Raw genomic sequence first — 223,807 nt, 5'->3', positions numbered from 1 at the left:
CGTGACCCAGACGCGGTCGTGCGCCTGCACGTGGTCGAGAAAGCGCTGCAGCGCGCGCATGCGCCCGGGCCGGCCGAGCAGCCGGCAATGCATGCCGATGCTCATCATGCTCGGGCGCTCTTCACCTTCGGCGTAGTGCACGTCGAAGGCGTCGCGCAGGTACTCGAAGAATTCGTCACCGTGGCTGAAGCCTTGCGGCAGCGCGAAGCGCATGTCGTTGCAATCGAGCGTGTACGGCACGACCAGGTGCGGCGCCAGCGTGCCGTCGCTCTTCTTCACCTGCAGCCAGAACGGCAGGTCGTCGCCGTAGTAGTCGCTGTCGTATTCGAGGCCGCCGTGCTCGACGAGCAGGCGACGCGTGTTCGGGCTGTCGCGGCCGGTGTACCAGCCGAGGCCGTGCAGCGGATTCGCATGGCCGCGCTGATCTTGGGTTAGGCGCCGGAGGATCTCGAGGCCGCGCTGCAGGTGCGCGCGCTCGGTCGCTTCGTCGACGTTCTGGTAATGGATCCAGCGCCAGCCGTGGCAGGCGATCTCGTGGCCGAGCTCGACGAAGGCGGCGGTGACCTCGGGGCAGCGCTCGAGCGCCATCGAGACGCCGAACACCGTCAGCGGCAGGCCGCGCGACTCGAATTCGCGCAGGATGCGCCACACGCCGGCGCGCGCGCCGTATTCGTAGATGCCTTCCATGCTCAGGTGGCGCGCCGTGTAGGCCGCGGGGCTGAACAGCTCGGACAGGAACTGCTCGCTGCCGGCATCGCCGTGCAGCACCGAGTTCTCGCCGCCTTCTTCGTAATTGAGCACGAACTGCACGGCCACGCGCGCGCGATTCGGCCAGTGCGGATGCGGCGGGCGGCGGCCGTAGCCGTGCAGGTCGCGCGGGTAGCGTCGTTGATCGGCGGAATTCATCGTCGGGGGGCTCATTCGTGGGACGGTCGCAATACGGCCTCGAGATCGGGCGCGCGTGGGTCGAGCCGCAGGTTGCGCTCGACGCTGTGCAGGTGCTGCTCCATCAGCCGCACGGCGGCACGCGCGTCGCGGCGCTGCAGTGCATCGACGATCGCGACGTGCTCGTCCTGCGAGGCCTCGGCCGAATGCGAGGACTGGTACATCAGCGAGATCAGCGACGAGCGCGACAGCAGGTCGGTCAGCAGGCGCGCCAGCACCTCGTTGCCGAGCATGCGGGCGAGCACGATGTGGAAGTCGGCCAGCAGCCGCGTGCGCCCGGGCACGTCGGTGCGGCCGATCGCCTCGCGCTCGTCGCGCAGATGCGCGCGCAGCTCGGCGATCTGCGCGTCGGTGATGCGCGCGCACAGCTGGCGCACCAGCGCCGCTTCGAGCATCGCGCGCACTTCGTAGACCTGGCGCGCCTCGTCGACGCTGGGCGTGGCGACGAAGGCGCCGCGCGCCGGTTCCAGCGTCACCAGGTGGTCGCGGCTGAGCTGGTTCAGCGCCTGGCGCACGATGGTGCGCGAGACTTCGAAGATGTCGGCGATCTTCTGTTCGGCAAGCTTGGTGCCGGGCATCAGCCGGCGCTCGACGATCGCCGTGGTGATCGACTCGACGATGCGCTGCGTGGTGCTGGAAGCAGGCGCATCGTCGTCGACCGCCGGGGCGCGGGCCGTGGCGCGCGGGGCGGGGCGGATCACCTTCAGGTTGGCGCGGCTGCGCGGCATGGCGGGCGATGGACGGGTTGACGTGTATTCGCAAGTGTATACACTTTGAGTCATCGTGCAAGCGCACTTTCCTTGACGGCGAACCATGGGCCACCTCAGCACCCACGTCCTCGACACGATGAACGGCTGCCCCGCCGCCGGCATGGTGGTGACCCTGCAGCGCCTCGACGGCGAGCGTGCCGACACGCTCAAGCGCATCGTGCTGAATGCCGACGGCCGCAACGACGGCGGCCCGCTGCTCGATGCCGCGGCGATGGCCGCCGGCCGCTACCGGCTGGTATTCGAGGTCGCTGCGTATTTCCGCGGCCGCGGCGTCACGCTGCCGGAGCCGCCGTTCATCGACTCCGTGCCGCTGGACTTCGGCATCGCCGACGCCGCCGGCCACTACCACGTGCCGCTGCTGGTCAGCCCGTGGGCGTATTCGACCTATCGCGGCTCCTGACACTATGATCAGAGTGCCCTCGTGGGGCGCCGATCGTAGGCATCGTGAAGGATGAGTCATGGGTGTCCCGCTGCGAAAGCTGACCATCGCGGAATTTCTCGCGTGGGAGCGCGACCGACCGGAGCGCAATGAGTTCTGGCGCGGCGACGTCTACGCCATGGTCGGCGGCAAGCGTGGACACGGCCGGGTCATCGCCAACCTGATGCGACACCTCGGGAACCAACTCGACGATACGCCGTGCCAAGCCTTCAGCGAGAACATGAAGGTCCAGGTGGCGGACGAGGCTGTGCTCTACCCCGACGTGTTCGTCACCTGCGACAAGCAGTTCGGGCCGGATCAGGCCGTGTTTACAGCGCCAATCCTGATCATCGAAGTCCTTTCGCCCTCCACGCAGGAGTACGACCGCAGCCGCAAGTTCGCAATCTATCGCCGTCTGCCATCGCTGCGTGAATACGGCTTGATCGACCCTGACACCCGGCGCGTCGAGGTGTTTCGGCTCGGCGATGACGGCTTGTGGAATCTTCTGGACATGAGCGAGCAAGGCGAGTTCGAGCTCGCCAGCATCGATTGCCGAATTGCCCGCGCCGATCTCTTCAAGGGCATGGAGAGCGAGCCGGCCGGCTCCTGATCAATCCGCCTTGCAGTTCAGCGGCAGCACGTTGACCGGCACATCGGTTCGGTTCGTGCCGCGCAGCGTCATCTTCTGCGGCGCACTGGCATGGCCGCAGACCCAGCTGACCGGCACGACCTGCGCACCCTCGACCACCGCCGGCCGGAAGCTCAGCGTCTTGCCGTGGATCATCCCGTGCGCCTTGTTGCCGAAGCGCATGTGGATTGCACCGTTCTCGACCCACATCGCGCTGACGTGGGTGCTGACGACGCGATCGGGCGCCGGCAGGCCGACGCTCGGGTTGTCGGGCGGCAGCTCGCCCGAGGCGGCCCAGGCCGCCGCGATCGGCCGCTTGGCGATGTCGACGAGCTTCACCGCCTCGATGATCTGGCTGCGCACGAAGCTGCTCTGGAAACTGGGCAGCGCGAGCGTCGCCAGGATCGCGATGATGGCCAGGACGACCATCATTTCGACCAACGTGAATCCCTTGCGGTGCATCGCCATCTGCGCTCCCCTTGCATCCATTCTTGTCCACGGACGCGGCCGGCCCGGCTGACAACGGGAACCTCGGGCGATGCCAGGGTTTACCCGAACCATTGTGTGCACGATGGTGTATACACTTTTGGCACGTCGCCGCGGAGCCCGTTCGGGTGTCAACCCCTCGGTCGCGACGTTCGCTCCTCACAGAGCCCGCTGTGGTGAGGAAGGTGCAGCACACTTGCGTGGCCGCACTTTCCACTGACGATGTGAGAGAAGCGATGGATGCGTACCTGCTCGATTGGGCCAACCTGCTGTTGCGCTGGGCCCATGTCATCACGGCGATTGCCTGGATCGGCTCGTCGTTCTATTTCGTCTTCCTCGACAACAGCCTCACCGCGCCGACCGCGCCGGAGCTGAAGGCCAAGGGCGTCGACGGTGAGCTCTGGGCCGTGCACGGCGGCGGCTTCTACCACCCGCAGAAGTACCTGGTCGCACCGAAGACGCTGCCCGAGCACCTGCACTGGTTCTACTGGGAGAGCTACAGCACCTGGCTGACCGGGTTCGGCCTGTTCACGGTGCTGTACCTGTTCAACGCCGGCAGCTTTCTCATCGACAAGAGCGTGCACGACTGGTCGGCCGGCGCAGCGATCGGCGCGTCGCTCGGTTTCCTGGTCGCGTTCTGGCTGGTCTACGACCTGATCTGCCGCGCTTTCGGTCAAAAGAAGAATGGCGACCGCATCGTCGCGCTCGGCGTGCTGGTGTTCGTGATCTTCGCGTCCTGGCTCGCCTGCCAGCTCTTCGCCGGCCGCGCAGCCTTCCTGCTGGTCGGTGCGATGCTGGCCACGGCGATGAGCGCCAACGTCTTCTTCTGGATCATCCCGGGCCAGCGCACCGTGGTGGCGCAGATGAAGGCCGGCCTGGCCGTCGACCCGATCCACGGGCAGCGCGCGAAGCAGCGCAGCGTGCACAACACCTACTTCACGCTGCCGGTGCTGATCGCGATGCTGTCCAACCACTACGGCTGGCTGTACCAGGGAACCAACAATTGGCTCGTGCTGGTGCTGCTGATGCTGGCCGGCGCGTTGATACGGCACAGCTTCGTCGCGCGGCACAAGGCGCAGGTGCAGGGCAAGCGCGTGCCGTGGGAGCATGCGGTCGGCGGCACCGCGATGCTGGTGATCCTGGCGCTGTGGCTGGCGCCGCCGCCGCCGTCGGCCGCCGCAGTGGCTGCCGAGGCCAGGCCGGTCGCTTTCGGCGACGTCAAGGCGGTGATCGATCAACGCTGCGCGATGTGCCATAACGCCCAACTGCAGCAGAAGAACGTCGCGCTGCACACGCCGGAGCTGGTCAAGCAGCACGCGCAGACCGTCTACCAGCAGGTGGCGGTGCTGAAGCTGATGCCGCTGAACAACGCGACGCAGATCACCGACGCCGAGCGCGCGTTGATCAAGCGCTGGTTCGAAGCGGGCGCGCCAGTGCGCTGAAAATCCCCGGCCCAGTTGAAACCGCCGGAGGATTCCCGATGCCCACGATCCATGTCGAACTGTTCGAAGGCCGCACCGTTGCGCAGAAGGCCGCGCTGGCCAAGGAAATCACCGAGGCCTGCGTGCGCGTGCTCGGCGGCAGCGGCGATGCGGTCGACGTGATCTTCCGCGACGTCGCCCGGCACGACTGGGCCACCGGCGGCCGGCTGTGGAGCGAGCGCTCCGCCGGCGCACCGGCGCCGGCTGCCGGCTCGACCGACCCGGCCTGACGCGGCGCCGGCGGCCGGCCTCGTGCGCGCCTCGAGCCGGCCTCCTGCTCGCCGCCCGGCGCGATTGCTGCGTTTTCGTGCACGTCTGATCACCGCGCCCATGCGCCAATCCCGCGGGTAAACACCAGACGCCCTGGGACGACCATTGCCTACATTGCTTGCATACAAGCGTGTGGTCCAGTTGTCGCAACCCTTCGCCTGGAGGTCTTCAATGCCCCGTTTCCTGCGTTCACTCTTCGGCCAGGTCGTGCTGGCGCTGCTGGTCGGCGTCTTGCTCGGCTTCGCGATGCCCGAGCTGGCGATCAAGCTCAAGCCGCTCGGCGATGCCTTCATCAAGCTGGTCAAGATGCTGATCCCGGTGCTGGTGTTCTGCGTCGTCGTGCACGGCATCGCCGGCGCCGGGGACTTGAAGCGCGTCGGCCGCGTCGGCATCAAGGCGCTGATCTACTTCGAGGCGGTGACGACGGTCGCGCTGATCCTCGGCCTGATCCTCGCGTTCTGGTTCCAGCCCGGCGTCGGCATGAACGTCGACCCGAAGGCGCTGGATGCGAAGTTGATGGGCGCCTATGCCGAGAACGCCGGCAAGCTGACCTCCGGCGGCACCGTCGACTTCCTGATGAAGCTGATCCCGACGACGGTGGTCCATGCCTTCGCCACCGGCGACGTGCTGCAGGTGCTGCTGTTCGCCGTGCTGTTCGGCTGCGCGCTGGCGCTGGTCGGCGAGCGCGGCGCGCCGGTCGCGAACTTCATCGAGACGATGTCGCAGGTGCTGTTCAAGACCATGGGCATCATCATCCGGCTGGCGCCGCTGGGCGTGCTCGGCGCGATCGCCTTCACGGTCGGCAAGTACGGGCTCGGTTCGCTGAAGCAGCTCGGCATGCTGGTGCTGCTGTTCTACGGCGCGGTGCTGATCTTCGTCTTCGGCGTGCTCGGGCTGATCATGCGGCTCGCCGGCTTCTCGCTGTGGAAGTTCCTGAAGTACCTGCGCGAGGAGCTCGCGGTGGTCTTCGCGACGACCTCCAGCGACAGCGTGCTGCCGCAGGTGATGGCCAAGCTGCGCCGCATGGGCGTGCGCGATTCGACGGTCGGCCTGGTCATTCCCACCGGCTACTCGTTCAACCTCGACGCGTTCTCGATCTACATCACGCTGGCCGCGGTGTTCATCGCACAGGCGACCAACACGCCCATCTCGATGACCGACCTGCTGACGATCCTGGCGGTGTCGCTGATCACCAGCAAGGGCGCGCACGGCGTGCCGGGCTCGGCGATCGTCGTGCTCGCCGCCACCTTGCAGGCGATTCCCGCGATTCCGGCGATCGGGCTGGTGCTGGTGCTGTCGGTTGACTGGTTCATGGGCATTGCGCGTGCGCTCGGCAACCTGATCGGCAACTGCGTCGCGACCGTGGCGATCGCCGCGTGGGAAGGGGATATCGACCGCGACCAGGCGCATGCGGTGCTCGACGGACGTGCGGCGCCGACGGTGGACGACAGCGAAGACCAGCTGGTGCCTGCGCTGCCGCTGACCGCCACCGCCAAGGCTTGAGTCATGATCTGGTGATGGCCAGCCAATCCGACATTGCCCAGCGCGTGGTCGAAGCGATCCTCGCGCAGAAGTTGAAACCCGGCGAGCGCCTCGGCGAGCAGGAACTGGCGGATCTGTTCGGCGTCAGCCGCACGCTGGTGCGCGAGGCGCTGATGCAGTTGCAGGCGCGCGGCTTCGTCGAGGTGCGGTCGCGCAAGGGCTGGTACGTCGTCGAGCCGTCGATCGACGAGGCGCGTGACGCCTTCGCCGCGCGCCGCGCGGTGGAGGGCGGCATGCTCAGGCAGTGCGAAGGCCGGCCGCTGCAAGCGGTGCTGAAGCGGCTGAAGGCGCACATCCGCGACGAGCGCCAGGCGGTCGACGGCGCCGATGCGGCGACCCGCGCCTTCGTGCTCGCCGACTTCCACGTCTGCCTCGCCGAATGCCTGGGCCACCGCATGCTGGCCGACATGCTGCGCGACCTGACCGCACGCACGACGCTGGTCGCCACGCTCTACCAGAGCACGCACGACGCGCGCGAATCCTGCGCCGACCATGCCCGCATCGTCGCCGCGCTCGAAGCCGGCGACCTGACCCGGGCCGAGGCGCTGATGCTGCAGCACATCGGCAGCGTCGAATCCGCCCTCGGCCAGTCGCTCGCCGCGCGTGACGATCCGCGCGAGCGCCTGCGCGCGACGCTGGCGCCGCTGGCGCCGACGCCCAAGGACGCGTCGATCTCGCGCTAAGCTCGCGAACATGCAAGCATCGCTGTCCGCTGAATCCGTGGTCGAGTTCCTGCATCGGTTCGAAGCGCTTGCCGAGAAGGAAGACTTCAGCCTGATCGAGCACCTGATCGACGAGCGGGCCTACTTCCGCTTCAACGACGGCGACTTCGTCGGCCGGCCGGCCATCCGGGCGGTGTTCGAGAAGACCTGGCGCGGCGACCCCAGCGTCAGGAAGGCGCGCTTCTACCTCTCCGACATCGTCGTGCTGACCACCGATCACACGACCGCCACCGCCACCTACACCTACAACTGGGAAGGCTCGCAGGCCGGCCGGTCATTCACGATCCGCGGGCGCGGCACCCGCGTGCTGCGCAACGAGAACGGCCAGTTGCGCATCGTCCACGAGCACTTGAGCCGCTTCCCGAAGCCCCAGTAGGGCGGCGTCGTGGCAGCGGCGACCGCGTGACTTCCCATCGGTCACGCCCCTCCGGTGCCGATCAGCCCTCCAGAAACCCGCCGCGCGCCGCCTGCGTGATCGCGACGACGCAGGGGTGGCTCAGGCGCCGCTCGACCGAGATGGCGTGGAACTCCTCGCTCAAGCCGGCTGCACGGCCGAGCACCTTCACGCCGTACTGCGCGCAGGTCTCGGCCTCGAGCACCGTCGGCGACATGAAGACGCCGCGGCCTTCGGCGCCGAAGGCCTTCATCAACGCTGCGTCGTCGAATTCGCCGACCGCGCGCGGCTTCAGCTGCGCTTCAGCGAGCCAGCGCTCGAGCCGGCCGCGCAATGCCGATTGCGCGCCCTGCACCAGCATCGGCGCGCCGTCGAGCAAGGCCGGGAAACGCCCGCGCAGCGTGCGTTTGAGCGCCGGCGTCGCGAAGAAGCTCATCGCCGTCGACCCCAGCGCATGGTCGAAGGCCTTGATGCTGGCGCGGCGCCCGAGCGGCTCGTCGGCGATCACCAGGTCCAGCCGCTGCACCGACAGCTGCGCCAGCAGGTCGGCGAGCTTGCCCTCGTGGACCACCAGCCGCACCTCGACCGGCAGCTTCAGTGCCGGCTCGAGCAGGCGGTAGGCGATCGACTTCGGCACCGCGTCGGCCAGCCCGACGCGAAACACCAGCGTGCGCTGGCCGCTGCGCGCCTGGGCGAGCGCGGTCTGCAGCTCGGCGCCGAGCGCGAAGATCTGGTCGGCGTAGCGCAGCGCGATGCGGCCTTCGTCGGTCAGCTCGACATGTCGGCCGGCCTTCTTGAACAGGCTGCAGCCGAGCCGCGACTCCAGCAGCTTGATCTGCGCCGACAGCGTCTGCGGCGTGGCGTGCAGCTGCTCGGCCGCGCGCACGATGCCGCCGGCCTTGGCCGCGGCCCAGAAGTAGTGCAGGTGCTTGAAGTTCAAGGCTTCGGTTTTTGCGAAGCGACAGGCGCGGAAATTCGACTTTACGCGAATCGCCGGTGCGCCTATGGTCGCGGATTCCCCGAAGGACCCCCCGCCATGGAACTGCTGCTCGACCCCCAGGTCTGGATCGCGTTCGCGATGCTCACCGCACTCGAAATCGTGCTCGGCATCGACAACATCATCTTCATCTCGATCCTCGTCGGCCGCCTGCCGCCGGAGCAGCGCAACAGCGCGCGGCGCCTGGGCCTGGCGTTCGCGATGGTGACGCGGCTGGCGCTGCTGTTCTCGCTGAGCTGGGTGATGGGGCTGAAGGAAGAGCTCTTCAGCCTGCTCGGTCAATCGATCAGCGGGCGCGACCTGGTGCTGCTGGGGGGCGGTCTGTTCCTGCTCTACAAGGCCTCGCACGAGATCTTCGTCGAGGTCGAGGCGCGTGACCTGCGCGACACGCCGGCGGCCGGCGCCGAAGAAAGCACGCTCGACGCCGCGGCGCTGGCCGCGCGCCGCACGATGCTGTGGGCGACGATCGGCCAGATCGCGGTGATCGACATCGTCTTCTCGCTCGACTCGGTGATCACCGCCGTCGGCATGGTCGACCAGCTCGCCGTGATGGCGGCCGCGGTGATCGCCGCGGTCGGCGTGATGCTGTGGGCGTCCAAGCCGATCGGCGAATTCGTCGACAGCCATCCGTCGGTCAAGGTGCTGGCGCTGGCCTTCCTGGTGATGGTCGGCATGGCGCTGACGGCCGAAGCCTTCGACGCGCACGTGCCCAAGGGCTACATCTACGCGTCGATGGCCTTCTCGCTGGCGGTCGAGGCGCTGAACCTGCGCGCGCGGCGCAAGCGCCAGCAGCTGGCCGTCACGGGAACGTGAAGTTGTTGGTCAGCGTCGCGCCCGCCGCGAGCGTCAGCGGTCCGGCCGACTTGGTGATGCCGCCGGACGTCGCCACCACCGTGTAGCGGCCGGCGGCCGGGTTGTCGGACGCGAAGACGAGCGGCGCCGGCGCCGGCACATAGGCCGCCACCAGCGGCGCCGCGACCGGCACGCTGTGGGCATAGGCGCCCGTCGACGCGTTGACCGGCACCGCCGTCCACTCCAGCATCGCCCCGCCGGTCAGCGACTGCGTCACCCGCACCAGCGCATCGATCGGCGCCACCGCGCTGCTGACGCTGCCGACCAGGTTGCCGCTGGCCGAGGCCGGCGCCAGCAGCGGCACCGCGCTGCTGCCGATCGCCGTCAAGCTGCTGCCGCTGACGGCCACGCCGGTCACGGTGAGCGTCGTGCGGCCCGGCGCGGCCAGCACCAGCGTGTAGCTGCCGGGCGCGACGGGTTGCAGCACGAACTTGCCGGTCGCATCCGGCTGCGTGCTCTTGATCGCCATGCCGCCCTGCTGCAGCGACACCGTCGTCAGCGGGCCGATCAACGCGGCCTCGACGAAGCCTTGCACGCCGGTCACGAAGCGCGGCGTCGCCTGCAGCACCGGTTTCAGGATGAAGTTGCCCGAATTGCCGGCGCGCAGCACCGACTTGCAGGCGTCGAAGTCGATCACGATGTCGGCGCTCTGGTTGGCGGCGATGTCGATGCCGACGTTGAGCTTCAGGCCACTTTGCTGCGCGCTCGGCGTCTTCAGCTCGACCTCCGCTTCGCCGCTCGGCCGCACCGCGTTGGCCAGCGGCGCCGCGGCACTGTTGGTCGCCAGCACCAGCCGCAGCTGCTGGTAGCGGCCGGGGGCCAACGTCGTCTGGCCGAGCTCGCTCAGCACGCCGTTGCGCAGGCTCAGCAGATCGATGCGGCGTGCCGGCGACAGCACGATCTCCGACCAGCCGGCGGCGCCCTCGTCGGCGCTGGCGCTCTGGTGCACGCGCACTTTCTCGACGCTGACGTGCACGCTGTCGTAGCCGCAGGCCGGCGCATCGGTGAGCCAGGCGCGCAGCGTGCCGTTGCCGCCGCCCAGCGGCGGTGGCACCGGCGTGCCGCCGGCATCGCCGCCACCGCCGCCGCAGCCGGCCAGCGCCGCCAGTGCGAACAGAGTGGTCAGCGTTCTTCGTTTTGCCGCGAGGCCGAGCTGTGTGGTCATGATGGATTCCTTTCGCGCTTGCGCCGGCAAACATCGTGCGCGAGCCCGAAGAATCCAGACGAAGCCGAATGCAACCCCGAGCGACAAAGTGTTCGTTACGGGCGCGCGCCGGCGTGCGGCGGCGGCAGCTCGAGCATCGTGACCGTCGCCGGGCCGCGGATCAGCGCCTCGAAGATGCGCTGCAGCTGCTCGAAGCTGCGGATGGCGTTCAGCGCCTGGAAGTCGCCCCAGCGCAGCGCCGCCGGTGCATCGAGGTAGACCTCGCGCGGCGCGGCGACGCAGCCGAGCGCGCGCACCGATTGCGGCGGCAGCCGGAAGCCCTGCGCGCCCGGCAGCTGCAGCGGCTGCGACGGCTGCACCAGCGGATCGTTGACGAAGCGGTTCGGGAAGATGCGCTGCATCGTGCCGGCGCTGTCCTGCGCATAACAGTAGACGTACGTGGCCTCGGTTGGCCGCACGCGCAGCGCCAGCGAGCCGTCGGCCAGCGCCGCCATCGGCTCGAGTGCCAGCGCCAGCGGGCGCGCGCGGGTCGAGGCCGGGGAGGGCAGCGCCGGCGCCGGCACCGGCACCGGCACCGGCGCTGCGGCGGTCGCGGCGCGCGGCGCGGCGACGGCCACCGGTGCCCCTGTCGCCACGGCGGGTGCCGTCCCGACATCGCGAAACGGCTGCTCCGGCGCCGCCGGCATCGCCGCGTCGATGAAACGCGTGAACAGCGCCAGGTCGACCACCGGCTCCTGCCCCAGGCCGAGCGCGCCGCGGTAGGCCGCGACGGCGCGGCGCAGCGCCGGGCTGATGCGCCCGTCGACGGGGCCTTCGTAGAAGCCGCGGTTGCGCAGCTGCAGCTGGAAGAAGGGCGTCAGCTCGCCGGCGCGCTCCATGCCGATGAACCAGTCCTCGATCTCGTCGCGGATCTCGGGCAGCCCGGCATCCAGGCCGAGGCAGCTCCAGTACGGCAGCTTCAGCAGCTTGCCGAACAGCTCGACCGCCGACAGCTCGACCATGTTGCGCAGCGCCTGCGCGGTGCCGTCGGTGCGCTGGAACGAGGTGCTGAAGTTGATGCCGAGCTTGCTGATCGTCGCCTGCGCGTCGAGCGCATCGCCCTCCTTGATCACCGTCGTCACGTTCTTCGAGACGACACCGGGCACCAGCGTCAGGTCGCGGGTGTTGACCAGCGCGACGTCGAGGCCCAGCACGTTGAGCTGCCGGCTCTTGGACGCGCCGGCGCCGAACAGCGTGCCCGCCGACAGGCCGGCGTCGGCCTGGCGCCTGAGCACGCCTTCGTCGAGCTGCGTGATCGAGCCGCGCAGGTCGTACTGCGGCACCACCGCGAAGGCGCTGCGCTGCTGCGCGCTGTTGAGGAAGGCGACGACGTTGTTGGCGTCAGGCCCGAAGGCCACCACCTGCAGCGCGCGGCTGCGCCGCGTCATGTCCGAGATCGCCGACATCATCATGTCGCGCGTGCCGGCGTTGACCTTCTTCGTCGTGTCGGTCAGGTCCTCCAGCATCACGCTGACATCGCGCGTGCCGTAGGCCAGGTACAGCTTGTCCATGCAGCGCAACGCGTCACCGAAGCCGGTGACGTTGCGCTGCGGCAGGGCGGCCTGCGCGGGGCGCAGCGCGGCCGACTGGTCCTGGGTGCGCGGCGGCAGGGTCGAGGTGCAGGCGCTCGCGGCGAGCGCGAGCAGCAGGGGCAGCAGGCGCATGGTGCGACCTCCTGTTGAGGACCGACTTCAGCGGCAGTTGTTGCCGGCCTGGATGATGTCGCCGGTGACGATCACGGTCGTCTCGCGGCGCGGCGCGCCGATGCGCGGCTTGTCCTCGAAGATGTTGCCGATGGCGATCGAGCAGCCGGTGCCGAAGGCCTGCGTGCCGACGGCCGCCGCGCGGCCGACACCGGGCGCGCTGGCCGGCTGGCCGGCGCGCTGGCGGGTGGCGACCTCGGCGGCGATCTGGCCCTTCGCGCGCGCCAGCCGCGCGTTGATGTCGTCGGGGATGTCGGGTGTGCCGGCCGGCGCCACCGCGGGCGCGGTCAGCACGGCGAGCAGGATCCAGAAGCGTCGCATGGCCTTCAGCTCCTTCAGTCGGCGATCGTCTCGTTCGACGCGCCGATCACGCCGCCGACCAGGATCTTCTGCGTCTGGCCCGACGGGTTCGTGCTCTGCGACAAGGTGCCGGTGACGGTGGCATCGGTGCGCACGTTGGCGGCGCTGCCCTGCACGCTGCCGATGGCGATCGTCTGCTGCGCGCCGCTGCTGTTGGCGCTCTGGTTGATCGCGCCGGACACCACCGCGCGCGTCGTCACGTTGCCGGCGGTGTCCTTGGTGCTGCCGATCGCCAGCCGCTGCGAGCTGCTGCTGGCGCCGGCCGTCAGTGCCTGCGTGATCGGCGCGCTGACGACGGCATCGGTGCTGACGCGGCCGCTCGCCCCTTCGATGCTGCCGACGGCGATGCGCTGCGACGCGTTGCCCGGGCTCGTGCTGGTCTGGCTGATCGCCGCGCTGACCGTGCCGCGCGCCTGCGCGTTCTGCGGGCTGCCGCCGATCACCGCGCCGACGCTGATCTGCTGCTCGGTGCCGGCGCTGGTCTGCTGCGTGATCGTCGACAGCACCTGGCCGCGCGCATCGATCGTGCCGGCCGCGTCGACGTTGGCGACCGAGCCGATGTCGACCGACTGCTGCGCGCCGGCGGTCTGGCTCTGCGCCAGCGCGCCGGCGAGCAGGCCGTCGGTCGCGACGTTCAGCGCCTGCGCGCCGCGCAGCGATCCGACGTCGACGCTTTGTGACCGCACGCCGCCGCCGCTGCCCGAGCTCGGGCTGCTGGATTGACCGACGGTGGCGGTGATGGTGCCGGCGAGCGTCGCCGACTCGACCGTCGCGCCGTCGATGCTGCCGATGCGCAAGGTCTGTGTGGCGCCGCCGCGCTGCGTCTGCGTCAGTGCGGCGGTGGCGAGGCCGTTGGTCGTGATGTTGCCGCCGCTCGACTCGCGGCTGCCGCCGACATCGATGCGCTGCGTGCCGGAGCCGGACACCGAGACGAAGTCGTCGGACGACTGGCTGATGTTCGCCTGCACCGCACCGTTGAGCTGCGCCTGCCCGCGCACGACCAGCGAGCCGGTCGCGCCACCGATGTTGACCTGCTGGTCGAAGCCGCCGCCATCGCTGCGGCGCGACTGGCTGATGTTGCCGACCAGGCTGCCCTGCGTGACGATCGTGCCGCCGAGCTGCGCCGCCTGATCGATGCCGCCGACCGACGCGGTCTGCCGGCCGCTGAACTGCGAAGCGAGGTTGCTTTGCGAGATGTTGCCGCTCACCGTGCCGCGCGTGGTCAGGCTGGTGCCGGCCGGCTCGAGCACGCGCACCGCGCCGTCGCGGCCGATCTGGCGCAGGTTGTTGCCGGCTTCGGGCAGCAGCACGGTGTTCGAGCTGCCGTCGGCGATGCGCGACTGCGCATGCGCCGCAGCGGCGCCGAACAGCAGGGCCAGGGCAAGGGCGACAGGCGTGGACTTCATCGTGCGCTCCGGTTCAAGCACCGGCCGGAGATCGACCGGGTTGAGCGCACCTACGACCCACGGCAGCGCGGCGGACGTGGCGCCGCGCCGCGCGTCAGCGCACTAAGTCACGCCGCGCGCGTCCACCAGTCGCCCTGCAGCGCCTGCTGCAGGAAAGCAATGAAGCTGGTCACCTTCGAGGGCACCAGCTTCGGCGACGGGAACACCGCATGCACCTCCTGGGCCGGCAGCCCGTGGTCGGCGAGTACCTGCTGCACGCTGCTGTCGGCCAGCGATTCACGCGCCACGTACCACGGCAGGATCGCCAGCCCCATGCCGGCGCGCGCGGCGGACAGCACGGCCGAGAGGTTGTTCGAGCGCAGCGGGCCTTTCACCGGCACCGAGCGCTCCTCGCCCGAGGGCAGCGTCAGGCTCCAGCGGTCGTCGCCCTGCACGCTGCTGTAGACCAGGCACGCGTGGCCGGCCAGCGCGTCGGCACCGAGCGGCGCGCCGTGCTCGGCGAGGTAGTGCGGCGCGGCGACCATCAGCCACGGGTTGCTGCCGAGGTAACGCGCGCCGAGCGTCGAATCGGCGAGCCGGCCCATGCGGATCGCCAGGTCCGCGCCCTGTTCGACCAGGTTGACGTAGCGGTCGTCGAAGCTCAGGTCGACCAGCACCTGCGGGTGCGCCCGCATGTAGCGCAGCACCAGCGGCACCAGCACGCGGCGCCCGAACGCCACCGAGGTGCTGATCCGCAGCGTGCCGCCGACCTTGGCCTGCAGCAGCGTTGCCAGGTTGTCGGCCTCGTCGAGCTCGCGCGCGATCAGCTTGCACTTGTCGTAGTACAGCGCGCCGACTTCGGTGGGTGTGACGCCGCGCGTCGAGCGGTGCAAGAGGCGCGCGCCGAGGCGCTGTTCGATCGCGGCGACGGCTTTGGTCGCCGTCGGCTGCGTGATGCCCAACTCGGCCGCGGCCTTGCTGAAGCTGGCTGTCTCGACGACGCGGATGAAGAGCTGCACGCCGGTGATGCGGTCCATGGACGCGCACTGTAGCGGCGCCCATCCACGGGCAGGGCGCTTGTCGCGGGCCGGTGCGCCGAGCCGCGCAGGCCCTGACGCGGGGCGGCCGATCCGGCGGTCAGGCGGCCTGCAGCCGGATCGCGCCTTCGGCGACGTAGCGCTTGAAGTCGGTCAGCGGCATCGCGGCCGAGCCGTGTGTCTCACCGTCGGTCCAGCTGAGTGTCGCGTCATTGTGCGTGGTCTCGACCTCGATCGGACCCGGCCGAATCGGCATCTGCGGGCCCTCGCCTTCGCGGTACTCGACCTTGCCGACGATCTGGGCGGCGTGTGTCATGGGTGTTTCCTCGGCCACTGAACGAGTCGATCGTCGTCGGGTGCGTCGTGCGCAGCGGAAGGACGAAGCCTCGCCACGCAGTAGCCGGTGTCCTACAGCCCGGGACGTGCCAGCGTAGGTCATCCCCTACGGCCATGCGCGACAGGGTCCGACCAGGGGTGGGGCCCGAGTTTCCTAAGCTGGGTTGTCCCTCGTGTCCCCGAAAGGAAACGACATGCTGTTCCGAAAGACCACCCTAGCAACGCTCATCATCGCCGGTAGCGCGTTCGGCCTGAGCCCGATCGCCGTGCAGGCCGCGGCACCGGTTGCATTCACCAGCAGCCACCCGTTCGCGCTGTACATCCGCGACATCGACGTCGACCAGGTACAACGCGTGCGGCCGGGCGCCGAGCTGGACTTCAGCGTCCGAGGCACGCCGGATTCGCAGGTCACGCTGCAGATCGACGGTGGCGCCCGCGCGATCTCGCTGCACGAAGCGAGCCCGGGCATCTATGAAGGCACCTATACGGTGAGCCGCAGCGATCGCATCGGGCCGAACTCACGCGTCAGCGTGACGATGCGCCGCGGCGACCAGGTGGCGAGCGCGCAACTGGCGCAAGGCCTGCAACAGGGCTGGCCGGCGCCTTCGGTCGCGGTGATCACGGGTCCCGAGATCACGCATCTGAACGTCGCCGATGAAGGCTTCCGCCGCGGTGGCCAGATGCTGCGCTTCACGCTGCAGGGCACGCCGGGCGGCCGCGCATCGGTGCAGCTGGAAGGCAGCGATCCGCAGACCTTGATCCTGGACGAGGTGCGGCCGGGTCAATACACCGCGATCTACACGCTGCGTCGCCACACGGTGCTGAACACCGACCGGCCGCTGATCGCGCAACTGCGACACGGCCAGCGCGTGGCCACCAGCACGCTGAGCAACGCCTATGCGGGTCTGGACCTGCGCAGCCGCTTCGCCGCCTGCGGTGTCGACTGCGGTGTCGTCGAATCGGTGAGCCGACTCGAACGCGGTCCGTGGCGCGAGCCGCAATTCGAGGTCGTCGTGCGCACGAACGAAGGTTCGCGCCGGGTCGTGACCTACAACGACTCGCCGCCGGTGCGCGTGGGTGATGCGGTCCGCTTCGCGGGTGACGGCCTGGAGCTGCGCGGCCGCGGTTAAGCGTTCTCGCCCCATCCCCTGGCTTCGATGAAGCGTGGCGGCCGTGCCTTCGGGTACGGCCGCTTTTTCGTTCTCGTTCATTCCACAGCGGAATAGCGCTTATCGCCGGACTGGCATTCCCAGCCGGAGCGCGCGCGCCGACCATCGCTGCCGACGACACAAAGGAGTGCGCGATGGCAAGGATGAAGGCCGCGATGGCCGCGGTGCTGGTGATGGAGAAGGAAGGCGTGACGCAGGCCTTCGGCGTGCCGGGCGCGGCAATCAATCCGCTGTACGCGCAATTGCGTGAGCGCGAGACGATTGCCCATGTGCTGGCGCGCCACGTCGAGGGCGCCTCGCACATGGCCGAGGGCTACACGCGCGCCCGCGCCGGCAACATCGGCGTGTGCATCGGCACCTCGGGGCCGGCGGGCACCGACATGATCACCGGGCTCTATTCGGCGCAGGCCGACTCGATTCCGATCCTGTGCATCACCGGCCAGGCACCGCGCGCGCGGCTGCACAAGGAAGACTTCCAGGCCGTCGACATCGCGTCGATCGCCAAGCCGGTGACCAAGTGGGCGACCACCGTGCTCGAGCCGGCGCAGGTGCCGCGCGCCTTCCAGCAGGCCTTTCACCTGATGCGCTCGGGCCGGCCCGGCCCGGTGTTGATCGACCTGCCGTTCGACGTGCAGATGGCCGAGATCGAGTTCGACATCGAGACCTACGAGCCGCTGCCGGTCTACAAGCCCGCCGCCTCGCGCAAGCAGGCCGAGCGCGCGATCGAGATGCTGAACAGCGCCGAGCGGCCGCTGATCGTCGCCGGCGGCGGCATCGTCAATGCCGATGCGTCCGACCTGCTGGTTCAATTCGCCGAGCTGACCGGCATCCCGGTGATTCCGACCCTGATGGGCTGGGGCACGATTGCCGACGACCATCCGCTGATGGCCGGCATGGTCGGGCTGCAGACCTCGCACCGCTACGGCAATGCCACGATGCTGGCCAGCGATTTCGTGATCGGCATCGGCAACCGCTGGGCCAATCGCCACACCGGCTCGCCCGAGGTGTATTGCAAGGGCCGGCGCTTCATCCACGTCGACATCGAGCCGACGCAGATCGGCCGCGTCTTCGCGCCCGATTACGGCATCGTCTCGGACGCCAAGGCGGCGCTGGAGCAACTGATCGCCGTCGCGCGTGACTGGAAGGCAGCGGGCAAGCTGCGCGACCGCTCTGCATGGGCCGGTGAGTGCCAGGGCCGCAAGCGCTCGATCGCCTATCTGCGCAAGACCAACTTCGACGACGTGCCGATGAAGCCGCAGCGCGTCTACCAATGCATGAACCGCGCCTTCGGCGAGGACGTCTGCTACGTCTCGACGATCGGGCTGTCGCAGATCGCCGGCGCGCAATTCCTGCACGTCTACAAGCCGCGCCACTGGATCAACTGCGGCCAGGCCGGGCCACTGGGCTGGACAGTGCCGGCGGCGCTGGGCGTGCGCGCGGCCGATCCGTCGCGCAAGATCGTTGCGCTGTCGGGCGACTACGACTTCCAGTTCATGCTGGAAGAGCTGGCGGTGGGCGCGCAGTTCAAGCTGCCGTACATCCACGTCGTCGTCAACAACAGCTACCTCGGGCTGATCCGCCAGGCGCAGCGCGGCTTCGCGATGGACTATTGCGTGCAGCTGGCGTTCGACAACATCAATTCGCCGGAAGACGGCGCCGCGCGCAGCTACGGCGTCGACCATGTCAAGGTCGTCGAGGGCCTCGGCTGCAAGGCGATCCGCGTGTTGAGCGCCGACCAGATCGCGCCGGCGATCAAGCAGGCCGAGGCCTGGATGGCCGAGCACCAGGTGCCGGTGGTGATCGAGGTGATGCTCGAGCGGGTGACGAACATCGCGATGGGCACCGAGATCGACAATGTGGTCGAGTTCGAGGAACTGGCCACTGACAAGGCCGACGTGCCCACCGCCGTTGCGCTGCTGGATTGAATTGCAGAGGAAGAACGCATGCCGAAATTCGCCGCCAACCTGACGATGCTCTTCAATGAGGTGCCGTTCCTCGATCGTTTCGAAGCCGCCACGCGCGCCGGTTTCGAGGCGGTGGAGTTCCTGTTCCCGTACGCCTGGCCGGCCGATCAGATCAAGGAGCGGCTCGAGCGCCACCGCCTGACGCTTGTTCTGCACAACCTGCCGCCCGGCGACTGGGAAGCGGGTGAGCGCGGCATCGCCTGCCACCCCGACCGCATTGCCGAGTTCCGCGCCGGCGTCGGCCGCGGCATCGCCTATGCGCAGGCGCTCGGCGTCGGGCAGTTGAACTGCCTGGCCGGCAAGACGCCGGCGGGTGTCGACTCCGGCCTGGTGCGCCGCACGCTGGTCGACAACCTGCGCTTCGCCGCGGCAGCGTTCAAGTCCGCGGGCTTGAAGCTGCTGATCGAGCCGATCAACTTCTACGACATCCCCGGCTTCTACCTGAACCGCACGCAGCAGGCGCTCGACCTGCTCGACGAGGTCGGTGCCGACAACGCCTTTGTGCAGTACGACCTGTACCACGCGCAGCGCATGGAAGGCGAGCTGGCCGCGACGCTGGAGAAACACCTGCCGCGCATCGCCCACATCCAGCTCGCCGACAACCCAGGCCGCCACGAACCCGGCACCGGCGAGATCAACTACGCCTTCCTGTTCCGCCACCTCGACCGCATCGGCTATGCCGGCTGGATCGGCTGCGAATACAAGCCCGCGACCACCACCGAGGCCGGCCTGCAGTGGCGCCAGCAACTGGTGCGGTGACGTGCATTTCAGACACTAGGAATTCGATCGCCATGACCTCACAACCGCTCAAGCTCGGTTTCATCGGCCTCGGCATCATGGGCGCGCCGATGTGCGGCCACCTGATCGCCGCCGGCCACACGCTGTTCGTGCACACCCGCGGCAAGCTGCCGCCGGCCATCGGCGACAGCCGCGCCACCGTCTGCACCAGTGCGCGCGGCGTCGCCGAGCGCGCCGACATCGTCTTCCTGATGCTGCCCGACACGCCGGACGTCGAAGCGGTGCTGTTCGCCGAGCAAGGCGTCGCTGCCGGTCTGCAAGGAATGGGTAGCGGCCCTGCGGGCCGCGAAGGCAAGGTCGTCGTCGACATGAGTTCGATCTCGCCGATCGCCACCAAGCGCTTTGCCGAACGCATCGCCGGGACCGGCGCCGCCTACCTCGATGCGCCGGTGTCCGGCGGCGAAGTCGGCGCGAAGAACGCGACGCTGTCGATCATGGTGGGCGGCGACGAGGCGGTGTTCGAGCGCGTCAAGCCGCTGTTCGAGCGGATGGGCAAGAACATCACCCGCGTCGGCGCGGTCGGCGACGGCCAGACCGCGAAGGTCGCGAACCAGATCATCGTCGCGCTGAACATCGAGGCGGTGGCCGAGGCGCTGGTCTTCGCCGCCAAGGCCGGCGCCGATCCGGCCAAGGTGCGCCAGGCGCTGATGGGCGGCTTCGCGTCGTCGCGGATCCTGGAAGTGCACGGCGAGCGCATGATCAAGCGGACCTTCGAGCCGGGTTTTCGCATCGAGCTGCACCAGAAGGACCTGAACCTGGCGCTGGACAGCGCGCGTGCGCTTGGCGTCGCGCTGCCCAACACCGCGACGGCGCAAGCGCTCTTCAATGCCTGCAGCGCGCACGGCGGCCGGGGCTGGGACCACTCGGCGATGGTCAAGGCGTTGGAGAATCTGGCGAACCACCCCATCGGAACGCCACCATGACCCCTCCCCGCGCGCTGCTGCGCCAGATGTTCGATGCCGCCGTCGCCTCGGCGCAGCCCGCGCTGTGCGTGCCGCCGCACCTGCCGTCACCCGACGCGCTGAACGGCGGCCGGTTGATCGTCATCGGCGCCGGCAAGGCCTCGGCGGCGATGGCGCGCGCGGTGGAAGACCATTGGACCGGGCCGCCGGATTCGTTGCAGGGCCTGGTGGTCACGCGCTATGGCTACGGCGCGGCCTGCGAGCGGATTGAAATCGTCGAAGCCGCGCATCCGGTGCCCGACCGGGCGGGCTTCGCGGCCGCCGAGCGGCTGCTGGCCTATGTGGCGGGCCTGCGCGAGAACGACTTCGTGCTGGCGCTGATCTCCGGCGGCGGCTCGGCGCTGCTGCCGCTGCCGGCGCCGGGGCTGACCTTTGAGCACAAGCAGGCGCTGAATGCCGCGCTGCTGCGCTCGGGCGCGACGATCGCCGAAATGAACTGCGTGCGCCGGCACCTGTCGGCGATCAAGGGCGGGCGGCTAGCAGCAGCGTGCCCGGCACGGATGCTGACGTTGGTGCTTTCCGACGTGCCCGGCGACGACCCGGTCGACATCGCCTCCGGCCCGACGGTGGCCGATCCGACCACTTGCGCCGATGCGCTCGACATCCTGCGCCGCCACGCGATCGAGGTACCGGCGGAAGTGCGCGCGCTGCTCGAATCGGGCCGCGGCGAGACGGTCAAGCCGGGTGACCAGCGGCTCGCGCGCAACGAGGTGCGGGTGATCGCGGCGCCGCAGCAGGCGCTCGAGGCGGCCGCCGTGGTCGCTCAGAATGCGGGTTATGCGCCGCTGATCCTCGGCGATGCGATCGAGGGCGAGGCGCGTGAGGTCGGCACCGTGCTGGCCGGCATCGCGCGTCAGGCGGCTCTGCACGGCCAGCCGATCGCGCCGCCCTGCGTGATCCTGTCCGGCGGCGAGACCACGGTGACGGTGCGCGGCACGGGCCGCGGCGGCCGCAACGTCGAATGCCTGCTGGCTTGCGCCGTCGCGCTCGCCGGTCAGCCGCGCGTGCATGCGCTGATGGGCGATACCGACGGCGTCGACGGCATCGAGGAGACCGCCGGCGCGCTGATCGGGCCGGACACGCTGGAACGCGGCCGCGCGCTCGGCCTGAAGGCGCGCGACGCGCTGGCGAACAACGACGGGCACGGTTTCTTCGGCGCCTTGGGCGACGCGGTGGTCACCGGGCCGACGCGCACCAACGTCAACGACTTCCGGGCGATCCTGATCGAGCGGTAGATCGGGCGCCGGCGGCGGTGCATCGCCGCCGACACACCGCGCCACCGCGCCGTGTGTACTTCTCGTGACAGCGCGCGACGGGCGCACCGGGCGTCACGCCGCTGCGCTCGGCCTGGCACGCCGGCTGCTATCGGGGCCTCCCACGCGGACTTTCCTGCCGCGGCCGAGGAGCTTCGATGTCGAGTTCAGCATCACGCCTGCGCCAGCTGCGCGCGGTTTTCCTGGCATTGGCCGGCCTCGTGGCGGCCGTCGTCGCCACGGCGACGCTGGCGCCAGGCTGGCGCGCGCCCGAGGCCGTGCGCATCGGCGTCGCGCAGCCGCTGTCGGGCGAGTTGGGCGCTCAGGGCGCCGACATGCTCAACGGCGTCACGCTGGCGATCGAGGAGATCAATGCCGCGGGCGGGGTGCGGATCGGTGGCCGCGAGGTGAAGCTCGAGGTGGTCAGCGTCGACGACAAGGCCGATCCCGTCGTGGGCAAGGCGGCTGCGGCGCAGCTCGTCGCGGCCGACGTGCTGGTGGCCATTGCCGATCTGAATTCGGGCGTCAGCATCGCCGCGGCGCCGACCTATGCCGCGGCCGGCATTCCGCAGCTGGCGATCTCGACCAAGCCGCTGTACACGCGGCTGAAGCTGCCGACCACGCTGCGGCTGGTCGCCAACGACGATCTGCAGTCGCGCGCGATCGGCGAATACGCGCGCCAGCTCGCCGGCGCCAAGGCCTATGCGGTGCTCGACGACGGCACCCCTTACGGCAAAGGCCTGGCCGACGACGTCGTGCGGCTCTTCACCGAGCACCGGGCGACGCTGGCCGTGCGCCGCACCGCGGACAACAAGACCAACGATTTCGAGTCCTTCGTCGCCGAGGTGCGGCGCACGCAGGCCGACGTGATCGTCGCGATGGTCAGCGATTTCCAGGCCGAGGCGCTGATCCGGCAGCTGGTCTCCGCGGGCCTGAGCCATGTGCGCCTGCTCGGCAGCGATACGCTCAAGACCGACAAGCTGCTGCAGGCCGGCCGTGCGCTGCGCGCGGTCTACGTGACCTCGCCGATCCTCGAGGTGCAGGAGCTGCCCGCCGGCAAGGCCTTCCTCGAGAAGTTCCGCGCGCGCTTCCGCGGCGCGCCGGTCTACGGCGCGCACTACGCCTACGACGCGGTCTACCTGGTCGCCGATGCGCTGGCCCGCAATGGCTCGGTCGACAAGGCGGCGCTGCTGAACCGGCTGAAGAGCTTCGACGGCCATGCGCCGGTGACCGGCTCGATGCGCTTCGGCGCCGACGGCGAGCAGCGCTACGGCGCGGTCTCGGTCTACCAGCTCAGCGCCGGGCGCTGGCTGCCGGTGATGCGATCCGACCGCTGGTGAGCCCGCGCATCGCCGGCGTGAACGTCAGGCCGATGCTCATCCACACCGCGACGCTGAAGTACAGCGACATCCACGTGACCTCGCCCTTCCAATCGTCCCACGCGTGTGAGACGACCCAGCGCGAGGACACGTCGGTCCAGCCCTGCGCGAGGCTGAAGTAGGGGCGACCGGCGGCCTCGTCGGCGACCCAGCGCGCCCAGTACATCGGCACGTCGATCGTGAACATGTAGGCCACGTAGCCGACGCCGGCGACCGCGCAGGCGGCGAACAGCGGCCGCAGCGTGCGTGCCGAGCGCGGGGTGATGGCACACAGGCTGGCGACCAGCAGCAGCACGCTGCTGCCCCACAGCGCCTCCTCGATCACGTGGCCGAGGTTGTTGGTCGTCAACACCGCGCTCCATGAGCACAGCTCGGCCAGCGCGATCATCGGCACGATGGCCAGCGCGACCGCGCGGGCGAAGCGGCTCGCCGCGGCCTCGGCCGCGCCGTGCAGCAGCAGCGCCCACTGCGCGGCGAAACACAGCTCGGCGAGCGTGGCCACGCTGCGGCCGACCAGCACGCTCGACCACCACGAGTCGACCAGGACCTGGCGCTGCACGTCGAACACCGGCAGCACCGAGCGGTAGGCACAGCCGGCGACGTAGCCGGCGGCGAGCAGCAGCAACAGCCGGCGCATCGGCCAGTCGCCCAGCGCGGCCTGGCGGCGCTTCAGCACGGCCGCCGACGCCACCCAGGCCAGCACGTTCAGCGCGCTGACGACGCACAAGGTGATCCACCAGCGGTGGGTCTCGGTGCTGAGCAGATCGGCTTCCATCGTTGCGGCAAAAACGGTGCAAACGGTTTATACGCTTGTGGACGGCGCCGCCGGCCGAAGACCCCAGCCGCGGCAAAGGCTTGGAGCGCCGCGCGCGGCTGGGGGCGCTATGCAAAGCGCGTGAAGAAGGCGAACATCACGGCGGACTGAACCCGCGGGAGCTTTGACCATGGCCGACCTCTTCGACAACCCGATGGGGCTGATGGGATTCGAGTTCGTCGAGTTCGCATCGCCCACGCCGAACGTGCTGGAGCCGGTGTTCGAGCAGCTGGGCTTCACGCCGGTGGCGCGCCACCGCTCGAAGGACGTGGTGCTGTACCGCCAGGGCGGCATCAACTTCATCATCAACCGCGAGCCGCACAGCGCGGCCGCCTACTTTGCCGCCGAGCATGGGCCCTCGGCCTGCGGCCTGGCGTTCCGCGTCAAGGACTCGCACAAGGCCTATGCCCGCGCGCTGGAGCTCGGCGCCCAGCCGATCGAGATCCCCACCGGGCCGATGGAGCTGCGCCTGCCGGCGATCAAGGGCATCGGCGGCGCGCCGCTGTACCTGATCGACCGCTTCGAGGAAGGGAAATCCATCTACGACATCGATTTCGAATGGCTCCCGGGCGCCGACCGCCATCCGGCCGGCCATGGCCTGAAGATCGTCGACCACCTGACGCACAACGTCTACCGCGGCCGCATGTCGTACTGGTCGGCGTTCTACGAGAAGCTGTTCAGCTTCCGCGAGATCCGCTATTTCGACATCCAGGGCGAGTACACCGGCCTGACCTCGAAGGCGATGACCGCGCCCGACGGCCGCATCCGCATCCCGCTGAACGAGGAGTCGAAGAAGGGCTCGGGCCAGATCGAGGAATTCCTGATGCAATTCAACGGCGAGGGCATCCAGCACATCGCGCTGCTGACCGACGACCTGCCGTCGACGATCGACCGGCTCGCGCTCGCCGGCGTGCCGCTGATGACGGCGCCGAACGAGGTCTATTACGAGATGCTCGAAGAGCGCCTGCCGGGCCATGGCCAGCCGATCGAGGAATTGAGGGCGCGCGGCATCCTGCTCGACGGCAGCACGGCCGACGGCAAGCGCCGCCTGCTGCTGCAGATCTTCTCGCAGACGATGCTCGGACCGGTGTTCTTCGAATTCATCCAGCGCAAGGGCGACGAAGGCTTCGGCGAAGGCAATTTCAAGGCGCTGTTCGAATCGATCGAGCGCGACCAGGTGCGCCGCGGCGTGCTGGGCACGGCCTGACCGGCGCGCGGGCGCGGCAACGCGTTTTATGCTCGGGCCATGCCCGAGCCGACCGACGCCCGCTTCAGCACCGCCGACGACACCCAGACCTTCGCTGCGCTGCGCCCGCGGCTGTTCGGCATCGCCTACCGCATGCTCGGCATGCGCGCCGATGCCGAGGACATCGTCCAGGATGCCTGGCTGCGCTGGCACCAGCACGCCGACCGCGGCGCGCTGCAATCGGCCGAGGCCTGGCTGGTGACCGTCGTCACGCGGCTGGCGATCGACCGGCTGCGCGCGGCGAAGACCGAACGCGAGGCCTACATCGGCTTCTGGCTGCCCGAGCCGCTGGTCGCGCTCGACGAGCGCTCGCCCGAGGTGCTGGCCGAGCAGGCCGGCGAGCTGTCGGTCGCGCTGCTGTGGGTGCTGGAGCGCCTGGCGCCGGAGGAACGCGCGGCCTACCTGTGGCGCGAGGTCTTCGACCACGATTACGGCGACATCGCCGCGCTGCTCGGCAAGAGTGAGGCCGCGTGCCGGCAGCTGGTGCACCGCGCCAGCGAGCGCGTGCAGCAGGACAAGCCGCGCTTCGACGTGCCGCCGGCCGCGCACCGCCGCATCGTCGAGCAGTTCATTGCTGCCGCGCGCAGCGGCGAACGTGATGCGATGAAGGCGCTGCTGGCCGACGACGTGGCGCTGGTCGGCGACGGCGGCGGCAAGGTGCCGTCCTTCGGCGAGATCCTGCGCGGCGGCGAGCGCATCACCAACCTGTACTGGGCGCTATCGAAGCGGCTCGGCACGCAGATTCACTACCGCTTCGCGCTGGTCAACGGCGAGCCCGGCCTGCTGCGCTACGTCGACGGCCAGCTCGAATCGGCGCAGGCGCTGGTCACCGACGGCGAGCGCATCGTCGCGATCTACGCGGTGCGCAACCCGGACAAGCTGGCGGGCGTCGCGGCCGCCCTGTAGGTTTTTTGCGCGACCTGTCACAAGCGGCCCCGGCCGCGCGTCTTGCAGTACAGGAGCGGCCGCATGGGGCGGCTGCCCGAATCCCAGCCCTCACGGACCACCATGACCCATACCGCCCGCCTCAACTACTACAAGCTCGCCCCGAAAACCGCCAAGGCCCTGTACGAGCTGTCCAACAGCCTGCGCCGCGACCTGCTCGGCGAGCGCCTGGTCGAACTGGTGCTGCTGCGCCTGTCGCAGATCAACGGCTGCGCCTATTGCATCGACATGCACTGGCGCGACCTGATCAAGATGGACGTGAACCCGCGGCACCTGAACGCCGTCGCCGGCTGGCGCGAAGCGCCGTTCTTCACCGCGCGTGAGCGTGCCGCGCTGCGCTGGGCCGAGATCTGCAATGCGCTGCCGGCCGGCGACGCGAGCGACGCCGAATTCGCCGCGCTGCAGGAGCACTTCAGCGACCAGGAGATCGCCGAGCTCGGCTTCGTGATCGTGACGATCAAGGCCTGGAACCTGCTGAACGCGAGCTTCCGCAATCCGCTGCCGGAGGCGGTGTAGGGTCCGGCCGGCGCAGCACGACGAGTGTTGCTGGGTCTACCGCATCTGGGGTTGAGGCAGCGGGACAACCAGCAGCAACACCGACAGCACCAGCGCCACCGGCAGCGGCGACTTCGGAAACGCCGCGACGCCGATCGCCGAACAGACCAGCAGGTAGACACCGATCAGGCGCAGCAGCCCCGGCTGACCGTGCGACACGGCATGCAGCGCGACCTGGCCGGCCAGCATCAGCTGCGGTCCGGCCATCAGGAACCAGAAGGCCGTGCGGCGCGATTCATGCGCCGAGAACTGGCCGACGAAGCCGTCCGCGAGCGCGCCGAGCAACGGCTCCTTGAAGCGAAGCACACCGAAGACGACGTGTGCGATGCCGAGTGCGAACAGCGACCAGGCGAGGGTGAGGGCCATGCGGGACTCCAGGAGGATGCGCCGCACTGTGCAGGCCGCCGCGCGCGGCGTATTGAATGGTTCCGACACGGGCCGCGCCGTATAGTCCCTCGCATGTCCGACGACACGTCCGGGAGTGCCTTCGCCGGCCCGTCGCCGGCACCGCGGCGCTTGCTGCAATACGAGCTGTTGCGCCAGGTCGGCAGCGGCGCGATGGGTGTGGTGCACCAGGCGCGCGATGTCGATCTCGACCGGCTGGTGGCGATCAAGCTGCTGCACGGCGTCAGTGCCGCGGATCCGAAACTGGTCGAGCGTTTCCTGCGCGAGGCGCGTTCGGCGGCGCAGCTGATCCATCCGAACGTCGCGCTGGTCTACCAGGTCGGTCGACAGGACGGCCTGACCTTCATCGTGATGGAGTGGCTCGACGGCGGCGACCTCGGCCAGGCGGTGCGCCAGCACGGCGCGCTGCCGTGGCGCGAGGTGGTGATCGCGCTGCGTGATGCGGCGGCCGGCCTGGCCGCGGCGCATGCGGCCGGTCTGGTGCATCGCGACATCAAGCCCTCGAACCTGATGCGCAACGCGGCAGGGCAGGTCAAGCTGGTCGACTTCGGCCTGGCGCGGCTGCATGCCGCACCGTCGGAGCTGACGCAGGCCGGCAGCATCCTCGGCACGCCCGCCTACCTGTCGCCCGAGCAGTGCATGGGCGATGCGGCAACGCCCTTGTCGGACCTGTATGCGCTCGGCTGCAGCGGTTTTCACCTGCTGACGGGCCAGGCGCCGTTCGCCGCGCCGCACATGGCGGGGGTGCTGTACGGCCACCTGAACAAGCCGCTGCCCGATCCGCGCCATTTCGCGCCCGACGCACCCGAGGCGCTGGTCGCGCTGCTGCAGCGGGCCTGCGCGAAGGACCCGGCCGATCGCCCCGCAAATGCCGCCGCATTGCTGCACGACCTGCAGGCGCTGCTCGACGGTGGCGCGCGCACCGGCGTCGCGGTGAATGGCGAGGCCGCGGCGCCGCCCGCACGCGTGGCCGGCAACCTCGCGCTCGATCCGACTTCCTTCATCGGCCGCGAAGCCGAGACCGCCGCGGTCGGCGAGCTGCTGCAGCGCGCGCGCCTGGTCACGCTGACGGGCCCTGGCGGCACCGGCAAGACACGGCTGTCGCTGCACGTCGCGCGCCGCTCGGCGGCGGGCTTCGCCGACGGCGTCTGGCTGGTCGAGCTGGCAGCGCTGGCCGCCGATGCGGCCGGCGGCGAAGCAGCGGTGCTCGATGCGCTGGCGGCAGCGCTGGGCGTGCGCGATGAAGGCGGCGCGGCCATCGCCGACCGGCTGATCGAGCACCTGCGCCCCCGAGAAGCGCTGCTGCTGCTCGACAACTGCGAGCACCTGATCGATGCCGCCGCCGCGGTCGCGCGGCGCATCGTCAGCGGCTGCGAGCGGGTGCGCCTGCTGGCCACCAGCCGGCAGGCGCTCGGCGTGCCGGGCGAACAGACCTTCGGCGTACCGCCGCTGGCCACCGGCGACGAGGGCGCCAGCCCGGCCGAGCTGGCGCAGGTCGACGCGCTGCGCCTGTTCACCGAGCGTGCCGCGGTCGCCCGGCCCGGCTTCGTGCTCAACGCAGACAACGCTGCCGCGGTCGCGCAGGTCTGCCGGCGGCTCGACGGCATTCCGCTGGCGATCGAGCTCGCCGCGGCCCGCATCAAGGTGCTGACGCCGCAGCAGATCGCCGCGCGGCTGGCCGATGTCTTCAAGCTGCTGACCGGCGGCCAGCGCACGCTGCTGCCGCGCCAGCAGACGCTGCGCGCATTGATCGACTGGAGCTGGGAGCTGCTCGACGATGGCGAGCGGCGTCTCTTCGCGCGGCTGGCGATCTTCGCCGGCGACTTCTCGCTCGAAGCGGCCGAAGGCGTGCTGCCGGACGACCCCGGGGCCGCGCTCGACGTGCTCGACGGCCTGGCCGGCCTGGTCGACAAGTCGCTGCTGGTGGCGATCGAGCGTGGCGGCGAGATGCGCTACCGGCTGCTCGAGACGATGCGCCAGTACGCGGCCGAGAAGCTCGATGGCTTCGGCGAGACGGCGCAGCTGCAGCGCCGGCATGCCGACTTCTACCTCGGGATGTACGCGGTGATCATCGATCAGCTGCACGGCGACGGTCATGCGCAGGCCGAAACGCGGCTGCAGCTCGAACACGACAACGCGCGCGCTGCGCTCGATGCGGCGATCCAGCGGCGCTGGTTTGACATCGGCCTGCCCGGCGCGAAGGCGCTGGCCGACTACTGGTTCGCGCACGGCCTGCTCGCCGACGGCGTGGCGCGGCTGGAACGCCTGGTCGCGCAGGACCCGCCCGACGGCGCCGCGCTCGCCGAACTGCTGCAGCCGGCCGGGCGCATCGCCATGTTCCTCGGTCGCCATGCGCTCGCCCGCACCTGGTTCGAGCGCGGCCTCCCGCTGGCGCACGCGGCGGGCGACCGCGCGCTCGAAGGCCGGCTGCTCGGCGGCCTCGGCTCGGTGGCGGTGCTCAGCGGCGAGCTGCCGGCCGCACGCCAGCGTTTCGCCGAGGCGCTCGAGGTCTGCACCGAGCTCGGCGACCTGGCCGGCCGCGCGAAGGCGCACAACAACCTCGGCATGGTGCTCAACGACATGGGTGACATCGCCGGCGCGCGCCAGCACCTGGTCGCGGCGCTCGATTTCCACCGCGCCTCGAAGCGGCCGGTCGACCTCGCCAATGGGCTGCTGAGCCTGGCCGAGCTGGAGCAAAGGCACGGCGAGGGCGCGCAGGCGCAGGCCTTGTTCGAGTCGTCGCTGAACATCTTCTCGTCGCTGGGCGACCACTGGTCGGCCGCCTACGCCCGCGATGGCCTTGGCCGCTGCGCGCTGGCCAGTGGCGACCTGGGCCAGGCGCGCCGGCACTTCGAGCAAGCGCTGACCGTGCTGCGCCAGGCCGGCGACAAGGGCGCGATCGCCGACCAGCTCGACCACCTGGCGCACGTGGCACTGCAGGAAGGCCAGCGCGACAGCGCCATGCGCCACGCCGACGAGAGCCTCGCGCTGCGGCTGGAGCTGAACAACCCGGCGGCGCTGGCCGCATCGTTGCAGACGCAGGCCGCGCTGCATGCGCACGCAGCGCCCGAGCGCAGCGCACGGCTGCTCGGCGCGATGGATGCGCTGCAGCAGGCGGCGCAGGCGGTGCCCTCGGTCGCGCGCGCGCAGCGTTTGCGCGTGCTGTGCGAGCAGCTGGAGCAGCGGCTCGGTGCGCAGGCGCTTGCTCAACTGCGCGCCGCCGGCGCCGGCGAGGACCCGGTGCTGCTGGCGCGCGCCGAGTCGACGTAGAGTGCGGTCCCTTCGTTACTTCTCACCACCACGATGACCCCCGACTCCGTCGCCTTGCGCTGCCGCTGCGGCGCCGTTCGTGGACGCGTCGATACGTCGTTGGCAGCACGTCGCCGCGCCGGCCTGCACGTGATCTGCTACTGCGACGATTGCCGCGCCTACCTGCGCGCGATCGAGCGCGACGACCTGCTCGACCGCTTCGGCGGCTCGGCCCTCTGGCAGACCGCGCCGGCGCGCGTGGTGATCGATGCCGGCCGCGAGCGCATCGCCTGCCTGCGCCTGTCGGACAAGGGCATGCTGCGCTGGCACAGCAGCTGCTGCCGCACGCCGATCGGCAATACGCTCGCCGGCGCCGGCTGGCCCTTCGTCGGCATGCTGCGCGCCTGCCTCGACATCGATGCAGGGCAGGCCGACGCGGCGTTCGGCCCGGCCACGCACGTGAACGGCCGCCGGGCGCTCGGCGACGTGTCGGCGTTCGCGGAGCCGACGGCGTCGCTGCGCACGATCGCTCGCACGGCCGCCTTCCTGCTGCGCTCGCGCCTGGCCGGCAGGCAGTCGCCGACGCCGTTCTTCGACGCGGCTGGCCGCCCGGTCGTGACGCCGCGGGTGTTGAGCACCGCCGAGCGCGATGCGCTGCGTGCGCGCGACCGTGTCCGCGCTTGAGCTGGATCGGAGACTCCTGACATGCACCAGCCCGACCTGCCGTTCAGCCCCGCCGCCGAGCGCAACCGGCAACCGATCCTCGACGTCCTGCGCCGCGTGCTGCCGCCGGCGGCGACGGTGCTCGAGGTGGCCTGCGGCACCGGCCAGCACGCTGCGCACTTCGCGGCCGCTCACCCCGCGTGGCAGTGGCAGCCGACCGACGCCGACGCGGCCGCGCTGCCAGCCATCGCCGCGCGCTGTGCAGCGCTGGCCAACGTGGCCGCGCCCCTGCACCTGGACGTGCTGGCCCAGCCCTGGCCGTCGTCGCTGCAAGGCTTCGACGCCGTGTACTGCGCGAACATGATTCACATCGCGCCCTGGCCGACCTGCGCGGCGTTGATGCGTGGCGCCGCGCGGGTGCTGACGGCCGGCGGCCGCTTGCTGCTCTACGGCCCCTTCATCGTCGACGGCGAGCCCACCGCCCCGAGCAACCTGGCCTTCGATGCCGATCTGCGCGCGCGCCATCCGGCCTGGGGCCTGCGGCGGCTGGCCGACGTGGTGGCCGAGGCCGGCGCGGCGGGCCTGACCTTCGAGCAGCGCTTCGACATGCCTGCCAACAACCTGATGCTGGTCTTCCTGCGCGTCGACCGGTCCTGATCCGGCCGAGGCGGGATGCGGTGCGCAAGGCTGCTTCAGCCCGGCCTCAGCGTGTCGCGGGCGCCATCGCGGCGCAGGGATCCGGCCGCGGCTGGGGTGGCGTGTGCAGCGCGCGGTCGAAGCGGCCCGCGGTCTCGTCGCCGTGCTCGAGCAGGCCGATCGCCAGGCTGCGCTCGCGCTGCGCCGGTGCCAGCCAGCGCGGCACGCCGGCATCGCTGCGCACGTGGCCGTTGCCGGCCAGCAGCACGGCGCCGCGCGCCGCATGCACCGTCAACTGGCGCGCCATGAACTGGTCGCGCGCGATCTGCGCCGGCGCGAGCCGGCGCGCGCCCGCGGCGTCGAGATGGCCGCAATGGCCGCGGACGATCGCCGCGACCTGCAGGGCCATCAGGTCCTCCGGAACCGCGGCATCGAACCCGTGCGCGGAGAGGCCCTCGGCGATGATGCGCCGCGCATCGCTGCGCGAGACATTGGCGGCGACGATCGGCAATGCATGCGCGAGGGCCAGCGCGAGCACCGGCTCGTAGTGCGGCCAGTGCCAGCCGCCCCGCCCGGCGGCGGAGATCAATGTCGCCGGTGTCGCATGCGGCGCCGCGGCGGCCGCATCGAGCGCGGCCTGCTGCTCGCGATCGAACTGCTCCATCAACAGCGCCGGCCGCGCGCCATTCGTCAGCAGTGCAGCGAGTGCGCGGGCCCGCAGCGCATGCTGCGCGGCGTTGTCGTGCACTTCGCCGAGCAGCAGCAGCGGCGGCGCGCCGCGCAGGTCGAGGTCGGCCGGCGGTGCGATTGCACAGCCGGCAGCCCATGACCACAGCGTGGCGAGCGCGCCGCGGCGGATCAACGACTCAGCCCTTCTTCAACATCTGCGCATGCCCCGCCACGAACTCGCCCCGGCTCAGATAGCCGTCCTTGTCGGTGTCCATCGCCACGAACATCGAGCGCGATCCGCCGGCATGCTCGGCGGCGCTCAGCACGCCGTCGCCGTCGGTGTCGATGACCTTGATCTTCTCGGCCGCCGACAGGTCCTTCGCCCGCGGCGCGCGGCCGGTCAGGCGCTTGGTGGCCGCCTGCATCTCGGCGGCGGTGATCCGTTGATCGTGGTTGGCGTCCATCGCGGCGAACATCTTCGCGGCCGCCGCGGCGTGCTCGGCCGGTGTCAGGCGGCCGTCGCGGTCGGCGTCCATCGCGGCGAATTCAGCCGGCGCAGCGGTGCGTGCAGCGACGGCCGTGGCGCACAGGCCGGCGAAGACGGCGAACAGCGCCGCGGCCACGGTGCGTAATGTAGGCGTGCGCATAGGACCTCCATGCGGAGTACGTTGCCATTTCAGTCCCGCACGCAGCCCAAGCGGCGTCGGCCCGCTCCGAAGACGACGTAGGAACCGGCCGACAGCGCGCCCCCGTCACAAGGGCTGTATCTGCACCTTGCGGAATCTGATCGTGCCCCGGCCCCACTGCAGCGCGAACGGCCCGCTGGCGAACTTGCTGTCCTCGATGTCGACCGTCTTCTCGCCATTGAGCACCAGCACCAGGCGCTTGCCCTGTGCGCTGATCTCGTAGGTGTTCCACTTGCCGCCCGCCTTCGGCATCGGCGGCGGCACCTTGGCCACCTTGACGATCGCGCCGGTACCGTAGCTCGGGTCCGGCCGCTGGTCGAAGATGTTGGCCTCGTAGCAGTTCTCGTCGTTGATGCGGCCGGGCTCCTGGCAGCGCACGAAGATGCCGCTGTTGGCGTCGTCACTGGACCAGAACTCGACGCGCATGCGGAAGTCCTGGTAGCTGCTCTTCGACACCAGGTAGGCCGCCGTCTGTCCGCCCTGGCTGGCCTGGATCGCGCCGTCGGCGGCGGTCCAGTTGGCTTCGCCCACGCGGTTGAAGTTGTCCAGGCCTTGCGTGCCGTCGACCAGCGTGGTCCAGCCTGCGCCGCCGCCGCCCGTGGCGCAAGCGCTCAAGGTGCCGGCCACGGCGGCCACGGTGCACAACAAGCGCAGGGACGAGGACTTCATCGCTTACTCCTGGGTTGTCGGTGGGAACGGAATGGTTACCACGGCAGGCTGAAGCGCACCGGCAGCCGGATGCGCTCGGCCGAACGCTCCGGCGGCCCGGCCTTCAGCAACGGGCTCGGTGCCGCGCCGGCACTGCCGGCGGCGAAAGTCTGCCCGGTGAACGCCGTCAGCACCAGCGTGTACGACAGCATGCCCGGTGACAGCTCGGCCGCGTAAGCGCGCGCTATCTCCAGCGCGTCGGCATCGGCCGGTGGGTCGCCCGGCTTGTCCGGCTGCAGCGGCTTGAGCTTGCGCTCGGTCAGCGCGGGCTCGGCGGCCACCGGGTTGTAGCGGATGTCGAAGCCGACCCGCCGCTCGGTCGCCGGCGACTTCTGCTTGTAGAACGCGCAGAAGCCGTTCGGCGCCGGCATCACGGCGCCGGTCCAGCCGCTGCCGTCGGCACCCGGCCCCACGCTGTCGGTGTAGTTGATCGTCTCCAGCGGCTTGGCGCCGGCGGGCACCTCGCGGCAGACGCTGTGGTCACGCTCGCAGCCGGCGTGGCCGCAGCCGGGAATGGCCTGCGGCGTGGACTGCGTCAGCAGCGTTCGCGTGGCGTCGACGGCGGTTGCCGTGGCCGCTTCCTTCAGCGTATAGGACAGCGGCTTGCGTGGGAACAGCGCGAGGCTGATCGGATAGCGCACCTGCGCGGTGTTCGATTGCCAGAACTTCCACGAGCCGGCCGGCATCAGCGCGGTCAGCTCCAGCGGCAGGTGGGTCAGCGCACGGTCGGCGAAGTTGTTGGCCAGTGCCGCGGCGGGGATCGTCAGCGTCAGCCGGTCGGGCGGCTGCACCGCGAGCCAGGCCGGCGGTGCGGGTTGGCCGGCGAGGGTCACGGCGTAGCCCTGCGCGCCCGCGGCCGGCAGGTTGGTGGTGATCGTCAGGCGGTAGCTGCCGTCGGTGCGGTAGTACTGCGTCGCGCCGTCGATGCGGCGCAGCACCGGGGTCGCGGCGTCGAAGGGCAGGGCCTTCAGCGCCTTGTCGACGTCGAGCGCCACCGGCGCCTCGATGCGCCCGCGGTCGGCGGCCGGGTCGGGCAGCGCGAGCAGCTGGCGATCGAGCGCGCGCAGCAGCGATTGGCGCTCGGCCGACAGCTTGTCCCAGCGGTCGTCGGCCACGCCGCGCAGCTCGGTGCGCACGTTGGTGATCATCAGCTGCAGCTCGCGCACCGCCTTCGATGCCACCAGCGACGAGCCGCCGGTGGCCTTGGCGTCGAAGAAGGCGCTGCGGGCGGCGAACTGGTCGAGCACGAAGCTGGTCGGAAAGCCCGGCGCGGCGACCGAGAGCGGTGGCGGATCGGCGGCCCAGGCACGGGTCGCCATCATCCCCACCGCCACCATGAGCCCGATGCTCGCTGCGCGCATCGGGCCACTGTAGCGGAAGGATCAGCGCGGCCGGCCCCGCTGAAGGGTCGGCGCATAACGATCGAGCAGGGCACGGCGATTGCCGCGGCCCAAGGACTTCAGTCAGCTGCAAGGTGAAACCCCATGAGCCGCAAGCCCACTCGCCCCACCGACGCGCCGGCCCAGCCGCCGCTGCAAAGCCCGATGCCGCGATCCGAGATCCTCGACGACGAGGAGCCCGAGCTGCGCAGCGAACGCGACATCCCGAGCGAGGAGGGCAGCACCGAGCGCGCCGGCGCGGCGCAGCGGCGCTCGGCGCCGGCCAGGCGCGGCAAGCGCTGAGCGCACCGGCCCCGCCGCGGCCGCGCTATCGTCGGGCGCATGACGCCCGCTGCCGCCCCGCCGACCGACATCGCCGCGCTCTTCGATGCCGACGAGTACCTGTACTTCATGGCGCAGACGCTGGCCGACGAGCAGACGGCGGCGCAGTGCAGCTTCATCGAGCGCTCGCTCGCGCTGCAGCCCGCGAGCCGCGTGCTCGACCTCGGCTGCGGCCACGGCCGCCACAGCAACGAGCTGGCGCGGCGCGGCCATCGGCCGCTGGGCCTCGACATCGTGCCGGGGTTCATCGAGCAGGCCCGCGCCGAGGCCGCGCGCGACGGCCTGGCGAGTGAATTCCAGCTCGCCGACCTGCGGCGCTTCGAGGTGACGCCGGGCTTCGACGGCGCGGCGTGCCTGTTCGATGCCTTCGGCTACGACGACGACCTCCAGCACGGCCGCATCATCGACAACGCGCTCGCCGCGCTGCGCCCCGGTGGCCGGCTGCTGCTCGACGTGCGCACGCGAGAGTACATGCTGCGCGCGCCGGCGGTGAACATCGTCGAGCGCGACGGCGGCGACATGATGATCGACCGCTTCCACTTCGACATCGAATCGGGCCGGCTGACCGACCGCCGGACTTGCCTGCGCGGGGGCCGGATGCGCGAGACCGTGTTCTCGGTGCGGCTGTATGCCTACACCGAGCTGCGCGCGCTGCTGATGGCGCACGGTTTCCGCGTGCTGCAAGCCTTTGGCGGCTTCGACGGTGCGCCGCTGTCGGTCGCACGGCCGCGCACGCTGGTGGTGGCGGAGAAGCCCGAATCGCCGTGGGCTTGAATCACGCCGGAACGCCGAGCGCTGCGAAGTGCACGATCCATTCGCGCGCCGGATCGAGCGCGACCAGCGCGGCGGCCTCGGTGTCGTAGAACGCGCCGACCGCGCAGGCGCCGAGGCCGCGCGCCTGCGCTTCGAGGTACAGCCGTTCGCCGATCCGCCCGGCTTCGAGGAAGGCATGGCGGTAGCCGCGCGCCGCGCCGGCGGGGTCGGCGGCGAAGGCGGCGCGCTCGATCGACAGCACGAAGACCACCGCGGCGTCGCCGATCACGTCCTGGTCGAGCGCCGCGGCGCGCGCGGCCTCGCGCAGCGCGGCGGGCACGCGGCGCGGCTGCAGCCGCTGCGTGGCTGAGTCGACCCGGTAGGCGCCGGGCTGGAGGCCGCCGACCGCGTGCACGACCACGTCGATGCGCACGGCCGCTGACCAGGGCGCTTGCGCGCCGAGGCCGTTCAGGACGCTGACGAGCACTTCACGGGCTATCGGTGTTGCCGCGTAGCGCCGCACCGAACGGCGCTGCGCGATCAGTGCCAGCACGGCGGGCCGCAGCGCTGGCACGCGCGCCGGGCCAGGCGGTGGATCGGCCGCTGCGGCTGCCGGGGCCGGCGCCGCGCGCAGCGAGGTCGCGCGGTGCAGCGCGCCGGTGACACCCAGCCGCTCCGCCTGCGCGGCCGGCAGCGGCGGCGTCCGCCACGGCCGCGCGGACGGCGCGAGCGGCGGCGGCGCCGGCCGCACGCCGTCCTGCAGCGCCAGCAGCGCCAGCACGCCTTCCTCGGCTTCGTCGAGCCCCAGCGTCGCTGCCGCTTGCGCCTCGTCGAAGCGGCGCACGAAGTCGGCGCGCAGGCCGAATGCGGCGGCCGCCTGCACCAGGTTCTCCAGCGCGTGGCCGAGGTCGGCCAGCACGTAGCGGTAGGTGCGGTCGCGGTACTTGTGGCCGCTGCGGCGGAACAGCGCACTGGCCAGCACCAGCGCCGCGGCGCCGTGCAGCATCGTGTCTCCGGGGGCGCCGAGGGCCGCGTCGACCGGCGGCGCCGGCGCCAGGCGCTCCAGCGCATGGCGCTCGGCGTCGTAGTGCCACAGGCCCGCATCGAGCCCGGGCACCGCGTGCGCGACGACGTAGAGCTCGGTCGAGAAGAGGGCCCCCGACGAGGGCGACGCGCGCAGCTTCAGCGTGCCGCGCTCGGCGGTGACGCCGGCCACGTGCCACAGCAGCGTGCCGAGCGCCGCGACGTCGAACGGCGCGCCCGTGCCGGCCCGCGGCGGGGGCAGTGGGCGCTGCGGCGCGTTCGCATAACGCTTGAAAGGGGCGGGTGGATCGCCCCAGTCGACGCTGGGTGCGCGCAGCAGCACGCCGCTGCGCGAATGCGACGAGAAGGCGTGGAAGCGCTCGACCAGCGCCAGCGCGTCGTCGCCCGCGGCGGCGGGGGCGCTGCCGCCGCCCGCCGGGCCGTCGAGCCGCAGCTCGCTGCGGCCATGACGCAACCCGAGCACGAAGGCCACGCCGGCCGCCAGCGCCGCGCCGGCCAGCGCCAGCGCACCGCGGCGCGCCGGGGCAGGCGCGGTGGCCCGCACTGCGGCATCGGCCGGCGCCGTGGCGGTCGGGCGCCGCAGCCAGCGCCATACCAGCGGCAGGTTGAACACCAGGTGCAGCGAGACCAGCAGCACGGTCGCGTAGCCGAACAGGTAGTGCCAGTCGAACACCGGCAGCTGCTGGTTGGCGACCCAGAAGATGCCCAGGCTCGCGGTGGTGCCGACGTAGGCCAGCAGCAGCAGGCTCGAGACGATGTTCAGCGCCAGGCGCGATGGCGGGCGCCGGCGCAGCCATTGCACGGTGAGCCAAACCAGCGCGGCCAGCAGCGGCAGCGCGACCCAGACCAGCTTCGGCATGCAAGCCTCATCGGTCGGCGAAGTGCGATGAATTCTAGGCAGCGAGGCCCCGCCGGGGCGCGACCCCCGGATGCAACTGTTGCTGCTGTAGGAGCGGACCCACACGCGGTCACGGCGGCGCCCGAACGACGGCGCGCACGCCGCTTGCCACCATGGCGCCCATGGACACCTCCGCACGCGACGACGACTCCCCGCCCGCCGTTCCGTCGATCGGCTCCCAACCCTGGCCGCGCGAATCGCGCTGGGGCCGGGGTGCGGCACGCATCGCGCTGTGGGCCGCGCTGCTGCTGCTGCCGCTGGCCGTGCTCGGCGCCTTGACCGCCTGGTGGCTGGTGCGCACGACGCCCGATGCGATCAGCGTCGCCGAGCGCGCCGCCGAGCTGCCGACGCGCATCGTCTCCAGCGACGGCGTGCTGATCGACACGCTCGGCGATCGGCTGCACGCGCCGCGCACGCTCGAGCAGATCGCGCCCACGCTCAAGCAGGCGCTGCTGGCCACCGAGGACAAGCGCTTCTACAGCCACAGCGGCATCGACGGCCGGCGCCTCTGCGCGGCGGCGTGGAGCGTGCTGCAAGGCGACCTGCAGGGGGCATCGACGCTGACGCAGCAGCTCGCGCGCAACCTGTTCCCGCAGCAGATCGGCAGCCAGCGTTCGCTGTTGCGCAAGCTGCGCGAGATCACGCTGGCGTTCAAGATCGAGCGCGCCTACAGCAAGGACCAGATCCTGACGCTGTACCTGAACCAGGTGCGCTTTCCGTACCGCGTCACCGGCATCGAGATGGCCGCGCGCACCTATTTCTCGAAGTCCGCGCACGAGCTCGAGCTGCACGAATCGGCGCTGCTGGTGGCGATGCTCAAGGGCCCGAAGCGCTACGACCCGGAGCAGGCGCCCGAGCGCGCACGCCAGCGCCGCGACCTGGTGCTGACGCTGATGGCGCGCGCCGGCGTCATCGAAGAGGCGACGCGTGCGCGTGCCGCGGCGCAGCCGCTGGGCGTGCGCGTGCAGCGGCTCGACCTGGGGCCGACGCACGCACCGCATTTCGTGCGCCTGGTGCGCCAGCAGCTGGCCGACTGGGCCGATGCGCAAGGGACCGACCTGCAGATCGAAGGCATGACGGTGCACACCACCATCGACACCCGGCTGCAGACCATCGCCGAGCAGGCGCTGCGGCGCCAGGCCGCGCTGCTGCAGGCGGTGGCCGACCAGGAATGGAGCCGCCCTGCGCTGCGCACCGGGCCTCCGCCGGGGGCCGAGCAGGCCGCGGCGGCAACGGGTGCTGCCATCGAGCCGCCGCGGCTGCCGGGCGCCTTCGCGCACTTCTGGCAGCAGCAGCCGTCGCTGGTTGCCGAACTCGCCCGTGAAACGCCGGCCTATCGCGCGGCGCGCGCGGCCGGTGTCGACGAGGCGTTGGCGCTGCGCCGCGGGCTCGCCGACCGCGCGGCGCTGGAGGCCGCGAAGCTGGCGAAGACACGGCTCGAGGCCGGCTTCGTCGCGCTCGATCCGAAGAGCGGCTCGGTGCTGGCCTATGTCGGCAGCCGCGATCCGGCGCTGGACCAGTTCGACCACGTGTCGCAGGCGCAGCGCCAGCCGGGCTCCACCTTCAAGCCCTTCGTCTACGGCGCCGCATTGCTGGCGGGCATCCCGGCGGAGCAGACCTACTTCGACACGCTGGTGCAGATCCGGCTCGGTGACGGCACGGTCTGGTCGCCCACCGACATGACCGAGGCCACCGGCGAGCCGCTGACGCTGCGCGCCGGCCTCGCGCGCTCGAAGAACACGATCACCGCGCAGGTGATGCAGCAGGTCGGCGTGGCCTCGGTAGTGCGTTATGCGCGCCTGCTCGGGCTGGAACGCGCGAAGCTCGACCCGGTGCCCTCGCTCGCGCTCGGCACCAGCCCGGTCACGCTGCTCGAGCTCTCCGGCGCCTACGGCACGCTGGCCTCGCTCGGCGTCAAGCGCCGCCCGGTGCTGATCAGTCACATCACCGATCGCCAGGGTCAGGAGCTCGCGCGCTTCGTCTCCGAGCCGCAGCGCGTGCTGACCGAAGGCCAGGCGCTCGAGCTCGTCGACATCCTGCGCGAGGCGGTCGACTACGGCACCGGCGGCTGGGTGCGCAGCCGCTTCGGCGTGCGCGCCGACCTGGCCGGCAAGACCGGCACGACGCAGCGCAACACCGACGGCTGGTTCATCGCGATGCGGCCCGGGCTGGTGGCCGGCGCGTGGATCGGCTTCAACGACCAGCGCGTGACGATGCGCAGCAACCACTGGGGGCAGGGCGGTCGCAATGCGCTGCTGATCGTGGGCGACTTCCTGCGCGCCGGCGGCCAGGCCGGCTGGATCGACATGCGCCAACGCTTCCCGGTGCTGCCGCGGGCGCAGCCCTTGCCGCAAGACACGGCGTCGAGCGATCCGGTGCTGCAGGCGGCGCTGCATCCGCTGCCGTCTGTGCCGCCGCCACCACCACCGACGCTGCCGCCGCCGATCCAGCCGCCCTTGTCGCCGCGGGACGCGCCGCCGGTGATGCCGTCGCTGCCGTCGCTGCAGCAGGCCGTGCCGCCACCCCCGCCGCAGCCGTCACCGGCCGCGCCGCCGCCGATGCTGCGCTGGTCGACGCCGCGTGAGCTGCCGCAGCCGGCGCCGCTGCCGTCCGAGCCGAGCGAGCCCGACAGCGAGGACCGGCCCGTGGCCGCGCGCGTCTGACCAGGCGCGTCCTCGATCCTGCGTCCGTGCTCGCACCGTAGCCCGCATCCCGCGTCTGGAGTACCGTCGTCCCCGGCCCGCTGACGGGCAAAGGGAGCGACCATGGACGATGCGGCAGCGGGCGTCACGAAGCGGCGATCCTGGTTCGATCGGTTCCTGCACACGCTGCGCACGCCGCCGACCGGCCGTGGCACCGCGTGGCTGGCGAGCGCGACGGTGGCCTTCGCGCTGGCGCTCGGGCTGCTCGGCGCGACGCTGCACGTGCCCAGCGGCTTCGGTGTGCAGGACTGGCTGGGCTGGGCCGATCCGGCGGGCAGCGGCGGGCCGGTCGACGCGATGCTCAGGCTGTGGGCCACGTCGGGGCGCAGCGGCCTGGTGCTGCTGTACCTGGGCCTGGACAGCGCGCTCTTCGTGCCCGTGTACGCGAGTTTCCTGTTCGCCGCCGCGCTGCGCCTGGCCGACGCGCTGGCCGACGATGGGGATCCGCAGGCGGTGTCGCCCATCGAGCGCTGGCTGCTGATCGTGCTGGCGCTGCCGGTGGCGGCGCTGGTGCTGGTCGACCTGCTCGAGAACAGCCTCGGCCTGGCGCGCTTCGGTCTCTGGGGCAGCACGCTGGCGCTGGCCAGCGGGGCTTTTGGCCTGCTGGCGTTGCTGCGCTCGGCGGCGGCGCGGGCGGCACTGCGTCGGCTCGGCCGCGCGCTGGCCGCCGTGTTGCTGCTGCTGTCGCTGGTGCTCGGGCTGGCCTATGCCAGCGCGGCGTGCAGCGACCTCGGCGCGGCGAGCGGCTGGCCGGCCTTCGTCGGCCGGCTCGCCTGCGCGGCGCACCAGGGCAAGAACGGCCTCGTCGCGCTGGCGCTGCTGCTGCCCTTGCTGACGCTGGCGGCGTGGCTCTTCGGCGTGCGGCTGCAGCCGGCGCGGCAGCCGCTGGCGCAGGATCAGCGCGCCCGGCTGCGCCGCGCCATCTGGGACTGCTTCGTGCGCAGCCGCTACGTGCTGCTGGCGCTGGTGCTGGTGGCCGCGCTGACGGTGGTGATGGACCAGGGCCGCGACGTGCTCTACGCGATCGCCGCGGCGCCCTTTCGCGAGGCGGAGTTCACGCTGCCGCAGCGCGCGCTGCTGGTGCTCGGCACGCTACTCGCCACCATCGCCAGTGCGCTGGCGATCGCGCTGCTGATGTTCGCGTGCTGGTTGTGGACGCGCAGCGTCTGCCTGCTGCGCAGCGTGCACAGCGCGACGCCGCCGCTGGGTGATCCGCCCGGGCCGGCGGATCGTTTCGCCGCCGGCTGGGCGCGCTTGCTTGGCGTCGTGCCGGCAGTGCTGATGGTCGTGCTGTGCGGCGGCGTGATCCGCGACAGCGTGATGGCCCAGGCCGCCGGGGCGCCGCGCTGGATGGGGCCGGTTGCCTTGGTGCTGGTGTTCGGTGTCGGCATGCTGGCGGCCGGGCTCGGCTTCCTGCGCCGCTGCAGCCGCAGCGCGCAAGCGCGTTACCACGACTGCATCGACTGGCGCGAATGGAGTGCGCGTGCGGGTTTCTGGGAGCCCATCACGTCGAAGGAGGGCGCCACGCCCAGTGGCGGCAAGTTCAAGCTGGCGGGGCGCATCGGGGCGCACCGGCTGCCGGTGCTGCTGGGCATCGGCATGCTGGTCTGCCGGCTGGTGGACGTGTTCCCGCCCGGCTGGCTCGGCTGGCAGCAGGACTACGTGCCGACGATGAGCCTGGCGGTGATGCTGTTCGAGATCGCGCTGTGGCTGTGCTTCTTCGGCTGGCTGTCGCTGCTGGAGGTGCAGCGTTCGGTGCCGTGGGTCGGCCTGTTGATCGCGCTGGTCGGGCTGCTCGGCGTGCTGGGCTGGACGACGAACCACCTTTCGTGGCCGCCGCTCGAGCCCGCCGGTGCCGCCCCGGCCGGCGCGCTGCGCATGCTGGCCTTCACGCTCGGGCTGGCGCTGGTGCTGTGGGGCGCCTACGCGTGGGTGATGGCGCTGGTGCGGCGCCTGGCGCCTCCCGTGCCGGCGGGGGGCACGCCGGCGCGGCTGCGCTGGCGCGATGGCGTGGCGCCGGTGCTGCTGCTCGCGGCGACCGCACTGGTGATCGCCGCGGCCGACCACTTCGCCAGCACGCGCCGGCCCGACGCCGGGTCGACCAGCGCGCGGCTCGACTGGCACCGGCCGACGCTGGACATCGCGCTCGCCGACTGGCTCGCGGCGCTGTGCAACGCTCCGGCCGCGGGCGGTGGACCCTGCGGGCCGATCGTCCCGTTGGCCGCCGACGGCAGCCTCGACGTCTATCTCGTCTCGACCGAAGGCGGCGGCATCCGCGCCGCGGTGTGGACGGCGCTGGTGCTGCAGCGCCTGGCGCAGAGCGATGCGCACTTCGGCGCGCGCACCTTCTCGATTTCCGGCGTCTCGGGCGGCGCGATCGGCGCCGCGGCGTTTCGCGCCTGCAGCGCGGAGCCGGCGCAGCGTGCCGCATGCCTCGATCGGCTGGCGCGCACCGACCTGCTGGCGCCGCTGGTGTCGGCGTGGCTGTTCGAAGATGCGCTGGCGCGCGTGCTGCCGACGCGCTGGTGCACGACGCCCGGCTGCGGCTTCCTGTCGCGCGGGGCGTGGTTCGAGCAGGCGATGGAGGCGGCGGTGCCGGGTTTCCGGCAAGGCCTGATCGCCTCGCGTGAGCAGCTCGCGGCGGCGCGCGCCGAAGGTCCGCATGTGCCCTACCTGCTGCTCAATGCGACCTGGGTCGAATCGGGCGAGCGTGCGGTGGCCAGCGACCTGCGCATCGATTGGCGCCAGTTCCGCGGCGCCAAGGACCAGCTGCGCATCACCGGCCGCGACCTGCCGCTGGGCTCGGCGGCGCACAACGCGGCGCGCTTTCCGTTCGTCAACGCCATCGGCGCGCTGACCGCGCCGCAGCAGCGCTGCCTGACGCGGGTGGCCGATCCGCTGCCGCACGAGACGGCGGCGTCGGCGCCCGAATTGGGCACCGGGGGCGAGCGGCGCGAGACCTGCGGCCACCTGGCCGATGGCGGTTACTTCGACAACAGTGGCGGGCAGAGCACGCTGGACGTGATCCAGGGCCTGGCGCGCTGTCTCGAGGTGAAGGCCAACGACGGTGATGCGGCGCTGTTTCGCAAGTGCCTGGCGATGGACGCCGGCCAGCGCCAGTGGCTGCGCGAGCGACTGGTGCCGCAGGTGCTGATGATTCGCAACGGTGTGCAACCGGTGGCGGCACGCGAGGAGCTGTGCCCGCTGGCCGGCGTGCGGCCGGCGCCCGGCGCCGATGAAGTCGCGCCGCCGCCGCGCGGCGCCTGCTCCGACCTGACCGACCGCGGCTACCACCCGGAGCGGCCGGTGTGCCGTCACCGCGCCGAGCTGTTCGTCGACGTGGTCGGCCCGGCGCTCGCGGTGCTGAACGTTAGCGGCATCGGCGCCAACGGCCTGCTCGCCGAGGCGCGCCAGGCGCAGGCGGTGCGCGCACTGCGCCTGATCCTCGGCGGCGCGGCGGCGCGCACGACCCGCGCGCCGACCCGCGTGCTCGACCTGCTGCCCGACGGCATCCGCTACCCGCTCGGCTGGCACCTGTCCGGCGTGGCGGTCGACGGCATGTGGGCGCAGTCCGAGGGCTGCGCCCCGTGACGATCAGCCCGGACGGCCGGGGTGGCGGTCGCGGCGGTTCGGGATGCCGTCGCGGTCGCTGTCGTAGCGGCCGTCGTAGCGACGTCCATCGCGGTCGTCGTACCGGTTCGGCACGCCATCGCCGTCACGATCCCAGCGCGGGGTGTAGCGGGTGTCGTAGCGGTTGGGCACGCCGTCGCCGTCACGGTCCCAGGCCGGGTTGTAGACGCGGTCGAACTGGTTGGGGATGCCGTCACGGTCGCGGTCGCCGCGCGTCGGCGTGTAGCGGCCTTGATAGGCGTGGCCCTGGTAGTGGTGGCCATGGCCGACCACCGGATAGCCGGGGTAGCGCACGGTTGTTGCCGGGACCACGACGACCGGCAGCGGAAGGCCGATCGACACCGACCACTGCACGTTGCTGCCGTGCCCTGCCTGCGCGACGCCGGCGGCCATCACACCGGCCAGGCCGAGCGCTGCGACGATCCACTTCTTGCTCATGTCCGTACTCCTTTTGGGGCTTTGCCCGGCGGAATTGCGGGCTCCCCGACACAACGGGGGCGGCGCATCGGTCGTTCACCATCGCGGCGTGAAGTCCCGGTAAAGAAGCGTGAAGCGACTGGCCAGCGAGGCTGTGACGAGTCGTGACTTCTGCACGCTAATGTCCCAAGGACGTGTCACGTGGCCTCCGGCTCGTCCTCGTCCTCGGCGCTTTCCGCATCGTCGTCCTCGGGCAGCTGCGCCGTTTCGTCCGCCGCGTCGAGCGTCTCGCCCGGATCGCGCGGCGCGCCGTCGATGATGCGATCGGGCAGCAGGTCGGCGCCATCGCGCGCGTCGTTGCCGGTGGCGGTCGCGCGTTCGCCGGTGCCCGATGCATCGCTCGCGCTGTCGCGGTGCGAGGGCACGCCGCCGAGCTCGCCGGGGTTGTCGGCCTCGGTGGCCATCGGCTGTTCCCCTTGCACGTCGCTGCCGCTGTCGGAACTGTCGCTCGGGCCGAGCGCGTCGACATCGTGGCCGCGGGCACGCGGCTGAATCGGGATGCCGCCCTGGATGCTGCTGCTGGCCATGTCCGGTCTCCTTGATTCGATGGCCCGAGGCTAGGCAGCCGGCGCAGCGCTGTCTGTAGGTGCAGGGCTTCGCGGCTGTAGGACGGCGGCTTCAGAATGGCGCATGAGCCGCCCCCCCGCGAAAGTCCGCGCCGACCAGCTCAAGCCCTACCGCGCCAAGCGCGATTTCGAGCGCACGCCCGAGCCGGCCGGCGAGGTGTCGGGCGCGGGCGAGGGCGCGCTGTGCTTCGTCGTGCAGAAGCACGATGCGACGCGGCTGCACTACGACTTCCGGCTCGAGCTCGACGGCGTGATGCTGTCGTGGGCGGTGCCCCGGGGGCCGAGCTTCGACCCGCAGGACAAGCGCATGGCGGTGCAGGTCGAGGCCCATCCGATCTCGTACAACCAGTTCGAGGGCGTGATCCCCGCCGGCCAGTACGGCGCCGGCCGCGTCATCATCTGGGACCGCGGCACCTGGGCGCCGGTGGGCGATCCGCACCAGGGCCTGGCCGAGGGCAAGCTGGTCTTCACGCTGCATGGCCAGAAGCTCGCCGGCCGCTGGGAGCTGGTGCGCATCGCGAAGAAGGACGACGAGCGCGACGTGCATGGCGACAGGCCGGCGGGCAAGCGCGAGAAGCAGGTGCCGTGGATCCTGTTCAAGAAGCGCGATGCCCATGCGCGCCCGCGCGCCGAGTACGACGTCGTCAGTGCGCTGCCCGACAGCGTCGTTGCCAAGCCGCTGCCGCCGGCCGATGCGGCGCCGCTGCCGGGCCGCGGCGGCGGGCTGGTCGACGAGAGCGGCGCGGCGCGCGCGCCCGGCGAGCTGAGCGGTGCGAAGCGCGCGCCGCTGCCGGACAAGCTGCCGCCGCAGCTGGCCACCGCAGCCACCGCGCTGCCGGCGCGCGGCGACTGGCTGTTCGAGGTCAAGCTCGACGGCTACCGCGTGATGACGCGTATTCAGAGCGGCCAGCCGGCGCTGATCACCCGCGGCGGCCACGACTGGACCGCGAAGATGCCCGCCATCGCCGCGGCGCTGCGCGCGTTGAAGCTTCACTCGGCCTGGCTCGACGGCGAGGTGGTCGTCTTCGGCGACGACGGCCTGCCGAGCTTCAACGCGCTGCAGAACGCCTTCGATCACCGCCGCTCGGAGTCCATCGTCTACCTGCTGTTCGACCTGCCGTACCTCGACGGCTGGGACCTGCGCGCGGTGCCGCTGCGCGAGCGCCGCGCGTTGCTCGCGCAGCTGCTGCAGCGCGCCAACGACGACGATGCGCACGACGGCAAGCTGCGCTTCAGCGCGGCCATCGATGCCGACCCGGCGAGCCTGCTGCAGTCGGCGCGCCAGCTGCGGCTGGAAGGCCTGATGGCCAAGCGCGCCGATGCGCCCTACGTCTCGCGCCGCAGCGAGACCTGGCTGAAGCTGAAGACGCGGCAGCGCCAGGAGTTCGTCGTCGGCGGCTTCACCGACCGCGGCGGCGCGCGCAACGCGGCGGAGATCGGCAGCCTGCTGCTCGGCGTTCACGACGAACGCGGCAAGCTGATCCCCGTCGGCAGCGTCGGCACCGGCTGGGACGGGCGCAGCGCCGCCGAGCTGAAGGCGACGCTGGTGACGCTGGAACGCAAGGGCTCGCCCTTCGCCGGCGATGCGGCGCCGCCGGGCGGCCGCTGGTCACGCCGCAATGCCGGGCTCGAGCGCTGGGTCGAGCCGCAGCTCGTCGCCGAAGTCAGCTTTGCCGACTGGACACCCGACGAGCAGATCCGCCACGCCACCTTCGAGGGGCTGCGCGCCGACAAGCCGGCCGCGCAGGTGCGGCGCGAAGTGGTGCGCATGGTCGGAGACCGCAAGGCGGCGCCCGCGGCGAACGACGTGGACGCGCCCAATGGACGTCAGCGCACCCAGGTCAAGGTCTCGCATCCGGAGCGGGTGATCGATCCGTCGAGCGGGCTGACCAAGCTCGACCTCGTGCGCTACTACGAGAGCGTTGCCGACTGGATCCTGCCGCACCTGAAGGGCCGCCCGTGCTCGCTGGTGCGCGGCCCCGAGGGGGTGACCGGCGAGCTCTTCTTCCAGAAGCATGCCGAGCAGCTGCGCATCCCGGAGCTGAAATCGCTGGACCCGGCGCTGTGGCCGGGCCACCAGGCGCTGCTCGAAGTGCCGAGCGCGCGCGCGTTGGCCGGCGCCGCGCAGATGAACGTCATCGAGTTCCACACCTGGAATGCGCAGGTGCGCGACATCGCGCACCCGGACCGCGTGATCTTCGACATCGATCCGGGCGAGGGCGTCGGCTGGCCGCGCGTGGTCGAGGCCGCGCTGCTGGTGCGCGGGCTGCTCGAGGAGCTGGGGCTGAAGGCGTGGCTGAAGACCAGCGGCGGCAAGGGCCTGCACGTGGTCGTGCCGCTGGCGCCGAAGCACGACTGGGACACCGTGAAGGATTTCTCGCAGGCGGTGGTGCAGCACCTGGCGCGCGTGATCCCGAACCGCTTCGTCGCGAAGAGCGGCCCGGCGAACCGCATCGGCAAGATCTTCGTCGACTACCTGCGCAACAGCCACGGCGCGACGACCGCGACTGCGTATTCGGCGCGCTCGCGGCCGGGGCTCGGCGTGTCGATGCCGATCGCCTGGGAGCAGCTGTCGGAGGTCAAGAGTGGCGCGCACTGGACCATCGCCGATGCGCGCGAGCACCTGTCCTTCGTCAGCGAGGATCCGTGGCAGGGCTACTGGAAATCGCGGCAGACGCTGGCCAGGGCGTTGAAGCGGCTGGGTGCTGGCGGGTGAATGGCCTGGTCCACGAACCAGCCCGTCGGACTGTCTACCAGTACGCGCAGCTTGCAAGCTACACTGGCTCGCGCCTGCCCATGACTCGAACCCAGCTCAATCTCCGCGTCAGCGAACACCTCGAACGTGCCATCGACGAGAAGCGCATCGAGCTCCGCGCCTCGCTGGGGACGATCCCATCTCGCTCCGATGTCCTGCGCCTGGCCCTGGCCGCCTACCTCGGCCTGTCGCTTGATGAGTCCGAGGCTGACCGCCGAGCGACTACCGGGCCTGCCAAGCGCAAGGCGCGCTGAGCCGACGAGCCATGGCCCTGGCACCCGAAGCGCAAGCCCGAGCAGCCATCGACACCTTGTTGACGGCGGCCGGCTGGGCCGTGCAGGACATGGTCGGCTTCAACCGGCATGCCGCCGAAGGCGTGGCGGTGCGCGAATTCCCCTTGCCGAGCGGACCGTGCGATTACCTGCTGTTTGTCGGTGGTAAGGCCTGTGGTGTGATCGAGGCCAAGAAGGCGGGCGTCACGCTCAGCGGCGTCGCCGAGCAGGCGGCGCGCTACATGCTGGACCTGCCCGCTCACTTGGCGCGTTGGGCAGACCGCCTGGTGTTCGACTACGAATCCACCGGCGACGAGACCTACTTCCGCGATACCCGCGACCCCAAGCCCCGCTCACGTCGCGTGTTTGCCTTTCACCAGCCGGCCACGCTGCACACCTGGCTGAACGAGGCCGACACGCTGCGGCAACGCCTGCGCCAGATGCCGCCGCTGGACGCGGCCGGCCTGCGTGACTGCCAGATCGACGCCATCACCGGCCTGGACACGTCGCTGGCCAATGACCGCCCACGCTCGCTGATCCAGATGGCCACCGGTGCGGGCAAGACCTTCACCGCCTGCAACTTCAGTTGGCGGCTGCTCAAGCACGCCAAGGCGCGACGCATCCTGTTCCTGGTGGACCGCAACAACCTGGGCGATCAGACGCTCAAGGAGTACCAGAACTTCGATCCACCGGGGGCCGCGCACAAGTTCGACAAGACCTACATCGTCCAGCACCTGCACGGCAATCGCATCGATCCCGATGCCAAGGTCGTCATCACCACGATCCAGCGCCTGTACGCCATGCTGCGCGGCGAGGAACTGGACGAGTCCGACGAGGAGAGGTCGGCATTCGAGACCTGGGGCGACGCCCGACCGAACAACGAGGCGGACGACGAAGCCGAACTGCGCCCGGTGGTCTACAACCCGCTGATCCCGGTCGAGCACTTCGACTTCATCGTCACCGACGAATGCCACCGCTCGATCTACGGCCTGTGGCGCCAGGTGCTGGAGTATTTCGACGCGCACCTCATCGGCCTGACGGCCACCCCCTCGGCGCACACGCTCGGCTTCTTCCAGCGCAACCTGGTGGCCGAGTACCCGTACGAGCAGTCGGTGGTCGATGGGGTGAACGTCGGCTTCGAGGTCTACCGCATTCGCACGCAGGTGACGGAGCAGGGCGGCACGGTGGACGCGAGCTACCACGTGCCGGTGCGCGACCGCCGCACCCGCGTGCTGCGCTACAAGCAGCTCGATGCCGACCTGCCCTATGTGCGGCAGGACCTCGACGCGTCGGTGACCGTGCCCGACCAGATCCGCCTGGTGCTGCAGACCTGGCGCGAAAAGCTCTTCACCGAGCTGTTCCCCGGCCGCAGCGGCCAGTGGGTGCCCAAGACGCTGATCTTCGCCAAGGACGACCACCACGCCGAGGAGATCGTCAAGGCCTGCTGGGACGTCTTCGGCCAGGGCAACGACTTCGCCAAGAAGATCACCTACCAGACCAGCGAGAAGCCCAAGGAACTGATCAAGGCCTTCCGCGTGGACCCCTTTCCGCGCATCGCCGTCACGGTGGACATGATCGCCACCGGCACCGACATCAAGCCGGTGGAATGCCTGATCTTCATGCGCGACGTGAAGAGCGAGAGCTACTTCGAGCAGATGAAGGGCCGCGGCGTGCGCACCATCCACGACGCCAGCCTGCAGCAGGTGACGCCCGACGCGCAGACCAAGACCCGCTTCGTGCTTATCGACGCGGTCGGCGTGACCGAGGGCAAGAAGACCTTGTCGCAGCCGATGGAGCGCAAGCGCACGGTGCCCTTCGACAAGCTGATCGACCAGATCGCGCAAGGCCGGCGCGACGAGAACGCGCTGTCATCGCTGGCCGCACGCCTGGCGGCACTGGACCGGCAGATCGACACCGAAGACCGCCAGCGCATCGAACAGGCGGCCCAGGGTTCCAGCCTGAAGGCCCTGGCACGCGGGCTGCTGGACGCCATCACGCCCGAGGTCATCGCTGCGGCGGTGATGCAGCGCCACGGCAGCGTCGAGACCGCCACGCCGGCGCAGCTGAAAGCCGTGGAAGCCGATCTGCGCGACACCGCCTGCGCGCCACTGGACGACCCTGATCTGCGCAACCTGATCAAGGCGATCAAGAAGAAGACCGACATCGTGATCGACGAGGGCACGCTCGATGCGCTGCACGTGGCGGAGTACGACAAGGGCCAGGCCGAGAAACGAACCACGTCGTTCAAGGCCTTCATCGAGACGCACAAGAACGAGTTGCTGGCGCTGCAGATCCTCTACAGCCAGCCCTACCCGAAGCGGCGCCTCACCTACGCCAGCATCCGCGAGCTGGCGGCCAAGCTCGCCGACCCGCCGCACCACCTGACGACGGCCGACGTGTGGCAAGCCTACAAGCGGCTGAACGCGGCGCTGGTGCGCGGCGCGCCCAGCGACAAGGTGCTGACCGACCTGATCAGCCTGGTGCGCTTTGCCACCGGCCAGGCGGAGGTGCTGGAGCCGCACGCGGCGCGCGTGGAGCAGCGCTTCAACCTGTGGATCGGGCGGCAGATCAAGGCAGGCAAGGTCTTCAGCGACGAGCAGATGGCGTGGCTGAAGGCGATCAAGGACTACCTGGCCGCGAACGTGGAAATTGCGCCGGCCGACTTGACCCGCGACCAGCCGTTCAGCGATTGGGGCGGGGTGGTGGCGGCGCGGCGATTGTTTGGAATGGAGTTGAACGGGATGTTGGATGAGTTGAGTGAGGTGTTGGTGGCATGAGCTCAGTTGACGTTCCGCTCGAGCAGCTTGTTGACGTAGTTCGCGGCGTTTCCTTTCCTACCACGGCAAAGCGCAAGGAAGCTGCGCCAGGACTGATCGCATGCCTCCGCACAACAAACGTTCAGGAGAGCGTGGAATGGGAAGACCTGCTTCACATTGACGAGAGCTATGTCCGAACGCCGGAACAGTTTGTGCGCGCCGGCGACATCCTCATCTCCATGTCGAACAGTCTCGACCTCGTGGGCAAGTGCGCTCTTGTCACCCAGATGCCACGCCAAGCGACCTTCGGGACATTCATCGCCGTTGTTCGACCGAAGGCGGGCGTCAATCCTCGCTACGTCTTTCACGCGATGCGATCGCCTGCGTTTAGAGCCCACATCAGGAATGCTGCTTCGACGACCACCAATATTTCGAACATCAACGCGTCGAAGCTTGTCGCAGCCACGGTGCCACTCTTCGGCTCGTCGAATTGCGACGCCATAGCTTCAAGAGTCGAAGGGCTCTTCAGCGAGATCGACGAAGGTGAGCGCGCGCTGGAGCGCGTGCAGAAGCTGGTGGAGCGCTACCGCCGGTCCGTCCTCAAGGCCGCCGTCACAGGTGAGCTGACGCGAATGTGGCGAACGCAGCACCTGCATGCCACGGAGCCAAGCGGCACACTGCTGGAGCAGGTTCTGCAGATGAGACGCAGGGCGCTGGGCGCCAGTGCCCGCCAGCCAACGGCGCCCGCGCATGCCAACGTCCCGGGCCTGGAGGAACTGCCCGAGGGCTGGTGCTGGGCCACCTTAGACCAGTTGACTACTCTCGTAACCAGCGGCTCGCGCGGCTGGAAGGACCTCTACTCGGAAACTGGAGCCACCTTCATTCGGGCCCAGAACATCAAGCATGACAGGCTGGAACTGGACGACGTGGCGTTTGTGAATTTGGAGGGCGTTAGCGACGGCCTGCGCACGAAGGTCACTCGCGACGATATCCTGATCACGATTACCGGCGCGAACGTCACCAAGGCGGCCCGCATAGATATTGACCTTGCGGATGCCTATGTGAGCCAGCATGTGGCGCTGGTGCGACCCGTTATCCCAGCGCTCTCGCGCTACCTCTACTACTGGACGGTTTCTTCGGCAAATGGGCGCGCGCAGTTGGTTGAGGCCGCCTATGGTGCCGGCAAGCCAGGATTGAGCCTTGAAGATTTGCGTTCTGTCGTCGTACCGCTTCCACCATTGAGCGAGCAGCTTCACATTGCTGAAGTCGTGGACGTCGAGCTCTCGCGCCTCGCGGCTTTGTCGGCGCAATACGAGACCAGCGCTGGTGCGGCGGCTGTGCTGCGACAAGCGGTGCTGAAGGCCGCCTTCTCCGGCCAACTCGTCCCCCAAGACCCCACCGACGAACCCGCCTCCGCTCTGCTCGCCCGCCTTGCCGAGCAGGCCGCGGACACCTCGGCCACAACTCCCCGCCGCGCGCCACGAACGCGATCCAAGGTCATCACCGCATGACCCGCACCGCCGAAGACCTGCTGCAGGAACTGCTGGCCGTTGACGAGTCCCACCGCATCGAGGCCAAGCGCGCGTCGCAGATCGACCGCTCGGTGATGGAGACGGTGGTGGCCTTCTCCAACGAACCCGGGCTGAGCGGCGGTCACCTGCTGCTCGGCGTGGAACGCGATCCGCAGGATCTGTTCGGTACCTCCTATCGCGTAACAGGCGTGGCCGACCCGGACAAGCTGCAGTCCGAACTGGCCAGCCAATGCGCCAGCATGCTCAACCGGCCGGTGCGGCCCCGCATCTCGGTCGAGACCGTGCGCGGCAAGACCGTGCTGGTGGTGTTCGTGCCCGAGGCCGCGGCGGCGGAGAAGCCGGTCTACCTCTCGCGCCTGGGCCTGCCCCGCGGGGCCTTCCGCCGGGTGGGCTCCACCGACCAGCAAGGCAGCGAGGACGACCTGGTGGCGCTGTACGCCGGCCACCAGATCGAGACCTTCGACGGCGCGGTGCTGCCCGACACCGACCTCTCCGATATCGACCCCTCCGCCGTGCAGGAGTACCGGCGCCTGCGCGAACGGGCCAATCCCAGTGCCGATGAACTGGCCTGGAGCGACGAGGAGCTGCTGCGATCCTTGAGCGCGGCGGTGCGGCAGGGTGACGAACTGCGCCCCACGGTGGCCGGGCTGCTGCTGTTCGGCACCGGGCCGGCACTGCGGCGCTGCTTTCCGATGATGCGCATCGACTACATCCGCGTGCCGGGCCGGCAATGGGTGGAAGACCCCGAACATCGCTTCGACACGCTGGAGGTCCGCGCCCCGCTGCTGGCGGCCATCCGGCGTGCCGAAGGTGCGGTGCGCGACGAGTTGATGCAGTCCTTCTCGCTGCCTGAAGGCGCACTTGCTCGCGAGGATGAACCGGCGCTGCCGTTGCGCGTGATCCGCGAGGCCATCGTCAACGCGGTGATGCACCGCAGCTACCGCATCCACGGCGCGATCCAGATCATCCGGTATGCCAACCGGCTGGAGGTGCGCAACCCGGGGCACTCGATCAAGGCCGAGGAGCAGCTCGGCGAGCCGGGCAGCGAGACCCGCAACCCGCGCATCGCCGCCGTGCTGCACGAAGTGAACGTGGCCGAGACCAAGGGCAGCGGCATCCGCGCGATGCGGGAGCTGATGCAGGCGCACGACCTGCTGCCGCCGACCTTCGAATCCACCCGCCGGCCCGACCAGTTCGTGGCCACCTTCCTGTTCCACCACTTCCTGGGGCCGGACGACCTGGCCTGGTTGCGCGCGTTGACGGCGGAGACGCTGTCCGACGAGGAGGCCCGCGCGCTGGTGGTCGTGCGCGAGCTGGGCGCCATCGACAACGCGGCCTACCGCAACGTCAACCGCACCGACACGCTCAACGCCTCGGTCCAACCTGCGCCGGCTGCGCGACCTGGGCCTGCTGGCCATGAAGGGCAGCGGCAGCCGCACCTACTACGTGCCCGGCCCTGGCTTCCTGCGCGCGGCGCCGGCGCCCGAGGCCTCCCACACCCCCCAGCCCGGCGCACAAACCCCCCAGGCAGATCGACAAACCCCCCAGCCCGGCGCACAAACCCCCCAGCTCAGCCGACAAACCCCCCAGGCACGGGCACCCATGCCCACAGAGCTCGCCCGGCGCCTGCCCGCGCCGGGCACCCGGCCCCGACAAGCCGTGCTGCATCAGTTGGTGCTCGACCTGTGCAGCTGGAAGCCGCACAGCGCCCGCGAGCTGGCGAGCCTGCTGGGGCGTCGTGACCACAAGCATCTGGTCAAGGAGTTGCTCAGTCCGATGGTGGCCCAGGGCCTGCTGGCCTTCACGATTCCGAGCATGGAAAAACACCCCGAGCAGCGCTACACGGCACGGGTGCCGACACTGCCCCCGCCCTGACCCCCGTTGTTTTCCGCAGCGTGAGAAAACAACCCGGATAGATCGGGAAATCCCTTTCGCGTCAAACACTTATGCCGGGCATTGTTTTCTCCGGCGCCTCCCATCCATGAGCACCGACCACACCGCCCTCGTCAGCAAAGTCTGGAACTACGCCCACGTCCTGCGCGACCAGGGCATCGGCTACGGCGACTACGTCGAGCAGATCACCTTCCTGCTGTTCCTGAAGATGGACCAGGAGCGCGCCGGGCTGCTGGGAGAGCCCAGCACCATCCCTGCCGCGTGGCGCTGGGACAAGCTGGCGCCGCTGGCCGGCGACGACCTGGAAATCCAGTACCGCCACGCGCTCGAAGCGCTGGCCCGCGAGAAGGGCCTGATCGGCACCATCTTCCGCGGCGCGCAGAACAAGCTCACCGACCCGGCGAAGTTGAAGCGCGTGGTGTCGCTGATCGACGCCGAGACATGGATCGGCATCGGCGTCGACGTGAAGGGCGCCATCTACGAAGGCCTGCTGGAGCGCAACGCCGCCGAGGTGAAGAGCGGTGCGGGCCAGTACTTCACGCCGCGCCCGCTGATCCAGGCCATGGTGCACGTGCTGAGCCCCCGCATCGGCGACACCGTGCACGATCCGGCCTGCGGCACCGGCGGCTTCCTGCTGTCCGCCTACGAGTACATGAAGGAGCACGGCGGGGCGCAGGCGCGCGACCGCACCGCGCAGCGCCGCCTGCGCGAACAGACCTTCAGCGGCAACGACATCGTCGACGAGGTGGTGCGCCTGTGCGCGATGAACCTCTACCTGCACGGCATCGGCAACGGCGAGAGCCCGATCCGCAGCACCGACGCGCTGGCCGCCGACCCCGGCGAGCGCTACGAGGTGATCCTTACCAACCCGCCCTTCGGCAAGAAGAGCAGCTACAAGGTGATCGGCGAAGACGGCGAGGTCGACACCGAGCGCGAGGACTACGAGCGCGAGGACTTCAAGTTCACCACCGGCAACAAGCAGCTCAACTTCATGCAGCACATCATGACGGTGATGAGCAGCAGCGGACGCGCCGGCGTGGTGCTGCCCGACAACGTGCTGTTCGAGGCCGGCAGTGCGGGTGAAGGCATCCGGCGGCGGCTGCTGGAGCAGTTCGACTTCCACACCCTGCTGCGCCTGCCCACCGGCATCTTCTACAAGCCGGGGGTGAAGGCCAACGTGCTGTTCTTCGACAAGCGGCCTCCGCGGGCCGATGGCAAGCCGAACACCAAGGCACTGTGGATCTACGACTTCCGCACCAACCTGCACTTCACCCTGAAGAAGAACCCGCTGCAGACCAGCGACCTGCAGGACTTCGTGGCGTGCTACCAGGTGGGGCAGATGGGCAAGCGGCGCGAGACCGAGCGCTTCAAGACGTTCCAGGTCGAAGATCTGCTGAAGCGCGACAAGCTGAACCTGGACATCTTCTGGCTGAAGGACGAGAGCCTGGACGACGTAGACAGCCTGCCGACGCCAGACGTCATCGCCGCCGAAATCGTCGAGAACCTTCAGGCGGCGCTCGAAGCCTTTCAGGCCGTGGCCGACGAGCTGGCGGTGAAGCGCTGAGCTCATCCCGGGACACCCGCGCGCCGTTCGCGGGCAGGGATCGCGCGGGCGAGCCTCGGCGGTTTCCAACCGTCACCAATCGCCGGTTCAGCGCGCTCCGGGCACGCCGAAGACGAAGGTGTCCCAGAGCCCTCAGGAGCTTAAGCGCCATGAACCAGCCCGCCCGCCAGCCGGCCGCCTTCGCCACCGCCAACCCGCATGCGCTGGCGACGATCCTCGAAGCCAGCCAGACGAAGAGCATCATCGCGTCGCGCGACATCTTCGACCTCTCCGGCACCAAGCTGTGGGCGCGCGACCAGCCGGTGTCCGCCACGCTGCAACGCAAGCTGCTCGACCGCCAGCTGCGCAACCCGCTCGAAAGCTGCCTGCTCGCCGAAGACGGCGTGACCACGCAGACGCTGGTGCAAGGCCTGCGCCGGCTGGTGGAGGGCACGACGCCGCTGGCCGCGCTGCTGCGCCCGCACGCGGCCCGGCTCGAGCGCGAGGTGCCGCAGCTGCCGCTGCACTCGGTGGTGCAGCTGCTGCTGACGGCCGGCCAGGCGTCGCGGCCCGAGAGCTTCGAGCACGCGCTGCAGGGCATGGCGCTGGCCGGTGCGCTGATGGCGGCGCAGGGCGGCTCCACCGCCGAGCTGCGGCTGGCGATGCTGTGCGGCCTGCTGCACGACCTGGGCGAGATGTACATCGCGCCGCACCACGGCGAAGCCGATGCCGACCGGGTCCTCGACGTGCAAAGCTACCAGCACCTGGTCGTGCACCCGCATGTCGGCCAACTGCTGCTGACGCAGCTCACCAACTACCCGGCGGCGATGGCGCGCGCGATCGGCGAGCACCATGAACGGCTCGATGGCTCGGGGTATCCGCACGGCTTGCAGCGCGACGCGGTGTCGCCGCTCGGCCGCCTGCTGGCGGTGACCGAGGCGGCGCTGGCCGTGCTGCGCGGCGAGCGGCCGTACCTGGCACGCATCAGCGTGGCGCTGCGCGTCGTGCCCGGCGAGTTCGATCTCGGCTGGGTCGGCCGCATCGCCGAGGCCGCACGCTGCGAACCCGAACTGCACCCGGCGCTGAAGACCGCCGACGTGCGCATGCGCCTGGCCCGGCTGGACGCGGCGCTGGAGGCCGCGCAGGACGGCGTGGCCGCGGCCAAGGGCGAGGCGAAAGCGCCGGCGCTGGCCGATGCGCTCGGCCTCGCGCAGCACCTGCTCGGCCGGCTGCGCACCGGCTGGTATGCCAGCGGCCTGTGGAGCGCCGATGCCCTGGGCAACGCGCACGACACGGCCGAGGTCGAGGCGGTGGAGGACGAGCTGTTCTTCCGCCTGCAGGCCATCGAGCGCGCGGCGCGGCTGCGCGCGGGCACGCTGCCGGAGGCCGATGCGCAGGTGCTGGAGCGCTTGTGCGAGGACCTGCGGGCCTATTCCGGCTGAGTCTTGCAGCCAAGGGACGCGGCACTGTCCGACGTCCATCCCTGTTCCCCTCCGAGGTGGCGCCGCTGCGCGTTGACGCACAGTCGACGCAACGCCAGTCGTCAGAACGGCGACCACCCCCGAGGGCACATCAGGAGTTTCAACATGGCAACGAAGAAATCGAAGAGTTCCGACAGCCGTTCGCGCAGCACGTCCGACCGCGCTGCCGCCAAGAAGAGCGACGCCAAGTCGTCGAACGGCCAGGCGCAGGCCTCGAGCAAGCGAAGCAGCCAGGGTGGCGAGAAGAAGTCGACACGCAGCGCGAGCAAGTAGAAGTCAAAAGAGGTGCCAAGGCCCGCAGCGTGTGCTGCGGGCCTTTTTTACTCAGGCTGCAGCGAGGTCGACTCAGCGGCTGCCGCTGCCGGACCCGCGGCCGCCCTGCTGGGCAGACCCGCCGCCGCTCTTGCCGGCTTCACCCTTGCTCGCCTTGCCGGCCTCGCTGCCCTTGCCGGCCTCGCTGCCCTTGCCGGCCTCGCTGCCCTTGCCGGCCTCGCTGCCCTTGCCGGCCTCGCTGCCTTTGCCGGCCTCGTTGCCCTTGCCGGTCTTGTTGCTGGCTTCGCTGGCGTCTTCCTCCTGGCCGCCTTGGCTGCCGCGGCTCCTGGCACCGGCTTCGCGCGCTTCTTCGGAGGTGAACTCGTGCGCGTTGCCGCTGGCGTGAGCGGCCTTGCCGCCCTGAGAAGCAATGGCGCGTTGCTTCTCGTCGTCCATGCCCGCGAACCCCTGGCCCGAGGTGCCGGACGGTGAGTCGCCACTGCCGCTGCTGCGGTCGCTGCCCTTGCTGTCCTGGTTCTTGGCCTGACTGCCGGCGCCCTTGGCGCCGCCCTGATTGTTGCCGCCTCGACTGCCCTGATTTCCTTGCGCCATTTCCAACTCCTGAATCCGAGGATGGCCGTTCATTCCGGAATGGATGAATCGACATCGTCGCGGGGGGACTTGGCAAGGGGTGTGCCTCGTCATGAATGCAATGCTGAAGCGGGCCGCGGCGCGCTCAGGCGCGCGTTACCGGCGATGCGGTGCTGTCAGGGCCGCCTGCGAACGGCGTGCCCAGCGTAGGACCGGGACCACAGCCGCTCGCGGCGCACGACCACCGGCGTGCCGAACCGCCTCCCGTACCGTGGACGCTCCGTTTTTGAAACAGGAACCGACATGGCCAATCCATGGTTGAAGAAGAACCCCTTCATGAGCATGTGGCTCAGCGGGGCCAACGCGGCCGCCGGCTCGCTGCGCGGCCATGCCGCGGCACAGGCCAAACGCCAGACCACGACCGCGATCACGAAGGCCACGCGGGACATTTTCGACATCTGGACGGCAGGCCTCATGCCGGCGCCGGTCAAGACGCGCAAGCGCAGGCGCTAGTGCGCAAGCGCTGGCGGATCGGGCCGCCTCGGGGGAAACCCCTGAAGGGCAAATAGATAGTCATCGCTATATTTCCTCCGCAACGGAGGAGATCCCGCCATGACCCGGTTTCGCCCGCGCCTGTCGCGGATCGCCTTGGGGCTGCTTGCCCTGCCGTCCGGCATCGCCTGGGCGCAGGCGCCCGAGCAGGTGATCGTCACCGCCCAAAGCCGCAGCCAGCAGGCGCAGACGGTGCCGATCTCGATGCAGGTGCTGTCGCCCGACGAGGTGCGCAAGCTCGGCGCCAGCAACCTGGCCGACCTGAACGGCTACCTGCCGGGCTTCACGATCGACAACACGCAAGCGACGCAGCCGATGTTCTCGCTGCGCGGCATCGGCACCGAAGACTTCCTGATCGGCACCGACAGCCCGGTCGGCTTCTACGTCGACGGCGTCTACACCGGCAAGACCGGCGGCGCGCTGCTGAACTTCAACGACCTGAAGCGCATCGAGGTGCTCAAGGGCCCGCAGGGCACGCTGTTCGGCCGCAACAGCGCGGGCGGCGCGATCTCGGTGATCACCAACGCACCGGCCGCCGCCTTCGCCGCCAACGGCCTGGTGCGCGCCGGCAACCACGGCGCGCGGCAGGCGCAGGCGATGCTGAACCAGCCGCTCGGCGAAAACTTCGCGCTGCGCATGAGCGCGGTGGCCCAGCGCTCGAACGGCTGGGCGCGCGATGCCGGCAGCGGCCAGCGCGAGGGCGGCGACGACGCCTGGGGCGCGCGCATCGCGCTGCGCTGGAGCCCGAGCGATGCGACCAGCGCGACCTTGACGCTGGAGCACGAGAAGCTCGATCAGCGCGCGCGCCCGGCCTTCGGCATCGTCGCCGAGCCGCCCGCGGGCAGTGCGCCGCCGTTTCCCGCAGACCCGGCGCGCCACCTCGATCCGTTGCGTGCGCCGCTCTACAGCGATGTCGAGGGCAACCGCGAGGCGCGTGACTTCGACGGCGCAACGCTGCGCATCCACCACGCGCTCGGCTGGGCCGATTTCTCGTCGACCACCGCCGGGCGGCACTTCCGCTCGCTCAATCGCCAGGACAACGACGGCACGCGCCGCTTCGAAACACGGCTTGAAACGGCCAACATCGAGGCCAATACCACCTGGCAGCAGGAATTCCGCCTCGCCGGCAAACGCGGCGCGTTCGACTGGGTCGCGGGCTTGAGCTTCTTCTCCGAACGGGCCGAGCAGACCAGCGACATCCTGACCAACACGAGCTCGCTCGACACGCTGTTCGGCAACGTCGCCGGGCTGCCCGCGTTCAGCACCGTCAACCTGCTGTCGCAGTTGCTCGGCCTCGAAGGCATCGATCTGCTCGGCCAGCCGTGGAACGAGGCGATGCACAACCGCGCACGCAACCGCGCCGCAGCCCTGTACGGCGACGTGATCTGGCAATGGACGCCGGCGACGCGCCTGACCGCCGGCTTGAGGCTGACGCGCGACCACAAGCGCTTCTCGTGGTCCAGCCCGCCGCGCCGGGCGCCGGGACTCGATGCGCAGCTCGATGCACTGGACGCGGCGGGCTTCTTCCCCGGGCTGGTCGAGGCCGGCGCGCTGACGCCCGAAGAGGCCGGCGCCCTGCAGGCCGTGATGCGCCAGAGCCAGCTGCTCGACAGCCGCGGCGCCGAAGCCGCGCCGGTGCAGGTCGAGCGGCGCTGGACCGATGCCAGCCCGCGCCTGGTGCTCGACCAGCAGCTCGGCCGCGACTGGATGGGCTACGCATCGTGGACGCGCGGCTACCAGGCCGGCGGCTTCAACGGCCTGGCGGTCAACGGCCGCTACGAGCCGGAGAAGGTGGTCAACGTCGAGCTCGGGCTCAAGGGCGGCTGGCCGGCGCAGGGCGTGCTGTTGAACGCCGCGCTGTTCCACTACCGCTTCACGAACCTGCAGACGCTGGACCTCGTGCCCTCGGCGAACCAGGCCGGCATCCCGGCCTACCAGGTGACGGTCAGCGACCAGCGGGCGACCGGCCTGGATGTCGAGGGCCAGTGGGCGCCGAGCCGCGCGTGGCGCTTCTTCGGCAGCGCCGAATGGATCAATCAGACCTACCGCCGCCATCAAGCGCCCGACGGCAGCAACGCCGCGGGCGTCGCGACCGGCACGCCGCGCCTTTCCGCCGCTGGCGGTGTCGAAGGGCGCTGGCCGCTGGCCGGCGGGCAGTTCTCGGCGCGCCTGTCGGCGGCCTACACCGGCGCGCGGCGCTGCAATGCCGATACACGCGTTCAGGGCACCTGCCTGGAGACGCCGGCGTTCCGCGTCGGCGGTGCGCGCGAGCGGCTCGATGGCCGGCTCGGCTGGGACTCGGCCGACGGCCGCTTCGGCGTCGCGCTGATCGCCAACAACCTGCTCGACAAGCGCTACGTCACGCGGCTGTGGACCCTCAGCGAAGGCCTCGGCACGCCGTACGTGACGCTGACACCGCCGCGCAGCGTGCTGCTCGAGCTGCGGGCGTCGATCTGACGAATGTCTGCCCCCAGCTCACTGCGTTCGCGGCCCCCGAGGGGCGCTCAGCCGGCTTGGGAGCGGCCCGGCGCCGGCTGCTCAGCCGCGCCGCACCACCACCACCTGGCTCGCGATCATCGACGCCAGCGTCGTGCCGACCGCCTGCGCATCGAGCGCGGGGTCGTCGAACAGCATCTCGGTCGTCGCGTACGAGGCCTCGACCGACAGCCGCGCGAGCACGCGAACGCGCTCGCGGTCCGCCTCGGGCCAGGCGCTCATGAAGGCCGCCTCGATCAGGCCGGTGACCTGGCGGTGCGATCCGATGCGCACCTCCTGCAGCGCCGGCACCGCGCGCAGCGCGCGCGTGATCCACACGCCGCCCGGGGCCTGCTGCGTCAGCTCCAGCGTCTGCGCGAACAGCACCAGCACGCTGCGCTCGAAGGCCGGCCGCGGCAGCTTCATCGTCTGCGGCGTCGCCCAGGCGGCGAGCAGCTCGTTCTGCACCGCCATCAACCGCTCGCCGAGCTCGCGCAGCAGCGCGTACTTGTTCGGGAAATAGCGGTACAGCGCCGGCGGCGTCAGGCCGGCGCGCTCGCAGACGAGGTTGGTCGACAGCCGCTCGATGCCGAGCTCGCCCAGCAGCTCGGCGGTGACCGCGAGGATGCGTTCGAAGGTGTCCTGCGCGCGCTCCTGGCGCGGGCGCGCCTTGGCCTCGAGGTCGGGGCCGGCGGCGGGCGGGGCAGCGCTGCGGCGGCGCGGGCGGGTCGTTGCCATGGATACGCTGGCATTGTGGTGCGCCGGGATTCGATTGAAATGGTAGTTATCACTATGGATATGCGCGACGACGAGGGGCGGCGATGAGCGGCCGCCGCGGTTTCCTCACCGGGCTCGGCGCGGCCGGCATCGCCGCCGGGTTGCGTCCGCTGCCGGCGCTCGCCGCACCGGCCGCGGTGCCGGTCCGCACGCCGGTCGCGCCGACCGCGCTGCCGCCGCGCTGGCGCAACTGGTCGGGCCTGGAGCAGTGCCAGGCGCGCGCCTGGCAGGCCCCGGCCGACGAAGCCGCGCTGGCCGACACGCTGCGCCGCGGCCCGGCGCCGCTGCGCTGCGTCGGCGCCGGCCATTCGTTCAGCGCGCTGGTGCCGAGCGAAGGCACGCTGCTGTCGCTCGACCATTTCAGCGGCGCGCGCGCCATCGATGCGGCCGCGGCGACGGCGCGTTTCGGCGCCGGCACGCGGCTGGCGCTGGTCTCGCAGGCGCTGCACGCGCAGGGGCTGGCGCTGCACAACCTGCCGGACATCGATACGCAGACGCTGGCCGGCGCCTGCGCCACCGGCACGCACGGCACCGGCGCGACGCTGTCGGCGCTGCATGCGCAGATCGAGGCACTGACGCTGATCAGCGCGCGCGGCGAGCGCCTGGCCTGCAGCCGCAGCGAGCGGCCCGAGCTCTTCGCCGCCGCGCAGGTCTCGCTCGGCGCACTTGGTGTGATCACCGAGATGACGCTGCGCGTGCGGGCGCGCCATGTGCTCAAGCGCCGCGTCTGGCTGCGGCCGACCGCCGCGCTGCTCGACGAAGCGCCGGCGCTGGCCGAGCGCCACCGTCACTTCGAGTGTTATCTGCTGCCCTTCACCGGCTACGGCGCGGTGATCGTGCACGACGAGGTGAGCGAAGCGCCGGCGCCGCGCGGCCACTCGGCCGACGAGGACGTGCTGCGGGATCTGCGGCGCCTGCGCGACTGGGCCGGCCGCCGGCCCGGCCTGCGCCGTTGGCTTGCGGCCAAGCTGATCGACGCCGACCAGCGCGAAGAGGCGACCGACTGGTCGTGGCGCCTGTTGGCGACGGTGCGGCCGACGCTGTTCAACGAGAGCGAGGCGCATGTGCCGCGCGAAGCCGGCATCAACTGCCTGCGCGAGGTGCTGGCGGCGATCGAGCGGCGCAACGAGGCCTACTTTCCGATCGAGTTCCGCTACGTGAAGGGCGACGAGGCATGGCTGTCGCCGTTCCACCGCCGCGACAGCTGCTCGATCGCCGTGCACGCTGCGCACGACGAGCCGTGGCAGTACCTGGTCGGCGAGCTCGGCGTCGTGTTCCGCCGCCACGGCGGCCGGCCGCACTGGGGCAAGTTGCATGACCGCAGCGCGGCGGAACTGGCCGCGCTGTATCCGCGCTGGCGGGACTTCAATGCGCTGCGGCGCGAGCTCGATCCGGACGGGCGCCTGTTGAATCCGTACCTGCGGCGCTTGTTCGAAGGAGGCTGAAGCGATGGCGATCCAACGTCGTACGTGGCTGATCGGCGGCGCTGCCGCCGCGCTGGTGGCCGCCGGGCTGGCGCGCCCGGGTGACCGCGGCGGCGCGCACGACAGCTACTTCCAGCGCCTGGCCACCGCGCTGGCCGGGTTGCCCGCGCAGCCGACGCTGGTGATCGACCGCACCCGGCTGCGCGCCAACCTGGCGGCGATTCGCCAGCGCGCGCAGCACCCGCTGCGCGTCGTCGTCAAGTCGCTGCCGTCGCTGGCGTTGATCGATGCGGCGCTGGCCGAATGGAAGAGTGACCGCGCGATGCTCTTCAACGCCCCGCAGCTCGCGCTGATCGCCGCGCAGCGCCCGGCGGTGCAGCTGCTGCTCGGCAAGCCGCTGCCGGCCTCGGCCGCGGCCTGGGCGCTCGACGCGCTGCGCGGCGACAGCGCGGCGCCGCGGCGCATCGAGTGGCTGGTCGACAGCGCGCAGCGCCTGGCCGAGTACCGCGCGCTGGCGCAGCAGCGCGGCCTGCCGCTGCGCATCAACATCGAGATCGACGTCGGCCTGCATCGCGGCGGTGTCGAGGACGAAGCCGGCTTCGCGGCCTTGCTCGACGTGCTGAAGAGCGAGCCGCTGCTGCAGTTCAGCGGCCTGATGGGCTACGACGCGCACCTGGCCGCGATCCCCGACCTTCCCGGCGCGCGCTCGGGCGCGCAGGCTGAAAGCCAGCGGCGTTATGCGGCGCTGCTGGCGCTGGCCCGGCAGCGCCTGGGCGAGCCGGCGGCGCCGTGGACGCTGAATGCCGCCGGCTCGCCGACCTTCCAGCTGCACGATCCGACGAGCAGCGCCAACGAGCTGTCGGTTGGCTCGGCGGCGGTCAAGCCGAGCGACTTCGACAAACCCTCGCTCGCCGCATTGCAGCCGGCGGCCTTCATCGCCACGCCGGTGCTGAAGGACCTGGGCGACTTCCGGCTGCCGCGCGGCGTCGAGTGGATCGCCGGCGCCGCGCGTGCCTGGGACATCAACCAGCGCCGCGCCTTCGCGATGCACGGCGGCCACTGGCTCGCCGACCCGGTGTCGCCACCGGGCGTGGCGCCGAGCGGCCTGTACGGGCCGTCATCGAACCAGCAGGTGCTGGTGGCCTCGCCGAGCGCGGCACTCCAACCCGGCGACTGGCTGTTCCTGCGCCCGCGCCAGAGCGAGGCGGTGCTGCTGCAGTTCGGCGCGCTGGCGGTGGTCGACGAGGGCCAGGTGGTCGAGCGCTGGCCGGTGTTCGACGCGTCCGCATAGCCCAAAGCGTGGACAACGCGCCACGCCACGGGCTGCGCAGGACCGTCGCGAAGGCGTCTTGACTTTTCAGCCGCCCGGTGAGCCCGTATGCTGCGGCCGACAAGCCGGCGTCCGGGGCCCTTCCGCCCGCGCCGCCCGAGGAGCATCCCATGGCCGCACGTTCCATCGCCTCCCTGACGCTCAGCTTCGGCCTGGTGTCGATTCCGGTGAAGCTGTATTCGGCGACCGAGTCGGCGTCGACCGTGCGCTTCAACCTGCTGGCCAAGGACGGCTCGCGCCTGAAGCAGCAGTACGTATCCGACAAGGACGGCAAGGTGGTCGAGCGGGCCGAGATGGTCAAGGGCTACGAGTTCGAGAAGGACCGCTTCGTGATCTTCCAGCCCGAGGAGCTGAAGGCGTTGGAAGAGGCCTCGACGCACGTGATCGAGATCGTGGCCTTCGTGCCCGAGAAGTCGGTCGACCCGCTGTACTACGACAAGGCGTACTTCCTGTCGCCCGACAAGCGCGGCGGCAAACCCTATGCGCTGCTGATGGCGGCGATGCGCAAGAGCGGCCGCTGCGCGCTCGCGCGCTGGAGCTGGAAGGCCAAGCAGTACGTCGTGCAGGTGCGCGCGCAGGAAGACGGCCTGGTGCTGCAACAGCTGCTGTACGCCGAGGAAGTGCGCTCGCTGAAGGACCTGAACATCGAGCCGGTCGACGTTACGGCGGCGGAATTGAACCTCGCGCTGCAGCTGATCGAGCAGATCTCGCAGGACAGCTACGACCCGGCGGAGTTCAAGGACGAGGAGAAGCTGCGCATCCTCGCGGCCATCGACGAGAAGATCTCCGGCAAGCACATCGTCGCCTCCGAACGCGCCGAGGCGCACGAGGGCGCGCAGGTCATCGACCTGATGGAAGCGCTGCGCGCCAGCCTGGGCGGCGGCGATGCCAAGCGCGCGAAGGCGCCGGCGGCCAAGGCCGCTGCGCCGGCCGTGAAGGCGGTGGAGACCGTGGCGGCGATCCCCAGCGGCGCACTGAAGGAGCGCAAGGCCGCCAAGCGCGCGCCGGCGGTGGTTGAAGAGGCGGTGGCCGCGCCGGCGCGTGCCCGCGCGCGGAAGTGACCACGACGCTCCCCGACGCGCCCTACACCCTCAAGCGCATCGAGGAGATGCTCGGCCTCGGCCGCAGTGTCATCACCGGCTTGATCGAGGCCGGCTTCGTCGCCCCGCAGCGCGGCGCGCGCAACGAATACCGCTTTACGTTCCAGGACGTGGTGCTGCTGCGCACGGCGTACCAGTTGCGTGCCGCGCGCGTTCCGGCGCGCCGCGTGATCAATTCGCTCAAGCAGCTGAAGGCGCGGCTGCCGCTGGAGGTGCCGCTGTCCGGTCTGCGCATCACCGCGGTCGGCAGTGACGTCGCGGTGCGCGAGGGCCACGCGTCGTGGAATGCCGAGAACGGGCAATTCCTGATCGATTTCGAGGTGGCTGCGGCCGGGCAGGGCACGGTCGCGTTCCTCGAACGCACCGAGCCGGCGGCCGGCGTGGCGCCGCAAGCCGACGATGCCGAAACCTGGTTCGCGCGTGCCGACGGGGTCGAAGCGAGCGATCCCGCCGCCGCCGAGGCCGCCTACCGTCGCGCGCTGGTGTTGGCCCCCGCGCATGTCAACGCGACGCTGAACCTGGGCGTGCTGTTGTCAGAACAGGGTCGCCACGCCGATGCGCTGGCCGTCTACGACGCCGCGCTCGCCGCCGCGCCCGACGCGCCGCTGCTGCACTTCAACCGCGCCGTCGCGCTGGAGGACGACGGCCGGCCCTTCGACGCGCTGGCTGCCTACAACGCCTGCCTGGCGCTGGCGCCCGACTTCGCCGACGCGCATTTCAACGCCGCGCGGCTGCACGAGGAGCTCGGCCAGATGCAAGGCGCCTTGCGCCACTACAGCGCCTACCGGCGTTTGCAGCCGTGAGCGTCGCCGACGCTGAAGCGCTGCGCTTCGAAGTGCCCGGCGGCGGCGAGGTCTCCGCGCTGCTGCAGGTGCCGGCCGCGTCAAAAGCATGTTATGTGCTCGGCCATGGTGCCGGCGCCGGCATGACGCATGCGTTCATGACGGCGCTGGCCGCTGCGCTCGCCGAGCGCGCCATCGCGACGCTGCGCTACCAGTTCCCGTACATGGAGCGCGGCAGCAAGCGCGTCGATCCGCCGGCGCTGGCGCAGGCGGCGGTGCGCGCGGCGGTGGCCGCAGCGGCGCGGCGGCTTCCGGGGCTGCCCTTGATCGCCGGCGGCAAGTCCTTCGGTGGCCGCATGAGCTCGCAGGCGCAGGCCGCGGCGCCGCTCGCAGGCGTGCGCGGGCTGGCCTTCGTCGGCTTTCCGCTGCACCCGGCCGGCGCACCCTCGAAGCAGCGTGCCGAGCACCTGGCGGCCGTGCAGGTCCCCATGTTGTTCCTGCAAGGCACGCGCGACGAGCTGGCCGACGCGGCGCTGATCGGCGAGGTTGCGCAGTCGCTCGGCGAGCGCGCGACGCTGCAGTGGTTCGACGATGCCGACCACGCGTTCCACGTGCGCGTGAAGTCGGGGCGCAACGATGCGCAGGTGCTGCAGGCATTGGCCGATGCCATCGGCGAATGGATCACTCAGCCGCGATCGGACGCGCGCGGTTGATCCGCGGCGCGCGATTGCGCGCAGCCGGGAGTTGGGTGAAATTTTTCCGGACTTTTCGCCGAGTGCCGGGTTGGGCACGCCATAACATGTCGCGTTCAACGAGGGAGGAATTCCAACATGATGAAGGCTCGCCTGATGATTGCGGGCGCCGCTGCATTGCTCAGTGCTTGCGGCGGCGGTGGCGACAGTGAATCGACCACCACCACCAAACCCAGCCTGCCCAGTCCGACGGTGCTGTCCGCATCCAACGGGCGGACCAGCGACTACATCGGCACCTGGGCCTCCGGCTGCGGCACGACCCTCGGATCCACCGTCGTGCGTACGGTGCGCAACACCTATCGCATCACCAACGCCAGCGGGGCAACGGCCAGCGGGACCGTCGAGCAGCGCCAGTACAGCGACACGAACTGCATGACGCCCTGGCCGAGCGCGAGCTTTCCGCCGTTGACGGCGACGGTCTCCATCAAGGTGCTGGGCACGTCCGACGTCGGAACACCGACGGGCAGCATGGACAACTTCACCGGCAGCGCCGATCGCGTCGAAGTGACGACGCGCCCGTCGGGATCGAGCGCCACCACCACGATCCAGTTCGCCGCCTTCAGCGGGAACGGCACGGACTTCCGCTTCACCGACACGCTGCCGTTCTCGGCGCTGGACCTGGTCTACACGAAGCCCTGAGGCGCTGCGGCGGCAGGCCCCGTCCGGGGCCCGCCGTATAGTCGGTGGCGCCCTTCGGCAGCCACCATGAAACTCCACGCCTTCGTCGCGATGCCCTTCGGCACCAAGCCCGGCGCCGACGGCCAGCCGATCGACTTCGACCGGATCTTCGCCGAGCTGATCCAGCCGGCACTCGAAGCCGCCGGCCTCGACGTGAAGCGTGCCGACCAGGAACAGCGCGCCGGCGACATCCGCAGCGACATGTTCCAGGAGCTGCTGATCGCCGACCTGGTGCTCGCCGACCTGACGCTGGACAACCCGAATGTCTGGTACGAGCTCGGCGTGCGCCATGCGCTGCGGGCGCGCGGCGTGCTGCTGGTGCAGGGGCCGCGCTCGACGCAGCCGTTCGACATCTATACCGACCGCAAGCTGCGCTACAGCCTGCGCGACGGTGCGCCCGATCCGGCGCGGCTCGAGGCCGAGCGCGCAGCGATCGCCGAGATGGCGCGGCGCACGCTCGAGTCGTGGCATGGCCGCAAGATCAGCCCGGTGTACCAGCTGGTGCCGAACCTGCAGGAGCCGGGCTGGAAGCAGCTGAAGGTCGGCGATGCCACCGCGTTCTGGCAGATGCACGAGGCCTGGCTCGACCAGTTGCAGCAGGCGCGGCGGCGCCGCTGCCCGGGCGACCTGCTGGTGCTGGCCGACGAGATGCCGGTGGTCGCGCTGCGCGCCGAAGCCTTCTTCGCTGCCGGCGATGCGCTGCGGCGGCTGGAGCACTTCGACTTTGCGCTCGAGCAGTTCACGCGCTGCCTCAACGTCGAGCCGGCCAACCTGGCCGCGCGGCGCATGAAGGGCCTGTGCCTGCAGCGCCTGGGTCGGGCCGACGAGGCGCGCGACCAGTACCGCCGCATCCTCGCCGACCACCCGGCCGATGCCGAGACCTGGGGCGGGCTCGGCCGCGTCGACAAGGATGCCTGGGTCGCTGCCTGGCGGCGCGACGGCTCGTCGCCGCAGCAGCAGATCGACGACGCGGCCTACGAGGACGCGCTGCTGCGCGCGGCCATCGACAGCTACCGGCGCGGCTTCTGCGCCGACGCGAACCACTACTACTCGGGCATCAATGCGCTGACCTTGATGCACCTGCACCGCCACCTCACCGGCCAGCCCGATTTCGACGTCGAGCAGGCCGCGCTGGCCGGCGGCGTGCGCTGGGCGGCGTGGAATGCGCACCAGGCGCAGCGCGACTTCTGGTCCGCGGCGACGCTGGGCGATCTGGCGGTGCTGGTCGAATCGCCCGAGCGCGTGCGCGCGGCCTACAAGGAAGCGATCCGCCTGCTCGATGGTGATGCCTTCGCGCTGCAGTCGACGCTCGCCAACCTGCGCCTGCTCGCGTCACTGAATGTCCGCCCGGACGAAGTCGCCGCCGGCATCGAGACCTTCGAGCGTGCGCTGCAGCGGCTGCAGGCGCCGCAAGCGGCGTGGCGGCCGCGCCAGGTGATCCTGTTCTCGGGCCACATCGTCGATGCGCCGGAGCGCGAGACGCCGCGTTTTCCACAGGCCAAGGTCGGTATCGCGGGGCAGCGCATTGCCGCGGCGCTCGACGCGCTCGGCGCCGGGCCGGAGGACCTCGCGCTGACGCAAGGCGCGGCCGGCGGCGACCTGCTGTTCCTCGAAGCCGCGCAGCAGCGCGGGCTGAAGGTGCAGCTGCTGCTGCCGTTCGCCGAGCCGGAGTTCCTGCAGAAATCGGTTACGCCGAGCGGGCCCGAATGGTTGACCCGATACCGGGCGGTGGCTGCGCAGATCGAGCCGACCCGCCCGCCGCGCGCCGCGCCGCAGGAGCTCGGCGCGCCGCCGGACGGCGTCGATGCCTTCGAGCGCTGCAACCTGTGGCTGCTGCACACCGCGCTGGCCTTCGGGCTCGACAAGGTGCGGCTGATCGCGCTGTGGAACGGCGGCGGCGGCGACGGGCCGGGCGGCACGCAGCACATGGTGCGCGAAGTGCAGCGCCGCACCGGGCGGGTGGACTGGATCGATACGCGGACGCTGTGATTGCGCGTCAGGGGCCGTCGACCGGATGCGCGAAGCGCTCGGCCGCCCGCGCCTTGGCCTTCGCCGCTTCGATCTCGCGATTGCGCGGCTCGGCCGACGTGACCAGCGAACGGATCAGCGCGCGTGCGCTCGCCGCGACTTCCTCGACCGCGCGCTCGAAGGCGGCTTCGTTGGCCTTCGACGGCACATTGAAGCCGCTCAGCTTGCGAACGAACTGCAGCGATGCGTCGCGGATTTCCAGCTCGGTGGCGGGCGGGTCGAAGTTGAACAGCGTCCTGATGTTCCGGCACATGGGGCAGACTCCGGCAGGGGATTGCGCCATTGTGGAGCGTGGTTCCAACGATGCCTTCGGGAGGTCCATGAAAACCGCGCTGGCGCTCTTTCTCATCGTTTGGCTTTCGGCCGCGCACGCCCAGACCCTCTACAAGTCGATCGGCCCGGACGGAAAGGTCGTCTACAGCGACCGGCCGCCGGCGGAGGGCCGCGTCGACAAGACGCTGCAATTCGAGAACCTGCCGAGCAGCGCGGTGCCGGCCGCCACGCTGTCGTACGTCGAACAGCTCAAGCGGATGAAGCAGTCGGCGCTGCCGCCGACGAACGGGCTCGTGCTGTATTCGGCGGCCTGGTGCGGCTACTGCAGGAAGGCCAAGGCTTTCCTGGCCGGCAAGGGTGTCTCGTACCAGGAGATCGACATCGACACGCCGGACGGCAAGGCCGCCTTTGCGCAGGCGGGCGGCGGCCGCGGCGTGCCGCTGCTGCTCGTCAACGGCCAGAAGATCCAGGGGTTTTCGCCCGAGGCTTACGAGTTCGCGCTGGCAGGTGGCCGATAGAACGGAGTCCGCATGACAGCACCGCATTCGCGCATCGTTGCGTTGGCCGCCGCGGCCCTGATCACGACGACCGCAGCGGCCGAGCCTTCGCTCGTGATCCTCGTGCGCCATGCGGACAAGGCTGCCGAGCCGGCGGGCGACGTGGCGCTGTCGCCCGCCGGCGAGCAGCGCGCCGCGCTGCTGGCCAAGGCGCTCGAATCAGCCGGCGTGAGCGCGATCATCACGACGCACTACCGCCGCACGCAGCAGACCGCGCGGCCGCTGGCGCGCCTGCTCGGCATCGAGCCGCAGGTGATCGCCGTGCGGCGCGGCGAAGGCGCGGCCCATGTCGTCGAAGTGGTGCAGGCCGTGCGGGCGAAAGGCGGAACGGTGCTCGTCGTCGGACACGGCGATACCGTGCCCGCGATCATCGCCGCGCTCGGCGGACCGGCGCTGCCGTCCCTGTGCGAGACGAGTTATGGGCACGCCTTCGTCCTGACGCTTGCGGCGGCGCGCAGCCCCCTCGTGCGCTTTCGTTATGGTGAAGCGGATCCGCCGGCGGCCGACGGTTGCCTCTAGCCGTGTCTGCCGCTTCGGGGGCAAACCCGGGCTTGTTCTCGATCCCCTTGAAGACGACCGCGCCGCACCCACGTTGCGAGGACGATGAGGATCGACCTGTACTGGAAACGGCCGCTGTTCTATTGCCTGATTCCGATCCTGATCTTCCTCGCCTTCGTCGGCTTTCCGCCGCCCTTCGCGCCGCCGCGGGCCACGCGGCCGCGCCAGGAACAATCGGTGCCGGCAGATGAGGCATCCCGGCCCGGCCAGTTGCCCTGACGGCTTCGGTGGCCGCGTCAATAACGCACCAGAACCCGGTACTTCAGCGTCGTGCTGCCGCCCGCCGGCACGCTGATCTTCCAGTCGGCGGTGCCGGCCGCGACCTTGGCATGGCGATGAGACTCCTGCAGCATCGTCCAGTCGCCCGGCACCGGCTCGCGCACGGTGACCTCGACGCTCTCGGCCTTGGCATTGCGCAGCACGATCTCGTAGGCGCTCTCGAACACGTAGCTGGCCTTGTTGGTCGGCTCGCGGCGCTTGAAGTCGGTCTGACCCTTGTCGGCCGTGACGTCGAAGGCATCCCCCAGCTTGAGTCGCACGGTCTCGTTCTTCGGCGTGTGGTCGATGCGGTCCTCGCCGATGAACTGCGCATGGCCGCCACTGTCGCGCTTGTAGACGCGCACCACGCCCTTGGGCAGCGGCAGGCCGAGCCGTGCGCTTTCGCGGTTAGCGAACTCGACGAAGACGCCGACCTTCAGCTTCTTGCCGATCTCGCCGACGCTGTCGCTGTAGTAGTGGCCGAGGCCCGACAGCAGCAGCTCCTTGCGCACCGGCACGCCGGCGGCGCTGAGCAGCGCGACCTGCTTGGTCTGGTTGTCGGCGATCGTCGTCGCGCGGCCCAGCGTGTACAGGTGGTATTCGAACAAAGACTCCTGCGCCATCCCGGTGGCCGCCGGGGCCGCGGCGACTTGCCGCATCGCATCCTTGGCGACGCGCAGCTCCTCCCTGACGCGGTTGACATCGCCGGCGACGAGCCGCAGCCGGGCGTTCGGATAACTCGTACCGCTGCGGTTGGTCAGCGACACCCAGCCGTTGAGATCGAGCGTCGCATCGTCGGCGCTCAGTTCGGCCACGTAGTCGGCCTGCCACGACAGGCCGCCGGTCAGGTACGACAGCTCCACCGTCTGCGCGCCGGGGCGCTTGTTCTGCAGCTGCGTCACCAGCGTCGGCCGGTCGCGCAGGTTCGGCGGCACGCCGTCGAAGACGATGCGCCCGGGCGCACCGGTCTCGATGCGCTCGCCGATCTTCAGCACCAGGCCTTGCGCGGCGCTCAGCACCTGCGCGCTCTCGACCGTCTCGGCACCGGTGGTCGGATGGATCCTGACGATGCCGACCTTGCGGCCGACGTACTTCTCGAGCAGCTTGGCCGGCGTCAGCAGGTCGAAGTCGAAGTTCTGCTCCAGCAACTCGAAGCCGCCGGGAAAGGTCAGGCCGCGCAGCAGCGCGGTCTTCGGCTGCATCTGTGCGCTGACATCGCGCAGCGCCAGGCTGTTCGCGCCGGCATCGAGCACGACGCTGCGCACGTCCTTCACCAGCGCCAGGTTCTCGTTGTAGATCGTCACGGCGATCGATTGCTGGTCGTCGAGCGTGCTGCGGCGCTCAGGCACGGCGCCTGCCGCGGGCAGGGCGATGGCGAGCGCCGCAAGGGCGCCGAGCGCGAAGGGCAGCGTGGAGGCCGTTGGCATGGGTTCTCCCGTTTGAAGGCAAGCCGGGGTGGGCTCCCTGCTTGCACGTGGGAGTCGCGGGACCGGGGTTAACGATGGCCGGGCTGCACTGCGACGGGCACGCCGGTTGCCCTCCGCCTGTGTTCACGAACGACTGACTCCGGAGACCCCGCATGAGCCTCTTCAAGTTCCTCAGAAACGCTGGCGAGAAGCTGTTCGGCGGCAAGGAAGCGCAAGCGGCGCCGGCCGCGGAGGCAGCGCCCTCCGGCGGCGGCATGAGCGCCAATGCCGCGCGCTCGATCGCCGAGTACATCCGCCTGCAGAAACTGCAGGTCAAGGACCTGCAGGTCAGCTTCGACGGCCCCAGCGGCACGGTCGAGGTGCGCGGCGAAGTGCCCGATCAGGCGACGCGCGAGAAGGTCGTGCTGTCCTGCGGCAACATCGACGGCGTCGAGCTCGTGCGCGATGAATTGACCGTCGCCCAGGAAACGGCCACCGCGCCGACCGAGCCGCCGTCGCGCCTGTACACCGTCAACGCGGGTGACACGCTGTCGAAGATCGCCAAGCAGATGTATGGCGATGCCAACGCCTACATGAAGATCTTCGAGGCCAACAAGCCGATGCTCAAGGATCCGGACAAGATCTATCCGGGCCAGGTGCTGCGCGTACCGGCTGCGTGAGGGTTGGCGGTCCGCCCGGCCGGGCGGTCGAGGCGTCAGGGGGCTTAAGCTCGCACTTCAGCGCGATCACCGCGCGGGAGGTGCGAGGCCATGCCGCTGCAATTCACGCGCTCGTGGAGCGACCCGGACCTGGAGGCCTTTCGCGACTCGGTGGTCCGCTTCATCGAGGCCGAGGTGCTGCCCGGCGACGAGGCGGCGCGCCGGCGCGGCCACGTCGGGCATGCGATCTGGCGCCGCGCCGGCGAGCTCGGATTCCTGTGCACCGACGTCCCGGCCGAGCACGGCGGCGCCGGCGGCGACTTCCGCCACGAGGCGGTGTTCGACGAGGAGATGGCGCGCCGCGCGCTGACCGGCATGAGCACCTCCGTGCACTCGATCGTCGCGCACTACTTCCTGAACCACGGCACCGAGGCGCAGAAGCGGCACTACCTGCCGCGGCTGGCGCGCGGCGAGCTGGTCGGCGCGATCGCGATGACCGAGCCGGGCGCCGGCTCCGACCTGCAGGGCGTGCGCGCGCGCGCCGAGCTGCGCGGCGAGCACTACCTGCTCAACGGCAGCAAGACCTTCATCAGCAACGGCTACCTGGCCGGCGTCGTGCTGGTGGTCTGCAAGACCGATCCGACCCAGGGTGCGCGCGGCACGTCGATCCTGATCGTCGACACCGAACGCGCGTCCGCCGACGATCCGGGGCTGGAGTCCGGCTGCCGCGGCTTTCGCGTCGGCCGGCTGCTCGACAAGCTCGGCATGAAAGCGCAGGACACCTCGGAGCTGTTCTTCGACGACGTGCGCGTGCCGGCCGCCAACCTGCTCGGCGGCGCGCCCGGCCAGGGCTTCTTCCAGTTGATGAGCGACCTGCCGTACGAGCGGCTGCTGATCGGCGTCGCGGCGCTGGCGGGCATGGAAGGCGCCTACGAGGCAACGCTGGCCTACGTGCGCGAGCGCCAGGCCTTCGGGCAGCCGATCGCCGCCTACCAGAACACGCGCTTCAAGCTCGCCGACGCGGCGACGCAGATCCTGGTCGGCCGCGCCTTCATCGATCGCTGCGTCGAGCAGATCGTCGCCGGCACGCTGGACACCGCCACCGCCTCGATGGCCAAGCTGTGGGGCTCGGAGACGCAGGGCCGCGTGCTCGACGAGCTGCTGCAGCTGTGGGGCGGCTACGGCTACATGACCGAGACGATGGTCGCCCGCATGTATGCCGATGCCCGCGTGCAGCGCATCTACGGCGGCACCAACGAGATCATGCGAGAGGTCATCGCGCGCAACCTGTAACGCCTATCGGGCGCGTGGTTTACGTCACGGCGCACCAGTTTGGGTAGCATGCGTTTCCCACTCCGGCGGTCCGCGTCGACCACGCGGCGCCGCCTCGACGTCACAAGGGGGGCCTAACGTGACATTCGAGCGGCCGACGCAGTTGGATATCTTCGAGCACAGTCGCGATGTTGCGCTGCGCAATGACGTGCAGCATGCGATCGATCGGCGTGATGCTGGTGCAGCGCAGCATGCCTGCGAGCAGCTGGCGCAGGAGTTTGCGCACGACGCGGCGCTGCCGGCGCTGCGGCTGCTGACCGACACACTGCTGCCATGCAGCCACGAGATGCTGCTCGACCACGACGCGCTCGCTGCCGCGCGGCGCGAAATCGAAGAGCGCATCGCGCCCGCCGCCACCCGGGTGTTCGGCAAGGAAGCCGCCGACTGGCTCGCGCCGCTGTGGCGCGACCTGGCGCAGCGCGCCGAGATGCTGAAGTTCCAGCCCGAGCGGCCGCTCGATCACCCGGCGCCGCTGTGGCTGCGCGCGCGCGACTGGAAGGCCGCGGCCAGTGCGGTGGCCACGATCGAGGGCTGGCACCGCCGCCCGCAGGCCCTGGCGTGGATGGCCGAAGCGCGGCTGCATGCCTACGGCCTGGGGGCCTGCTGGCCGATCGTCGCCGAGCTCGCGTGGCTGGCGCCGTCGGCGCTGGCCGACCTGGCGCGCCGCACCGTGCCCGACCCGCTGCTGTGCCAGCTGGTGCGCCGCTTCGCCGCGGCCTTCGACGGTGAAGGCGACGAGAGCGACCTGGCCTGGTTCCCGGCCTGGCTGCTGATCGACCGGCCGGACCTGGAGCCCGGCCTGGCCGGCGCCCCGCCCGCGCAGGACAGCGCACCGGAACGCGCGCTGCGGCTGCTGCTGGAACTGCTCGGGCTCGAGCGCGAGGGCGAGCATCATGCGGTGGTGCAGCGGCGCGAGGCGCTGCGGGACTTGAGCTGGCCCTTGTATTCGGCCTATCTCGCGGCGCGGTAGGCGGCGGCCGGCCGCCTCAATGCGCTCCGCGCACGTGCCTGCGCGGCGGTGTCGCGTCGCCGCGGGCCGTTGCTGCGCTGGTGGCGTCCAGCTCGTTCAGGATGCCGCAGTCGGCCACCGCGTGCGCCGCGCTGCAGCGCGCGCGCAGCGCCTTCAGGTCCTGCTGCAGGCGCCGCAGCTCGCGGATGCGATGGCTCACGTGTTCGATGTGCTCGTCGAGCAGCGCATTGACCTCGCCGCAATCCTCGCCCGGTGCGTCACGCAGGCGCAGCAGTGTGCGCACCTCGTCGAGCGTCATGTCCAGGTTGCGGCACTGCCGGATGAAGGCCAGCCGTTCGGCATGCAGCGGCAAATACATGCGGTAGTTGTTGTCGGCTCGCCGCGGCGGCGGCAGCAGGCCCTCGCGCTCGTAGTAGCGGATCGTCTCGACAGGGGTGCCGGTGGCGTTCGCGAGGTCGCCGATGCGCATGGGTGGGGCTCTCGTCAGGGCGCATGCGGATTCGCCGCCGCCCGGTCCCACAGTATCTGTCAACCCTCCGGATCGCTTCCCAATGCGCGCTCGATCACGCGCTCCAGCGGCGCATTCACCAGCAGCCACGGCTGCGCGTAGCTCAGCTGGGCGCCGACGCGCCGGACCCGACCGTCGTCGAGCACCTCGACCACGTGGCCGAAGACGCTGCGGAAGCGGCGCCCGCCCGGAAGGTCAGGTCGGCCGACCCAGACATCGCCATTCACGAAGCTGAGCACCGCCTGCGGCTCGGCGGCAGAGGTCGACGGGTACTGCATGGTTTCCCTCCGGCGTCTTACGAGGGCTTACGTTGGGCAAGCGTTGTGCCTGCGAGTGCGTAGCATCGTCAGCTGAGGGCCGGCTTGCAAGGCAGCGCGAAGTCGACGTGGTAGTGCTCGTCGTGCCGCACCCAGGCCGCTCCCTTCTTGAACGGCAAGGTGCGTTGCAGCATCGCGCCGCGCGGCGTCGCGAAGAGGCGGGGCAGGTAGCGCGGATCGAGGATCACGAGTGCCAGCTGCACGCCGCGCGCCCGTGCCGCGACGTGCAGCTGGACCAGGTGCTCGGCAAGCGCGGGAAAGTCGATCACGTATTCGCCGAAGCGCCCCTCGGCATCAAACTCGATGTCGTAGCCGAAGCGATTGCTCGGACCGGTCGGCAACGGCACCGATCGGCCCTGCTGGTTGCGCACCGGCACGAAGAAGTCGACCGACAGGCCGTTCTGATGCGTGCGGTGCGGCCGGAAGCGTCCGCCCGATGGCCAGCCGGTTTCGCCGTAGACGAACACCGTCGTCGGCTGCTCAGCTTGCAGCGCGGCATAGGCCGCGGTGACGATCTCGGCAACGTTCGAGTGAACGTGCGTGCGTCCGGTTGCCACGGCCAGCGTGCTGTAGGCGCTGAAGTTCTTCCCGCTCGGCGGCAGCTGGACGCCGCGTTCGAGCCGACCGTTGGCGACGGTGCCGAAGCATTGGCTGTCGGCGGCGAGGTCTGCCGGCGACACAACTGCTGCTGCCACCAGCAGCAGCCCTTGCCGCGTCATGCGCCCGTCAGGTCCGCGGCCGAGTCCCGTCATGGCGGGGAGCCACCTACCAGCGCTTCGGAAGCCTGCGCGATGTGTGGAACACGCGCAGCACCTCCACGCTGTCGCCGCGCACGCGGTACGGAACGATGAAGCGGGTATTCAGCACGACGAGCTCGCGCATTCCGGGCACGCGGCCCGGCCGGCCGATGCCGGGCTGCTCGGCAAGCGTTGCAACGGCTGACAGGACGCGTTCGACGACCAAGCGAGCCGCCTGCGGGTCATCGGTGGCGATGTAGAGAGCCTCATCGTCGAGGTTGCGCAGCGCCGTGCGCAGCCACCTAACCCGCATTCACTCTCCACTTTTTGGCGAGTGTCGCGACGTCCTTGTCGCTGGCAAAGTCACCGGCATCGGCTTCACCCAATGCGGCGTGGATTTCTGCGATCTGCCACTCGTTGTTCTCGACGAACTCTCGAATCGCCTCGGCAGCGAGGAATGACTTGCTGCGTTGCGTGGATTCGGCCAAGCGGTCGAGTCGCTCCTTGACCTCGTCCTCGAGGCGGATCGTCATCGTCGTGGACATGGCAACTCCGTGCGCTGATGTGTACATCCTACTACGCTTGGCCGCGTGCACCCTGCTCGTTTGTTGCCGCCTGCGCCCGCATCCGCGCATGCACGTACGCGCCTTGCGGCACATGCAGCAGGTCGGCGATGCGCCACAGCACGTGGCGCTCGTGGTCGGCGAGATGGCCGTCGGCATAGGCGACGCGCCACATGTGTTCGATCATCAACAGCTTCTGCGGCATCTCGAAGCGCTCGTTGATGCGCGAGGTGAAGGCGAACAGGTCGGTGGCCTGCTGCGCGGTGGTCTCCGCGAGTTCCGCCAGGCGCTGCGCTTCGTCGCCGCCGAGCGCGAACTTGTCGCGCAGCGCCGCCAGCACCGCTTCGCGCTCACCGGCGTGAAAGCTCGCGTCGGCGCGCATCACTTCGACCAGCATCACCGCGGTGGCGAGCTGCAGCGCGTGTTCGGCGGCGCGCGGGTCGGCCTGGGGTGTGGCGGGCAGCAGGCTGTCGAACAGGTCTTTCAGGGACTTCAGCATCGTCGTCAGATGATGGCACGGCGCCGCTGCGCGCTGCGTGCCGAGGGCTTGGCCTTGCCCCAGCCGGCCACCCACAGCGCCAGGTGCTCCGCGAAGCCTTCGGCCGCCGGCGACAGCGTGCGCCCGAGCGGCCGATACAGGCACACCTTGCGCACCGTCTCCGGATCGATCACGCGCCGCATCTCCAGGCCCAGCGTCTGCGCCAGCACGCCGACGTAGGCCGGCGCGAGCGTCGCGGCCAGCCCCTGCGCGGCAATGCCGAGCGCGGTGGAGATGTTGTCGACGATGTCGACCGGCGTGATGCGCGACTCCTCCGGCGCGTTGGCGCGCATTTGCGCGACGTTGCGCTCGTGGTCGCGGCCGGCGGCGACGAGTGGGTGCTCGGCCAACTCGCGCCAGCGCACCTGGCGCAATCGCGCGAGCGGATGGGTCGGCGCGCACCACAGCACCCAGGGGCTGTCGAACAGGTCTTCGGCGGCCACGTCGGAGCCGGTCGCGCGGTCCGGTCCGAGCCCCAGGTCCACGTCGCCGGCGGCGACCGCGTCGACCAGCCGCTCGACCGGCATGTCGCGGATGCGCACCGCGACCTTCGGCCGCAGCGCCGCGTAGGCCTTGATCGCCGCGGGCAGCGCGGTGGCCGCCAGCACCAGCGGCGCGCCGACGCGCACGCTGCCGGCGGCGCGGTTGCGCACGTCGGCGGCGGCGGTCTCGGCGGCGGCGGCGTGGCGCAGCACCGTCTGCGCCGAGGCGGCAAAGTCACGCCCGGCGCTGCTCAGGCTGACGCGGCGCGTCGTGCGGTCGAAGAGGCGAAAGCCGAGCACCGCCTCCAGCTCGGCCACCAGCTGGCTCACCGCCTGCGCGCTCAGGCCCAGCCGCTCGGCCGCGGCGCTGAAACCGTGCAGGTCGGCGACCGCGTCGAAGGCTTCGAGCTGGCGCAGCGTGAAGCGGGTCAAGGGCATCGCCTGATTATCAAGCTGCGCTTGAAGATTGCGTCGAATCGATTGCTTGTGCCGTGGTGCGGCCGGCACCGACACTGGCCCGATGCTGGACACCTCCCTTCACGCCGCCCTGGCGCACGAACTGCGCCAGGCCCGCGACACGCGCGAGCAGCTCGAGCACTTCTCGAAGCGCCATCCGGACATGACGATGGCCGACAGCTACGCGATCCAGCGCGCCTGGATGGCGCTGGAGCGCACCGCCGACCGCCACGTGATCGGCCACAAGATCGGGCTGACTTCGCGCGCGATGCAGATCGCCTCGCAGATCACCGAGCCGGATTACGGCACGCTGCTCGACGACATGCTGCTGAAGGACGGCGGCGAGGTCGAGGCCGCGCGTTTCATCGTGCCGCGCCTCGAAGTCGAGTTCGCGTTCATCCTCGGCCGGCCGCTGAGAGGCCCGCGCCACACGCTGCTCGACGTGCTGGCCGCCACCGACTGGGTGATGCCGGCGCTGGAGCTGATCGACGCGCGCATCGAGCAGTTCGACCGCGTGACGAAGGCGCCGCGCAAGGTGCTCGACACGATCGCCGACAACGCGGCCAATGCCGGCATCGTGCTCGGCGGCCGGCCGATGCGGCCCGATGCGGTGGACTGGCGCTGGGCCGGCGCGCTGCTGCACAAGAACGGCGTGATCGAGGAATCGGGGCTCGGCGCCGCGGTGCTGAACCACCCGGCCAACGGCGTCGCCTGGCTGGCGAACAAGCTCGATGCGCACGGCGAAGGGCTGGCCGCCGGCGAGATCGTGCTCGGCGGCTCGTTCACGCGCCCGGTGGCCTGCGCGGCGGGCGACGTGTTCCACGCCGACTACGGCCCGCTCGGCTCGATCTCCGTGCGTTTTGTCTGATAGCAGATTGCAAGAGTCCTTCACCATGAACCGAATGCTCGACGTTGCCGGTTTCGCCGTCTCGCCCGACCATTACATCGACGGCCGCCGCGTCGGATCGGACGAACACTTCGTGCTGTGCTCGCCGATCGACCAGGCGGTGCTGGGCTCGGTGTGCGAAGGCAACGCACAGCATGTCGACGCGGCGATCAGCGCCGCGCAGCGTGCTTTCCCCGCGTGGAGCGGATTGAGCGCCGCTGAGCGCAAGCCCTTCCTCGACCGCTTCGCCGACGAGATCGGCCGCCGCGCCGATGCCTTCTGCCTGCTCGAGAGCAACGATGCCGGCGTGCTGCTGTCGCGCATGCGCCATGGCGTGGTGCCGCGCGCGGTGCAGAACATCCGCTGGTTCGCCGAGCATGCGCTGCGGCTGCAGGACCGCACGCTGCACACCGAGCAGGCCGAGCACCGCGTGCGCCACGATCCGGCCGGCGTCGCCGTGATCATCACGCCGTGGAATGCACCGCTGATGCTGTCGACCTGGAAGCTCGGGCCGGCGCTGGCAGCGGGCAACACCTGCATCCTGAAGCCGCCGGAGTGGGCGCCGCTGACCTGCTCGCTGCTGGCCGATGCGGCCGACGCCGCGGGGCTGCCGCCGGGCGTCTTCAACGTCGTGCAGGGCAGCGGCGCGAACACCGGCGCGAAGCTGGTCAGCGATCCGCGCATCGCCCGCATCTCGTTCACCGGCAGCGTGCCGACCGCGAAATGGATCGCGCAGGCGGCCGGCGCCAACCTCGTGCCCTGCAGCCTCGAGCTCGGCGGCAAGAGCCCGTTCATCGTGCTCGACGACGCCGACCTTCACAACGCCGCCGCGACCGCTGCGCTGATGTACCGCAATGCCGGCCAGGTCTGCCTGGCGGGCACGCGCCTGCTGGTGCACCAGCGCATCGCCGAGGCCTTCGTCGCGGCGCTGCGCGGCACCGTCGAGAAGCTGATGATCGGCGATCCACGCGACGAAGGAACCGAGGTCGGGCCGATCATCCACCCGCGCCAGGTCGAGCGCATCGAGGGCTTCGTGTCGCGCGCCCTGCAAGGCGGGGCCGAGCTGCTGTGGGGCGGCCAGCGCCATCCGTTCGGCGCGCAGTACTACCAGCCGACGCTGCTGACGAACGTGGCGCAGGCGAGCGAGATCGTGCAGCACGAAGTCTTCGGCCCGGTGCTGACGCTGCAGACCTTCGCCAGCGACGACGAGGCGATCGCGCTGGCCAACGGCACCGACTACGGCCTGGGCGGCGTCTGCTACGGCGAGACGGCGCATGCGGCGGCGGTGGCCGAGCGCGTGCGCACCGGCTTCATCTGGGTCAACAGCTTCGGCATCCGGGATCTCGCCGCGCCGTTCGGCGGCATCAAGCGCTCAGGCATAGGCCGCGAAGGCGGCGACTGGAGCTTCGAGTTCTTCTGCGACGTCAAGGACGTCATCCTGCCGAAGAAACCCTTCCGCGCCAGCTTCAGCCATCGATAAGGATTTTCGACATGGGACAGATCGTCGGCGCCGCGCTGGTCTCGCACCATCCGGGCCTGATGCAATGCGAGGAGTTCCGCCGCCTGCAGGGTGCGGGCGAAGACTCCGATCTGATTGCGGGTTATGCGCGGCTGCGTGAGCGCATCGAGCTCGCGCGGGCCGATGTCGTGATCGTCTTCGACACGCACTGGTTCACGACCGGCTATCACCTGGTCGACGCCGGCGCGCGCTACAGCGGCATGTACGTGTCCGAGGAAATGCCCTGGTACCTGCACGGTGTGCCGTACGACTACCGCGGCCATCCGGCGCTGGCGTTCCAGATCGAAGCGGTGTCGCGCGAGCAGGGCGGCTACAACCGTGCGATCAGCCATCCGGGCCTCGGCCGCCACTACCCGACGATCAACCTGGTCAAGCAGCTGCGCTTCGAATTGAGCGACACGCCGGTGCTCAGCGTCAGCGCGTGCCAGAACTGCGACTGGCCGCATTTCCTGAAGTCGGGCGAGGTGATCGGCGAAGCCATTCGCCGCAGCGGCCTGCGCGTGCTGCTGCTGGCCTCGGGCGCCTTGAGCCACAAGTTCAACAACATCGACTGGAAGCCGAATCATCCGCGCATCTTTCATGAGAGCAATGTCTCGCGGCCCGAGAACGTCACGAGCGACAAGGGTGCGATCGCGCTGATGCAGCAAGGCCGCCACGCCGCAATCCTCGAGCGCTGGAATGACGAGTACCGCCAGCTGCCCTGGGAGGCGTTCGGCGCGCACTACCTGCAGATGCTGGGCGCGCTCGGTGGGGCCGCCTGCACGGCCCAGGGCGAGGTGCTGTCGGACTACGAGAACGCGCGCGGCACCGGCAACGTCCACATCTGGTTTGCGGGAGCAGGCGCATGAATTTCGAGTTTCCGCTGCGCGAGCTGCCCGCGGTGATGCGCGGCCCGCGCATCGAGCGCCGCCGCGTGCTGATCGGCGGCAGCGCGTTCTGGGGCACGATGCAGGACGACACGACGCAGCTGCGGCTGGACGACGGCCGTTTGATCGACGCTGAACAAGCGAGTTATCTGCCCCCGGTGACGCCGAGCAAGATCATCGCGGTACACATCTCGTACAGCTCGCGCAGCATCGAGACGCGCAACGCGCCGAAGCCGACCGCGACGCCGACCTATTTCATGAAACCGACGACGGCCCTGAACGGCCACCGCGGCCAGATCCTCAAACCCGCCGATTGCAGCTACCTCAATTACGAGGGTGAATACGCAGTGGTGATCGGCCGCACCTGCCGCAACGCTACGCCCGACGAGGCCTGGGACTTCATCGAAGGCTTCTGCCCCGCGCTCGACATGGGCCTGCAGGACTTCCGCGACACCGACCAGGGCTCGATGCTGCGCGTCAAGGGTGCCGACACGCTGCTGCCGATCGGCCCGGGGCTGGTGCGTGGCGTCAACCTGTTCGAGCAGACGCTGCGCACCTTCGTGAACGGCCGCATCGTGCAGCAGGCGCACATCGGCGACGAGACGATCTGGGGCCCGCATTACGTGATTGCCGACATCGCGCGCCACATCACGCTGCTGCCCGGTGACGTCATCCTGATGGGCACGCCCTGCCATTCGCGTTCCGTCGATCCGGGGGATGTGGTCGAGTGCGAGATCACCGGCCTGGGCCGGTTGATGGGCACGGTGACGGCCATCGAGGCGCCGCGCGCGGCGGCGTTGAACGTCGGCCATGCGCCCACCGACAGCCCCGAGGTGCGGCGAGTCGCGCTCGGCAACGACTCCCGCGTGGCCGAATACCTGAAGGACAACCTGCGCGCAGCCAGGGCGCAGCGAGGACACGAATGACGAAGGTCTGCATCGCCGGCGCCGGCGCGATCGGCGGCTTCATCGGCACGCGGCTCGCGGCGGCCGGACGCGCCGAGGTGTCGGCGCTCGCCCGCGGCGCGACGCTGAACGCACTGCGCACGCACGGCTGGCGGCTCGACATCAACGGCCAGCGCATCGCGGCGCCCGCGCGCGCCAGCGACCGCGCAGCCGAGCTCGGGGCGCAGGACCTGGTGGTCATCGCCGTCAAGGGTCCGGCCCTCGCGGAGGTCGCGGCGAGCATCGCGCCGCTGCTCGGGCCCGAGACGCTCGTGCTGCCGGCGATGAACGGCGTGCCGTGGTGGTTCTGCCAGCGCCAGCCGGGCATCGGCGAAACCCCGCTGGCGAGCGTCGACCCCGGCGGCCTGATCGCTCGCGCGATCCCGTTCGAGCAGCTGATCGGCTGCGTCGTGCATGCCAGCACCTCGTCGCCGGAGCCCGGCCGGGTGCAACACCGCATGGGCCACGGCCTGATCGTCGGCGAGCCCACCGGCGGCCGCAGTCCGCGTGCGCAAGGCGTCGCCGATCTGCTCGCCCACGCCGGTTTCGAGCTCACGCATTCGGCCGATGTCCGTTACGACATCTGGTACAAGCTCTGGGGCAACCTGACGATGAACCCGGTGGCCGCGCTGACCGGCGCGACGGTCGACCAGGTGCTCGCCGACCCGCTGCTGCGCAGCTTCTGCTCGGCGGCGATGCGCGAAGCCGCTGCCATCGGCGCGCGCATCGGCTGCCCGATCGCGCAGACGCCGGAAGACCGCCACGCGGTCACCGCGAAGCTCGGTGCCTTCAAGCCCTCGATGCTGCAGGACGTCGAGGCGGGCCGCGCGCTCGAGCTCGATGCGATCGTCGGCGCGGTGGTCGAGATCGGCGCGCGGTTGGGTGTGCCGACACCGCACACCAGCGCCTTGCTCGGCCTGGCGCGCCTGTTCGGTCGCGTGCGCGGGCTGTATCCGCCGGCCGAACATTGAGACAAGGGCCGCGTACTCCAGGCGGCAGTTGATGGCCCTGGCAGCAGCGGCGCACAATGGCCGCCACCCGAAGCGCGAGCTCGCCGACGCAGGAGGAGGCCCAACGTGCCGATAACGATCAAGACGGGCGGCCGCCGCGCCGCCGGCCGCCTGCTGCTCGGCATGGCGGCGCTGGCAGCGTGCGCCGCACCGGCGCGGGCGCAGGCCGACTATCCGAACCGACCGATCCGGCTGATCGTGCCGTTTCCTGCCGGGGGTGCCACCGACCTGATCGCGCGCGCCACGGTCGACAAGCTGTCGCAGCGGCTCGGCCAGACCGTGCTGGTCGACAACCGGGCCGGCGCGGGCGGGTCGATCGGCTCGGCCGAGGTGGCGCGCGCGGCGCCCGACGGCTACACGCTGCTGCTGGCCACCAGCAGCACGCACGCCATCGGACCCGAGCTGAACCCGAAGCTGCCGTACCGCGCCGACACCGACTTCACGCCGATCCTGCAACTCGCCCAGGCACCGAGCCTGGTGCTGGTGCCGTCGACGCTGCCGGTGAGCTCGATGGGCGAGCTGATCGCCTACGCGAAAGCGCGGCCGGGCCAGCTGAACTACGGTTCGAGCGGCAACGGCACCATCGTCCACCTGATGACCGAGGCCTTCAAGGCGCAGGCCGGCGTCTTCGTCACGCACATCCCGTACCGCGGTACGTCGTTCGCGATCAACGACCTGCTGGCCGGGCAGGTGCACATGGTGTTCGAGAGTGTGGTGTCGGGCCTGCCCCATGTGCGCGACGGCAAGCTGAAGGCGCTGGCCATCACCAGCGCAGCGCCCAGCGCGCTGGTGCCGGGCGTGCGCACCGTCGCCGAATCGGGGCTGCCGGGTTACGAGGCGACGACCTGGTTCGGCCTCTACGGCCCGAAGGGCCTACCCCCGGCGCTGGTCAGCCGGCTCAACGCCGAGCTCGGCGCGGTGCTGCGGATGAACGAGGTCCGCGAACGGCTGGCCGGCTTCGGCGCCGAGCCGGTGCGGGCCCACACAGCTGCAGATTTTGCCGAATTTGTCGCCAGAGACCGCGCTCGTTGGGCCCGCATCATCAAGGAGCGCCGCATCAGCGTCGAATAGGCGGCGAAGGAGTTGCCGCCTCGGATGAGCTCGTGCCTGCCCGCCCAGGGCCCCCCGCCGCCTGACCCGGACGCCGCGCCGCTGCACGGGGTCCTGCACTCGCTGCGCGACAGCGAGGCGCGGTTCCGCGACCTGACGGCGATGGCCTGCGACTGGTACTGGGAGCAGGACGCGGCGCTGCGTTTCATCGCCTGCACCGGTGCCGAATCGGCGGCCCCGGTCTGGCACGACGGGCGGCACGCCGGCCTGGCGCCGTGGCAGCTGCCCGGGGCGACGATGAGCGACGAGGTCCGCTTCGCCCAGCGTGCGGCGCAGGCGGCGCGGCTGCCGTTCCACGACCTGCGCTACCAGCGCCGTGACGACGGCGGCGGGCTGCACGTCGTCAGCATCAGCGGCCGCCCGATCGTCGACGAGCAGGGCCGTTTCCGCGGCTACCGCGGCATCGCCCGCGACATCACCGAGCGCACGCGCGAGGAGAGCCTGCTGCGCCTGGAGCATGCGGTGGCGCGCTGCCTGGCCGATGCCGACGATGTCGGCGTGGCGCTGAAGACCGTGATCCAGGCGATCTGCGAGACCGAGGGCTGGGAGTACGGCCGCTACTGGCGCGCCGATGACGCGGCCGGCGTGCTGCGCTTCGCGGCGTCGTGGTGCGTGCCGGGCAGCCTGCTCGGGCCGCACATGCAGTCCAGCGAAGGGGCGGTGTTCGCCGCCGGCGCCGGCATGGTCGGCCGCGCCTGGGCCACGGGGCAGCCGCTGTGGGTGGCCGACCTGACGCAGCGCAAGCATGTGCTGCAGGCGCAGCTCGGGCCGGGGCTGAACCTGCACGGCGCGTCGATGTTCCCGGTGATCTCGCAGGGGCGGGGCATCGGCGTGATGTCCTTCGTCAGCCGCGTCGTGCGCGAGCCCGAGCCGCGGCTGCTCGAGGCCTTCAGCGTGATCGGCGGCCAGATCGGCCTGTTCCTGCAGCGCAAGCAGCGCGAGGACAGCCTGCGCGAGAGCGAGGCGCGCTTCGAGCGCCAGGCGCTGCAGCAGGGGCTGATCGCCGCGTTCGGCCAGCAGGCGCTGGCCAACGTCGGGCTCGAGGCGCTGCTCGAGCAGGCCAGCAAGGCCGCGGCCGCCGGGCTCGGCGTGGACCGCTGCGACGTGCTGCTGCGCCCGCAGGCGTCGGAGGGCGCCTTCGCGCCGGTGTCGGACGGCGCCCTCGCGCCGGTATCGGAGGGCGAATTGCCGCAGCTGCAGGGCGCCAGCAGCGCGATCGAGGCGCCGATCAGTGGCCGTGACGGCGACTACGGCGTGCTCGCCGCGCTCGCGGATTCACAGCGCGAGTTCCCGCGCGAGAGTCACGCCTTCCTGCAAAGCCTGGCCAATGCGCTGGCCACCGCGATGGACCGCCACCGCACCGAGGTGCGGCTGACCTGGCTGGCGCAGTTCGATCCGCTGACCGGCCTGCCGAACCGCTCGCTGCTGATGGACCGCCTCGGCCAGGCGCTGGCGCAGGCGCAGCGCCATGGCTGGATCGGCGCCGTGCTGTTCATCGACCTCGACCGCTTCAAGATGGTCAACGACACGTTGGGCCACAAGGCCGGCGACGAGCTGCTGATCCAGGCCGCGCAGCGCCTGAAGGAGTGCGTGCGCGCAAGCGACACCGTGGCCCGGCTCGGCGGCGACGAATTCGCCGCCGTGCTGTCGCAGCTCACGCATGCCGACGATGCCGCGCACGTTGCGCAGAAGATCATCGCCGCGCTGTCGCGCCCCTTCGTGCTCGACGGCCAGGCGGTGCACGTGTCGGCCAGCATCGGCATCGCGCTCTATCCGCGTGATGGCGACGAGGCCGACCTGCTGCTGCGCAATGCCGACACGGCGATGTACCGCGCCAAGGAGCAGGGCCGCAACGCGAGCCAGGGCTACCTGCCGGCGATGAACGAGCAGGCGCCGGAACGCCTGCAATTGCAGACCGAATTGCGCGGCGCGCTGGAGCGGCGTGAGTTTGTTCTGCAGTACCAGCCGAAGATCTGCCTGGCCACCGGCGCGCTCGCCGGCTTCGAGGCGCTGCTGCGCTGGCAGCATCCGGTGCGCGGCCTGGTGCCGCCGCTGCGCTTCATTCCGAGCCTCGAAGAGACGGGCCTGATCATCCCGGTCGGCGAATGGGTCGTGCGCACGGTCTGCGAGCAGCTGGCCGCCTGGCAGGCCGCGGGCATGGCGGTGCGGCCGGTGGCGATCAACCTGTCGGCGCGGCAGTTCCAGCAGCGCGAGCTCGACGCGACGATCGGCGCGCTGGTGCGCGCGAGCGGCATCGACGCCGGCCTGATCGAGCTCGAGCTGACCGAATCGATGCTGATGAGCGACCCCGAGGCGGCTGCGCGCACGCTGCGCAACCTGCGCTCTTTCGGCGTGCGCCTGTCGGTCGACGATTTCGGCACCGGCTACTCGAGCCTGAGCCACCTGAAGCGCTTCGCGCTCGACACGCTGAAGATCGACCGCACCTTCGTGCGCGACGTCACCGTCGATGCCGACGACGCGGCGATCACCGTCGCCATCATCGAGCTCGCGCACCGGCTGAAGCTGAAGGTCGTGGCCGAAGGCGTCGAGACGCGCGAGCAGCTCGACTTCCTGCGCGCGCACCAGTGCGACGAAGTGCAGGGCTTCTACTTCGCCAAGCCGATGACGGCGGACGATTGCGTGCGGCTGCTCGTCGGTGAGCATTCGGCCGGCGTCATGGCGCGTTGGTTCGAAACACCGCCACCCGATCCCCCAGCCGGTCCGCCTGCTCCTGCAGCGCCGCCGCCGCGGCCGCCGTCTGCTCGACCAGCGCCGCGTTCTGCTGCGTCATCTGATCGAGCTCGTTGACCGCGCGGCTCACGTCGGCCAAGCCGGCGCTCTGCTGCTGCGCCGCCGTGCTGATCGTGCCGACGCCGGCGAGCACGCGCTCGACCGCGGCGACGATGTGATCCATCGTCGCGCGCGCCTGCTCGGCGGTCTGCAGGCCGGCGCGCACTTCGCCGGCCGAGTCCTCGGTCAGGCCCTTGATCTGCTGCGCCGCCTGGCCGCAGCGCTGTGCGAGCTCACGCACCTCGCCGGCGACGACCGCGAAGCCGCGGCCGGCGTCACCGGCGCGCGCCGCCTCGACGGCGGCATTCAAGGCCAGCAGATGCGTCTGGAAGGCGATCGCATCGATCACGCCGCTGATGTCGGCGATGCGGCGCGACGAGGTGCTGATCGTCGCCATGCGCCCCATCACGCTGCGCATCGCCTCGCCGCCGCGCAGCGCCACTTGCGAGGCGCCGCTGGCCAGCGCGTGCGCCTCCTGCGCGGTGCGCGCCGACGCGCCGAGCGCGCCGGCGAGCTGCTGCGTCGTCGACGCGGTGTGCTGCAGCCGTGCCGCGGCGAGCTCGGTGCGCTGCGACAGGTCGCGGCTGCCGCCGGCCATCTCGCGGCTCGCGCCGGCAACGTGGTCGGTGGTGCCGCGTACTTCGCCGACCAGCGCCGCCAGCGCCGCCTGCATGCGCGCCAGCGCGGCGAGCAGCTGGCCGGTCTCGTCGCGTGCCGTGCTGACGATCGGCACCGACAGGTCGCCGCCGGCGATGCGCTCGGCCACCGCCACGGCTTGCGCGATCGGCCGCGTCACGCTGCGCGAGATCGACCACGCCGCGGCGCCGCCGATCAGCAGCGCCAGCAGCGAGAGCCCGAGCAGCCCGCCGGCGGCGCTGCGGTAGGCGCGCTGGCTGAAGGCCTGCGCCTGCGTGCTGCGCGCGACCTCCCGCGCGCGCAGCTCGTCGATCTGCGCGACCCACGCGGATTGCACCTGGCGCAGCTCCAGCGTCACCAGCGTCGTTGCATCGTCTTTCTTGTCGGCCAGCGCGAGCTGCGCGACCTGCTCGCCGATCGGCCGCGCATCGCGCTCGGCGAGCTCGAGTGCGGCCAGGTGCTTGGCCACCGTTGCATCGGTGGCCTCGTTGCCAGCCAGCGCAATGAAGGCGCGCCGCGCGGCGTCGTAGCGCGACAGCGCCTTCTTCATCCGCGTGACCTCGCTCGGCAGCTCGTCGACCCACGGGATCAGCACCAGGTTGCGCAGCGTGATCGACACCTCGTCGACCGCGCGGATCATCTCGCCGGCCAAGGCGATGCGCTGGTTTTGCACCTCGACGATGACCGTCGTGCGCGCGGCCATGCGGTCCATCGTCATCAGCGCGACGCCGAGCAGCACTGCGAGCAGCGCCAGCACGAGGCCGAAGCCGAGCGCCAGGCGCTGCGCGAGTCTCAGCCGCAACAGCAGCGTGAAGCGGGGGAAGGGTGGGAAGGGCAGGCGGAACGGCAGTCGCATCGCGGCTCTCCTCGATTCAGCGCGTGATCACCGCGCGATCACCGTGTCGAGGCCCTGGTGCGCTCGAGCACCAGGCGCACGCCGGCGAAGGCGCGTTCGGCATCGATCGGCACGAAGCCATCGGCGCCGTCGAGCAGGCTGCTGGCCTTGGCCGGAAAGCGGTAGCCGTAGGTGCACTGGCGCACGCGCTGCTGCACGTCGGGCGCGAGCTGGCGGCTCATCACCATCGCCTCGACCGGAAAGGGCTCGCTGGCCCACAGCACGCGAAAGTCCTGCGGCTTGATCTCGCCCTTGCGCACCATGCGTTCGAACTGGTCGCTGGCCACGGCCGCGCCTTTCCAGAAGCCGTAGAAGGTGCCGACGATCGAGCGCTCGTGGTTGCCGGAGTAGACCACCTCATAGTCGCGCTCGGGCACCAGGCCGATGGCCGGGAACAGCGCGCGCGGCGCCAGGTTGCCGGAGTTCGAGCGCACCGACGAGTGCGCGATGCGCGTGCCGGTGAGGTCGGGCGGCCGCAGGTAGCTGCTGTCGGCGCGCACGATCAGGTGCAGCCGGTACGAGCCGTAGCGGCCGCTCGTGGTGTCGCCGCGCACCGCGAAGGCCTCGCCCTGGCCTTCGTCGATCGCCGCCGGCACCAGCCCGGTGAAGAACTGCGCCAGCTGCAGCCGGCCGGTGCGCATGTGGGTGACGAGCTCGCTCTCGGGCAGCAGGTCCAGCGCATCGAAGCGCTCGCTCACCGGCTCGCCGCGCAGGTTCACCAGCTCGACGTTGGCGCACTGCGCCAGCCGCTTCAGGTAGCCGCCGTAGAGCATCGCCGTCTCGACGCGGTTGTAGGTCTTCGGGAAGGCCACTGCGAGGCGCGTGCGCGGGGTCGCCGCATCGGCGGTCGGCCCGTATGATGACGCGCACAGGGTGGCCAGCAGAATGCCGAGTCCGTGCCTCTGGAAACTTGTGCTCATGACCTGCTCCTGCACACCGATGCCCCAGCGTAGGCCAGCCAGGCCCGTGCTGTCTGGTCCGCGCTTGCAGCCGGCTGTCGAAGACCTTTCGGATTCATTTCAGAAGCACTCGGGATTTGCGCGTGTGCGGCACTTCGTCACGTTGGGGCTGCTGCTCGGCGCAATCACCGGCGCATTCGCCGCTGACGAATGCCGCCACCGCGGCGACCTCGATGCGCCGTATTGCGATGCCGATCGCGACCTGGTGGCCGATCCGCCCGCCGATCGCCGGCGCTGGCGCGCGCCGCACACCATTGCCTTCACCTACACGCCGATCGAGGAGCCCACGCTGTACGAGCGCCTGCTGCGCCCGCTGACCGCGCACCTGTCGCAATGCGTCGGCCGTCGTGTCGTCTATTTCCCGGTGCAGAGCAATGCCGCGCAGATCGAGGCGATGCGCAGCGGCCGCGTGCAGGTGGCCTGGTTCTCGACCGGGCCGACGGCGTTTGCCGTCAACATCGCCGGCGCCGTGCCGTTCGCCGTGAAGGGTGATGCGCAAGGCGCGCAGGGCTACAAGCTGATGCTGATCGTGCGCAAGGACAGCGCATTCCAGAAGCCGGGCGATTTGAAAGGCCAGCGTGTCGCGCACACCTCGCCAACCTCCAATTCCGGCAATCTCGCGCCGCGCGCGCTGTTCCCGGCGCAGGGGCTGGTGCCCGGCGACGACTACCGCATCGTCTACTCCGGCAAGCACGACCATTCGATCCTCGGCGTCGTGCGCGGCGAATACGACGCCGCCGCCGTGGCGTCCGACGTGCTGCAGCGCATGCAGCGCCGCGGCCAATTGCGCGGCACCGAATTGCGCGTGCTCTATGAGAGCGCGCCGTTTCCGACCGAAGCGGTGGCCTATGCGCACGACCTCGAGCCCGCATTGCGCGACAAGCTGCTGAAATGCTTCTACGACTACCGCTTCGCCGACGACATGCGGCGTGAATTCCAGCAGGCCGATCGATTCGTGCCGGTGCGCTACCAGCGCGACTGGGCGATCGTGCGCCAGGTGGCCGAAGGTGTCGGCGAACGTTTCGACCGCAAGGCCTATGACAGTGCGGCGCGGCCGGCGAAGTAACCCTCTCCCTCCGCCGGCCGCTCCAAGCGGCACGTGTTACAGCACGCGCTGCCGCACCTGCGTCACCACCACCTCGGCCATCACCACGACCGTGAAGATCGCCAGCAGCACCGCGGCGACGCGGTCCCATTGAAACAGGTTCATCGCGGTGTCCAGCACCATGCCGATGCCACCGGCGCCGACCAGACCGAGCACCGCCGATTCACGCACGTTGATGTCCCAGCGCAATAACACGATCGACCAGAACGCCGGCTTCAATTGCGGCCAATAACCGTAGCCGATGCGCGCGCACCAGCCGGCGCCGGCGGCTTCCAGCGCCTCGATCGGCCCGCGTGGTGATTGCTCGATCGCCTCGCCGAGCAGCTTGCCGACGAAGCCGATTGAGCGAAAGCCGATCGCCAGCGCACCGGCCAGCGCGCCGGGCCCGAAGACCGCGACGAAGAGCAACGCCCAGACCAGCGAATTGACCGAGCGCGAGGACACCAGCACCAGCCGTGCAAAGAAGTTCAGCCCGCGGTGGCGCGTCAGGTTCGGTGCCACCATCAGGCCGAACGGCACCGCCAGCAGCAGCGACAGCAGCGTGCCGAGCGTCGCGATGTGCAGCGTCTCGACCAGCGCATCGTGGATGCCTTTCGGGTAGTGGCGCCAGTCGGGCGGCCACATGCGCTGCACCAGGTCGCCCATCTGCGCCGGCGCATCGGCCAGGAACTCCGGAACGATCTCGATGTGGCGCAGCGACAGCGCCGCGGCGAGCACGATCACGAACCACACCGTCCAGCGCAGCCAGCGCTGCGCGGGCGTGTGCCGCTGCCACTGCGGCGCGCCCAGCGTGTGTGGCGGCAGGGCCGCTTCAGACATGGAACACCTTTTTCACCTGTTGGGTCAGCAGCTCCGCGCACAGGATCAGCGCGACGATGGTCGCGAGGATCGTGAACACGAAGCCGTAGTCGAAACGCTGGAAGGCCGCGAACAGCGCGCCGCCGATGCCACCGGCGCCGACGATGCCGACCATCGTCGAATTGCGCAGGTTCGAATCGAGTTGGTAGGTGGCGAAGCCGACGAAGCGCGACAGCACCTGCGGCAGCACGCCGAACAGCACGACGTTGGCGAACGACGCGCCGGTGGCGCGCACCGCTTCCACCTGCTTGGGCGAGATCTCCTCGATCGCCTCTGCGAAGAGCTTGCCGATGAAGCCGATCGAGCCGACGGTGAGCGCCAGCACGCCGGCCAGCGCGCCGAAGCCGACCGCCTTGACGAACAGGATCGCGACGATCACCGGATGCAGCGAGCGGCACAGCGCGACGACGCCGCGCGCCGTCCAGCTGACGCCCGCGGGCATCAGGTTGCGCGCGCCCAGCAGGCCCAGCGGCAGGCTGATCAGGATGCCGAGCAGCGAGGCCAGCACGGCAATCTGCAGGCTCTCGACCATGCCCGAGAACAGGATGTCGCCCTTGCGCAGATCGGGCGGGAACATCTTGCCGAGCAGCCGTGCGCCCTGGTCGAGGCCGGTCAGGAATCGCGGCCACGAGACCTCGAGCCGGCTCAGCGCATACAGCGCATAGAGCGCGACGCCGAGCAGCGCCGCGCGGCTTGCGGCGCTGGCCCGAAAGGGAGTCGACGGCGCACTCACTGCAACCATGACTCACCACCGTAGATCGTCTGCAGCAGCGCATCGGTCAGGCCGGCCGGATCACCGTCGTAGACGATGCCGCCGCCGGACATGCCGACGATGCGGTCGGCAAAACGCCGCGCCAGTTCGACGTCGTGGATGTTGACGATCACCGGCACGTGCTGCGCACGCCCCAAGTCGCGCAGCAGCGTCATGATCTCGACCGACGTCTTCGGGTCGAGCGACGAGGTCGGCTCGTCGGCCAGCAGCACGTCGGGCTGCTGCATCAAGGCGCGTGCAATGCCCACGCGCTGGCGCTGGCCGCCCGAGAGCGCATCGGCGCGCTGGTTCGCGAAGCCCGCCAGCCCCACCGTCTCCAGCAGCGCGAACGCACGCGCAATGTCCTCGTGCGGAAAGTGCCGCCGCCACGCATTCCACGCGCCGACGTAGCCGAGCCGCCCGGTCAGCAGGTTCTCCATCACCGTCAGCCGCTCGACCAGGTTGTATTCCTGGAACACCATGCCGATGCGGCGACGGCTGTGGCGCAGCGCGCGGCCACTGAGCGCGCTCAACTCGATGCGCTCGCCGCGCGAGTGCAGGCAGATCGAGCCCGCGCTCGGGTCGACGAGCCGGTTGATGCAACGCAGGAGCGTCGACTTGCCGGTGCCCGAGGGGCCGATGATCGCCGTCAGCCCGGCGCCTTGTATATGCAGGTCGATGCCCTTGAGCACCGGCTTGCCCGGCGTGTAGGCCTTGCTCAGGCCGCGGATGTCGAGTGCATGCATGCTTGGCTCACTTCTTGGCCTTGGCGGCTTCGCGTTCATAGGCCGCGCGGTTGAACTTCTCGCCCGCCGCTTCGGCGACGTGGCGCACGATCGCGAAATCCTTCTGGTAGGTGATGGGCGTGAAGCGGTCGGCGCCGTCGAAGGCCTTCTGCATCTCCGGCGTGAAGCGGTAGTCGTAGAAGCACTTCAGCATCTTGTCGCGGAAGCTGGGCTCGAGGTCGTGCGCATAGGCGAAGGACGAGGTCGGGAACTTCTCGCTGCGGTAGAGGATGCGGAAGTCGTCTTCCTTCACCTCGCCGCGGCGCGCCATGCGCTCGAAGACATCGGAGGCCACCGCAGCGGCGTCGTAGTCGCCGCTCATCACGCCCATCACCGACTGGTCGTGCTTGCCCGAGAAGACGATGCGGTAGTCCTTCTCCGGCACCAGCCCCTGTTTCGGGAACAGCGCCAGCGGCGCCATGTGCCCCGAGTTCGACGACGGCGAGGTGTGCGCGAGCTTCTTGCCCTTCAGGTCCGCCGGCTTCTGGAACGGGCTGTCCTTGCGCACGATCAGCAGCAGCTGGTAGCCCTGGTAGCGGTCGGCATAACCCTTGACGGCGAAGGGCACCGCGCCGGCGATGTTGACTGCGAAAGCCGTCGGCCCGGTCGAGAAGCCGGCGACGTGCAACCGGCCCGCGCGCATCGCCTCGATCTCGGCCGCATTCGACTGCACCTGGTAGTACAGCACCCGCTTGCCGGTGCATTGCGCCAGGTGATCGGTGAAGGGCTTGAAGGCCTTCTCGTAGACGGCCGGGTCCTCGACCGGCGTGTAGGTGAAGACCAGCGTGTTCGGCACCTTCAGCCGCGCGGCTTCGGCGGGCGGGTCGGCGGTCAGGTCCTTGTTCAGATCGCAGTACTGCGCGTCGAGGTCGCCGCGGTTGGCGCAGACATCCTGCGCATGGGCCGGGGCGATGAGGGCTGCAGCGCAGAGCGCGGCGGCGGCGAGGGTGCGGATCATGCGTTGTCTCCTGCGGTTCGGGATGGCTGCACTCTAGGGAGCGCGGCCCGGTCCGTGGGGCGGGTTCTTTCGAGACCATTGCCACAGGCTTTCGGCTGCCTTTCGATTTGCATCGGGCTTTCCCTGGCGAGCCGGCGCGTCGCTTTGGCGCACGCTTGCGGGCATGAAGATCCTGCTCGTCGAGGACGACCTCGACCTCTCCGGCGCGCTGACGCGCGCGCTCTTTCGCCGCGGCTTCGAGGTGGTCGTCTGCATCGATGGTGTCGAGGCGCTGAACCTGACGCGGCACCACGATTTCGACGCCATCCTGCTCGACCTGTCGATCCCCGGCATCGACGGCCTGCGCGTGCTGCAGCGCCTGCGCAACCACGAGGACTGGACGCCGGTGCTGGTGCTCACCGCGCGCGGCGCCGTGGGTGACCGCATCGTCGGGCTGAATGCCGGCGCCGACGACTACCTGGCCAAGCCCTTCGACCTCGACGAGCTCGAGGCGCGCCTGCGCGCGCTGGTGCGCCGCGGCGGCAGCAGCGACGAACTGGCCTGCGGCGCGCTGCGCTATGACAAGCGCGCCGGCATCTTCCTGCACGAGACCAAGCCGCTGGATCTGTCGCCGCGCGAGAGCGCCCTTTTGAAGGCGCTGATCGCGCGGCCCGGCCACGGTGTCACGCGCGACCGGTTGTTCGCGCTGGTCTTCGCCGCCGGCGAGACCGTGCAGCCCGATGCGCTGGAAGTCATCGTGCACCGCCTGCGCCGCAAGCTCGCCGGCACCGGCGTCGAGATCATGACCTTGCGCGGCGTCGGCTACCTGCTGTGCGATGCGCCGAAGGCGGCGGCGTGAGGCGGTGAAGCGCCCCGCCAACCTCAAGCGTTACCTGCTGGCGGCCACGCTGGGGCCGATCGCGCTGCTGATGGCGATCGACGTCGCGAGCCTCTACGACAGCACGCTGCGCACCACCGCCGCCGCACATGACCGGCTGCTGCAGGCCACCGCGCAGCAGATCGGCGACCTGCTGCGCGTCGAGCGCGACGTGCTGAGCGTCAGCGTGCCGCTGGCGATGATCGAGGCGCTCGAAGGCGCCGGCGGCAGCCGCGTCTTCTACCGCGTGATCGGCTTCGACGGCCGCCATGTCGCGGGGGACGCCGAGCTGCCGCCGCCGCCCGCGACGGCAGCGAGCGCGCCGCGCGAACTGCGGCAGAGCTTTCGCGCCGATGTCGACGGCAAGCCGGTGCAGGTGACGGCGCTGTACCAGCCGATCGAGACCTCGCAGGGGCAGGGCGTGGCGCTGGTGCTGGTGGGCGAGACGCTGGAGGCGCGCCAGGCCTCGGCCGCGACCTTGCTGCAGAGCATGCTGGTCCGCCAGGCGGTGCTGATGCTGGTGATCGCAGCGACGATCTGGGCCGTGGTGCGCCAGGCGCTGCGGCCGCTGGCCGCGCTGGGCAACGAGCTGAAGCAGCGCAGCGCGGAAGCCACCAGCGCGCTGACGACGCATGGGCCGGAGGAGCTGGAGCCGGTGATCGACGAGATGAATGCGCTGTTCCTGCGCCAGCGCCAGATGCTGCTGCAGCAGCAGCGATTGATCGCCGACGCGTCGCACCAATTGCGCACGCCGATGACGGTATTGAAGACGCAATTGCAGTCCGCCATGGGCGGTGATGCGCCGGTGGAGGTGGTGCTGCCGGAGATGCTGCGCACCGTCGACCGCACGACGCACCTGGCCAATCAGTTGCTCAACAAGGTGCGGCTGGAAACGATGCGCAGTGCCGAGCAGGCGCAGCCGCTGGACATGAATCAGATCGCGCAGGAAGCGGTGATCGAGATGTCGCCGCTGCTGGCCGCCAAGCACATCGACTGTTCGCTCGACACCGGCAGCGCGGTGATCGTGCGCGGCAACGGCTGGATGGCCGGCGAGCTGGTGCGCAACCTGCTGAGCAATGCGATCCGCCACACCCCGGCCGGCGGTGCGCTGGGCATCCGATTGCGCCACGACGCAGCGCAGGGCGCCGAGCTGACCGTCTGGGACAGCGGCCCGGGCATCAGCGAGGACATGCGCGCGTGGCTGTTCCAACCGTTTGCGGCCGCGCACGGCATTGGCGGCAGCGGACTCGGGCTGTCGATCTGCCTGGAGATTGCGCAGTCGATGCAGGCACGCATCGAGCTCGTCAATCGTGTCGCCGCCGACGGGGCGGTGCAGGGGCTCGACGCGCGGGTGCAGTGGCCGGAGTGACCGGGCCCGGCAGCGGCCTCGTCAGGAACCTGCTAACGCCACAGATCCACGGCCTTGCCTTGCTCGCGCAGCTTCTCGGCACGCGCCTGCACGAAGCGCTGGAACTGCGGCTCGCGGGCGTGCGCGCCGCTGGCGACGTAGTCGAACGCACTCTCGATGTGGAACGGCCGCATGTGGCCATCGAAGCGGAAGGCCTCGCGGCCCTGCGCGTCGAAGAAGACCACCGTCGGGTACAGCATGATGTTCAGGTCGCGGGCCCAGCTGCGCGTCTCGGTGCGGCGGCCGTCGGGCGTGATGAGCGTGGCGGGCGCGCCGGGCAGCAACCGCGCCACGTCGAAGCCGCCGAGCAGGCTGCGCAGCGACGGGCGCGCGAAGGCCTCGGCGTGCATCTCGGCGCAGGCCTTGCACGACGGGGACTCGAACAGCACCGCCAGCGGCCGGCCGCGGCCGGCGCGCGCCAGGTTGGCGGGGTTGCGCATCAGGTAGGGGCGCGGGCCGTCGACGGCGATCTCGGGCTCCTTCATCTGGGCGCTGAGGTACTCGGCCAGCGATTGCTCGCGGTCGCGGCGCTGGATCACGTAGTCCAGCACGTGCGTGAAGCGCTCGGGCGGCAGGTAGCCGTTCAGGCGCAGCACCAGCTTGCCGTCGGTCTCGAAGAACAGCAGCGTGGGCGTGAACTGCACTTTGAGCATCCGCGCCAGCGCCTTCTCGGTGGTCTTCGTGCCGTCGATCCAGGTGACGTCGGCATCGCCCCAGATGTTGATCGCGATGGCGACGAAGTGCTTGCGCGTCTTGTCGGTGATCGCACCGGGCCCGAAGCTGGCCTTCATCAGCGCCTTGCAGTAAGGGCAGCCGTCCTGGCCGAAGTAGACCAGCACGCGCTTGCCCTCGCGGGCCGCCTCCGGGATCTCGTCCTTGAAGTCGAGCAGGCTGTTGGAGAACCAGCGCGGGATGTCGATGGCATGCGGTGACGGCGTGAACTGCGCCGCTGCCGGGCCGGCGGCGAGCAGCAGCGATGCCAGGGCGAGCAGGGCGAGGCAGGCATGCAGCCGTGCGAGCAGTCGTCGGGTGATGTGCATCGTCTTTCTGGTCCGGGGTCAACGTTTCGAGAGCCGATCGTAGTGGCAGGGCTACGCGCGCGCCGTGGCGATCTCGTCGAGCCGCGTCGTGTAGCGCGGCGAGCGCCGCTCCTGCCGCGAGGCGTGCGCGCTGGGTCCGCCGTGGCGTGCCGCGCTGGCGACGGTGACGGCATCGCGCCCGAAGCGCTGGTTCAGCGCATCGAGCGCGGTCATCAGCTTCTCGGCGCTGCGCTGCGGTGCGTCGGTCGGCGGATCGAAGCCGAACAGATCCGGCGTCGCGTCCGGCTGGCCCTCCGGCTGCAGGTCGACCAGCATCACGCCCGCCTTGACGTAGTTGAAGCCGGGGCGATGGATGCTGCGCAGCGCGCGCACGGCCGCCGCGATCAGCACGCGGGTGTCGGCGCTGGGCCGGGGCAGGGGCAGCGTCGCGCTCGGCGCGTGCTGGCGGTCGTTCTGGCGGTACGGACTGGTGGCGATGAACACCTGCACCGCACCGGCCACACTGCGCTGGTCGCGCAGCTTGCGTGCCACCTGGGTCGTGAACTGGCTGGCCACCTCGATCAGCGTGGGCAGGTCGGTCACCGGCGCGCCGAACGAGCGCGAGCACATGATCTGCTGATTGGCATCGGGCGCGTCGTCGACGCTCATGCACGCGGTGCCGCGCAGCTCACGCACCGTCTTCTCGATGACGACGCTGAACTGGCGCCGCAGCGCCGAGGCGTCGGCGCGCAGCAGGTCGAGCACGGTGGTGATGCCGCCCTCGTTCAGACGCGCGGTGGTCTTGCGCCCGATGCCCCAGACGGCGCCGACCTCGGTGGCGCGCATCACCGCCTCGAGCTGCGGCGCGGTGAGCTCACCGAAGTTGCACACCTGGGCCAGCGCGCGCGGGTAGCTGCCCGGCTTGCGCTCGGCCGTCTTCGCGACGTGGTTGGCCAGCTTCGCCAGCGTCTTCGTCGGCGCGAAGCCCACGCTCGTCGGCAGGCCGGTCCATTGCAGCACCTTGCTGCGCAGCGCGCGGCCGATCGCCGCCAGGTCGCCCGGCACGCCGTCGAAGTCGAGGAAGCATTCGTCGATGCTGTAGATCTCCTGCCGCGGCGCGAACTCGGCGGCCAGCGCCATCATGCGGGCGGACATGTCGCCGTACAGCTCGAAGTTGGCCGACAGCGCGATCAGCCCGGCCGTGCGCTCCAGATGCCGCACCTCGAACCACGGCTGGGCCATGCGCACGCCCAGCTCCTTGGCCTCGTTGCTGCGGGCGATGCAGGCGCCGTCGTTGTTCGACAGCACGACCACCGGGCGCGCGTTCAGCGACGGGCGAAACACCCGCTCGCAGCTGACGTACATGTTGTTGACGTCGACGAGTGCGAACACGGGCCGCCCCTCAAGCCGCGAGCGGCCGGATCACATGGGTGACGACGCCCCAGATCTGCAGCTCTTCGCCATCACCGGCCACCCAGTCGGGGCAGGCGGGATCGGCGGCTTGGAGGCGCACGTCGGCGCCGCGCTGGTGCAGGCGGCGGCAGATCAACTCGTCGCCGACGATGGCCACCACCACCTGGCCGTGTGCCGCGTTCATCGCCCGGTCGATCAGGGCCAGGTCACCATCGTCGACACCGGCATCGCGCATCGAGCCGCCGACGATGCGCATCAGGAAGGCCGCCTGCGGATGGCGGATCAGGATGTCGTTGAGATCCAGCCGCGTGACGCCGCTTTCGCTGGCCGGCGAGCCGAAGCTGATGGCGACGCTGCTGCCCATGGAAGTCTCCGGAGACTGTACAAAACATCAGTATCGCGCAGGCCAGTCCGCAGGTCACCCCGCATGCGCGACGACGCTGGCCCCACCTTGCTTGCCGCGGTACATCGCCGCATCGGCGCGCTTGAGCAGCAGCGCGGTCTCGGCGCCGTCCGCCGGCGCCAGCGCAAAGCCGATCGTCGTGCCGAGCCGGCAGGGCGTGCCGCCGGCGAGCGCGAAGGGTTCGGTGAAACAACGCAGCAGGTGATCGGCCACCTCGCGCGCCTGACGCTCTTCGCGCAGGCCGCCGACGACGATGACGAACTCGTCGCCGCCCAGCCGCGCCACCAGGTCGCCGGCATCGCTGCGCACGCTGGCCTGCAGGCGGCGCGCCACCGCGACGAGCAGCTCGTCGCCGGCCTCGTGGCCGTGCTGGTCGTTGACCGCCTTGAAGCCGTCCAGGTCGAGCAGGAACACCGCCACCTGCCGCTGCGGCGTGGCCCGCGGCAGCGCGTGGTCGAGTGCCGCATGCAGGCCACGGCGGTTGGCCAGCCCGGTCAGCGGATCGGCGTGGGCCATCGACAGCAGCGCCTCGCGCTCTCGCGTCGCGCGCTGGGCGGCCAGCTGCACCGCCTTCAGCCGCAGGGCGATCACGCGCATGAACAGCAGGATGTCGAGCGTGGCGCCGAGCTGAAAGGAATGCAGGCTCCAGAAACCGGCGTCGATGCGGCCGCGGATCAGGCCGACCATCACCGCGGTCGCCACGAAGTAGCCCAGCCACGCCGCCAGCAACGCCCAGCCGACGCCATCACCGCGGCGCGCCAGCACCACCGCGCCGGGCAGGCCCAGCAGCGCCGGCGCGAGCCCCAAGGTGCCGATGACGGCGCTGACCTGGTGCACGTCGAGCAGGTCCAGCGCAAACGCGGCCGCGGCGGTGACCAGCAGCGCGGCCACGCCCTTCATCAGCGCTGCGAAGCCGCGCCAGCGATGCGGCCGCAGCGCATGCTCGACGAACAGCGCCGAGCCGGCCGAGGCCAGCAGCGCACACAGCCCGCCGGCATGCAGCTCGACCCAGGGCCGATCGGGCCACAGCACCTGCGCACCGATGCCGAACTGGAACACCGAGAACATCACGCTGGCGCTGGTCAGCAGCGCGTACTTGCCGAACAGGTGCTCGCGCAGCGTCAGCCACTGCATCAGGCTGTAGAGAACGAGAAACAGGCCCAGCCCGCCGAGCAGACCCTGCAGCAATTGCTCGCGCAGCGCGAGGGCATGGAAGGTGGCGGGTTTCGACAGCGTGATCGGCAGGATCAGCCCGCCGCTGGCCTGCACGCGCAGCCACAGCTCAGCCTCTGCTCCTTGCGACATGTCCGGCGGCAGGTCCAGCGGCACGGCCAGCGTTCGGCTGCCCAGCGGGCGATCGGCGAAGCGCTGCAGGTTGCCCAGCGTCACGCTGCGCACGGCGCGCCCGCCCGTCACCAGGTGCACGTCGACGCGGTTCAAAGGCGGGTAGTCGATGTCCAGCACCCAGCGGCCATCGGAGCCGGGCGCCACGCGCAGCGGCAGCCGCAGCCACACGCCCGCCTTGCTTAAGCCCAGCGAGCCGCGCGCGCCCCCGGGTGGCTTGAACTGCGCGGCCGCGGCACGCGCCTGCTCCAGGCCGAGCGGCCCGGCGGGCTCGACGAGCACCGTGATTGCGGGCCAGGCGTCGACGCGGCCGGCCGCGTCATCGAGCGCCAGCGGCGCCTGGGCCCGAACGTCCGGTGCCGCTCCGCAGGCGAGAACGAGGATCAGCAGCAGGCGACACAGCAAGGGCATGGCGGAGAGCCGAGCGCCGCGGGCCGGTGCCCGGCCCGGCGTGGGCGTACGGCGCGCAGTATCGCGCCGCGCCGGCCAAGACGACATGGCGCCGGGCGCGCCGCGGTCCCCGGTCATCCCGGCATGGACAATGGACCGGATGCGGTTCACGAACGGATCCGAGGGCGCGGAACGCAAGCGATTGGGCGTTGCGCTGCTGCTCTCCCTCCTGATTCACGCGCTGCTGTTGAGCCTGACCTTCGGTGGCGGCCTGGGACTTCCGGGGCTCGGCTTCCCGTGGCAAGAGCGGCGGATCGAGGTGCCCGAGCTGCGCGTGGTGATCGTGCCGCCGCGCATCGCCCCGGCGGCGCCGGCGATCGCGCCGGTCGTGCAGCCGCGGCAGCAGGCGCTGGTCGAGCAAGCGGTTCTCGGTGCGCCGATCGTCGTGCCCCCAGCGGCCGATGCGAACGCGCCGTTGCGCGTCGTTGCGCCCGATGACGCGGCGCCCGTACCGATCCCGCCGCCCGCGGTGATCGCCTTGGCACCACCGAACGAGCCCACGCTGATCGTGCCGCCCGCGCCGCCCGTGCCGACGCCCGTCATCGCGGCAGCGCCCAGCGCCTCGAGTCCGGAGCGCGCGCTGCCGGCGCCTCGAGATAACGCTGATGAAGCGCGGGAGCGGCAGGCCGAGCAGTTGGAAGCGGCGCGGGTGGAGGCCGCGCGCCTGGAGACCGAACGCCAGCAGGCGGCGCGGCAGGCGGCAGCCCGGCAAGAGGCCGCGCTGCAAGAGGCTGCGCGCCAGGAAGCGGCACGCATCGAGATCGCGCGCCAGGAGGCCGAACGCCAGAAGGCCGCGCAACAGGCCGCTGCCCGGCAGGAGGCTGAGCTGCAGGAAGCGGCTCGCCAGAAGGCTGCGCAGATCGAGGCCACTCGGCTGGAGGCCGAACGCCAGAAGGCCGCGCAGCAGGCCGCAGCCCGGCAGGAGGCCGAGCAGCAGGAGGCGGCGCGCCAGAAAGCTGCGCAGGCCGAGGCCGCTCGGCAGGAGGCTGAACGCCAGAAGGCCGCACAGCAGGCCGCGGCGCGGCAAGAGGCCGCGCGCGTTCAGGCCGCAGAAGATGACAACGCAAGGCGGGAAGCCGCGCGTCGCGCGATGGGACGCCAGCTGGACGAGGAAGCCGCCGCCCGGCGCGAGGCGGCCGCGAAAGAAGCGCCCCCGACCAGCAACCTGCCGTACTCGTGGAGCAGCGCACGCCGCGGCCGGCTGTTCGGGCGCACCGACCCCAACGCCGAGCTCGTGCTGTACGCGGAAGCCTGGGCCCGCAAGATCCATCAGAACATGACCATCGACATGGTCCGCGAAGCGGCCAGGCGGCCGCACATCGATCCCGTCGTGACGGTGGCCATCCGGCGCGACGGGTCCGTGGAGTCGGTGACCTTCGTGGTGTCCAGCGGCGTGCCCGAGATCGATGACGCGGTCCGGCGCATCGTGCAGAGCCAGACGCCCTACCAGGCCTTCTCGCCGGCATTGGCCCACGACTTCGACGTGATCGAGATTCGCCGGACGTGGCACTTCGACGTGGCGGTGCGGCTGTATTGACGACCTGTGGCATCGTCAGTCTCTGCGAACACCCAGGGGGAACTCATGCTTGTCAGACGTGGACCGCGCATCGTCAAGGCTTCGGGCTCGCCTGGTGGGTCGGAAGACTGGTGGCACAAGCAGCGAATTCCCAGTCCTGCGGCGAAGGGCTCGGAATGGAAGCTGAGTGACACGTTCACGGCCCTCACGCTCATTGGTGCAGTGGCTTCGTTCAGCGCAAGTGCCTACAAGGACCGGGAGCTCAGGAAGGGCGAGCACGCCGACAAGGTTCGCGTGACTGCTGCGCAGCTGTTGGGCAAGACCAATGCATTGCGCACCTCCGTGCCAAGCTCCGTCCTGGAGGCGCAGCAACGCATCGTCGAGACGAAATTGCGGCTGCTGACGAACTACGAGCCCCGCAACGAGATGCACGCGCTGTGGGGAGCGCTGCTCGACAGTCAAGTCAAGACGCTCCAACGGGTTTCAAGCCTGCAAACGGATCCGAGCTATCTCACGTTCTACACATTCAGCCCAAGCACGAAATTGTGCATTGACGGTGCGATCGACCTCATAGAGCGAGAGCTTCGCGAAGGGTATGCAAAGGTGCTGGCAACGGTCGAGCACACCCGCGAGCAACTCCCGAAAACGAAAGGCGACTACGTGCCTGCCGCACTCTACAGCCGGATATCGGCGCCGCTCTTCGCGATGGAACGTGCGAGTGAGGACTCGATGAGAAGGCTTCTGGGCCCCATCGAGAAGCACCTCGTCGGCGTCATTGCGCGCGGCGACGATGAACTGCTGGCAGAAGCGATGCAGCAGGAGATCGTGGATTGTGGCGTGCGGACGCCCAATTCAAGGAGTCGGTAGCCGACAATCCACATCCCTGTCATTGCCCGATCAGCGACGCCTTCCACGCCGCCCGCAGCATCGCCGCGTTGTTGGTCTGCGCCTCGTTGCCCGTCGAGTTCTGCGAGATGAACACCTCGGTGCCTGGGTACACCACGAGTTGCGTCGCCGCGCCACCGGCCCCGCCGTTCTTCGTGTACAGCGGGCCGACGCCGTCGGGGCCGTTCATCGCCGGCGCCTCGCCGCCGAAGCCGATGGCCTTCGCGGCGGCCAGGTCCGCGGGCGTCAGCAGCGCGCCGTTGACCAGCTTGGACAGGAAGCGCGCGTACTCCTTGGACGTCATCTTCAGCCCGCCCGGGCCGGCTTCCAGGTAGTCGTCCTCGCTGTCGGCGATCCAGGGATAGATCTCGTCGGTCGGCGGCGTGCCCCACTGGTAGCGGTAGGCACCGTTCTCGCCGTCGCCGTAGACGTACTTGAAGTCGGCATCGACGCCGACCTCCTTCAGCATGTCGAGCATGTATTTGCGGAAGCGCTTGCTCATCTCCTCGTTGCGTGCCGTCTCGCTCGGCTCGTACAGGAACAGGTTCGTCACGCCGACCGGATCCAGCACGTAGGGCAGCAGGTAGCGCATCAGCGCGTAGTGGATGTTGTGGTAGCCGGCATCACGCACCATGCCGCCGGCCACCGCGTCGCGCAGGCAGAGGTACGGGCTGTTCGCGCAGCTGGCCGGGTAGTGCAGGCCTTTGCCGACCGTGGGCGTCAGCCCGTGCGACAGCAGCTGGCGGAAGGTGACGGTGTTCATGCCCGGTCCACGCGCCCAGGGCTGCGGCAGGTAGGGCCCGACGGCAGCATCCACCGACACGCCACGATCGCGCAGCGCGCGCAGCATCGCGACCAGCGTCACCGTCTTCGTGGTGCTGGCCATCACGCTGAGCGTGTTGTCGGTGAACGGCAGCGGCCCCAACAGGCCATTCGTGGCGGTCACCGCGCGGCGCGCCCCGCCGGCGCCGGTGCGCCGCACCTGGCCGTTCTGCGCGATGGCGTAGCTGAAACCGACGACGAAGGGCGTCAGCCGGGTCTCGATCTCCTGCGCGAAGCGGTCGAGATCCACCGCGTAATCGGCGGTATAGACCACCTGCCGCAACGGCGGGTAGCCCGGCACCGGGATGCTCAGCGTCTGCAGGAAGTCGCGCGCGGCGGGCGACTTCTGACCGATGAACTGGCCGGCGCTGAGGTTGGCGGTCTGGTGCGGCAGGTCGAAGAAGCTGCCGACCAGGCCGTTGCCCGTGCGCGTGGCGATGCCGACGGTGGCATAGACCGGACGCGTCGCATCGGCGTCAGCGAAGCGCTCGGTCATCGTCACCACGGTCGCGCCGTACTGGCGCACGTAGGCCCGGCTGCCGTCGGAGCCCTGGTAGGCGCCGTCGAGGTCGTCGGCCATCGTGGACTGGAATTTCGCCTCGCGGCCGTGCGGAAAGGCGAACGAGCTCGGCAGCTTGGCGATCCAGGTCGTCGCACCGACGTTCTCGCCGCTGGTGCGCTGCAGCGTCGAGCCGCCGTTGGACAGCGTCAGATTCAGCGGGCCCTGCTGCGTGCTGGCGCCCTTGGGCAGGCCGTAGACCTGGCCGGTGATCGTCATGCCGGAGCGCGTGCCGTTGAAGACGAACGCGCGCTGGCCGCTCGCATCCTGGCTGAAACCGACCACGGTGTTGCCGATGGCGCGTGTCGAGAACACGCTGCCGTCGGAGCCGTGGTACGTGCGGGTCAGTGCGATCGGGTCGCTGCCGACCAGATCGGAGGCGTGGGCCGGCAGCGTGACGGCCAGCGCGGCGGCCGCGGCAAGGCCGGTCCACAGGCGTTTGCTGCCGATCGGCGCGCGGGTGGGATGCGTGGGCGAAGACATGTCGGGAGCTCCCGAAGCAATGGTTGAGTGCGGGTGGGCGTTCATGGGGCGACGGCTTTCAGAACAGCCGCTCGTCGCGTGAACTGCCGTGCATGGCCTTGCGCTGCTCGAGCACGGTCTCGAACCGCGTGCGTTGAGCGGGCGTGAGCACGGCGCGGATCTTTTCGTTCTCGGCCGCGTGGATCTTGCGCAGCTCCTGCTGCAGCGCAGCCACGACAGGCTCCTGCTTGGCGATGGCGCTGCTGTCGCGGGCGATGTGCGCGCGGCGCAAGACGCGGCTCTCGCGGTTGAAGTCGCCACGCTTGGCGGCGAATTCGAGGCGGTAAGTCTTCTCGATGGCCATGACCGCATGCGCCTGGTCCCGGCTCAGGCCCAGCGCGGTCTCCAGCGATTCATCGGCCAGGGCCGGTTGGGCCAATGCCAGCGTCGCGACGACGGTGGCATACACCACTTGGGCCCAGGAAGAACGGGCGGGCTTCATGCGGCCTCCCGAACGGCAGCGGAGTCAGCCACATCGGCGGGATAGGCCGCGGCCTTCATCGCATCGGCCAGCGCCTCGTAGGCCATGCGCCAGGCATCGCGGGCGGCCGGCGTCAGCGCCGCGCCCAGGCCTTGTTCCAGGGTCCAGACCAGGGCCGTGCCGACGCTGTCGTAGTGCTGCGGCTGCACGCCGTAGCCGACGTGGCGCCGCGCCAGCTGTCGGGCCGTGGGCAACACGGCGCCCAGGTCGTGCAGGCTGCGCACCACCGTGTCCAGCGTGCTCATCAGCATGGCGCCCTGGGCGTGGATGTCGCGCTTGAACAGCGGCCGGGTGTCTGGCGCCAGCTCGAACAGGCGGCCGTAGAAAAGATCCGCTGCGGCGGCCTGGATCGGCAGCACCTGCTGCCAGGTGGATTTCACGAGCTGGATCTGCTGGGGGGTCATGGCGACTTGCATCGAACGGCTCCGCGAGGGGGGTGAAGGTGAAGCCAGTGTTCCGACGCAGCCGGGAAAGCACCTTCAGGCGGACTTAAAAATGATTAAGCGTGAGCCGGCAGCAGCTCCTAAACTGCCCGCCGCCATGTCGAACACCACACCGCTGCCCGAGGGCCTGCGCTTTGGCCGTTTCGAGCTTCGGCCGCACGAGCACCGCCTGCTGGCCGACGGGCACCCCGTGCCGCTGGGCGGCCGCGCTTTCGACCTGTTGCTGGCCCTCGTGCAACGCCCAGGGCAACTGATCACCCGCAACGAGCTGATCGAGCAGGTCTGGCCGAGTCGCGTGGTCGAAGAGAACAACCTGACCGTGCAGGTCAACGCCTTGCGCAAGGTGCTGGGCAGCGACTGGCTGGTGACCGTGCCGGGGCGCGGCTACCGCTTTGTCGCGCCGCATGCGCCGACCGGGCCTGCCGCCGCGGCCGTGGCGGAGGCAGTGCCTTCCCGGCCGCGCACCAACCTGCCCACGCTGCAGCCGCTGCTGATCGGCCGCAGCGACGACCTGGCGGCATTGGGCACCTTGATCGACCAGCACCGGCTGGTCACGGTGGTGGGGGCCGGCGGCATGGGCAAGACGCGCCTGGTGCAGGCCCTGATGCAGATGCGAGCAAACGCCTATCCGCAAGGCGTGTGCTGGGTCGAGCTGGGCAACGTCACCACGCCCGAAGCCTTGCCGCTGGCCGTGGCGGCGGCGCTGGGCCTGCAGTCGGCGCCCGGCGACGCGCTGGCCCACCTGGCGCGGTCGGTGGTCGGGCTGCAGATGCTCATTGCGCTGGACAACGCCGAGCACCTGCTCGACGACGTGGCCCGCCTGGCGCAGGCCCTGCTGGACGCGGAACCGGGGCTGCGCCTGGTGGCCACCAGCCAGGCGCCGCTGCGGCTGGCGCCCGAACGCGTGTTCCGTCTGGGCCCGCTGGCGATTCCGCAAGGCACGCTGCCCGCGCAGCAGGCCCAGGCCTTCGGCGCCGTGGCCCTGTTCTGCGAGCGCGCAGCGGCGGCCGACCACCGCTTCGTGCTGGACGATGCCGAGGTGCCCGCCGTGATCGAGCTGTGCCAGCACCTGGACGGCGTGGCGCTGGCCATCGAGCTGGCCGCGGCGCGGGCGCCCGCACTGGGCATGGCGCAGCTGCTGCATTCACTCACCGATCGCCTGCAAGTCTTCAACACCAACCGCAACCGCCTGGCGCCGGCACGACAGCAAAGCCTGCGCGCGGCGCTGGCCTGGAGCGTGGGCCTGCTGGCACCGTTCGAGCAGCAGCTGTTTCGGCGGCTCGCCGTGGTCGCCGGCAGCGCTTCGTTGAGCCTGGTGCAGCACGTGGGCACCGGGGCGGATGGCGACCCGTCCGCTGATCCGTGGGCCATCGTCGACGCGCTGGACCAGCTGATCCAGCGCTCGCTGGTCGAAGTGGTGCATGCCGAAGGACGCAGCCCGTCGCGCTATCGGCTGCTCGAGTCGCCGCGTGCCTTGGCGCTCGAGCAACTGGCCGCCGCGGGTGAAGAAGGCGACCTGCACTTGCGCTTCGCACAAGGCGTGCTGGCCGAGTTGGGTGCTGCCCGTGCGGCCTTGCATGCCGGCAAGCTCGGCGTACAGGATCGGCGGCGCCAGGGCGAGCTGGAGATGGACAACGCCCGCGCCGCGCTGGCCCACGTGAACCGGGCCGGGATGCCGGCCCTGGAACTGGCATTGGCCAGCGCGATGATGCCGGCCGCCTTGAATGGCGAGCGCCTGGCCCTGGCGGACCGCTGCGAGCACCTGATCGCGGCCAGCGGTGAAGCCGGCGAGCCGCTGGACTCCGTCACGCTGTACGAGGCCTGGCGCGAGATCAGCGTGTCCTTGGCCAACATGCGGCCCCACCGCAGCCTGGTGGCGGCGCAGCACGCGCTGGCGCTGGCGCGCACGCTGGATGCCACCCGGCCTGACCGCTACGCGCTATACGACGCGCTGTGCGCCGCCGGCCAGATGCTCGTTGACGACGATGCGGCGGCGGCCGAGCGGCTGGTGCAGGAAGCGCGCACGCTCGAGGACCCGAACTGGCCGCCGGTGCGGCTGCTGCCAGGCCTGCGCGTGCAGGCGAGCATCGCGACCGCGCGCGGCGAAGTGCAGGAGGCGCTGCGCCTGTACCGCCGCCTGCTCGACGTGGGCCACGCCGCCGGCGACTCCGGCCTGACAACGCAGTTGAACATCGCCAACGCCGAGCTGAGTTCCGGCGACGCCGCGGCGGCAGTGGCCAGCGGCACGCGGCTGGTGGCGCTGATACGCAGCATGCGCAACGAGAACCTGATGGTCTTCGCGCGCGTCAACCTGGCCGCGGCGCATTTGATGCTTCACCAGACGCAGCCCGCGCGGCTGCTGCTGCAGGAGGCCTTGCCGGCCGCAATGCGTGTTCCGCTGCACGCCTGGTGCGTCGGCTATCTGGCTCAACTGGCCGCGCTGGAAGGCCGCCACGAAGCCGCGGCGCGGCTCGTCGGGGCCACCACGGCGCGCTACGAAGCGGCGGACGAGCAGCGGCAGGTCAACGAGCAGCGTGCGCACGAGCACACGCTCGAGCTGTTGCGCACGGTGTGGGATGCGGCGGCGCTGGAGGCGCTGATGGAGCAGGGGAGATCGTTGGCGGATGGGGAGGTGGCGGAACTTGGGTTGGGGGCTGTGCAGCGGCCGTAATCGGGAGACTGCCGCCATGGACAGCAGGGCCGGCGCAGTGCCGGCCACATTGAGGTCATCGGCTTAGTTCGAAGGCGGAAGCGGATCGATCAGCGTCGACACAATCGGCACGTACAGGGTATGGCGGACGAAACGATCCTCCCAGAAACGAACACAACGGTGGGAAGGTGGCAATTCCGGTGGGCCCGGAAGACCGGCGGTCAGCGCGGCCCGGCAAACTGCTGCATTGAATCTCGCCGCGTCTCTCATGCGAGCGCCGAGCTTGGCCGATTCAGGCAAGTCGATGAGCTTCTCGAACCTCCTTTTCGCGGCCGTGAGATCTTTGGCGATGACGCGAGCATAGGCGGCAAGGAACTCCATGTGGTGTCGGTCCGATTCATCCAGGATTTCGCATAGAACGTTCAGTTCCTCGATTGTGGCCTTGAGTCGAGCGGCATCGGCACTCTTCGCATGAATGTACCCAAGATCGATCAGAGCCTGTGATTGATGCCAGAAAAGGTGGGCATTGGCGGCTAAGCGGAGACTCTCGTTGTGGTACTGGATCGCTGCACCGTAGTCTGGCTCCATCGGCGAAGTCCATTCTGCCAAGCGCTGCCGCATACCGCCGCAGACGTTGAGGCTCGCGCACAGGCCATCCAACTGCCCAAGGTCGCGGCGAAAGGTGACCACTTCCTCCATGTCACTGATTGCCAGGGAGAGCTCTTCAGGACTCCCGCAGGCAGACCACTTGCGGCGCGCGTCTTCGTGGAGCCTGGTGCCCTTGGCGGAAAGGCTGCCTCCATCCAGTGCAGCCTCAAACGCTGAGTACATCGCGCGATGCGTGCGTGCCTGCTGCCGGCCAAAAACGGCGATGTCCGCAGCAAGCTCGGCGGCGAGCGCCGGAGCGTCACACGCTTTGGCCTGCACGTAGAGATTTGCCAAAGAATCACCCAGGGCACTCGCAGACATGTGGCTCGTGTGGAAGCGGGCCTGCGTCGCGAGGAACCTTGCTCGCAAGAGTAGCGCGGGCTCAAGGAGGCCGGAGTCGGCAGCGGCTTCGGCGATCTCCAACGCCTCCCGGCGCTTGCGCCGTTCTCCGGTTGGCATCAGTGCCTGTGCGAGGTATACCTGCGCGCAGGTTTGCTGGGCAGGTGACAGCGCAAGGTCGTCATCATGGCCGCGCAGCGGGCCTTCGACGTTTTGGAGGAGACCGCGCAACAGGTTCTCTGCCTCATGGAACAACGATAGCTGAAGCAGCAGCAGCGCAGTAGCGAGTGACCGCTGCCACAGACATGTCGCGCCCCATTCCAACTTTTTGCTGCCCCAGCTCTTGTCGTCGTACGGTTCGCCCGACAGGTCAGCAAGCAGCTTGGCCGGGCTGCGAGTCCGAACGATAGTTGATGTATTGACGACGTTGCGGTCCGCTTTGCGACGCATGATTGGACGTGGCGCGACCTTCAGATCGATGGCTTCTCGTCCCGAGAGCACCGTCGTGCTCTCGGCATTCTCGTCATAAGCGATCCACACCAATGCCTTCGGCGAGTCGGTGTCGAACAACCAGCGGCAAACATCGAAGTCGTCCATGCCGGAGTAACCGACGACGACGAGTGGTCGCGACCGACGCAGACAGTGAAGAAAATTGCGCCGTGGAATGGACTCCATGTTGCTGGAGATCGTGCCAAGCGTGGCGATACAAAACGATCCATCGAGACTTGCGACGTCCTGAGGGCATCCATTCACAACGCGCTGAACCGTCCCATGGATCTTGTAAAGTCCACCATCGCCTGGCTCAGGCAGAAACTGCTCATCAGTGCACGCCACCGGGAGGTCCCGCGGGCAGGCCCATGAGCGCTCGATGAGCCCGTCGAAGTTTGTCGTCACAATGGCATGTGATTCGGCGAGCCGCGCCAGAGCACGATGTTCGCTGGTCGGCGTGCCGAGCCGGTATGTGTCGAGGACTCGTAACGCCGGGTCGAATCTAGACCATACGTCTAGAATGCCTTCGAAGCGAAGCGATACCGAGGCATCGGGCTTGAGATGCTCAGAGACCCGTGAGCGATACTGGGGCAGGACCAAATCCTGCAGAAACGTCTCGTTGAAGGAGTGGCCCGTAGGCAGGCCAGACCGGAAGGAGATTCCCGAACCACACAGGATGGCATATGGCTCCGACTTCCGGAGTCGCTCAAGTAGCGCTGGCCACGTATCGACGGCAAGAGCGTCTTCACTTAGCTCGATACCTAGGCTCGTGCCTGGACATGGAGATTGATGCTTCACGCCGTCTCCGTGTCCGGCGCGACTCCTGGCATTTCGATCTCCACTCCGGCGACCCTTCCCAAGCCCGGCCTTCGGGACACGGGCGTATCGGCGGCCAGGTCAACTACTTTGGTCCGAAGCTCGGGTTGCGCAATCAAGCGCTCGTCGGAGGTCAGGAGTTCCTGACACACGTCGAGTTCCTTGTCGGTGTAGGTGAGAAAGTAGGCCCTGCGGAACGTACCCCCCGGGTTCCTCACAAAGAACTCGATGGCAGCATTCAACAATGGTCTGACCCGGTCTTCAAGAACGGCGCCCTTCCGCGACCGTGTGGCCATGAGCGGGAAGAGGATCGACGAATTGTCCCCCAATCTAGTGTCTTCCACTGGCGCCTTGAGTGCGTTCACGATACAGCGAGACACCTGGTCGATTGGTATGTAGCCCTGGCCTACCTGGCCGTAGTTGGCAGCCGCATGAAAGATCAGCTTGACGCGATGCGTACTCTCCATCGCGCCGGAAGTCGTTGTTAGCACGGTGGCAGGATCGACCGTCGTTCTGCCATTCATCTTGGCTGCCAGCGCTAAAGCGATCGTATCGGTCCTGACTTGCCCGTTGTCCAGATCCTTCTCGGCCCCCAGATAACGAATGATGCCGGAAATCGAGTTTTCGAACGGCCGCGCCATTTGCATGTTCGTGTTCTCGGGATTCACCCAGACGTCGATTCCCGTCACGTTCTGAATGTCTCCTGTGACCAGGCCGACGCGAATGTCCTCCCTATCCTTCAGGCACCACTCGAGGATCACGGTGCTGTCGACAGGATTGCCTTCCGGTTCGATGTTCAGATCCAGCACTGAATGAACCGGGCTGTCGTTGCGCCGCTGCAGGAGGCCATTGCGAATGATTTCGCGAATACGGCTCTTGGCCTGCTCAATGCTCGCGAACCTGTCCTGATCGTATTCGATGACTTGTAGGCCTTGAATATTGAACGGTATCACCGTTCCCTTCCGGCGAATCAACACCGTTACGCCCTTTGCCAGCGCGTGCCGGATGCCGAGCTCGTAGTAGACGTTGGCATTCGACGTCGTGATGTCCACAACAACGATGTCGTCCTGATAGATGTGCTCAAACATCTTCTCGTGGATTGAGCCAGCTTCCTCGATCTCGTCGCATCGGATGCACTCAATGCCGAGGTCCTCGATCGCCCTCTTGAAGAAGAATCGATAGATGTCGTCAAAGTCGATTTCTTTGCCGTCCGGATCCTTCTTTTCGCCGAACGGCATTACGACGAAACACCTGCGCTTGCGTTCCAAGTACTTCATTGGATCCTCCTGTGCCGCGCTCTGGCTTGGAGGGACGGTGACTCAGCTATGCGTTGTACCCAGAAACGTCAACTCTGGGCGCCCTCATTCCACAGCCATGTCGAGTCTGCGCCGTTCGTTCGAGCCGGCGCATCCCCAGTCTTGTGGACACTCAGAACGTAGTCAAGTCAGTAAGGCCGAAGCGATGAAAAATCAGGCCTTCCTGAAGGTCCTGCCGGCCACCTCACCGGGCTTGACGGCCGCGGAGATCGGCGAGCGCGTGCTGCCCCATCTGCCGCAGGCGCTGTTTCCGCAAGGCGCCAAGGCCGGTTGGTGGAAGAAGGGCGTGCAGCTCGATCTGGAGGCCAAAGGTCTCATCACGCCGGAGAAGACCAAGCCGTTGTGCTGGCACCTGCTGCGATGAGCGGCGCGCCTGCCGGCTGAGCCCGCTTGGCCCGCGCCCGCTGATCACTCGATAGCCAGGCGGCCCAGGATCCGCGGCGTGCCGTCCGACGCCGCCTCCAGCGACAATCCCTCGCCCGACGCCGTGCTGCCTCCGGCGAGCGCAGACAGCACGAACTGGTGCGACACCCACACCTCGAACCGCCTATGTCGCGCCGTGGCCGCCACGAGCGCGCGCCGCAGCCCGTCCGAGCTGGCGTCACTCGCCGCCTCGGCAGCGGCCCGCGGCGACCCGAGCGTCGCCCACGGTGTCGCCGCGGCCACGATCATCAGGACACGTCGACGCATCGTTTCCACTCCCCCGCGGCACCCCGCTCACCGTTCCGACATCACCACCATCACCTGCGCGTCGGCCTTGCCGAGCGACACGTAGGCATGCCCCACGCCACTGTCGAAATACGCCGACTCCTGGCGCCCGAGCTCGATCACGTCGCCGGTCTCGAAGTGAATGCGCACGCGCCCTGAGAGGACCATGACGAACTCCTGACCCGGATGGCGGACGAAGTCGGGGAACTGCGCGAGATCGCGCGCCACGATGATGCCGTGCAGCGGCGTCATGCGCTTGCCCGGAAACTCGGTGGCCAGCATGCGGTAGTCGTAGTGCTCGCTCTCGTAGCTGGGCGCCGTGTCCAGCGTCGAACGCACGACCACCGGCTGCCCCGCTTGAGCAACCCAATGAAATAACCTACAAAGGGCTCGGCATGGGGCCCCATGCCGATGGCTTCCGCTTGCCCCCGAATCGCGAGCCACAGGCGCGTTCATCGGCCCAGGCCGTGTCCCAACGCCCGCCAACCGCCATTCGTCGCCATTGGCGTGATGTTCCCTGAGAGGCGTCGCACCATGACGCCGTCAATCTCGCTGGAGGGCCATCAGCATGAGACGGCGCCAACTGGTTCAGGTGGCGGGGGCTTGCGCACTGCTCGGCCTTGCAACGCGCTGGTCGAGCGCCGCGCCACTGACGCCTTTGCGCAAGGTGCGACTGGGCGTGCTGACTCGCACGCGGCCCGAGCTTCCGACGATGGCGCGGTGGTGGCTGCGTGCCCTCGCGCTGCTGCAACAGCGCGGCTGGACGGTAGGTGACAACCTGTCGCTCGAGGTCAGGGTGGGCGCTGACGCTGCCGCATTGCGCCGCGCCGCGGAAGAGCTCATCGCGGCCCCTGTCGATGTGCTGTATGCCGATGGCAACAGCGCCGCATTGCAGGCCGTGAAGGCGACCAGCGCACTGCCGATCGTGATGCAAGGGGCCGGCATCGTCGAGTTGGGCATGGCCCAGTCGCTGGCTCGGCCCGGTGGACACGTCACCGGGATCGATCTCCTGGCGTACGACTCGTGCGGCAAGGGTCTGAGCCATCTGCGCGCGCTCAGGCCAGGCCTCACCCACATCGGGTTGCCTCTGACCCGCGGGCTGTTGCTGGGCGAGGCCTGGTATCAAAGCTGGGCCAGAGTCGCTGCGCCGATCGGCATCGAGGTCACTGCGCTGCCCCGCGTGCTGCGTTCCGAGGACATCGGCGCGATGCTGGCTGCGGCGCGGCAGGAACACATTCAGGCGCTGGTCGTGCCGAACCTGCCGTTCCTCATTCCGACCGACTGGTCACGAATACAGGCCTGGGCAGTGGCCCAGCGTGCCGTCACCCTGGGCGCGATCAGTGACAGCGGCGCGACGATGCTGGCATTCGGCCCCAGCATGACGGAAGTCGTCGGCATGGCCGTGCATCAACTCGACCAAGTCCTGCGCGGCGTGCGACCGGCCGAGATCCCGATCATGCGGCCGACCCGTTTCGACCTGGTCCTGAACCGGCGCCTGGCCAACCAGGCGGGGTGGCGGATGCCCGATGAACTCCTGCTGCAGGCGACGGAGGTCGTTGCGGATGGGAGTGTCTGAACGCTCACATCGTGTTGCAGCGGGTGTCGCAAGGCCGCTTAAGCTGCCCCGGTGTTTGGATCGCGCAAAGCCATCGTCTTCGACCCCTACCGCGGCCGGCGCCGTCGCAGCGTGCCGGCCTGGCTGCTGCTGTTGATGCTGGGCATCGCGCTCGGCATCGCCGCCGTGGTCACGGTGCAGCACAAGCTGCTGCCGCCGCGGCTGAGCGCCGCCGACTCGCATGCACTGCGCGAGTCGTTCACGAAGGCTGACGCCGAACGTGAGCGGCTGCTGCACGAGCGCGACAGCTTGCAGCAGCAACTCGACAAGACGAACGCCGAGGCGCGCAAACGCGACACGGCGCTGGGCGCTGCGCAGGGCGCTGCCGAACGCGCGCGCGCCGATCTGGCGGCGCTGCTGGCGACCTTGCCGCCCGACCCGCGGGCCGCGCAGAATGCCGTCGAAGTGCGCATCGGCCGCTTCACGGCGCGCCGCGGCAGCCTGGACTACGAGGTCGTGCTGACGCGGCGCAAGGCCGCGAAGCCGCTGGCCGGCGTGATGCAGATCGTCGTCGCCGGGGCATCGGCCGGCGGCAAGCCGACGACGCTGACGATGGAGCCGGTGATCCTGTCGGTCGAAGGCCACGAGATCGTCAGCGGCTCGATGCGCCTGCCCGACGACTTCACGCCGCGCCAGACGACGGTGCAGGTGCTCGACCGGCCGGCGGGGCGTTCGCTGGGCAGGCGGGTGCTGAACGTGGAGGGTCCCAGCGCCTGACGTCGGCCCGACCGGCGCGTCAGCCGGCGCGTTGCAGCACCGTCCAGGTTTCCAGGTTCAGCTCGTCGACGATCAAGCCGCCGGCGAAGCTGAGCAGCCGGGTGCGCTTGAGTTCGATGCGGTCGCCCGCCGTCAGCTCGACGCCGGCAATACCGTCGGCGGGGCAGATGAAGGTCAGCGCCGACTCGTCGATCAGCCGCGTGCCGGCCACCACGCGCCGCAGCACCACCTGCTCGGCCGCAGCGAAGCGCCGGGCATCCTCGCAAAGGTGCGCCAGCACCGCGTCACGGCCCTCGATCAGCAGGCCGCGCGCCGGCGCCCGCCAGCAAACCGCGGCGTCGTAGAGCGCAGCGGCCGTCTGGGGCCAGTCCGCGGGCCGCTGCAGCCACTGCAGGGCCAGCGAGAGGGGATCGGTCGCAGCGTGATCTTCCATCGGCGGCCGTCGGCCAGGAGTCGAGGCTGCCAGTATCGGCAGCGCAGCCGGCCGCCTCATCGCCCGAAAGAGCCATGCCCGTCGGCTGACGTGCCGCTGGGCGCTTCAGTTTGTGTCGCGCCGCCACAGCGCTGCCGCCTGGACCCGGTTGTCGCAGTCGAGCTTGTCGAGGATGTTGGCGAGATGGCGCTTGACGGTGTGCGCGCTCAGCGAGAGCTGCCGCGCCAGCAGCTTGTTGGACAGGCCCTGCGCCACCAGCTCGAGCACTTCGCGCTCGCGTTCGGTCAGCCGTAACCCCGGCGGGCCCAGCGGCGCCGGCTCGGCCCGAGGGGTCGTGTCGGCGGCCGTGTGCGCGGCTGCCGCGCGCCAACCGGCCAGCGTCTGCTGCAGCCCCGCCACCTGGGCGGCGTGGGGCGCCTTGGCCGGGCACAGCGCCAGCAGGCTGTCGACCAGCGGAGCGGGTTCCAGCAGCAAGCGGCCGGGCGTGCCATCGCGAGCGATCTCCTGCAGCACGGGCGCCACCGTGGCCCAGGCGAGGGCCGGATCGTGGCGCCGCAGGTGGACGCCGGCGAGCGCCACCCGGGGGTCGGCATAAAACGCCGGCGCCGGGTAGCGGGCGTGGTGCGCGACCGCTGTCTCCAGTGCGTCCTGCGCAGCGTCCAGCGCACCGGCCAGCAGGGCGGCCTGGCCGCGAACGCTGTCCACCGCGCCCGCGGTCAGCGGCCATTCGCGGTGGCGCAGCGGCCCTTCGAGCCAGGCGGCCTGGGCCGCCAGCCCGGGGCCATCCTGCGCCATCCACAGCGTGCGGGCCAGCACGCTGCGGTAGGGCCGCTGCCACACGCGGCGCAGGCCTTCGGCATCGCTGGACGCCAGGTCCGCCAGCAGGGCCTCGAGGACCTGGCGTGCGGCGTCGAATTCGCCGGTCGCCGCCAGCAGCAGCGCCTGCAGGTGGGTGGCGTCGAGCAGCACGTAGCGCACCTTGCCGAAGCGATGCTGGATCTCCTCGGCACGCCGCAGCGCCTGCGTGGCACCGCCGCGGCGCGCCTGCCACAGGGCAGCCCAGGCACCGAGCACCACGGGCGTCGAATGCCAGGGCATCGCGGCCGGCTTGGGCACCGAGTCGCACAGCGCCGCAAACTGCAGGTAGGCCTCGGTCACGCCGGGCAGGCCGCCGAAGTGGCAGTTGAGGGTGGGCGCCACCTGCGGTGCATAACGCGCCGGGTCCTCGGCCACCAGCGCGTTCATCGTCGCCAGGTGCTTGCCGACCTGCCCGCTGTGGCCGAGCGAAAAATCGCTCCACGCCCGCTGCAGATGGAACTGCGCCGCGTCGCTGGCAGGCAGGTCCAGGCGCAAGGTGCGCTCGGTCAGCGCCGCGCGTTCTTCCAGGTGGCCCAGCGCGCCGAGCGTGGCAGCCAACAGCAGCTGGGCCCGCAGCTGGCCGGGCAGGTCGCCCGACTGCTCCAGGCCAACGGCTGCCGGTGCCGCATGCAGCAGCACCTGCTCCCAGTCCCAGCGCGACCAGGCGCATTCGGTGCGCAGCAAGGCCAGCCGCGGATCGGCCGCCACGACGTCGGCCGGCAGCCGTTCGACCCAGCGCTCCAGCGTTGCATACGCCCCTTCGCTGGCCAGGCGCAGCCCATGGTGCACGATCAGGTCGGCCGCTGCGATCCAGCGCCCGGCATCCAGCCAGTGGCTGATCGCGCGCTCCGGCAGCTCTTCGGCCGCCGCAGCGCGCTCGTGCAGCAGGCGCACATGGGCCGCCGGCTTGCGCGCCAGTTGCGCCAGCAGGAAGTCGCGAAACAGGTCATGGAAGCGCAGCACCGGCTGGCTGTCTTCGACCACGCTCAGGAACAAGTGGCGGCGCAGCAGGGCGTCGAGCGCGTCGCGGCTGTCGCTGCGCAGCGTCACGGCCTGGCAGCGGGCCGGGTTCAGCTCGGGCAGCACGGCACAGTCGACCGCGAAGTCGCGCAAGTCCGGCGGCAGCTCATCGAGGACCTCCTGGGCCAGAAAGTCGAACAGGGCCCGCCGCGGCGTCTCGTGCTGCAGGGCTGGCCGCACGATGCCCGTGCCGGTGCTGGAGGCCAGCATCAGATTCACGCCGACCGCCCAGCCACCGGTGCGCGCCAGCGTGTCGCGCACGACCTCGAGCGCCGGCGCGCTGCCCCAGCGGTGCTGTGCCAACGCGATGACGGTGGGTTCGTCGAAGCGCAGCGGGCTGGCGTCGATCTCGCCCAGCTCACCGTGGGCGCGCAGCCGGGCCAGCGGCAGGGCCGGCTCGGTGCGTGAGCCCAGCACCAGCGCCACGTGCTCGGGCAGGCGCTCGATCAACGAATCGAGCAGGCTGACGGCGTTCGGGTCGGTGATGCGGTGCAGGTCGTCGAGCAGCCAGACCACGCGCTGGGCCGGCACGGTGCACAGCGCGTTGACGATGCCGGCCAGCACGGCGCGCGCCTCGGGGCCGCTGCCCGTGACGTTGGCCACCAGCGCGCGCGGGTCCATCTCCCAGGCCATGTCGAGCGGCAGCAGCGACTGCACCAGCGTCGCCAGCAGCCGGGCCGGGTTGTTGTCGCTGTCGTCCAGCGCCACCCAGACCGCCAGTTCGCCCGGCGCATCCGCTGCGGCGAGCTGCACCATCAAGGTGGTCTTGCCCGAGCCCGCCGGCGCGCATATCAAGGTCACCGGCGTGTCCAGCGTGAGCTGGCGCAGGTGGGCCAGCAGGGCATCGCGGCGCACGAAATCACGCCGCGGTCGCGGCACCCGGAACTTGGTCAGCGCGACACCCGTTGGCATTGGCAGGGCGGCTGGCTCGGTTGTCACGGGCGGGGTTCTCGGGGTGCTGATGAAGCCGAAATTCTAGGGGGGCCGCGAGAGCCCAGCCCGTGCGGCCGGCGTCGGCGAGGCGCCCTCTGCAGCCCGAGAATACGGCCAGACGCACACCGCGGAGGCTTCTTGAGCGCCACCCCTTCGATCGCTGAAGCGTTGAAATTCTGGATCGACCTTTCGCTCGAGCACAACGCACCGCTGCCTGTGGCCAAGCAGAAGAAAAAGCGCGTTTCGCGCGGCACGGCCTAGCAGGGCGGCTCGAAGGCGGCGCGAGCCGCGCGCACCTCGTCCCTGATCACGCAAGCCTCCGCATGATCGTTCAGCAGGCCTATGGCTTGCATGAAGGCGAAGACGGTGGTGGGCCCGACGAACTTCCATCCGCGCGCCTTCAACGCCTTGGACAGCGCAATGGACTGCGCCGACGTCGAGGCCGTCTGCGGCACACCCTCGTTGTTCGGCGACTCGTAGCGCCACACGAAGGCAGCCAGCGACCGTTCGGCCTGGATCAACTCCAGCGCGCGTTGAGCGTTGTCGTCATGGCTTGACCCTACTGCTCGCGAAACCCGACGGCGGCTGAACGTTCCTGCACAGCAGCCTGAGCATCTTTTCGATGTTGCGTGCGCCCGCGAGCGCCTACCGTCGGGGCCTTCATTGACCCGGACCTTTTCATGACCCGCTTCGAACTCATCAGCAACCTGCTGTGCCCGTACACCCAACGCGCCGCCATTCAGCTCACCGAGAAGGGCCTGCCGTACGAGCGCACCTACATCGACTTGGCAGCCAAGCCGGCCTGGTTCGTTCAGCTGTCCCCGCTCGGCAAGGTGCCCGTCCTCCGGGTCGGCGACGAGGCGCTCTTCGAGACTGCTGTGATCTGCGAGTACATCGAAGACGTCGTGCCCGCGACCCCGATGTGGTCGTCGGGTCCGCTGGAACGGGCACGCGAGCGCGCCTGGGCAGAGTTCGCCTCAGCCGTCATCGCCGATGTGTTCGGTTTCTACACGGCGCCGGACGCCGCTGCCTTCGATCGCAAGTGCGCGGATCTGGCCGGACGGTTTCGGCGGTTGGAACAGCACCTCGGCGCCGGTCCGTATTTCTGCGGCACTCGCTTCGGCCTGGTCGACGCGGCATTCGCCCCTGTCTTCAGGCTCTTCGACACATTCGATGACATCGGGGACTTCGGCATCTTCGCCGGCCTCGGCGCGGTGCCGTCGTACCGTCGCGCGCTGGCCGAGCGCCCCTCGGTTCGCCATGCCGTGGTGCCGAACTACGGGCATGTCTTCAGGCGGTACCTTCTCGAGCACGGGTCTCACCTCTCACGCGTGCTGAGCAGCCTGGTCCCTCTCGCTACTGCCGTAGCCGGTCAGAAGGCCTGACGCCTTCTTGATCTCGGCGGCAAGCGCGGCGCTTGCCGCCCGCACACGGGGAATGCTTGCGGTGTCTGCGTGCATGAGCAACCAGAGCGGCTGAGAGAGCTCGGAAATGGGCTCACCCACCTGGTCCACACCTGCAAGGGACTGCCCAACAAAGCAAGGCAGAACGCCAAAGCCGATCCCCGACTTGACCGCCTGCGCTGCTCCGAGCAGCGTGTTGGCCCGAAATCGTACGGCGCTCTCGGGGACATTCCGAGCGAGCCAGACACCAGGACCGCTGCAGGCGAGGCTGGCGTCGAATCCGATCCACGGCGCGCCAGGGAGAGCTTGTCTGTCTCGAGGCAACAGCTGACGCGAGGCATACACAGCCATCGCGACCGCGCCCACCTGGCGCCCACGCAGCGATTCCGCTGGCTTGCTGGTCACGCGCAACGCGATGTCGGCAGTTCGCCGTGCCAGCGGCAGGACATCATTGGAGACCAAGAGATCGATCTGCAGTTGTGGGTGAGTGCTGCACAGTGTCCGCAGGACATTCGGCAGGAGGTACTCCGACACAGCGTCGGGCGCCGTCAGCCGGACAGTGCCGACGTTCCCTTCATCGCGTCCACCGATGTGGCGCTCGAGTGCGGCAATGTCATCACGCAGCCGCAATGCAAGCTCTCTCACCTCTTCACCTGCGGTGGTAGGCCGCAAGCCAATGGGCATGCGCTCAAAGAGACGCGTGCCAAGCCTGCGCTCCATCCGCTGCAGCCGCCGCGACAGCGTCGGATGGCTGATGTGGAGCGAGATCGCCGCCCCTGAGAGAGTGCCGCTTTCAGCAATGGCCAGGGCGATGCGCAAGTCGTCCCAGTCCAGACCAGTTGATGCGGGTGCAGGCGTCATGGACGCAATCATGCCTGGGTCGCGACAGGAGCCCATCAGGCCAGGCAGTCGATGATAGGGCCCGAGCGACCGCCGATCTGGAGGCGAAAGGCGTCATCACGCGGGAGACGACCAAGCCGTTGCGCTGGCATCTGCGATGAGCGGCGCTCCCGCCGACGGAGCCCGCTTGGCCTGCGCCCGCTGTGGTCACTCGATCGCCAGGCGGCCCAGGATCCGCGGCGTGCCGTCCGATGCGGCGTCCAGCAGCAGCCCCTCGCCCGACGCCGTGGCGCCACCGACGAGCGCCGACAGCACGAACTGGTGCGACACCCAGACCTCGAAGCGGCCGCGCCGCGCCGTCGCTGCGACGAGCGCGCGCCGCAATCCGTCCCCGCTGGCGTCACTCGCCGCATCGGCAGCGGCACGCGGCGACCCGAGCGCCGCCCACGGGTCGGCGCGGCCGAACGCGAGGCGCGCGGTGTCGAGGCAGCGGCACCACGGGCTCGATCGCACCGCCGCCGGCACGAGGCCGCGGCGGCGGAACCACTCGCCGATGCGCTGCGCCTGCGCGCGCCCCTGATCATTGAGGTTGCGCTGGGTGCTGCAGTCGTCGAGGCGGAAGCCGGGTGGATCGTAGGTTCCCGGTGCCAGCGCGTGGCGGAACGCCATGACGGCGCCGCCGGCCGCCAGCCGCGCGGCGATGTCGTCCTCGGTGGTGGCGCGGGCGGGCCAGGGTGTGGCCGCGGCCACGATCATCAGTGCACGTCGACGCATCGCATCCACTCCCCGCGGCAGCCCGCTCAGGGTTCCGACATGCCGCAGGTGTAAACCAGCGGCGCCAGTTCGCACCCCCGTGAAAGCCACAAGTGAGGCAGCTTTCACGACCTCCTCCGGTGTTCATGATTTGTGCGGTCAGAAATGATCATGAAACATCAAACGGCACCGATAAATGATCGTCTTCGGTAGTTTGCTGTCTGACGAAGCGAGTGTTTCAACCGGGGTGGCTGGGCAGACTTAGGCCCGTTCATTACCTTCCGCTGAGAGTGCACACCATGAAGTTGTCGAATTTGAAGGTCGGAACGAGGCTCGGCGCGGGCTTTGCGATCGTGTTGGCCATGACCTTGGCCCTGGCGTCTGTCGGGATCTGGCAGATGGGTCAGATGAAGACCGCGTTCGAGTACATCTCGCTCAACACGCTGCCATCGCTCGACACGGTGGCCGACGTCGGCCGCGGCCTGGAAACGATGCGTCGGGCTGAGTTGCGCCACCTGGTGGAGCGGACACCGCAGAGCAAGCTCGAACAGGAGTCCTTGTTCGAGCGGGGCCTGGAAACCTACAACAAGGCCAGTGAGCGCTACGTCAAGACCCTGCTCACCGACGAACGTGACAAGACCAACATGGCCGTGCTGGCGGCCAAATTTCGCGCCTATCTGGAAACGCACCGCAGGTTGATCGAGCTTTCCAACGCGGCGGCCGGTGACCCGCTCCAGCAGGAGGCGGCGTCCGCGTACTTGCTGGGCGCAAGCCTGAGGGCCCTCGATGAAGTGCACGATGCGCTGCGGGTTGTCGACCGATACAACTACGAGATTGCGGAAGGCGCCAAACAGACGGCAGGACAGTCCTATTCGACGGCTTGGCACGCGATGCTCGCCGCGGCCACGTTGGCCGTCGTGGTGGGTGTCGCGTTGGCGTGGGCCATCACGCGCAGCCTGGTGCGGCAACTGGGCACTGAACCGGCAACGGCTGCTGCGCTGGCTCAAAGCGTTGCCGACGGAGACCTCAGCGTCAGCATCGATCTGCGTCCCGGCGACACGACCAGCCTGATGGTGTCGCTGAGTAGCATGCGCGATAGCTTGTCGCGCGTCGTCTCGGGCGTGCGAGAGAACGCCGAAGGCGTGGCCACCGCATCGGCCCAGATCGCTCAAGGCAACAACGATCTGTCCAGCCGCACCGAAGAGCAGGCATCCGCGCTCGAGGAGACCGCTGCGTCCATGGAGCAACTGGGCTCGACCGTCAGACAGAACGCCGACAACGCCAGACAGGCCAACCAACTGGCATTGAGCGCTTCGGCGATCGCTACTCAGGGCGGCGAAGTCGTTACCCAGGTCGTCGATACGATGAAGGGCATCAACGAGAGCAGCAAGAAGATTGCCGACATCATCGGCGTGATCGACGGCATCGCCTTCCAGACCAATATCCTGGCGCTCAACGCGGCCGTGGAAGCGGCTCGTGCCGGCGAACAGGGTCGCGGCTTCGCGGTCGTGGCCGGCGAGGTGCGTAACCTCGCGCAGCGCAGCGCCGAAGCCGCCAAGGAGATCAAGAGCCTGATCACCGCCAGCGTCGAGCGCGTCGAGCACGGCACTGTCCTGGTCGACCAGGCGGGCATGACGATGACCGAGATCGTGACGTCGATCAGGCGCGTGACCGACATCATGGGCGAAATCAGTGCGGCCAACACGGAGCAGAGCGCTGGCGTGGCACAGGTCGGCGAGGCCGTCAGCCAGATGGACCAGACCACGCAGCAGAACGCGGCACTTGTCGAAGAAGGCGCGGCGGCGGCCGAGAGTTTGAAGCAGCAGGCGCAGCAACTCGTGCAGGCGGTTGCGGTGTTCAAGCTCGTGCAGGCCACCCACGCTGATCCAGCGAGGAACGTGGTGCGCACGGCTGTCGGCAAGGCCAGATCAGCCGTGCCGCATGCTGCCGCGCTGGCGACGACGCAGCCGGCATCCATGTCGACTGCCGCGCGCAATGGGACCGACGAGTGGGCGCGCTTCTAGTCCAATCTAACGACGCATCGCATTCACGCAGGCAGCACCCCGCTCACCGTTCCGACATCACCACCATCACCTGCGCGTCGGCCTTGCCGAGCGACACGTAGGCATGCCCCACGCCACTGTCGAAATACGCCGACTCCTGGCGTCCGAGCTCGATCACGTCGCCAGTCTCGAAGTGAATGCGCACGCGCCCTGAGAGGACCATGACGAACTCCTGACCCGGGTGGCGGACGAAGTCGGGGAACTGCGCGAGATCGCGCGCGACGATGATGCCGTGCAGCGGCGTCATGCGCTTGCCCGGAAACTCGGTGGCGAGCATGCGGTAGTCGTAGTGCTCGCTCTCGTAGCTGGGCGCCGTGTCCAGCGTCGAGCGCACGACTACCGGCTGCCCGGCACCCGGCACCGCGCCGGCGCGCGGGTCGAACAGGGCCCCGGTGTCGACGGCCAGCGCCCGCGCCACGGCGGCCAGCTTCTCGTAGCTGACGCTGATCTGCCCCAGCTCGATCTTCGACAGCGTCGACAAGGCCACGCCCGATCGCGCGGCCAGCGCCTTCAGCGTCAGGTCCTGCGTCTTGCGGATGGCGCGCAGCCGCTCGCCCATGCGCACGCGGTCGAGCGCGGCGGGCGCCTGGCCGCGGCCGCGGCCGCGGCGGCCGGATGCAGAAACACTCATCGCTTGTCCCCGATATACAAACACGATTCTCGCATGCGAGAATTCTCGTATGAGAGAATTCGACCTCGTCATCATCGGTGCCGGCATCGCGGGTGCTTCACTCGCGTACCGCCTCGCCGGCCGCCGCAGCGTGCTGCTGCTGGAGCGCGAGGCGCAGCCGGGCTACCACGCCACCGGCCGCTCGGCCGCGATGTTCATGGAGAGCTACGGCCCGCCCGGCGTGCGCGCGCTGACCCGCGCCAGCCGCGTCTTCTACGAGCACCCGCCGCGCGGCTTCACCGAAACGCCGCTGCTCGCGCCGCGCGGCGTGCTGTACCTGGCCACGCCCGGCCAGGAGGCGCTGCTGCGCGAGACACACGAGACGCTGTCCGCCAGCGGCACGCAGCTGCAGACGCTGGACGCCACCGCCGCGCTGGCGCGCGTGCCCTGCCTGCGGGCGGACAGGGTGCACGGCGCGCTGTTCGACGGCGACGCGCAAGACATCGATGTGCATGCCCTGCACCAGGGCTTCCTGCGCGGAGTGCGGGCGCAGGGCGGCGAGCTGCGCTGCGGCGCCGAGCTGGCCGCCGCGACGCACGACGGCGCGCGCTGGACCGTGCGCCTGGCCGATGGCGAAGTGGTGCGGGCGCAGACCCTCGTCGACGCCGCCGGCGCCTGGGCCGACGAGGTCGCGACCCGCTGCGGCGCCGCCCCGGTCGGCCTCGAGCCGCGCCGCCGCAGCGCCTTCACCTTCAACGGCCCCGCCGATGTGGATGTGTCCGGCTGGCCCGCCGTCGTCGGTGTCGACGAGAGCTGGTACTTCAAGCCCGACGCCGGCCGCCTGCTGGGGTCCCCGGCCAACGCCGACCCCACGCTGCCGCACGACGTGGTGCCCGAGGAGCTCGACATCGCCCTCGGCATCCACCAGATCGAAGCCGTCACCACGCTCACCATCCGCCGCCCGGCCAGCACCTGGGCGGGACTGCGCTCCTTCGTGCACGATGGCGAGATGGTGATCGGCTGGGACGATGCCTGCCCGGCCTTCTTCTGGCTCGCGGCGCAAGGCGGCTACGGCATCCAGAGCGCCGCCGGCGCCGCCGAGCTCGCCGCGGCGCTGCTCTGCGGCGAGCCGGTGCCCTCCGCACTGACAAGCCACGGCGTCGACCCGCTCGCCTCGTCACCTCACCGCCTGCGTTGAAAGGACCCCTCATGATCAAACGTGCCACGCTGCTGCTCGCGGCCGCGCTCACCACGGCCACGGCCGCTGCGGCCGGTTTTCCCGACAAGCCGGTCACGCTCGTCGTGCCTTATCCCCCCGGCGGTGCCACCGACACCCTGGCCCGCATCCTCGCCAAGGGCATGGGGCAGCGCCTGGGCCAGACGGTGATCGTCGACAACAAGGCGGGTGCCGGCACCGCCATCGGCGCGGGCGCGGTGGCGCAGGCGCTGCCCGACGGCTACACGCTGCTGATCAGCTCCAACACCACCTTCACGGTCAACCCGGCGCTGAAGAGCAAGCTGCCGTACGACGCGCAGAAGAGCTTCGAGTCGATCGGCCTCATCGGCACCTCGCCGCTGGTGCTGCTGGCGAACCCCGCCTTTCCGGCCAACAGCGTCAAGGAGCTGGTGGCGCTGGCGCGCGCCAAGCCGGGCACGCTGGCCTACGGCTCGTTCGGCAACGGCACCACCTCGCACCTGGCAGGCGAGATGTTCAAGCTGGTGACCGGCGCCGACCTCCTGCACGTGCCCTACAAGGGCAGCGCGCCGGCAATGACCGACCTGATCGGCGGCCAGGTGCAGCTGACCTTCGACACCAATGTCGCGGCGCTGCCGATGATCCAGTCGCGCAAGGTGAAGGCCTTGGCCGTGACGTCGGCGAAGCGCTCGCCGTCGATGCCCAGCGTGCCGACGGTGGCCGAAGCCGGTTTCCCCGACTACGAGATGGTGCCGTGGATCACCATCGTCGCGCCGCGCGGGCTGCCCGCCGCGGTGCAGCAGGTGCTCGGCAAGGCGCTCGCCGATACGCTGGCCGATGCCAGCGTGCGCGGCGACCTGGAAAAGACCGGCGTCGACGTGGCCTGGCAGCCGGGCTCGTTCTACGAGGCCCGCGTCGCGAAGGAACTGCCGCTGTTGCGTGCCTACGTGCACAAGGCGAAGATCCCGACGGAGTGAGCACCATGGCGCATGACCCCCACCTGCCGGAGCAATCCGCCGTCGAATTGCGAAGACTCATCGGCCGCCGCGAGCTCTCGCCGGTGGAGTTGATGGACGCGTGCATCGCACGCATCGAAGCCTTCAATCCCGCGATCAATGCGATCGCCGCGACCGACTTCGAGCGCGCACGCCAAAGCGCACGCGCCGCCGAGGCCGACGTGATGCGCGGCGCGCCGCTCGGCCTGCTGCACGGCTTGCCGCTGGGCGTGAAGGACCTGCAGGACACCGCCGGCCTGCTGACGACCTACGGCAACGCCGGCCAACGAGGCAACGTGCCGGCGCGTGATAACTCGTTAGTGGCGCGGCTGCGCGCATCCGGCGCCATCGTGACGGCCAAGACCAACGTGCCCGACATGGGCGCGGGCGCCAATACGCGCAACCCGGTGTGGGGCGCCACCGGCAACCCGTTCGACCCGGCGCTGAACGCGGGCGGCTCGTCGGGCGGCTCGGCCGCCGCGCTGGCGGTGGACATGCTGCCGATCGCCACCGGCTCCGACACGGGGGGATCGCTGCGCATTCCGGCCGCGCTGTGCGGCGTCGTCGGGCTGCGGCCCTCGCCGGGCCTGGTCGCGAACGACGCGCGGCCGCTCGGCTGGTCGGTGATCTCGGTGCTGGGGCCGATGGGCCGCACGGTCGAGGACACCGCGCTGCAGCTGGCGGCCAGCGTCGGCTTCGATCCGAACGATCCGATGTCCTACCCTGCAAACGGCGCGTCCTTCTGGCCGCTGGCCGGCACCGACCTGTCGACCCTGCGCGTGGGATTCACCGAAGACTTCGGCCTGTGCCTCGTCGAGCCCGAGGTGCGGCGCACCTTCCGCGACCGTGTCGAGGCGATCCGCCCGTGGGTCGCGGCCTGCGAGCCGGTGAACCTGCAGCTCGGCGACGCCGACCGCGCCTTCGACACGCTGCGCGCGGAGAGCTTCGTCGCCGCCTTCGCCGACGTGTACCGCACGGCGCCGCAGACGCTGGGCCCGAACGTGCGCGCCAACGTCGAGATGGCCGCCGCCATCACGCTGGCCGACCGCGCCTGGGCGCACCTGGAGCAGACGCGCATCGCGCGCCGTTTCGCGCAGGCCTTCGAGCGCTTCGACCTGATCCTCGCGCCGACCACGCCGATGACGCCGTTCCCGTGGCAGCAGCTGTTCGCCGAACGCATCGACGACCAGCCGACGCGCAACTACTACCACTGGCTGGCGCTGACCTATGTCGTCACGCTGGCCACCAACCCGGCGCTGTCGCTGCCCTGCGGCCGCGACGAGCACGGCATGCCGTTCGGGCTGCAGCTGATCGGCCGGCTGCGCGGTGATGCGGCGCTGCTGTCGGCCGCGCGGGCGCTGGAGCAGGCCTTCGCCGCGTCGCCGACCTGGTGCCGGCCGCGGCCGGACCTGGATGCGCTGCGCACCGGTCGGCCGGAGTTGAAGTCGATCGTGACGCATCCGCCGCTGGTGGGGGGCGACGACGGGGCGGCGCGCGAGGGGCGCACCGCGGTGTGACGCGTTATCGTCGTGCGTTCAACCGAGGAGATTCACATGGGCTGGTTCTCGAAGACCGACGAAGGCTTCTTCCTCGCCACCGTGGTACCGAATGGTGAAGGCGCGCGCGTCGAGCGCTTTCTGGGCGTCGTGAACGGTGAGGCGATCATCGGCGCCAACATCTTCCGCGACATGTTCAGCTCGATCCGCGACGTCGTCGGCGGCCGCGCCGGTGGTTATGAGCGCGCGCTGTCCGGGGCGCGCGACGCGGCGCTGCAGGACATGATCGAGGCGGCGCGTGAAATGGGCGCGGACGGGATCGTCGGCATCGACTTCGACTACGAAGTGCTGGGCGAGGCGAACGGGATGATGATGGTGGCGGTGAGTGGGACGGCGGTGAAGATGGGGTGAGGGTGTGCGTTGCTGCCGCGGTCGCCGATCCTGACTGCGCTCACTGCATGCCGGGAGGTTGGGTTGCGTCGCGCATGGCCTTCAGGGTCGCCGTGAGCAGGTCGCGCAACTCCGTCGGTAAACCGTCAGGGATGGGCGGCATCTCACCACTGGCCAGTCGACAGAGGGTGGCGGAGAAGTCGGGGAAGGGCGCAGGCATTCCGTCGAGGGTGGCGAGGGCTTCGGCTTCGGCAGGGCCCGGAGGGGCGCCGCTGAGGCCGGCCTGGGCGCAGGCGATGGCCAGGGCTTGCAGGGCCTTCAGCGGCACGCCGCCACCGCCTCCGGCAAGGCGTCTGAGTTCTTCGAGCATGGCATCGCGCTTCTGCGCCCACTCGGCGGCGGCGGTATCGCCACGAGCTTCGGCGATTTGGGACAGGGTGTTGTAGTCTTTGAAGACTTCTTTCAAGCCGAGGGATTCGCGGATCTGGCGGGCGGCATGAGCGTGGTGCTCGGCGGCGGCGAGGTCACCGAGGCAGCGGTGGATGAGGGCGAGTTGGCTCAGGGCACCGGCTTCGTCTGGCTGATTGGCTAGGGCTTGCATGATCCGAAGTCCTTCTTCCGCAGAGCGGAGGGCGATTTGAAAGCTGTGCTTGGCAGCTGGCTCGTCTCCCTGCTCGCGGGCGGCTTCGCCTTCCAGTAGGCAGACGACGCTGATGTTCTGGGCAGCTTGGCCGAGGCAGGCCTGGTCTTTCAAGTCCACTGCTAGTTTCCGGGACTTCTCATACCACGCTCGGGCCTCGGCCAGACGGCTAGCTTTACGTTCCACAACGCCGAGGAGGTTGTAGGTTCGCATCATCGAGCCTGGATTGCCTGCCTCCTGAAAACGCAGGAGCGCTTGCTGGTAGAGGAGGGCGGCTCGGGTGAGCTCATTGCGTTTCGATGCTAGGCCACCCTGATGCTGGAGCAGTGATCCCTCAATTGCCTTGTCTCCGGTCTGGCGGGCGGCGGCGACGGCGAGCTCATAGCGCGCATCGGCCTCATCATGGCGGCCGGCGGCCATGAGGATGTTGGCGCATTGGCCGTGGCCGACGCCGATCTCACGTTGGTTCCCGTACTGAATATCGATCTGGAGGGCCTCCTCTGCCACCTTCAGCGCTTCATCGTGCCGGCCGGTGTCGCACAGTGCGTTCGCCAGATTGCCCATGGCCGCCGAGAGGTTGCCAAGCTGTTTGAAGGCTTTGACGTGATCGCCAGTGGCTAGCAGTGACTCCCATGGCCGGCCCCATGCTTTCTCGATCAGAGCCTCCCAGAGGCTTACGGCTTCCTGGAGAAAAGGGACCGCCTGGCTCCCAGCGCCGCGGTCGTTGAGCAGGTCGCCCAAGGCGCCAACGGCCAGTGCCAAGTGGAACGCCGAGTCGAACTCCGAGGTCGAGCGGAGCCGGTCGATCAGAGTCTGAAGTTGCTCCACTGCACCTTCGGGGTCGCCCTGCTGGAAACGCCGGTAGGCATCTTCCTGCTCGTAGAGCGCCGCTTCCGGCGTGAGAGTCCCCTGAGCAGTGGCATCTCTCAGCATGGTCACCCAAGCATCTCGCTCGCGCAGGCGGCTGGATCTTTCGAGATAGTTCTTGAGAGTGATCCCCAGCGCAGCGGCCTCGCGGATCAGCCCATCGCGGATGGCTAGATGCACGGCGGTGCGGTAGTTAGCCTCCTCGCGATCGAGAATCGCCAGCGCTGCGCGGGATTGCGAGCCATTCATCGCCTTGTCCAGCGCCTGACTGAGGGCCAGATAGACGTGGATGAGGCGCTGCCGGGTCTGCGGCTGTTGCGCGAGGGCACCGGCCGCCGCAGCTGAGGCGAGCGTGGGGTGAAAGCGGAGGAATGGGCGGCCACCAATTTGAATCTCATCCTCCGGGCGCACGAGTGCGATGCTCTGCAACTCGCGGCGGATCGGGGCCAAGGCTTCCGGGGTGATCTGGCTGACATCGAGCAGCAAGTCCTCGAACACGCCACCGCTGAACAGGCCGAGCCACGGCAGCGCCTCGCGGGCGGCGGGGCTGAGGTGCCGGCGTGAGAATTCGAGGGACGCGAGCAGCGATGAGTTGCGCCCCGGTTTGCCATCCGGCCCCGGCGACGCGTCCTGCTGAAAAAGGGTGAGCAGGGTGCCGAAGTCCGCGCGGATGGCTTCCGGAGTCAGCGTCTTCAGGTGCGGGCCGACGAGTTCCAGCGACAACGGATGGTCCGCAAGGTCGCGCAGGAGGGGATCCAACTTTTCCCGCGTGAATCGCGCATCACTGAGCTTGAGGTCGTGTTTCTGGAGGATCTCCGCCAGCAGCCACAGGCTGTCGGCGCGGGCGAGGCCGTGCAGTTCGTGCCGCCGGGCACCCGGCAGGCCGGTATCGCCGGGGCGGCAGGTGACGAGCACCGCGCCGCGACCCGGCCCGGTGGTGAGATCGCGGAACAGCTCAGCGAGGCGGGTGCGTTCTTCGTCGGTGTAGGGGCTGCCGATGGCCGCCGCGCCGTCATTGAACTGCGGCAGGGCGCTCTCGTAGTTGTCCCAGACGAGCAGCACGGCGTGTTGCCGCATGAACTCGACCGCGCGCTTGCGCTGCTCACCGGCGGGGAGCTGGTTGAACTTTTCCCCCGCCACATAGCACCCCAGCACCTGCACCACGCGCTCGGCGCTGGTGAACTGCTCGAAGCTCGCGAAGCACGCGCCGTCGCGGAAGAGCCCGCTGCGCGTCCACCAGTCCGCCGCCTCGGTGGCCAACGTGGTCTTGCCCATGCCGCCCATCGCATGCAGCACGATGCCGCGTTGGCTGCGGAACTGCCGCTCCAGCATCAACAACTCCCGCGCACGGCCATGAAAACCGTAGGTCGGCGCCGGTGGGAACGGCCCGTGCTCGTCGCGCTGGCGTGCCGGTGGCCGGAAACCACGCCGCTTGCGCGCGTCCGCCGCGTCGGTGGTGCGGATGAGCCGGGCAAGCAGCGCGGCATTCGCCGCATCCTGCGCGGGATCGGTGAAGTCCACCCAGAGGTTGTCGCCCAGATGGGGCGGTAGAGTCAGCGGCTCCAGCTTGATCGGCAGCAAGTGGTCAGCCTCGGGATTGAGTGCGAGGTGCTTGCCGATTTCCCACTCGACCCAGTTCGAGTTCAGTGCCGACTGCGAGCCGGCGACGACGGTGAACCGGCTGTGGCGGATGCCCGCTTCGCACTGCGGCTCGAGCTTGCCGGGATCGCACTCCCACTTGTCCAGCCAGACGCGCAGGCCGTGCTTTTCCGACAGCGTGCGGGCAAGCGCTTCGACGCGGGTGGAGTCGTTGTGGTTGTGGCTGAGGAAGAGGTCGAATTGCCGCACGGCCTGCTGCTTCGCGAGGTCGGGCGGCAGCAGCGCATCGTCCGTACCTCGCTGGTACAGATGCGGCAGGAACCAGTCCTGAAGCCGGAGCGTGCGGGCCCCGGGGCCGTATTCCAGCCAGCGCGTAGGTGAAGACACGAGCGCGCTGCGGCCCTGCGCGACGGCGTGGCCGATGGTGGTGCCGCGCACCAGCTCGCGGTAGAAGCGATCGAGCAGGATCGTCGCCGCCTGGACATGCACGGCATGGCCCATCGACAGCACGCTGCCGACGCCCGCCTGAATGAGGCGCGGGGCGACCGAGCGAAAGACGATGGATTTCATCTCCGCACTGCGGCAGGCCTCCAGCACGACGAGCGGGATCTTGTGCTGCGCGAGCAGGTTGCCGAGTTGGTCGGCGGGCACGAGGTCGGTCTTGGAGTCGCCGCTGCCGTCGTCGCTCTGCTCGAAGCACAAGGCGCCGAGCTGCTGCTGCTGCATGAACGTGCCGTGGCCGTCGAAGTGGACGACGTCGTAGCTGTCGCCTTCCTGCTGCGCCGCGCGCAGCATTTCGCCCATGCGCTTCAGCGTGGGCGGGCGGCAGAAGTCGAGCTTCACGGCCGCCCCGAGCGGGTCGAGCGCCGCGACGAGGGCCTTCGTCGTGACACGCGGATCGATGAAGCCCGCGTCCTCGGGGCGGCTGACGATGTAGAGGATGCGCAGCGGCAGCTGGACTTCGCGCGGGATGAGACTTTCCGGCGTGCTGAGCTGGCGCCGGATGGAGACGCGCAGGGCGAGGCTGCCGGCGTCATCCGCCATGAGCTCCCACGGCAGGCGCAGCAAAGCGGGGTCGCTGGTGGCGATGGTCAGCTGGCGCGGCTCTTCGGCATCGAGCAGGAGCTTCAGCGCGGCCTTGTTCTCAGGAGCGGAGAAGAGGGCGTCGTGCAGTTGACGGCCCCACTTCGACAGGTTCGCCTCGATACGCTCCGCCCGGACGACGGCCCCGCCATCGGGCAACTCCATGTATTCCTCCAGATACCAGCGGAGGTCGACGTAGTCGTCATCGGGCAGGGACAGCGTGAAGGGCACCTCGGTGCCGATGCGCTTGCCGTCGGCGTCAGTGAGCGAGCCAAGCAGGCCGTTGCCTGCCGACGCCGTGAAGAGGACGCGAATCTCCTGCATGAGCCGGATGCTATGAGCACGGCTGCAGATTTGCCATGGGTTTGTCGGTGAAGCATCCACCGAGAGAAGTACTCAGCCGCGCCGCACCCGGGGGCCGAGAATGGGGCAATGCTGTTGATCCTGAAGTACCTGGAGGCTGCCCGCCTGCGTCAATCGCCTGCTTCGGGCTTGCGCCACCCCGCTCGCTGCCACTCCTCGACGCGGTCGTCGATGTTGACGGCGCCCAGCTCGAGCAGCGTGTCCCGGGCCGCGGCCGCCTGCACTTCATCGGAGGCGTCGATCCGGACAATGCTGCCGCCCCGGCGGACGGCTTCCTCGTAGTGAGCGATGTGGGGGTCCTCCACGCCGAACAAGGCTGACACGCGATGCAGCAGACCGGTCAGTGGCCCGCTCTCGATTTCGGCGGCAGGGGGGATCGCTTCGGCGTCCGGCGATTCGCCGTCCTGGGCGACGTTCACGGCGGATGCGTCGAAGCCGCGGCCCTTCAAGACCTCCGCGGCACTCCGCGCGTCTGCCGATCGGTCGAAGAGACCTATCACGGTGTGCTTCACGGCCATCTCCTTTCAATGCGCTGGGCGCATGGCCCGCGCCGAGCAGCCGAGCCTCCGGGCAAAGGCACCCATCGCCAGCCTGCAGCCACACGCACGGCCTGTCGGTCAGCCCGCTGCGCGAACGTTCGTAGGACCACTCCCCACCATCGCCCCGGGCCGAGAATCGCGCGATGAAACCCTCCGACATGCCGCTGACCGGCCGCTACCTGCAGGGCTACCCGCCCGCGCTGCTGGCCCAGGTGCAGCGCCTGATCGATGACGGCAGCCTGGCGCAGGCGGTGGCGCGGCGCCATCCGGAGCCCCATGCCGTGCGCACCGATCGTGCGCTGTACGACTACGTCAACACGCTGAAGTCGCGCCACATGAAGAGCGCGCCGCCGCTGGCCAAGGTGGCTTACGACGCCAGGCTCCATCTCGTGATGAACGCGCTGGGCACGCACAGCGCCGTCTCGCGCGTGCAGGGCAGCCAGCTCAAGGCCAAGCGCGAGATCCGCATCGCCGCGCTGTTCAAGGACGCCCCGGCCGACTTCCTGCGCATGATCGTCGTGCACGAGCTGGCGCACCTGAAGGAGCGCGAGCACGGCAAGGCGTTCTATGCCCTGTGCCTGCACATGGCGCCCGACTATCACCAACTGGAATTCGACCTGCGGCTGTGGCTCACGGCGCTCGACCCGCCGACGCCGGCTGCAGCCCCGAACCGTCCGTCCTGACTTTGAGACACTTGACTGTCGTAAATTACTGCCGTTAAATGGCGGCATGCCCGCGACCGATGACCCTGCTGCCGCTGCCGACGTTCCCGCCGACGACCGCCTGTCGCTCGACGAGCTCTCGACGCTGACCGGCCTGACGCCGCGCACCGTCCGGTACTACGTGCAGCAGGGCCTGGTCAGCCGGCCCGAGGGCACGACGCGCGGCGCGTTCTACCACCGGCGCCACGTCGAGCAACTGCTGCTGATCCGCCGCTGGGCCGACGCCGGCCTGAGCCTCGAGCGCATTCGCGAGCTGACCGCCGGCGCACCGGAAGATCCCGCGCCGCGCCCGGCGAAGCCCGGCAGCGTCGAGGTGTGGAGCCGCGTGACGCTGGCAGACGGGCTCGAGCTGCATGTCGAGCCGGGCCGCGCCGGCCTGGCCCCGGAGCAGGTGCGCGCGCTCGTGCGCGAGATCCACGCGGCCTACCGGCGCGTGCGCCAGTCGGACAGCAGCGGCGCTGGCGACACCGGCAACGGTGCGAGCTGAGCCACTCCCCCAACACGTCCGCACGGAGACCCCACGATGACACTCAACGAACCGAGCCCCGCCTGGACGCTGGCGAGCCACGATCCCGAGGCCGGCATGCCCGTGTTGACCGGTGTGCAGGCGAACGTGCGGCTCGACAGCATCTGCTGCGAACTGGTGCTGCGGCAGACCTATCGCAACACCGGCGCGCGCACGCTGGAGGTGGTCTACACCTTCCCGCTGCCGCCGCGCGCGGTGCTGCTCGGCTTTGCGTCGACGCTCAACGGCGCGCGGCTCGAGGGTTGCATCACGCCCAAGGCCGCGGCCGAGGCGACCTACGAGCAGGCGCTGGCCGACGGCGACGCGCCGGTGCTGCTGGAGGCGCACGACGGCCTCGTGACCGCCAACCTCGGCAACCTGAAGCCCGGCGACGAGGTCGAGCTCGAAGTGCGCACCGCGCAGCTGCTCGTCTTCGAGCAGGGCCGGCTGCGGATCGCGATCCCGTCGACGATCGCGCCGCGCTACGGCGATCCGGCGCACGGCGGCCTGCAGCCGCAGCAGGTGCCGGAGGTCTCGATGCTCGCGGACTATCCGCTCGCATTGACCGTGACGGTCGGCCGCAGCCTGGCCGGCGCGGCGATCGAATGCCCGACGCACCGCACGGTTCGCAGCGACACGGCAGACGGGGTCTGCCTCACGCTCGACGCCACCGCGCGGCTCGATCGTGACGTCGTGGTGATCGTCACGCCGCGCGAAGAGCGGCCGGCGTTCTCGCTGCACGCGCGCGATGCGACGTCGACGCTTGCGCCGACCGTCGTGATGGCCAGCTTCGTGCCGCCGCCGGCACCGCAGCGCGACCACATTGCGCTGAAGCTGCTGGTCGACTGCTCGGGCTCGATGGGCGGCGACAGCATCGTTTCGGCGCGCGCCGCGCTGCACGGCATCGCGCGGGCTCTGGGCGACGCCGACCACGTGGCTTTCAGCCGCTTCGGCTCGACGGTGCAGCACGTGATGGCACCGATGCGCTGCACGCCGCAGGCGCTGCGGGGGCTGCAGGCGCAGATCGACGCGACCGACGCGACGCTGGGCGGCACCGAGATGGCCGCCGCGCTGCGTGGCGTGTTCGCGTTGCCGCTCACGCGCGATGCCGCAGCGGCCGACGTGCTGCTGCTGACCGATGGCGAGATCTGGGAGGTCGAAACGCTGATCGCACTCGCGAAGCGCTCCGGCCAGCGCGTGTTCGTGATCGGTGTCGGCGCGTCGCCGGCCGAGAGCGTGCTGCGCCGGCTGGCCGGTGCCACCGGCGGCGCCTGCGAGCTCGCGACGCCGGGCGAGGCGCTCGAGGCGGCCGCGCAACGCATGCTCGCGCGCATCCGCCAGCAGGCGTGGCGGGAGGTGCGCGTCGACGGCGGCTCGCCGCTGTGGCAGACGCCCCTGCCCGCGGCGGTGTTCGCGGGCGACACAGTCACGGTGTTCGCCGGGATGCCGGCCGGCGCGGCGGCGCAGCCGCTGCGGCTGCTGGCCTGCGATGTGAGCGGCCGCGGGGTCGAGCTGGGTTGCACCGCGACCGATGCGGCGCTGGCCGGCGACATGCTGCCGCGGCTGGCCGCCGCCGCGCGGCTGCCGCTGGTCGAGCGCGCCGAAGCCTTGCAGCTCGCGCTCGACCACCAGTTGATCTCGGACCAGACGCATTGCGTGCTGGTGCACCGGCGCGCCGAAGGCCAGCGCGCGCAGGGCGAGACGCAGCTCGTGCGCGTGCCCTCGATGCTGGCCGCCGGCTGGGGCGCGACCGGCTCGGTTCGATCCGTCGCGATGCCGATGGCCGCCGCAACGCCGATGGCCGCCGCAGCGCCGATGATGGATTTCTGCGCGGCGATGCCGGCACCGATCGCGGCCGCGGGCGGCAAGCCGGCCGTGGCCTTCGATTCATTGATGTGCTCCGAAGCTGAGACGCCCTACGACGCCGGGCCACCCCCCGCCATCACGCCGGAGGATTTCGCTCGCGCCGTCGTTGAGCATGTGCGGGCGACCGGCGCGCCGGACGGCCTCGCGGTGCAGCTCGGCCGCCAGGATCCGGACGATGACCTGCTGCGGGCCATCGACGTGCTGCGCGCGCTCGGCCTCGACGAGGACATGGCCTGGCTCGTCTTCGCGCACTGGGTCAACGTGCGGATCGACGGGGCGCACGATGCCGCCGTCACGGCGGTGCTGGCGCCCCACGCCTCGCTGCTGGCAGCCGATGTCGTGCTGTCGGCGATGCAGGCGCTGGACCGCTGGCGGCTCGCGCCCGGCCCGCTTCCCGGCGATACGCGCGCGCAGCGCTTGAAGCGGGCGATGGCACGTTAGGTCCACGACCCGTGAGCCCGGTGCGCCGTGCTGGGAAATCCAGTATGATGCGCATCATGCGAAACACGAAGCTCAACGCCCGAGCCGCGGCCAAGGATGCGACGCATGAGCGCATCGTGTCGGTGGCGGCGCGGGCGATCCGTCGCAGCGGCTACGAGGGCACGGGGGTCGCGGACATCATGAAGGAGGCCGGCCTGACGCATGGCGCCTTCTATTCGCACTTCGGATCGCGCGAGGCGATGCTGGCCGAAGCGGCGGGCAAGGCGTGCGCGGAGTCCGCTGCCGCGGTCGCCGAGGCCGTGGCCAGCGCGCCCCCCGACAGGGCACTGGCCACGCTGCTGGCGGCCTACCTCTCCCGGGAGCACGTCGAGCACGCCGAGGTCGGATGCCCGCTGGCCGCGCTGGGTTCCGAAACGGCGCGCCAGGCGCCCGAAGTGCGTCGCGTGGCGACCCGGCACATCAAGGAAATGATCGACCTCGTGGCGCGCCAGTCGCCGGACTGGGGACAGCCCGGCGCTCACCGGCGGGCCCTCGTGACGATCGCCACGATGGTGGGCGCCTTGCTGTTGGCGCGCGCAGTCGACGAGCCGGGCCTGTCGGACAGCCTGCGCGAGGCCGCGCTCGAACACCTGACCCGCGCCGGTCACTGAATCCTGTGATGGACACTGCCGCCCCGTCGCTCGTCTTTACACATGATGAGCATCATGCGAAAAACGGCCTGACAGCCCAAGGAAGACCCATGAAAGCAGTTGTCCTCGAACGCTATGGAAAGAAGCGCGCGTTGCGGTCGGCAGACGTGCCGATGCCGGAACTGCGTGACGACGAGGTGCTGGTCGAGGTCCATGCCGCGGGTGTGAACCTGTTGGACGCGAAGATCAGGGACGGCGAATTCAAGCTCATCCTGCCGTATCGCCTGCCGCTCATCCTGGGCCACGACGTGGCCGGCGTCGTGGTCAAGGCGGGACCCCGGGTGCGGCAGTTCAAGCCGGGTGACGAGGTCTATGCGCGGCCCGATGACTTCCGCATCGGCACGTTCGCGCAATTCGTCCCGGTCCGGGAGGCATCGCTGGCGCTCAAGCCCAAGGGCCTCACGATGGAGGAAGCTGCCTCCATCCCGCTGGTGGGCTTGACGGCGTGGCAGGCGCTGGTCGAGCGGGCCGACCTGCAGAAGGGGCAGACGGTCTTCATCCAGGCCGGCTCCGGCGGCGTCGGCACCTTCGCCATCCAGTTGGCCAAGCATCTGGGGGCAACGGTCGCCACGACGACGAGCGCTGCCAATGCCGCACTCGTGAAGAGCCTGGGTGCAGACGTCGTCATCGACTACAAGACGCAGGACTTCGAGGATGTGCTGCGAGATTACGACGTCGTCCTGAACAGCCAGGACGGCAAGACGCTCGATAAATCCCTTCGCGTGCTCCAGCGTGGCGGAAAGCTCATCTCCATTTCCGGGCCGCCCGATCCGGCATTCGGCCGGCAAATCGCGGCACCCTGGTTCGTGAAACTGGTCATTCGGCTATTGAGCGCAGGTGTCAGGCGAAAGGCGAATGGTCGAGGCATTGGCTACTCGTTCCTCTTCATGAAGGCGAATGGCAGCCAACTGCGCGAGATCACGCGCCTCATCGAGGCCGGGGCCATCCGCCCGGTGATCGATCGGGTCTTTCCATTCGAGTCGACCAACGAGGCCCTGGCCTACGTGGAAGCCGGCCGCGCAAAGGGCAAGGTGATCGTCAAGATCAAGTGAATCTGGTTCCCACCCCCCACCCACACACACTCTTGGAGTTTGTTATGAAGATCGAGAATGCCGTTGTCCTCGTCACCGGTGCCAATCGTGGCATCGGCCTGGCATTCGCGCGCGAGTTGCTCGCCCGCGGTGCCCGCAAGGTCTACGCCGGCGCACGCGACCCCGTCACTGTCATCGAATCCGGTGTTCAGCCGCTGCGACTCGACGTGACCAAGCCCGACGACGTGTCGGCCGCCGCAGCGCTGGCGTCGGACGTGACACTGGTGATCAACAACGCCGGCATCGCCCAACCCGGGGGATTCCTGGCGCCGGACAGCGAAGACGTGACGCGGCGCATCTTCGAGACCAACTTCTTCGCGATGTTGCGCCTGAGCAAGGCCTTTGCGCCGGTTCTCAAGGCCAATGGCGGCGGCGCATTGCTCAATGTGCTGTCGGTCGCCTCGTGGGTGAACGGCGGCGAGCTGGCCGCCTATTCGGCCAGCAAGTCCGCGGCGTGGTCGCTCACGAATGCGTTGCGCAATGAACTGGCGGCGCAGAAGACGCAGGTGCTGGCACTGCACATGGCCTACGTCGATACCGACCTGACGCGCGGATTCGATGTCCCGAAGACCAGCCCCGAGCAGATCGTCGGGCGTGCGCTCGACGGACTCGAAGCGGGCCTCGACGAGGTGCTGGCCGATGAGCTGACGCTGCAGGTCAAGCGCGGGATGACGGCGGCCAGGCCGAGCTATCTGCCGCAGGGCGCCTGATCAGCTGTCTCGGTACCAATGGGGCAACGACGCCATGTCGTTGCGCCACGGCGAAAGCGGTGCCACCAGGTTCTTCGCCAGTGCGCGCATCGACGTGCGCGCCAGCACCGGAATCACGTAGCCGTCAGCCACCACCAGGTCGTTCATGCGGATGAAGAGCGCCGCGCGCTTGACCGGGTCGAGCTCCGTTTCCGCGGCGCGAAAGGCGGCGTCGAATTCGCTGTTCTGCCAGCGCACCATGTTCTGGCCCAGCCACTTGTTGGCTTTCGAGGCGACTTGCGTCGACAGGAAGCATTGCATCAGGTTTTCGGGGTCGGGGCTGGTGTTGGTCCAGTTGTAGGTCTGCATGTCGGCGTAGAACTTGCCGTAGGTGTCGGGGTTGCCGATGTCCGACGAGAAGAAGACGCTCGGTACCACCGCCTTCAGTTCCATCTGAATGCCGGCCTGTTGCGCCGCCTGCTTCACCACCGCCTGCAGCTTCTGGCCCACCGCACCCACGCTGCCCTGGAACAGCAGCGTCAGCTTCTTGCCGTCTTTCGCGCGCACGCCGTCGGGGCCGGGCTTCCAGCCCGCAGCGTCGAGCACGGCCTTGGCCTTTTCGACGCTGTATTCGGCCTTCGTGTTCGGGCTGCGATAACGCGACGGGTTGTTGATGAAGTTGGTGGTGGCCTGGCCCTGTCGGCCGTAGACATGGCGCTGCAGGCTCTCGCGGTCGATCAGCAGCCCGACGGCGCGGCGCACGGCCGGGTCGCTGAACAGCGGGTGGCGCGTGCTGGGGTGCGAGCGTTCGCCGTCGACCACGGTATTCGGGTCGGTGAAGTTCAGGTAGATGGCTGCCGTGGCGCTGCCGCTCATTACCTGCAGGCGGCCTTTGCCCGTGGCTTCCAGGCGTTCGGCCACGTCCTCGGGGAGGACCAGGCTGCCGGCGAAGTCGTAGTCGCCGGTCTGCAGCACGGCCCGCGCGGCCGAGACGGCATCGCCGCCGGACTTCATCTCGATGGCGTCGAAGTGCGGCCGCAGCGGGAGGTGGTATTTGGCGTAGATTGCGGCGCGCAGCAGGTCGCCGGGCTGGAACTCGACGAAGCTGTAGGCGCCCGTGCCGACCGGCCGGTTGTTGTGCGGCGCCTCGCGCGACCTGGCGCCGATGTAGGGTCCGAACAGGTGCTTCGGAATCAGCATCACCTGGCTGTATTGCCCGGGCCAGAACGGCGAAGGTTTGTCGAACACCACGCGCACGGTGTGCGAGTCGACCTTCTCCATCTTCAGGTTGCCGTAGCTGCCCAGCGTGACGCTGGCGGTGTTGGGGTCGGTGGCGTATTGCCAGTTGAAGAGGACGTCGTCGGCGGTGAAGGGCTGGCCGTCGTGCCAGGTGACACCCTTCTTCAGCTTCCAGACGACGCTGCGGCCATCGGCCGCCAGGCCACCGTTGGCGCGGCTGGGAATCTCGGCCGCCAGCACCGCTTCGAGGTTGCCTTCGGCGTCCCATTCCGCCAGCGGTTCATAGAAGATCCGCGAGCCGGTGTTGTCCTTCAGCCCGGTGGCGAAGTGCGGGTTCAGCAGCGTGGGGCCTTGCGACTCCAGCATGCGCAGCGTACCGCCGCCGCCGCGCCGAGTGGGCTTGTAGGCCGCGGGCTGCGACTGCGCCACGCCGGCGTTCAGCAGCAGGAAGCCGGCCATCGGCAGCGTCAGGCCCAGGCCGGTCATGCGTTCGATGAAGGCGCGGCGAGGCCATGCACCCTGCTTCACCTGGTCGATCCAGTGGCACAGTGGCACTTTGCGCATGGCCGGACTCCGCGCGACGACAGGTCGCGCGGCATCCTAGGGCTGCATCGATCGCAGGGCAATCGGGGCGCAGCCCGGCGGCGGCTGATGCCGCTGCAATGACTGCTCGAGAGTTACGATCGCCGACGCTGGTTCGTCACCGGCGCGGAGGGAACCATGAAAGCAAGGATCACCGTCCTGGGCGCCGGCTTCGCCGGTCTGGAACTGAGCACGATCCTGTCGGAGTCACTTGGCCAGGATGTCGAGGTGACGCTGATCGACCAGAGCGATGCCTTCGTCTTCGGCTACTCGAAGCTCGATGTGATGTTCGGCCGCACGACGCTGGACGCGGTGCGCCTGCCGTACCGTCACTTCGCCAAGCCGGGCGTGCGGCTGCTGCGGGAGACCGTGCAGGCCATCGACCCCGCCACCCGGCGCGTGACCACCGATGCCGGCACCCACGACGCTGACTACCTGGTGGTCGCGCTGGGCGCCGATTACCACATCGCCGCCACCCCCGGGCTCGCCGATGCCAACGAGTTCTACTCGGTCGCCGGTGCGCTGCGCCTGCGCGAGGTCCTGCCCACGTTCTCGAAGGGCCGCGCGCTCGTCGGTGTGTGCGGGGCGCCGTACAAGTGCCCGCCCGCGCCGAGCGAATGCGCACTGATGCTGCATGACATGCTGCTCACCCGCGGTGTTCGTGAACAGTGCGAGATCACGTTCGTGCTGCCCTTGCCGAGCCCGGTGCCGCCCTCGCCGGAGACCTCCAAGGCCTTGATGGCCGCGTTTGCCGAGCGCGGCATCACGTTCATGCCGAACCGCCGCGTGACCGCTGTCGACGCGGGTCGGCGCGTCGCGTCGCTCGACGACGGCAGCGAACTGCCCTACGACCTGTTCCTGGGTGTGCCCAAGCACCGCGCGCCGGCCGTGGTCGTGGCCAGCGGCCTGACCGAAGACGGCTGGGTGACCGTCAATCCCCGGACGCTGGAGACCAAGTTCGAGAACGTCTATGCCGTCGGCGACCTGGCCAATACCGGCACGCCGAAAGCCGGCGTCTTCGCCGAGGGCGAGGCCAGGGCGGTGGCCACCACGCTGATCTCGCGCATCCGCGGCGAGAGCGACCTTGGCCTCTACGACGGCAAGGGCACCTGCTACATCGAGTTCGGTGCCGGGCGGATCGGGCGCGTCGATGTCGACTTCTTCTCCGGCCCCAAGCCCACCGGCACCTATCACGAACCGGACGTGGCCCTGCGCGAGGACAAGGTCCGGTTCGGCGCGAGCCGCAGCGCGCGCTGGTTCGGGCTGTAGCCGCTCAGTCCGCATGATCTCGCTTCACGACCTCGAGACGATTCCCTTCCTGGCCTCGGTGGCCCGCGACGACCTGGTGCGCCTGACGCAAGGGGCCGGTGACCTGCGGCTGGCCCCGGGCGAGTACGCCGTGCACGAAGGCGCCGAACGGGCGCTGTTCGTCGTGCTGTCCGGCCACATCGAAGTCACCAAGCTGATCGACGGCGTCGAGCGGGCCATCGGCGTGCGGCAGCCCGGCCAGATGTTCGGCGAGGTGCCGATCACCTTCGGCACGCCGTTCCAGGGCAGCTACCGCGCGACCGAGCCCTCGCGCGTGATGGAGATCTCGGCACGCCAGTTCCACACGCTGGCCGCCGCGTCGCCCGCGGTGCTGACCCATGTGGCCGCGGTGGCCAGCGAGCGCATCGGCGGGCTGCGCGGCATCGCCACCGCGCCGACCAAGGTGCGCGCGCTGCTGGTCGGGCAGCAATGGGACGACGGGGCGCGGGCGCTGCGGACCTTCCTCACCCGCAACCAGATCTCGCACGACTGGCTCGCGCCGGATGCGCCCGACCTGGCGCAGCGCTGGCCCGGGCCGGCGCTGGCCGAGGCCGACCTGCCGGCGCTGGCCTGCGACGACGGCAGCGTGCTGCTGCACGCCTGCATACGCGACGTCGCCGACAAGCTCGGCCTGCAGACGCATGCCCGCGGCACCGAGTACGACACCATCATCATCGGCGGCGGCCCTGCCGGCCTGGCCGCGGCGGTCTACGGCGCCTCCGAAGGCCTGCGCACGCTGGTGATCGAGCGCGAGGCACCGGGCGGCCAGGCGGAAACCTCGTCGCGCATCGAGAACTACCTCGGCTTCCCGACGGGCGTATCGGGCGAAGAGCTGGCGCGCCGTGCGCTGCAGCAGGCGCGCCGCCTGGGTGCCGAGATCATGGTCACGCGCAACGCGGTCGGCATCGATCCGGCGGCCAAGGTCGTGATCCTCGATGGCGGCGAGCCGGTGCGTGGCCGCTCGCTCATCGTGGCCACCGGTGTCAGCTGGCGCCGGCTGGACACCGAAGGGTTCGATCGCCTGCTGGGCAAGGGCGTCTACTACGGCGCTTCGCGCAGCGAGGCCGGCGCCACGCAAGGGCAGGACATCCACCTGATCGGCGCCGGCAACTCGGCCGGCCAGGCGGCGATGTTCTTCGCCAGCCACGCACGCACGGTCTCGCTGATCGTGCGGGGCGGCCGCCTCGAGGCCAGCATGTCGCACTACCTGATCGAGCAGATCCGCAGCAAGCCCAACATCCGGGTCGAGCTGCAGCACGAGGTGCGCGCGGCGCATGGCGACAAGCTGCTGACGGCCATCGACCTGGTGAACCGGACCAGCGGCGAGGTCCGGCGCGTCGACAGTGGCGGCGTGTTCGTCTTCATCGGCGCCGATGCCGAGACCGGCTGGCTGCCCGACGCGATCCTGCGCGACCGGAGCGGCTACGTGCTGACCGGCGAGGCGGCGGCCAAGGCGGGCCGCTGGCCGCTGGCGCGTGACCCCTACCTGCTGGAGACCAGCGTGCCCGGCATCTTTGCCTGTGGCGACGTGCGCTCCAGCCAGGTCAAGCGCGTCGCCGCGGCGGTCGGCGAAGGCAGCATGGCCATCGCCTTCGTGCACCAGTTCCTGGCGCACGCCGCCAGCGCGCCGGCCGGCTGAGGCTCAGGGCCCGCCGCGAAAGCGCTTCACCTGTTCGCGCATCCCGCGCGAAATCGCGAGCCACGTGCGCCGCGGAAAGTCCGCCGGCAGATCGTTTTCCACACGCTGCAGCGCGGCCTCCACGCCGTCGACATGCCCGAGCATCCGCTGCCACACGGGCGCGCCGCCATGCTGCAGCGCCAGCGCGTGCCAGTGCCGGGCGTGGATACCGTGCAGGTCGTAGTGCACGTTCTTCGCGCGCAGCGCGAAGGCCAGCTCGGCGCGGCGCCAGCGGAACTGGTTCGGCGCGTCGCCGATGTACGGGAAGATCGACAGCACGTCGTACAGCGGCGTCGCGACGTAGGCATCGCCCGGCTGCAGGAAGATCGAGAAGTTCTTGGCGTGACCGTCGGTGGCGGCCATCAGCCAGAAGGTCAGCTGGGCCAGCGCGAACAAGCCGCGGTCGCCCGGATCGCCGCCGGCGAGCAGGCGCATGCAATCGGCGATGCCGGGGCCGCCGTCCTTCTCGTACTTGCGGTTCGGCGGGTAGCCCAGCGCCTGGCAGAGGTCTTCCTGCGGCAGGCGCGCGATCCAGTCGCGGCCGTCGGGGTGCCCGTCGGAGTGTTTCTGCCAGGCGCGGTCGAAGCGGGTCACGACCAGCGCCTGCTGGTCCTCGAAGCGCCACATCTCCGTGCGCGCGACGGCCAAGCCGAGCTGGTAGAGGATCTGCGCGCACAGCCACTCGTTGGCCACCGAGTCGCCGAGGTCGACGCGCCGCGAGCCGCCGACCAGACCCAGCGGCAGCTTGAGGATGTGCGTCGTCGGCGTGGCGCCGTGCGGTTGGTGCCACGCACCGTCCCGGAACAGCAGCGCGGTCTTCTCCTGCGCGCCGGCGAGCGAGATGCGAAACAGATCGTCGTCCGCCTCCTGGCCGAGCACCGAATCGGAGGGCACCGCGCGCAGGAGGCCGGCCACCTGCGCTTCGCTCAGCGGCTCGCTGTGGATGCGGTCCCAACCCGCGGGCTCGGCGCCTTCGGGCAGCAACTGCACCGCGCCGACGCAGTCGCGGCCGATCGCCTCGAGCAGCGCGAAGGCATCGGTGGAGCGGGTCTTGAAGCGCCGCCCGAGCCGTTCGCGGATCTTCTCGTTGTCGGGCAGCAGGTTGTCGAAGTAGTTCGCCACCGCCGCGCCGCGGATCTCGAGCGCCGGCGTGATCGGCAGCGACAGCGACAGGGCGCGCCGCTTCGGCGAATCGAGCCACGACCGGTGATAGGTGAATCGATGCGCGCCGCGGTCGACGGTCCAGGTGCCGACGAGCTGGCCGTTCATCCAGGCGGCGAGGCTGGCGCTCACCACTGACCCTGCCGGGCCCCGGGCTCGGCCTTCGCGGCGGGCTCGTCGGTGTCGCGAATCACCAGCGCGGCGCCCAGCGCATTGAGCACCTGCATGATCTGCTGCAGGTTGACGACGCCGGGGTTGGCCTCGATCTCGACGATGCGCGCCTGCGTGACGCCGATCGCCTCGCCGAGCCGGGCCTGCGTCATGCCGCGCTGCTTGCGCAGCGCGCGCAGCTGCGGGCGCAGCTGGTCGGCCATCTTCAGCGGGTAGTCCATGAACAAGTCTCCGCTTGTATTGGCCGAATATAACACCTGCCTTGTAATTGCCTAAAACAAGCTACGGCTGTTGAATCGCGCGCGCCGCCGACTCGCGCAGCTTGTCCTTCTTGCTCTTGCGTTTGCCCTTGATGCCGCCGGCGGGATCGGCCACCGGCGCGGCCGCCTCGGTGGGCTCCGTCGGCTCGAAGCCGGCGATGCGCTCGCGCTCGACGCGCTGGCCCTGGCGCTTCTCGATCAGCCGGAAATGCGCTTCGGTGTCGGCGCTGACGAAGCTCACCGCGAGCCCGCTCTCTCCCGCGCGCGCGGTGCGGCCGATGCGGTGCACGTAGTCCACCGCCGAGCGCGGCAGGTCGTAGTTGACGACCACCGGCAACTGCTCGATGTGCAGGCCGCGCGCGGCCATGTCGGTGGCGACGACCACCTGCAGCCGGCCGGCCTTGAAGTCCGCCAGCGCCTGCGTGCGCGCGCCCTGGCTCAGGTCGCCATGGAAAGCCGCCGCCGCCAGGCCGGTGCGGCACAGCTTGTCGGCCACGTGTTCGGTGGCGTACCGGGTGGCGACGAAGACCAGCACGCGCGTCCACTGTCCCTTCTGAATCAGGTGGCGCAACAAGGCCGTGCGCCGCGCCGCGTCCACTTCCACCGCATGCTGCGTCACGGCCGGCGCACTGGCTGGCGCACCCCCCGGCTGCGACGCCACCTCGATCCGCACCGGATCGCGCAGCAGGCGTTGCGCCAGCGCCTGCACCGCGGGCGGGAAGGTGGCCGAGAACAGCAGGTTCTGCCGCCGCCGCGGCAGCAGCGCGACGATGCGCGCCAGCTCGTCGGCAAAGCCCGCGTCCAGCAGCCGATCGGCCTCGTCGAGCACGAGCATCTCGACCCAGGCCAGGCCGAGCGCGTTGTGCGTTATCAGGTCCAACAGGCGGCCTGGCGTGGCGACCACCACATCGGCGCCGCCGCGCAAGCCCATCATCTGCGGATTGATCGATACGCCGCCGAACACGCAGGCCAGCTTCAGCGCCGGCACAGCGATGTGTTCGGCGAGGCCGTCGATCGACTCGGCCACCTGCGCCGCGAGCTCGCGCGTCGGCACCAGCACCAGCGCGCGCAGGCGCCGCGGCGCGCCGCGCGGCGCGCTCTCCAGCTGCTGCAGCATCGGCAGCACGAACGCCGCCGTCTTGCCCGAGCCGGTCTGCGCCGAGGCGATCACGTCGCGGCCTTCGAGCAGCGCCGGAATCGCCGCCGCCTGGATCGCGGTCGGCTCGGCGTAACCCCGCTCACCCGCGGCGCGCACCAGCGCGGGTGAGAGCCCGAGCGCCGCGAACGGCGAAGTCGTCAAGGCCGCTCCGGTCAAAGCAACCTCGCCTTCACCGTCTTGCCCTTCACCTTGCCGTTGTTCAGCTTGCGCAGCGCCTCCTTGGCAATGCCGCGCTCGACGGCCACGTAGGTCGAGAACTCGTTGATGTTGATCTTGCCGATCTGCTCGACCTGGAAGCCGTGGTCCTTGGTCAGCGCGCCCAGCACGTCGCCGGGGCGGATCTTTTCCTTGCGGCCGCCGAGGATCTGCAGCGTCGTCATCGGCGGGTGCAGCGGCTCGGCGTCCGCCGGCGTCAGCTCGTTCAGGTGGTGCCAGACGCTGTCGCTGCCCTGCATCTGGTCGATGCGGCCGACGCGGTCCATCTCGTCCATGCTGGCCAGGTTGAAGGCCCAGCCGGCTTCGTCGGCGCGGCCGGTGCGGCCGACGCGGTGCGTGTGCAGCTCGGCCTCGGGCGTGATGTCGACGTTGATCACCGCTTCGAGCTGCGCGATGTCGAGCCCGCGCGCGGCCACGTCGGTGGCCACCAGCACGCTGCAGCTGCGGTTGGCGAACTGCACCAGCACCTGGTCGCGCTCGCGCTGCTCCAGGTCGCCGTGCAGCTCGAGCGCGACGATGCCCTCGGCCTGCAGCACGGCCACCAGGTCGCGGCACTGCTGCTTGGTGTTGCAGAAGGCCAGCGTGCTGACCGGCCGGTAGTGGTTCAGCAGCAGGCCCACGGCGTGCAGGCGCTCGCTGTCCTTCACCTCGTAGAAGCGCTGGCGGATCTTGGTGGCCGCGTGACGCTCGGCCAGCTTCACTTCCTGCGGCTCGCGCAGGTAGCGGCTGGCCAGCTTCATCACGTCGTCGGGATAGGTGGCCGAGAACAGCAGCGTCTGGCGCTGCTTCGGGCAGTGGCCGATCACGGTGGCGATGTCGTCGGCGAAGCCCATGTCCAGCATGCGATCGGCTTCGTCGAGCACCAGCGTGTTCAACGCGTCCAGCGCCAGGCTCGCGCGCGCCAGGTGGTCGAGGATGCGGCCCGGCGTGCCCACCACCACGTGCGCGCCATGCGCCAGGCTGGCGAGCTGCGGGCGCATCGTCGCGCCGCCGCACAGCGTGATGATCTTGATGTTCTCCTCGGCGCGGGCCAGGCGCCGGATCTCCTGCGTCACCTGCTCGGCGAGCTCACGCGTGGGGCAGAGCACGAGCGATTGCACCGCGAAGTGCCGCGGGTTCAGGTTGGCCAGCAGCGGCAGTGCGAAGGCAGCCGTCTTGCCACTGCCGGTCTTGGCCTGCGCGATCAGGTCCTTGCCCGCCAGCGCCAAGGGCAGGCTGGCCGCCTGGATCGGCGTCATCTGCTCGTAACCCAGCCGCTGCAGGTTTTCCAGCACGGCCGGGGAGAGGGGAAGGTCCTGGAAAGCGCGGCCCGCGGGTGGGGCAGGGGAACGTTCGGTCATGCGGGATTGTCGGGGACCGCGGCCCGGCGCCCCGCAGGCCGGGTCCGGGACACCCTAGACGCCGAGGTATTGATGCACGATCTGCGGCTGCGCCCGCAGCGCATCGGAGTCGCCCTGCCAGACGATCCGGCCCTTCTCGATCACGTGGTGCCGATCGGCCAGGCGCAGCAAATGGCCGATGTTCTTGTCGATGACGATCAGCGCCAGGCCCTCCCGCTTGAGCTCCGCCAGCGTGCGCCAGATCTCTTCGCGGATCACCGGCGCCAGCCCCTCGGTGGCCTCGTCGAGCACCAGCAGCCGCGGGTTGGTCATCAACGCGCGGCCGATCGCCAGCATCTGCTGCTCGCCCCCCGACAGCTGCCAGCCCAGGTTGCCGCGCCGCTCCTGCAGCCGGGGGAAGAAGCCGTAGATCCGCTCCAGCGTCCACGGCCGCAAGGCGCCGGGCCGCGAGTCGCGCGGCTGTGCGCCGCGCGCGGTGGCGACCAGGTTCTCCTCGACCGTCAGGCCGGTGAAGATCTGCCGGCCTTCGGGCACCAGCGCGAGGCCGCGCCGCGCGACGCGGTGCGGTGCCTCGCCCAGCACCTGCGTGCCGCCGACGACGATCCGGCCGGCACTCGCCGCGAGCAGGCCGAACAGGCACTTCACCGTCGTCGAGCGCCCCATGCCGTTGCGGCCCAGCAGCGTCACCACCTGGCCCGGCTCGACCTCGAGCGAGACGTCGAACAGCACCTGCGCGCGGCCATAGCCGGCCTGCAGCCCCTGCACCGAAAGAAAGGCACTCATCGTCGCGCCCTCACAGCGTCTCTTCGCCGAGGTACACCGCGCGCACCTCGGGATGGTTGCGGATCTCGTCGGGCGTGCCGGTGAACATCACGCGGCCGTACACCAGCACGCTGATGCGATCGGCCAGCGCGAACACCGCATCCATGTCGTGCTCGACGAGCAGGATCGTGTAGTGGCGCTTCAGCCCCTTCAGCAGCGCGATCACCGCCGCCGACTCCTGCACGCTCATGCCGGCCATCGGTTCGTCGAGCAGCAGGAACTTCGGCTGCGCGGCGAGCGCCATCGCCAGCTCGAGCTGGCGCCGCTCGCCATACCCGAGCTCGCCGGCCGGCAGCTCGGCGCGCTGCAGCAGCCCGGTGGCGGCCAGCGCCTGCTGCGCCGCCTGCTTCGACGCCCGATCCGACAGCATCGGTCGCCAGAACCCCATCACCTGAGCGCGCGCGCCGAGCGCGGCCAACGTCGCGTTCTCGCGCACGCTGAACTCCTCGAAGATCGAGGTGATCTGGTACGAGCGCAGCAGCCCGCGCCGCGCGCGCTGGTGCACCGGCAGCGCGCTGATGTCGGCGTCCTCGAAGCGGATGCTGCCCGCGTCGGCCGGCAGCTCGCCGCTCAGCTGGTTGATCAGCGTGGTCTTGCCGGCGCCGTTGGGGCCGATCACCGCGTGCAGCTCGCCGGCTCGAATATCGAGGCTGACGTGATCGGTGACCAGCAGCGCGCCATAACGCTTGACGAGGCCTTCGGTTCGCAGCGCCGCCATCACGCGTCTCCCGGGGCGATGACCGGTGCGGCGGGCAGGGGCGCCGGCCGCAGCCCATCGAGCCGCTGCAGCCAGCCGGCGAGGCCCTGCTTGCCGGCCAGCGCCATCAGCACGATCAGCGGCCCGAACACGATCATCCAGTGCTCCGTCCAGCCCTTGAGCACCTCCTCGAGGCCGAGGAATACCAGGGCGCCCAGCAGCGGCCCCCACACGCTGCCCATGCCGCCCAGCACCACCGTCACGATCAGCTCGCCGGAGACCGTCCAGGCCAGCGTGCTGGGCGAGGCGTAGGCGTTCAAGTTGGCCAGCAGCAGCCCGGCCACGCCGCACAACATGCCCGACAGCACGTAGGCGACGAGCTGCACGCGCAGCGCCTGCAGGCCGATGGCGTTGACGCGGCGCGGATTCTGGCGCGCACCGCGCAGCGCCATGCCGAACGGTGCGATGCGCAGCCGTGCGAACCACCACGTGGCCAGCACCAGCACCACGAACGCCACGCCGTACACCGCCAGCGGCGAGCCGAGGTTCAGCGCGCCGAAGCGGCTGGTGTGGGTGATCGACAGGCCATCGTCGCCGCCGTAGTGCTTCAGGCTGACCAGCAGGAAGTAGCCCATCTGCGCGAAGGCCAGCGTGATCATGATGAAGGCGATGCCCGAGGTGCGCAGGCTGATGATCCCGGTCACCAGCGCCGCGAAGCCGCACACCGCCAGACAGACCAGCAGGTGCACGACACCGCTGCCGACCTCGTGGAACGACGGCAGCGCGACCGCGTAAGCGCCGAGGCCGAGAAACAGCGCGTGGCCGAAGCTGACGAGGCCGCCGTAGCCGAGCGCGAGGTTCAACGCGGTGGCGGCGATCGCGTAGATCACGATGCGCGCGAAGAACGCGATCCAGAACGGCTGCTCGAGCGCCGTGGCCGCGAAGGGCAGCACGCCGAGCGCTGCGAGCAGCAGCAGCGGCAGCAGCGTGCCGGGTCGAATCAGCTTGGACATCATCACTTCACCCCCGGTGCGCCGGAAAGAGCCCTTGCGGCCGCCAGGCCAGCACGAGCGCCATCAGCAGGTACACGCTCATCGATGCGAGCGCCGGGCCGGCCGCGTCGGCGAGCGAGCGCTCGGCCACCTGCCGCAAGGCCATCGGCAGGAACGCGCGGCCCAGCGTGTCGACCAGGCCGACGATCAGCGACGCATAGAACGCGCCGCTGACCGAGCCGATGCCGCCGATCACGATGACCACCAGCGTGGTGATCAACACCGGCTCGCCCATGCCGGACTGCACCGACAGGATCGGCCCGGCCATCGCGCCGGCCACGCCGGCGAGCATCGCGCCGAGCCCGAACAGCAGCGCATTGAGCAGGCGGATGTTGACGCCCAGCGCGCCCACCATCTGCGGGTTCTGCGCGCCGGCGCGGATCAGCATGCCCAGCCGCGTCTTGTGGATCAGCGCGTACGAGCCCAGCGCGACCAGCAGCCCCACCGCGATGATCGCGAAGCGGTACGACGGATAGCTGAAGCCCAGCAGCTCGACGGTGCCCGACAGCACTTGCGGCACCTGCACGAAGTACGGCTGCGGCCCCCAGACCAGGCGGACCAGCTCGTTGAAGAACAGCACCAGCCCGAAGGTGGCCAGCACGTGGTCGAGGTGATCGCGCCGGTACAGCCGCGACACCACCGTCAGCTCGAGCACAAGTCCCAGCAGCAGCGCGCTGGCCGCCGCCGCCAGCACCGCGAGCACGAACGATCCGCTGGCGCCGTAGGCCACCGCGCCCGCATAGGCGCCCAGCATGTACAGCGAGCCGTGCGCGAGGTTCACGAAGCTCATGATCCCGAACACCAGCGTCAGCCCGGCCGCCAGCAGGAACAGCAGCACGCCGTACTGCAGGCCGTTCAGCAGCTGCGCGAAGAGCAGCGTCAGACTCATGGCCGCTCACTTCAACGGGCACTGGCCGTGGTACGCGTCGGCGTGCGCCTTCAGCGGCGTGCCGATCTGCCGCACCGCGAGCTTGCCGTTGTCCTTCGCGGCTTCGAAGGCGTAGTAGTTCTGCACCGGCAGGTTGTTGTTGTTGAAGCGGAAGGGCCCGCGCACCGAGCTGAACTCGCTGCCCGCGGCCTTCACCGCCGCGGCCAGCGCCTTGGCGTCGCCCGACTTGCCGCCGAGCTTGCGCAGTGCCGCATCGAGCAGGTTCGCCGCGTCGTAGCCGGTGGCGGCGTATTCGCTCGGCGTGCGCTTGTACTTGGCCTCGAAGGCGGTGACGAACTTGCGGTTCCCGGGCGTGTCGAGCGCCGCATCCCACATCGCGCCGCTGATCGTACCGGCGGCCGCTTCGCGCAGCGAAGGCAGCGTCGTGCCGTCGACGGTGAACACCGAGTACAGCGGCAGCTTCGCCGACAGGCCGGCCTGGCCCATCTGCTTGACGAAGTTGACGCCCATGCCGCCGGGATAGAAGACGAACACCGCGTCGGGCTTGGCGGCCTGCAGCTGCGCCAGCTCGGCCGCGTAGTCGGCCTGGTTGACCTGCGTGTAGGTCTCGCCGATGACCTCGCCCTTGAAGAAGCGCTTGAAGCCGGCCAGCATGTCCTTGCCGGCCTGGTAGTTCGGCGCCATCAGGTAGACGCGCTTGACGCCGCGCTCCTGCGCGAACGTGCCCATCGCTTCGGCCGCGCCGTCGTTCTGCCAGGCCACCGAGAAGACGTTGGCCTTGCACTGGGCGCCGGCGATCGGCGACGGGCCGGCATTGGTGGCGATCGCAACCGTGCCCGATTCGGCCAGGCGCGGCAGGCTGCCCATCAGCACGTTCGAGAAGCTCAGGCCGACGATCGCGTCGACCTTGTCCTTGTCGATGAACTTGCGCACGATCTGCTGGCCGGTCTCGGGCTTGAGCTGGTCGTCCTCCTTCAGCACGCTGGCGGGCTGGCCACCGAGCTTGCCGCCGAGCTGCTCCAGCGCCAGCATGAAGCCGTCGACCTGGTCCTGGCCGACGAGGGCCTGCGGGCCGGACAACGGGGCCATCAGGCCGATGGTGGCGGCGTTGGCGGTGATGAGGGTGCCCGCGAGCGCGAGCGCGAGGGCGGTGACGGCATGGCGCATGGTCTGTCTCCTTCAGGGTGAGCTCCGCTCAGCGGCGTCCCGGTGGAGACGCCGTGGCGGCTGGAATGCGGCGGGGTCAGTCGAGGCGCACGAACACGCGCGAGCCTTCGATCTTCACGGGGTAGTGGCGCAGCGGCTCGGTCGCCGGTTCGCAGGTCGGCTTGCCGTCGCGCACGTCGAACTTGCCCTGGTGCAGCGGGCATTCGATTTCATGGCCTTCGAGGAAGCCGTCGCACAGCCGGGCGTGGCCGTGCGTGCAGAGGTTGTCGGTGGCGTACACCGCGTCGCCGACGGTGTAGAGCGCGATGTCGCGGCCATCGACTTCGATGCCGATCACGTCGTCGGTGGGCAGCGCATCGGTCGCCAGCGCGTCGATCCAGGTGGTGGTGCTCATATCGGGTAGATGATCGAGTTGGGGATCATTTCGCTGTCGTAGATGCACTCGCGCGACGCGAACTTCAGGCCTTGCGGCGTGCGCACCACCGTGTCCAGGTAGCGGCCGACGTTGAACACCGTCGAGGCCTCCGACAGCTTGGTGCGGAACACCGCGTAGTTGGCTTCGCAGCGGATGCGATCCTCGTCGACGCTGCGGATCACCGGCGTGCCCACCACGTGGCGCTGGTAGTAGGGGTCGTGGAACAGTGTCTCGGTGATGCCGTAGACACGGTCCTTCAGCATGCCCTTGCTGGTGAACGACAACGTGGCCAGCGGGAAGCCACGTTCGTGGTTCTCGCGCGGCTGCAGCCGGTAGACGCAGTCGTCGATGAAGAACTCGGGCCACAGCGCCCAGTGGCCGGAATCGACCGCGCTGGCGTAGTCGGCGTACAGCTGTGTCAGCGCCAGCCAGTCGTCGAAGTTCAGGGTCGTGCTCATCGCTCAGGCCTCCATCACGTCCCGCCAGTAGCGGTACATGCCGCGTATCAGCGTCTCGGTCACCATGTGCTCGGTGTCCTCCACCGCGTGGCCGCCCAGCTCGGCCAGCGTGCGGTGGAAGGGCTTGCTCTCGAAGGCCTGCTGCGAGAACTCGATCACCTCGCCGTCGTCGGCCGAGACGAAGCCGGCCGGGCCGAACAGGTTGGCCTGGCGCAGCCGGCGCTGCGTCATCTCCTCGTCGTCGTCCTCGAAGCCGAAGTGCGTCCAGACGAAGTCGAAGCTGCCGTGGCCGCTGGGCTGGATGTGGCGCGTCGAGACGCTGTTGACCTGCTGCTGCAGGATCACGCTCGGGAAGATGGTGGTCATCACGGCGGTCGGTCCGCCCCACCACGGCTCGGGCACGATGTCGAGGAAGCTCGGGTCGTTGAGCTGCATGTCGGCCTTGAAGCTCGACACCTGCGTCACCTGCCCGGCCTGGCCGGCGGTGCCGCGCGTGGAGATCATCGCCGCGTGGCGAAACCTCGAATCCATGCGCAGCTGGGACTTGTTGTCGGCGCGCCAGAGGCCGTAGGTGACGAACCAGGTGTGCAGCAGGCCCGGGTGGTACGGGTCCTTGATGTTCTCCTGCATCAGCTTCCAGTTGCCGGGGATGCGCTGGCGGTTGTAGCCCAGGATCTTCAGCGTGCGGCCGTTGAACAGCCGATCGAAGTAGCCGAGGATCGCCGGGCCGAGATAACTTTCAAAAGACTCGACTTCGGGATCGAACGACGCGAAGACCACACCGCCGCGCGTCGCCACCTGCAGCTTCGTCAGCCCGTGCTCGCTGGTCTTGAAGTCTGCCGGCATGCCGCCATGCACCTGCCCGTCCTGCTTGACGCCACGGCGGAACGGCACGCCCTGCAGGTCGCCCTTGAGCGTGTAGCTCCACTGGTGGTACGGGCAGACGAAATCCTTGCGGTTGCCGTGTCGCTCGCGGCAGAAGCGCATGCCGCGGTGGGCGCACACATTCTCGACGACGTTGATCGCGCCGCTGGCATCGCGAACCATGATCACCGAGCGCTCGCCGACCACCGTGCGCTTGAAGTCGCCGGCATTCGGCACCTCGGCCTCCAGGCCGACGTAACACCAGTGGCCCTTGTAGAAGAAGCGCTCCAGCTCGCGCTGGTACAGCGCGTCGCTGGTGTAGGTCAGGAACGGGATCCGGTGCGTGCCGTCGCCCTCCCACTGCGGAGTCGACGGAAAGACGGTGGATGTCTCGCTCATTGCGTGTCTCCTGGCTGGCGTGCGTGCTCGAACGCGGATCAGGCGTCGACCCGGACTTCGATCTCGCCGAGGCCGGCGATGGCGCCCTTCATCACGTCGCCCGGCACGACGGCGTTCACGCCCTCGGGCGTGCCGGTCATGATCAGGTCGCCGGGCTCGAGTGCCTCGTACTGCGACAGCGTCGCGATGCATTCGGCCACCGACCAGATCAGCTTCGAGATGTCGGACGCCTGGCGCGGCTGGCCGTTGACCGTCAGCGTGATGGCGCCGTCGCCGGGGTGGCCGCCATCCGCGGCGCGCCGCAGCGCCCCGATCGGTGCCGACCGCGCAAACGACTTGCCGAACTCCCAGGGCCGGCCCTTGTCACGCGCTTCCAGTTGCAGGTCGCGCCGCGTCATGTCCAGGCCGACGGCATAACCGTAGACATGCGCCAGCGCATTCGCCACGGCGATGTCGCGGCCGCCCTCGCCGATGGCGATGACGAGCTCGATCTCGTGGTGGTAGTTGGCGGTCTTCGGCGGGTAGGGCACGCTCGCCGGCCGCGACGCGTCGACCACCGCGTGGGCCGGCTTCATGAAGAAGAACGGCGGCTCACGGTCCGGGTCCTTGCCCATCTCGCGGGCATGCGCGGCGTAGTTGCGGCCGACGCAGAAGACGCGGTTGACCGGGAAGCGCTCGTCGCGCCCGGCGACGCTGAGCGAAAAAACGGGCGGAACGGGGACGGCGTAGTTCATGGGGGCTTTGGTTCGGATGAAGAAGGCGTGGAGATCTACAGCCGCTGCTCGCGCCACAGGCCGAGCACCTGCTGCACCGGCCGGTCGGAGTAGCTGAACAGCAGCGTGTCGCGGCTGGCGTGCAGCCGCAGCGTGTGCCACGACGGCACGACGAAGACATCGTTCTCGGCGAAGCGCAGCACCTCGTCGCCGACCAACGCCTCGCCTTCGCCTTCCAGGCAGACGCAGACGGTGCCGTCGGTGCTGCGCAGCGGCCGGGTCTCGAAGCCGGCGGGCAGCCACTGCGCGAAGGCACCGATGGTCGGCATCGGCGAGGCGCCGGTGGCCGGATTGACGAAGCGCTGCTTGAAGCCCAGGTGCGGGTCGGGTGTGCCGCTCGCAATGGCCGTTAGCGCGGCGCGCGTGCGTTCGTACGGATAGACGAAGACGCGGGTGGGCTCCTGCGGCGTCTGGTGAAAGTCCACCGGCACCATGTTGGCGCCGTAGCGCGCCAGCGCGTCGCCTTCCGGGCGCAGGGGGGTCTGCACCGCCTGCTCGGTCTTCTCGGCGAAGCCGGCATCGAGAAAGCGCAGCAGCGGAATGTCCAGGCCGTCCAGCCACACCACCGGCTCGTTCCCCAAGTTGCCGTGGTCGTGCCAGGTCCAGGCCGGGGTGATGATGAAGTCGCCGCGGCGCATCGTGGTGCGCTCGCCGTTGACCGCGGTGTAGGCGCCCTGGCCATCGAGCACCAGCCGCAGCGCCGACTGCGCATGGCGGTGCGCCGGGGCCACTTCACCGGGCAGGATCAGTTGCAGGCCGGCGTAGAGCGATTGCGTGATGCACGACTCGCCGCGCAGCGCCGGGTTCTCGAGGATCAGCACGCGGCGCTCGGCCTCCTCGGCGCTGATCAGGCGCCCGGCTTCGAGCACCTGCTCACGCACCTCGGCATAACGCCAGAGCGCGGGCACGACCGGCGAGCGCGGCGCCGGCGGCACCAGCGCGTCGAGCACCTCCCACAGCGGCGTCATGCTGTGGCGGCCGATGCGCTCGTAGTAGGCGCGGCGCTCGCGCAGCGCCGCGGGCGAATGGGCGGTGGTGGCCATGGTGTTCAGGTTCCCTGGGTGTAGAAGGCGTCGGCATGCATGCGCTCGGGCGCGATGCCCTTGCGCTTGGCCAGCAGCGTGGCCGCCTCCACCATCGGCGGCGAGCCGCAGAGGTAGGCGCGCCAGCCGTCGAGCTGCGGCAGGTCGGCTTCGATCGCATCGGTGACCAGGCCGGCGCGATGCCGGCGCGGGTCGGCGCCGCCGGTCACCACCACGTGCAGGTGCAGCGCGGGGTGCAGGCCGCGCAAGTGCTCCAGCCACGCCAGGCCATAAACGTCGCGCGGCGAGCGCACGCCGAAGTACAGGTGGATGGGGTTGGCCATGCCGCCGGCAACCGCGCCGCGGATGATCGACAGGATCGGCGCGAGCCCGGTGCCGCCGGCCACGCACAGCATCGGGCCGTCGTGCTTGCGGCGCAGGTAGGCCGAGCCGAGCGGGCCGCTGACGCGCACCGCATCGCCGACCTTCAGCGTGTTAGCGATGTAGCCGGTGACGCGGCCGTCGGGCACCAGCCGGACGTGGAATTCCAGCGTGTCGTCATCCGCCAGCCCGGCCATCGAATACGGCCGCACAAACTCGGGCGTGAACTGCAGCTGCGCGTACTGGCCCGGCGAGAAGACCAGCGGCTTGGCCGGCTTCAGCCGCAGCCGCTTGATGTCGTGCGTCATGTCCTCGATCGACAGCACGGTCGCCTTCACGATGCGCGCGGGGTGCACGACGATCTCGTCGGGCTCCGGGATCTGGATCGTGCAGGGCTCGGTGAGAAAGGTCTGGCAGGCCAGCACGAACGCCGCCTCGCCGTCGAGCGGCCGCTGCATCGCCTGGCCGCCGTCGAGCACGTCGCCGCTGAGCACCTTGCAGCGGCAGGTGCCGCAACGCCCCGCCATGCAGCTGTACGACATCGGCACCTGGTGCTCGCGCAGCACCTCGAGCAGGTTGGCGCCCGGCTGCACGTGCAGCACGCGTTGCAGAGGGTGGATCGTGACTTCCATGAGCCGCATGATCGGCGCCGGCCGTCATTCAGCCAATAGAATGACTTGAATACATGACATCACCGATGTGAATGGAGCGGCGATGGAGCTGCGCGACCTCGACCTCAACCTGCTGGTGCTTTTCAACCAGCTCCTGGTCGAGCGGCGGGTGTCGAAAGTGGCGGACAACCTCGGGCTCACGCAGCCGGCCGTCAGCAACGCGCTGGCGCGCCTGCGCAAGCTGCTCGGCGACGAGCTGTTCCTGCGCACGCCCACCGGCATGCAGCCGACGCCGTTCGCCGAGCAGCTCGCCGAGCCGGTGACCTACGCGCTCGGCATGATCCACAGCGCGCTGAACCAGCGCAGTGCGTTCGAGCCGGCGAGCAGCACGCGCTCGTTCACCATCGGCATGACCGACATCGGCGAGATCTATTTCCTGCCCACGCTGATGGAGCGCCTGCGGCAGCAGGCGCCGGGCGTGTCACTGAGCACGGTGCGCAACACCGCGGTCAACCTGAAGGACGAGATGGAGGCCGGCAAGGTCGACCTGGCGATCGGGCTGCTGCCGCAGCTGAAGGCCGGCTTCTTCCAGCGGCGACTGTTCAAGCAGCGCTACGTATGCCTGATGCGCCAGGGCCACCGGCTCGACAAGAAGAAGATCTCGCTGGCCGAGTTCTCGGCGGCCGAGCACCTGGTCGTCGTGTCACCCGGCACCGGGCACGGCAAGGTCGACGAGCTGCTCGAGCGCAGCGGCATCCACCGCCACGTGCGCCTGACGGTGCCGCACTACGTGGCGATCGGCCACATCCTGCAGACGACCGACCTGGTGGCGACGGTGCCCGAGCGGCTCGCGCAGCGCATGACCGAGCCGTTCCGGCTGGCCAGCCACACGCATCCGGCCAAGCTGCCGGAGGTGGCGATCAACGTCTTCTGGCACGCCAAGTTCCACCGCGCGCCCGACAACCACTGGCTGCGCACGCTGGTGTTCGACACCTTCGTCGACGAGGGCGGCGGCTGATCGGAGCCGATCGAAACGCTGCCGGAGGACCGCTCAGTCGGCATAGGCGCCCGCGGCCTTGATGAGGATCGAGCCGTGTTGGCGGATGGACAAATGATCGTGGGGCGCCTTGGCCAAGGCCAATGCCTGTCTTGTTTGCTTTGATGCCTTCAAAGCACCGCAGCGGCTTCAAGCAGCGTCCGAAGCCGCCTTCGCAGCCTCCCAGAATCCTTCTGCAGCCCGGCCCAGCGCTGCGTGGTCGCGGTGCAACCGGACCTCCAGGTCGATCCGCCAGGCGTCGGGCGCGGCAACGGCGAGTCGGCCTGCTGCGATGTCGTCGCCGATCAGGAGGGCGGGCAGCCATGCGAGGCCGCGCCCATCGAGCGCCATGGTTCTCAGCACCGAGGCCAGGTGCGCCGTCAGCACCTGCTGCGCACGCAGGCGTTCCAGTTCAGGGCCCTTCATCGCGCGAAGGATCCGCCCCACGCCGGACTCGGCGCTGTAGCCGAGCATCTGCAAGCCGGCCGCCTTGCCGTCACTGGGAATGAGGTGCGTCGGCTGCCCATTGCCGTCCGTGGCGGACACCGGAATCAGCTGATCCGAGCCGACGACCAGGAAGGGACAGCTCGCCTCGTCCAGCGGCCCCTTCACCTGCGGGTGCCCGTGCGCCAGCACGAACTGCACTTGCTTGTGCAGCAGCAGCGCCTCGCAGCGCTGCTGCACGTCGGACACCAGTTGCACCGGTCCGAGGTTGGTGTGCGCCTCCAGCTGCCGCAGCCAGCGCGGCAGGAAAGTGAACGACAGGGCATGCGTGGCGGCGAATCGAAGCGTCGTCGAGCTGGCCTCGGCGATGGCACGCGCCTCGCCCGGCACCTTGGCGACCTGCGCCTGCAGTTCCTGCGCGATCTTGCGAAACCAGTGTCCCGTTTCGGTCAGGCGTGCCGGCTGCGAGCTGCGGTCGAAGAGCTCGGCACCGAGCCACTCCTCCAGCGCGCGGATGCGGCGGCTGAAGGCCGGTTGTGTCATGTGGCGCTCGTCTGCAGCGCGCGAGAAGTTTCCGGTCGCCGCGAGTGCCATGAAGTCATCGAGCCAGGACAGGTTCATGGTCACGGGCGGTGCTTTCAGGGCATCAAAGACGAGATAAACGGCATTGGTCACGCCGCGCCGCGCCGCCGATCATTCCGTCACCCCAACACACACCGGAGACGCCCGTGAAGATCGTCGAGATTCGAGAGAAGACCATTGCCATCGCCAGCCCGATCCGCAATGCGTACATCGACTTTAGCAAGATGACGCTGAGCCTCGTGGCCGTGATCACTGACGTCGTCCGCGACGGCAAGCCGGTCGTCGGTTATGGCTTCAACTCGAACGGCCGGTATGGGCAGGGCAAGCTGATGCGCGAGCGTTTCATCCCGCGCCTGATGGAGGCGGCCCCGGACGCGCTGGTCGACGCGACGGGCAGGAACCTCGATCCGCACCAGGCCTGGAACACGATGTTCACCAACGAAAAACCGGGCGGCCATGGCGAGCGTTCGGTGGCCATCGGCACGATCGACATGGCCGTGTGGGATGCGGTCGCCAAGATCGAGGGCAAGCCGCTGTTCCAATTGCTCGCCGACCGCTACGGCAATGGCAAGCCCGATCGCAAGATCTTCGTCTACGCCGCCGGCGGCTACTACTACCCCGGGCAGGACCACCAGAAGCTCAAGGACGAGATGCGCAGCTACATCGACCGCGGCTACACCGTCGTCAAGAAGAAGATCGGTGGCGCCTCGCTCGACGAGGACCTGCGCCGCATCGATTCGATCCTGAGCGTGCTGCAGGATGGGCAGAAGCTGTGCGTCGATGCCAATGGACGCTTCGACCTCGACACCGCGATCCAGTACGCCAAGGCGCTCTCGCAGTACGACCTGTTCTGGTACGAGGAGCCGGGCGACCCGCTCGACTTCGAATTGCAGGCCACGCTGCGCAACTACTACAAGAATCCGATGGCCACCGGCGAGGACCTGTTCTCGATGCAGGACGCGCGCAACCTGATCCGCTACGGCGGCATGCGCCCGGACCGCGACTGGCTGCAGTTCGATTGCGCGTTGAGCTACGGACTGGTCGAGTACCTGCGCACGCTCGACATGCTGAAGGAGCACGGCTGGTCGGCCAGCCGCTGCATCCCGCACGGCGGCCACCAGATGTCGCTGAACATCGCCGCGGGCCTGGGCCTGGGCGGCAACGAGTCCTACCCGGACCTGTTCCAGCCGTTCGGCGGCTTCCCGGACGGGGTGAAGGTCGACAACGGCTACGTCACGTTGCCCGACCTGCCCGGCATCGGCTTCGAAGGCAAGGCCGATCTGTACCGGGAGATGAAGGCGCTGTCGGATTGACCGGCGAGGAGGGCCAAGCTCCGGTTCAGGAAAGCCGCGAGCTTCAGGCGCTCATCCGTTCCAGCCGCGCCGCCTCTTCGAGCCGCGCATCCTCGATCTCGCGCAGCACGCCCGACAGGTCGACGGCGCCGGCCTGGTGCTCGTAGCGGCCGGTCAGCGGCATGTCGGGCACCAGCCGGCCACTGGCGTAGAGCGACCAGATCTCGGGACCGTACTGCGTCGCCAGCAGCGCCGGCGCATAGCGGCCGAAGAAGCTGCGCAGGTTGTCGACATCGCGCATCAGCATGCGCGGGGCGTGGTTGTTGCCGGCGGCGTCCACCGCCTGCGGCAGATCGATGATCACCGGGCCATCGGCGGCCAGCAGGATGTTGAACTCCGACAAGTCGCCGTGAATCACGCCGGCGCAGAGCATGCGCACCACTTCGCCGATCAGCGTGTCATGGTGCTGCAGCGCCTCGGCGTCGCTGAAGGGCAGGTCGTTCAGGCGCGGTGCGGCGTCGCCCTGGTGGTCGGCCACCAACTCCATCAGCAGCACGCCCTCGTGGAAGTTGTTGGGCTGCGGCACGCGCACGCCGGCGGCGGCCAGGCGGTACAAGGCATCGACTTCGGCGCTCTGCCAGGCGGCTTCCTGCTGCTGGCGGCCGAAGGCGGTGCCCTTGGCCATCGCGCGGGCGTGGCGGCTGTTGCGCACCTTGCGGTTCTCGGTGTAGTCGACCGCCTGGCGAAAGCTGCGCTTGTGGGCTTCCTTGTAGACCTTGGCCGCGCGCGTCTCGTCGCCGCAGCGCACCACGTAAACGTCGGCTTCCTTGCCGCTCTTGAGCCGGCGCACGACACTGTCGATCAGCCCTTCGGCAATCAGGGCCTGCAGGCGGGCGGGAGATTTCATGGCGCGATTCTCGGGCCTTTCCCGAAAGGGGCTGCGCCGGGCCGCCGGGTGTCGCTATTCGACCAAGAGGCAGAATCCGACTCATGCACCTCAAAGTACCCATTGCCCTGGTCGACGAGCTCGATGAAGAGATCGTCCATTCCACCGCTTCGCTGGACCTCGCCAGCGGCGAAATCTACGACGTGGTCTACGACAACTACGACCTCAAGGCCAGAGGCATTCCCGCGGCGCTGCCGGACTACGCCTTCACCAGCGGCGTGCTGTCGCATGGCGGCAAGGACGTCGAGTTCGGCGTGCGCGTCGACCTGTTCAGCGGGCGCTACAGCGTCACCGCGAACGAACTGCTCGACATCAAGGTGCGCGCCGCGAAGCTGTTTGCCGGCATCGAGGGCAAGGACCTGGCGACCGGCGGCGGCCAGTCGCCCAAGAAACCGCACTGAACGCGCGGGCAGGCCCCGGCTCAAGCGGGGGTCGCCTGCAGCAGGCGCTGCCATTCGCCGCCGGCGGCCGCCTCGATCACGATCGGGGCGCGGCCGTCGAAGCCCGGCACCTCCAGCCGGCTCGCATGCAGCCACAGCCGCGCCACGCCCAGCCATTCGGCCACCGCGCGGTTGTGCGCCCCCTTGCCGTGCGTGCTGTCGCCGACCAGCGGATGCGCGATGTGCTTGAAATGGCGGCGAATCTGGTGCCGCCGGCCGGTCAGCGGTTCGACCTCGAGCAGCGCATAGCGGCTGGTGGCGTGGCGGCCGTCGGGAAACGGCCACTCGTGGCAGGCCAGCCGGCGGTAACGCGTGAGCGCCGGCAGGCGCGGCTGCACGGCCGACGGCAACTCGGGGTCGCGCGCCAGCGCCTGGTCGATCTCGCCCTCGGCCGCCGGCCAGCCGCGCACCAGCGCCAGGTAGCGCTTGTGCACCCGGCCGGCCTCGAAGGCCTCCCCCAGCGCGCGCGCCGCCTGCACGCTGCGCGCGAACAGCAGCACGCCGGAGGTCGGCTTGTCGAGCCGATGTACCGTCCACAACGCCAGGCCGAGCTGCGCGCGCAGCAGGTCGAGCGCGTTGCGCGTCTCGTGCGCATCGAGCGCCGACGCATGCACCAGCAACCCGGGCGGCTTGTGAATCGCCACCAGGTGATCGTCGAGGTGCAGCAGCCGCAGCGGCGCGTCGGTGCAGGTTTGCGTCAACGGCGCGGGCGTGTCGTGATCAGTTCGAGCGACATCACGCCGTGCGCGACGGGCGGCATCTGCTTCTTGCCGGCGCAGATCCAGATGCCGCGCTCGTCCATGCGCTCCAGCAGCAGGATCGAATAGAAGTCGTTGGCGGCGGTCACCAGGCTCAATACCTGGCCGCTGGGCTTGCCGCGCATCTTCGCCATCAGCGGCATGATGTCGCCGGCATCGAAGGCCAGCGCCGGGTTGTAGCCCGTGACCGTCAGCGGCATCGCCTGCGCGAAGGTGTTCTTCACGGTCGAGTTCGGCGGCTGGGTCTTGCCGACGGATTCGATGGTGCCGAGGTGCCCGACCCAGCGCCCGTTCAAGTCGGTCCAGGTGGTGATCCAGCAGCCGCTCATGAAGCCGGTCAACACGTCGCCCATCGTGGACACCTTCGCGGTGCGGCCGTGGATGTAGTTCAGCCAGGTGTACGGGATGCCCATGTCCTTGCGGAAACCGAGCGTCGACACGTTCGGCAGGCTGTGGTCGACGACCTCGTCGTCCAGGCCGACGTAGAACATCGGCGCCGTCACCGGCGGGCTGACGACGATCGACCCATCCTGCGGCTGGGTGCTGATGGCGCTGGGTGCGGCCCAGTTGAAGCGCGCGCCCTTGACGAAAAATCGTTCGATCATGCAGTTTCTCCGGCAGCCCAGGGTGCCGGGATTATTCGCCTGCCGGGCGGGCGCGGGCAAGGGTGTCTTCAGCCCTCCGGCCGATGGCACACCGCCTCGATGTTGTGCCCGTCCGGCCCGATCACGTAGGCCGCGTAGTAGTTCGGGTGGTAGCGCTCGCGGATGCCGGGCGCGCCGTTGTCCTTGCCTCCGGCGGCCAATGCGGCGGCGTGGAACTGCCGCACCTGTTCGCGGTTAGCAGCCGAGAAGGCGACGTGGATCGGCCCCGGGCTGCCGCCGAACGAGCCGATCCACAGCTCGCCTTCGCCGCGCCGGCCGATCATCGCCCAGCCTTCGGCCTCGATCGTGATCTGCAGGCCCAGCGGCTGCAGCGCCTGCAGGAAGAACGCCTTGCCCTTCGCATAGTCGGTCAGGTTGAAGCCGAGGTGATCGATAACCATCGCGTGGCCTCCTGGAGTGGGTCGCGCGAGTCTCGCAGCGGCGCGCGGCAGGGGCGATCCCCAAGGTCACGACGGTTTCAGCAGGTGCCTACCTGGCCACCACGCCGCGTGCGGCCCATGCGCGCGCAGCGAGATGAATCGTGCCGTCGGGCTGCATCGGCATGCGCTCGCGAATCAACGAACGCAGGCGCTCGCGCGAGGCCTCGTCCAGACTCATGGCGTGGGCCGGCGCGGGTCCCTGGCCACCGAGGAACGGGCGCCAGTAGTCGTCGAAGTCCGTGAAGTGCATCGGCAGGTCGATGGCCGAACCCGCCACCTCGCGCAGGCCCGCGCTCGAGAAGGCGGCCGCCAGTGCATCGGGGCGGCACAGCGGAAATCGCTCGCCCTGGTCCTGGCCCTGGCTCGCCGGATCGAGCTGTGCCGCGGCGTTCCAGTAGAGGCGGATCAGGTCCATCTTCTCCGCGTAGTCCCAGACGTAGACGGCGACCCGGCCACCGTCCACCGTCACGCGCGCCATCTCGCGCAGCGCTGCGGGCGCGTCGGGCACGAAGTTCAGCACCAGGCCCGAGACGGCCACGTCGACCGCAGCGTCCGGCAGCGGCAGCTCGCTGGCCGCGGCCCGGTGCAAGGCCACGGCGGTGCCGAGCCGGTCCTTCGCGGTGACCAGGAAACCTTCGGACGGATCCACGCCGATGACGGACCGGGGTGCGCACGAGTCCAGGATCGCCGCGCTGAGCGCCCCGGTGCCGCAGCCGACGTCGAGCCAGCGGCGCCCGGGGGGCTCTTGCAGCCAGTGCAGGAAGCGCGGCGCGAGCTGCCGGCTCCAACGGCCCATGTAGCGCTCGTAGGCGTCACCGCTGTGCCACTTGTCCGAACCCGCGCTCTGTGCCATGGCGTCACTGTCCATCAATCGCTGCGCCGTGACAAGCGCGCGGCGAACGCGGCGATTGTCGCCCCCGCGACGGCGGCACCCCGCGGCGATGTTGGTCCCGACCGGCGTCATCGCCAACGGCGTGTGCCGCGGCGTGGCCCGGTACCCGCGCGTGCTGAGCGGCGCGGCGCCCGGCCGGGTCTGGACCGCGGCGCTGGCGGTCACCGGCGTGCTGCTGATGGCGCTGCGTTGGTTCTCGTCAATAATCGCCGCCCTTTTTCCCGAACCGCGAAGCGTCGCCATGTACTCGTCCACCTTCATCTTCGCCACGAAGCAGTTCGACGATGCCTTCCATCGCCTCGATCAGCAGATCGCGGCGATGGCCAAGGCGATTCCGGGTTATCTCGGTGAAGAGACCTGGGAGAACACGGCGCTCGGGCTGGTCTCGAACGTCTACTACTGGGAATCGCTGGAGGCGCTGCAGTCGCTGGTGAAGCATCCCCTGCACCTGCAGGCGAAGGCGCGCCAGGACCACTGGCTCGACGGATACCAGGTGGTGATCTCCGAAGTGATCCGGACCTACGGCGATTCGAAGCTCGGCGATCGGCTGGCGGTGCCCGCGGCTCAGGCGCCGGCGAGATAACGCGACGGCGTGACGCCGAAGCAGCGCCGGAACCAGCGCGAGAAGTGCGCCTGGTCGGCGAAACCGCAGTCGGCCGCGACGCTGGCGGCGGCGTGGCCCTCGCCGAGCAGCGTCTTCGCGCGCGCGATCCGCGCCAGCCGCGCATAGGCCAGCGGCGACAGCCCGAGCGCGCTGCGGAACAGGCGGTGCAGGTGCTCGCGCGAGACGCCCACCTGCGCGGCCAGCACGCGCAGGTCGATGGTCCCGGCGTCGTCGGCCGCCTGCAGCACGCGGCACAGCTGCTCGATGCGAGCGTCGTGCGTCACGGCGGGCGGCTGCCATGCGGCCGACGGAGCGCCGGCCAGGCGTCCGACAGTCGCGAGGACCACCTCGATCAGCGGCTGCGCTGCGGCGTGCTGCGCAGCATCGCCCAGGGCCGCGGCCGCGGCGGCGTCGTGCGTCACGGTGGCGATGCCGGGTGCCCGGTCGCGCGGCCAGCCGAGCCGATCGGCCAGCCAGTCGTGCGGCGCATAGACCATCGCCATCCGGAATGCCTGCGCGCCGACACCGGCGGTGTGCAGTGCGAAGGGCGGCATCACGACCAGGTCGCCGGCCTCGGCGACCTGCGCGCGGCCGGCGCAGGCGAAGCGGCAGCGGCCTTCGAGCACTGCCCCGATGCTCCATTCGGCGTGCCAGTGCGGCGCAAAACGGCGCTCGGGCTCGCTGCTGACCAGCACTTCCAGCGCCTGGCCGCCGGGCAGCGGCCAGCGGGTCAGGTGCGAGGCGGCTGCGCTGGGATTCACCGCGCCGAGCTTAAACCCAGCGCACCGCGCACCGTCAGCCCGGCCCAACCGGCGCTGGCCCGCGTGGCGCGCAGCTCGCCGAGCAGCTCCAGCTCCTCGACCGGATGCGCGAAGCTCGTGATCTGGCCTTCAGCCGCCCACCATTGCGGCGCGACCACGTCGGCGATGTCGGCGCGCACGAACTGCGGCTGCGGACAGTCCTGCGGCTGCGTCAGGTCGGCCCAGCCGACGGCGCCGATCGTCGGCCGGGCCAGGAAGCCGAGCCGCTCGCCGGGCGCGCCGGTCAGCGTCAGCCGCGCCTCGACCAGCCGGCGGTCCTTGACGCTCAGGCTGGCACCCAGGCGCGTGCCGGCGCGCAACGGCGCCGCGGCCGGGTGCTCGAGCGGCAGGCTCAGCGTCAGCCAGGTGCTGCCCATCTTCTTCGGCCAGCCCTGCAGCCAGCCGCGCAGCAGCGAGATGTCCTGATCGACCCAGATGAACGGGCAGTAGCCGGCCGGCGGCCCGCCGTCGCGCGCGAGCTCGAGCACGACGATGGTCTCGCGGTATTGCGCGTAGATCGGATCGAGCAGCTCGGCGCCGCCGTTGCCGCAGGCCTGCCAGTGCGCGAAGTGCAGACAGCCGCGACCGGTCGGCCGGCCGAGCGCCGGCGGCACCAGCGCGGCGCCGTGCGTCGGGTCGCAATCGAATTCGACGTTCAGCAGCCAGCCGGCGTAATGCCACGGCGGCGGCGCGACCAGCGACGAGCGGCCGGAGGCCGTGAAGGGTGGGGTGAAGGCACGCAACATGGCCGCAGCATCGCGCGGCGGAGCCGCCTGGTCTTGAACGCCAGTGATGTGGAAGGTTCATTTCAGCCGGCGCGCGCGGCGGCGGCGGCACGTGGCTTGCGCGACGGCGCGCCAGGTGTGACGATTGCTCCCAGGTTCTCGCCGCTGGAGACACGCGACATGGAGCCCCTGCTCGCCGCCCCGCCGCTGCCGTTCCGCACGCTGCTGTACCGCTACTTCTTCTTCGCGTGGCTGTTCCGCGATGCCGGCGTGCGCGACCTGCTGGAGCGCGCTGCTGCACTGCGGCACAACCGGGCGGCAGCGCGCTGGCTGCCGACCTACATGCGGCGCTGGGCGGTGGTCGGCCTGGCCGGCTGGGCGATCGGCAGCCTGGTCGAGCTGGCGCTCGGCGCGCCGGTGTCGCTGCTGTTCTTCCTGCCCAGCGTGCTCAGCGTGCCGATCAACTCGGTGATCCTGGTGGCCTGGGTGGGGCTGCGGCTGCCGTTCTAGGGCTTACGTCATGCCCGGGGAGCAGGCCTTGGCCGACAGCGTGCGGCAGCGGCAGACCGCTTGCGTGCCCTGCCAGCGGTCGACGGTGCGCCGCAGGTCGGGCAGGGTGAAGGGCTTGGGCAGCACGTCGTCCATGCCGGCTTCGGTGCAGTGCACTTGCTCGTGCGGCATCACCGAGGCGGTCAGCGCGACGATCGGCGTCGGGATCCGCCGCGCCGAGGCTTCGAAGCGGCGGATCGCGCGGGTGGCGTCGGCGCCGTTCAGCAGCGGCATGCGCAGCTCCATCATCACCAGGTCGAAGAGCCCCGTCATCACCAGCGCCACCGCGGTGCCGCCGTCGCGCACGCGCACGACGTCGTAGCCCAGCATCTCGAGCGCCGCGGTCTCGTACAGGGCGTTGTTGTCGTCGGCGTCGGCCAGCAGCACCAGCCGCTCGGCGACGTCGCCCGAAGGACCGGACCGTTGAGCGTGCGGGAGCTTCATGACGTACCCCGATGACGATGGCTGCTGTCACCCGTTGTACGGCCTGGCCGGCGGGCACGCCAACGGATTCGATTTCTATGCCCTCATCGAATTCGTCGATGAGGCCGGCCGCGGCGGCAGCAGCACCAGCGCGATCGCCGCCAGGATCAGCGCCACCGCCGCGCCGTCCTGCCAATGCAGCTGCTCGCCGAGCCAGAGCGCGCCGGAGCCGATGCCGAGCACCGGAATCAGCATCACGCTGGTGCTCGAAGCCACCGGCGTCAACGTGCGCGCCAGATAGAACCAGGCGGCCTGCGAGTAGCCGAAGACCAGCACGCCGTTGTAGGCGATGGCCCACAGCGCGGTCGAGCTCAGCGGCCATTGCCAGCGAGGCGCTTCGAAGGCCACGGCCAGCACGCACAGCACGACGGTCGTCGCCGCCGTCATCCAGAAGGCGATCGTCAGCGTCGCGACGCTGAAGTGCGCGCGCCGCAGCTGCTGCGTGCCCAGGCCCCAGACCAGCGCGGCGACGAGGATGGCCCCCGCCGCCAGCGGCGCGCCGCTCAGCCGGCTCAGCTCATGCCACAGCAGCAGCAGCACCGCGCCGCCGGCGGCGACGATGCCGGCGAGCTGGCGCGTGCTCAGCCGGTCGCCGTACAGCGTGCGGCCCCACAAGGCCGCGAACACCGGCATCGTGTAGCCGAGGATCGCCGCGCGCCCCGAGCTGACGTGCGGCAGCGCGAGGATCAGCAGCACGTGCCAGGTCATCATGTTGGTCACCGCCAGCCGCAGCGCCTGCGCCCACTCGTGCCGCGGCATCCGCAACGGCACCTTCAGCAGCAGCAGCGCGAGTGCCAGGCAGGGCAGGCCGAGCAGCAGCGACAGCGCACGAAACGTCAGCGGCGCCATCTCGCCGACGGCGAGTTTCATGATCGGCCAGTTGAGGCCCCAGAAGAGTGTCAGGAGGGTGAGAACCCAGAGCTGGCGGGCGTGGAGCATGTGCCCATTCTGGGGCGGCGCTGGCCGAGGGCAGCAGCGCGCCGGCCGCACGGGGCCGGGCGCTGCAGCGCATCGATCCGAATCTGCCGATCACCGCATCGATGCGCTTTCGGGACGCGTCATTCGCGCGTCAGCACCGCATCAGGCCGGTGTCTTGGCCGGGCGCGCCGGCGGCCGACCCGCGTCGTCCGGGCCGCGCTGCGCTGCGTCGCGGGCTTCCTGGCCACCCTGGCGCAGCGCATCGGTCGTCTGCTGGCCGCCCTGGCGCAGCGTCTCGCCGAGCCGCTCGCCGCCTTCACGGATCGCGCTGCGAGCCTGCTGGCCGCCTTCGCGCAGCGTGTCGCGCAGCTCCTGGCTGATCGCCTTCGAGACGCGTTCGGCCTCATCGGCCTGGGCACGCGCGGTTTCGCACAGCTGCTGCAGGCCTTCGCTGGTCTGCGAGCCGAGCTCCTGCAGGCCCTGCTGCAGGCGTTCGGTCATCGTCACCGCCTGCGTCTCGACGACGCGGCCGACCTGGCGCTGCAGCTCGGCGGCCGCTTCATTGGCGCGTTGGGCCGTCTGCGCGATCTGCTCGGCGCCGGTCGCGAAGGCACTGCGCGCCCGTTCGTCGACCTGGTCGAAGACGCCCGACAGATCGGGCCAGCCGAAGGCGGAGGCTGCGCGTGCCTGCGTCTGCAGCAGTACGCGCGTCGCGGCGAGGTTCATGTCGTAGAGCTGGCCGAGGCTGCGCAGCGCAAACGTGGTGACCTGAACGGGGGTTTGCCGGCCCGACCCGGATTGGAAAAAGCTTCCCTGTTGCATCTGGAATCTCCTGAGAACTGAAGGCAAGCGCCGCTGGTTCGCGGCGCATTGCTGCAGAGCAACATGGGTGCCTTCGATCTCGGCAGACCTTGCCGCAAACTTTGCGCTCGCGCTTCGCGGCGCCGGGATCGGAAGCCGGCCGCCGTCGCCTACGATGCGGCCCTCTTCTGAGCTCCGCCGCCATGCCCGACACCCTGCGCCACGCCACGCTGCGCCAGTGGCAGATCTTCCTCGTCGCCGCCGAGCACGAGAGCTTCGTGCGCGCCGCGCAGCTGCTGCACCTGACGCAGCCGGCGGTGTCGATGCAGATGAGCCAGCTGGCCGAAAGCGTCGGCCTGCCGCTGTTCGAGAAGCGCGGCCGCAACCTCGCGCTGACGCAGGCCGGGCAGACGCTGGTACCGTTTGCCGAGCGGCTGGCCGAGACCCTGCGCGACGCCGGCGAGGCGATCGATGCGCTGCAGGGCCTGCACCGCGGCCGGCTGCGCATCGCGCTGGTGACGACGACGCGCTACTTCATGCCGCGCCTGATCGCGCAGTTCCGCCAGGCCCACCCGCAGATCGAACTCGACGTCTCGATCGAGCACCGCGAGGGCGTCATCGGCCGGCTCGACGGCAACCAGGTCGACCTGGCGATCATGGGCCGGCCGCCGACGCACCTGGCGCTGCAGGCCGAGCCTTTCGCCAAGCACCCGCACGGCGTGATCGCCGCGCCCGACCACCCGCTGGCCGGCAAAAGACGCGTCCAACCGAAGAAGGTGGCGCGCGAGGCCTTCATCGCCCGCGAGGCCGGCTCCGGCACGCGCCACGCGATGGAGCAGTACTTCGCCGCCCACGGCCTCGATCCGCCGCTGGCGCGCGAGATGACCAGCAACGAGTCGATCAAGCAGGAGGTGATGGCCGGCATGGGCCTGGCCTTCATCTCGCTGCACACGGTGCTGCTGGAGCACCAGACCGGCCACTTGGCGCTGCTCGACCTGCAGGGGCTGCCTGTCGTGCGCGACTGGTACGTGCTGTACCGCAGCGGTCGGCGCCTGAGCCCGGCGGCGGCGGCGTTCCGGGAGTTCCTGAAGGCCGAAGCGCCGGGGTACATGGCGCGGTTGCTGCCGGCGGGGGCCAAAGGGCGCCGGGTGTGAAGCCGGCGGATCGAGACGATGGCGCCGTCAGACCTTCGCGCCGATCCGAAGCATTGGGACGTCAAGCTGCGTCTCGGCGCGCACGACCATCGTTCGTGCTCAGGTTCCGCGTGTCCACGCCATCGATCCGAATGCTGCCGCTCGAGCTGCGAAATTCAATTAGGCAGCTTTGCCCTCGCCGAACGCTCTGCACAGCCATGATGGGCTTGACATGATTGCCAAATCAACACATCTCGACGCAACTCATTCCTGCGCTACCGTCTCGTTTGCCGGATCTGGATTCGGTTCAATCCTGGCCACAATCGGCATGCTGGCGCCGCTCATCCGCATGACGCCTCGAATCCCGCGAGTCATCGGGCTCGCTTGCCTCACTATCCTGCACTGCGCGTCGGCCAACGAAGGTACCAAGGGGGCGACGGCCGTAACGCTGACTCAGAAATTGGGGATTCGGTCGTCACGAACGCTCGTGCCAGAATACACGAGCGCAGCATGGAGCAAAACCTCCGGGTTGATAGCGGTGTCTGAAGCTGCAGCGAAGAGTCGATACATCGTCGACCCGGAAACCGGGGCCCAGGTTGAGTTCACCGCCGAATTGCCAGGAGGTGACCGGGAAGATCTCATGTGGTCGTCCACGTCCCCTCGTCTCACAATAGCACGGGGCAGGTCGATCGAAACGATCGCCGCCCAGCCAACGGGTTCCGTTAGTTCAGTACACAAGCAACAGACTCTGGACTTTCATGGTGTCAGCGCGTCACTTGTTGAGCAGTCCGGGCACGAGTTTGTGGTCGCCTTTGGCGCAACGAGCTCGGATCCCAGTCGCTCTACGAAGTCAATTCAGGCCACGCGGCTGTCGGACGGAAAGCAACATTGGACCTGGCGCTTCCCGGATGACGGTGCCCACTATCAGTTCAGGAACGGATCAGCCATCGCGATCGACAAAGCGATCCTCGCGGTCGGGTGGGCAGTTCGCTACGTGGACCAGCGCATTGCCCACCAACTGTGGGTCGTCGATAGTCGAACCGCGCTGCAGCGCTGCGTCATTCAACTCGGTGGGGATCTGCAAGGCAATCGCGACGTCTCAACCGTGCGCCCCGCTCTTACAGCCGACGGAGCGCTTTCGGCGGTTGCGACGAGCTCCTTGCCATACGTCACGTTATATCGGAACTCTACGTGTTCCGAGGAGCGTCGACTGCCACTCCCGGAAGGCCCACAGCCCACCTACTTGACGTTTTCGCCAGATGGGCGTTGGCTTCTTGGAACAGCGCCTGTGAGTCAGGGAGAAGACCCAGGCCGCATCTACATGTGGGACACGCGCGACTGGCGGCTGGTGTACGTCACCAAACAGCGCCGGCCCTACCAAGGCGCGTTTGACCCCTCGAGCAGGCGATTTGTGATTGCCACCGAGTTCGGCGTGTACATCTATCACATATCGACCAAAGACTAATGGCCACTAGGGGCCGAGAACTATGTCTCAATCCGTTCAACTGACTGTCGCCCGGTGAACGCCTGGCGCTGAACGCCGGCATGCTGATGGCCGCCGAGATCCACCAAGGCGAGCGCACGGTGATGGAATACCTGCTGTCGCCGGTGCGCAAGGTCGCGCAGGAAGCGGCGCGGGAACGATAGGACTTTCGACCATGTTGGGACCTCTTTCAGACTCGTGCGCTGGCCGCTGGCCGCCGCACTGATCGTGCTGTCTACCGGCTGCGCCACGCGGGTGCTGTCCGCGCAGCGCAGCCCGGCATTGGCCGGCAGCGTGCCGGCGGCGGCGCTCGTCGTCATCGCCGCGCCAATGAATCCCAGCAAAGCGAATCCCGGCGTCGGCAGCGCTCTAGGCTCAGTCGGCATGATTCCAGTCGGTGCCTCGCCCGACAGCCTGACGAAGGATGCGCGCGATGGCCGACGAGGTGCTGAAGCAGTTGCCACCGGCACTGAAGGCGTCGGGGCTCGTGCTGTCCGGTGCGCCGGTGTTGACCACCTCGAATCTGGCGACGCCGGCTGAGTTGGCTGCCGTGCTGCCGGCCGGTGCTGCCGATCCGGTGCTGACGATCAAGCCGGTCGGCGCGACGATGGATTGCCCGGGCGCGTGCTTTGCGTTCTTCGTGGCGGCGCGGCTCGTCTCGGCGGACCGCAGCACGGTGTTGTGGTCGGCGACGCTGCACATGCAGCCCAAGGCCTCCCGGTTCTCGGACTTCAGCACCCCGGCGGGCGTCCTCGTCCAGACGCTGATCGATCAGATGAAGAAGGACGCCTTGCAGCGGTAGCCGGGCGCACGAGGCGAGGATGCGCTCGTTCTCCTTCCAGGATGGTCGCGGCGGTGCGGGCAAACCATGATGTTGTTGCTCTCCAAATAATCTAACCTAGATAACTAGGTGATCGTTGTTTCGCGACGCCGAGCGTCAGGAATGAGGAGACAGCCATGGTCGTTCGACACGGGTTGGTCGTGGGCTTTCTGGGCGGTGCGGGGCTTTGTCTGTCGGTCAGCGGGGTCATCATCGCCGCGACGCCAGCCGTCGGCGCTGCCGCTGGTGCGGACACGCCAGGCGCGCTGCTGATGAACGCGCCCGATCAACATCCTGCGGAGCACCAGGTGCCCGAGCACATGCCCGCTCCCGTCGATGCCTGGGAAGCGCTGTTCAGGCCCTGGCGCTAGACGTGAGCACCGACCACGACAGCTACGACAGGCAGTACGTCGCCACCCACGCCGAGGCGCATACGCCGGCGGTCACGCTCGACGACGAGATGCCCCGCTACGGCTTGCTGGCCCACGACAAGACCGACCTGTGGGAAGAGACGGCCTTCGGCCTGGTGGCAGAGTGTGGTGACCACGACCTGCTGATGTGGAGCGCGGGGTACCTGCTCAAGGGCAACGGGCGTGGGGTCTGGATCGACAAGCAGGCCGCGGAACACGACATCATGTTCATCGCCGTGCCGAAGTCGCAGCGCGGCACGATGAGCGACAACCACTTCGTTCGCAGCGGCTGGCACCGCACCGAGCGCCTGGCCTGGGATGACGTCAAGTTCGAGCGCGGCAGCGACCGCGTGCTGTGGCAGTTCGAGCAGCAGCAGTTCATCTCTCGGCCGCAGACGCAACCGCCTTCATGGCACGCCGGCGGCAGCATCGCCGGGCTGGAGCTCGACCTGGCCTACAGCCAGATGGGCAAGCCGCTGTGGAACTGGGGCTCGTTCGAATCGGCGGCGCAGACCCAGCGTGGCGGCTACGACGTCTTTGCCCGCGTCAACGGCAGCATCAAGGCGGGCGACAGGACCTTCGTGATCGAGAACGGGCAGGGCGTGCGCGAGCACATCCTGGTCGGCCAGGCGGCCGACCCGATCCGCAACCTGCCGGCGCCGCGCGTGATGTGGTGGCTGTACGCCACCAAGGCCGACAAGGACGGCGACATCGGCATCAATTTCTTTCGCCCCGGCATCGTCGACATCGGCACGGTGTATGTCGGCAACCGCGAGATCAAGTTCAACCCGGCCGCCGGCAAGGGCTCCATCAGCTATCACAACCTGGCGTACTGGGAAGACCCGCGCAGCGGCTACCACCTGCCGGTGCGCTGGCGCCTGTCCATGAGCTCGGACGAATGTCTCGTCGACCTCGACATCCGCTGCCACGGCCGCGCGTATGAATACTGGAACTGCGACGCCGGCGTTCGCATGTACTGCTACCAGATCTGCGTCTGCGACGGCTTCGTGCAGTTCCCCGACGGCCGCAAGGTCGAGTTCGACGAGCACCTGATGTTGAACTCGTTCAATCGCACGATCCTTGTCAAGAAGGAGCGGATGGACGGGCCGGTGTACTAGCCTGGCGTCAGCGCTCACTCAGGCCGGCACGGCCCGCCGGCGATCCACCACCCCAGCACCGGCCTGCTCGGCCAGCACATAACGCTTGAACTTGTCGGCCACGTCCTTGCGCCCGTCGTAGACGATGCGGTCCTCGTAGCCCGACAGCCACAGCGCCTGCGGATTGCGCCGCGCGATGATCAGGTCACCCTGCTGTGTCGCGCCGGCGGGCGAGCGGTGCATCTTCATGACCACCAGCCCGTCGGCGAAGACGCTGGCGATGTCGGGCGCGTAGACGCTGTCGCCGTCGCGCTGCGGGCCGTCGATCACCGACACCACTTCGAGCTTGCCCCATTCGGTGGACATCGTGAAGCGCGAGCGCGCGGTGTCGGACAGGCCGCGCTGCGACTCGTTGTGCAGCGCCCAGGCGCGCTCGACGGGAACAGCGAACGCGGCGTGGCCTTCGATCTCGCGGCACTGGAACAGGTACTTCGGCTTGATGCCGTTGCGGCGCAGCTCTTCCTGCAGGATGCGCAAGGCCTGCGCGTCGTCGTTGACGCGCGCGATCACCGGCGTCTGGTTCTCCAGCGTGACGAAGCCGAAGCGCTGCACTTCGTCGAGTGCGCGGCGCACCGCGGGCAGCCAGCGGTAGTAGCCCTGCTCATTGCGCACGTAGTGGTTGTCGGCATCGCGCTCAAGCATCTCGTCGGCATGCGTGAAGTGCACGACGAGGTTGACGTGCACGTCCGGGTACTGGCGGTGGAAGTACTCCAGCATCACGCCGAAATTGGCATCGAAGCGCTGCGGCCGGAAGGCCATTTCCTTGGTGCCGATGCGCACCAGGTGCACGCCGGCCTCGGCCGCGGCGGCCAGGTAGCGGTAGACGTTCTTGTTCGACAGCACCATCGGGTCGCCGCCGGACAGCAGCACCTCGCGAATCGGATAACGCGCAACGCCCGTGGCCGGATCGACGCCGCCGCTGGCCGCGAGCCGCGTGTTGTAGTCGACGATGTAGGCCTTCAGCTCGTCGGGCTTGATCAGGCCCTTGCCGGTCGAGCCGTTGAAGATGTCCAGCCGGTAGCAGTAGCGGCAGTGCGCCGAGCAGGCCAGCGCGCTGTAGCCGAGCACGATCTCGTCGTACTTGTGCAGGATCTTGCCCTTCAGGCTGTCCGGGCTGTAGCGGATCTGGTTCGACGGGTCTTTCTCGCCGCTCATGTCGGCGGCCTCGGCGAGGATCGGCACCACCAGCGCTTCGAGCGGCCGGCTCGGCGGCATCGCCGGCAGCAGAAGCGTGCCCTCGGCATCGCGGTACTCGTCGCCCTTGACCAGCGCCATGTAGTACGGATTGATGCCGAACATCATGCGCTGGTCGACGCCGTGCTCGCGCATCACCTGGATCTGCTGCGGCGGATAGAAGCTCTCCAGCAGCGGAATCACGTTGTTGTTGTTGAAGCGACCGCGTGCCGGCTTGACGTCGGCCAGCGCGGTCTCGGGCAGGTCATCCATCGTGTCGATGTTCATGAGTCGGTTTCCCTGATGAGTCGTTGTGATCGGATCACTGGAAGGCGGCGAGCCAGCGCTTGAGCTGGTGAATGCCGCGCTGGGTCTTGGCGAACAACAGCGCCTGCTCGTCGGCGGAGAGGCGCCGCTGCAGGCCGATCTCGCGCGAGGCCTGCAGCGCCGCGGCACCATCGAATTCGACATACGCCAGGCGCGCGCACAGCTGCTGCGACGGCAGGCCGAAGGCGTCGCCCGGCAGCAGCGCAACGCCGGTGTCGCCCAGCAGCCGTGCGCACAGCTGCTGCGCGCTGGTGATGCCGGCGCGGTGCAATGCGGCAGCGTGCGGCGTGAAATCGGGGAACAGGTAGAAGCCGCCTTCGGGCGCGTGGATGCGCAGGCCGCTCGCGCGCAGCTCGTCGGCGCACCAGGTGCCCAGCGTCGCCAGCAGCCGGCGCTGGTGCGCCAGGTAGTCCTGCGTCTCGGCGTTCCATTGGTAGGCGGCGATGGCGGCGCGCTGCACCGGCAGCGGGGCGCACGAATAGGTTTCGGAGGCGATGCCGAGCAGCGTGTGCTTGAAGCTATCTCCCAAAGAACGCGGCAGCAGCGCGATGCCGAGCCGCCAGCCGCCGGCGCCGCACCATTTCGACAGGCCGCCGGTGACGATCGTCGCCTCGGGGTAGTGGCGCGCCAGCGAGACGTGCGCGCCGGCGTGGTTCAGGAGGCCGTAGATCTCGTCGGAGATCACCAGGACGCGGTGGCGGCGCAGCACGATGGCGAGTGCCTGCAGCTCGTCGGCGCTGTACGACAGGCCGTCCGGATTGCCCGGGTGGTTCAGCACCAGCACGCTCGGCACGGCGCCATCGGCCTTCGCTGCGAGCGTCTGCTCCAGCGCCGCCGGCGTCACGCGCCAGCGCCGCTCGACATCGGTGGCCACGCGGATCGCCGCGTGGCCGAGCAGCTTCGCCTGCGGCGCGTACGAGACCCACGCAGGGGCGGGGATCAGCACGTCGGCGCGCTGGAAGGCCGCCATCACCGCATACAACAGGAGCTTGGAGCCCGGTGCGATCAGCACCTGCTCGGCGCCGACGTCGATGCCCTCGGCGGCGCGATGGAATTCGGCGACCCGCTCGCGCAGCTCGGGCAGGCCTTGCACCGGCGTGTAGTCCTTGGCCGCGGCGTGTGCGCGCAGCGCTTCGACAGCCGCCGGCAGCGGCGGGAACGGCGACTGCCCGAAGCCGAACTTGAAGACTTCCGTGCCGGAGGTTTCGAGCTGGCGCGATTGCTCGTTGAGCAACAGCGTCTGCGATGTTTCCACCGTCCTGAGGTATCCGTCGAACATGCACGCTCCCATGGCTGACTGACGATGGGGGCGGAGTCTAGGCGAGCGGTGATTACCTTTGATGAATCAAGCGTCAGGATTGCTTATCGATGGATTCGCCGGCGGCCCATGCCTGCGCGAATGCGCCGGCCGCGCAGGCGGCGATCGCCAGCAGGGCCAGCAGCAGCGCGCCGGGGCCGCTCAGCCGGTCGAGCAGCCAGGTCGCGCCGATCGGGCCGGCGGCGCGCGCCAGCAACGCGGGCATGCCCAGCGTGCCGCTCAGCGCGGCATAACGCGCGGGGCCGAACAGGGCCAGCGGCGTCGTCGCGCGCACGATGGTCATCAGCCCGAGACCGGCGCCGTAGCTGATGACGAATACGCCGCACAGCAGCGGCGCCCACGCGGCGAGCCACAGCGCGGACAGCGCCAGCATGATCAGCGCCAGCGTGATCAGCCCGAGGCGGCGCGCATCGAGCGCGCCGCCGGAGATGAACTCCAGCGTGCGTCCTGCCACCTGCATCGGGCCGATGCAGGTGGCCAGCGCAACCGCCGCGCCCGGCGCGACGCCGCGCGACTCGAGCAGCGGGATCACGTGCACCGCGAGGGCTGCGGTGACGAATCCGTTGGCGGCGAAGGCGATGCCGAGCAGCAGCAGCGCGCGGGGGCGGGGCAGGGCGGCGGCCTGCGCCGCGGTCGGCGGAGGCGCCGCGGGCACCGTGGCCGCGCGCGGCAGCAGCAGCGCATGCAGCGGCGCGCAGATGCCCAGGTGCATCAGCCCGTAGGTCAGCGCGGTCGCGCGCCAGCCGACCTGCGCGACCAGCTGATCGGTCAATGGCCAGAACACGGCGCTGGCCAGCCCGCCGGCCAGCGTCAGCGCGGTGATGAAGCGGCGCCGCTCGCCCGGACAGGCCTGCACGATCACCGCGAAGGCCGGCTCATACAGGGTCAATGCCATCGCCGCGCCGAGCGTGCCCCACGCCAGGTACAGGCCGCCGATCGAATTCACCTCGCCAAGCCCGATGAAGGCCAGCCCGGCGAGCAGCGAGCCCGCGCCCATCACCGCGCGGCCACCGCGGCGCTGCAGCACGGCGCCGACGACGCCGGTCGCCAGGCCCCAGACCAGCAGCCCGAACGAATAAGCGCCCATCACGGCCGTGGCACCGGCCTGCAGCTCGGCCTGCACCGGGCGCGCCATCAGCGCGAAGGCGTAGAAGAGGCTCCCCCACGACAACACCAGGGTCAGGGCCAGCGCGGGTACGAAAGGCGGAAAGGGCATCGGAGCACCGATCGGTGAAAGCGCCGCAGTCTGGGTGGCGCGGCCCGGCGCGGCAAACGAGATTTCTGCCATGATGTGTTGAGCTCAGCTCAACACCCCGCGATGTCGACACGGCCGCCGCTGAACGCCTTGCATGTCTTCTGCGCCGTCGCGCGGCACGGCGGCGTCCGGCTCGCGGCGCAGCAGTTGTGCGTCACGCCGGGCGCTGTGAGCCGGCAGATCCAGGCGCTCGAAGCGCACCTCGGCCAGGCGCTGTTCGAGCGCGGGCCCGGCGCCACGCAGCTCACCGCCGCCGGTCGCCGCCTGCACCAGCGCGTGGGCGACAAGATGGAGGCGATCACCGACGCCTTGTCCGGCGCGGGCGCTGCCGGGCGGCGCCGCTCGATCGTGCGCGTCGAGACCGGCGTGACGCTGGCGATGCACTGGCTGATCCCGCGCCTGCGCGGCTTCGCCGAGCGCCATCCGCAGATCGACGTGCAGGTCGGCACGACGGATGGCGATGTCGATCCGGCGTCGCGCGCCGATGTCTTCATCCGCCGCGATCATGCGGAGCTGCGCGGGCTCGTCCCGCAGCGCTTCCTGGCCGAGCGTTCGGTGCTGGTGGCCAGCGCCACGCATCCGGCGGCCGCCTTGGCGCGGCCCGGGGCGCGACAGCTCGCACGCTGGCCGCGCATCGGCGCGCGTTCGCGGCCGGACCTGTGGCCGCAATGGGCCGCATTCCACGGCCTGGGTGTGAACGCGTGGGAGCCGACGCTGGAGTTCGACAACACGGTGCTCGCGATCCAGGCCACGGCCGAGGGGCTGGGGCTGTGCGTGCTGCCGGAGCTGTTCATCGCCGGGCTGCTCGAGACCGGCGCCTTGCGCTGCGTGCAGGCGCAGCGCGTCGACACCGGCGCCTATGCCTATGCGATCGGGCCGCGGCGTGATTCGGCACGCGTCGCGGCGTTCACCGATTGGCTGCGCGGGCCGGCGATCGCCTGAACGCGTTCGGCGCGCGCGCCGGCGACACGCCGGCTTCACCGTCGCCTCACACCCTTCAACACCGCTTCGCGGCGCGCCGCGATGCTGGCGGCTTCCAAACGGAGGAAGCCGCTTGTCGATCCGATCACATCACCGTCAACCATCGCGCCCGCTGCGTTGGGCGTCCCGCGTCGAGGCCTGGCCGCCCGCGCTGTGGCTGGGGCTGCAATGCGCCGTGCTCGCACCCATTGCCCCGGCGGTCGCGCTGCCAGCGGCCGCCGCGCTGGCCGCGGCCCAGTTTGCCGGGCAGCTTCACTGCGACTGGCCGGCGCGGCCGCGCTGGCTGTCGGTGGCGGCCGTGGCGACCGTGGCGGCCAGCGCGCTCGGCGCCGGGCTGTCGATCGGCGCGGCGGCGGTGTGGGTGACGGCAGCGATCGGCTGCGCCTGGATGGCGTTCCGCCGCGGCGGCGAAGGCGGCGCGCGGCGCTCGCCGCGCCGGCTCGTCGAGCAGGCGATACGGCGCGTGCAGGCCGGTGCGGCCTGCAAGGCCGCCTTCGGCGCGACGCTACTGGCCTGCGGCCTCGTCGGCGTGGCCCGGATCTGAAAGCGCACGATGAAGATCCTGCTGATCAATCCGCCGCACACGGCCATCGGCAGCCGCATTCCGCGCGAACACTTGCCGCCGCTGGGCTTGCTCAGCATCGGCGGCCCGCTGATCGACGCCGGCTTCGACGTCCAGTTGCTCGACGCCGAGTTCGGCCCGCTGACGCTGCGGCAGATCGTCGAACGGACGCGGGCGTTTCGGCCGGACATCGTGATGCTCGGGCATTCGGGCTCGAGCTCGGCGCACGCCACCGTGCTGGCGCTGTGCGCACTGCTGAAGCTAGCGCTGCCGCGGCTGGTCACGGTCTATGGCGGCGTGCACCCGACCTACCACTGGGACGAGATCCTGCGCGAGTCGCCGCAGATCGACATCGTCGTGCGTGGCGAAGGAGAAGAGACGACGCGGTCGCTGGTGCAGGCGCTGTCCGCCGGGCGAGCGCTCGACGCGGTGCGCGGCATCGCCTTCCGGCGCGACGGCCGGGTGATCGACACGCCGGCCGCCGAGATGATCCTGGACCTCGACGCCCATCGCATCGGCTGGGAGTTGATCGATCACCGCCGCTATTCGTACTGGGGCGGCAAGCGCGCGGTGGTGGTGCAATTCGCGCGTGGCTGTCCGTACCTGTGCAACTACTGCGGCCAGCGCGGCTACTGGACGCGCTGGCGGCATCGTGATCCGGTGAAGCTGGCGAAGGAGCTCGCGCGCCTGCACCGCGAGCACGGCGTCGAGCTGATCAATTTCGCCGACGAATTGCCCACCGGCTCGCGCAAGGCCTGGCAGGCGTTTCTCGAAGCGCTGATCGCCGAGAATGTGCCGCTGCTGCTCGTCGGCTCGACGCGCGCCGGCGACATCGTGCGTGATGCCGACATCCTGCACCTGTACCGGCGTGCCGGCGTGATCCGCTTCCTGCTCGGCATCGAGAGTTACGACGAAGCGACCCTGGCAGCCATCAAGAAGGGCGCGACGACCAGCGAAGATGCGGAGGCCATCCGGCTGCTGCGCCAGCATGGCATCGTTTCGATGGCCACCTACGTCATCGGCTTCAGCGAAGAGTCCGATCGCGACTACTGGCGCTCATTGCGCCATTTGTGGCGCTACGACCCGGATCAGATCCAATTGCTGTTCGCGACACCGCACCGCTGGACGCCGTTCTACGACACGGTGGCCGATCGTCGCGTGATCCAGCCCGATACGCGGCGCTGGGACTACAAGCACCAGGTGCTGGCGGCCAAGGGCGTGCCGCCGTGGCGCGTGTTCCTGTGGTCGAAGGCGATCGAGCTGTCGATGCAGTTGCGGCCGCGTGCGCTGGCGCGTTTGCTGTTCCGCGGCGATGCGGATTTTCTCCACGCGATGCGCTGGTACACGCGCATCGGGCGGCGGGTCTGGTTTCACGAAGTGGCGCAGTTCCTCTTCGACAACCCGCTGTTGAAGCACGGACCGACGCTGCGCGAATTCCTCGGGCCGTCGCTGGTGGAGCGTGAATACGCGTTGGCGCGGCGGCGCAGGGTCATTCCGATCGACCGGGCCGCGGATCCCCAGCGCGGGGCGCCCGCTCATCCTTCACGCAAGCATTCCCCAGCTGCCGTGACGTCGCCCCGGTAACCGGGTGTTTCGCGGGCGCGGCGGCTGCGCTATCCTCGCGCCGCCATGCCTGCCACCCCGCGCTTGCACTTGCTGGTGATCGACGATCATCCGATCGCGCGCGAGGGCATCGTGCAGTTGCTGCAACGCGAGTGGCCCGACAGCGAAGTCAGCCAGGCCGCGACCCTGGCCCAGGCGCATGGCGTGCTGGCGGCGCGGCCCGACGTGGCGCTGGTGCTGCTGGACGTGCACCTGCCGGGCACCGAGCCGCTGCAGGCGCTGCGCGAGCTGCGCCTGGCCTTCCCGATGCTGCCGGTGGCGATGCTCTCGGGCGACACCGACCCGGTGCTGGCGCAGCAGACGCTGCGCCTGGGCGCCGCCGGCTACCTGCCGAAGTCAGCGGACACCGCGCTGCTGGCGCACGCGCTGCGCCTGGTGCTGGACGGCAACTGCTACGTGCCGCCGTTCCTGCTGAACCTGCAGCCGCCGCCGGCCGCCGCGCAAGCCCTCACGCCGCGCCAGCGCGACGTGCTCGAGAGCCTGACCCGCGGCCTGGCCAACAAGGAGATCGCGCGCCAGCTCGAGCTGGCCGAGCCGACGGTGAAGGCCCACCTCGTCACGATCTTCCGCGTGCTGAACGTCAAGAACCGCACCCAGGCCGTGCTGGCCGGCCGGCAGCTACTGCAAAGCCTCGCCCCGCGCCAGGGGTGATCCGAGCCAGGCCCGCAACGCCGCCGGCGGCAGCGGCTTGCGCGCCACCTCGACGCCGGCCTGGCGCGCTGCTTCGAGCACCGCTGCGGGCACCGTCTCGCCGCTGAGCAGCAGGGCCGGCACCTCGGTACCGAGCCACCGACGCAGCGACGTGATGGCCTGCATGCCGTCGCCTTCGGCCAGGCGCCAGTCGCAGATCAGCCGGTCCGGCGCACCGAGCAGCGCCTGCAGCTGAGGCGCGCTGGGGGCGGCCCAGACATGGCAGCCCCAGCGCTGCAGCAGCCCGACCGTCGAGTCGCGCACGGCATCGTCGTCTTCCACCAGCGCCACGCCCAGGCCGGCCAGCGGCTCGCCGAGCGGCCCGGCCAGCACGGCCGCCGGTGCGGCCGCCGGCAGCGCCGGCGCGAGCGGCAGCTCGATGCTGAAGCACGAGCCGCGGCCGAGCCGGCTGCGCACGCCGACGCGGTGCTCGAGCAGCTTGGCCAGCCGCGCGACGATCGACAGCCCGAGCCCCAGGCCCAGCTCGCGCAGCCGGCCCGGGTTGTGCAGCTGCACGAACTCGTCGAACACCTTCTGCTGGTGCTCCGGCGCGATGCCGATGCCGGTGTCCCAGATGCCGATGCGCACGCGGTCGCCGTCCGGATGGCTGCGCCGCTGCGCCGCCAGCAGCACGCCGCCCGACTCGGTGTAGCGCAGCGCATTGCCGAGCAGGTTGCGCAGCATGCGCTCCAGCAGCACCGGGTCCGAGTGCACCCACAGCCCGGTGGGCCGCAGGCGCCACTGCAGATCGCGGTCCTCGGCCAGCGCCGCGAACTCGCCGGCCAGACGCTCGAACACCGGCGCCAGCGGCAGCGGCGCCACGTGCATCTCGATGCGGCCGCTGTCCAGGCGCGAGATGTCCATCAGCGCATCGACCAGCTTATCGAGCGAGCCGACGATGGTCTCGATGCGCTCGGCCGTCTGCGCGGCGCGCCGGCCCTCGACCTCGTCGCGCACCTGGCTCGCGAGCAGGCCCAGCGCGTGCAGCGGCTGGCGCAGATCGTGGCTGGCTGCGGCCAGGAAGCGCGACTTCGCCGCGTTGGCCTCCTCCAGCTGCAGCATGATGGCCTCGCGCTCGAAGCGCATTTCGTGGCTCTCGTGCAGCAGCTTCGAGTGGTTGCGCGCCAGGCCGTTGGCCATCACCGCGGCCACCAGCGTCAGCCCGGCGAGGTAGAAGCCGCTGAAGTTGTCGCGCGTGGCGAGGCTCAGGAACTGCAGCGTCAGCGTGGTGATCACCGGCAGCAGCAGCGCATGAAAGGCGCGCGGCACCGGCGCCATCACGTTGATGCTGCCGACGCAGGTGAGGCAGGCGATGGTGGCGCAGAACATCTGCGAGGTGACGTCGCCGGGCTCGAAGTCCATCAGCAGCGCCACCGCCCACATCAGACCCGCGCCGCCGGCGCCGGCCACCGCGCGCCAGCGCCAGGCGTCCAGCTCGGCCATCGTGCGCGCCGCGCTCTGCGCGAGGAAACGGGCCCGCCAGTGCCAGCGCGTGGCCAGCATCAGCACGCTGCCGAGCAGCCAGGCCAGCAGCAGGCTCCAGGGCACGCGGCCCGCGATGTAGACCACCTGCATCGTGATCAGCAGCAGTGCGAAGACCAGGCTGTAGCGGCTGTACTCGAAGTACGCATGCAGCATCGCCAGGCGCGAACGGGCGTCGGTCGGCTCGCGGGCGCGCAGCAGGGTGCGGTTCATCAGCAGGGGGCCGACCATGGGCCGGATCATGCCGTGAATAGTGCACTGGCAGCCCATCCGTCCGGAGGGGGTCGGCCGATCCGTTCGATGGCTATCGGGCGGCGAACGCGCTGCCTAGAGTGGCGGCCATGCACACCTCAAGCACCACCGCCCGACTCGCCGCTCTCGCGCTGACGCTGGCCACGCTGGCGGCACCGGCCGCCGCCGCGATCACCAGCTACCAGGGCCGTTTCGATGGCGACGACGACCGCTTCGTGATCGACTTCGACCTCGCCGCCGCCACGCGGCTGAGCGCCACCACCTGGTCGTATGCCGGCGGCACCAATGCCGCCGGCGACGCGGTGGCCGCCGGCGGCTTCGTGCCGGTGCTGGCCTTGTTCGAAGCCACCGAGGGCCTGCTGCGCATCGTGCGCGGCAGCACGCACACCTGCGCCCAGGGCGGCAGCGCCGATCCCGCCACCGGCTTCTGCTGGGACGCGATGTTCGACGGCCTGTTTGCCGCCGGTCACTACCGCCTGGTGCTGACGCAGGACGGCAACGAGCCGCTCGGCACCTTCTTCGACGACGGCTTTGCGCAGGACGGCGTGCCCGACTACACCGGCCAGCTCTTCGCCGGCCAGCCCGGGCTCCACTTCGTGCAGGTGGACGGTGCGCAGCGCGACGCGCACTGGGCGCTGGACATATCGATCGGCAGCGTGCCCGAGCCGGCCAGCCCCGCGCTGCTGGTGCTGGCCGGCGCGGCGTGGGCGCTGGCGCGCCGCACGGCCCGCAGCACCCGTCCTTCGGCTTGAAAAACCCAACCCAGGAGAGTCCTCAATGGCCACTGCCTTCCCTCACCGGCTGCCGCGACGCGGCGGCACCCCGCAAGCGCTGCTGGCCACGACGCTGGCGCTGTGCATCCCCGCCGCCTGGGCGCTCGACGCGCCGCTGGCCGCCGACGTCACGCTGAGCCCGGCGCAACCGGCGCTGAACATGGGCAACCTGCCAACGCTCAATGTGGGCGGCGGCGCGACCGCGCTGCTGCGCTTCGACCTCTCGACGCTGCCGGCGGCGATGACGCCGGGCAAGCTGGTGAAGGCCTCGCTGGTGCTGTACGTCAACCGCATCGGCAGCGCCGGCAGCGTCGAGGCCCAGCCGCTGCGCTCGGCCTGGTCCGAGAGCACGGCCACCGCGTCGGCGGCGCCGGTGCCGGGCGGCCCGGGCAGCGGCGTGAGCTTTGCCGTCAACGGCGCGCAGCAGTTCGTCAGCGTCGACGTCACGAGCCTGGCACGCGACTGGATCCAGAACCCCGGCAGCAATTTCGGCCTGCTGCTGGCACCCGATGTCTCGGCACCCGGCACCGTGGCCTTCTTCGACAGCAAGGAAAACACCGCCACCGCGCACGCCGCGCGGCTGGACCTGACGCTGGCCGACCAGGGGCCGCGCGGATTGACCGGTGCCACCGGTGCCACCGGTGCCACCGGTGCCAAGGGTGATACGGGTGCCACTGGCGCCGCGGGCGCCACTGGCGCGACCGGCGCCACGGGCGCCACTGGCGCGACCGGCGCCACGGGCGCCACGGGCGCCAGGGGCGACAAGGGCGAGACCGGCGCCAAGGGGGACAAGGGCGACACGGGTGCAACCGGCCTGGCCGGGCCGGTGACCTTGCGCTACCTCACCCGTTCGTGGGACCAGGGGGCGGTGACCAGGGCCCAGCGATTCCTGGGCTGCCCCGCGCAGACCTACGTGGTTGGCGGCGGCTGTGGCCACCGCGACGACAACAACGCGGCCAATGACGTTTCCATCGTCTCGACCGGTCCCGATCCGGCCAATCCGCAGCACGCGTACCGCTGCATCGTGAGGAACGAGGGCCTCAGCAGCCGGATCATGAACATGTTCGTCGTCTGCTCGTCGGCCACCAGCGTCAGCGGGCCTTGACATCGAACGGCCGGCGGGGGCCGCACGCGAAGCCTCTGACGCGTCTTATGCGCGCTACTCTTCCTCGGTCCAGTCGATGCGTGCGCCCAGTGCCTGCAGGTTCTCGACGAAGCGCGGATGGGCGCGCCGGATCGGCGTGGCATTGCGGATCACCGAGCGGCCGGGAATGCTGGCCGCGAGCATCAGCAGCGCGATCGCCACGCGGATGATGTACGGGCTCTCGACCTCGGCCGGCGTCAGCGGCTTGCCGCCGAAGGTGACGACGCGGTGCGGGTCCGACAGGAAGACGTGGGCGCCGAACTTCGACACTTCCGAGGTCCAGCCCAGCGCACCGTCGTAGACCTTGTTCCAGAACATCGCGCTGCCTTCGGCCCTGACGCCGATGGCGATGAAGATCGGCAGCAGGTCCACCGGCACGTAGGGCCAGGGTGCGGCCTCGACCTTCTGCAGCATGTTGCGCGTGAAGGGCTCGCGCACGCGCAGCGGGCCGTCGGTCTTCGCGCGGGACCAGCCCTCGTGGTGCTCGATGGTCACGCCGAATTTCGCGAAGGTGCGGTCGAGCAGCGGGAACTGCCGCGGCACCGAGTTCTTCACCACCACGTCGCCGCCGGTGATCGCGCCGAGCGCGAGGAAGGTGACGATCTCGTGGAAGTCCTCGGCGAAGGTGTATTCGCCGCCGCGCAAGGCCTCGACGCCGGTGACCGTCACGCGCGAGGTGCCGCGGCCATCGATCTGCGCGCCGAGCATCACCAGAAAGTCGCACAGCTCCTGCACGTGCGGCTCGGAGGCGGCATTGGTCAGCGTCGACACGCCCTCGGCCAGCGTCGCGCAGAGCACGAAGTTCTCGCTCGTCGTCACCGACGCGTAGTCGAGCCAGTGGTCGTTGGCGCGCAGCCGGCCGGCACTGCGCACGGTGATCGAATCGGGCGCCCGAGCCACCTGGCCGCCGAAGCGCTCCATCACCTCGACGTGCGGATCGATCTCGCGCACGCCCAGCGTGCAGCCCTGCACGTCGTCCTCGATGCGCGCGACCTGGAAGCGCGCCAAGAGCGGCGGCACCAGCATGATCGACGAGCGCATCTCCTCCGGCAGCTTGTGCTGGCGCTCGTCGAACAGCGTGTCGCGGTGGTGCACCTTCAGCACGCGCGCGGCGTAGTCGACCTCGACCGCGCTGCCGATCGAGCGGAAGAACTCGAGGATCTTGCGCACATCGGTGATTTCGGTGATGCCGTGCAGCGTCACCGGCTCGCGGGTCAGCAGGGTCGCGCAGAGGATCGGAAGGACCGCGTTCTTGTTGGCGGAGGGGAGCACGCGGCCGGTGAGCGGCGTGCCGCCGTGGACGACGAGGTTGGACATCGGGGGGCTCGGGCGGGGGCGACGAAAGCCCAATTGTCGTCGCACCCCGCCAGCCGCCGCGTAACAGCACCCTGCTCGCGGCGCGCAGGCCCCGGTCCACAACTCACCCCAACGTGAACTCCTCCGCCGACAACACCGCCGACCCGCCCGCCACGCCGACGAGGTTCACCACCGCAAACAGCACGCTGTCCCCGGCCGTCCCGAAGGTCGGGTTGTAGAACAGCTGCCCGGTCGCCGTGTTGTTGTAGATCCCGATCGGGTCGAACTGGCCGCTGCCGTTGGCGGCGCCTTCGAAGTAGTAGGCGGCACCGAGCGTGCCGGTGTTGGTGCCCACCGTCGACAGCAGCGCGCTGAAGATGCTGTTCTCCAGCACCAGCTCGTCGTCGGTGCCTTCGCCGCCGGCGGCGGTGAAGTTGGCCTTGTCGATCAGGTCGACGTTGGTGAAGGCGTTCAGTGCGGTGTCGAAGTGGAAGCGGTCCTCGGCCGCGTCGTCGACGAAGGCCACGTTGTCGACCGCGCGCAGCGTGTCGTTGCCGACGCCGCCGTGGATCGCGTCGGCGCCGGTGCCGCCTTGCAGCGTGTCGTTGCCGCCATTGCCGTAGAGGGTGTCGTTGCCGGCCTGGCCCATCAGCACGTTGTTGCCCGCATTGCCGTGGATCGAATTGGCACCGGCGTGGCCGGTGCCGTTGATCGCGGCGACGCCGGTCAGCACCAGGTTCTCGATGTCGGGGTCGGCCAGCGTGTGGCTGATGCCGGCATAGACCCAGTCGGTTCCCCCGCCGGCCAACTCGCTGGCCACGTCGCCGGCGTTGTCGATGACGTAGAAGTCGTTGCCCGCGCCGCCGCTCATCGTGTCGGCGCCGGCGCCGCCGTCGATCCAGTTGCTGCCGGCATTGCCGGTGATGGTGTTGGCCAGCGCGTTGCCTGTGCCGTTGATGTTGCCGACGCCGGTCAGCGTCAGCTTCTCGACGTTGGCATCCAGCGTGTGCGTGACCGACGCGCTGACGCTGTCGGTGCCTTCGCCGGCCAGCTCGATGACGTTGTCGCCGGCCGCATCGACGACGTACTGGTCGTCGCCCGTGCCGCCGTGCAGGTTGTCGTTGCCGGTGCCGCCGTCCAGCGTGTCGTGGCCGCCTTCGCCGTAGATCGTGTCGTTGCCGCCCATGCCGCGCAGCACGTTGGCGCCGCTGCTGCCTTCGATCGTGTTGGCCAGCGAATTGCCGGTGCCGTCGATGCCGCCGGGCAGCACGTCGAAACCGCCGCCGGGCACCACGATGATCGCGGTGTTGAGCAGGTCCAGGTGCTCGACGTTGGCGCCGAGCGTGAAAGTGGCGGCGCGCGAGTACACCGTGTCGGTGCCGCCGCCCGCGGCTTCGCTGACGACGTCGGCCGCGACGTCGACGTAGTAGGTGTCGTTGCCGCCGGCGCCGGCCATCGTGTCGGCACCGGCCTTGCCGTCGATCACGTTGTTGGCGCTGTTGCCGTAGATCGTGTTGGCCAGGTCGTTGCCGGTGCCGTTGATCGGCGCGATGCCGATCAGGTCCAGGTGCTCGAAGTTGACGCCCAGCGTGTGGCTGACGGTCGAATTGACCCAGTCGATGCCGGTGCCGGCGCCGGCGAATTCGAGCAGCGCATCACCGGCGTTGTCGACAAAGTAGGTGTCGTTGCCGTTGCCGCCGGCCATCACGTCGGCACCGGCGCCGCCGTTCAGCGTGTTGTTGCCGCTGTTGCCGATCAGCTTGTTGACCAGGCCGTTGCCGGTGCCGTTGATGTTGGCGGCGCCGGTGAGGTACAGGTTCTCGATCGTGGCGCCGAGCGTGTAGCTGATCGTCGACTCGACGCGGTCGGTGCCGCTCGAGTCGGCGACCGTGTCGGCGATGTTGTCGACGATGAAGACGTCGTTGCCGGCGCCGCCGCTCATCTTGTCGCCGCCGGTGCCGCCGTCGAGAAGATCGTCCTGGATGTTGCCGTTCAGCGTGTCGTTGGCGCCGTGGCCGTAGAGCTCGTGGTCGTCGAGGGCGCTGGCATTCAAGACGTTGGCGTTGTTGTCGCCATGGATGATGATGGTCATGGGAGGATCTCCTTGAACAGCTGAGTGGGTTGACCGGGGTCCGGTCCCCGCCGGAAGGGCGGCGAGGGCGCCATTGCAGCGCCGGGTCCCCTTGCGCCGCGACGTGCGAAGTCGCACGACGCATTCACATCCCGCAGACGATGGCTGGACGATTGCGCCGCGGCCGGCGCCGCGGCCCCCTAAAGCGATCGGCCCCTGCGGACGGGCATGTCCGCAGGGGCCGATGGGAGGGGCGGCGTTCGGGAGATCAGCGCTACGGCACCTACGGCAAGGTGTGCTTGCGGTTGAAGATCGGATAGGCCGGAATCGCCGCCGGCCGCAGGCCTACGAATGGCGCCTGGCGGTGGTATTCAATGATGAAGTCGACCCAGGCGGTGGACTTCAGGAAGTCGATCACCTGGGGCTGCACCGGCGTCGCAACCTTCTGCAGGTAGTACGGCGAGCGCCAATCCCACAGCCCGCCGAGCAGCGGGTCGGGGCAGAGGATGTTCATCGCCAGCGTCGGCCGCGAGAAGTCCCAGATCGTCTCGGGCGCAATCCACGGGGTGGTCTTGGCGCCGTAGACCTTGATGCCGCCGAGCGCCGCCTGCAGCTGCGCGGCCGCGTCGGCCACGGCCGCGCTGCCGAGAAAGCTCCTCAGCTGCTCGGCCAGGCTGCACAGATCGGTCAGCTCGTCGGGTGCGTCCAGTTTCGGCGCGCCGACGGTGTCGTACTGCTGCGCCTTGACCAGCGCCGTGCGCACGCGGCTGACCACCGCCGGCCGCTGTTCGGGCGTCGCGCTGCTCAGCACGCCGACCAGCGCCTGCGCCAGCACGTCGATGCGGCCGGCGATCTGCGGCAGCCGCGACAGCGGCACCACGCCGCCGGTGGTCGGGTGGTGCGTCTTGCTCGCCAGCAGGTCGCGGTTGGCTTCCGCGAGCCACTGCGCGAACTGCTGCGTCGTCGCGCTGCCGGCGGTCTTCAGCTTGTTGAAGGCGTTCGGGTAGGTCTCGCCACTCGTGAAGAAGTTGTAGTTCATGTAACCGGTGGCGACATCGGCAAACGGCGCCACCGTGTGCAGCACTTCCACTGCCATGTTGAAGCAGTTGTTGAAATGGATCACCGCGAGCTTGCGGCCGGCGCCTTGCGCGTCCTTCAGCGCATGGCCCAGGCCCCAGGTCGACAGCGGCAGGTGGTTCACCGGCAGCAGCGGCGAGCCCATCGGCAACAAGGGTGAGCCCATCGGCAGCAGGGGCGAGCCCATCGGCAGCAGCGGCTCGCCCTGGCCTTCGGTGATCTTCCATTGCAGGCTGCCGTTCTGCGTCAGATTCGCAGTCGTCAGCTGGCTGATGTCGAGCTCGGGCAGGAAGCCGGCGCCATGGCCTTCGAGCGCGAAGACCATCGCCGTCTCCGGATGCAGCTGGCGCGCGCGGCGCAGGAAGCCGGCCAGCGTGCGCGGGGAGTGCATGTCCTGCTTCCAGCGCGAGGCGATCTGCATCGACAGCGGCTTGTTGGCCGGGATGTCGACCAGGTAGCTGTCATCGCCATGCAGGTCGATCAGCGCCGACACGTGCACGCCGCACTGGCTGACCTGCACCAGGTGCTGCACCAGCGGATGCTGCTGGATCGGCTGCGCGGTGCCGGACGGGTATTCGCTCAGCACCTCGTCGGTGCCGAAAGGGGCGTAGACCGCGAACGTGACGCCGACCGGCGCGGGGGTGCCGGGCAACGCCGGACTGCTGAAAGTGAGGTTGGGCATGGGGTGTCTCCAGTTAGGCGCCCCCTAGACGCCTTCGGCGTCGGCCCCCCGAGGGGGCATGTCGCCTTGGGGCGGCCCGGCGGCGACAGGGCGGCCACACTACGGCCGGACCGCGTTGCATTCACATGCACACTTTCGCGCCGCCCGCACGGACACCGTAGACGATCGCTGGATGATGGTCGAGTCTGCCGCTGCGCACCCCCCTAGCTTGCGTCGCCACCGCGTCGCGCGGCGCCGGGCCTTCTTCGAACCGGTGCTGACGACCGTGTTGGCCGCGCACAAGGCGGGCACGCTGGACGAGCTGCTGCGCAGCCGCCCGCTGCTCACGCGCTGGTTCGCGCGCCGCCTGCTGGCGCCGCTGCGGGCGGTGGCCGGTGATGTCTTCGGTGACGATCCGGCGCCGCAGCCGGCGGCCTGGATCGTGCTGCTGCGCGCCGCGCTGGCCGCATTGCGGCCCGATGGCGCGCCGGGCCTCGGCGGCATCAGCGAGCACGACTGGGTCGTGCGCACCGCCTGGCGTCCGCTGCTGGCCTTGATGTGCCACGCGGGCTTCGAGCCGGTGGCCGCCTTCCCGGATCGCTACCGGCCGCGCGGCGATGAACCGGCGGCCGAGCAGCTGTGCGGGCTGTGGGGCGTCGGCGGCAGCACCTTCTACCGCTATGTCGACAAGGGCCGGCGGCGCCTGGCGGAACAGCTCTTCGGCCCGCCGCCGCACGGCGACGCCGCGCTGGAGCGCGACCTGCGGCTGCAGCACGAGCTTCAAACGCTGCTGCCGGCCGACGGCGCCGCGCGCACCGCGTGGCAAATCCGCCAGGCCGCGGCGGCGCTGCGCTCGCACGCCGGCCGCGCCGCGTCAGCGCTGCAATCGCACGGCGCCCGCGCCGCGCTGTGGCACCTGCTGCACGCCGGCGACGTGCCCGGCTTCATCGCCTGCCTGCAGCGTTTTCGCATCGAGCTGGCGAGCGACACCGACACCGATGCGCTGCTGCAGCGCTTCGCCGCGCAGCCGCTCGAGCCGCGCATGCGCTTCGAGCTGTGCCTGGCGCGTGCCGCGCTGTGGCGCGTGCGCGGCGACGCGAGCGCCGAGCGCGCGGCCTGCGAGGAGGCGCTGCGCCTGGCGGCTGCGGCCGACGATGCGCTGATGCTCGGCATCGTCTACGGCGTGCTCGGCAAGGTCGACGAGGCGCGGGACCCGGACAGGGCGTTTGCGTGTTATCAGGACAGCGCCGAGTTCCTGCGCCGGGCTGGCCTGTCCGACGACCCGGCGGCGGCCGCGCCCCAGGTGCTGCAGGCCCATGTCGACACGCTGGTCAAGCTGGGCTGGCTGTACGTGCTGCGCAACGATCCGCGCTCGAAGGCCGTGCTCGACCGCGCCGAAGCGCTGCGCGAGCACATCCCGCAGGCGGCCGAGCAGATCGCGATGCTCGAGCAGGCCTGGGGCGAATACTGGCGCCGCAGCGGCGAGCTGCAGCGCGCGCTGGAGCACAAGCACCGCGCGCTGCAGGCCTACGAGCGGCTCGGTGACCGCGAGGCGGTGCTGAAGACCTGGGGCAACCTGGCGCTGATCTACGGCGACGCGAAGGACTTCGCGCGGGCGATCGACTACTCGCAGCGCGTGCTCGAGATGGCCGGCCGCTTCGCGGTCGAGCCGGAGACCGTCGCCGCGACGCACCTGAATGCCGGCGCCGCGTACTTCTGGCAGGGCAAGTACGAGCCGGCGATCGAGCACTACGCGCGCGCGCTCGAGATCGCGCAGGGCGCGGGCCTGCGCGTGCTCGTCGGCCGCGCGCACTACAACATGGCCGAGGCGTTCTACAAGCGCTTCCAGGCGCTCGACGATCCGGTCGACGAGCGCCTCGGCGATGCCCACATCGGCGCCGCGCTGGCCTGCTGGCCCGAGGGCGGCGATGCGGCGGCGATCGAGGCCACGCGGCGCCTGAAGCGCGAGATCCTCGGGCCGCGCGACGAGGCCTTCATCGACCGCATGCTGCCGGCCGAGCTGGCCGCGCACTTCGAGCAGATGTCGCAGGTGCAGCGGCATCGCGCGGCGCTGGCGGTGCCGCTGGAGCCGCTGGCGCAGATCGAGGCGCAGCTGGCGATCGCCCGCGCATACGTCGAGATGGCCGTGAAGGAGCGTGAGGCGGCGGTGCAGCTGCTCGACAAGCACGGCCTGCGCGAGCGCTTCGCGCCCGAGCTCGACCGGCTGCGCGATGTCTTCGAGCGCCAGTTGAGCCGCGAACAGCGGCTGAGTGCGCAGTGGCGAAGCGCGTCGACCGACCTGGTCGCGTGGTCCAGCGGCGAGGAGCTGTTGAAGCGGCTGCTGGCGGCCGGCTCGGTCAACAAGAGCGCCTATGCGCAGCTGTGCGGTGTCGGCCTCGCGACGGCGTCGAAACACCTCGGCAAGCTGGCGGCGCGCGGGCTGCTGGCGCAGGTCGGCAAGGGGCCGAGCACGCGCTACGTGCTGCCGGCCGAGTCGCCCTGACTTCGCGCCGGCGCGAGCTCAGACCCGCACCGGCCGGTCCGGCAGCTCGTTGACATCGGCGGCGCCCCGGGCGAGCGGAAACTGCCGCAGCAGCGGGGCTTCGACCGCATCGATCGCCTGCATCAGCCCGGCTTCGAACTGCCCCGCGTGGAAGGCCGCGGCCATGCGCTCGGCCAGTTGCTGCCAGTGCGCCGGCGGCACGACGCGGTTCAGGCCGCGGTCGGCGACGACCTCGATCGCATGCTCGGCCAGCAGCAGGTAGATCAGCACGCCGTTGTTGAACTCGGTGTCCCAGACGCCGAGCTCGCCGAACAGCGCGACGGCACGCTCGCGCACGCTGGCGCCGCGCCACAGCTCGGCCAGCGGCAGCCCGGCCTCGATGCAGACGCGGATCTCGCCGCTGTGGCGGCCCTCGCTGGCCGCGATGCGCTGCTGCAGCCGGTCGAGCGCGGCCTCGTCGAGCAGCCGGCGCGCATCACGCTCATCGAAGCAGCGGTGCCTCAGCAGGCGCCACCAGCGCGCGGGCATCGGCATCGGCTTCATCGCTCACCAGCGGCCGGACGCGCCGCCGCCGCCGAAATCACCGCCGCCGCCGGACGAGAAACCACCGCCGCCGCCGGAGAAACCACCGCCCCAGCCGCCGCCACCCCCACCGCCCCAGATGATGGGCGGCGCGGCGCCGCCGAACACGCCGCCGCGCCGGCCGCGCCCGCCGATGCCGCCCATGCCGCCGCCGCCACCAAACACGCCGACCATCAGCAGCGCGACCACCGCGGCGCCGATCGCCATCACGATGCCGCCGCCGATCAGCCAGGCCAGCGCGCCGGCACCCCCGGCGGTCAGCAGCGCGCCGAAGCGGCGGCCAACGACGCGGCTCAACATGCCGCCGACGATCGGCACGCCGGCGAAGAAGAACAGGCCGAGCGCGCCGAAGTCGAGCCCGCTGCCGCGCGCGCCGCGCTCTTCACGCGGCGGCGCGGGCGCCGGCAGCGCCTCGCCGCGGATGCGCGCGATCAGCGCGTCAATGCCCGCGTGCAGCCCGCCGGCGAAGTCCCCGCTGCGCAGCGCCGGCACCATCTGGCGCTCGATGATCTGGCGCGCCGCCAGGTCCGGCACCGCGCCCTCGAGCGCCTTGGCCGGCGCGATGCGCACCTGGCGGTCGTTCTTCGCGATCACGATCAGCAGCCCGTCGCCGACCTCGCGGCGGCCGATCTTCCATTGCTCGCCGACCCGCTGCGCGTAACTCACGATGTCCTCGGGTGCCGTGGTCGGCACCATCAGCACGACGATCTGCGGGCCGGCATCGCGCTCGAAAGCGGCGAGCTTGGCCTCCAGCGCCGCGTGCTGCGCTTCGGTCAGCGTCGCGGTGCTGTCGATCACGCGCGCCGTCAGCGGCGGTACCGGCTGCTGGGCGGCGCAGGGCAGCGCCAGCAGCGACAACAACAACGCCAGCACGGCGAGCATGGGTGATGCGCTCCGCCGCCGGCTTCAGCGCGAGGCCGCCGGCGCCGGCGGCTTCGGATTCGGGTTCGTGAAGTCGACCGTCGGCGGCACGCTGATCTGCGCCTCGTTGGCCACCGTGAAGCTCGGTTTGGGCGCATAGCCGAACATCTTGCCGGTCAGGTTGGTCGGGAAGCTGCGTGCCAGCACGTTGAAGGCCGCCACCGCCTGGATGTAGCGGTTGCGCGCGACGGCGATGCGGTTCTCGGTGCCCTCGAGCTGCACGCGCAGGTCCTGGAAGCCCTGGTTGGCCTTCAGGTTCGGATAGTTCTCGGTCACCACCAGCAACCGGCTCAACGCGCTCGACAGCTCGCCCTGCGCGGCCTGGAAGCGCTGGAACGCGGCCGGATCGTTGATCAGTTCCGGCGTCGCCTGGATCGACGTCGCCTTGGCGCGCGCCTCGACCACGCGGGTCAGCGTTTCCTGCTCGAAGTTCGCCTCGCCCTTGACCGTGGCGACCAGGTTCGGCACCAGGTCGGCGCGGCGCTGGTACTGGTTCAGCACCTCGGCCCATGCGGCACGCACCTGTTCATCGAGGCGCTGGAACTCGTTGTAGCCGCAGCCGGACAGGACGGCGGCGAGCAGCAGCACCGGCAGGAGCCGCCACGGGTGAAAACGACGAAGCATGGGCGACTCCCGCGCTGCAAGGACGTGAACGTCGTGCAGCAAGCGGCGTGCCCCGTGCGACTCTCAACAATCGGGTTGATGGCCGCGCTGCCCTCGAATGCCAAATTCGCAAGGCGGCGTGGGGCCGATGAGAGGGGTGAGCGTTGAGAGTGCTGACCTGGAACATTCAATGGGGGAGGGGGGCCGATGGCCGGGTCGATCTGGACCGCGTCGTCGGTGAGATCGAGTGCCTCGGAACGCCCGAGATCATCTGCCTGCAGGAAGTCGCGGACGGTTTCTCGGCCACCGAGCTCGCCGGCTGCGACGGCCGGGATCAGTTCGCGGCATTGGCGCGCCGGCTGCCGCGGCACCGTGCCGTGGCCGGCGTGGCCACCGACATGGCCGCCTCGGCGCGGCGCCGCCGCCGTTTCGGCAACATGATCCTGACGCGCCTGCCGATCGAATCGGTGCGGCGGCACCTGCTGCCATGGCCCGCCGACCCGGCCGTGCGCAGCATGCAGCGAATGGCGCTGGAGGTGATCATCGACACGGCCATCGGGCCGCTGCGCGTGATGACCACGCACCTCGAGTACTACTCGGCGCGCCAACGGGCCGCTCAAGTCGAGTGTTTGCGCGCGCTGCACGCCGACGCGGCAGACCACGCGCGACGCGCGCGCCCGCGCTCGGGATCAGGCGGTCCTTACGACGCCGCGATCGGCGCCACGGCTGCGATCCTGACCGGCGACTTCAATTGCGGCCCCCGCTCGCCCGAGCGCACCCGGCTCGTGGCGCCATTCGACGACGCTACGCCGTCATGGCGCGATGCGTGGGAAGCGGCCTGCCCGGCCGTCGAGCATCCGCTGACCGCCGGGGTGCACGACCGGGTGCAGTGGAACGACCAGCCGCAGTCCTTCGACACCGTCTTCGTCACCGAAGACCTGGCCGGCAGGGTGCGCGCGGTGGCGGTCGATGCGGCGTGCATCGCATCCGACCACCAGCCGCTGATCGTCGACCTGGAAATGCACGCTTGATCCGGCGCTCAGGACACCTGCTCGAACCGGCGCTTGCACTTCGACGACACGGCCGTCGCCATCTGCTCCACCGCGACCGCCTGGCTGGAGCCGCGGTAGGCGGCGGGCGGCGATGCAGCCGCCGCCCGGACGGGCGCGCGGGCGCCGCGTGAGGCCGGGGCGAGCGCCCTTTCGCGCGGCCAGCCTGCGATGCGGTAGCCGCGGCGTCCGCCGGAACCACCGTCGGCGCTCAGGGCGCGCTTGGCCTCGAGGCGCTTGAGCGCGTCCGTGTCGCCGGCCATCGAGAACGTCACGTGCTCGCCGTGCTCGCCGGCCAGCGGATCGAAGAAGCCGATGTAGCCGCCGGGATTGATGCCGAAGGACGGCAGCGTTTCTCCATCACGCGCAATGCCGAGAAAGTCGTTGCGGCTGCCCACCTCGGTGGTCGGCGTGAAATACAGCGGCAGCACGAAATTCGACACCTCGACGCCGTCGATCGTGTACGCCTCGCCCTGCACGGCATCGGACATCTCGTACCAATGAAAGACGGTGCGGTCCTCGCTCGGATGCGGTCCCGCGACCAGCAGGTTGACCAGCGGATCGGCGATCAGCTCCAGCGCCTCGTGCGAAAGCGTCGTGGTCCAGGCCTCGTTGAGGGCCTGTTCGAGGTCCGTGAACACGAAGCCGTACGGAATGCCGCGGGCGTTCGCGTCGTGATAGCCCAGCGCCCCCGGCACGTCGACCTTGTCCCAGACGTAGAGGACCGCGTCCCCGCGCATGTCCGGCAGGTTCAGCTTGTCGGGTGAATTCTTGCTCTTGCCTTCGAGGCGCAGCGTGGCGCCCAGGCTCCAGTAGGGCTCGAAGTCCTCGCGAATCTGCCGGTTCACCGCGCGAACCACGCGCTGCAATTCGGCGTCAGCGATGCGCTTCGACATGTTGACGATCGTGATGATCATGGGGACTCCCTTGCTCGTTGCAGCGCTGCCCGGGGCCGGATTGCCAGGGGCGCGAGGAATTGTGTGGCGCGCTGCGCGGCGCGTGATCCTCACGTCTGTGGAGGCGCGACAGCAGCGGCGGGACGGCGGCTGAGCGAGCCGGCCCGCTAGCATCGGCCCAGGATGAAACCCCCACGCTCACTTCGTTCGCTGCCCCCACGGATCCGAAGGATCCCTTGCGGGATCCCTGGGGCGCGTCACCGCCTTCGGGCGGCCGGGCGGCACTGACATGTCCACCGCCCACGCCCCGCGCACCGATCCGCCGCGTTTCGCCGCCACCAAGATCCAGGCCGCGCGCCCACGTGCGCGCCGCATCGAACGGCCGGCGCTCGATGCCGCGCTGCTCGACGCCGCGCTGACGCGCCGGATCGTGCTGCTGAACGCGCCGGCCGGCTACGGCAAGACGACGGCGCTGGCCTCGCTGGCCGCGGCGCTGCCCGCCGGCACGGCGCTGGCGTGGGTGTCGCTGGATGCCGGGGACGACGCGGCGCGGCTGTTCGCCTGCCTGGCCGCCGCGCTCGAGCCCTTCGACCTGCCGTGGCGCACGCTGCCCGAGGCCCTGGTGCCGCACGTCAGCGCCGGCGACGACGGTGCGCGGCGCGCGCTCGACGAGCTGGTCACCGCGATGGCGCATGCCGACGTCGCGCATGGCGTGATCGTGGTGGAGGACCTGCACCGCGTCGCCGACCGCGCGCTGGTCGCGCTCGGCGACCAGCTGATCGAGCGGCTGCCGCGCAACTGGACGCTGGTGCTGTCGAGCCGCGAGCTGCCGGCGCTGTCGCTCGCGCGCTGGCGCGCCGCCGACGAGCTGGCCGAGTTCGATACCGCGGCGCTGCGCTTCAGCAGCGACGAGGCGGGCGCGCTGATCGCCGCCGAAGGCCTGGCCGCGGCGGGCGCGAATGCCACGGCGCTGATCGAGCGCACGCAGGGCTGGCCGGCCGGCCTGCGGCTGACGCTGGTGGCGCTGAAGTCGCGGCCGGGGCTGGCCGCCGCCGGTGCGCTGACCGAGCGCTACCTGTTCGACTACCTGACCAGCGAGGTGCTCGACGCGCTGCCGGCGCCGCTGCACGACTTCCTGCTGCGCTGCGCCGTGCTGCCCGAGCTCACCGCGGCCCGGGCGGCGGCCGTCAGCGGCGCCTGGAACGCCGCCGACCTGCTCGACGACATCGAGCGCCGCGGCCTCTTCGTCACCACGCTGGCGACCGCCGAACGCACGCTGGTGCTGCATGACCTGTTCCGCACCGCGCTCGAGGCGCGGCTCGAGCGCCGCCTGCCCGGCGAGCTGAATCCGCTGCTGCACCGCGCTGCCGCGTCCGAGCCCGACCCGGCGCGGCGCATCGGCTACCTGCTGCGCGCCGGCGACTGGTCCGGCGCCGAGGCGGCGCTCGATGCCGCCGCGCCGGAGCTCTTCGTCGGCGGCGGCGTTGGCGAGGTGCAGCGGCTGATCGAGCAGTTCGATGCCGGCTGGCGCGCCGCATCGGCCCGGCTCGAACGCCTGGCCGGCACGGTGGCGCTGCTGCGCTGGGACTGGCCGGCGATGGAGCGCCACTTCGCCGCCGCGCTGGCGCACGCGGCGGCGCAGGACCAGCAAGCCGAGCGCCAGCATGCGCAGGCGCTGCTGCCGATGGCGCTGTACGCGATGGACCGCAACGCCGAGGCCGAGCGGCTGATTGCCGGGCTGCACGCCGAGCCGCTGGCGCCGCACACCCGTCGCCTGCTGCTGATGGCCGATGCGACGCAGCACTTCCGGCGCGGCCAGCTGCATGCGTTGCCGGCGCTGTACCAGGAGGTGGTCGAGTCGCTGCAGCGCGGCGCGAGCCTGTTCGAATGGTGGGAATGCGTGCCGGCGCCGAACTGGAGCACGCTGCCCGGCATGCGCCAGTGGTTCGAGCGTTATGTCGACGGCGCGCTCGCGCGCATCGGCAGCCGGCCGCTGCCGATGCGCGGCGAAGTGATCGCGCAGCGCGCCTTCGTGCGCCTGTGGGCCGGCCGCATCGACGAGGCCCGCGCCGACATCGTGCAAGCCGAGGCCGATCTGCGCTGGCTCGCCTGCTCCGGCGAGATGGAGATCGCGATCACGCTGTTCCGGCTGATCGAGTGCGCGATCTGCGGCCGCGCCGACGAGCTGGGCCGGCGCCTGGATGCGATGCTGGCGCGCGAGTCCGGCGCCGCTCCGGAACGGCTGCGGCTGTGGCAGCACCAGGTCGCCGTCTACGGCGTGCGCATGAACCATACGCTCGGCGCCGGGCCCGAGGTGATCGCGCACTGGGCCGCATTCCTGAAGGAAGACCCGCTGCGCAGCACGCAGTACCAGAACCCGCGCGCGATCGCCGTGCGCGCGCGTCACGCGGCGGCCAGCGGCCGCTGGCGCGCCGCCGCCGACGGCCTGCAGACCTTGCTGCCCAAGCTGCACGAGATGGACGTGATGGCCCATCACGTCGAGCTGCGCCTGCGTTGTGCCGAAGCCTGGGTGCACTGCGGCGAGCCCGACCTCGCCGCGCAGGCGGTGGGCCCGGCGCTCGAACGCATGCAACGCGACGGTGACCTCGGCCACGCCTGGATGGCCGGCGCGGCGGCGCTGCGCACGCTGGCCGACACCGCCTGGGGCGCGCGCCTGCCGGCGGCGCAGCAGCTGCTGCTGCAGACCGCCGCGTCGACCGCCGCGGACCTGCGCGACGGGTCCGCAGACGCGCCGATCGAGCGCGCGCCCGCCGCGTCCGCCGAGCCGGCCGCGGGCGACGCGACTCCAGCGGCGGATAGCGTGGCCACCGCGGACGCCGGGCTGACCTCGCGCGAGGCCGAGGTGCTGGCGCTGATCGCCACCGGCACCAGCAACAAGCTGATCGCGCGGGCGCTCGACATCAGCCCGCACACCGTCAAGCGCCACGTCGCCAACGTGCTCGACAAGCTCGGGCTGCAGTCGCGCGGCCAGGCCGCGGCCTGGTATCTGCGCGGCGCCTGAGACGCCGCGCCCGCGGTCGCCCCATAGCCCCTCTGGCCCCTATAGCCGACCGCCGGCCGCGCCGGCCGTGCGTAGTGCACGCCCAGGGCGACGGCGTGGTGCACGAACCATTGCGTCGGTAACGTTTCGCAATTGCGCTGCGCCAGATCGGCGCACCCCCCTACCATCGCCGCCGTCGGCGCACCCGCGCCTGCTTTCATTGGTCAGCTGTTCGAGAGCCGCTACATGATTCAGATTCCCCGATTGCTCGGTCCGGTGTTGCTTGCGCTGGGCCTGATCGGCCCGGTTGCCGCGGCGGGGCCGCCGGCAGATGTGGTGCCGCACGTCAACAAGGGAGTCTTCCCGGTGGTCGCGCTGGCCGAACGCCAGGTCGGCGGCCAGCGCGCGATCGACGCGCTGGGCAGCCGGCTGGGCGAGGTCGCGACCTACTACGGCAAGTCGGCCGACGAGTTCAAGGCGATGCTGCTGCGCGACAGGCGCCTGCGCCTCGACCAGCGCGGCCGCGCCTTCTTCATCGAAGAGATCGACACGCCGCTGCCGGCCAGCCCCGCGCCGCTGCCGACCTCCGGCCTGCTCGACGGCACGCTCGCACCGCTGGACCAGACCTTCCTGCTGCACAGCCGCGCCGGCGCCAAGCGCACGATCTACCTGAACTTCCGCGGCGCGACGCTGACCGGAACGGTGTGGAACACCAACGGCACCATCAATGCGCAGGCCTTCGACATGGATGGCCAGCCGGGCACTTTCTCGACCGCCGAGCTGCAGCGCATCCAGTACATCTGGCAGCGCGTGTCCGAGGACTTCGCCGCGTTCGATGTCGACGTCACGACCGAGCCGCCGAGCCCGGACCGCATCACGCGCAGCAACTCCTCCGACGACATCTTCGGCACCACCGTGCTGATCACGCACCGCACCGGCGTCTACAGCTGCGGCTGTGGCGGCGTCGCCTACCTCGGCATCTACGACGACACGAGCGACTACTACAAGCCCGCGCTGGTGTTCTATGACGCGCTCGGCGCCGGCGAGAAGAACGTCGCCGAGGCGATCTCGCACGAGGCCGGCCACAACATGGGCCTGGGCCACGACGGTACCGCGACCGCCGGCTACTACTCGGGCCACGGCAGCGGCGCGACCGGCTGGGCGCCGATCATGGGCGTCGGCTACTACCAGGCGCTGGTGCAGTGGAGCAAGGGCGAGTACAGCGGCGCCAGCAACCCGCAGGACGACTACGTCGTGATGCAGTCCAACGGCCTGCCGCTGCGCATCGACGACCACGGCAGCACCCACGCGACGGCGACCGCGCTCAACGCCACCAGCAACGCCGGCATCAGCAGCGCCGCCGCCGAGGGCGTGATCGAGCGGCCGACCGATGTCGACGTGTTCTCGTTCAGCGCGGGGGCCGGTCCGGCCACGCTGACGCTGACCCCGGCGGTGCGCTCGGCCAACCTCGACGCCTTGCTGACGCTGCGGGACGGCGCCAACAACGTGCTGGCGACGGCCAACCCGGTCGACACACTGACCGCCGGCATCACCGTCACGCTGCCGGCCAACGGCACCTACTACCTGTCGGTGCAGGGCACCGGCAAGGCCGGCACGACCGGTTATCCGGCCTACGGCAGCATCGGCCAGTACGCGCTCACCGTGAGCTTCACGACCGCCGTCAACCAGGCGCCGGTGGCAGTGATCAGCACCTCGGCCGTGCGCGGCCCGGCCCCGTTCACGGTCAACTTCTCCGGCACCGGCTCCAGCGATCCGGACGGCAGCATCGTCGCCTACGGCTGGACCTTCGGCGACGGGGCGTCGGCCAGCGGCAGCACTGCGACGCACCTGTACAGCAACCCCGGCAGCTACAACGCGCAGTTGACCGTCACCGACGCGCTCGGCCTGAGCTCGGTGAGTGCCGTGACGATCACCGTCGATCCGGCGAGCGGAACCGGGAAGACGATGCGCGTCTCCGACATCGCCATGAGCCTGGCAATCGGCGTCGGCGGCGCGGCTTCGGGCGTCGCGGCGGTCAAGGTGGTCGATGGCAACGGCCTGCCGCTGGTCGGCGCGACGGTCAACGGTGCCTGGAGCGGCCTGGTCACGCGGCCGTCGGTGGTGCTGAGCACCAACAGCACCGGCGTTGCGCGCTTCCTGTCGCCCAGCGTCCGCGGCAGCGGCGTGTTCACCTTCACCGTCAACAGCGTCACCCGCAACACCTACACCTACATGCCGCAGAACAACACCGAGACCAGCGACTCGATCGCGCGGCCCTGAGCGTTCCTCTCACGCCGGCGCAGCAGCGGCCACGTTGCGCGCCGGCGTGCGCATCAGCACCCACTCCTCGGCGATCGTCGGGTGGACCGCGACGGTGCGGTCGAAATCGGCCTTCGTGGCAGCGGCCTGCAGCGCGACGGCGAGGCTCTGCACGATCTCCGGTGCATCGGCGCCGAGCATGTGCAGGCCGAGCACGCGGTCGTCGGCCGCATCGACCAGCAGCTTCATGTAGCAGCGCTCGGTGCCGCCGACGAAGGCCGTGCGCATCGGGCGGAAGTCGGCCTCGAAGACGTCCAGCGTGTGGCCCTGCGCGATCGCCTGCAGCTCGGTCGGGCCGACGCTGGCGATCGGCGGCAGCATGAACACCGCGGTGGCCACGCGCTCGAGCCCCAGCGCCGCATCGCCGTCGGCGAACAAGGCGTCGGCCAGCGTGCGGCCTTCGGCGATCGCCACCGGCGTCAGGTTGTGGCGCGCCGTCAGGTCGCCGATCGCATAGACGCCGGCGGCCTGCGTGTGGCCGCGCGCATCGACCGGCACCGCGTGGCGCGCATCGGCGACGATGCCCACACTGTCGAGGCCCAGGCCGGCGCTGTTCGGCCGCCGCCCGGTGGCATTGAGCACCCAGCGGCGCTGCAGCGCCTGGCCGTTCGGCAACTGCAGCGACCAGCGGCCGCTGGTGTCGTGCGTCAGCGACAGCGGCGCCAGGCCCGGCATCAGCGTGACGCCGGCCGCCTCCAGCGCCTCGGCCGCGCGCGTGCGCAGGCTCTCGTCGAAGCCGCGCAGCGGCAGGCGGTCGCGGTACAGCAGCGTCACCTCGACGCCCAGGCGCGCCAGCATGCTGGCGAACTCGACCGCGATGTAGCCGGCGCCGACCACCGCGGCCTGCGCCGGCAGCGCCTCGAGGTCGAGCAGCTCGTCGGACGTCGGGCAGCCGGCGATGCCGGGGATGCTGTCGCGCACCGGCGATGCGCCGGTCGCCAGCAGGATGTGCGGCGCGCGCAGCCGGCGCGGGCCGATCTGCACGCAGCCCGGGCCGTCGAGCCGCGCCGCGCCTTCGATGAAGGTGACGCCGCTGGTCGACAGCAGCTCGCGGTAGATGCCTTCGAGCCGCTGCAGCTCGCGCGCTTTCGCGGCCTGCCACGCCGCCATGTCGAAGCTGGCGCGTTCAGGCAGCTGCCAGCCGTAACCGGCGGCCTCGCGCAGCGTGTCGCCGATCTGGGCCGCGTACATCAGCAGCTTCTTCGGCACGCAGCCGCGCAGCACGCAGGTGCCGCCGACGCGCACCGCCTCGATCAGCGCGACGCGCGCGCCGTGGTGCGCCGCGCGGCGCGCGCAGGCCACGCCGCCGGAGCCGCCGCCGATGACGATCAGGTCGAAGGTGTCGTTCACGCTGCAGGCTCCCCTTTTGGCACGATGGGCCCGATCGGCCAAGGCCGCGAGGATAGACCGCCGGCGACGGTTAGGATGACCGCGATGTTCGAAGACCTGTGGCCGTGCCTGGTGGCGATCGCGCGCTGGCGCGGGCCGGGCACGCCGTCTTTGCCGGCCGGCAGCGTGCGGCACGATGCCGCCGCTGGCTGGCAGCTCGGCGACGGGCCCTGGGACGACGCCGCGCGCGAGCAGTGGGCGCTGTTCAAGCCCTTGCTCGATGCGCGTGCCGAGGGCCCGCCCTGGGTCATCGCGCAGCTCGGCCAGAGCCTGGACGGCTGCATCGCCACACGCTGCGGCGACTCGGCCTTCGTCAGCGGCCCCGAGGTGCTGTGCCACCTGCACCGGCTGCGCGCGCTGTGCGATGCGGTGATCGTTGGCGCCGGCACGGTGGCGATCGACAACCCGCGGCTGACGACGCGCCACGCCGCCGGCCCAAATCCGCTGCGCGTGCTGTTCGATCCGCGGCTCGGCCTGGCCGGCTGCGTCGCCAGTGCCCACGTGTTCACCGACACCGACGTGCCGACGCTGTGGCTGTGCGACGCCCGCTGGCAAGCGCGCGCTGCAGCGCTGGCCGGCGCGGCGCGCGTGCTGGCAGTGCCCGGGCTGCTGCGCGACGACGGCACGCCGGACGCGGCCGCCGCGCTCGCCGCGCTGCAGGCGCGCGGCTGCCGGCGCGTGCTCGTCGAAGGCGGCGGCGTGACGGTGTCGCGTTTCCTCGCGCAGCGCCGCCTCGACCGGCTGCACCTGTCGATCGCCCCGGTGCTGATCGGCGATGGCCGGCGCGGCCTGTCCTTCGCGGGGTCCGAGCGGCTGGCCGATTGCGCGCGGCCGCGCTGCCGCGTCTTCAACGTCGGCAGCGACCGCCTCTGGGACGTGGATCTGCGGAGTTAGCGCCTCATCGGTGCGGCGGGATGCCGGCGATGTCGAGGTGGCCGATGCGCAGCCGTGTCGCCGGCAGACACTCGATCCGACGCTGCGACCATGCGCGCACCGTGCCGGCGGCGGCCGGGTCCTGCTCGAGCGCCGCGGCGGCGGTGCCGTCGATCAGCGCGCGCAGCAGCGCCGGTGCGCGGGCGCCATCGATCTGCCAGTCGGTGGGCGCCTGCCGCGTGCGCCAGCCGGCGGCAGCCATCCACTGCAGGGCCTGCGCCGCCGCCTGCGGGCCGAGCGCGGCACCGAACCCCTTGTCGCCGTGCTGGTGCTGCGCAAAGAGCGCCTGCACGGTCTCATCGGCCGGATCGGTGGGCTCCCAGGCGATGCGGCCGTCGACGCTGAGCGCGCACAGCAGCGTCGCCCGTGCGGCGGCGGCGCGCGCGAGCAGCGCCTGCAGCCACGGCGCGGACACGAGGTCGAGCAGGGCCGAGCTGGTGACCAGCCCGCCCCGCGGCAGCGCCAGCGTGGCCAGCGTGCGCGCCAGGTCGAGCCGCTGCCGCGCGACGTTCGCCGACCAGCCGCGGCCGGCGAGGTGGATCGTGCCGTGCAAGGCCCGATCGCCATCCAGCGCGAGCTGGTGACCGTGCTGCGCGGCCCAGCGCTCGAGTGCTTCGGGCACCGCGGCCAGCAGCGCCGGGTCGTGGTCGACCAGCCGCCACTGCTGCTTCAGGCCGAGCTGCGGCGCCAGCGCGCGCAGGTTGGCGCCGCTGCCGCAGGCCAGGTCGACGATGCGCCACGGCGCCGCGCCGGGTTCGCGCGTGGTCGCGAAGGCCACGACCTCGGCAGCCGCCGCACGCGCCGCGGCATCGAAGGGCTCGCGCAGCTGCAGCCAGTCGGCGCTGAATCCGGTCATCGGGGAAGGCTTCCGGCATCGTCGAGTGCCGCTTCGAAGGCGGCGACGGCCTGTGGCCAGGCCGGCAGCATGGCGCGCGCCGCGCGTGCGCCGGCCGCCAGCTGCGCGCGCAGCGCGGGCTCGTCGAACACCCGCCGCAGCGCCGCGCGCAAGGCCGCTGCATCGCCGGGCGGCACCAGCATGCCGGCAGCAGGCGGCACCGTGTCGGGAATCGCGCCGGCCGTCGTCGCGATCACCGGCAGGCCATGCGCCAGCGCTTCGGCCAGCGCCATGCCATAACCCTCGAAGTACGAGGCCAGCACGGCGATGTCCGCTTGGCTGTAGTGCGTCTGCAGATCGGCGGGGGGCAACTCGCCCAGCAGGTGCACGCGATGGGCGAGGCCGTGGGCGTGGATCAGGCCGCGCAGCGAGTCCGCGGTGGCCCGGTCGCGGGTCGTGCTGCCGATGCAATGCAAGGTCCAGGCGCGGTCGGCCAGGCCGGCCAGCGCCTCGATCAGCAGCGCATGACCCTTGCGTGCACTCAGTGTCGCGACACACAGCAAGTTGAGCCCCGCGACGGCGCCGGCACCCGATCCGGTCGCCAGCGATGCGGGTGCGGTGCCCGGCGGCACGATGCGGATGCGCGCGGCCGGCACGCCGTACGGCGCCAGCGCCCGCGCGGTCGCCGCGCTCGGCACGATGACGATGCGCGCGCTGGCCAGCGCGCGGCGCTCGCTGTCGGCGAGCTGCCGGCGCGCCGCGTCGTCGAGCCCCGTTTCCAGCGCCAGCGGATGGTGAACCAGCGCAACCCAGCGCAGCCGCGCGGCATGCTGCTCGGTGAGTGCCGGCAGCGCGCCGAAGGCCAGCCCGTCGGCGACGACGAGCGTGCCGTTGTCGATCGCCGCGACGTCTTTCGCGGCAGCGTTCAGCGCTGGCGCGTCCGGCCACGGGAAGCTCGCCGCGAGCGCCGGCATGGCGATCGACCACCCGCGTTCGCGCAGGCCGGCGACGATGGCCCGGTCGTAGCCGTAGCCGCCGGTCAGGCTTGCCGGATCGCCGGGCACGAGGAAGACGAGCCGGCGCATGCGTCGCCCCCGGCGAGTCAGCCCGCGGCCGAAGGCGCCGGCAGGGGCCCTTCGTACGCCGCCCAGGCGACATGCGATTCGTGCAGCGTGACCTTCAGCGACGCGAGGCCCGCACCTTCCGCGCCGAGCTCGCCGGCGGCGATGCGGCCGGCCAGCCGATCGAAGACGAAACGCGCGAGGAACTCGGTGGTGGTGTTGCGGCCATGGAACTCGGGCGCGTCGTCGAGGTTGCGGAAATTCATCGCCTCCAGCACGCTGCGCAGCAGTGCCGCCGCGCGCGCGATGTCGACGACGACGCCGTCGCTGTCGAGCGCCGCGCGCCGCATCTCGCAGTCGACGACGTAGGTCGCGCCGTGCAGGCGCTGGGCCGGGCCGAAGGTCGCGCCGGCGAAGCTGTGGGCGATCATGAAGTGGTCGCGGACGTTGACGCTGTACATGGGCGTCATCAGTCGTAGTCGATGCGGTGGCAGACAGTGCCCTCGGCACCGCCCGCGGCAAGCCGCGCCAGCACCGCCGGCAGCTCGGCAAAGGCAGAAACGTCGGTGACCAGCGCGTCGAGCGCCGGATCGGCCAGCAGCGACAGCGCCAGCGCCAGGCGCCGCGGCGCATCCCAGCGGCTGCGCTGTGCCGCGGCGACATGCCCGACCTGCGACGACTTCAGCACCAGCCGCCGCGCATGAAAGGCTTCGCCCAGCGGCACGCCGACTTGGCGCGCGCCGTACCAGCTCAGCTCCAGCACCGTGGCCTCGAAGCCGGCCAGGCGCAGCGCGGTGGCCAGGCCCGCTTCGCGGCCGCTGGCGTGGATCACCAGATCGGCGTCGCCGCGCGCGTCGTCGGGCAGGGCGAAGGCCGCGCCCAGCTGTTCGGCGAGCGTGCGCCGCTGCGGCTGCACGTCGACCAGCTGCACGCTGCAGCCCGGCAGCCGGCCGGCGAGCCGCGCCACCAGCAGCCCGACCGCGCCGCCGCCGACCACGCTGATGCGGTCGCCGATGCGCGGCGCGGCATCCCACAGCGCGTTGACCGCGGTCTCGAGGTTGGCCGTGAGCACCGCGCGCGCCGGCGGCACGCCCTCGGGCAGCGCATGGACGGCATGCGCCGGCACGACATAGCGCGTCTGGTGCGGATACAGGCAGAACACCGCGCGGCCGCAAAGGGCCGGCGGGCCGTGCTCGACGATGCCGACGCTTGAGTAGCCGTACTTCAGCGGGCCGGGAAAGTCGCCCTCCTGGAACGGCGCGCGCATGCGTGCGTATTCGCTCGCCGGCACCTCGCCGCGGAACACCAGCGTCTCGGTGCCGCGGCTGATCGCGCTGTGCAGCGTGCGCACCCGCACCTCGCCGTCGCCGGGCGGCGGCAGCGCTTGCGTGCGCAGCTCGGCGCGGCCGGGCTCGGCGAGCCAGCAGGCGAGGGCGGTGTCGTGCGGATCGTTCATCGATGGCCGTCTTCGTCGACCAGCCGCGCCATCCGGTCCAGCAGCGCCGCGCGCAGCGCCGCCGTGTCGGCGGCGTCCACCTGCAGCGCTGGCCCGAAGCTGACCCGCACCTTGGCGCGCTGATAACGCGTTATCGACACCTGCAGCGCGGCGGCGAGCTTCTCGCGGTCCTCGGGCCGCCGGCGCAACCGCGTCAGCGGATGGCGCTGCGCGTCGGCATCCAGCACCTGGCTGACCAGCGCCGGCACGCACGCCGTCTGCGGCACGAGTCGCGCGAACACCGCGAAGCTCGCCGACCAGTCCGCCAGCGCATCGAGCGCGCGGCGGGCGCCGAAGACGGCGGGGTCCGGCTCGATGCGCGCCGCCGGAAAGGTCAGCAGCGCGCCGCCGTCCTTCAGGTGCTGCACGCCGCGGCGCACCACCGCCAGGCGGCCGGGCGCGTCGTCGGCGGGCACGAAGATCAGCTGCCGCGCCACCGCCGGCAGCGCGCGCAGGAAGGGCCGGTCGAGCGCGATCACGCGCAGGTCGGGCCGCCCGCCAAGGCTGGCGATCAGCGCCACCGTGTCGGTCATGCCCGGATGGTTCGCGAGCACGCACACCGGGCCGTGCACCGGCACGTGCTGCAGCCCGCGCACCTCGAGGCCGCCGCTCATGCGCCGCAGCATCCAGGCGCTGCCCTCGGCCAGGCCGTGCGCGGCGACTTCGCCGTCGAACTCGTGCGCGATGTCGGCGAAGCGCCGCGCCGGCGGGCGCAACAGCCGCCGCAGCGGCGTGCGGCGCCAGGCGGCCAGGCCGATCGCATCGAACAGATCGTCGATGTTGATCTCGGTCAGCGTGTCGACCGGGCTGGCTGCGGCGCTGGGCATGGTGCGCGCAGTCTAGGGCCGCCGGCGCGCATCGGCGCCGCCGCGATGCGCTACCCTTCGTCCCCAGCGAGGAATGGGGCCTGGCGATGGCGAACCCGGAGCAGGTTGCGCGACAAGAAATCGATCGTCTGCTGCAAGCCGCGGGCTGGGCGGTGCAGGACGTCGACGGCAGGACCTGCGGCTTGATCGAAGCCAAGAGGCGCGGCGCGACGCTCTCGGCGACACGCGCTGCACCGGACAACACCACGGCCGACCTGTTCGACGGCCCGACTTGACCCGATGGTCACCGCGCGCAAAGGCTCCACTGCCACCACCTTGCCGAGCCGGCGCAGGGTGAAGGCGACGCCGCCGGCCCCGGCAGGCGACACGCTGCTTGCCGATCTGCGGCGGCTGATCCAGGAGGCTCGTCACGCTGCTGCCGTCGCCGTGAACATCAGCCTGACGGTGCTCTACTGGCGCATCGGCAAGCGCATCCGCGATGAGGTTCTGGGCGCCACCCGGGCCGACTACGGCGAGCAGATTGTCGCCACGCTGTCGCGACAATTGGCCGCCGAGTATGGGCGGGGCTTCGAGGAGAAGAACCTGCGGCGGATGGTGCAGTTCGCCGAGGCCTTCCCGGACGAGGCGATTGTCGCCACGCTGTGGCGACATTTGAGCTGGTCGCACTTCCGCGAGCTGCTGCCGCTGAAGCAGCCGCTGCAACGCGAGTTCTATGCCGAGATGTGCCGGATCGAGGGCTGGAGCGTGCGCACCCTGGCTGCCCGCATCGACTCGATGCTCTACGAACGCACCGCGCTGTCGCGCCAGCCCGAGGCCGTGGTCGCGAAGGAAATGGCCGCACTGCGAGCGCGCGGCGAGTTGACGCCGGCGCTGGTGCTCAAGGACCCGTACGTGCTCGACTTCCTCGGCGTCGCCGACCGCTACGTCGAGCGTGATCTGGAAGACGCCATCCTGCGTGAACTGGAGGGCTTCCTGCTGGAGATGGGCGCGGGATTCAGCTTCATCGCACGCCAGAAGCGCCTGCAGATCGACGGCGAGGACTTCTACATCGACCTGCTGTTCTACAACCGCCGCCTGAAGCGGCTGATCGCGCTGGACTTGAAGCTCGGGCGATTCAAGTCGGCCTACAAGAGCCAGATGGAGTTGTACCTGCGCTGGCTGGACAAGCACGAGCGGCAGGACGATGAACTGCCACCCCTGGGCATCATCCTGTGCGCCCAGAAGAACGAGGAACAGGTCGAACTGCTCGAGCTCGACAGCGCCGGCATCCACGTCGCCGAGTACCTGACCGAGCTGCCGGCGCGCGAGCTCCTGCACCGCCGCTTGCAAGCGGCCATCGAAACCGCGCGAGCGCGGTTTGAATAGCGACGGGCCAACGTGCTGTTCCTCGACAAGAAACCCGCGAGCGAAACGCCGTGGACCCGCAAGCTTTGGACCTACGACCTGCGCACGAACAAGCACTTCACGCTGAAGACCAATCCGCTGAAGCGCGCTGACCTCGACGAATTCGTCGGCGTGTACAACGTCGCGAATCGCTTCGCTCGGGCTCCGACGTGGGCCGCCGAACGTCCCGAAGGCCGTTGGCGCGCCTACGACTACGACGAGCTGGCCGCCCGCGACAAGGCAAGCCTGGACATCTTCTGCCTGAAGGACGAGTCGCTGGTCGACGGCGACAACCTGCTGGCGCCGGACGTGATCGCGCAAGAGATCATCGACGACCTGGAAGCGGCCCTGAAGCAGTTTCGGCTGATTGCGGCCGACTTGAGCCAGCCGACCGAGTCATCGATCGACTGAGCCTGATAGGAGATCCCGGCTCGGTCAGCGCTTCGTGCACTCCGCCGTCTGGCCCGCCTGCTTCAGGTAGGCAATCAGATCGGCCCGTTCCCGCCGATCCGAAATACCGTCGTAAGTCATCGTGCTCCCCGGCACCATCTTCAGCGGCCCGGCCAGGAACCGATCGAGCGTCTTCTCGTCCCAGACGATCTTCGAGCGTTTCATCGCCGCCGAGTAGTCGAAGCCCGGCACGCTGCCGGCGCGCCGGCCGATGAGGCCGCAGTGCCGCGGGCCGACGCGGTCGAAGGCGAGGGCGTGGCACGCCATGCAGCGGGCGTAGACCTGCTCGCCCTTCAGCACATCGGGCGCGCCGGATGCAGTGCTCGATACCAATGCGGCTGCCGCCAGCGCTGCTGCCCGCCTCACGACACGAAAGCCGACGGCACCGGCACCTCGCCGAGCGCCTGCCGCAGCACCGCCCAGTGCATCGCCTCGTCGCCGAGGATGCTGGCCGCGGCCTTGGCCAGGTCGCGATTCGCGAACAGCGGCACCGCGCCGAGGTAGGCGCTGACCGCCCCTTGCTCGAGCTTGGCGGCGAAGCGCAGCACGTCGGCCTGTGCCTTCAGCTGATCGACCGGAAAGTTGTATGCGGCCTTGGCCTGCACCGGCTTGCCGCCGAGCTTCTCGACCGTCTTCGCCAGCAGGTCGGCATGCTCCTTGTGATGACCCTGGAAGGTCAGCGCCAGGTCGAGCACGGGCTTTTGCAGCAGCTTGCTCTCGGCGCCGAGCTGATAGGCGGCGATCGCCTCCAGCTCCGCGCCGAGCGCGGTGTTGAGGATCTGAACGTCCTTCGGGTCGGCGCCGGACTTGGCCGCCAGCGCCTGCTTGCCCGCGAGCAGCGCGACGGCCGCACCGGACAACACGAGGCCCGAGTGCCCGAGAAAGAGGCGCCGCGCGACGGCGGGCGTCGGCGTGAGCAGGAACGATGACATGGCAACTCCAATGGAAGGGTGGGAATCAGCTGGGGTCGGCCGCCGGTTGATCGGCAAGGCTGGCCAGCACACGACACACGATGCGGTCACAGCGCGCACCGTCGAAGGAGAACGCGTCGGCGATCGCCACGTCGATGTCGCACGACAAGGCTTCGCGCAGCAGGCTGCGCGCGCGGAAGAAGCGGGTTCGCACGGTGGCTTCGGGAATCGCCAGCGCTGCGGCGATCTCCTCGACCTTCCACTCCTCGACCGCGCGCAGCACGAACACCGTGCGAAACACGTCGGGCAGCCGGTCGATGCGTGCCTCCATCAGGCGGCGCAGCTCGGCACGCATGGCGGCGCGGTCGGGCTGCCGGTCGGGGTCGTCGGGCAGCGTCAGCCCGGCCGCATGCGCCGTGTCGTCCATCGCGCCCTCCAGCGAAATCACCTGCGCGCTGCGCGGACGCAGCCGGGCCAGCGCCTCGTTGCTGACGATGCGTACCAGCCAGGTCGACAGCTTCGCATCGGCGCGGAAGCCGCCGAGTCCGCGCCAGGCCTTCAGATATGTGTCCTGCAGCGCGTCCTCGGCCTCGGCGTCGCTCTTCAGGATGCTGCGGGCGGTGCGAAAGAGCAGGCGGTTGTTGCGCCGCATGATCAGCTCGAAGGCCAGCGTGTCGCCGCCGGCGGCGCGGGCGGCGAGGCCGGCGTCGGTTTCAGGCTCGGGCGCGGGCAGGGGGGCGGGCAGCGGCGTCATCATGCGGCGTTGGATGGCATGCCGCGGCGATCCGTTCCCGACCGAGGCTTACGCCGCGCGCCGCGGCAGGCCGAAACTGTCGGTCAGTGCGCGGTAGTCGGCCAGCTGCCGCTGCACGAAGTCCTGCAGCGGCGTGCCGATCAACGACGGCGCCTCGAGCCCGGCACGTTGCCGCAACGCGGCAAAACCGGGCGCCGCGAACGCCGCTTCGAAGGCCGCTGACCATGTGTGATAGGCCGCGTCGTCGACCGCCGGCCCAAGGTAGAAGCCACGCAGGATCGGCCAGCGGATGTCGAAGCCTTGTTCGCGGGCGGTGGGCACAGCCGCCCAGCGGCCGGGCAGGCGGCGGTCAGCCAGCACCGCCAGCACGCGCACCGGTGCACCTGCGTCCTGCTGATGCGCGAGCTCGGCCGCATCCCCGGCCAGCACCTGCACATGGCGGCCGGCGAGCGCACCGACCGCTTCGCCGCCGCCCTCGAACGCGACGAAGCGCATCGTGCGGTGGCCGACGCCGGCCGAGCGTGCGAGCAGCGCGGCCTTCATCCAGTCCTGGCTGCCGATCGTGCCGCCGGCGCCGAAGACGATGGCGTTGGGCTGCGCACGCAGCGCCTCGACCAAGGCGCCGAGGGTCGGCCACGGCGCCGCGCGGTTCACGGCGATCACGCCATGGTCGAAGCCCGGCGCGGCGAGCCAGCGCACCTCGCGCGGCGGGGTCGGGCCGAAGCGGCCCTGCACCAGGTTCAGCAGCGTGCCGCTGGAAAACGCGACCAGCGCCGCCGCATCGGCCGCGCGCTGCGTCAGCGCGGTGCGGTAGGCCAGCGCGCCGATGCCGCCCGGCAGGTAGCGGATCGGCAGCAGCGGGCGCGCGGCATCGGCCTGTTGCAGCGCGGCCTGCGCGAGCCGGCACGACAGGTCGAAGCCGCCGCCGGGCTTGGCCGGGGCGATGCATTCGGCCCCCGGTGGCAAGGCCGGCGGCACAGACCCCGCTGGCAACGCCGGCGCCGAACCTGGCGGCAGCGCGTGCGTCGCGGGCGGCGCCGTGAGCGCACCGAGCAGCAGCGTGCGGCGACGCATCGTCATCGTGGCCACCACAGCGACGCGCGCAAACCCGGCCCGTCGTCGCGCGGTTCCAGCCGCAGGCGGCCGCGATGCCGCTGGATCACCGTCTTGGCGATCGCCAGGCCGAGGCCCGAGCCGCGGCTGCCGCGGCTCTTCGCAAAACGTTCACCGGCCTGGCCGCTGACTTCAGGCGCCAGGCCCGGACCATCATCGATCACCGCAAGGCTCGCGCCCAGGCCATCGGCGGCGGCCTGCAAGGTCACCGTGCCGCCGCCGCGGCCATGCTCGATCGCGTTGTGGCCCAGGTTCAACAGCGCCTCGTGCAGCAGCGCGCGGTCGCCGCGCACCGGCAGTGGGTCCTCGGGCACGTCGAGGCCGAAGTCGAGGCTGCGTTCGCGCGCCAGCGGCAGCAGTTGCAGCGCCACCTCACGCGCGAGCTCGCCCAGGTCGAACGGGTCCTGGCGGGGTACCGCAGCATCGCTGCGCGCCAGCACCAGCAACTGATTCGTCGCGCGGATCGCCTGGTCGAGCGCTGCCGACAGCGCCTGCAGCGCACCGCGTGCGCGCACCGGGTCGGCTTCGCGCAACGCGTAGTCGAGCTGCGCGCGCAAGGTCGTCAGCGGCGTGCGCAGCTGGTGCGACGCGTCGTCGACGAAGCGGCGGCGCTGGTCGAGCAACTGTTCGCTGCGCGCGAGCTGCTGGTTCACCGCATCGACCAGCGGCAGCACGTCGGCGGGCAGGCCGGCGGGATCGAGCGGCCGCAGGTCGTCGGCGGCGCGTGCTCGGGTGTCGGCCGCCAGCCGCGCCAGCGGTCGCAGCACGACGGTCGACACGGCGATCACCGCCACCACCAGCAGCGCCAGCAGCACCAGGTCGCGCTGCAGCGCGCGGCGCACGAAGGCCGACGTGAAACGCTCGCGCGAGACGGTGCTCTCGCCGACCTGGATCACGATCTCGCGTGATTCGCCGAGCGGCGCTTCCAGTGGCCGTTCCAGCGGCCGCTTCAACACGCCCAGCCGCAGCGGCTCGCCGAAATACGCCGCGTCGTAGAACTGCGGCTCGCCGCTGCGCAGCGGTGCCGGCGGCGGCGGCAGGTCGGGGCTGCCGATCTCGACCAGGCCGTCGGCGGTGGCGACACGGAAGTGCACCGTGCCGCTGGCGGTCAGCTGGAAGAACTCGAACAGCCGGTACGGCAGCTCGACCGCGAGGCCGCCGGAGGCCGTCGACACGTTCAGCTCGAGCGCCTTGATCGCGCCGAGCAGCGAGCGGTCATAGGCCGCATTTGCAGCGGCCACGGCATCGGCGCGCGTCAGCCACAGGCCCGCGCCGGCCAGCAGCGCCAGCGCGGGCAGCAGCAGCACCAGCAGCCGCGTGCGCAGGCTGGCGCGCCGGCGCGCCGGATCAGGCATCGCCCGCATCGCCTGCATCGCGCACGGGGCCCGCCAGCGGCGCCCCCGGCGCCGGCTCGGGCTCCAGCACGTAACCCAGGCCGCGGTAGGTGTGGATGCGCACGCCGCTGCCGTCGAGCCGCTTGCGCAGCCGGTGCAGCAGCACGTCGAGCGCGCTCGGCTGCACGTCCTCGTCGTCGGCGAACACGCGGTCGAGCAGCTGCTGGCGGCCGAGCGGCTCGCCCGACTTCGAGATCAGCGCGCGCAGCAGCGCCTGCTCGCGCGGCGACAGCGCGAGCACCTCGTCGGCGAGCGTGAACTGGCGCGTCACCGCGTCGAACTGCAGCGGCCCGCAGCCGAAGCGCGGATGCTCGCTGCCGCGCGCGCGGCGGATCAGCGCCACCAGCCGCGCCTCCAGCTCGGCCAGTGCGAAGGGCTTGGCGAGGAAGTCGTCGGCGCCTTCGTTCAGCGTGTCGACCCGTTCGGCCAGCGAGTCGCGCGCCGTCAGCACCAGAACAGGCAGGCGCCGGTCGGCCGCGCGCAGCCGGCGCAGGATCTCGTGGCCGCCGCGGCCGGGCAGGCCCAAGTCGAGCACCAGCGCGTCGTAGTCGTGCTCGACCAGCGCGCGCTCGACCAGCCGGCCGTCGTCGAGCCAGTCGACGCGAAACCCCGCCTGGCCGAGCGCCTTCGCAAGCCACTCGCCGAGCGTGTGTTCGTCCTCGGCCAGCAGGATGCGCATCGGCTCAGCGCAACCAGTCGCAGAGTTGCGCAGCGGCCTCGGGGCGGTCGAGCAGGTCCCAGTGGCTGCAGTCGGTCAGCACGCGCCGATGCGCCGCCGGCAGCGCGAGCGCGAGCGCCGGGTCGTCGTGGTCGCCGAGTGCGCTGGCCGGCGACACGAGGCCATCGCCGATCAGCCGGTCGCGCAGGCGCGGCGCGCGTTCGGGCAGCGTCCGTGCCAGCGTGCCCGCCAGCGCATAGGCCGGCACGCCGGTGGGCAGCGGTGTCGGCTGGCGGTCGTCGTGGCGCTGGTCGCGGCGCTCGCGGCCTTGCCAGTCGGCGTCTTGCAGGTTGCCGAAACGCAGGTCGGTGATGCCGGCGCTGCGACTCGTGCCGACGCGCCCGATCGGCGCGGCATACGGGCTGAAGCCGAACAGCGCATCGACGAGCCGGCCGCCGCGCTCCAGCGCCGCGCCATGGTGCGGCGTGCCGAGGAAGACCAGCGCCTTCAACGACGACAACCAGGCCTGGTCCGATTGCGTCGCCGCGTGGCAGGCGCTGCGCGCGATCAAGCCGCCCATGCTGTGGCCGAGCAGCACCAGCTCGTCCACCGGCACCGGCCATCCCGCGACCAGGCGCTCGAGCAGCGCGGCCAGGTCGCGCCCGTTCTGCGACACGTGGCGGCCGGTGTTGTAGTGCAGGTAAAGCGGTGTGTAGCCGAGCTCGCGCGCCAGCCAGCAACCGTGGTCATGGCCCTTGCGCTGCCACTGCAAGTCGTTCATGCACAGGCCGTGCACCAGCACCAGCAGGCGGCGGCCATGCGGCGGGCGCGGCAGCGCGGCGAGCGACGCGGCATTCAGCGCCAGCGCGCGGCCCTCGCTGCGCAGCCGCATTGGCAGCGCCAGCGGGTTGGCGGTCTCGGCCAGGTGGTCGCCCCACACGCCGTTCAGTGCGGCGATCGTCGCCTCGCGCCGCGGCGAGCGGTGGTCGGCCTCGCCACCGTGCGGCAGTGCGCCGAACAGCGCATCGGCCGCGTGGCCGACCAGCCGCGTCGTGCCGCGCACTGCGCCGTAAACCGCACCGGTGATGCCGCGGGTCCGCCCCGCCGGCGCCGGCCCGACGATGCCGGCGCGCGAAGCGATCGTGTGGTGCATCGCCTCGACCACATCGGTCAGGCCGAGCACGCCTTCGACGCCCAGGCGCGACAGGCCGCGCAGGTCGGAGATCCGCAGCGGCAGCGCGGGTGCGGAGGCCCGCACCGGCAGCGCCGGCGGCGTCGAAACCTTGTTGTCGTTCACCGAGCTCCTTGTTGACGGCCCTGCCGCAGCGGGCCACTGTGCAGCCGGCGCCGCCGCCGCGCAAGCGAGGCTTTAGAGCCAGCGCCCGGTGCCGGGGCGGCCAGAGCCTGATAGGCGTTTGAAAGGTCGCCGCGGGCACAGTCGCCGCACTCGAAGACATCCGCTGCCAGTCGCCGCCGGGCCGCCCCCAGGCGACGACGCCCCCTCGGGGGGATTGGGGGCCAAAAGGAGAAACACCATGACCGAGCTGAATTTGCGCCGCCGCGCGCTGCTGCACGCCGCCGCGGCCGGCGCTGCCGGCGCCTTCGCCCCGGCGCTACACGCCCAGGCCGCATGGCCTTCCAAGCCGATCCGTTTCGTCGTGCCGTTCGCGCCGGGCGGCAGCTCCGAGATCGTCGCCCGTGCCAGTGCCGCCGAGATGGCGAAGCTGCTCGGCCAGAGCGTCTACGTCGACAACAAGCCCGGCGCCGCCGGCAACGTTGCGATGCAGGAGGTCGCGCGTGCCGACGACCAGCACACGGTGATCCTCGGCCACATCGGCACGCTGGCAGTGAACCCGTTCATCTTCGACAAGCTGCCCTACGACCCGAACAAGGACTTCAAGCCGATCTCGCTGCTGGCGAAGGTGCCGAGCCTGTACCTCGTGCATCCCGACCTGCCGGTGCGCAACCTGAAGGAATTCGTCGCGCTGGTGAAGTCCAAACCGGGCCGGCTGAACTATGGCTCGGCCGGCAACGGCAGCGCCGGCCACCTGGCGATGGAATACCTGAAGATGGCCGCCGACCTGTTCATGGTCCATGTGCCGTACCGCGGCACCGGCCCGCAATTGACCGACCTGCTGGCCGGCCGGCTCGACGCCGCATCGGTCGGCGCGCCGGCGGTGCTGCAGTTCGTCAAGACCGGCAAGCTGCGCTGCATCGCCACCGGCACGCCGCAACGCATCCCGCAATTGCCGGATGTGTCCACCGTCGCCGAGCAGGGCTTTCCGGGCTTCGAGATGACGCAGTGGTACGGCCTGCTCGCTCCGTCGACGCTGCCGGGGGCGGCCACCGACAAGCTGGCCGCCGCCGCCATCAAGGCGGTCAAGGAACCGACGGCGCTCGAGCGCCTGCAGGCCGACGCCGCGATCGCCGTCGGCAGCACGCCGGCCGAGTTCGCGAAGTTCATCGGCGTCGAGCAGCAGCGCTGGAAGGCGGTGATCGCGCGGGCGAAGATCAAGCCGGATTGAGGAGCCCGGGAGACGCTATCTCCGACCTCGAGCAGGCCGCAGTCGGGCATCGCGTCATCTGGGAGACGTCACCTCCCGAATCGAAGGTGTCCCCGGTCGCCTGGTCACGGACCGCGCCACCCAACTCCAGCACCGCCGCGCTCCTCAGCCAGCCGTAGCAGTAGCGGTAGCCCTCGGTGCTGGGGTGGATGCCGTCGGCGCAGAAGTAACGCCGCGGATCAGCGGCCAGCACCGCGCGGTGCGGCCCCTCGTGGAAGCCGACGAAATGGATGTCGTGGTGTTGCGCCAGGCGGCCGAAGCGTCGGGCCGCGGCGTGCGTGCGGCGCGACAGCCACCAGGTGAAGGGCGCTCGGAACAGCGGTGCCAGACCGAGGTCGCCCGGACCCACCCAGATCATGCGGCGCGCCAGCGGGCGCAGCGTGCACACCATGCGTTGCGCCGGCTCGTCGATCTCGGCGAGGCGGCGCGCGCGCAGGATGTCGTTGGCGCCGACGTGCAGCAGCAGCAGGTCGAACAGCGGCTGGCTCGAACGGGGCAGGGACTCGGTCTGGCGGCCGACGTCCGCGATGCGGGCGCCCGAGCGGCTCAGGTTCAGCACCTCGATCTGCGGATGGTCACGCGCCAGCAATCCGGCAATCGCCTCGTCGGCCGCCTGCGCGCCGATGCCGGCGCCGGTGCTGTCGCCGAGCACCAGCACGCGCGCATGCGCGGTCTCGATGCGCCGTTCGAAGGCCGTGTGCACCGCTGCCGCGGCGCGTGCATCGGCCAGCGCCCGGCGCACGCGCAGGCTCTGATCCAGCAGCGCAGCCCCGGCCGCCGCACACATGGCGCCACCCAGGGCCATGCCGAACCTGACGGGAACGGCAGACATCGCAACAACTCCGAAAAACAATTGGTATCGATGCCGTCCCTACGGCAAGCGCCGTGCCCGTCAGCCCGTGCGCGCGGCAAGCTGTCCGAGGCTGCCTGGCCGGTCGAGCTCGGCCAGCGTGGCCAGGCTGGCCAGCGTGTCCAGGCAGGCGCGCGCGACCTCGGTGCCCTTCTTGACGAAGTGCTCGGCGAAGAACTGCCGGTGCTCGTCGTGCTCGTGGAAATCGCGCGGCGTCAGCACCGCCGAGAACACCGGCACCTCGCAATCGAGCTGCACGCGCATCAGCGCGTCGATCACCGCTGCGGCGACGAACTCATGGCGGTAGATGCCGCCGTTGACGACCAGCGCGCAGGCAATGATCGCGTCGTAGCGGCCGGTCTGCGCCAGCTTCTTCGCATGCAGCGGGATCTCGAAGGCGCCGGGCACCTCGAGATGGTCGATACGGCCCGCGAAGCGTCGACTTCGTTCGAGCTCGGCCTTCAGCGCGTCGGTGGCCCGGGCGACGATGTCGCGATGCCAGGTGGCGGAAACGACCGCAATGCGCGGCCGCAGCGTGGTGTCGGAGGAAGGGTGGGAGGAGGTCTGATTCATGGATTTCCCCTTGCGAGAGTGGACGACCAGAATCAGGGCGCACGCGCGCATGGCCGCGGGCGTGCCGATGAACGGGCACGCCGCGACCACGCTCACGCTCTCTTTCATCCGGACTGTGACCGTCGGCCCTGGCCTCGCACCAGGTCTGCTGACCCCGCCGCCTGCATGAAATCCTTGCACGGCAACGGGCGCTCGCGGGCTCGCCGCTTGCGCGGCATACCGCCGGTGGGGAATTCCGCCCCGCCCTGAGAACGTTTGCCCGCCGCGGACGGCGGGCGCAGGAATTCTAGAAGTGGCTGCGGCGCCGGCGCTGTCGCCCAGGCGGCATCGCCTTAGCCCGCATGTTTCACGGTAGGTGAGCTGTACGGCCGATTTGGTTGGAGGCAGCCGATTTGGCCGAGATTTGGATCTCGAATTGGGACATTGCGACCCCTGTCGTCCGCAATGGGGCCGC

211 protein-coding genes, 2 pseudogenes and 1 riboswitch (1 of these 214 cut by a window edge) are annotated in these 223,807 nt (G+C 70.1%); of the genes and pseudogenes, 103 read left to right on the top strand and 110 right to left on the bottom strand.

The window, feature by feature from the left end; translation table 11 throughout:
- Positions 1-906, bottom strand: partial view of an allantoinase PuuE gene (gene puuE / locus HLB44_RS01060; RefSeq protein WP_173119720.1) — the 5' portion only. Its footprint begins 75 nt before the window's first position; only the first 906 of its 981 coding nucleotides appear in the window; it begins with the start codon at positions 904-906; the stop codon falls past the left edge of the window.
- A gap of 11 nt (positions 907-917) precedes the next feature.
- Positions 918-1,673, bottom strand: coding sequence for a GntR family transcriptional regulator (locus tag HLB44_RS01055; RefSeq protein WP_173119718.1), 756 nt, complete (start codon positions 1,671-1,673; stop codon positions 918-920).
- An 85-nt stretch (positions 1,674-1,758) separates the two neighbouring features.
- Here HLB44_RS01055 and uraH point away from each other — a divergent pair, with 85 nt between their 5' ends.
- A complete protein-coding gene (gene uraH, locus HLB44_RS01050) occupies positions 1,759-2,115 on the top strand; it encodes a hydroxyisourate hydrolase (RefSeq protein ID WP_173119716.1) in 357 nt (118 codons plus the stop codon).
- Between the two features lie 58 nt (positions 2,116-2,173).
- Complete coding sequence (locus tag HLB44_RS01045) at positions 2,174-2,743, top strand: Uma2 family endonuclease (RefSeq protein ID WP_173119714.1); 570 nt, start codon at positions 2,174-2,176, stop codon at positions 2,741-2,743.
- Here HLB44_RS01045 and HLB44_RS01040 read toward each other — a convergent pair whose 3' ends face one another.
- Complete coding sequence (locus HLB44_RS01040; RefSeq protein ID WP_217283493.1) at positions 2,744-3,229, bottom strand: pilin; 486 nt, start codon at positions 3,227-3,229, stop codon at positions 2,744-2,746.
- A gap of 254 nt (positions 3,230-3,483) precedes the next feature.
- Here HLB44_RS01040 and HLB44_RS01035 point away from each other — a divergent pair, with 254 nt between their 5' ends.
- The 5 genes from HLB44_RS01035 to HLB44_RS01015 all read left to right on the top strand — a co-directional run bounded on the left by HLB44_RS01035 (position 3,484) and on the right by HLB44_RS01015 (position 7,638).
- On the top strand, positions 3,484-4,689 hold the full coding sequence (locus HLB44_RS01035) for a urate hydroxylase PuuD (protein ID WP_173119710.1): 1,206 nt from the start codon (positions 3,484-3,486) through the stop codon (positions 4,687-4,689).
- A gap of 38 nt (positions 4,690-4,727) precedes the next feature.
- Complete coding sequence (locus HLB44_RS01030) at positions 4,728-4,958, top strand: 4-oxalocrotonate tautomerase (RefSeq protein WP_173119708.1); 231 nt, start codon at positions 4,728-4,730, stop codon at positions 4,956-4,958.
- A gap of 211 nt (positions 4,959-5,169) precedes the next feature.
- The gene (locus HLB44_RS01025; RefSeq protein WP_173119706.1) at positions 5,170-6,501 is read left to right on the top strand and encodes a C4-dicarboxylate transporter DctA; all 1,332 of its coding nucleotides are present in this window, start codon (positions 5,170-5,172) and stop codon (positions 6,499-6,501) included.
- 14 nt (positions 6,502-6,515) lie between these two features.
- Positions 6,516-7,223: a GntR family transcriptional regulator gene (locus HLB44_RS01020; protein ID WP_173119704.1), complete on the top strand. Its 708-nt coding sequence runs from the start codon at positions 6,516-6,518 to the stop codon at positions 7,221-7,223.
- A gap of 10 nt (positions 7,224-7,233) precedes the next feature.
- Complete coding sequence (locus HLB44_RS01015; RefSeq protein ID WP_173119702.1) at positions 7,234-7,638, top strand: YybH family protein; 405 nt, start codon at positions 7,234-7,236, stop codon at positions 7,636-7,638.
- 61 nt (positions 7,639-7,699) lie between these two features.
- On the opposite strand, the gene nhaR is transcribed toward HLB44_RS01015, so the two are convergent.
- Positions 7,700-8,596 (bottom strand): transcriptional activator NhaR, encoded by an 897-nt coding sequence (gene nhaR, locus HLB44_RS01010; protein ID WP_173119700.1) that lies wholly within the window; start codon positions 8,594-8,596, stop codon positions 7,700-7,702.
- A 96-nt stretch (positions 8,597-8,692) separates the two neighbouring features.
- On the opposite strand from nhaR, the gene HLB44_RS01005 reads away from it, so the two are divergent.
- Entirely contained in the window at positions 8,693-9,466 is a 774-nt protein-coding gene (locus tag HLB44_RS01005) for a TerC family protein (RefSeq protein ID WP_173119698.1), read from the top strand.
- Here the strand turns inward: HLB44_RS01005 and HLB44_RS01000 are convergent.
- The 6 genes from HLB44_RS01000 to HLB44_RS00975 all read right to left on the bottom strand — a co-directional run bounded on the left by HLB44_RS01000 (position 9,453) and on the right by HLB44_RS00975 (position 15,510).
- Positions 9,453-10,670 (bottom strand): DUF4382 domain-containing protein, encoded by a 1,218-nt coding sequence (locus HLB44_RS01000; protein ID WP_173119696.1) that lies wholly within the window; start codon positions 10,668-10,670, stop codon positions 9,453-9,455. The genes HLB44_RS01005 and HLB44_RS01000 overlap by 14 nt on opposite strands.
- Before the next feature lie 95 nt (positions 10,671-10,765).
- Positions 10,766-12,373, bottom strand: a complete 1,608-nt coding sequence (locus tag HLB44_RS00995; protein ID WP_173119694.1) for a DUF4384 domain-containing protein — start codon at positions 12,371-12,373, stop codon at positions 10,766-10,768.
- 27 nt (positions 12,374-12,400) lie between these two features.
- On the bottom strand, positions 12,401-12,733 hold the full coding sequence (locus HLB44_RS00990; protein WP_173119692.1) for a hypothetical protein: 333 nt from the start codon (positions 12,731-12,733) through the stop codon (positions 12,401-12,403).
- A gap of 14 nt (positions 12,734-12,747) precedes the next feature.
- Positions 12,748-14,178: a hypothetical protein gene (locus tag HLB44_RS00985; RefSeq protein ID WP_173119690.1), complete on the bottom strand. Its 1,431-nt coding sequence runs from the start codon at positions 14,176-14,178 to the stop codon at positions 12,748-12,750.
- Between the two features lie 107 nt (positions 14,179-14,285).
- The gene (locus HLB44_RS00980; protein ID WP_173119688.1) at positions 14,286-15,194 is read right to left on the bottom strand and encodes a LysR family transcriptional regulator; all 909 of its coding nucleotides are present in this window, start codon (positions 15,192-15,194) and stop codon (positions 14,286-14,288) included.
- 100 nt (positions 15,195-15,294) lie between these two features.
- Entirely contained in the window at positions 15,295-15,510 is a 216-nt protein-coding gene (locus HLB44_RS00975) for a hypothetical protein (RefSeq protein ID WP_173119686.1), read from the bottom strand.
- A gap of 214 nt (positions 15,511-15,724) precedes the next feature.
- Between HLB44_RS00975 and HLB44_RS00970 the strand changes: the two genes are divergently transcribed.
- From HLB44_RS00970 to HLB44_RS00945, 6 genes are all read left to right on the top strand, one after another.
- Entirely contained in the window at positions 15,725-16,660 is a 936-nt protein-coding gene (locus HLB44_RS00970) for a hypothetical protein (protein WP_173119684.1), read from the top strand.
- Positions 16,661-16,833: 173 nt separating this feature from the next.
- Complete coding sequence (gcl, locus tag HLB44_RS00965) at positions 16,834-18,624, top strand: glyoxylate carboligase (protein WP_173119682.1); 1,791 nt, start codon at positions 16,834-16,836, stop codon at positions 18,622-18,624.
- An 18-nt stretch (positions 18,625-18,642) separates the two neighbouring features.
- Complete coding sequence (gene hyi / locus HLB44_RS00960; RefSeq protein ID WP_173119680.1) at positions 18,643-19,422, top strand: hydroxypyruvate isomerase; 780 nt, start codon at positions 18,643-18,645, stop codon at positions 19,420-19,422.
- A 32-nt stretch (positions 19,423-19,454) separates the two neighbouring features.
- Positions 19,455-20,384 (top strand): 2-hydroxy-3-oxopropionate reductase, encoded by a 930-nt coding sequence (locus HLB44_RS00955; protein WP_173121249.1) that lies wholly within the window; start codon positions 19,455-19,457, stop codon positions 20,382-20,384.
- Positions 20,381-21,658, top strand: a complete 1,278-nt coding sequence (locus tag HLB44_RS00950) for a glycerate kinase type-2 family protein (protein WP_173119678.1) — start codon at positions 20,381-20,383, stop codon at positions 21,656-21,658. Before HLB44_RS00955 ends, HLB44_RS00950 begins: the two co-directional genes overlap by 4 nt.
- A gap of 176 nt (positions 21,659-21,834) precedes the next feature.
- Positions 21,835-23,016: a branched-chain amino acid ABC transporter substrate-binding protein gene (locus HLB44_RS00945; protein ID WP_173119676.1), complete on the top strand. Its 1,182-nt coding sequence runs from the start codon at positions 21,835-21,837 to the stop codon at positions 23,014-23,016.
- On the opposite strand, the gene HLB44_RS00940 is transcribed toward HLB44_RS00945, so the two are convergent.
- The gene (locus HLB44_RS00940; protein WP_173119674.1) at positions 22,970-23,830 is read right to left on the bottom strand and encodes a hypothetical protein; all 861 of its coding nucleotides are present in this window, start codon (positions 23,828-23,830) and stop codon (positions 22,970-22,972) included. The genes HLB44_RS00945 and HLB44_RS00940 overlap by 47 nt on opposite strands.
- Positions 23,831-23,999: 169 nt before the next feature.
- On the opposite strand from HLB44_RS00940, the gene hppD reads away from it, so the two are divergent.
- The 3 genes from hppD (at position 24,000) to HLB44_RS00925 (ending at position 26,576) form a co-directional block, all read left to right on the top strand.
- Entirely contained in the window at positions 24,000-25,076 is a 1,077-nt protein-coding gene (gene hppD / locus HLB44_RS00935; RefSeq protein ID WP_173119672.1) for a 4-hydroxyphenylpyruvate dioxygenase, read from the top strand.
- Between the two features lie 39 nt (positions 25,077-25,115).
- Positions 25,116-26,021, top strand: a complete 906-nt coding sequence (locus tag HLB44_RS00930; RefSeq protein WP_173119670.1) for an RNA polymerase sigma-70 factor — start codon at positions 25,116-25,118, stop codon at positions 26,019-26,021.
- A 102-nt stretch (positions 26,022-26,123) separates the two neighbouring features.
- On the top strand, positions 26,124-26,576 hold the full coding sequence (locus HLB44_RS00925) for a carboxymuconolactone decarboxylase family protein (RefSeq protein WP_173119668.1): 453 nt from the start codon (positions 26,124-26,126) through the stop codon (positions 26,574-26,576).
- 36 nt (positions 26,577-26,612) lie between these two features.
- Here HLB44_RS00925 and HLB44_RS00920 read toward each other — a convergent pair whose 3' ends face one another.
- The gene (locus HLB44_RS00920) at positions 26,613-26,981 is read right to left on the bottom strand and encodes a DUF6463 family protein (protein ID WP_173119666.1); all 369 of its coding nucleotides are present in this window, start codon (positions 26,979-26,981) and stop codon (positions 26,613-26,615) included.
- 93 nt (positions 26,982-27,074) lie between these two features.
- Here HLB44_RS00920 and HLB44_RS00915 point away from each other — a divergent pair, with 93 nt between their 5' ends.
- The 3 genes from HLB44_RS00915 to HLB44_RS00905 are packed head-to-tail and all read left to right on the top strand — an operon-like array spanning position 27,075 to position 31,589.
- Complete coding sequence (locus tag HLB44_RS00915; RefSeq protein ID WP_173119663.1) at positions 27,075-30,290, top strand: protein kinase domain-containing protein; 3,216 nt, start codon at positions 27,075-27,077, stop codon at positions 30,288-30,290.
- 33 nt (positions 30,291-30,323) lie between these two features.
- Positions 30,324-30,953 carry a DUF6151 family protein gene (locus HLB44_RS00910; protein WP_173119661.1) on the top strand — a complete coding sequence of 210 codons (630 nt, stop codon included), beginning with the start codon at positions 30,324-30,326 and terminating at the stop codon, positions 30,951-30,953.
- Positions 30,954-30,974: 21 nt separating this feature from the next.
- A complete protein-coding gene (locus tag HLB44_RS00905; RefSeq protein ID WP_173119659.1) occupies positions 30,975-31,589 on the top strand; it encodes a DUF938 domain-containing protein in 615 nt (204 codons plus the stop codon).
- 46 nt (positions 31,590-31,635) lie between these two features.
- Here HLB44_RS00905 and HLB44_RS00900 read toward each other — a convergent pair whose 3' ends face one another.
- From HLB44_RS00900 to HLB44_RS00885, 4 genes are all read right to left on the bottom strand, one after another.
- Positions 31,636-32,430, bottom strand: coding sequence for a ChaN family lipoprotein (locus HLB44_RS00900; RefSeq protein WP_173119657.1), 795 nt, complete (start codon positions 32,428-32,430; stop codon positions 31,636-31,638).
- Between the two features lie 4 nt (positions 32,431-32,434).
- Positions 32,435-32,860 (bottom strand): EF-hand domain-containing protein, encoded by a 426-nt coding sequence (locus tag HLB44_RS00895; RefSeq protein ID WP_173119655.1) that lies wholly within the window; start codon positions 32,858-32,860, stop codon positions 32,435-32,437.
- A gap of 129 nt (positions 32,861-32,989) precedes the next feature.
- Complete coding sequence (locus HLB44_RS00890) at positions 32,990-33,592, bottom strand: 3-keto-disaccharide hydrolase (RefSeq protein WP_173119653.1); 603 nt, start codon at positions 33,590-33,592, stop codon at positions 32,990-32,992.
- A gap of 35 nt (positions 33,593-33,627) precedes the next feature.
- Positions 33,628-34,992 (bottom strand): hypothetical protein, encoded by a 1,365-nt coding sequence (locus tag HLB44_RS00885; protein WP_173119651.1) that lies wholly within the window; start codon positions 34,990-34,992, stop codon positions 33,628-33,630.
- 123 nt (positions 34,993-35,115) lie between these two features.
- Here HLB44_RS00885 and HLB44_RS00880 point away from each other — a divergent pair, with 123 nt between their 5' ends.
- Both HLB44_RS00880 and HLB44_RS00875 read left to right on the top strand, forming a co-directional pair.
- Positions 35,116-35,313, top strand: coding sequence for a hypothetical protein (locus HLB44_RS00880; RefSeq protein ID WP_173119649.1), 198 nt, complete (start codon positions 35,116-35,118; stop codon positions 35,311-35,313).
- Between the two features lie 39 nt (positions 35,314-35,352).
- A complete protein-coding gene (locus tag HLB44_RS00875) occupies positions 35,353-36,126 on the top strand; it encodes an SAM-dependent methyltransferase (protein WP_173119647.1) in 774 nt (257 codons plus the stop codon).
- A gap of 1 nt (position 36,127) precedes the next feature.
- On the opposite strand, the gene HLB44_RS00870 is transcribed toward HLB44_RS00875, so the two are convergent.
- Entirely contained in the window at positions 36,128-38,008 is a 1,881-nt protein-coding gene (locus HLB44_RS00870) for a SagB family peptide dehydrogenase (RefSeq protein WP_173119645.1), read from the bottom strand.
- Between the two features lie 161 nt (positions 38,009-38,169).
- Here HLB44_RS00870 and HLB44_RS00865 point away from each other — a divergent pair, with 161 nt between their 5' ends.
- Together HLB44_RS00865 and HLB44_RS00860 are read left to right on the top strand one after the other, a co-directional pair.
- Positions 38,170-40,710, top strand: coding sequence for a transglycosylase domain-containing protein (locus tag HLB44_RS00865; RefSeq protein ID WP_173119643.1), 2,541 nt, complete (start codon positions 38,170-38,172; stop codon positions 40,708-40,710).
- Positions 40,711-40,812: 102 nt separating this feature from the next.
- Positions 40,813-44,340, top strand: a complete 3,528-nt coding sequence (locus HLB44_RS00860; RefSeq protein ID WP_173119641.1) for a hypothetical protein — start codon at positions 40,813-40,815, stop codon at positions 44,338-44,340.
- A gap of 3 nt (positions 44,341-44,343) precedes the next feature.
- Here HLB44_RS00860 and HLB44_RS00855 read toward each other — a convergent pair whose 3' ends face one another.
- Both HLB44_RS00855 and HLB44_RS00850 read right to left on the bottom strand, forming a co-directional pair.
- Positions 44,344-44,817: a hypothetical protein gene (locus HLB44_RS00855; RefSeq protein ID WP_173119639.1), complete on the bottom strand. Its 474-nt coding sequence runs from the start codon at positions 44,815-44,817 to the stop codon at positions 44,344-44,346.
- Positions 44,818-44,993: 176 nt separating this feature from the next.
- Positions 44,994-45,383, bottom strand: coding sequence for a hypothetical protein (locus tag HLB44_RS00850; RefSeq protein ID WP_173119637.1), 390 nt, complete (start codon positions 45,381-45,383; stop codon positions 44,994-44,996).
- A 103-nt stretch (positions 45,384-45,486) separates the two neighbouring features.
- On the opposite strand from HLB44_RS00850, the gene ligD reads away from it, so the two are divergent.
- The 8 genes from ligD (at position 45,487) to HLB44_RS00810 (ending at position 57,927) form a co-directional block, all read left to right on the top strand.
- Positions 45,487-48,138 (top strand): DNA ligase D, encoded by a 2,652-nt coding sequence (gene ligD, locus HLB44_RS00845; protein ID WP_173119635.1) that lies wholly within the window; start codon positions 45,487-45,489, stop codon positions 48,136-48,138.
- An 80-nt stretch (positions 48,139-48,218) separates the two neighbouring features.
- On the top strand, positions 48,219-48,431 hold the full coding sequence (locus tag HLB44_RS00840; RefSeq protein WP_173119633.1) for a hypothetical protein: 213 nt from the start codon (positions 48,219-48,221) through the stop codon (positions 48,429-48,431).
- A gap of 11 nt (positions 48,432-48,442) precedes the next feature.
- Positions 48,443-51,226, top strand: a complete 2,784-nt coding sequence (locus tag HLB44_RS00835) for a type I restriction endonuclease subunit R (protein WP_173119631.1) — start codon at positions 48,443-48,445, stop codon at positions 51,224-51,226.
- Positions 51,223-52,716 (top strand): restriction endonuclease subunit S, encoded by a 1,494-nt coding sequence (locus HLB44_RS00830; RefSeq protein WP_173119629.1) that lies wholly within the window; start codon positions 51,223-51,225, stop codon positions 52,714-52,716. Before HLB44_RS00835 ends, HLB44_RS00830 begins: the two co-directional genes overlap by 4 nt.
- Positions 52,713-54,479: an ATP-binding protein gene (locus HLB44_RS00825; RefSeq protein ID WP_173119627.1), complete on the top strand. Its 1,767-nt coding sequence runs from the start codon at positions 52,713-52,715 to the stop codon at positions 54,477-54,479. The genes HLB44_RS00830 and HLB44_RS00825 overlap by 4 nt, the downstream gene beginning before the upstream one ends.
- Positions 54,480-54,718: 239 nt before the next feature.
- The gene (locus HLB44_RS00820; protein WP_173119625.1) at positions 54,719-56,194 is read left to right on the top strand and encodes a class I SAM-dependent DNA methyltransferase; all 1,476 of its coding nucleotides are present in this window, start codon (positions 54,719-54,721) and stop codon (positions 56,192-56,194) included.
- Between the two features lie 149 nt (positions 56,195-56,343).
- Positions 56,344-57,615: an HD-GYP domain-containing protein gene (locus HLB44_RS00815; RefSeq protein WP_173119623.1), complete on the top strand. Its 1,272-nt coding sequence runs from the start codon at positions 56,344-56,346 to the stop codon at positions 57,613-57,615.
- A 144-nt stretch (positions 57,616-57,759) separates the two neighbouring features.
- Entirely contained in the window at positions 57,760-57,927 is a 168-nt protein-coding gene (locus HLB44_RS00810; RefSeq protein ID WP_173119621.1) for a hypothetical protein, read from the top strand.
- A 72-nt stretch (positions 57,928-57,999) separates the two neighbouring features.
- Here HLB44_RS00810 and HLB44_RS38100 read toward each other — a convergent pair whose 3' ends face one another.
- Positions 58,000-58,518, bottom strand: coding sequence for a KGG domain-containing protein (locus tag HLB44_RS38100; RefSeq protein WP_343051192.1), 519 nt, complete (start codon positions 58,516-58,518; stop codon positions 58,000-58,002).
- A 282-nt stretch (positions 58,519-58,800) separates the two neighbouring features.
- Between HLB44_RS38100 and HLB44_RS00800 the strand changes: the two genes are divergently transcribed.
- Together HLB44_RS00800 and HLB44_RS00795 are read left to right on the top strand one after the other, a co-directional pair.
- Positions 58,801-59,010 carry a hypothetical protein gene (locus HLB44_RS00800; protein ID WP_173119619.1) on the top strand — a complete coding sequence of 70 codons (210 nt, stop codon included), beginning with the start codon at positions 58,801-58,803 and terminating at the stop codon, positions 59,008-59,010.
- 99 nt (positions 59,011-59,109) lie between these two features.
- Positions 59,110-61,506 (top strand): TonB-dependent receptor, encoded by a 2,397-nt coding sequence (locus HLB44_RS00795; protein ID WP_173119617.1) that lies wholly within the window; start codon positions 59,110-59,112, stop codon positions 61,504-61,506.
- Between the two features lie 81 nt (positions 61,507-61,587).
- On the opposite strand, the gene HLB44_RS00790 is transcribed toward HLB44_RS00795, so the two are convergent.
- Positions 61,588-62,262, bottom strand: coding sequence for a TetR/AcrR family transcriptional regulator (locus tag HLB44_RS00790; protein WP_173119615.1), 675 nt, complete (start codon positions 62,260-62,262; stop codon positions 61,588-61,590).
- An 83-nt stretch (positions 62,263-62,345) separates the two neighbouring features.
- On the opposite strand from HLB44_RS00790, the gene HLB44_RS00785 reads away from it, so the two are divergent.
- From HLB44_RS00785 to HLB44_RS00755, 7 genes are all read left to right on the top strand, one after another.
- Positions 62,346-63,746, top strand: a complete 1,401-nt coding sequence (locus HLB44_RS00785) for a D-arabinono-1,4-lactone oxidase (RefSeq protein ID WP_173119613.1) — start codon at positions 62,346-62,348, stop codon at positions 63,744-63,746.
- 4 nt (positions 63,747-63,750) lie between these two features.
- Complete coding sequence (locus tag HLB44_RS00780) at positions 63,751-65,016, top strand: alanine racemase (RefSeq protein WP_173119611.1); 1,266 nt, start codon at positions 63,751-63,753, stop codon at positions 65,014-65,016.
- Positions 65,017-65,165: 149 nt separating this feature from the next.
- Positions 65,166-66,116 carry a non-homologous end joining protein Ku gene (gene ku / locus HLB44_RS00775; protein WP_173119609.1) on the top strand — a complete coding sequence of 317 codons (951 nt, stop codon included), beginning with the start codon at positions 65,166-65,168 and terminating at the stop codon, positions 66,114-66,116.
- On the top strand, positions 66,113-66,958 hold the full coding sequence (locus HLB44_RS00770; protein ID WP_343051191.1) for a tetratricopeptide repeat protein: 846 nt from the start codon (positions 66,113-66,115) through the stop codon (positions 66,956-66,958). Before ku ends, HLB44_RS00770 begins: the two co-directional genes overlap by 4 nt.
- Positions 66,955-67,650 carry an alpha/beta hydrolase family protein gene (locus tag HLB44_RS00765; protein ID WP_343051190.1) on the top strand — a complete coding sequence of 232 codons (696 nt, stop codon included), beginning with the start codon at positions 66,955-66,957 and terminating at the stop codon, positions 67,648-67,650. The genes HLB44_RS00770 and HLB44_RS00765 overlap by 4 nt, the downstream gene beginning before the upstream one ends.
- Positions 67,651-67,767: 117 nt before the next feature.
- The gene (locus HLB44_RS00760; protein ID WP_173119607.1) at positions 67,768-68,328 is read left to right on the top strand and encodes a hypothetical protein; all 561 of its coding nucleotides are present in this window, start codon (positions 67,768-67,770) and stop codon (positions 68,326-68,328) included.
- A 66-nt stretch (positions 68,329-68,394) separates the two neighbouring features.
- A complete protein-coding gene (locus tag HLB44_RS00755; protein WP_173119605.1) occupies positions 68,395-70,356 on the top strand; it encodes a TRAFs-binding domain-containing protein in 1,962 nt (653 codons plus the stop codon).
- 7 nt (positions 70,357-70,363) lie between these two features.
- On the opposite strand, the gene HLB44_RS00750 is transcribed toward HLB44_RS00755, so the two are convergent.
- A complete protein-coding gene (locus HLB44_RS00750; RefSeq protein WP_173119603.1) occupies positions 70,364-70,648 on the bottom strand; it encodes a DUF2277 domain-containing protein in 285 nt (94 codons plus the stop codon).
- On the opposite strand from HLB44_RS00750, the gene HLB44_RS00745 reads away from it, so the two are divergent.
- From HLB44_RS00745 to HLB44_RS00735, 3 genes are all read left to right on the top strand, one after another.
- On the top strand, positions 70,635-71,186 hold the full coding sequence (locus HLB44_RS00745; RefSeq protein ID WP_173119602.1) for a glutaredoxin family protein: 552 nt from the start codon (positions 70,635-70,637) through the stop codon (positions 71,184-71,186). The two genes, HLB44_RS00750 and HLB44_RS00745, sit on opposite strands and share 14 nt — an antisense overlap.
- 12 nt (positions 71,187-71,198) lie before the next feature.
- Positions 71,199-71,744: a histidine phosphatase family protein gene (locus tag HLB44_RS00740; RefSeq protein WP_173119600.1), complete on the top strand. Its 546-nt coding sequence runs from the start codon at positions 71,199-71,201 to the stop codon at positions 71,742-71,744.
- Between the two features lie 84 nt (positions 71,745-71,828).
- Entirely contained in the window at positions 71,829-72,002 is a 174-nt protein-coding gene (locus tag HLB44_RS00735) for a hypothetical protein (RefSeq protein ID WP_173119598.1), read from the top strand.
- A gap of 17 nt (positions 72,003-72,019) precedes the next feature.
- On the opposite strand, the gene HLB44_RS00730 is transcribed toward HLB44_RS00735, so the two are convergent.
- Positions 72,020-73,468: a DUF4139 domain-containing protein gene (locus HLB44_RS00730; RefSeq protein ID WP_173119596.1), complete on the bottom strand. Its 1,449-nt coding sequence runs from the start codon at positions 73,466-73,468 to the stop codon at positions 72,020-72,022.
- Between the two features lie 152 nt (positions 73,469-73,620).
- Here HLB44_RS00730 and lysM point away from each other — a divergent pair, with 152 nt between their 5' ends.
- The 3 genes from lysM to HLB44_RS00715 all read left to right on the top strand — a co-directional run bounded on the left by lysM (position 73,621) and on the right by HLB44_RS00715 (position 76,408).
- Positions 73,621-74,127, top strand: coding sequence for a peptidoglycan-binding protein LysM (gene lysM / locus HLB44_RS00725; protein ID WP_173119594.1), 507 nt, complete (start codon positions 73,621-73,623; stop codon positions 74,125-74,127).
- A 90-nt stretch (positions 74,128-74,217) separates the two neighbouring features.
- Positions 74,218-75,399 (top strand): acyl-CoA dehydrogenase family protein, encoded by a 1,182-nt coding sequence (locus tag HLB44_RS00720; protein WP_173119593.1) that lies wholly within the window; start codon positions 74,218-74,220, stop codon positions 75,397-75,399.
- Between the two features lie 118 nt (positions 75,400-75,517).
- Positions 75,518-76,408: a hypothetical protein gene (locus HLB44_RS00715; protein WP_173119591.1), complete on the top strand. Its 891-nt coding sequence runs from the start codon at positions 75,518-75,520 to the stop codon at positions 76,406-76,408.
- Between the two features lie 16 nt (positions 76,409-76,424).
- On the opposite strand, the gene cadR is transcribed toward HLB44_RS00715, so the two are convergent.
- The 7 genes from cadR to HLB44_RS00680 form a co-directional block, all read right to left on the bottom strand.
- A complete protein-coding gene (cadR, locus tag HLB44_RS00710; protein ID WP_173119589.1) occupies positions 76,425-76,877 on the bottom strand; it encodes a Cd(II)/Pb(II)-responsive transcriptional regulator in 453 nt (150 codons plus the stop codon).
- Positions 76,878-76,936: 59 nt separating this feature from the next.
- Complete coding sequence (locus HLB44_RS00705; protein WP_173119587.1) at positions 76,937-77,194, bottom strand: hypothetical protein; 258 nt, start codon at positions 77,192-77,194, stop codon at positions 76,937-76,939.
- A 68-nt stretch (positions 77,195-77,262) separates the two neighbouring features.
- Positions 77,263-77,952: a penicillin-insensitive murein endopeptidase gene (locus HLB44_RS00700; RefSeq protein WP_173119585.1), complete on the bottom strand. Its 690-nt coding sequence runs from the start codon at positions 77,950-77,952 to the stop codon at positions 77,263-77,265.
- 46 nt (positions 77,953-77,998) lie between these two features.
- Positions 77,999-78,283, bottom strand: coding sequence for a type II toxin-antitoxin system RelE/ParE family toxin (locus HLB44_RS00695; protein ID WP_173119583.1), 285 nt, complete (start codon positions 78,281-78,283; stop codon positions 77,999-78,001).
- A complete protein-coding gene (locus tag HLB44_RS00690; RefSeq protein ID WP_173119581.1) occupies positions 78,273-78,515 on the bottom strand; it encodes a CopG family ribbon-helix-helix protein in 243 nt (80 codons plus the stop codon). Before HLB44_RS00690 ends, HLB44_RS00695 begins: the two co-directional genes overlap by 11 nt.
- 31 nt (positions 78,516-78,546) lie before the next feature.
- Positions 78,547-79,032, bottom strand: a complete 486-nt coding sequence (locus tag HLB44_RS00685; RefSeq protein WP_173119579.1) for a tellurite resistance TerB family protein — start codon at positions 79,030-79,032, stop codon at positions 78,547-78,549.
- 5 nt (positions 79,033-79,037) lie between these two features.
- Positions 79,038-79,991: a LysR family transcriptional regulator gene (locus HLB44_RS00680; RefSeq protein WP_173119577.1), complete on the bottom strand. Its 954-nt coding sequence runs from the start codon at positions 79,989-79,991 to the stop codon at positions 79,038-79,040.
- 82 nt (positions 79,992-80,073) lie between these two features.
- Here HLB44_RS00680 and hpaH point away from each other — a divergent pair, with 82 nt between their 5' ends.
- From hpaH to HLB44_RS36935, 7 genes are all read left to right on the top strand, one after another.
- Positions 80,074-80,877 carry a 2-oxo-hept-4-ene-1,7-dioate hydratase gene (gene hpaH / locus HLB44_RS00675; RefSeq protein ID WP_173119575.1) on the top strand — a complete coding sequence of 268 codons (804 nt, stop codon included), beginning with the start codon at positions 80,074-80,076 and terminating at the stop codon, positions 80,875-80,877.
- Between the two features lie 25 nt (positions 80,878-80,902).
- On the top strand, positions 80,903-82,375 hold the full coding sequence (locus HLB44_RS00670; RefSeq protein WP_173119573.1) for an aldehyde dehydrogenase family protein: 1,473 nt from the start codon (positions 80,903-80,905) through the stop codon (positions 82,373-82,375).
- Between the two features lie 11 nt (positions 82,376-82,386).
- The gene (locus HLB44_RS00665) at positions 82,387-83,262 is read left to right on the top strand and encodes a DODA-type extradiol aromatic ring-opening family dioxygenase (RefSeq protein ID WP_173119571.1); all 876 of its coding nucleotides are present in this window, start codon (positions 82,387-82,389) and stop codon (positions 83,260-83,262) included.
- The gene (locus tag HLB44_RS00660) at positions 83,259-84,206 is read left to right on the top strand and encodes a fumarylacetoacetate hydrolase family protein (RefSeq protein WP_173119569.1); all 948 of its coding nucleotides are present in this window, start codon (positions 83,259-83,261) and stop codon (positions 84,204-84,206) included. The genes HLB44_RS00665 and HLB44_RS00660 overlap by 4 nt, the downstream gene beginning before the upstream one ends.
- Complete coding sequence (locus HLB44_RS00655) at positions 84,203-85,195, top strand: 2-dehydropantoate 2-reductase (protein WP_173119567.1); 993 nt, start codon at positions 84,203-84,205, stop codon at positions 85,193-85,195. Before HLB44_RS00660 ends, HLB44_RS00655 begins: the two co-directional genes overlap by 4 nt.
- A 162-nt stretch (positions 85,196-85,357) precedes the next feature.
- Complete coding sequence (locus tag HLB44_RS00650; RefSeq protein ID WP_173121243.1) at positions 85,358-86,305, top strand: tripartite tricarboxylate transporter substrate binding protein; 948 nt, start codon at positions 85,358-85,360, stop codon at positions 86,303-86,305.
- Between the two features lie 24 nt (positions 86,306-86,329).
- Entirely contained in the window at positions 86,330-89,152 is a 2,823-nt protein-coding gene (locus tag HLB44_RS36935) for a sensor domain-containing protein (protein WP_246311999.1), read from the top strand.
- 37 nt (positions 89,153-89,189) lie between these two features.
- On the opposite strand, the pseudogene HLB44_RS00635 reads toward HLB44_RS36935, so the two are convergent.
- Both HLB44_RS00635 and HLB44_RS00630 read right to left on the bottom strand, forming a co-directional pair.
- Positions 89,190-90,626, bottom strand: a pseudogene (locus HLB44_RS00635) (methyl-accepting chemotaxis protein); the annotation flags it as partial.
- 38 nt (positions 90,627-90,664) lie between these two features.
- Positions 90,665-91,585, bottom strand: a complete 921-nt coding sequence (locus HLB44_RS00630; protein ID WP_173119563.1) for a PhnD/SsuA/transferrin family substrate-binding protein — start codon at positions 91,583-91,585, stop codon at positions 90,665-90,667.
- A 124-nt stretch (positions 91,586-91,709) separates the two neighbouring features.
- On the opposite strand from HLB44_RS00630, the gene phnD (HLB44_RS00625) reads away from it, so the two are divergent.
- Positions 91,710-92,690 carry a phosphate/phosphite/phosphonate ABC transporter substrate-binding protein gene (phnD, locus tag HLB44_RS00625; protein WP_425500755.1) on the top strand — a complete coding sequence of 327 codons (981 nt, stop codon included), beginning with the start codon at positions 91,710-91,712 and terminating at the stop codon, positions 92,688-92,690.
- A gap of 36 nt (positions 92,691-92,726) precedes the next feature.
- Here the strand turns inward: phnD (HLB44_RS00625) and phnE (HLB44_RS00620) are convergent, their stop codons facing one another.
- From phnE (HLB44_RS00620) to phnD (HLB44_RS00605), 4 genes are read right to left on the bottom strand one after another with little or no spacing between them, the layout of a single operon-like run.
- Positions 92,727-93,548, bottom strand: a complete 822-nt coding sequence (gene phnE, locus HLB44_RS00620; protein WP_173119559.1) for a phosphonate ABC transporter, permease protein PhnE — start codon at positions 93,546-93,548, stop codon at positions 92,727-92,729.
- Positions 93,541-94,329, bottom strand: coding sequence for a phosphonate ABC transporter, permease protein PhnE (phnE, locus tag HLB44_RS00615; RefSeq protein WP_173119557.1), 789 nt, complete (start codon positions 94,327-94,329; stop codon positions 93,541-93,543). The genes phnE (HLB44_RS00620) and phnE (HLB44_RS00615) overlap by 8 nt, the downstream gene beginning before the upstream one ends.
- On the bottom strand, positions 94,317-95,084 hold the full coding sequence (gene phnC, locus HLB44_RS00610; RefSeq protein WP_173119555.1) for a phosphonate ABC transporter ATP-binding protein: 768 nt from the start codon (positions 95,082-95,084) through the stop codon (positions 94,317-94,319). Before phnC ends, phnE (HLB44_RS00615) begins: the two co-directional genes overlap by 13 nt.
- Positions 95,085-95,091: 7 nt before the next feature.
- The gene (phnD, locus tag HLB44_RS00605; protein WP_173119553.1) at positions 95,092-96,081 is read right to left on the bottom strand and encodes a phosphate/phosphite/phosphonate ABC transporter substrate-binding protein; all 990 of its coding nucleotides are present in this window, start codon (positions 96,079-96,081) and stop codon (positions 95,092-95,094) included.
- Positions 96,082-96,244: 163 nt separating this feature from the next.
- Here phnD (HLB44_RS00605) and HLB44_RS00600 point away from each other — a divergent pair, with 163 nt between their 5' ends.
- On the top strand, positions 96,245-96,919 hold the full coding sequence (locus tag HLB44_RS00600) for a response regulator (RefSeq protein ID WP_173119551.1): 675 nt from the start codon (positions 96,245-96,247) through the stop codon (positions 96,917-96,919).
- A gap of 4 nt (positions 96,920-96,923) precedes the next feature.
- A complete protein-coding gene (locus HLB44_RS00595; RefSeq protein ID WP_173119549.1) occupies positions 96,924-98,306 on the top strand; it encodes a sensor histidine kinase N-terminal domain-containing protein in 1,383 nt (460 codons plus the stop codon).
- 32 nt (positions 98,307-98,338) lie between these two features.
- Here the strand turns inward: HLB44_RS00595 and HLB44_RS00590 are convergent, their stop codons facing one another.
- From HLB44_RS00590 to HLB44_RS00575, 4 genes are read right to left on the bottom strand one after another with little or no spacing between them, the layout of a single operon-like run.
- The gene (locus tag HLB44_RS00590; protein WP_173119547.1) at positions 98,339-99,385 is read right to left on the bottom strand and encodes a thioredoxin family protein; all 1,047 of its coding nucleotides are present in this window, start codon (positions 99,383-99,385) and stop codon (positions 98,339-98,341) included.
- A 51-nt stretch (positions 99,386-99,436) separates the two neighbouring features.
- Positions 99,437-100,756 (bottom strand): Y-family DNA polymerase, encoded by a 1,320-nt coding sequence (locus HLB44_RS00585; protein ID WP_173119545.1) that lies wholly within the window; start codon positions 100,754-100,756, stop codon positions 99,437-99,439.
- Between the two features lie 10 nt (positions 100,757-100,766).
- Positions 100,767-101,141 (bottom strand): LexA family protein, encoded by a 375-nt coding sequence (locus tag HLB44_RS00580; protein WP_173119543.1) that lies wholly within the window; start codon positions 101,139-101,141, stop codon positions 100,767-100,769.
- Positions 101,142-101,195: 54 nt separating this feature from the next.
- Positions 101,196-102,935 (bottom strand): diguanylate cyclase, encoded by a 1,740-nt coding sequence (locus HLB44_RS00575; protein ID WP_173119541.1) that lies wholly within the window; start codon positions 102,933-102,935, stop codon positions 101,196-101,198.
- 85 nt (positions 102,936-103,020) lie between these two features.
- Between HLB44_RS00575 and tolA the strand changes: the two genes are divergently transcribed.
- Both tolA and HLB44_RS00565 read left to right on the top strand, forming a co-directional pair.
- Entirely contained in the window at positions 103,021-104,511 is a 1,491-nt protein-coding gene (tolA, locus tag HLB44_RS00570; protein ID WP_173119539.1) for a cell envelope integrity protein TolA, read from the top strand.
- A gap of 45 nt (positions 104,512-104,556) precedes the next feature.
- Complete coding sequence (locus tag HLB44_RS00565; protein ID WP_173119537.1) at positions 104,557-105,357, top strand: hypothetical protein; 801 nt, start codon at positions 104,557-104,559, stop codon at positions 105,355-105,357.
- A gap of 19 nt (positions 105,358-105,376) precedes the next feature.
- On the opposite strand, the gene HLB44_RS00560 is transcribed toward HLB44_RS00565, so the two are convergent.
- Genes HLB44_RS00560 through HLB44_RS00550 form a run of 3 tightly spaced genes read right to left on the bottom strand, consistent with a single transcriptional unit; the run spans position 105,377 to position 108,175 of the window.
- Complete coding sequence (locus HLB44_RS00560; RefSeq protein WP_173119535.1) at positions 105,377-107,239, bottom strand: serine hydrolase domain-containing protein; 1,863 nt, start codon at positions 107,237-107,239, stop codon at positions 105,377-105,379.
- 58 nt (positions 107,240-107,297) lie between these two features.
- A complete protein-coding gene (locus HLB44_RS00555; RefSeq protein WP_173119533.1) occupies positions 107,298-107,720 on the bottom strand; it encodes a Spy/CpxP family protein refolding chaperone in 423 nt (140 codons plus the stop codon).
- Positions 107,717-108,175 carry a globin family protein gene (locus HLB44_RS00550; RefSeq protein WP_246311998.1) on the bottom strand — a complete coding sequence of 153 codons (459 nt, stop codon included), beginning with the start codon at positions 108,173-108,175 and terminating at the stop codon, positions 107,717-107,719. The genes HLB44_RS00555 and HLB44_RS00550 overlap by 4 nt, the downstream gene beginning before the upstream one ends.
- Positions 108,176-108,299: 124 nt before the next feature.
- Here HLB44_RS00550 and HLB44_RS00545 point away from each other — a divergent pair, with 124 nt between their 5' ends.
- Positions 108,300-110,873 carry an ATP-binding protein gene (locus HLB44_RS00545; protein WP_173119531.1) on the top strand — a complete coding sequence of 858 codons (2,574 nt, stop codon included), beginning with the start codon at positions 108,300-108,302 and terminating at the stop codon, positions 110,871-110,873.
- 63 nt (positions 110,874-110,936) lie between these two features.
- Here the strand turns inward: HLB44_RS00545 and HLB44_RS00540 are convergent, their stop codons facing one another.
- Positions 110,937-113,126 carry an SIR2 family protein gene (locus HLB44_RS00540; protein ID WP_173119529.1) on the bottom strand — a complete coding sequence of 730 codons (2,190 nt, stop codon included), beginning with the start codon at positions 113,124-113,126 and terminating at the stop codon, positions 110,937-110,939.
- Positions 113,123-114,421, bottom strand: a complete 1,299-nt coding sequence (locus tag HLB44_RS00535; RefSeq protein ID WP_173119527.1) for a macro domain-containing protein — start codon at positions 114,419-114,421, stop codon at positions 113,123-113,125. The genes HLB44_RS00540 and HLB44_RS00535 overlap by 4 nt, the downstream gene beginning before the upstream one ends.
- 97 nt (positions 114,422-114,518) lie before the next feature.
- Here HLB44_RS00535 and HLB44_RS00530 point away from each other — a divergent pair, with 97 nt between their 5' ends.
- The gene (locus HLB44_RS00530; RefSeq protein WP_173119525.1) at positions 114,519-114,824 is read left to right on the top strand and encodes a DUF6958 family protein; all 306 of its coding nucleotides are present in this window, start codon (positions 114,519-114,521) and stop codon (positions 114,822-114,824) included.
- 44 nt (positions 114,825-114,868) lie between these two features.
- Here the strand turns inward: HLB44_RS00530 and HLB44_RS00525 are convergent, their stop codons facing one another.
- On the bottom strand, positions 114,869-115,150 hold the full coding sequence (locus tag HLB44_RS00525) for a hypothetical protein (RefSeq protein WP_173119523.1): 282 nt from the start codon (positions 115,148-115,150) through the stop codon (positions 114,869-114,871).
- A 27-nt stretch (positions 115,151-115,177) separates the two neighbouring features.
- On the bottom strand, positions 115,178-115,513 hold the full coding sequence (locus tag HLB44_RS36930; RefSeq protein WP_343051185.1) for a cupin domain-containing protein: 336 nt from the start codon (positions 115,511-115,513) through the stop codon (positions 115,178-115,180).
- 223 nt (positions 115,514-115,736) lie between these two features.
- Between HLB44_RS36930 and HLB44_RS00515 the strand changes: the two genes are divergently transcribed.
- Positions 115,737-116,744 (top strand): ABC transporter substrate binding protein, encoded by a 1,008-nt coding sequence (locus HLB44_RS00515; RefSeq protein WP_173119519.1) that lies wholly within the window; start codon positions 115,737-115,739, stop codon positions 116,742-116,744.
- A gap of 51 nt (positions 116,745-116,795) precedes the next feature.
- The gene (locus HLB44_RS00510) at positions 116,796-117,500 is read left to right on the top strand and encodes a hypothetical protein (RefSeq protein ID WP_173119516.1); all 705 of its coding nucleotides are present in this window, start codon (positions 116,796-116,798) and stop codon (positions 117,498-117,500) included.
- 19 nt (positions 117,501-117,519) lie between these two features.
- Here HLB44_RS00510 and HLB44_RS00505 read toward each other — a convergent pair whose 3' ends face one another.
- Positions 117,520-117,933 carry a hypothetical protein gene (locus HLB44_RS00505; protein ID WP_173119514.1) on the bottom strand — a complete coding sequence of 138 codons (414 nt, stop codon included), beginning with the start codon at positions 117,931-117,933 and terminating at the stop codon, positions 117,520-117,522.
- 105 nt (positions 117,934-118,038) lie between these two features.
- Positions 118,039-120,723, bottom strand: coding sequence for a winged helix-turn-helix domain-containing protein (locus HLB44_RS00500; protein WP_173119512.1), 2,685 nt, complete (start codon positions 120,721-120,723; stop codon positions 118,039-118,041).
- 159 nt (positions 120,724-120,882) lie between these two features.
- Between HLB44_RS00500 and HLB44_RS37700 the strand changes: the two genes are divergently transcribed.
- Positions 120,883-121,005: a hypothetical protein gene (locus tag HLB44_RS37700; protein ID WP_281375071.1), complete on the top strand. Its 123-nt coding sequence runs from the start codon at positions 120,883-120,885 to the stop codon at positions 121,003-121,005.
- On the opposite strand, the gene HLB44_RS38310 is transcribed toward HLB44_RS37700, so the two are convergent.
- Positions 121,002-121,472, bottom strand: coding sequence for a DNA-3-methyladenine glycosylase I (locus HLB44_RS38310; RefSeq protein ID WP_425500754.1), 471 nt, complete (start codon positions 121,470-121,472; stop codon positions 121,002-121,004). The two genes, HLB44_RS37700 and HLB44_RS38310, sit on opposite strands and share 4 nt — an antisense overlap.
- On the opposite strand from HLB44_RS38310, the gene HLB44_RS00490 reads away from it, so the two are divergent.
- The gene (locus HLB44_RS00490) at positions 121,425-122,129 is read left to right on the top strand and encodes a glutathione S-transferase family protein (RefSeq protein WP_173119510.1); all 705 of its coding nucleotides are present in this window, start codon (positions 121,425-121,427) and stop codon (positions 122,127-122,129) included. The two genes, HLB44_RS38310 and HLB44_RS00490, sit on opposite strands and share 48 nt — an antisense overlap.
- Here the strand turns inward: HLB44_RS00490 and HLB44_RS00485 are convergent.
- The gene (locus HLB44_RS00485; RefSeq protein WP_246311997.1) at positions 122,070-123,008 is read right to left on the bottom strand and encodes a LysR family transcriptional regulator; all 939 of its coding nucleotides are present in this window, start codon (positions 123,006-123,008) and stop codon (positions 122,070-122,072) included. The genes HLB44_RS00490 and HLB44_RS00485 overlap by 60 nt on opposite strands.
- Positions 123,009-123,194: 186 nt before the next feature.
- Positions 123,195-123,761: a histidine phosphatase family protein gene (locus tag HLB44_RS00480; protein WP_173119506.1), complete on the bottom strand. Its 567-nt coding sequence runs from the start codon at positions 123,759-123,761 to the stop codon at positions 123,195-123,197.
- A gap of 278 nt (positions 123,762-124,039) precedes the next feature.
- On the opposite strand from HLB44_RS00480, the gene HLB44_RS37695 reads away from it, so the two are divergent.
- A complete protein-coding gene (locus HLB44_RS37695; RefSeq protein ID WP_173119504.1) occupies positions 124,040-125,764 on the top strand; it encodes a methyl-accepting chemotaxis protein in 1,725 nt (574 codons plus the stop codon).
- A gap of 43 nt (positions 125,765-125,807) precedes the next feature.
- Here HLB44_RS37695 and HLB44_RS00470 read toward each other — a convergent pair whose 3' ends face one another.
- A complete protein-coding gene (locus HLB44_RS00470) occupies positions 125,808-126,434 on the bottom strand; it encodes a helix-turn-helix domain-containing protein (protein ID WP_173119502.1) in 627 nt (208 codons plus the stop codon).
- 49 nt (positions 126,435-126,483) lie between these two features.
- On the opposite strand from HLB44_RS00470, the gene HLB44_RS00465 reads away from it, so the two are divergent.
- From HLB44_RS00465 to HLB44_RS00450, 4 genes are read left to right on the top strand one after another with little or no spacing between them, the layout of a single operon-like run.
- The gene (locus HLB44_RS00465) at positions 126,484-127,611 is read left to right on the top strand and encodes an NAD(P)/FAD-dependent oxidoreductase (protein ID WP_173119500.1); all 1,128 of its coding nucleotides are present in this window, start codon (positions 126,484-126,486) and stop codon (positions 127,609-127,611) included.
- A gap of 11 nt (positions 127,612-127,622) precedes the next feature.
- Positions 127,623-128,585 carry a tripartite tricarboxylate transporter substrate binding protein gene (locus HLB44_RS00460; protein WP_173119498.1) on the top strand — a complete coding sequence of 321 codons (963 nt, stop codon included), beginning with the start codon at positions 127,623-127,625 and terminating at the stop codon, positions 128,583-128,585.
- 5 nt (positions 128,586-128,590) lie between these two features.
- Positions 128,591-130,120 (top strand): amidase, encoded by a 1,530-nt coding sequence (locus tag HLB44_RS00455; protein ID WP_173119496.1) that lies wholly within the window; start codon positions 128,591-128,593, stop codon positions 130,118-130,120.
- A 36-nt stretch (positions 130,121-130,156) separates the two neighbouring features.
- On the top strand, positions 130,157-130,510 hold the full coding sequence (locus HLB44_RS00450; RefSeq protein WP_173119494.1) for a heavy metal-binding domain-containing protein: 354 nt from the start codon (positions 130,157-130,159) through the stop codon (positions 130,508-130,510).
- Between the two features lie 40 nt (positions 130,511-130,550).
- Here the strand turns inward: HLB44_RS00450 and HLB44_RS00445 are convergent, their stop codons facing one another.
- Both HLB44_RS00445 and HLB44_RS00440 read right to left on the bottom strand, forming a co-directional pair.
- Positions 130,551-135,002: a CHAT domain-containing protein gene (locus tag HLB44_RS00445; RefSeq protein WP_173119492.1), complete on the bottom strand. Its 4,452-nt coding sequence runs from the start codon at positions 135,000-135,002 to the stop codon at positions 130,551-130,553.
- A gap of 149 nt (positions 135,003-135,151) precedes the next feature.
- Positions 135,152-135,553 carry a hypothetical protein gene (locus tag HLB44_RS00440; protein WP_173119490.1) on the bottom strand — a complete coding sequence of 134 codons (402 nt, stop codon included), beginning with the start codon at positions 135,551-135,553 and terminating at the stop codon, positions 135,152-135,154.
- 170 nt (positions 135,554-135,723) lie between these two features.
- Here HLB44_RS00440 and HLB44_RS00435 point away from each other — a divergent pair, with 170 nt between their 5' ends.
- The 6 genes from HLB44_RS00435 to HLB44_RS00410 all read left to right on the top strand — a co-directional run bounded on the left by HLB44_RS00435 (position 135,724) and on the right by HLB44_RS00410 (position 141,604).
- Complete coding sequence (locus HLB44_RS00435; RefSeq protein WP_246311996.1) at positions 135,724-136,263, top strand: M48 metallopeptidase family protein; 540 nt, start codon at positions 135,724-135,726, stop codon at positions 136,261-136,263.
- 46 nt (positions 136,264-136,309) lie between these two features.
- Positions 136,310-136,789 (top strand): helix-turn-helix domain-containing protein, encoded by a 480-nt coding sequence (locus HLB44_RS00430; protein WP_173119488.1) that lies wholly within the window; start codon positions 136,310-136,312, stop codon positions 136,787-136,789.
- Between the two features lie 36 nt (positions 136,790-136,825).
- Positions 136,826-139,114, top strand: coding sequence for a VIT domain-containing protein (locus HLB44_RS00425; protein WP_173119486.1), 2,289 nt, complete (start codon positions 136,826-136,828; stop codon positions 139,112-139,114).
- 44 nt (positions 139,115-139,158) lie between these two features.
- Positions 139,159-139,764: a TetR/AcrR family transcriptional regulator gene (locus HLB44_RS00420; protein ID WP_173119484.1), complete on the top strand. Its 606-nt coding sequence runs from the start codon at positions 139,159-139,161 to the stop codon at positions 139,762-139,764.
- An 89-nt stretch (positions 139,765-139,853) separates the two neighbouring features.
- Positions 139,854-140,855 (top strand): NADP-dependent oxidoreductase, encoded by a 1,002-nt coding sequence (locus HLB44_RS00415; protein WP_173119482.1) that lies wholly within the window; start codon positions 139,854-139,856, stop codon positions 140,853-140,855.
- 44 nt (positions 140,856-140,899) lie between these two features.
- Entirely contained in the window at positions 140,900-141,604 is a 705-nt protein-coding gene (locus HLB44_RS00410; protein ID WP_173119480.1) for an SDR family oxidoreductase, read from the top strand.
- Here HLB44_RS00410 and HLB44_RS00405 read toward each other — a convergent pair whose 3' ends face one another.
- Entirely contained in the window at positions 141,605-143,386 is a 1,782-nt protein-coding gene (locus HLB44_RS00405; protein ID WP_217283491.1) for a peptide ABC transporter substrate-binding protein, read from the bottom strand.
- A gap of 156 nt (positions 143,387-143,542) precedes the next feature.
- Here HLB44_RS00405 and HLB44_RS00400 point away from each other — a divergent pair, with 156 nt between their 5' ends.
- Together HLB44_RS00400 and HLB44_RS00395 are read left to right on the top strand one after the other, a co-directional pair.
- Positions 143,543-144,673: an NAD(P)/FAD-dependent oxidoreductase gene (locus HLB44_RS00400; protein WP_173119478.1), complete on the top strand. Its 1,131-nt coding sequence runs from the start codon at positions 143,543-143,545 to the stop codon at positions 144,671-144,673.
- A gap of 13 nt (positions 144,674-144,686) precedes the next feature.
- The gene (locus tag HLB44_RS00395; protein ID WP_173119476.1) at positions 144,687-146,351 is read left to right on the top strand and encodes an FAD-dependent oxidoreductase; all 1,665 of its coding nucleotides are present in this window, start codon (positions 144,687-144,689) and stop codon (positions 146,349-146,351) included.
- Between the two features lie 3 nt (positions 146,352-146,354).
- Here the strand turns inward: HLB44_RS00395 and HLB44_RS00390 are convergent, their stop codons facing one another.
- The 16 genes and pseudogenes from HLB44_RS00390 to HLB44_RS00320 form a co-directional block, all read right to left on the bottom strand.
- Positions 146,355-147,686, bottom strand: coding sequence for a type II toxin-antitoxin system HipA family toxin (locus HLB44_RS00390; RefSeq protein WP_425500753.1), 1,332 nt, complete (start codon positions 147,684-147,686; stop codon positions 146,355-146,357).
- A complete protein-coding gene (locus tag HLB44_RS00385) occupies positions 147,680-147,943 on the bottom strand; it encodes a helix-turn-helix domain-containing protein (RefSeq protein ID WP_173119474.1) in 264 nt (87 codons plus the stop codon). The genes HLB44_RS00390 and HLB44_RS00385 overlap by 7 nt, the downstream gene beginning before the upstream one ends.
- Before the next feature lie 61 nt (positions 147,944-148,004).
- Complete coding sequence (locus tag HLB44_RS00380) at positions 148,005-149,282, bottom strand: DEAD/DEAH box helicase (RefSeq protein ID WP_173119472.1); 1,278 nt, start codon at positions 149,280-149,282, stop codon at positions 148,005-148,007.
- A gap of 11 nt (positions 149,283-149,293) precedes the next feature.
- On the bottom strand, positions 149,294-150,697 hold the full coding sequence (gene dbpA / locus HLB44_RS00375; protein ID WP_173119470.1) for an ATP-dependent RNA helicase DbpA: 1,404 nt from the start codon (positions 150,695-150,697) through the stop codon (positions 149,294-149,296).
- Between the two features lie 54 nt (positions 150,698-150,751).
- Positions 150,752-151,480, bottom strand: coding sequence for an ABC transporter ATP-binding protein (locus HLB44_RS00370; protein ID WP_173119468.1), 729 nt, complete (start codon positions 151,478-151,480; stop codon positions 150,752-150,754).
- 10 nt (positions 151,481-151,490) lie between these two features.
- A complete protein-coding gene (locus tag HLB44_RS38305; RefSeq protein ID WP_425500763.1) occupies positions 151,491-151,568 on the bottom strand; it encodes an ABC transporter ATP-binding protein C-terminal domain-containing protein in 78 nt (25 codons plus the stop codon).
- Between the two features lie 204 nt (positions 151,569-151,772).
- A pseudogene (locus HLB44_RS38300) lies at positions 151,773-152,171 on the bottom strand (ATP-binding cassette domain-containing protein); the annotation flags it as partial.
- Between the two features lie 65 nt (positions 152,172-152,236).
- Entirely contained in the window at positions 152,237-153,232 is a 996-nt protein-coding gene (locus HLB44_RS00360) for a branched-chain amino acid ABC transporter permease (protein ID WP_173119464.1), read from the bottom strand.
- 4 nt (positions 153,233-153,236) lie between these two features.
- Positions 153,237-154,157, bottom strand: coding sequence for a branched-chain amino acid ABC transporter permease (locus HLB44_RS00355; protein ID WP_173119462.1), 921 nt, complete (start codon positions 154,155-154,157; stop codon positions 153,237-153,239).
- A gap of 6 nt (positions 154,158-154,163) precedes the next feature.
- Positions 154,164-155,324, bottom strand: coding sequence for an ABC transporter substrate-binding protein (locus HLB44_RS00350; protein ID WP_173119460.1), 1,161 nt, complete (start codon positions 155,322-155,324; stop codon positions 154,164-154,166).
- Positions 155,325-155,400: 76 nt separating this feature from the next.
- Positions 155,401-155,718: a non-heme iron oxygenase ferredoxin subunit gene (locus HLB44_RS00345; RefSeq protein WP_173119458.1), complete on the bottom strand. Its 318-nt coding sequence runs from the start codon at positions 155,716-155,718 to the stop codon at positions 155,401-155,403.
- Positions 155,715-156,197 carry an aromatic-ring-hydroxylating dioxygenase subunit beta gene (locus HLB44_RS00340; protein ID WP_173119456.1) on the bottom strand — a complete coding sequence of 161 codons (483 nt, stop codon included), beginning with the start codon at positions 156,195-156,197 and terminating at the stop codon, positions 155,715-155,717. The genes HLB44_RS00345 and HLB44_RS00340 overlap by 4 nt, the downstream gene beginning before the upstream one ends.
- 3 nt (positions 156,198-156,200) lie before the next feature.
- Positions 156,201-157,460 carry an aromatic ring-hydroxylating dioxygenase subunit alpha gene (locus tag HLB44_RS00335; protein ID WP_173119454.1) on the bottom strand — a complete coding sequence of 420 codons (1,260 nt, stop codon included), beginning with the start codon at positions 157,458-157,460 and terminating at the stop codon, positions 156,201-156,203.
- Positions 157,461-157,498: 38 nt separating this feature from the next.
- Entirely contained in the window at positions 157,499-158,194 is a 696-nt protein-coding gene (locus HLB44_RS00330; RefSeq protein WP_173119452.1) for a fumarylacetoacetate hydrolase family protein, read from the bottom strand.
- A gap of 35 nt (positions 158,195-158,229) precedes the next feature.
- Positions 158,230-159,276: a gentisate 1,2-dioxygenase gene (gene gtdA, locus HLB44_RS00325; RefSeq protein WP_173119450.1), complete on the bottom strand. Its 1,047-nt coding sequence runs from the start codon at positions 159,274-159,276 to the stop codon at positions 158,230-158,232.
- Between the two features lie 5 nt (positions 159,277-159,281).
- A complete protein-coding gene (locus HLB44_RS00320; protein WP_173119447.1) occupies positions 159,282-160,268 on the bottom strand; it encodes a 2Fe-2S iron-sulfur cluster-binding protein in 987 nt (328 codons plus the stop codon).
- 82 nt (positions 160,269-160,350) lie between these two features.
- Between HLB44_RS00320 and HLB44_RS00315 the strand changes: the two genes are divergently transcribed.
- On the top strand, positions 160,351-161,265 hold the full coding sequence (locus HLB44_RS00315; RefSeq protein WP_173119445.1) for a LysR family transcriptional regulator: 915 nt from the start codon (positions 160,351-160,353) through the stop codon (positions 161,263-161,265).
- Positions 161,266-161,433: 168 nt separating this feature from the next.
- On the opposite strand, the gene HLB44_RS00310 is transcribed toward HLB44_RS00315, so the two are convergent.
- Positions 161,434-162,402 carry a LysR family transcriptional regulator gene (locus HLB44_RS00310; protein WP_343051183.1) on the bottom strand — a complete coding sequence of 323 codons (969 nt, stop codon included), beginning with the start codon at positions 162,400-162,402 and terminating at the stop codon, positions 161,434-161,436.
- A 53-nt stretch (positions 162,403-162,455) separates the two neighbouring features.
- On the opposite strand from HLB44_RS00310, the gene HLB44_RS00305 reads away from it, so the two are divergent.
- Positions 162,456-163,622: an enolase C-terminal domain-like protein gene (locus HLB44_RS00305; protein WP_173119443.1), complete on the top strand. Its 1,167-nt coding sequence runs from the start codon at positions 162,456-162,458 to the stop codon at positions 163,620-163,622.
- Positions 163,623-163,665: 43 nt separating this feature from the next.
- Here the strand turns inward: HLB44_RS00305 and HLB44_RS00300 are convergent, their stop codons facing one another.
- Positions 163,666-164,508 (bottom strand): PA4780 family RIO1-like protein kinase, encoded by an 843-nt coding sequence (locus tag HLB44_RS00300; protein ID WP_173119441.1) that lies wholly within the window; start codon positions 164,506-164,508, stop codon positions 163,666-163,668.
- 83 nt (positions 164,509-164,591) lie between these two features.
- Here HLB44_RS00300 and HLB44_RS00295 point away from each other — a divergent pair, with 83 nt between their 5' ends.
- On the top strand, positions 164,592-164,948 hold the full coding sequence (locus tag HLB44_RS00295) for a hypothetical protein (protein WP_173119439.1): 357 nt from the start codon (positions 164,592-164,594) through the stop codon (positions 164,946-164,948).
- A gap of 20 nt (positions 164,949-164,968) precedes the next feature.
- Here HLB44_RS00295 and HLB44_RS00290 read toward each other — a convergent pair whose 3' ends face one another.
- The 4 genes from HLB44_RS00290 to HLB44_RS00275 form a co-directional block, all read right to left on the bottom strand.
- Positions 164,969-165,688 (bottom strand): pseudouridine synthase, encoded by a 720-nt coding sequence (locus HLB44_RS00290; protein WP_173119437.1) that lies wholly within the window; start codon positions 165,686-165,688, stop codon positions 164,969-164,971.
- Complete coding sequence (locus HLB44_RS00285) at positions 165,685-166,350, bottom strand: hypothetical protein (protein ID WP_173119435.1); 666 nt, start codon at positions 166,348-166,350, stop codon at positions 165,685-165,687. The genes HLB44_RS00290 and HLB44_RS00285 overlap by 4 nt, the downstream gene beginning before the upstream one ends.
- Positions 166,351-166,418: 68 nt before the next feature.
- Positions 166,419-166,790, bottom strand: coding sequence for a VOC family protein (locus tag HLB44_RS00280; RefSeq protein WP_173119433.1), 372 nt, complete (start codon positions 166,788-166,790; stop codon positions 166,419-166,421).
- Positions 166,791-166,878: 88 nt separating this feature from the next.
- Complete coding sequence (locus tag HLB44_RS00275) at positions 166,879-167,682, bottom strand: class I SAM-dependent methyltransferase (protein ID WP_217283490.1); 804 nt, start codon at positions 167,680-167,682, stop codon at positions 166,879-166,881.
- Positions 167,683-167,962: 280 nt separating this feature from the next.
- On the opposite strand from HLB44_RS00275, the gene HLB44_RS00270 reads away from it, so the two are divergent.
- Positions 167,963-168,304 (top strand): antibiotic biosynthesis monooxygenase family protein, encoded by a 342-nt coding sequence (locus tag HLB44_RS00270; protein WP_173121227.1) that lies wholly within the window; start codon positions 167,963-167,965, stop codon positions 168,302-168,304.
- Here the strand turns inward: HLB44_RS00270 and HLB44_RS00265 are convergent.
- Both HLB44_RS00265 and HLB44_RS00260 read right to left on the bottom strand, forming a co-directional pair.
- Positions 168,286-169,086 carry a helix-turn-helix transcriptional regulator gene (locus HLB44_RS00265; protein ID WP_173119431.1) on the bottom strand — a complete coding sequence of 267 codons (801 nt, stop codon included), beginning with the start codon at positions 169,084-169,086 and terminating at the stop codon, positions 168,286-168,288. The two genes, HLB44_RS00270 and HLB44_RS00265, sit on opposite strands and share 19 nt — an antisense overlap.
- On the bottom strand, positions 169,083-169,871 hold the full coding sequence (locus HLB44_RS00260; RefSeq protein WP_173119429.1) for an acetoacetate decarboxylase family protein: 789 nt from the start codon (positions 169,869-169,871) through the stop codon (positions 169,083-169,085). Before HLB44_RS00260 ends, HLB44_RS00265 begins: the two co-directional genes overlap by 4 nt.
- A gap of 159 nt (positions 169,872-170,030) precedes the next feature.
- Here HLB44_RS00260 and HLB44_RS00255 point away from each other — a divergent pair, with 159 nt between their 5' ends.
- On the top strand, positions 170,031-170,360 hold the full coding sequence (locus tag HLB44_RS00255; protein WP_173119427.1) for a hypothetical protein: 330 nt from the start codon (positions 170,031-170,033) through the stop codon (positions 170,358-170,360).
- 3 nt (positions 170,361-170,363) lie between these two features.
- Here HLB44_RS00255 and HLB44_RS00250 read toward each other — a convergent pair whose 3' ends face one another.
- The 3 genes from HLB44_RS00250 to HLB44_RS00240 all read right to left on the bottom strand — a co-directional run bounded on the left by HLB44_RS00250 (position 170,364) and on the right by HLB44_RS00240 (position 172,622).
- On the bottom strand, positions 170,364-170,843 hold the full coding sequence (locus HLB44_RS00250; protein WP_173119425.1) for a response regulator: 480 nt from the start codon (positions 170,841-170,843) through the stop codon (positions 170,364-170,366).
- Positions 170,844-170,918: 75 nt separating this feature from the next.
- Positions 170,919-171,821 carry a DMT family transporter gene (locus tag HLB44_RS00245; protein WP_173119423.1) on the bottom strand — a complete coding sequence of 301 codons (903 nt, stop codon included), beginning with the start codon at positions 171,819-171,821 and terminating at the stop codon, positions 170,919-170,921.
- Between the two features lie 141 nt (positions 171,822-171,962).
- The gene (locus HLB44_RS00240) at positions 171,963-172,622 is read right to left on the bottom strand and encodes a hypothetical protein (protein ID WP_173119421.1); all 660 of its coding nucleotides are present in this window, start codon (positions 172,620-172,622) and stop codon (positions 171,963-171,965) included.
- Between the two features lie 182 nt (positions 172,623-172,804).
- Between HLB44_RS00240 and HLB44_RS00235 the strand changes: the two genes are divergently transcribed.
- Entirely contained in the window at positions 172,805-173,755 is a 951-nt protein-coding gene (locus HLB44_RS00235; protein ID WP_173119419.1) for a LysR family transcriptional regulator, read from the top strand.
- A 211-nt stretch (positions 173,756-173,966) separates the two neighbouring features.
- Positions 173,967-175,199, top strand: coding sequence for a YncE family protein (locus HLB44_RS00230; RefSeq protein ID WP_173119418.1), 1,233 nt, complete (start codon positions 173,967-173,969; stop codon positions 175,197-175,199).
- 20 nt (positions 175,200-175,219) lie between these two features.
- Here HLB44_RS00230 and HLB44_RS00225 read toward each other — a convergent pair whose 3' ends face one another.
- Positions 175,220-175,603: a hypothetical protein gene (locus HLB44_RS00225; RefSeq protein ID WP_173119416.1), complete on the bottom strand. Its 384-nt coding sequence runs from the start codon at positions 175,601-175,603 to the stop codon at positions 175,220-175,222.
- Positions 175,604-175,650: 47 nt separating this feature from the next.
- On the opposite strand from HLB44_RS00225, the gene HLB44_RS00220 reads away from it, so the two are divergent.
- The 3 genes from HLB44_RS00220 to HLB44_RS00210 all read left to right on the top strand — a co-directional run bounded on the left by HLB44_RS00220 (position 175,651) and on the right by HLB44_RS00210 (position 177,565).
- Complete coding sequence (locus HLB44_RS00220) at positions 175,651-176,019, top strand: hypothetical protein (protein ID WP_173119414.1); 369 nt, start codon at positions 175,651-175,653, stop codon at positions 176,017-176,019.
- Positions 176,020-176,174: 155 nt separating this feature from the next.
- The gene (locus tag HLB44_RS00215; RefSeq protein WP_173119412.1) at positions 176,175-176,408 is read left to right on the top strand and encodes a hypothetical protein; all 234 of its coding nucleotides are present in this window, start codon (positions 176,175-176,177) and stop codon (positions 176,406-176,408) included.
- Positions 176,409-176,410: 2 nt separating this feature from the next.
- A complete protein-coding gene (locus HLB44_RS00210) occupies positions 176,411-177,565 on the top strand; it encodes a hypothetical protein (protein ID WP_173119410.1) in 1,155 nt (384 codons plus the stop codon).
- A gap of 18 nt (positions 177,566-177,583) precedes the next feature.
- Here HLB44_RS00210 and HLB44_RS00205 read toward each other — a convergent pair whose 3' ends face one another.
- The 3 genes from HLB44_RS00205 to HLB44_RS00195 form a co-directional block, all read right to left on the bottom strand.
- Positions 177,584-179,065, bottom strand: coding sequence for a hypothetical protein (locus tag HLB44_RS00205; RefSeq protein ID WP_173119408.1), 1,482 nt, complete (start codon positions 179,063-179,065; stop codon positions 177,584-177,586).
- 34 nt (positions 179,066-179,099) lie between these two features.
- Entirely contained in the window at positions 179,100-180,383 is a 1,284-nt protein-coding gene (locus tag HLB44_RS00200; protein ID WP_173119406.1) for a pyridoxal phosphate-dependent aminotransferase, read from the bottom strand.
- A 73-nt stretch (positions 180,384-180,456) separates the two neighbouring features.
- Positions 180,457-181,638 carry an MFS transporter gene (locus tag HLB44_RS00195; protein WP_173119404.1) on the bottom strand — a complete coding sequence of 394 codons (1,182 nt, stop codon included), beginning with the start codon at positions 181,636-181,638 and terminating at the stop codon, positions 180,457-180,459.
- Positions 181,639-181,740: 102 nt separating this feature from the next.
- Here HLB44_RS00195 and HLB44_RS00190 point away from each other — a divergent pair, with 102 nt between their 5' ends.
- From HLB44_RS00190 to HLB44_RS00175, 4 genes are all read left to right on the top strand, one after another.
- Entirely contained in the window at positions 181,741-182,619 is an 879-nt protein-coding gene (locus HLB44_RS00190; protein WP_173119402.1) for a LysR substrate-binding domain-containing protein, read from the top strand.
- A 112-nt stretch (positions 182,620-182,731) separates the two neighbouring features.
- The gene (locus tag HLB44_RS00185; RefSeq protein ID WP_173119400.1) at positions 182,732-183,202 is read left to right on the top strand and encodes a hypothetical protein; all 471 of its coding nucleotides are present in this window, start codon (positions 182,732-182,734) and stop codon (positions 183,200-183,202) included.
- A gap of 9 nt (positions 183,203-183,211) precedes the next feature.
- A complete protein-coding gene (gene bchE / locus HLB44_RS00180) occupies positions 183,212-184,804 on the top strand; it encodes a magnesium-protoporphyrin IX monomethyl ester anaerobic oxidative cyclase (RefSeq protein ID WP_173119398.1) in 1,593 nt (530 codons plus the stop codon).
- 45 nt (positions 184,805-184,849) lie between these two features.
- Positions 184,850-185,494: a response regulator transcription factor gene (locus tag HLB44_RS00175; protein ID WP_173119396.1), complete on the top strand. Its 645-nt coding sequence runs from the start codon at positions 184,850-184,852 to the stop codon at positions 185,492-185,494.
- Here the strand turns inward: HLB44_RS00175 and HLB44_RS00170 are convergent.
- On the bottom strand, positions 185,462-187,246 hold the full coding sequence (locus HLB44_RS00170; protein ID WP_173119394.1) for an ATP-binding response regulator: 1,785 nt from the start codon (positions 187,244-187,246) through the stop codon (positions 185,462-185,464). The genes HLB44_RS00175 and HLB44_RS00170 overlap by 33 nt on opposite strands.
- 110 nt (positions 187,247-187,356) lie before the next feature.
- Here HLB44_RS00170 and HLB44_RS00165 point away from each other — a divergent pair, with 110 nt between their 5' ends.
- Together HLB44_RS00165 and HLB44_RS36685 are read left to right on the top strand one after the other, a co-directional pair.
- Positions 187,357-188,019 (top strand): DVUA0089 family protein, encoded by a 663-nt coding sequence (locus HLB44_RS00165; RefSeq protein ID WP_173119392.1) that lies wholly within the window; start codon positions 187,357-187,359, stop codon positions 188,017-188,019.
- 25 nt (positions 188,020-188,044) lie between these two features.
- Entirely contained in the window at positions 188,045-189,145 is a 1,101-nt protein-coding gene (locus tag HLB44_RS36685; protein ID WP_217283489.1) for a DNRLRE domain-containing protein, read from the top strand.
- Positions 189,146-189,199: 54 nt separating this feature from the next.
- On the opposite strand, the gene HLB44_RS00155 is transcribed toward HLB44_RS36685, so the two are convergent.
- The 3 genes from HLB44_RS00155 to HLB44_RS00145 all read right to left on the bottom strand — a co-directional run bounded on the left by HLB44_RS00155 (position 189,200) and on the right by HLB44_RS00145 (position 194,310).
- Complete coding sequence (locus HLB44_RS00155; RefSeq protein WP_173119390.1) at positions 189,200-190,501, bottom strand: UDP-N-acetylglucosamine 1-carboxyvinyltransferase; 1,302 nt, start codon at positions 190,499-190,501, stop codon at positions 189,200-189,202.
- 103 nt (positions 190,502-190,604) lie between these two features.
- Positions 190,605-192,572: a beta strand repeat-containing protein gene (locus HLB44_RS00150; RefSeq protein WP_173119388.1), complete on the bottom strand. Its 1,968-nt coding sequence runs from the start codon at positions 192,570-192,572 to the stop codon at positions 190,605-190,607.
- A 262-nt stretch (positions 192,573-192,834) separates the two neighbouring features.
- Complete coding sequence (locus tag HLB44_RS00145; protein WP_173119386.1) at positions 192,835-194,310, bottom strand: hypothetical protein; 1,476 nt, start codon at positions 194,308-194,310, stop codon at positions 192,835-192,837.
- A gap of 208 nt (positions 194,311-194,518) precedes the next feature.
- Between HLB44_RS00145 and HLB44_RS00140 the strand changes: the two genes are divergently transcribed.
- On the top strand, positions 194,519-196,792 hold the full coding sequence (locus HLB44_RS00140) for a tetratricopeptide repeat protein (protein WP_173119383.1): 2,274 nt from the start codon (positions 194,519-194,521) through the stop codon (positions 196,790-196,792).
- Positions 196,793-196,810: 18 nt separating this feature from the next.
- Here the strand turns inward: HLB44_RS00140 and HLB44_RS00135 are convergent, their stop codons facing one another.
- The 3 genes from HLB44_RS00135 to HLB44_RS00125 are packed head-to-tail and all read right to left on the bottom strand — an operon-like array spanning position 196,811 to position 198,919.
- Positions 196,811-197,335, bottom strand: coding sequence for a TPM domain-containing protein (locus HLB44_RS00135; RefSeq protein WP_246311994.1), 525 nt, complete (start codon positions 197,333-197,335; stop codon positions 196,811-196,813).
- 3 nt (positions 197,336-197,338) lie between these two features.
- Positions 197,339-198,256, bottom strand: a complete 918-nt coding sequence (locus tag HLB44_RS00130; RefSeq protein WP_173119381.1) for a TPM domain-containing protein — start codon at positions 198,254-198,256, stop codon at positions 197,339-197,341.
- 24 nt (positions 198,257-198,280) lie between these two features.
- Complete coding sequence (locus HLB44_RS00125; RefSeq protein WP_173119379.1) at positions 198,281-198,919, bottom strand: LemA family protein; 639 nt, start codon at positions 198,917-198,919, stop codon at positions 198,281-198,283.
- 149 nt (positions 198,920-199,068) lie between these two features.
- Between HLB44_RS00125 and HLB44_RS00120 the strand changes: the two genes are divergently transcribed.
- Positions 199,069-199,929 (top strand): endonuclease/exonuclease/phosphatase family protein, encoded by an 861-nt coding sequence (locus tag HLB44_RS00120; protein ID WP_343051227.1) that lies wholly within the window; start codon positions 199,069-199,071, stop codon positions 199,927-199,929.
- An 8-nt stretch (positions 199,930-199,937) separates the two neighbouring features.
- On the opposite strand, the gene HLB44_RS00115 is transcribed toward HLB44_RS00120, so the two are convergent.
- Entirely contained in the window at positions 199,938-200,864 is a 927-nt protein-coding gene (locus HLB44_RS00115) for a hypothetical protein (RefSeq protein ID WP_173119375.1), read from the bottom strand.
- A gap of 268 nt (positions 200,865-201,132) precedes the next feature.
- On the opposite strand from HLB44_RS00115, the gene HLB44_RS00110 reads away from it, so the two are divergent.
- Both HLB44_RS00110 and HLB44_RS00105 read left to right on the top strand, forming a co-directional pair.
- On the top strand, positions 201,133-203,865 hold the full coding sequence (locus HLB44_RS00110; RefSeq protein ID WP_173119373.1) for a helix-turn-helix transcriptional regulator: 2,733 nt from the start codon (positions 201,133-201,135) through the stop codon (positions 203,863-203,865).
- 225 nt (positions 203,866-204,090) lie between these two features.
- A complete protein-coding gene (locus HLB44_RS00105; RefSeq protein ID WP_173119371.1) occupies positions 204,091-206,124 on the top strand; it encodes a PKD domain-containing protein in 2,034 nt (677 codons plus the stop codon).
- A 9-nt stretch (positions 206,125-206,133) separates the two neighbouring features.
- Here the strand turns inward: HLB44_RS00105 and gorA are convergent, their stop codons facing one another.
- The gene (gorA, locus tag HLB44_RS00100; protein WP_173119369.1) at positions 206,134-207,513 is read right to left on the bottom strand and encodes a glutathione-disulfide reductase; all 1,380 of its coding nucleotides are present in this window, start codon (positions 207,511-207,513) and stop codon (positions 206,134-206,136) included.
- A gap of 84 nt (positions 207,514-207,597) precedes the next feature.
- Between gorA and HLB44_RS00095 the strand changes: the two genes are divergently transcribed.
- A complete protein-coding gene (locus HLB44_RS00095) occupies positions 207,598-208,446 on the top strand; it encodes a RibD family protein (protein ID WP_173119367.1) in 849 nt (282 codons plus the stop codon).
- A gap of 4 nt (positions 208,447-208,450) precedes the next feature.
- On the opposite strand, the gene HLB44_RS00090 is transcribed toward HLB44_RS00095, so the two are convergent.
- Genes HLB44_RS00090 through HLB44_RS00070 form a run of 5 tightly spaced genes read right to left on the bottom strand, consistent with a single transcriptional unit; the run spans position 208,451 to position 212,703 of the window.
- A complete protein-coding gene (locus tag HLB44_RS00090; RefSeq protein ID WP_173119365.1) occupies positions 208,451-209,341 on the bottom strand; it encodes an SAM-dependent methyltransferase in 891 nt (296 codons plus the stop codon).
- Positions 209,338-210,405, bottom strand: a complete 1,068-nt coding sequence (locus tag HLB44_RS00085) for a glycosyltransferase family 4 protein (protein WP_173119363.1) — start codon at positions 210,403-210,405, stop codon at positions 209,338-209,340. Before HLB44_RS00085 ends, HLB44_RS00090 begins: the two co-directional genes overlap by 4 nt.
- Before the next feature lie 17 nt (positions 210,406-210,422).
- Positions 210,423-210,842 carry a 6-pyruvoyl trahydropterin synthase family protein gene (locus tag HLB44_RS00080; RefSeq protein WP_173119361.1) on the bottom strand — a complete coding sequence of 140 codons (420 nt, stop codon included), beginning with the start codon at positions 210,840-210,842 and terminating at the stop codon, positions 210,423-210,425.
- A gap of 8 nt (positions 210,843-210,850) precedes the next feature.
- Positions 210,851-211,837, bottom strand: coding sequence for a zinc-dependent alcohol dehydrogenase (locus HLB44_RS00075; protein WP_173119359.1), 987 nt, complete (start codon positions 211,835-211,837; stop codon positions 210,851-210,853).
- Positions 211,834-212,703 (bottom strand): lysophospholipid acyltransferase family protein, encoded by an 870-nt coding sequence (locus HLB44_RS00070; RefSeq protein WP_173119357.1) that lies wholly within the window; start codon positions 212,701-212,703, stop codon positions 211,834-211,836. The genes HLB44_RS00075 and HLB44_RS00070 overlap by 4 nt, the downstream gene beginning before the upstream one ends.
- Before the next feature lie 86 nt (positions 212,704-212,789).
- Here HLB44_RS00070 and HLB44_RS36680 point away from each other — a divergent pair, with 86 nt between their 5' ends.
- From HLB44_RS36680 to HLB44_RS00055, 3 genes are read left to right on the top strand one after another with little or no spacing between them, the layout of a single operon-like run.
- Positions 212,790-212,978 carry a hypothetical protein gene (locus HLB44_RS36680; RefSeq protein ID WP_217283487.1) on the top strand — a complete coding sequence of 63 codons (189 nt, stop codon included), beginning with the start codon at positions 212,790-212,792 and terminating at the stop codon, positions 212,976-212,978.
- 4 nt (positions 212,979-212,982) lie between these two features.
- Positions 212,983-214,068, top strand: coding sequence for a PDDEXK nuclease domain-containing protein (locus tag HLB44_RS00060; protein WP_173119355.1), 1,086 nt, complete (start codon positions 212,983-212,985; stop codon positions 214,066-214,068).
- A gap of 12 nt (positions 214,069-214,080) precedes the next feature.
- Positions 214,081-214,497 (top strand): hypothetical protein, encoded by a 417-nt coding sequence (locus HLB44_RS00055; protein WP_173119353.1) that lies wholly within the window; start codon positions 214,081-214,083, stop codon positions 214,495-214,497.
- A 24-nt stretch (positions 214,498-214,521) separates the two neighbouring features.
- Here the strand turns inward: HLB44_RS00055 and HLB44_RS36910 are convergent, their stop codons facing one another.
- From HLB44_RS36910 to HLB44_RS00020, 7 genes are read right to left on the bottom strand one after another with little or no spacing between them, the layout of a single operon-like run.
- A complete protein-coding gene (locus HLB44_RS36910) occupies positions 214,522-214,902 on the bottom strand; it encodes a c-type cytochrome (RefSeq protein WP_343051181.1) in 381 nt (126 codons plus the stop codon).
- Entirely contained in the window at positions 214,899-215,468 is a 570-nt protein-coding gene (locus tag HLB44_RS00045; RefSeq protein WP_173119351.1) for a ferritin-like domain-containing protein, read from the bottom strand. Before HLB44_RS00045 ends, HLB44_RS36910 begins: the two co-directional genes overlap by 4 nt.
- Positions 215,469-215,493: 25 nt before the next feature.
- On the bottom strand, positions 215,494-216,204 hold the full coding sequence (locus HLB44_RS00040; RefSeq protein ID WP_425500751.1) for an RNA polymerase sigma factor: 711 nt from the start codon (positions 216,202-216,204) through the stop codon (positions 215,494-215,496).
- Positions 216,205-216,249: 45 nt separating this feature from the next.
- Positions 216,250-217,281, bottom strand: coding sequence for a Bug family tripartite tricarboxylate transporter substrate binding protein (locus tag HLB44_RS00035; RefSeq protein ID WP_246311993.1), 1,032 nt, complete (start codon positions 217,279-217,281; stop codon positions 216,250-216,252).
- Positions 217,278-218,669 carry a sensor histidine kinase gene (locus HLB44_RS00030; RefSeq protein WP_173119346.1) on the bottom strand — a complete coding sequence of 464 codons (1,392 nt, stop codon included), beginning with the start codon at positions 218,667-218,669 and terminating at the stop codon, positions 217,278-217,280. The genes HLB44_RS00035 and HLB44_RS00030 overlap by 4 nt, the downstream gene beginning before the upstream one ends.
- Positions 218,662-219,387, bottom strand: coding sequence for a response regulator (locus tag HLB44_RS00025; protein WP_173119344.1), 726 nt, complete (start codon positions 219,385-219,387; stop codon positions 218,662-218,664). Before HLB44_RS00025 ends, HLB44_RS00030 begins: the two co-directional genes overlap by 8 nt.
- Before the next feature lie 4 nt (positions 219,388-219,391).
- Positions 219,392-220,663: a lipase family alpha/beta hydrolase gene (locus HLB44_RS00020; protein WP_343051180.1), complete on the bottom strand. Its 1,272-nt coding sequence runs from the start codon at positions 220,661-220,663 to the stop codon at positions 219,392-219,394.
- 238 nt (positions 220,664-220,901) lie between these two features.
- Between HLB44_RS00020 and HLB44_RS00015 the strand changes: the two genes are divergently transcribed.
- Positions 220,902-221,891 (top strand): Bug family tripartite tricarboxylate transporter substrate binding protein, encoded by a 990-nt coding sequence (locus HLB44_RS00015; RefSeq protein WP_173119342.1) that lies wholly within the window; start codon positions 220,902-220,904, stop codon positions 221,889-221,891.
- On the opposite strand, the gene HLB44_RS00010 is transcribed toward HLB44_RS00015, so the two are convergent.
- Both HLB44_RS00010 and HLB44_RS00005 read right to left on the bottom strand, forming a co-directional pair.
- Positions 221,878-222,762 carry an SGNH/GDSL hydrolase family protein gene (locus tag HLB44_RS00010; protein WP_173119341.1) on the bottom strand — a complete coding sequence of 295 codons (885 nt, stop codon included), beginning with the start codon at positions 222,760-222,762 and terminating at the stop codon, positions 221,878-221,880. The genes HLB44_RS00015 and HLB44_RS00010 overlap by 14 nt on opposite strands.
- Before the next feature lie 60 nt (positions 222,763-222,822).
- Positions 222,823-223,353 carry a 6,7-dimethyl-8-ribityllumazine synthase gene (locus tag HLB44_RS00005; RefSeq protein WP_173119339.1) on the bottom strand — a complete coding sequence of 177 codons (531 nt, stop codon included), beginning with the start codon at positions 223,351-223,353 and terminating at the stop codon, positions 222,823-222,825.
- Positions 223,354-223,445: 92 nt separating this feature from the next.
- A riboswitch (FMN riboswitch) is annotated at positions 223,446-223,610 on the bottom strand.
- Positions 223,611-223,807: the final 197 nt, after the last annotated feature.

Source organism: Pseudaquabacterium terrae (genome assembly GCF_013266755.1).
In the GTDB taxonomy this organism is placed as follows: Bacteria; Pseudomonadota; Gammaproteobacteria; order Burkholderiales; family Burkholderiaceae_C; genus Pseudaquabacterium; species Pseudaquabacterium terrae.
The sequence above is the reverse complement of the archived record's forward strand: the minus strand, read 5'-3'. Positions and strand labels throughout refer to the sequence as shown.

Coding starts and splice junctions, on each gene's coding strand:
- HLB44_RS01055 (WP_173119718.1), bottom strand. CDS start 1,673: ATGCCGCGCAGCCGCGCCAACCTGAAGGTGATCCGCCCCGCCCCGCGC.
- uraH (WP_173119716.1), top strand. CDS start 1,759: ATGGGCCACCTCAGCACCCACGTCCTCGACACGATGAACGGCTGCCCC.
- HLB44_RS01045 (WP_173119714.1), top strand. CDS start 2,174: ATGGGTGTCCCGCTGCGAAAGCTGACCATCGCGGAATTTCTCGCGTGG.
- HLB44_RS01040 (WP_217283493.1), bottom strand. CDS start 3,229: ATGGCGATGCACCGCAAGGGATTCACGTTGGTCGAAATGATGGTCGTC.
- HLB44_RS01035 (WP_173119710.1), top strand. CDS start 3,484: ATGGATGCGTACCTGCTCGATTGGGCCAACCTGCTGTTGCGCTGGGCC.
- HLB44_RS01030 (WP_173119708.1), top strand. CDS start 4,728: ATGCCCACGATCCATGTCGAACTGTTCGAAGGCCGCACCGTTGCGCAG.
- HLB44_RS01025 (WP_173119706.1), top strand. CDS start 5,170: ATGCCCCGTTTCCTGCGTTCACTCTTCGGCCAGGTCGTGCTGGCGCTG.
- HLB44_RS01020 (WP_173119704.1), top strand. CDS start 6,516: ATGGCCAGCCAATCCGACATTGCCCAGCGCGTGGTCGAAGCGATCCTC.
- HLB44_RS01015 (WP_173119702.1), top strand. CDS start 7,234: ATGCAAGCATCGCTGTCCGCTGAATCCGTGGTCGAGTTCCTGCATCGG.
- HLB44_RS01005 (WP_173119698.1), top strand. CDS start 8,693: ATGGAACTGCTGCTCGACCCCCAGGTCTGGATCGCGTTCGCGATGCTC.
- HLB44_RS01000 (WP_173119696.1), bottom strand. CDS start 10,670: ATGACCACACAGCTCGGCCTCGCGGCAAAACGAAGAACGCTGACCACT.
- HLB44_RS00995 (WP_173119694.1), bottom strand. CDS start 12,373: ATGCGCCTGCTGCCCCTGCTGCTCGCGCTCGCCGCGAGCGCCTGCACC.
- HLB44_RS00990 (WP_173119692.1), bottom strand. CDS start 12,733: ATGCGACGCTTCTGGATCCTGCTCGCCGTGCTGACCGCGCCCGCGGTG.
- HLB44_RS00985 (WP_173119690.1), bottom strand. CDS start 14,178: ATGAAGTCCACGCCTGTCGCCCTTGCCCTGGCCCTGCTGTTCGGCGCC.
- HLB44_RS00980 (WP_173119688.1), bottom strand. CDS start 15,194: ATGGACCGCATCACCGGCGTGCAGCTCTTCATCCGCGTCGTCGAGACA.
- HLB44_RS00975 (WP_173119686.1), bottom strand. CDS start 15,510: ATGACACACGCCGCCCAGATCGTCGGCAAGGTCGAGTACCGCGAAGGC.
- HLB44_RS00970 (WP_173119684.1), top strand. CDS start 15,725: ATGCTGTTCCGAAAGACCACCCTAGCAACGCTCATCATCGCCGGTAGC.
- gcl (WP_173119682.1), top strand. CDS start 16,834: ATGGCAAGGATGAAGGCCGCGATGGCCGCGGTGCTGGTGATGGAGAAG.
- hyi (WP_173119680.1), top strand. CDS start 18,643: ATGCCGAAATTCGCCGCCAACCTGACGATGCTCTTCAATGAGGTGCCG.
- HLB44_RS00955 (WP_173121249.1), top strand. CDS start 19,455: ATGACCTCACAACCGCTCAAGCTCGGTTTCATCGGCCTCGGCATCATG.
- HLB44_RS00950 (WP_173119678.1), top strand. CDS start 20,381: ATGACCCCTCCCCGCGCGCTGCTGCGCCAGATGTTCGATGCCGCCGTC.
- HLB44_RS00945 (WP_173119676.1), top strand. CDS start 21,835: ATGTCGAGTTCAGCATCACGCCTGCGCCAGCTGCGCGCGGTTTTCCTG.
- HLB44_RS00940 (WP_173119674.1), bottom strand. CDS start 23,830: ATGGAAGCCGATCTGCTCAGCACCGAGACCCACCGCTGGTGGATCACC.
- hppD (WP_173119672.1), top strand. CDS start 24,000: ATGGCCGACCTCTTCGACAACCCGATGGGGCTGATGGGATTCGAGTTC.
- HLB44_RS00930 (WP_173119670.1), top strand. CDS start 25,116: ATGCCCGAGCCGACCGACGCCCGCTTCAGCACCGCCGACGACACCCAG.
- HLB44_RS00925 (WP_173119668.1), top strand. CDS start 26,124: ATGACCCATACCGCCCGCCTCAACTACTACAAGCTCGCCCCGAAAACC.
- HLB44_RS00920 (WP_173119666.1), bottom strand. CDS start 26,981: ATGGCCCTCACCCTCGCCTGGTCGCTGTTCGCACTCGGCATCGCACAC.
- HLB44_RS00915 (WP_173119663.1), top strand. CDS start 27,075: ATGTCCGACGACACGTCCGGGAGTGCCTTCGCCGGCCCGTCGCCGGCA.
- HLB44_RS00910 (WP_173119661.1), top strand. CDS start 30,324: ATGACCCCCGACTCCGTCGCCTTGCGCTGCCGCTGCGGCGCCGTTCGT.
- HLB44_RS00905 (WP_173119659.1), top strand. CDS start 30,975: ATGCACCAGCCCGACCTGCCGTTCAGCCCCGCCGCCGAGCGCAACCGG.
- HLB44_RS00890 (WP_173119653.1), bottom strand. CDS start 33,592: ATGAAGTCCTCGTCCCTGCGCTTGTTGTGCACCGTGGCCGCCGTGGCC.
- HLB44_RS00885 (WP_173119651.1), bottom strand. CDS start 34,992: ATGCGCGCAGCGAGCATCGGGCTCATGGTGGCGGTGGGGATGATGGCG.
- HLB44_RS00880 (WP_173119649.1), top strand. CDS start 35,116: ATGAGCCGCAAGCCCACTCGCCCCACCGACGCGCCGGCCCAGCCGCCG.
- HLB44_RS00875 (WP_173119647.1), top strand. CDS start 35,353: ATGACGCCCGCTGCCGCCCCGCCGACCGACATCGCCGCGCTCTTCGAT.
- HLB44_RS00870 (WP_173119645.1), bottom strand. CDS start 38,008: ATGCCGAAGCTGGTCTGGGTCGCGCTGCCGCTGCTGGCCGCGCTGGTT.
- HLB44_RS00865 (WP_173119643.1), top strand. CDS start 38,170: ATGGACACCTCCGCACGCGACGACGACTCCCCGCCCGCCGTTCCGTCG.
- HLB44_RS00860 (WP_173119641.1), top strand. CDS start 40,813: ATGGACGATGCGGCAGCGGGCGTCACGAAGCGGCGATCCTGGTTCGAT.
- HLB44_RS00855 (WP_173119639.1), bottom strand. CDS start 44,817: ATGAGCAAGAAGTGGATCGTCGCAGCGCTCGGCCTGGCCGGTGTGATG.
- HLB44_RS00850 (WP_173119637.1), bottom strand. CDS start 45,383: ATGGCCAGCAGCAGCATCCAGGGCGGCATCCCGATTCAGCCGCGTGCC.
- ligD (WP_173119635.1), top strand. CDS start 45,487: ATGAGCCGCCCCCCCGCGAAAGTCCGCGCCGACCAGCTCAAGCCCTAC.
- HLB44_RS00840 (WP_173119633.1), top strand. CDS start 48,219: ATGACTCGAACCCAGCTCAATCTCCGCGTCAGCGAACACCTCGAACGT.
- HLB44_RS00835 (WP_173119631.1), top strand. CDS start 48,443: ATGGCCCTGGCACCCGAAGCGCAAGCCCGAGCAGCCATCGACACCTTG.
- HLB44_RS00830 (WP_173119629.1), top strand. CDS start 51,223: ATGAGCTCAGTTGACGTTCCGCTCGAGCAGCTTGTTGACGTAGTTCGC.
- HLB44_RS00825 (WP_173119627.1), top strand. CDS start 52,713: ATGACCCGCACCGCCGAAGACCTGCTGCAGGAACTGCTGGCCGTTGAC.
- HLB44_RS00820 (WP_173119625.1), top strand. CDS start 54,719: ATGAGCACCGACCACACCGCCCTCGTCAGCAAAGTCTGGAACTACGCC.
- HLB44_RS00815 (WP_173119623.1), top strand. CDS start 56,344: ATGAACCAGCCCGCCCGCCAGCCGGCCGCCTTCGCCACCGCCAACCCG.
- HLB44_RS00810 (WP_173119621.1), top strand. CDS start 57,760: ATGGCAACGAAGAAATCGAAGAGTTCCGACAGCCGTTCGCGCAGCACG.
- HLB44_RS38100 (WP_343051192.1), bottom strand. CDS start 58,518: ATGGCGCAAGGAAATCAGGGCAGTCGAGGCGGCAACAATCAGGGCGGC.
- HLB44_RS00800 (WP_173119619.1), top strand. CDS start 58,801: ATGGCCAATCCATGGTTGAAGAAGAACCCCTTCATGAGCATGTGGCTC.
- HLB44_RS00795 (WP_173119617.1), top strand. CDS start 59,110: ATGACCCGGTTTCGCCCGCGCCTGTCGCGGATCGCCTTGGGGCTGCTT.
- HLB44_RS00790 (WP_173119615.1), bottom strand. CDS start 62,262: ATGGCAACGACCCGCCCGCGCCGCCGCAGCGCTGCCCCGCCCGCCGCC.
- HLB44_RS00785 (WP_173119613.1), top strand. CDS start 62,346: ATGAGCGGCCGCCGCGGTTTCCTCACCGGGCTCGGCGCGGCCGGCATC.
- HLB44_RS00780 (WP_173119611.1), top strand. CDS start 63,751: ATGGCGATCCAACGTCGTACGTGGCTGATCGGCGGCGCTGCCGCCGCG.
- ku (WP_173119609.1), top strand. CDS start 65,166: ATGGCCGCACGTTCCATCGCCTCCCTGACGCTCAGCTTCGGCCTGGTG.
- HLB44_RS00760 (WP_173119607.1), top strand. CDS start 67,768: ATGATGAAGGCTCGCCTGATGATTGCGGGCGCCGCTGCATTGCTCAGT.
- HLB44_RS00755 (WP_173119605.1), top strand. CDS start 68,395: ATGAAACTCCACGCCTTCGTCGCGATGCCCTTCGGCACCAAGCCCGGC.
- HLB44_RS00745 (WP_173119602.1), top strand. CDS start 70,635: ATGTTCCGGCACATGGGGCAGACTCCGGCAGGGGATTGCGCCATTGTG.
- HLB44_RS00750 (WP_173119603.1), bottom strand. CDS start 70,648: ATGTGCCGGAACATCAGGACGCTGTTCAACTTCGACCCGCCCGCCACC.
- HLB44_RS00740 (WP_173119600.1), top strand. CDS start 71,199: ATGACAGCACCGCATTCGCGCATCGTTGCGTTGGCCGCCGCGGCCCTG.
- HLB44_RS00735 (WP_173119598.1), top strand. CDS start 71,829: ATGAGGATCGACCTGTACTGGAAACGGCCGCTGTTCTATTGCCTGATT.
- HLB44_RS00730 (WP_173119596.1), bottom strand. CDS start 73,468: ATGCCAACGGCCTCCACGCTGCCCTTCGCGCTCGGCGCCCTTGCGGCG.
- lysM (WP_173119594.1), top strand. CDS start 73,621: ATGAGCCTCTTCAAGTTCCTCAGAAACGCTGGCGAGAAGCTGTTCGGC.
- HLB44_RS00720 (WP_173119593.1), top strand. CDS start 74,218: ATGCCGCTGCAATTCACGCGCTCGTGGAGCGACCCGGACCTGGAGGCC.
- cadR (WP_173119589.1), bottom strand. CDS start 76,877: ATGCGCATCGGCGACCTCGCGAACGCCACCGGCACCCCTGTCGAGACG.
- HLB44_RS00705 (WP_173119587.1), bottom strand. CDS start 77,194: ATGCAGTACCCGTCGACCTCTGCCGCCGAGCCGCAGGCGGTGCTCAGC.
- HLB44_RS00700 (WP_173119585.1), bottom strand. CDS start 77,952: ATGACGCGGCAAGGGCTGCTGCTGGTGGCAGCAGCAGTTGTGTCGCCG.
- HLB44_RS00695 (WP_173119583.1), bottom strand. CDS start 78,283: ATGCGGGTTAGGTGGCTGCGCACGGCGCTGCGCAACCTCGACGATGAG.
- HLB44_RS00690 (WP_173119581.1), bottom strand. CDS start 78,515: ATGTCCACGACGATGACGATCCGCCTCGAGGACGAGGTCAAGGAGCGA.
- HLB44_RS00685 (WP_173119579.1), bottom strand. CDS start 79,032: ATGCTGAAGTCCCTGAAAGACCTGTTCGACAGCCTGCTGCCCGCCACA.
- HLB44_RS00680 (WP_173119577.1), bottom strand. CDS start 79,991: ATGCCCTTGACCCGCTTCACGCTGCGCCAGCTCGAAGCCTTCGACGCG.
- hpaH (WP_173119575.1), top strand. CDS start 80,074: ATGCTGGACACCTCCCTTCACGCCGCCCTGGCGCACGAACTGCGCCAG.
- HLB44_RS00670 (WP_173119573.1), top strand. CDS start 80,903: ATGAACCGAATGCTCGACGTTGCCGGTTTCGCCGTCTCGCCCGACCAT.
- HLB44_RS00665 (WP_173119571.1), top strand. CDS start 82,387: ATGGGACAGATCGTCGGCGCCGCGCTGGTCTCGCACCATCCGGGCCTG.
- HLB44_RS00660 (WP_173119569.1), top strand. CDS start 83,259: ATGAATTTCGAGTTTCCGCTGCGCGAGCTGCCCGCGGTGATGCGCGGC.
- HLB44_RS00655 (WP_173119567.1), top strand. CDS start 84,203: ATGACGAAGGTCTGCATCGCCGGCGCCGGCGCGATCGGCGGCTTCATC.
- HLB44_RS00650 (WP_173121243.1), top strand. CDS start 85,358: ATGGCGGCGCTGGCAGCGTGCGCCGCACCGGCGCGGGCGCAGGCCGAC.
- HLB44_RS36935 (WP_246311999.1), top strand. CDS start 86,330: ATGAGCTCGTGCCTGCCCGCCCAGGGCCCCCCGCCGCCTGACCCGGAC.
- HLB44_RS00630 (WP_173119563.1), bottom strand. CDS start 91,585: ATGAGCACAAGTTTCCAGAGGCACGGACTCGGCATTCTGCTGGCCACC.
- phnE (WP_173119559.1), bottom strand. CDS start 93,548: ATGTCTGAAGCGGCCCTGCCGCCACACACGCTGGGCGCGCCGCAGTGG.
- phnE (WP_173119557.1), bottom strand. CDS start 94,329: ATGGTTGCAGTGAGTGCGCCGTCGACTCCCTTTCGGGCCAGCGCCGCA.
- phnC (WP_173119555.1), bottom strand. CDS start 95,084: ATGCATGCACTCGACATCCGCGGCCTGAGCAAGGCCTACACGCCGGGC.
- phnD (WP_173119553.1), bottom strand. CDS start 96,081: ATGATCCGCACCCTCGCCGCCGCCGCGCTCTGCGCTGCAGCCCTCATC.
- HLB44_RS00600 (WP_173119551.1), top strand. CDS start 96,245: ATGAAGATCCTGCTCGTCGAGGACGACCTCGACCTCTCCGGCGCGCTG.
- HLB44_RS00590 (WP_173119547.1), bottom strand. CDS start 99,385: ATGCACATCACCCGACGACTGCTCGCACGGCTGCATGCCTGCCTCGCC.
- HLB44_RS00580 (WP_173119543.1), bottom strand. CDS start 101,141: ATGGGCAGCAGCGTCGCCATCAGCTTCGGCTCGCCGGCCAGCGAAAGC.
- HLB44_RS00575 (WP_173119541.1), bottom strand. CDS start 102,935: ATGCCCTTGCTGTGTCGCCTGCTGCTGATCCTCGTTCTCGCCTGCGGA.
- tolA (WP_173119539.1), top strand. CDS start 103,021: ATGGCGCCGGGCGCGCCGCGGTCCCCGGTCATCCCGGCATGGACAATG.
- HLB44_RS00565 (WP_173119537.1), top strand. CDS start 104,557: ATGCTTGTCAGACGTGGACCGCGCATCGTCAAGGCTTCGGGCTCGCCT.
- HLB44_RS00560 (WP_173119535.1), bottom strand. CDS start 107,239: ATGTCTTCGCCCACGCATCCCACCCGCGCGCCGATCGGCAGCAAACGC.
- HLB44_RS00555 (WP_173119533.1), bottom strand. CDS start 107,720: ATGAAGCCCGCCCGTTCTTCCTGGGCCCAAGTGGTGTATGCCACCGTC.
- HLB44_RS00550 (WP_246311998.1), bottom strand. CDS start 108,175: ATGCAAGTCGCCATGACCCCCCAGCAGATCCAGCTCGTGAAATCCACC.
- HLB44_RS00545 (WP_173119531.1), top strand. CDS start 108,300: ATGTCGAACACCACACCGCTGCCCGAGGGCCTGCGCTTTGGCCGTTTC.
- HLB44_RS00535 (WP_173119527.1), bottom strand. CDS start 114,421: ATGAAGTACTTGGAACGCAAGCGCAGGTGTTTCGTCGTAATGCCGTTC.
- HLB44_RS00530 (WP_173119525.1), top strand. CDS start 114,519: ATGTCGAGTCTGCGCCGTTCGTTCGAGCCGGCGCATCCCCAGTCTTGT.
- HLB44_RS00525 (WP_173119523.1), bottom strand. CDS start 115,150: ATGCGTCGACGTGTCCTGATGATCGTGGCCGCGGCGACACCGTGGGCG.
- HLB44_RS00515 (WP_173119519.1), top strand. CDS start 115,737: ATGAGACGGCGCCAACTGGTTCAGGTGGCGGGGGCTTGCGCACTGCTC.
- HLB44_RS00505 (WP_173119514.1), bottom strand. CDS start 117,933: ATGGAAGATCACGCTGCGACCGATCCCCTCTCGCTGGCCCTGCAGTGG.
- HLB44_RS00500 (WP_173119512.1), bottom strand. CDS start 120,723: ATGCCAACGGGTGTCGCGCTGACCAAGTTCCGGGTGCCGCGACCGCGG.
- HLB44_RS00490 (WP_173119510.1), top strand. CDS start 121,425: ATGACCCGCTTCGAACTCATCAGCAACCTGCTGTGCCCGTACACCCAA.
- HLB44_RS00485 (WP_246311997.1), bottom strand. CDS start 123,008: ATGACGCCTGCACCCGCATCAACTGGTCTGGACTGGGACGACTTGCGC.
- HLB44_RS00480 (WP_173119506.1), bottom strand. CDS start 123,761: ATGCGTCGACGTGCACTGATGATCGTGGCCGCGGCCACACCCTGGCCC.
- HLB44_RS37695 (WP_173119504.1), top strand. CDS start 124,040: ATGAAGTTGTCGAATTTGAAGGTCGGAACGAGGCTCGGCGCGGGCTTT.
- HLB44_RS00470 (WP_173119502.1), bottom strand. CDS start 126,434: ATGAGTGTTTCTGCATCCGGCCGCCGCGGCCGCGGCCGCGGCCAGGCG.
- HLB44_RS00465 (WP_173119500.1), top strand. CDS start 126,484: ATGAGAGAATTCGACCTCGTCATCATCGGTGCCGGCATCGCGGGTGCT.
- HLB44_RS00460 (WP_173119498.1), top strand. CDS start 127,623: ATGATCAAACGTGCCACGCTGCTGCTCGCGGCCGCGCTCACCACGGCC.
- HLB44_RS00455 (WP_173119496.1), top strand. CDS start 128,591: ATGGCGCATGACCCCCACCTGCCGGAGCAATCCGCCGTCGAATTGCGA.
- HLB44_RS00450 (WP_173119494.1), top strand. CDS start 130,157: ATGGGCTGGTTCTCGAAGACCGACGAAGGCTTCTTCCTCGCCACCGTG.
- HLB44_RS00445 (WP_173119492.1), bottom strand. CDS start 135,002: ATGCAGGAGATTCGCGTCCTCTTCACGGCGTCGGCAGGCAACGGCCTG.
- HLB44_RS00435 (WP_246311996.1), top strand. CDS start 135,724: ATGAAACCCTCCGACATGCCGCTGACCGGCCGCTACCTGCAGGGCTAC.
- HLB44_RS00430 (WP_173119488.1), top strand. CDS start 136,310: ATGCCCGCGACCGATGACCCTGCTGCCGCTGCCGACGTTCCCGCCGAC.
- HLB44_RS00425 (WP_173119486.1), top strand. CDS start 136,826: ATGACACTCAACGAACCGAGCCCCGCCTGGACGCTGGCGAGCCACGAT.
- HLB44_RS00420 (WP_173119484.1), top strand. CDS start 139,159: ATGATGCGCATCATGCGAAACACGAAGCTCAACGCCCGAGCCGCGGCC.
- HLB44_RS00415 (WP_173119482.1), top strand. CDS start 139,854: ATGAAAGCAGTTGTCCTCGAACGCTATGGAAAGAAGCGCGCGTTGCGG.
- HLB44_RS00410 (WP_173119480.1), top strand. CDS start 140,900: ATGAAGATCGAGAATGCCGTTGTCCTCGTCACCGGTGCCAATCGTGGC.
- HLB44_RS00405 (WP_217283491.1), bottom strand. CDS start 143,386: ATGCGCAAAGTGCCACTGTGCCACTGGATCGACCAGGTGAAGCAGGGT.
- HLB44_RS00400 (WP_173119478.1), top strand. CDS start 143,543: ATGAAAGCAAGGATCACCGTCCTGGGCGCCGGCTTCGCCGGTCTGGAA.
- HLB44_RS00395 (WP_173119476.1), top strand. CDS start 144,687: ATGATCTCGCTTCACGACCTCGAGACGATTCCCTTCCTGGCCTCGGTG.
- HLB44_RS00385 (WP_173119474.1), bottom strand. CDS start 147,943: ATGGACTACCCGCTGAAGATGGCCGACCAGCTGCGCCCGCAGCTGCGC.
- dbpA (WP_173119470.1), bottom strand. CDS start 150,697: ATGACCGAACGTTCCCCTGCCCCACCCGCGGGCCGCGCTTTCCAGGAC.
- HLB44_RS00370 (WP_173119468.1), bottom strand. CDS start 151,480: ATGAGTGCCTTTCTTTCGGTGCAGGGGCTGCAGGCCGGCTATGGCCGC.
- HLB44_RS38305 (WP_425500763.1), bottom strand. CDS start 151,568: ATGTTCACCGGCACGCCCGACGAGATCCGCAACCATCCCGAGGTGCGC.
- HLB44_RS00360 (WP_173119464.1), bottom strand. CDS start 153,232: ATGATGTCCAAGCTGATTCGACCCGGCACGCTGCTGCCGCTGCTGCTG.
- HLB44_RS00355 (WP_173119462.1), bottom strand. CDS start 154,157: ATGAGTCTGACGCTGCTCTTCGCGCAGCTGCTGAACGGCCTGCAGTAC.
- HLB44_RS00350 (WP_173119460.1), bottom strand. CDS start 155,324: ATGCGCCATGCCGTCACCGCCCTCGCGCTCGCGCTCGCGGGCACCCTC.
- HLB44_RS00345 (WP_173119458.1), bottom strand. CDS start 155,718: ATGAGCACCACCACCTGGATCGACGCGCTGGCGACCGATGCGCTGCCC.
- HLB44_RS00340 (WP_173119456.1), bottom strand. CDS start 156,197: ATGAGCACGACCCTGAACTTCGACGACTGGCTGGCGCTGACACAGCTG.
- HLB44_RS00335 (WP_173119454.1), bottom strand. CDS start 157,460: ATGAGCGAGACATCCACCGTCTTTCCGTCGACTCCGCAGTGGGAGGGC.
- HLB44_RS00330 (WP_173119452.1), bottom strand. CDS start 158,194: ATGAACTACGCCGTCCCCGTTCCGCCCGTTTTTTCGCTCAGCGTCGCC.
- gtdA (WP_173119450.1), bottom strand. CDS start 159,276: ATGGCCACCACCGCCCATTCGCCCGCGGCGCTGCGCGAGCGCCGCGCC.
- HLB44_RS00320 (WP_173119447.1), bottom strand. CDS start 160,268: ATGGAAGTCACGATCCACCCTCTGCAACGCGTGCTGCACGTGCAGCCG.
- HLB44_RS00315 (WP_173119445.1), top strand. CDS start 160,351: ATGGAGCTGCGCGACCTCGACCTCAACCTGCTGGTGCTTTTCAACCAG.
- HLB44_RS00300 (WP_173119441.1), bottom strand. CDS start 164,508: ATGAAATCTCCCGCCCGCCTGCAGGCCCTGATTGCCGAAGGGCTGATC.
- HLB44_RS00295 (WP_173119439.1), top strand. CDS start 164,592: ATGCACCTCAAAGTACCCATTGCCCTGGTCGACGAGCTCGATGAAGAG.
- HLB44_RS00285 (WP_173119435.1), bottom strand. CDS start 166,350: ATGATCGAACGATTTTTCGTCAAGGGCGCGCGCTTCAACTGGGCCGCA.
- HLB44_RS00280 (WP_173119433.1), bottom strand. CDS start 166,790: ATGGTTATCGATCACCTCGGCTTCAACCTGACCGACTATGCGAAGGGC.
- HLB44_RS00275 (WP_217283490.1), bottom strand. CDS start 167,682: ATGGCACAGAGCGCGGGTTCGGACAAGTGGCACAGCGGTGACGCCTAC.
- HLB44_RS00270 (WP_173121227.1), top strand. CDS start 167,963: ATGTACTCGTCCACCTTCATCTTCGCCACGAAGCAGTTCGACGATGCC.
- HLB44_RS00260 (WP_173119429.1), bottom strand. CDS start 169,871: ATGTTGCGTGCCTTCACCCCACCCTTCACGGCCTCCGGCCGCTCGTCG.
- HLB44_RS00255 (WP_173119427.1), top strand. CDS start 170,031: ATGGAGCCCCTGCTCGCCGCCCCGCCGCTGCCGTTCCGCACGCTGCTG.
- HLB44_RS00250 (WP_173119425.1), bottom strand. CDS start 170,843: ATGAAGCTCCCGCACGCTCAACGGTCCGGTCCTTCGGGCGACGTCGCC.
- HLB44_RS00245 (WP_173119423.1), bottom strand. CDS start 171,821: ATGCTCCACGCCCGCCAGCTCTGGGTTCTCACCCTCCTGACACTCTTC.
- HLB44_RS00240 (WP_173119421.1), bottom strand. CDS start 172,622: ATGCAACAGGGAAGCTTTTTCCAATCCGGGTCGGGCCGGCAAACCCCC.
- HLB44_RS00235 (WP_173119419.1), top strand. CDS start 172,805: ATGCCCGACACCCTGCGCCACGCCACGCTGCGCCAGTGGCAGATCTTC.
- HLB44_RS00230 (WP_173119418.1), top strand. CDS start 173,967: ATGATTGCCAAATCAACACATCTCGACGCAACTCATTCCTGCGCTACC.
- HLB44_RS00225 (WP_173119416.1), bottom strand. CDS start 175,603: ATGCCGACTGAGCCTAGAGCGCTGCCGACGCCGGGATTCGCTTTGCTG.
- HLB44_RS00220 (WP_173119414.1), top strand. CDS start 175,651: ATGGCCGACGAGGTGCTGAAGCAGTTGCCACCGGCACTGAAGGCGTCG.
- HLB44_RS00215 (WP_173119412.1), top strand. CDS start 176,175: ATGGTCGTTCGACACGGGTTGGTCGTGGGCTTTCTGGGCGGTGCGGGG.
- HLB44_RS00205 (WP_173119408.1), bottom strand. CDS start 179,065: ATGAACATCGACACGATGGATGACCTGCCCGAGACCGCGCTGGCCGAC.
- HLB44_RS00200 (WP_173119406.1), bottom strand. CDS start 180,383: ATGTTCGACGGATACCTCAGGACGGTGGAAACATCGCAGACGCTGTTG.
- HLB44_RS00195 (WP_173119404.1), bottom strand. CDS start 181,638: ATGCCCTTTCCGCCTTTCGTACCCGCGCTGGCCCTGACCCTGGTGTTG.
- HLB44_RS00190 (WP_173119402.1), top strand. CDS start 181,741: ATGTCGACACGGCCGCCGCTGAACGCCTTGCATGTCTTCTGCGCCGTC.
- bchE (WP_173119398.1), top strand. CDS start 183,212: ATGAAGATCCTGCTGATCAATCCGCCGCACACGGCCATCGGCAGCCGC.
- HLB44_RS00175 (WP_173119396.1), top strand. CDS start 184,850: ATGCCTGCCACCCCGCGCTTGCACTTGCTGGTGATCGACGATCATCCG.
- HLB44_RS00170 (WP_173119394.1), bottom strand. CDS start 187,246: ATGGTCGGCCCCCTGCTGATGAACCGCACCCTGCTGCGCGCCCGCGAG.
- HLB44_RS00165 (WP_173119392.1), top strand. CDS start 187,357: ATGCACACCTCAAGCACCACCGCCCGACTCGCCGCTCTCGCGCTGACG.
- HLB44_RS36685 (WP_217283489.1), top strand. CDS start 188,045: ATGGCCACTGCCTTCCCTCACCGGCTGCCGCGACGCGGCGGCACCCCG.
- HLB44_RS00155 (WP_173119390.1), bottom strand. CDS start 190,501: ATGTCCAACCTCGTCGTCCACGGCGGCACGCCGCTCACCGGCCGCGTG.
- HLB44_RS00150 (WP_173119388.1), bottom strand. CDS start 192,572: ATGACCATCATCATCCATGGCGACAACAACGCCAACGTCTTGAATGCC.
- HLB44_RS00145 (WP_173119386.1), bottom strand. CDS start 194,310: ATGCCCAACCTCACTTTCAGCAGTCCGGCGTTGCCCGGCACCCCCGCG.
- HLB44_RS00135 (WP_246311994.1), bottom strand. CDS start 197,335: ATGAAGCCGATGCCGATGCCCGCGCGCTGGTGGCGCCTGCTGAGGCAC.
- HLB44_RS00130 (WP_173119381.1), bottom strand. CDS start 198,256: ATGCTCGCCGTGCTGGCGTTGTTGTTGTCGCTGCTGGCGCTGCCCTGC.
- HLB44_RS00125 (WP_173119379.1), bottom strand. CDS start 198,919: ATGCTTCGTCGTTTTCACCCGTGGCGGCTCCTGCCGGTGCTGCTGCTC.
- HLB44_RS00115 (WP_173119375.1), bottom strand. CDS start 200,864: ATGATCATCACGATCGTCAACATGTCGAAGCGCATCGCTGACGCCGAA.
- HLB44_RS00110 (WP_173119373.1), top strand. CDS start 201,133: ATGTCCACCGCCCACGCCCCGCGCACCGATCCGCCGCGTTTCGCCGCC.
- HLB44_RS00105 (WP_173119371.1), top strand. CDS start 204,091: ATGATTCAGATTCCCCGATTGCTCGGTCCGGTGTTGCTTGCGCTGGGC.
- HLB44_RS00095 (WP_173119367.1), top strand. CDS start 207,598: ATGTTCGAAGACCTGTGGCCGTGCCTGGTGGCGATCGCGCGCTGGCGC.
- HLB44_RS00090 (WP_173119365.1), bottom strand. CDS start 209,341: ATGACCGGATTCAGCGCCGACTGGCTGCAGCTGCGCGAGCCCTTCGAT.
- HLB44_RS00085 (WP_173119363.1), bottom strand. CDS start 210,405: ATGCGCCGGCTCGTCTTCCTCGTGCCCGGCGATCCGGCAAGCCTGACC.
- HLB44_RS00080 (WP_173119361.1), bottom strand. CDS start 210,842: ATGTACAGCGTCAACGTCCGCGACCACTTCATGATCGCCCACAGCTTC.
- HLB44_RS00075 (WP_173119359.1), bottom strand. CDS start 211,837: ATGAACGATCCGCACGACACCGCCCTCGCCTGCTGGCTCGCCGAGCCC.
- HLB44_RS00070 (WP_173119357.1), bottom strand. CDS start 212,703: ATGCCCAGCGCCGCAGCCAGCCCGGTCGACACGCTGACCGAGATCAAC.
- HLB44_RS36680 (WP_217283487.1), top strand. CDS start 212,790: ATGGCGAACCCGGAGCAGGTTGCGCGACAAGAAATCGATCGTCTGCTG.
- HLB44_RS00060 (WP_173119355.1), top strand. CDS start 212,983: ATGGTCACCGCGCGCAAAGGCTCCACTGCCACCACCTTGCCGAGCCGG.
- HLB44_RS00045 (WP_173119351.1), bottom strand. CDS start 215,468: ATGTCATCGTTCCTGCTCACGCCGACGCCCGCCGTCGCGCGGCGCCTC.
- HLB44_RS00040 (WP_425500751.1), bottom strand. CDS start 216,204: ATGATGACGCCGCTGCCCGCCCCCCTGCCCGCGCCCGAGCCTGAAACC.
- HLB44_RS00035 (WP_246311993.1), bottom strand. CDS start 217,281: ATGACGATGCGTCGCCGCACGCTGCTGCTCGGTGCGCTCACGGCGCCG.
- HLB44_RS00030 (WP_173119346.1), bottom strand. CDS start 218,669: ATGCCTGATCCGGCGCGCCGGCGCGCCAGCCTGCGCACGCGGCTGCTG.
- HLB44_RS00025 (WP_173119344.1), bottom strand. CDS start 219,387: ATGCGCATCCTGCTGGCCGAGGACGAACACACGCTCGGCGAGTGGCTT.
- HLB44_RS00015 (WP_173119342.1), top strand. CDS start 220,902: ATGACCGAGCTGAATTTGCGCCGCCGCGCGCTGCTGCACGCCGCCGCG.
- HLB44_RS00010 (WP_173119341.1), bottom strand. CDS start 222,762: ATGTCTGCCGTTCCCGTCAGGTTCGGCATGGCCCTGGGTGGCGCCATG.
- HLB44_RS00005 (WP_173119339.1), bottom strand. CDS start 223,353: ATGAATCAGACCTCCTCCCACCCTTCCTCCGACACCACGCTGCGGCCG.